Genomic DNA, 223,422 nt, shown 5'->3' on the forward strand with positions numbered 1-223,422 from the left:
AGATCGGCGACCCCGTAGGGCTTGACGGTGACCACGTGCACGTCGGCCTCGGCCGCCGCTTCGGCCGCCTCGACCGCGCGGACGTGCGGGCGGGCGTCCAGCTCTGCCGCCTGCTCGGCGCGGCGCACCACCGCCAGCACCTCGTGGCCGCGCGCCACCAGCCCGTCGAGGATGGCTCCGCCCATCGAGCCGACCCCGTAGATCGCCGTCGTCATCGTGCTCCTCCTGCCTCCGTGCGTCCGCTCTCGGCAGCCTAGGCGAGAGAGCCCGGGCGACCCACGTCTCGCGCCCGGTGGAGGTGATAGGAGCGGGTGGAGGTGATGCCACGCGCCCTGACGCGTCCAGATACCTCCACCCAATCAACGCGCCCGATCCGGTGGAGGTGAAGCCACGCGGCCGAGCGCGTGCAGATACCTCCACCCCGTCGAAGGGGGATCGGCGGAGACGAGCCGACCGGCTCAGTCGCCGAGCAGCACCTCGGCGAGCCGCCGGGCGGTGGCCGGCCGTTCGACGAGGTCGCGCAGGTAGGCGAACCAGTCCTCGCCGTAGGGCACCAGCACCCGCACCCGGTGACCGGCATCGGCGGTGCGCACCTGCAGGTCGCGCTGCGCACCGAGGTACATCTGGTACTCCACCCCGCGCGGCCCACGCCCGGACTGCTCGCAGAGGGCGTCGGTGAGGTCGAGCAGGGTGGGGTCGTGGGTGGCCACGACGACGTCGGCGTCGCCGGCCAGCAGGATCGCCAGCCCACGGACGAAGGCGAGGTCGGCCTCGTGTCGGTCCGCCCAGCTCACCGACCGCTGCTCGCGCGGCCCGCCCCGGACCAGCCGCACCCGGGCGCCGATCTGCACCAGCCGGGCGCAGTCCGCCTCGCTGCGGTGGCGGCGGGCGACGACCGAGACGGTCAGGGCGGGGTGCTGCTCGCGGACCGTGGCGGCCAGGTCCAGCAGCGCGTCGGTGGCGCCGACCTCCGGGGTGCGCAGGGTGAGCGTGACCCCCGACCCCTCGGCGACGTCCGCGAGCTCGGCGAGGGCTCCGGCGGCCAGCGCCGGGTCCTGCCCCACCCCCAGCTGCTCCGGGCCGACGTAGACCTCGCCGTCGATGCCGGCGTCGGCGAGCGCCCGCGCGGCCTCGGCGTAGCGCCGCACCGCCCTCGCCACGGTGTCCTGCGCCGGCCCGGGCACCTCCTCGACCGGCGGCAGCAGCGGGTGCAGCGCGGCGGAGCGGCGGGTGCGGGTCAGCCGGCCCGCCGTGGTCAGCGCCTCCTCCAGGTCCCGGTCGACGAAGCGCTCCCGGGCGGCCCGCAGCGGACGTGAGGCGGCGACGCGGTCTCGCCGCGACTCGTCGGCGAGCGCAGACACCGCGCCCGCCCGCCAGGCGTCGAAGCCGAGCCGCTGGCCCACGTCGGGGACCGCCGGCAGCGACGGCAGCCGGCGGGGGCTCACCCCTTCCTCCCGGGGAAGGGTGGGCCGTCCACCCGGGTGGAGCCGCGACGCGAGGGCACGTGCAGCCGGTAGGCGCTGGGCACCACCCGCCAGGTGCGCTCGGTGACCGGGTCGCTCAGCTCGCCGTCGGCGTTGATGCCGAACTCGTTGCGCAGCCCGCGGACGGTGACCTCCCGGGCCTGGGCGTGCACCACGTCGTCGAGGCGGGTGTGCTCGCCCCGGCTGAGGTGCAGGGCGTAGCGCAGCCGCCGCAGCGGCGCCACGGCGAAGGAGACGATGACCTCGACCTTGCCGTCGTCGGGCTCCGCCTCCGGCGCCAGCCGGGTGCCGCCGCCGACGCTGGTGCCGACCGCGACGACCACCTGCAGCACGCGGCGTCGTCCGTCGGCGAGCGGGATGTCGTCGGCGATCACCTCGAGGTAGCGGCCGCGCTGGCCGATCCCGGCGGAGATACCGCCGATGACGTAGCCGACGGGGCCCAGGCGGATCCGGCCGAGGGCCTCCTTCCACGGGGCGGCGATCCGGGCGGCCTCCTCGCCGACCCCGATGTGCACGACGTTGACCGCGATCTCGGCGCGCTCGTCCTCGATGACGTCGATCTCCTCCAGCGGCCCGTCGAGGACGATCCGGGCGGCCGCGGCCGGGTCGGGCGGGATGTTCACCGCGCGGGCGAAGTCGTTGCCGGTGCCCAGCGGGATCAGCCCGACCACCGGTGGCGGGGCACCGTCCTGGCCGGTCTGGTGGATGGCCTGCGCCAGGGCGTGCATCGAGCCGTCGCCGCCGACGACCACCAGCTCGGCGTCGTCGGCCCGGCCCGAGACCACCTCGACCAGCTCGTCGAGCGAGCCGGTCATGGCCACCTCCACCTCGGCGCCGGTGCGCAGCACCTCCACGGCGCGGTCCATGGAGGCCTGGTCGGTGGTGCCGGCCAGCGCGTTGCCGATCACGAGGAGTCGTCGGGTCACGAGGCACAGCCTAGAGAGGCGGTCGGCGGGTCGTAGCCCCTCCCGCTGCTGGGCCGCCGAGGCCGGCACGGGCCGGGCCGGATTCAGGGGGTGCGTCGGCGCAGCGTCAGCGAGCCCACGGCGAGGGAGAGGACGACCCAGGCGAGCATGACGAGGACCGGGGTGGTCAGGTCGCCCCACGGCTCGGCCTGCCCGGCCACGGCCGCCGCGGCGTCCACCGCGTAGGACAGCGGCAGCACGTCCGAGAGCAGCTCGAGCGGGCGCGGCATCGACTCCCGCGGCACGAGCAGCCCGCACAGCAGCGCCTGCGGCAGCACCAGCGCCGGCATGAGCTGGACCGCCTGGAACTCGGTGGCGGCGAAGGCGCTGGCCAGCAGCCCCAGCGCGGTGCCCAGCACCGCGGTGAGCACGACGAGCCCGATCAGCACCCAGAGCGGTCCGGCGACGTCCAGACCGCAGACCACGACGGCGAAGGTGGTGGCCACGATGCCTTGCAGCAGCGCCATGAGGCCGAAGGCCAGGGCGTAGCCGGTGAGCAGGTCCGCCTTCGCCAGCGGGGTGGTCAGCAGCCGCTCGAGGGTGCCCGAGGTGCGCTCGCGCAGGGTGGTGACGGAGGTGACGACGAACATCAGGACGAAGGGGAAGAGCCCCAGCAGCAGCGGACCGACCCGGTCGAACATCGCGGTGCCGTCGTAGATCCAGGCGAGCAGGCCGACGAGCACGCAGGGGACGACGAGGATCAGGGCGACGGTGCGGTGGTCGGCGCGCAGCTGGGTCAGCACGCGGGCTGCGGTGGCCAGGGTGCGGCGCAGACTCATGACGCCACCTCCCCCGTGGCGTCGCACCCCGACGCGGCCTCGACCAGCGCGAGGAAGGCGCCCTCGGCGTCCTCGGCGCCGGTGGCGGCGAGCAGCCCCGCCGGGGTGTCGTCGGCCAGCAGCTCGCCCTCGCGCAGCAGCAGCAGCCGGTCGCAGCGGGTGGCCTCGTCCATGACGTGGCTGGAGACCAGCAGGGTCGTGCCACCGGCGGCCAGGTCGGCGAAGAGGTCCCACAGGTCGCGGCGCAGCACCGGGTCCAGCCCGACAGTGGGCTCATCCAGCAGCAGCACCTCCGGCCGGCCGACGAGCGCGGCGGCCAGCGAGGCCCGGGAGCGCTGGCCGCCGGAGAGGCGCCCGACGAGGGCGTCGGCGTGGCTGGCGAGATCGACCTGCGCGATCGCGTCACGGGCGGCGGCGGCGGGGTCCGGCGCCCCGAGGAGCGTGGCGAGGTAGCGGACGTTGGCGGTGACGGTCAGGTCGGGGTAGACGCTCGGCGACTGGGTGACGTAGGCGAGCCGGGTGCGCAGCGCGGGGCTGCCGGCCGGGAGACCGAGGACGCGGAACTCCCCCTTCGCCACCCGCTGCACCCCGGCGATCGCCCGGATCACCGTGGACTTGCCCCCGCCGCTGGGACCGAGCAGCCCGACCACCTGCCCACGAGGGACGGTGAGGCTGAGGTCCGGCAGCACGGTCCTCCCGCCGCGTACCACCCTCAGCCCGTCCACCTCGACCGCGCATTTCTCCATACGAGGAAATATACTCCCGTCACCGCCCCACCCGCCACCCCTTTATCGGGTAACCCGATAAAGGCTCCGATGAGGGACAAGGCTTCTCGGGTGAGCGAGAGGTTCTCGACACCGACGGCCCGACAGGACGGACGAAGGGGGCCAGGAAGGCCGGACGCACAGCGGGCCGCCGCCCGGACGAAGGAGAGGCCGAGCCAGGCTCGAGCAGCGAGGTCAGGGCACCCGCTGGCCCAGGTGCTCCCGGGCGAAGTCGAGGCACTCGCGCAGGTCGTCGTCCCGGTCCTCGGCCGCCAGCCGCCGGGTCCCGACCTCCAGCACCACCGAGCCGCCGAAACCGCTGGCGCCCAGGTGGGCCAGCACCTCCGCGCACGGCTGGCTGCCCCGCCCCGGCACGAGGTGCTCGTCCCGGACCGTCGCCCCGGACCCGTCGGCCAGGTGGATGTGCGCCAGCCGGTCGCCGAGGTCGCGCACCATCTGCATCGCGTCCGAGCCGGCGGTGGCGGTGTGCGACAGGTCCAGCGTGACGTGGTCGTAGGGCTGCGGCACCGGGTCCCAGTGCGGCAGGTAGGCCTGCACCTGCCGACCGCGCGCGGCCCACGGGAACATGTTCTCCACCGCCAGCGTGACCCCCGAGTCGTGCTCGCGGGTGGCCACCCCGTCGACGAAGGTGCGGGCGTAGTCCCGCTGCCAGCGGAAGGGCGGGTGCAGCACCGCGGTCGACGCTCCCACCTCCTGCGCCAGCTCGATCGAGCGGTCCACCTTGGTCCACGGGTCGCTCCCCCAGACCCGCGCGGTCAGCAGCAGCGTGGGCGCGTGGATCGAGACGATCCGCACCCCGTGGTGCTCGGCCAGCGCCCGCAGCGCCCCGGCCTGCTGGGAGATCGGATCGGTCCAGACCATCACCTCGACCCCGTCGTAGCCGAGCCGGGCCGCGGTCTCGAAGGTGGCGGCCGCCCCCTGCGGGTACATCGACGCCGAGGACAGCGCGACGGGCACCGCGGGTGATCCGGTCATGCGCCCGAGGCTACGCCGCCGGACTGGGCGGACAGTGCCCGGGCGGACTCCTCCATCGTGTCCAGGTAGCGCAGGATGACCCCTTCGCGCAGCGCCCACGGACAGATCTCCAGCTCGCTCACCCCGAGCAGGTCCATCGCCGCCTCGGCGACGATGGCGCCGGCCAGGACCTGGTGCGCCCGCGACTCCGAGACACCGGGCAGGCCGGTCCGCCGGCTGCTCGGCATCGGGGTCAGCCGGGCGATGACGTCGCCGAGGTCCGCGGCCTGCAGCCGACGGGCGACGAAGGGGCCCTCCGAGCTGGGCGCGGCGCCGGTGAGCCGGGCCAGCGAGCGCATGGTCTTGGAGGTGCCGACGGCGAAGTCGGGTCTCCCCTGCTTGCTGAAGGGCCGCATCTCCCGGGCGAGCACGGCCCGGACCCGGCGGCGGGCGTCCTTGACCTGCTCCGGGCTGGGCGGGTCGTCCTGCAGCAGCTCGCGCGTGACCCGGCCGGCGCCGAGCATCGTCGAGGCGGCCACGTCCGGCTCCTCGTCGGTGCCGATGGACAGCTCCAGCGAGCCGCCGCCGATGTCGATGACCAGCAGCCGACCGGCCGACCAGCCGGTCCAGCGGCGGGCCGCGAGGAAGGTGAGCCGGGCCTCGTCCTCGCCGCTGAGCACCCTCAGGTCGACGCCGGTGCCGGCGCGCACGCCGGCGAGCACCTCCTCGCCGTTGGGGGCCTCGCGCAGCGCGCTGGTGGCGAAGGGCAGCAGGTCCTCGGCGCCCTGCTCCTCGGCGATCTCCAGGCACTCCCCGACGAAGCGGGTCAGGTCGGCGGCACCGGCGGCGTCCACCCGCCCCTCGTCGTCGACGTGCTCGCTGAGCCGCAGCAGCATCTTGTGCGAGGTGGCCGGCAGCGGCGGCCCGCCGGGGTGGGCGTCGACCACGAGCAGGTGGACGGTGTTCGAGCCGACGTCGATGACCCCGAGGCGCATGGGGCCCACCGTAGACCTGGCCCGTCGGCGGACCACCCACGGGCCGCAGGGCGCGCCTGCAGCACCTAGGGTGTCCCTGATGACCACACCCCCGGTGAACCCCGACCACCCCGGGGAGACGGCGCTGGAGACCCCGCGCACCTGGGTGGAGTTCGACGACCCGGCCGAGGAGGGGCAGCGGTTCCGCTGCGACCTGACCTGGCTGACCAGCTACTGGACGTGCATCTTCGGGCAGGGCTGCCAGGGCATCGACGCCGAGCACCCGGACAACGGCTGCTGCACCCTGGGTGCCCACTTCTCCGACAAGGACGACCTGCGCCGGGTGCACCAGGTCGCCAAGACCCTCGGCGAGGACGAGTGGCAGCTGCACCCGGGCAGCACCAAGCGGTCGGCCTGGACCGAGCAGGAGGACGGGGCCACCAAGACGAAGGTGGTCGACGGCGGCTGCATCTTCCTCAACCGTCCGGGCTTCCCGGCCGGGGCCGGGTGCGCGCTGCACCAGCACGCCATGCTCACCGGGGTGCCGCCGCACACCCTGAAGCCGGACGTGTGCTGGCAGCTGCCGATCCGCCGCACCTACCGCACCGTGGAGCTGACCGACGAGAGCAGCTACCTCGAGGTGAGCATCGGCGAGTACGACCGGCGCGGCTGGGGGCCCGGCGGGCACGACCTGGACTGGTACTGCTCGGGCAACCCGGACGCGCACGTCGCCGCCGACCCGGTCTACGTCACCGAGCGCGACGGCCTGGTCGAGCTCATGGGCCAGGCCGGCTACGACGAGCTGGCCCGGCGCTGCGCAGCGCACCTGGCGCTGGTCGGGGCGGCCACGCCCCCTTCGTCACGTCGTCGCTCACGCCACCCCGTGCCGGACGGCCGCTCGCTGCTGCCGCTGCTGGTGCACCCGGCCAGCCTGCACCGCTACCAGCGCTGAGCACCGGCGGTCAGTCCTCGGGCTCTCGGCCCTGGCAGAAGGCGCGCCAGGCGAGAGTGATGAGCGCGAAGGCGATCCCGAAGATGATCCCCGCGACGATCGACTCGGTCCAGCTCTCGTCGGCGGCCCCGGTCCAGCCGAGGAGCGCCGCGAGCCGGCGCACGACGACGAAGGCGACCGCGGTGGCGGCGCCCTGCCCCAGGACGTCGCGGAAGGACGTTGGCATGCCTCCACCGTGCCACGCGCTGTCGGCGGACGCGCGTAGGTTGTGACGTCATGGCCTCCCCGAAGACACCCGGCTACCGGTGCACCGAGTGCGGCTGGACGACGGTGAAGTGGGTCGGCCGCTGCACCGAGTGCCAGTCCTGGGGCACCGTCGAGGAGATCGGTGGCGCCACCACCCGCACCGCCGCGGCGGCCAGCCTGAGCCGTCCGGCCCGCCCGATCCGCGAGGTGGACGCCGAGCAGGCGGCGCACCGCTCCACCGGTGTGGGCGAGTTCGACCGGGTGCTCGGCGGCGGGCTGGTGCCCGGGTCGGTGGTGCTCGTCGCCGGGGAGCCCGGGATCGGCAAGTCCACCCTGCTGCTCGATGTGGCCGCCCGGGTCGGCGCCCAGGGCGACACCCTCTACGTCTCCGGGGAGGAGTCGGCCGCCCAGGTGCGGGCCCGGGCCGAGCGGATCGGTGCCGTCAGCGACCACCTCTACCTGGCGGCGGAGACCGACCTGGCCACCGTGCTCGCCCAGATCGACCAGGTGCGTCCGCGGCTGCTCGTGCTCGACTCGGTGCAGACCATCGCCTCGGCCCAGATCGACGGCGCCGCCGGCAACGTCGCCCAGGTCCGGGAGGTGGCCGGCTCGATCATCCAGCGGGCGAAGTCCACCGGCACCGCGGTGCTGCTCGTCGGGCACGTCACCAAGGACGGCTCGATCGCCGGGCCGAGGGTGCTGGAGCACCTGGTGGACGTGGTCGTGCAGTTCGACGGGGACCGGCACTCCCGGCTGCGGCTGGTCCGCGCGGTGAAGAACCGGTACGGGCCCACCGACGAGGTCGGCTGCTTCGACCTCGCCGACGGCGGGATCACCGGGCTGCCCGACCCCAGCGGCCTCTTCCTCTCCAGCCGGCACATCAGCGTGCCCGGCACCTGCGCCACCGTGACCCTCGAGGGCCGACGCCCGCTGGTCACCGAGATCCAGGCGCTGGTCACCAAGAGCCAGATCCCCACCCCGCGCCGCGCCAGCGTCGGCCTGGACAGCAGCCGGGTCTCGATGATCATCGCGGTCCTGGACAAGCGGGCGGGCGCCCCCGTGGGCGGCGCGGACACCTACGTCTCGACCGTCGGCGGGGTGCGGATCAGCGAGCCGTCCAGCGACCTCGCCGTGGCCGTGGCCCTGGCCAGCGCGATCACCGACCTGGCGGTGCCGCACGACCTGCTGGCGCTCGGCGAGATCGGCCTCTCCGGCGAGGTCCGGCCCGCCGTCGGGGTGGCCCGGCGGCTCACCGAGGCGGCCCGGCTGGGCTTCCGCACCGCGCTGGTGCCGAAGGGAGCGCTGGCCGACGCCTCGCCCCCGGCGGGCATGCAGGTGGTCGAGGTGGTCGACGTCGGCGCCGCCCTGCAGGAGGTGACCCGACGCCAGCCCCGGACGACACCGAGCACGATCACAGCCAGCGCCTAGACTCCCGCTCGTGGCAGACACCGAGGACGAGCTCTTCCGGGCGACCCTGGCCGCGGTCGCGCCCGGGACCGAGCTGCGCGACGGCCTGGAGCGCATCCTGCGCGGCAAGACCGGCGCCCTGGTGGTCCTCGGCTACGACGCCCTGGTGGACTCGATCAGCGGCGGCGGCTTCGACCTGGACGTGGAGTTCTCGGCGACCCGGCTGCGGGAGCTGGCGAAGATGGACGGCGCGGTGGTCGTCGACGCCGCGGTGAGCAAGATCGTCAAGGCAGCCGTGCAGCTCATGCCGGACCCGAGCATCCCCACCGAGGAGAGCGGCACCCGCCACCGCACCGCGCAGCGGGTGGCCCGCCAGACCGGCCTGCCGGTGGTCTCGGTGAGCCAGTCGATGCAGATCATCGCCCTCTACGTCGACGGCGAGCGGCACGTGCTGCGCACCACCCCCGAGCTGGTCTCGCAGGCCAACCAGGCGCTGCAGACCCTGGAGCGCTACAAGGCCCGGCTGGACGAGGTCGCCGGGACCCTCTCCGCGCTGGAGATCGAGGACCTGGTCACGGTGCGCGACATCGCCTCGGTGATGCAGCGCCTGGAGATGGTCCGCCGGATCCGTGAGGAGGTGGCCGGCTACGTCCTCGAGCTGGGCACCGACGGCCGGCTGCTCACCCTGCAGCTGGAGGAGCTGGCCGCGGGGCTGGACGACGACCTCGCCTTCGTCATCCGGGACTACCTGCCCGGCGACGTCCCGGCCAGCCAGGTGCAGGAGCGGCTGACCCGGCTGGACGCCGGCGAGCTGCTCGACCTCGGCGCGGTCGCCAAGACGATGGGCTTCCCGATCGTCGGCGAGTCCATGGACGCCTCGGTCTCGCCGCGCGGGCTGCGGCTGCTGGCGAAGGTGCCGCGGCTGCCGGGGGCGATCGTCGAGCGCCTGGTGGTGCACTTCGGCTCGCTGCAGGGGCTGCTCGCTGCCGGCGTGGACGACCTGATGAAGGTGGACGGCGTCGGCGAGGGACGGGCCCGGCTGGTCCGTGAGGGGCTCTCCCGGCTGGCCGAGTCGTCGATCCTCGAGCGCTACGTGTGAGCCCTGGCCCAAGCCCGGCGGTGCTGCACGAGCGGGTGCTGACCTGGTGGGACGAGCACGCCCGCCCGCTGCCCTGGCGCGAGCCCGGCTGCAGCGCCTGGGGTGTCTTCGTCTCCGAGGTGATGTCGCAGCAGACCCCGATCGCCCGGGTGCTGCCGGCGTGGCAGGCCTGGACCGAGCGCTGGCCGACCCCGGCGGACCTGGCCGCCGACTCCCCCGGCGAGGCGGTGCGGATGTGGCAGCGGCTGGGCTACCCGCGGCGCGCCCGACGGCTGTGGGAGGCCGCCGCGCAGATGGTGGAGCGGCACGACGGGCAGGTGCCACGCACCCACGAGGAGCTGCTGGCGCTGCCGGGCGTGGGCGCCTACACCGCGGCCGCGGTCGCCTCCTTCGCCTTCGGCGACCCGCAGGTGGTCATCGACACGAACGTGCGCCGGGTGCTGGTGCGGGCCCGGGAGGGGCGTGCCCAGGCGGCTCCCTCGCTCACCACCGCGGAGAGCGCGCTGGCCGCGGACTCGATGCCCCGCGAGGTGGACGACGCCAACACGTGGAACGCGGCGGTCATGGAGCTGGGGGCGCTGGTCTGCACCGCGCGGTCGCCGGGCTGCGACCGGTGCCCGCTGCTGGACGTGTGCGCCTGGCAGCGCGCCGGCTGCCCGCCCTACGAGGGCCCGGTGCGGCGGGCGCAGGCCTGGCACGGCACCGACCGGCAGGCGCGCGGTGCGCTGCTGGCGGTGCTGCGCGAGAGCGCCGGCCCGGTGGCCGGGTCCGCGCTCGAGGACGCCTGGTCGGACGCGGCCCAGCGCGGCCGGGCGCTGCGCGGCCTGGTCGAGGACGGCCTGGTCGAGCCGGTCGACGGCGGCTACGCCCTCCCGGCCTGACCACCCTTCGCCCCTCCCGCCGGCCATCCCGTTCCGCAACTGCCCGGGCAGTTGCGAAGGAGGCGGCGAAACTGCCCGGGCAGTTGCGCAGAAAGTGGCATTTGCCCGGGCAGTTGCGCAGTGGGGTGGCAATTGCCCGGGCAGTTGCGCAGGGGGGTGGCAATTGCCCGGGCAGTTGCGCAGGGGGAGTCGGGGGTGGTGGGTCAGAGCTGGCGGAGCATGCGGGTGTTGCCCAGGGTGTTCGGCTTGACCCACTCCAGGTCGAGGAACTCGGCGACGCCCTCGTCGTAGGAGCGCAGCAGCTCCTGGTAGACGTCCTGGTCGACCGCCTGGCCGTCGATCGCCTCGAAGCCGTGCCGCACGAAGAAGTCGATCTCGAAGGTCAGGCAGAAGAGCCGGCGCACGCCGTAGGTGCGCGCGTCGGTGATGAGGTAGTCCATGAGGTGGCCGCCGACCCCCTTCCCCAGGTGGTCGCGGCTGACCGCCAGCGTGCGGATCTCGGCGACGTCCTGCCACAGCACGTGCACCGCGCCGCAGCCGACGACCTCGCCGTCGATCTCGGCCACCCGGAACTCCGGTACCGCCTCGTAGTAGGTGACCGCGTGCTTGTCCAGCAGCACCCGTTCCTCCGCCAGCGGACGCACCAGCTCGCGGATCGCCTTGACGTCGTGGGTGGTCGCCCGCCGCACGATGACGTCGCGGGAGGGCCGGTGTCGGGCCAGCACGACGTGGTCGTCGCGGTGGTGCTTGCCGGCGCCGCCGGAGAACTGCCGGGGCCGGCTCTCGTCGAGCAGCACGTCCCAGGAGGGGCTGAGCCCCTGGCGCACGTCCTGCGGGCGCAGCAGGGTGTCCGGGTCGAAGCCGTGCGACAGCGCCCGCTCCCGGTCGACGTCGGCGTGGTGGACCACCAGCAGCGCCCCGCCGGGGGCGACCAGGGCCCGCAGCCGGTCCATCGGTGCGGCCTCCAGCCGCAGCGCCGGGTAGCTGACCGTCACCAGGTCGAAGGAGCCAGGCTCCAGGGTGAGCTCCTCGAGGGTGGCGTTGACCCAGTCGACCTCGACGCCGGCGGCCTGCGCCGAGGCGGTGGCTCGCTCCAGCGCGACCGCCGAGGGATCCACGCCCACCGTCTGCCAGCCGTGCTCGGCCAGCCACACCGCGTCGGCGCCCTCGCCGCAGCCGATGTCGACGGCGCGGCCGGGCTCCATGTCGCTGACCAGGGCGACGACCGCCCAGTTGGGTCGCCCGCTCCACATCTGCTCACCGCCGTACCGGGAGTCCCAGGTGCCGTGGACGTCGTCAGGGTCGTGGGGATCGCTCACCGGGCCATCATCTCGCACCGTGGGCGCACGACGACGCCACCCGGGCCGCAGGGGGACGGTCCGGGTGGCGTCGAGATGAGCCGTGCTCGGTCAGCGGACCGGGTCAGCGGACCTTGTAGCGCGGCTGGCTCTGCACGTTCAGCTCGTCCATGACGACCTTGTCGACCTTCTTCGTCGACCGATCCTTCAGCCGCAGCACGTCGAAGCCGCGACGGATGTCCGAGCTGTAGATGTGCCCGTTGTAGTAGTAGGTCGACCAGGTGCCGCCGATGCCGACGCCCTCCGGCAGCGCACCTCGCTCGAAGTAGGCGATCTCGCGCGGCTTCTTCGAGTTGGTGAAGTCCCAGACGCTCACCCCTCCCTGGTACCAGGACTGGACCATGAGGTCCCGCCCGGCGACCGGGATGATCGAGCCGTTGTGGGCGACGCAGTTCTCGGTGCTGCCCTGGTGCCGGTCGATCTTGTAGTACGAGCGGAAGCTGAGCGCGCCGTTGCGGGAGAGGTCGTAGATCGCGTTGGCGCCGCGCTTCTCGCCCACCTCGGCGTTGCAGGTGGCGGCGCTGCCGCCGCCGAGCTCGTCGGTGAAGACGACCTTCGTCGCGTCGGCGTTGAAGGTGGCCGAGTGCCAGAAGGCGAAGTTCTCGGTGTCCTGGACCCGCTCGATCACCCGGGGTCGCTCCGGGTCGTCGATGTCCATGATGATCCCGTCGCCCATGCAGGCGCCGGCGGCCAGGCCCTTGTGCGGCAGGGCGGTGATGTCGTGGCAGCCGGTGGTCGCCGAGCGGTCGGCGATCTCGGTGGGGCCGGGCGCCCCGGGGTAGCCGCCGTCGGGGAAGAGGTTCGGGGTGTCGATCACCTTCGCCCGGGTCGGGTTGCTCTTGGGGACCTTGACGATCGAGATGAGGTCGTGCGGGGTCTGGCAGTCCGGGTAGGTGTCCCGCGGCGAGTAGCTGGAGACGTAGATGTAGTCGTTGCCCGCCTTCTTGCCCGACCCCGGCACCAGGGTGTTGGTGTGCGAGCCGCAGGCGGTCTCGACCGCGGTGACGTACTGCGGGTTGCGGGCGTCGGAGATGTCGAAGACCTTGATGCCCTCCCAGCTCTCCTTGACCGTCGCCGACTGGCTCGTCGAGGAGCAGGAGTCGTCGCTGCGGCTGGAGTCGGTGGAGAGGTAGAGCAGGTCCCCGGAGACGGTGACGTCGTTCTGCGACCCCGGGCAGCTCACCTGGACGATGGTCCGGGGCTTCTTCGGGTTGCGGATGTCGATGATTGAGAAGCCGTCGTAGTTGCCGACGAAGGCCTTGTCGTCCTGGAAGGCGATGTCCGTGCCCAGGCCCGTGGCCAGGACCCCGGTGGGGTCGAGGTTGGCCAGGTGCTTGAGGTTGCTGCTGCGGCCGATCTCGTCCGTCCCGAGGTCGGTGCCGGAGACCCCGATCCGGTCGTTCGGTCCCTCGGCCACGGCGGTCTGGGCACCCGCCCCGACCGCCAGCATCGCCGCGGCGATGATCCCGATGCTCTTGGCTGCGCGCATCAGCGGCTCTCCTGACTCCTCCGGCCCCCGGTCGGAGGCGATCACCCCAGGGTGTCTCAGGTCACGCACAGCGAGGCCTCCGACGACGTTCAAGGTTTCGTCAAGGAATCGTCAAGAGCCGACGAGGGCGAAGCGGGTGTGGTCTCGGAGGGGCCGGTGGCGGCTAGATTCGGGCCGATGAGGACGAGCCGATGAGGACGACGCAGCGCGGCGCCGCCCTGCTCGCCGCGCTCTGCCTGCCGCTGGTGGCCGGCTGCTCGGGCGAGCCGGAGGGAGGCAGCAGCCCGACCGCGACCAGCCCGCAGGACGCCCCGGTGCTGCAGCCGGGCCGGCCCGGCGAGAGCAACACCTCGCTGACCGGGACCGATGCGGTGGCCACCTCCTCGGACAGCCACAACGCCGCGGACGTCACCTTCCTGACGGACATGATCGTCCACCACGCCCAGGCGGTCGTCATGGGCGACCTCGTCGAGGGACGCCTGACCGACGACTCGGTCGAGGACATCGCCTCGCGGATCACCGACGAGCAGCGCCCGGAGATGGACGGCATGGCGAGCTCGCTCAAGGCCTGGGGCGAGGAGCCTCCGCCGCAGGCCAGCAACCCCACCTTCGGCATGCGCGACCACCACGCTTCGGGGCATGCCGACATGCCCGGGATGGCCACCGAGGAGGAGCTCACCGAGCTCGCCGAGGCCGACGGCGCCGAGGTCGACCGGCTCTACCTGGAGCTGATGATCGCGCACCACGAGGGCGCGGTCGAGATGTGCGACGACGTGCGCGAGCAGGGTCGCGACGAGCGCACCAGCGAGCTGGCCGACGACATCACGGTCACCCAGCAGAAGCAGGTCGACCAGATGAAGGGCATGCTCGCCGCCCTCTGAGGCCGCCCCCCCTCCTCCGCCGCCCCTGTCGTCGGACGGCGCTCCTTTATCAACCATCTGGTTGACATAGGAGCGAGGACGGGTCTACCTTCGTATTAAACCGATTGGTTGATGACGAAGGAGGGATCGATGGCCACGGACGACCTGTCCCGGGTCTTCGCCGCCCTGGCCGACCCCACCCGGCGCGACATCGTCGCCCGGCTGAGCATCGGGGACGCCACGGTCGGGGACCTGGCCGCGCCGTACGAGATGAGCCTGCAGGCGGTGAGCAAGCACCTCAAGGTCCTGCAGGACGCCGGACTGGTGACCCGCAGCCGCGAGGCGCAGCGCCGACCGGTGCATCTCGTGGCCGAGCGCCTGGGACAGCTGACCGCCTGGGTGCACGAGCACCAGCGCCGCGCCGAGGAGCCGATGTCCCGGCTCGACGCCCTCCTGGCCGAGGACAGCACCACCAGCACCACCATCACCGAAGGAGCAGGATCATGAGCGAGCAGACCACCCGCCTCACCACCGCGCGCATCGAGGCCGACCCGGAGGTGCCGGCCATCCGGATCACCCGGGACTTCCGGGCCACCCCGGCGCAGCTCTTCCGCGCGCACACCGACCCGGAGCTCTACGCCCGCTGGGTCGGCCCGCACGAGCTGGGCACCCGGATCGAGCACTGGGAGGCGACCCGCGGCGGCAGCTGGCGCTTCGTGAACACCCGAACCGGCGAGCAGGGCACCGAGGAGTACGCCTTCTACGGCAGCTTCCACGACGTGCGCCCGGACCGGATCGTGCAGACCTTCACCTTCGAGGGGATGCCCGACAGCGTGTCCCTGGAGACGCTGACCTTCGAGGACCTCGGCGACGGCTGGACCCGGCTGCACGCCCAGAGCCTCGTCGACTCCTTCGAGGCGCGCGAGGGGATGCTCGCCTCCGGGATGGAGGTCGGCATCCAGGAGGGGTACGAGTCGCTGGACGCGCTGGTCGCCGAGGGGCTGGCCACCGAGGGCTCGGCCGCGGCAGGATCGTCGGCATGAGCACCGAGACTCCCCTGGCCGCGCTCGACGCCGCCGATCGCCACCGCGAGATCGCCGCCCGCTTCTCGGCGGTGGTGGCCGCGGTCACCGACTGGGACGCGCCCGCACCGGTCGCCGGCTGGTCGGCCCGCGACGTCGTGGGGCACCTCGCGGAGTGGTTCCCGATGATGCTCTCCGGTGGTGCGGAGGTGACCCTGGCGCCGCTGCCGAGCGTCGCCGAGGACCCCGCGGCCACCTGGGACGCCCTGGACGCCCAGGTCCAGGACATCCTCGACGACCCGGCCACCGCCGCCCTCAGCCACACCGGCGAGCACACCGGGACGATGCCGGTGGCCGACGTCGTCGACCGCTTCTACACCCCGGACGTCTTCATGCACACCTGGGACCTGGCCCGGGCCGGCGGACGACCGGACCGACTGGACCCCGACTACGCCGCCGAGCTGCACCAGGGGCTGTCCTCGATGGAGGAGATGATCCGCGCCTCGGGTCAGTTCGGCGAGCAGCAGCCGGAGCCGGCGGACGCCGACGCCACCGACCGGCTGATCGCCTTCATCGGTCGCGACCCGCGCTGGGCCCCGCCGGCGGGCTGACCGGGTCGAACACCTCGCGAGCACGACGAAGGGGGCAGGGAGATCGCTCTCCCTGCCCCCTTCCGCCGTGTCAGCGGGTGACAGTCACTCGGTCGGGCCGCTCTCGCCGCCGGCCTCGACGAAGGGCATGTCGATGGACCGGGCGTGCGGCGCCCCGGCGAAGGTGAAGGTCGCCTGCTTGCCCTCGCCCTCGGTGTCGACCGCGACGATCTCGCCGGAGCTGAGCTCGCCGAAGAGGATCTTCTCCGAGAGCACGTCCTCGATCTCCCGCTGGATGGTCCGCTTCAGCGGGCGGGCACCCAGCACCGGGTCGTAGCCGCGCTTGGCGAGCAGCTCCTTGGCCGCGGGCGTGAGCTCGATGCCCATGTCCTTGTCCTTGAGCCGGCCGTCCAGCTTGGCGATCTCCAGGTCGACGATCTGGACGATCTCCTCCTGGGTGAGCTGCGGGAAGACGATGGTGTCGTCCACGCGGTTGAGGAACTCCGGGCGGAAGTGGTTCTTCAGCTCGTCGTTGACCTTGTTCTTCATCCGCTCGTAGTCGGTGCGCCCGTCGGACCCGCCGGCGAAGCCCATCGTCCCCTTGGAGATGTCCCGGGTGCCGAGGTTGGTGGTCATGATGATCACCGTGTTCTTGAAGTCGACCATCCGACCCTGGGAATCGGTCAGGCGGCCGTCCTCGAGCACCTGCAGCAGGCTGTTGAAGATCTCCGGGTGGGCCTTCTCGACCTCGTCGAAGAGCACCACGGAGAACGGCTTGCGGCGCACCTTCTCGGTGAGCTGACCGCCCTCGTCGTAGCCGACGTAGCCGGGCGGGCTGCCGAAGAGACGGCTGACCGTGTGCTTCTCCGAGTACTCGCTCATGTCGAGGGTGATCAGGCTGTCCTCGTCACCGAAGAGGAACTCGGCGAGCGCCTTGGCCAGCTCGGTCTTCCCGACGCCGGTGGGGCCGGCGAAGATGAACGAGCCACCGGGGCGGCGCGGGTCCTTCAGGCCGGCGCGGGTGCGTCGGATCGCCTGGGAGAGACCCTTGATCGCCTCGTCGTTGCCGACGACCCGCTTGTGCAGCTCGGTCTCCATGTTGAGCAGCCGGGTCGACTCCTCCTCGGAGAGCTTGAAGACCGGGATGCCGGTGGAGGCGGCCAGGACCTCGGCGATGAGCTCCTCGTCGACCTCGGCGACGACGTCCATGTCGCCGGCCTTCCACTCCTCCTCGCGCTGGGCCTTCTCGCGCAGCAGGTTCTTCTCGTCGTCACGCAGCCGCGCGGCCTTCTCGAAGTCCTGGCCGTCGATGGCCGACTCCTTCTCCAGGCGCACCGCCGCGATCTTCTCGTCGAACTCCTTGAGGTCCGGCGGCGCGGTCATCCGGCGGATGCGCAGCCGCGCGCCCGCCTCGTCGATGAGGTCGATCGCCTTGTCCGGCAGGAAGCGGTCGTTGACGTACCGGTCGGCCATGGTCACCGCGCCGACGATGGCGGCGTCGGTGATGGTCACCTTGTGGTGCGCCTCGTACTTGTCCCGCAGGCCCTTGAGCATCTCGATGGCGTGCGCCAGCGTCGGCTCGGCCACCTGGATCGGCTGGAAGCGACGCTCCAGGGCCGAGTCCTTCTCGATGTGCTTGCGGTACTCCTCGAGGGTGGTCGCCCCGATGGTCTGCAGCTCGCCGCGGGCCAGCATCGGCTTGAGGATGCTCGCCGCGTCGATGGCGCCCTCGGCCGCACCCGCGCCGACGAGGGTGTGGATCTCGTCGATGAAGAGCACGATGTCGCCGCGGGTCTTGATCTCCTTGAGCACCTTCTTCAGGCGCTCCTCGAAGTCACCGCGGTAGCGGGAGCCGGCCACCAGCGACCCGAGGTCGAGGGTGTAGAGCTGCTTCTCCTTGAGGGTCTCGGGCACGTCGCCCTTGACGATGTCCTGGGCCAGGCCCTCGACGACGGCGGACTTGCCGACGCCGGGCTCGCCGATGAGCACCGGGTTGTTCTTGGTGCGGCGGCTGAGCACCTGCATGACCCGCTCGATCTCGCTCTCCCGGCCGATCACCGGGTCGAGCTGGCCGTCGCGGGCGGCCTGGGTGAGGTTGCGGCCGAACTGGTCGAGCACCAGCGAGCCGGCCGGCTGGCCCTCGGCCTGGCCGGCGCCGGCGGCCACGCCCGCGGCCTGGCCCTCCTTGCCGCCCTGGTAGCCGGAGATCAGCTGGATGACGGTCTGGCGGACCCGGCCGAGGTCGGCGCCGAGCTTGACGAGCACCTGGGCGGCGACGCCCTCGCCCTCACGGATCAGCCCGAGCAGGATGTGCTCGGTACCGATGTAGTTGTGGCCCAGCTGCAGCGCCTCGCGCAGGCTCAGCTCGAGCACCTTCTTCGCCCGGGGGGTGAAGGGGATGTGCCCGGAGGGGGCCTGCTGGCCGGGGCCGATGATGTCCTGGACCTGCTCGCGCACGGCCTCGAGGGAGATCCCGAGCGACTCCAGCGCCTTGCTGGCGACACCCTCGCCCTCGTGGATGAGGCCGAGCAGGATGTGCTCGGTCCCGATGTAGTTGTGGTTGAGGAGGCGGGCCTCCTCCTGGGCGAGGACCACGACACGTCGTGCCCGGTCGGTGAACCTTTCGAACATTGGGTCATCCCCTCTACGTCAGCCGTTCGGCTGTGATGCTATCCGCGCCCCCTGTACCGGCCCCGTGACGAGGTCGGCGGTGGCGCCTCAGACGGATCAACGCGGGCCCGGGCCGGGCTGTTCCACCGACGGGCCGCGGCGGGCCGTGTTCGCTGTCAGCGGAGCGCGGCCTCGGCGGGGCCGGGCGGCACGTCGAGCACGATGTCGAACTCCAGCAGGTCGGCGCCGCTGGCCACGGGCTTGCCGTTGCCGCCGTGCGCGGCCCGGGAGTCGCCGTCGCGCCAGGCGGCGAAGGACTCCTCGTCGGCCCAGCGGGTGACGACGAAGTAGCGGTCCTCCCCCTTCGTCGGGCGCAGCAGCTGGAAGCCCTCGAAGCCCGCGGACCCCTCCACGGCGCCCTTGCGGGCGGCGAAGCGGCGCTCGAACTCCTCACGGGCCGGCTCGGGGACGGAGATGGCGTTGATCTTCACGACGCTCATGCCTCCACCCTACGAGGCCGGTCGACGCCCCGTCACGGGCGGCGGCGACGCGCGCTCAGGTGCGGCGCTGGCAGCGCCCGCACCAGTAGAGGGTGCGGCCGGCGATCTCGGCCGAGCGGATCGTCGAGCCGCAGACCCGGCAGGGTTGGTCGGTGCGCTTGTAGACGTAGCTGGAGCGCTCGTCGAGGTGGACGCCCTCGCCGCGGGCGAGCGCCGCCTCGACCTCCTCGACCTGCTCGGGCAGGGTGACGATCCGGCTGGTGGCGACGCCCAGCGGCAGCAGCCGCACGAGGTCGTCCCAGACCGCCTCCCAGGAGCGGCGCTTGACCTTGGTGCCCGGGGTGTACGGAGCGAGGCGGTGCCGGAAGAGCACCTCGCAGCGGTAGACGTTGCCGACGCCGGCGAGCACCTGCTGGTCCATGAGCAGCGCGGCCAGCGGCTTGCTGGAACGGTGGATCCGCGCCCAGGCCCGGTCCGGGTCGGCGTCGGCGCGCAGCGGGTCGGGGCCGAGCCGGGCGGCGATCGCCGCCTCGTCCTCGGGGGTGATCACCTCGCAGACGTTCGGGCCGCGCAGGTCGGCGACGTGCTCGTCGGTGGCGATCCGGCAGCGGACCTGCCCGACCACCGGCCGCTCCCCCACGTAGGCGGTGGCGTCGATGGTGAAGGTGCCGATCAGCCCCAGGTGGACGTGCAGCAGCGCCTCGCCGGCGTGCTCGACGACGAGGTGCTTGCCGTTCGCCCGAGCGTCCAGCACCTCGCGGCCGGAGAGCAGCGCGGCCCCGGCGGCGAACCGCCCCTGCGGCGAGGTGACCTCGGGCGTGGTGCCGACGAAGGCGGCGCCGAGGTCGCGGGCGATCCGGTGCAGGGTGTGCCCCTCGGGCACCTCAGGAGGCCTTCTTCTTCGTCGCCGGCGCCTTCTTCGTGCTCTTCGTCGCCGGTGCCTTCTTCGTGGTCTTCTTGGCGGTGGTCTTCTTGGCGGTCGACTTCTTGGCGGACGACTTCGTGGCCGACTTCTTCGTGGTGCTCGACGTCGTGCCCTTCGTCGACGTCGTCTCCTCTGACGACGACGAGGATCCGCTGGGTGCCTCGCCGCGGGCGGCCTTGGCCTTCTCCACCGACTTCGCCAGAGCGGCGAGCAGGTCGACGACCTCGCCGGAGTCCTCCTCGTCCTCGGCGGGCTTCTCGACCTCGCCGCCCTCGACCTTGGCCCGCACCAGCGCCTGCACCGCGGCGGCGTAGTCGTCCTCGTAGTCGGAGGCGTCGTACTCCCCGGCGAGCTCGTCGATGAGCACCCGGGCCATCGCCATCTCCTTCTCGCTGGCCTCGCCCGCCTCGTCGAGGCCGGCGAAGTCGGGGCTGCGGATCTCGTCCGGCCAGAGCATGGTCTGCATGACGATCACCCCGTCGCGCACCCGCAGCACGGCCATCGTCATCCGGGTGCGGATCGAGACGGTGACGATGGCCACGCGCCCCTCGACCTCGAGCGCCTCGCGCAGCAGCACGTACGGCTTGGTGGCCGCCTTGTCCGGCTCGAGGTAGTAGGACTTCTCCAGCAGCATCGGGTCGATCTGCTCCTCGGGCACGAACTTCTCGACCGCGATCTCCTTGCTGGAGCGGGTCGGCAGCTCGGCCAGGTCCTCGTCGGTGAGCACGACCATCTCGCCGTCCTCGGTCTCGTACCCCTTGGCGATGTCGTCGTAGGAGACCTCCTGGCCGTCCACGCTGCAGAAGCGCTTGTAGCGGATCCGCCCGCCGTCGGCGGCGTGCACCTGCCGGAACTGCACGTCGTGGTTCTCGGTGGCCGAGTACAGCCGCACCGGCACGTTCACCAGGCCGAAGGAGACCGCGCCCTTCCAGATCGCTCGCATGCCCCAAGCATGCCCCCAACCGGCGACGACGTCACGACCGCTGAGGTGCGCTGCGGCAGGATGAGCGCCGTGAGACCGATGCTGGCGACCGCCACCGACCGGCTCCCGGTCGGTGCCGGGTGGGCGTACGAGGTGAAGTGGGACGGGATGCGGGTGCTCGCAGACGCCCGCGACGGACAGCTCACGCTGACCAGCCGCAGCGGCCGGGACGTCACCGCCGCCTACCCCGAGCTGTGGCCGCTGGCGCAGACCTACGAGGACTTCCTGCTCGATGGCGAGGTGATCGCGCTGGCCGACGGGCTGCCCTCCTTCGCCGCCCTGGCCGAGCGGATGCACGTCGGGGACGCCCGTCGGGCACGCCGCCTGGTGGCCACGCGGCCGGTGACCCTCATGGCCTTCGACCTGCTCCGGCTGCTCGGCCAGGACCTCACGGCCCAGCCCTGGCACGCCCGCCGTGTCCTGCTGGAGCAGCTCGAGCTGGACGGGCCCCGGTGGCAGGTGCCGGACGTCTACGAGGACGGGGAGCAGCTGCTCGCGGTGACCGCCGAGCAGGGCCTGGAGGGGGTGGTCGCCAAGCGCCGCGACGCCCCCTACGCGCCCGGCCGCCGCTCGCCCGACTGGCGCAAGCTGGCGCACCGCCCCACGGTCTCGGTGGTGGTCGGCGGCTGGCGTCCGGAGACCGGCGCGGAGGGCTCCGGGCGGCTCGGGGCGGTGCTGGCCGGGATCCCGGACGGCTCCGGCGGCTGGGCCTACGCCGGCCGGGTCGGCTCCGGCCTGGCCGGGCAGACCGGCGCCCGGCTGCGCGAGCGGCTGGTCCCCCGAGCGGACTCCCCCTTCAGCACCCCGGTGCCCCGCGAGGACGCCGCCGGTACGACCTGGACCGAGCCCACCGTCGTCCTCGAGGTGCGCAGCCTCGGTCGCGGCGATACCGGCAAGCTGCGCCAGCCGTCGGTGGTCGGGGTGCGCCACGACCTGGACCCGGCCGACCTGCACGAGGTGAGCGATGCCTGAGACCCAGGTGACCCGCGTCGAGGTGGCCGGCCGCCGGCTGCGCCTGACCTCGCTGGAGAAGGTCATGTACCCCGCCACCGAGACGACGAAGGGGGAGATCCTCAGCTACTACGCGCAGGTCGGTCCGACGCTGCTGCGCCATCTGGCCGGACGGCCGGTGACCCGGGTGCGCTACCCGCACGGGGTAGAGGACCTCAGCTTCTTCGAGAAGAACCTGCCCTCCGGCGCCCCCTCGTGGCTGCCGCGGGTGCGGATCGACGACGTCACCTATCCGCTGGTCACCGACCTGGCCCAGCTGACCTACCTGGTCAACCTCAACAGCATCGAGCTGCACGTGCCGCAGTGGCAGGTCGACGAGGACGACTCCCCGGTCAACCCCGACCGGCTCGTGCTCGACCTCGACCCCGGCGCCCCGGCCGGGCTGCACGAGTGCGCCCGGGTGGCGCTGCTGCTGCGCGAGCGGCTCGGCCGGCTCGGGCTGGACCTCTACCCGGTGACGTCGGGCAGCAAGGGCATGCAGCTCTACGCCGCGCTCGGCGGGGACCTGACCAGCGCCCAGGTGCGCGACCTCGCCCAGCAGCTGGCGCAGGAGATGACCGCGGCCCATCCGGACCTCGTGCTGTGGAAGATGACCAAGACCCTGCGCCCGGGCAAGGTCTTCCTCGACTGGAGCCAGAACGTCGCCGCGAAGACGACGATCTGCCCCTACTCGATGCGTGGCCGCGAGGATCCGTGGGCGGCGGCGCCGCGCACCTGGGCCGAGGTCGAGGCAGGGGCGCAGGACGCAGACGCGCTCACCCAGCTCACCGGCGAGCAGGTCGCGACCCGGCTGGCGACGGAGGGCGACCTCTTGTCCGACCTGCTTCCCTGAGCTGCTCTCCGGAACCCGTCAGGCTGCGGTGCCGTCCGCGGGCGCGAGGACGCAGCGGTCCCGAGGACACCTGCCCTCAGGCGGTGCGTGGGCAGCCGGCGCACTCGTGGCAGCCCGGCAAGGTGTAGATGAGGCAGCAGGAGACGCGGCGCGGCGGGGGCGAGCCGGCGAGCCGGGCGCGGGCTCCGGCCCAGCTGTCCGCGACCAGCCCGCGACGCTGACGGCTGCTCATCCGCTCCGGTGCCGGCAGGGCGTCGGCGATCGGTGTCGCCACCGACAGGTAGGCGTCCCGGGCGGCGGTCACCCGCCGCTCGTCGTCGGCCACCCGGGCGTGCCCACCAGGACGCAGCTGCACCAGCGCCGGCGAGCGGTAGGTCGGGTCCAGCCCGAGCGACCACAGCTCCGGCGAGGGGTCCAGCAGCCAGTCGGTGCGGACCGCTGCCGCGGCCATCACCTCGGCCAGCGGGTAGAGCAGGTAGTGCAGCACCGAGGCCGCGGCCAGGCCCGGCGGGCGGACGCCGTTGAGCGCGACGGTGGCCTCTCCGGCGGCGTCGATCCACGCCGGAACGGGTCCGCCGCCGGTCACCGCCTGCACGTACGGCACCTCGAGATCCGCGTCGTCGGGCGAGGCGACGCGCAGGTCCAGGAACGCCAGATGGCGGGCGACCTCGGAGAGGTCCAGCCCGCCATCGGCATCGTCGCTCGGGCTCAGCCGTGCGCCTTGTCGTAGGCCTCCAGCACCTCGGCGCTGATCCGGCCGCGGTCGCTGACCTCGTAGCCCTTGCCGCGGGCCCAGTCGCGGACCTCGGCGAGGTCCTTGCGCCGGCCACCGCCGCCGCCGGAGCCGCTGCGGGCGCCGCCGCCGCGTCGCCCGCCGACCCGGCGTCCGGCGCCGACGTAGGGGGCGAGGGCGTCACGCAGCCTCGCCGCGTTCGCCTCGTTGAGATCGATCTCGTAGGTGACCCCGTCGAGACCGAAGGTGATCGTCTCGTGCGCCTCGCCGCCGTCGATGTCGTCCTCGAGGATGACCTGGACCCGCTGTGCCATGAATGATTCCGCCTTCGCTGGTGCTCGCGTCCCGGGGCGTTCTCGCACGCGGTGACGTCGTCTTTACGACAATCACCATACGCACATTCCTGCGATATTCCTATTCGCTGGTGCGGCTGGCGCCCTTCACCGGACCGTGATTGTTGTCCGAGGAGGATTCCGGGTGCTCCTTCTGCCATTTCGCGAGCGCCTTGCGCTCGGCCCGATCCGCCTCCAGCATGTACTTGATGATGAGATAAAACAGAAAGGCGACCCCGACCGTCGGCAGCAGCGCCGCGAGATAGGGGAAGATCGGCTCCAGCGCGTCCATCTCAGGCCTCCGGCTTCACGTGCGGGAAGAGCAGCGTCTCGCGGATGCCGGCTCCGGTGAAGAACATCACCATCCGGTCCACCCCGATACCGATGCCGCCCATCGGCGGGGCGCCGTGCTCCAGCGCCCGCAGGAAGTCCTCGTCCAGCTGCATGGCCTCCTCGTCGCCCGCGGCAGCGGCGCGCGACTGGGCGGTGAGCACCTCGCGCTGGATCACCGGGTCGATGAGCTCGGTGAAGCCGGTGCCGCGCTCCACCCCCGCGATGATGAGGTCCCAGGCGAAGATCAGCCGGGGGTCCTCGTCCTGGCGTCGGGCCAGCGGCTGCGCCTCGGCCGGGTAGTCGCAGACGAAGGTGGGCTCGAGGATGCCCGGCTCGACGATCTCGCCGAAGAGCTCCATGACGACCTTCCCGGCCGGCCAGGCGTCGTCGATCTCCACCTCGTGCTCGGCCGCGAGGGCGACCAGCTCCTCGCGCGGGGTGTCCGGGGTGACCTCGCGGCCCACCGCCTCGGACAGGCCGGGGTAGACCGAGAGCCACCGCCACTCGCCGGAGAGGTCGACCGTGCCCATCGGGGTCTCGACCTGCCGGGAGCCGAGGCTGTCGGCGACGGCCAGGTAGATCCGCCGGGTGAGCTCGGCGACCGTGTGCTGGTCGCCGTAGGCCTGGTAGGCCTCGAGCATCGTGAACTCGGGGCTGTGCGTGGAGTCGACGCCCTCGTTGCGGAAGATCCGGCCCATCTCGTAGACCTTGTCGATGCCGCCGACGACCGCCTTCTTGAGGTTGAGCTCGAGGGCGATGCGCAGCGACATGTCCTGGTCGAAGGCGTTCATGTGCGTGCCGAAGGGGCGGGCCGCGGCGCCTCCGTGGATCAGCTGCAGCACCGGGGTCTCGACCTCGACGTAGCCGTCGTCGTCCAGGGTCGCCCGGATCGAGCGCAGCACCCGCGCCTTGGCCCGGACCATGTCCCGGGCCTCCTGGCGGACGACGAGGTCGGTGTAGCGCTGGCGCACCCGGGACTCCTCGGAGAGGTCCTTGTGCAGCACGGGCAGCGGGCGCAGCGCCTTGCTGGCCAGCCGCCAGCTCGTGGCCATCACCGACAGCTCGCCCCGGCGGGAGCGGATCACCCGGCCGGTGACGGCGACGTGGTCGCCGAGGTCGACGTCCGCCTTCCACGCGGCCAGCGACTCCTCGCCGACCTCGGCGAGGGAGAGCATCACCTGCAGGCGGTCGCCGACCCCTTCCTGCAGCGAGGCAAAGGCGAGCTTGCCGGTGTTGCGCACGAACATCACCCGGCCGGCGACGGTGACCACGTCGTCGGTCTCCTCGCCGGTCTCCAGGTGCGCGTACTCGGCCGCGACCTCGGCCAGACCGGCGGTGGGCGCGACGTCCGGCGGGTAGGCGGCGCCGCCGTCGGCGATGATCCGGTCCCGCTTCTCGCGGCGGATCCGCAGCTGCTCGGGCAGGTCGGAACCGGCCTCCGGCGTCGTGGTGGCGGCGGTCTCGGGAGTGGTCTCGGGCACCCGCCGAGGATATCGAAGGGCGACCCTCGCCCCGACCGCCCCCGAACCACCCGGACCACCACCCCCTTCGCCCCGCACCACCACCCTCTTCGCCGCGCACCACCACCCCCTACGGCGCGCACCACCACCCCCTACGGCGCGGGCTACCACGCAGTAAGTGCTGTGATCGCGACACTTACTGCGTGGTAGCGCGCGTCGGGTGGGCCCCCCTTCGTGCTGGGTGGAGGTATCCGGGGCGGGTGGAGGTGTCTCGACGCGCTGGGGCGCGTCCCATCACCTCCACCGAACCCGCGTCATCACCCGGTGGAGGTATCCGCACGCGCTGGGGCGCGGCCCATCACCTCCACGGAACCCGCGTCATCACCCGGTGGAGGTATCCGCACGCGCTGGGGCGCGTCCCATCACCTCCAGCCGACTCGTTCACCTCCACCCAGGCACCCGGTCACGGGCGACGAGCCAGGTGCGGACGAGCCAGATGCGGACGAGCCAGGTGTGCCGACGTGCCAGGCGCCGACGAGCCAGGTGTGCCGACGTGCCACGCGCTGCAGCGTCAGGGGGCGCAGCGTCAGGTGCGGGCGGGCCCCGGGGTGAAGACCTCGCGCGCCCCACCACCGGGGCCCACGAGCACGGGGGTGTTGTCGATGAGGCGGGTGGTGCCGACCCGGGCAGCGACCGCCAGCAGCGCCTCGCCCTTGTACCACTCGGGCACGTCCTCGAGCGTCTCCGGATGCACCAGCACCAGGTAGTCGACCAGCGCCAGCGGCTCGTGCACCAGCACCTCGCGTGCCGCCCGGCGGATCGCCGACGGACCTTCCTCGGCCCGCTCGGCACCGGCCCGCAGCGCCTGCGACAGGCACAGCGCCACCTCGCGGTCGCTCTCGGAGAGGTAGGTGTTGCGGCTGCTCATCGCCAGCCCGTCACCCTCGCGCACAGTGGGCACCGAGACCACACCGGCGGGCAGGTCGAGGTCGCGGACCATCCGACGGATCAGCAGCAGCTGCTGGGCGTCCTTCTGCCCGAAGTAGAAGCGGTCGCCGCCGGTGAGGTGGATGAGCTTGGCGACGACGGTGAGCATCCCGTCGAAGTGCCCCGGCCGGGACTGCCCCTCGAGCACGTCGCCGAGCGGCCCGGCCGCGATCCGCACCCCGGGGTCGCCGTCCGGGTAGACCACGTCCGGGGTGGGCGCGAAGACGAGGTCGACCCCTTCCTCCTGGCAGATCGCCATGTCCGCGTCGAAGGTGCGCGGGTACTTCGACAGGTCCTCCTTGGGCGCGAACTGCAGCGGGTTGAGGAAGATCGAGACGATGACGTGCTGGGCCTGCTGCCGGGCGGTGCGGATCAGCCGGGCGTGGCCCTCGTGCAGCGCGCCCATGGTCATGACGACGGCGACGTCACCGTCGCCGAGCGCCTGGCGGGCCGGGACCAGCTCGGCCCGGGTGCGTGCGACCACCGGGGTGGTCGGCCGCGGCGGGTGGGTCATGGGCGCTCCTGATCGAGGGTGGTCAGCACGTCGCGGGCGAGGTCGGCGCGCAGCCGGCCGTCACGGGAGGCACGCTGGGCGGTGGCGCGGGCGAGAGCGGTGTATGCGGCCGGGAGGTCCGGCGCCAGGTCGGCGAGCTCGTGCAGGTGCGCGGCCACCGTACCGGCGTCGCCGCGGGCCACCGGTCCGGTCCGCGCGGCGTCACCGCTGGCCAGGGCGTTGTCCAGGCTCGCCTGGAGCAGCGGGCGCAGCACCCGGTCGGCCGGCTCGATGCCGGCGCTGGTCAGCACCTCCATGGCCTGCGCGACGAGGGTGACCAGGTGGTTCGAGCCGTGCGCCAGCGCCGCGTGGTAGCGGCCGCGGGCGGCCTCGGGCACCCAGACCGGTTCACCACCGATCTCGACGACCAGCGCCTCGGCGACCGGGCGCAGCGGCTCCGGGGTGGTGATCCCGAAGCAGCACTCGGGCAGGCGGGCGAGGTCCACGGACGTCCCGGTGAAGGTCATCGCCGGGTGGATCGCCAGCGGCAGCACCTGCTGGGCCGCCGCCGGGGCGAAGGGGGCCAGCCCGTGCCGGCCCGAGGTGTGCACCGCCATCTGGCCCGGCACCCAGGTGCCGGTGGCGGCCAGCCCGGCGACGAGGTCGCTCAGGGCGTCGTCCGGCACCGCGAGCAGCACCAGGTCGGCGGCGGCGACCACCTCCGGGACGGCGCGCAGCGGCACCCCGGGCAGCAGCAGCTCGGCCCGGTCCCGGGAGGCGTCCGAGACGGCGGAGGCCGCGACGACGTCGTGGCCGGCCGCGCGCAGCGCCGCACCCAGCACGGCACCGACCCGGCCGGCGCCGACGACGCCGACGCGCAGGGTCGGACGGGCGGGGGTGGTCACGGCGGGCCACGCTACCGCTCCCCCGCCCCTGGGCTGGCACCCTGAGGCGGGCGGCCGGCGCCGGGTGACGCTGTCGGGCCGCCGGGTCGAGAGGTCGGGACGTGGCACCGGCCGGCACGAGCGGACCGACGCGCGGACGGACGGAGGAGCGGATGCGCAGCTGGCAGCAGGCCTGGCACGACTCCCTCTACGGTCCGGACGGCTTCTACCGCGCGGCCGGCGGTCCGGCCGCGCACTTCACCACGAGCACCCACGGCGAGCGCGGCCACGTCCTGGCCGCCGCGCTGCTCGGCCTGGCGCGGGAGGTCGGCGCGGGCACGATCGTCGACCTGGGCGCCGGGCGCGGCGAGCTGCTGACGGCGCTGGCGAGCGCCGCCCCCGACCTGCGGCTCACCGGCGTCGACGTGGTCGAGCGTCCGGGCTCCCTGCCGGAGCGGGTCGTCTGGCACCGCTCCCCCGGCGGCGCCGAGCTGCCCGACCTGCCGGGTGCCGCGACCGACGACGCCCTCGTCGTCGCCCACGAGTGGCTGGACGTCGTGCCGTGCCCGGTCGCCGAGGTCGACGTCGAGGGCGCGCTGCGCGAGGTGCATATCGACGACGACGGCCGCGAGACGCTCGGCGAGCCGCTGACCGGCGGCGACCGGGAGTGGGCCGGGCGCTGGTGGCCGACGACGACCCCCGGCGCACGCGTCGAGGTGGGCCGGGCCCGCGACGACGCCTGGGCCGAGATGCTCGACACCTGGCGCCCGGCGGCCGCGGTGGCGATCGACTACGGGCACACCCGCGCGACCCGGCCGGAGGGCGGCAGCCTCGTCGGCTACCGGGCCGGTCGTCAGGTGCCGCCGGTGTCCGACGGACGCGCCGACCTCACCGCGCACGTGGCCGTCGACTCCCTTCCCCAGCATCGGCGCCTGGACCAGGCGGAGGCGGTGCGGCGGTGGGTGCCGCAGGCCGCTCCCCCGGACCCGGGGCTGGCCCGCACCGACCCGGCGGTCTACCTGCGGGCGGTGTCGGCGCGCAGCGCCCGCACCGCGCTGGTGCAGGGTCCGGCGGGCGGCTTCAGCTGGGTGATCTGGTGCCCGACGTGGTCGCCGTCCCCTCCGGTGGGGTGAGCACCGGCAGCAGCGCCTCGGCGATGAGGTCCATGCCGGCCGGGGCGGGGTGGAGCGCGTCCCGGTAGATGCCCTCGGCCGCGTCGTCGACGGTCGGCAGCGCCTCGCTGAGGTCGACGTAGGCCACCCCGCGGTCCACCGAGGCCGCCTCGGCCATCGCCGCCAGGTAGTCCTGCCACGGGTGCACGAACGCCCCCTCCGGCGGGTGGAAGAGCCCGACGAGCAGCACCGGGGCGTCGATCCCCCGCTGCCGGACCTGTCGCACGAGGGTGTCGACATCGTCGGCGAAGGTCGCCGGGTCGGTCCCGGCCCCGGCGTCGTTGAAGCCCAGCGGCACGAGCACGAGCTCCGGGTCGGCGCCCAGGCTGTCGTCGAGGTAGGAGGGGCTGCGCACCACCTCGTGCAGGCGCACCCCGGAGCGGGCGGCGTCGAGGACGTGCACGCACCGCTCCCGGTCGTCGCGGTAGGGACGCAGGTCGGTGACCGTCACCGGCCCGCCCCCCGCGGCCGAGACGTTGCGGACCTGCACCCGGTGCTCCCCGGCGCCCAGGTCCGCGGACGACCAGACCTCGCGCCGGCCTTGCTCGGTGGACGCTGCGGTCGTCGTTGCCAGCCCGCCGGCACGCGTCGCCGGCGAGCCGTCGACCCGCACCTGCAGCCGACCCCCGCCGGGCACGGTGCGGTAGCCGACGTCGACCTGACGCGCGTCCACGGTCCAGGTCAGGGTGGCCCCCGGCCGCAGGGTCAGGGCCCGTCCTCCCGGGCCCAGCCCCGGCGCCTCCGCGACGTCGCCGGTCGTGGCCGGGTCGGGCAGGCTGGTGGCGCGGTAGTCCGGCGGGACGCTCGAGCTCGTGCCGTGCCAGCCGGCCGCGCCGGTGGGGCAGCCCGGCGCCACGCGCTCCCGCAGACCGTGCTGCAGCTGGTCCAGCCAGCGCCGCTCCAGCCGCCCGGTCAGCCCGGAGCCCTCGCTCACCGAGTCCCCGAGCACGACCATCTCGGCCGGCTGCTCCGCCGAGGCACCGGCCGCCGAGAACCACGGGCGCAGCGCCTCCTGCGCGACGACGTCGACCTGGCCCGCGGACACCCCGCCGTCGCCGCCGTCGCCGTCGTCCCCGCCGTCGCCGCTCGTGCCGCACCCGGCCAGGCCCACCGCCAGCGCGGCGGCGGCCGGGAGCAGCCGACGGCTCATGACGGGTCGAGCACCAGCTCGGCGAAGCCGCGCAGCACGAAGGTCGGGCGCCGGGTCGCCGAGGCCACGCGCAGCCGCGGGTGCCGGGTGAGCAGCGCCCGCGCGGCCTGCTGCATCTCCAGCCGGGCCAGCGGGGCGCCGAGGCAGAAGTGGATGCCGAGGCCGAAGGCGAGGTGCGGGTTCGGGTCGCGCGCCGGGTCGAAGGTGGCCGGCTCGGCGAAGACCTCCGGGTCCCGGTTGGCGGCGCCGAGCAGGGTGATGACCTTCTCCCCCTCGCGCACCTCCGTGCCGGCCACGGTGAGGTCCTGGGTGGCGGTGCGCTCGAAGAGGTGCAGCGGGCTGTCGTGGCGCAGCATCTCCTCGACGAAGAGGGCCCGGGCGGTCGGGTCGGTGACGTCGACCTCCGGGCTGCCGGCGGCCAGCCAGGAGTGGATGCCGTTGCCCAGGCCGTTGACGCTGGCCTCGTGGCCGGCGTTGAGCAGCAGCACCACGGTGGCGACGAGCTCGTGCCGGCTGAGCCGGTCACCGGCGTCGCGGGCGGCGACGAGGTCGGAGAGCAGGTCGTCGCCGGGGTGGCGGGCACGGTGGTCGGCCAGCGTGTCGGTGTACTCGGCGAACTCCCGGCTGGCCTGCTGCGCGGCCGCCCGCTCGGCCTCGCTCGGGTCGACCTCGTACATCTTGACGATGGCCTGGCTCCACGGCCGGAGCAGGTGCCGGTCGGCCTCCGGCCAGTCGAGCAGCTCGGCGATGACGGTCACCGGCAGCGGTTCGGCGACGGTCTCGATGAGGTCGAAGGGGGCCGACCCGGCCGCCTCGACGAGCTCGTCGGCGATCCGGGCGATCCGCGGCTCCAGCCGGGCGACGTGCCCACGGTTGAAGGCGCCGGCCACGAGGCGACGCAGCCGGGTGTGCTTCGGCGGCTCGCTGTCGAGGATGGAGTCGGCGTGCAGCCAGTTGAAGGTGGCCCAGTCGGCCTCCGGCTCGCGCGGGGTGAAGATCCGACCGAGCCGACGGTCACGCAGCACCGCGGAGACCTCGGCGTGGCCGGCCGCGACGTAGCCGCCGAGCCCGGGCTGCCAGGTCAGCGGCCCCTGGGCGCGCAGCGCGTCCAGGTGCGGGTAGGGGTCGGCGACGACCCCGGGGTCGGTGAGGTCCAGCGGCGCGGCAGGGGCGGTCATGTCCCGATCGTGCCAGGCGCCGCGGGACGGCCGGTCCGCGGCACGGGCACGGCATGCACGGGCACGGCATACTCGCGGCATGGCCGAGCAGCGCACCCTCGACGTCGGGATCGGCGACGGCGCCCTGGCCAGCGCCGAGATGGTGCTCAACGTCGGCCCGCAGCACCCGGCGACGCACGGGGTGCTGCGGCTGCAGCTGGTGCTCGACGGCGAGCGGATCGTCTCGGCCGAGCCGGTCATCGGTTACATGCACCGCGGCGCGGAGAAGCTCTTCGAGGTCCGCGACTACCGGCAGATCACCGTGCTGGCGAACCGGCACGACTGGCTCTCCGCCTTCGGCAACGAGCTCGGCGTCGTCCTCGGGGTGGAGGCCATGCTCGGCATGGAGGTGCCCGAGCGCGCGGTCTGGGCGCGCACCCTGCTGGCCGAGCTGAACAGGGTGCTCAACCACCTCATGTTCCTCGGCTCCTACCCGCTGGAGCTCGGCGCGATCACCCCGATCTTCTACGCCTTCACCGAGCGCGAGGAGATCCAGGCCGTCATGGAGGAGGTCTCCGGCGGGCGGATGCACTACATGTTCAACCGGGTCGGCGGCCTCAAGGAGGACCTGCCGGCCGGCTGGCTGGGCCGGGTCGAGGCGGCGGTCGCCACGGTGCGCGAGCGGCTGCCCCGGCTGGAGTCGATGCTCGTCGGCAACGAGATCCTCCAGGGGCGGACGAAGGGGGTCGGCGTGCTCGACCCGGCGACCGTCCTCGACTTCGGGGTCAGCGGACCGATCGCCCGGGCCAGCGGGGTGGACATGGACCTGCGCCGGGACGCGCCCTACCTCGCCTACGGCGAGCTCTTCGCCGAGGGCGGGCCGGGACGGGTGGTCACCCGCACCGCCGGCGACTGCCTGGCCCGGCTCGAGGTGCTGCTGGAGCAGACCCACGTCAGCCTCGACCTGGCCGAGGCGTGCGTGGCGCGGCTGCGCGAGCTGCCGGCCGGGCCGGTGAACCAGCGGCTGCCGAAGGTGCTCAAGGTGCCCGAGGGCGACCGCTACACCGCCACCGAGAACCCGCTCGGCCTCAACGGCTACCACCTCGTCTCACGGGGTGAGAAGACGCCGTGGCGGCTGAAGCTGCGCTCGGCCTCCTTCAGCAACGTCCAGGTGCTGACCGAGATGCTGCCCGGGACACTGGTGGCCGACATGGTGGCCATCCTGGGCTCGATGTTCTTCGTCGTCGGCGACGTCGACAAGTAGCGCCGCAGGTCAACCCGCTCGGCGCGGAGCCTTGTGGTCTTGTTGCCTCGCGGGTAAGTTCCGCCGTGTCCGACACGAGGGCCGGGGCCGTGATGCGCCGTGCGCCCGCTTCACACGCAGGATCATTACGCAAGGGGAGAACACTCTATGGCCAAGCGACACACCACCCGCATCTCCGCGGGCGCTGCCGCCGTCCTGGGCCTCGGTGCCGCCGGCATCGGCTTCGCCACGCCCGCCCAGGCCGTCTCGGCCGACATCGCCTACTCGTGCGAGGTCTCCGACCTCGGCATCCAGTTCGAGGACCCGTGGAACGTCAACCTCGACGTCGACGTCCCCGAGCAGGTCGAGCCCGGCGAGGAGATCCCGGCCCCGGCGATCGTCGCCACCGTGACCCCGGGCGCCGACGCCCAGGAGCGGCTGCGCCAGCTCGAGGTCCAGACGGTCGAGGGCCCGAGCACCGCCGCCTACACCGTCGACGGCGAGGAGCGCTCGGTCGAGCTGGAGACCCCGCTCACCGAGGTGCCGGAGAGCGGCGACCTCGTCGTCGAGGCCACCGGCACCGGTGACGCGGAGACCGCGCCCGCCGAGGACGGCACCATCGAGATCGCCGCCGGGGACTTCACCTCGACGCTGACCACCGACACCGGCTTCGTCCTCAACGTCGCCTGCACGGCCCCCGACGAGAACGCGGTCGGCACCATCCAGGTCGGCGAGGCCACCGAGCCCGAGCCGTCCGACGACGACTCCGAGAGCCCGTCCGACGACGACTCCGAGAGCCCGTCCGACGACGACTCCGACAGCCCGTCCGACAACTCCAGCAGCCCCTCTGACGACACCTCGGAGGAGCCGGCCCCAGAGGTCAACGACTGGTTCACCGAGCCGTCGACCCTGCCGATCACCGACAGCCAGGACGCCTTCACCGTCGAGGGCACCGCCTCCGAGGACGGCACCCTGACCGTGCAGCTCCTCGACGCGGACAAGAACGTCCTGGAGACCTACACCTGGGACGTCGAGGAGGGGAGCAACTCGCGTGACTTCGACTTCGTCGAGGGCACCGACTACGTCCGGATCATCAGCGCCGACTGCGTCGACGCCAACGGCGCGACCGAGGAGGACGTGAACAGCGGCTGCAACGTCGAGTACTACGCCCCCTGGGCCGAGATCAGCGACGGCAGCAGCTCCAGCGTGACCAGCGTGGCCGGTGACGGCAGCGACGACGGTGCCGCGGCCCCGCAGACCCCGGGCGTCGTCCAGACCGACGCGCTGCAGCGGGTCGAGCCGGCCGAGGGCAGCAACGCGGCCGCCTTCGCCCTGGGCGGTCTGCTCATGGCCGGCGCCGCCGCCGGCTCGGTGGTCGTCGTCCGCCGCCGCAACGCCGCTCAGCACTGAGCCTGACTCAGCACTGAGCTGCACCGGTCGACCTGATCGGGCCGTCGGCCCGGGAGCCCCTCTCCCGGCCCGGCGGCCCGATCGCCGTCCGGGGCCGACACCCAGAGAACCCTCAGGGTGAGCACGTAGCCTCACCCGCCGACACCCGCATCGCGAACGCGCCCGCAAGGAGCACCCGTGGCCGAGCAGCCCGAGAGCACCCCCTCCACCCGCCAGGAGCGCGGTGAGCGGCGCCGCGGCTACCGTCGGCGCACCGCCGTCATCGCCGCCGTCGTCGCCGCCCTCGTGGCCGTGGCCACCGGCGGTGTGTGGTGGGCGGTCTCCGACGACGGGCAGGGCACCGCGGTCGACCCCGGCACCTACGTCGACCCCAGCGACATCGAGCGCAGCACCTCCCCCTCGGCCACCTCGTCGAGCTCGTCCAGGAGCTCGAGCAGCTCGGCCAGCTCGTCCTCCCCCTCCAGCAGCAGCGCCACCAGCAGCTCGGGCAGCGCCGCGCCCGCGGGCTCGGCCCCGGACGGCCAGCCGACCCGCGTCCAGGTCACCTCGGGCGGCCTGGACGTCATCGACGCCAGCCTGCAGGCCACCTACCTCGACGCCCAGAACGTGCTGGCGCCGCCCTTCGGCGTGGCCGGCTGGTACGCCGAGGAGGGCTGGCCCAAGCCGGGCCACCAGGGCTCCAGCATCCTCGTCGGGCACATCAACCAGGGCGGCGAGCCGGACGTCTTCTGGAACCTGCCCCAGGTGAAGGTCGGCGACGTCGTCACCGTCACCTACGGCTCCGGCTCGACGGTGAAGTTCAAGATCACCCGCTCCGAGGCGGCCTCGAAGGCGGCCGTGCCCCAGGACGACTCGATCTGGGACCACGACGCCGCCCAGCCGCAGCTGCGGCTGATCACCTGCGACCCGACGACCCCGCTCGAGGGCGGGCACTACGAGGGCAACTGGGTGGTCTGGGCCGACGAGATGGTCGCCTGACCCGGTCGGTCCCCGGGCCGCCAGCACTCAGGCCGACGGGCGCGACCGTCGCTGCTCGCCGTCCTCGCCCTCGTCGTCGTCCTCGACGATCCGGCACCAGGACTGCACGATCAGCCCGGCGCCCGCGACGAGCAGCCCACCAAGCCCGGCGAGGGCGTCCCACAGGGCGATCGTGCCGCGGCCCCCGAAGTCGAGGTCGGGCAGCAGCACCAGCGCCTGGCCGAGGTAGCCGCCGCCGACCACCGCGCCGGTGAGCGCGCTCGCCTGGGCCAGCGCGAGGATCCGTGCGGCCAGCAGCGGCTCGACCCGGGCCTGACCGCGCTGGTGACGGCGCATCCGCCAGCCCATGACGAGCACGACGACCGCCATGGCCAGCAGCAGACCGGCCGCCAGCCAGGTGACCCGCAGCGGCTGGTTGCCGGCGTCCAGCCACCAGCGGCCGACGACCCAGGAGAGGCCGGTGGCGATGACCGCGAGCAGCAGCAACGAGCCGGCGCGCAGCCCGGACCTCAGCACGAGGGGTCCCCGGCGTCCGCCCAGCGGGCGACCAGCGGCATCGGCCGCACCCCGCTGGTGTCCATGCCCTCGACCAGCGCGTCGACCCGGACCACCTGCTCGCCGACCCGGAGCACGGCGTCGGGGTCGGCCGACAGCCACGGCACGAGGACGAAGGCGCGCTCGTGGGCGCGCGGGTGCGGCAGGGTGAGCACGTCGTCGGCGCTGCGGGTGTCCGTGTCGTCCCGCGGGTCGCCGTGCTGGATCAGGTCGAGGTCGAGGGTGCGCGGCCCCCACCGGACCTCGCGGGTCCGGCCGAAGAGCGCCTCGATCTCGTGCAGCCGGGCCAGCAGCGCGCCGGGCTGCAGGGCCGTGCCGAGCAGCACCACGGTGTTGACGTAGGGCGGCTGCTCCGGGCCGCCGACCGGGTCGCTGAGCACGAGGTCACCGACGGCGAGCACGTCGCCGAGGGCGTCCAGGTGGTCGAGCGCCGCGAGCACTCCCTGCTGCGGGCTCGCCGGCTCGTCCCCGTCGTCCACGGTCCCCGGTGCCTGGTGGGGCAGGTTCGCCCCGAGCGCGACGACCGCGACCCGCATCGGCCGGGACCGGCGCAGGGTCACCGCGACGTCGACGAAGGGGACCCCAACCGGGGCCTGCGGCTTGTGCACGGTCACCTCGACGCGCTGCACGGCCTCGTGGGCCAGCGCGTCGTCGGCGATCTGCCCGGCGAGGGTCTCGATGAGGTCCAGCGCGGGCCCCTCGACGCGGCGCACGACGTCGGCGGCGACGTCGGCGTAGCTGACCGTGCGGGTGAGGTCGTCGGTGGCCGCCGCGTCGGCGAGGTCGAGGTGCAGCACGACGTCGACGACGAACTCCTGCCCGTCGCGCTTCTCGTGGTCCAGCACCCCGTGGTGCCCACGGGCGCGGACCCCGGTGAGGGTGATGGTGTCACCGGTGGTGGTGTCTCCGGTGGTGATGTCACTGAGCAGCTCACCGCTGGTGACGCCGACGCTGCCGGCGCCGCCGGTCATCGCGCACCCGCCAGGGCGGCGGCGACGTCCAGGGCGTCGCGGGAGGCCTGCACGTCGTGCACCCGGACCCCCCAGACGCCGGCGTGGGCCACCGCCGCGGTGGTCACCGCGGTCGCCACGTCCCGCTCGTCCAGCGGTCGCTCGGTGCCCTCGGATCGCCCGACCGCGCCGAGGAAGGTCTTGCGCGAGGTGCCGACGAGCACCGGCAGGCCGAGGTCGACGACCCGGGCCATCCCGGCGAGCAGCTGCCAGTTGTGCTCGGCGGTCTTGGCGAAGCCGATGCCCGGGTCGAGCACCAGCCGCTCGCGCCGCATCCCGGCCGCCAGCAGCGCCTCGACCCGGTCGGTCAGCTCTCGGCAGACGTCGGCGACGACGTCGTCGTAGCGGGCCCGGGACTGCATGTCGTGGCTGTGCCCGCGCCAGTGCATGACGACGAAGGGGACGTCCGCCGCGGCCACGACGGCCGGCATCTGCGGGTCGGCCAGCCCGCCGCTGACGTCGTTGACGATCGCCGCCCCGGCGGCCACCGCCTGCTCGGCGACGGCGGCCCGCATCGTGTCCACCGAGACGGTGACCCCCTTCGCCACCAGGGCGGTGACGACCGGGATCACCCGGCGCAGCTCCTCGGCCTCGTCCCGGCGCTGCGCGCCGGGGCGGGTGGACTCCCCGCCGACGTCGACGACCTGGGCGCCGTCGGCGACCAGCTCGAGCCCGTGACGCACGGCGGCGTCGGTCTCGACCCAACGACCGCCGTCGGAGAAGGAGTCCGGGGTGACGTTGAGGACGCCCATGAGCAGCGGCTCGCCCCGGGCGGCGGTGGTGGGCGTCGTCACCGGGCGCCACCGGTGAGCAGCGCCATCGCCTCCGCCCTCGTCGTGGGGTCGCGCAGCGCCCCGCGCACCGCCGAGGTGATCGTCGTGGCGCCGGGCTTGCGCACCCCGCGCATCGACATGCACAGGTGCTCGGCCTCGACGACGACGATGACGCCCTGCACGTCGAGGTGGTCGACGAGGGCGTCGGCGACCTGCGAGGTCAGCCGCTCCTGCACCTGCGGTCGCTTGGCGTAGACGTCGACGAGGCGGGCCAGCTTGCTCAGGCCGGTGACCTTGCCGGTGGGCCCGGGCAGGTAGCCGATGTGGGCGCGCCCGTGGAAGGGCACCAGGTGGTGCTCGCAGGTGGAGTAGATGTCGATGTCGCGGACGATGACCAGCTCGTCGTGCTCCAGGTCGAAGGTGGTCGCCAGCAGCTCGCCGGCGTCCTCGTGCAGCCCGGAGAAGACCTCGGCGTAGGCCCGGGCCACCCGGCCGGGGGTCTCGACGAGGCCGTCCCGGTCGGGGTCCTCGCCGACCGCCAGCAGGATCTCGCGGACGGCCGCCTCGATCCGGGGCAGGTCGACCGGGCTGGAGGCACCCGCCGGTGCCACGCCGTTCACCGGCAGCTCGCTGCTCACCGGTGCCTCAGCGGGGGTCGTCGGGGTCGACGCGACCGTCCTCGGGGAGCTCGCGCACCTCGGTGGGCGGGCGCTCCTCGAGCCGCGGGTCGGCGCCCTCCTGGGCGGCCTCGTCGATCGCCGCGACGGTGCCCGGGTCGCCCTGCTGGGCGCCGACACCGGCCGGCGGAGCACCGGTGGGGCTGCTGCCGTTGCGGGCGTGCTGCAGCTCCTGGTCGCGGCGCCGCATCGCCTCCTGCTCGGCCGGGGTGAGCACCGGCGGCTTGTCGGAGAGGTAGCGCGACTCGCTGGAGAGCCAGGTCGGGCGCGGCGGGCGCTTGCGCACGTCCTCGAAGACCGCGGCGATCTCCTTCGGGCCGAGGGTCTCGTGCTCCAGCAGCTCCAGGACGAGCCGGTCGAGGACGTCCCGGTTGTCGTTGAGGGCGTGCCAGGCCTCGTCGTGGGCGGCCTCGATGAAGCGGCGCACCTCCTCGTCGACGATCCCGGCGATCTCCTCGCTGTAGTCGCGCTGGTGGCCCATGTCGCGGCCGAGGAAGACCTCGCCCTGGCTCTGGCCGAGCTTGACCGCACCGACCCGCTCGCTCATGCCGAACTCGGTGACCATCTTGCGGGCCATCGCGGTGGCCTTCTCGATGTCGTTGGCCGCGCCGGTGGTGGGGTCGTGGAAGATGATCTCCTCCGCGACCCGGCCGCCGAGGGCGTAGGCCAGCTGGTCGAGGATCTCGTTGCGGGTGGTGGAGTACTTGTCGTCGGTCGGCAGCACCATCGTGTAGCCGAGCGCGCGGCCCCGGGGCAGGATCGTCACCTTCGCCACCGGGTCGGTGTGGTTCATCGCGGCAGCGACCAGCGCGTGCCCGCCCTCGTGGTAGGCGGTGATCTTGCGCTCCTGGGCGCTCATGATCCGGGTGCGCTTCTGCGGCCCGGCCATCACCCGGTCGATCGCCTCGTCGAGGGTCTTGTCGTCGATGAACTGGGCGTCGCTGCGGGCGGTCAGCAGCGCGGCCTCGTTGAGCACGTTGGCCAGGTCCGCGCCGGTCATGCCGGGGGTGCGACGGGCCACCGCGAGCAGGTCCACGCCGGGCGCCATCGGCTTGCCGGAGGCGTGCACCTCGAGGATCCGGTGGCGGCCGATCATGTCCGGGGCCTCGACCGCGATCTGCCGGTCGAAGCGGCCCGGGCGCAGCAGCGCCGGGTCGAGGATGTCCGGGCGGTTGGTGGCGGCGATGAGGATGACGTTGGTCTTGACGTCGAAGCCGTCCATCTCCACGAGCAGCTGGTTCAGCGTCTGCTCGCGCTCGTCGTGCCCGCCGCCGAGGCCGGCGCCGCGGTGGCGGCCGACGGCGTCGATCTCGTCGACGAAGACGATCGCCGGGGAGTTCGCCTTGGCCTGCTCGAAGAGGTCACGCACCCGGGAGGCACCGACACCGACGAACATCTCGACGAAGTCGGAGCCGGAGATGGAGTAGAAGGGCACCCCGGCCTCGCCGGCCACGGCACGGGCCAGCAGGGTCTTGCCGGTGCCGGGCGGACCGTAGAGCAGCACGCCCTTCGGGATCTTGGCGCCGACCGCCATGAACTTGCTCGGCTCCTGCAGGAACTCCTTGATCTCGTGGAGCTCCTCGACCGCCTCCTGGGCCCCGGCCACGTCGTCGAAGGTGACCTTCGGGGAGTCCTTGGGGGCGAGCTTGGCCTTGGACTTGCCGAACTGCATGACCTTGTTGCCGCCCTGCGCCTGGCTCATGATGAACCAGAAGAGGCCGACGAGCAGCAGCAGCGGCAGCAGCGAGAAGAGCACCGAGCCCCAGATGCTCGGGTGCTCGATGGTGTCGTTCTGGACGCCGGGGACGTTCTCCTCGACCAGCGCGAGCATCTCGTCGGAGCGGGCGTCGATGAACTCGGTCTCGACCTTCGTCGCGTCCTCCACGGCCTCGCCGTCGGAGTAGGTCTGTCCCTCCTTGAGGTCCATCTGCAGCACGTTGTCGCTGGTCATGTGCACGTCCTGGACCTGCTCGTCGCGCAGCAGAGTCTGGGCGGCGGAGGTGTCGATGCGCTCGTAGCCGCCGTTGCCCTGGAGGGAGAACATCAGGACGAAGGCGCTGATCAGCAGCAGCGCCCAGAAGGCGGGCGAACGGAAGATCTTCTTGGCGTTCATGTATCTGGGGTCCGGCCCCGGCTTCCTGCTCGACGACGTGCGGCGGTCGGCGGCCGCGACGGGTGATCAGGACGAAACTACCTGACACCTACCGGAGGGTCGCCTTCAGCATGCCAACGCCCTCCCCCGGTGCCGTGTTCCCGCGCGGGCGCCCGGGCCGGACCACCCGCACGTCGGGGACCGTCCACCGTCGCCGCGAGCGAGCGCATCCCGTCGCCTCAGGTCGGGGCGAGGCACCTGGTTGCGCTCACTCAGCCCGCGCACGGACCGCCCTGTGGCCGACCGGGACGACCCTGGACCGCGCTGATCTAGACGACGGTGACCTCGGCCTCGATCCGGATGTCCGAGGTGAGCGAGCGGGCGATGAAGCACTCCCGGTGAGCGACCTCCAGCAGGTGCCGCACCCGCCGGTCGACCTCGTCCGCGGAGCGCTCGCCGGCCCGGACGGTGACCACCGGGCGCAGCACGATCGTGGTGACCCGCAGCGGCGGGTCGTCCTCGGGCATCTCGGCCACGGCGTCGTCGGTGTAGCCGAGGACGTCCAGCCGGGCCCGGGCGGCGACGGCGAGGAAGGAGAGCAGCTGGCAGGAGCTGGCCGCGGCCAGCAGCAGCTCCTCGGGGTTGGTCAGCGCCGGATCACCGCGGAAGGCGGGGTCGGCGCTGGCCTCGACGTCGAGGCCGTGCTCCCCGGTGCGGGAGACCCGGTGGGTCCGCCCGTAGCCCTCGTAGCCGACGCCGGTGCTGCCGGACCAGTCCAGCCGGGTCGCGTAGCGGTGCGTCGCTGAAGGCATCGGCGGCAGCCGCTCGGGTTCTCTCTGCGTCTTCTCTCTGCGTCGCTCAGGAGTACACGTGCGGGGCGAGGGTGGCCACCTCGCGCAGGTTGCGGTAGCCCTCGTCGAAGTCCAGCCCGTAGCCGACGACGAACTCGTTGGGGATGTCGAAGCCCACCCAGCGGGTGTCGATCTCCACCTTCGCCGCGTCCGGCTTGCGCAGCAGGGTGAGGATCTCGACCGAGGCGGGGCTGCGGGAGAGCAGGTTCGCCCGGATCCAGCTCAGCGTCAGGCCGGAGTCGATGATGTCCTCGACGATGAGCACGTGCTTGCCGGTGATGTCGGCGTCGAGGTCCTTGAGGATGCGCACCACGCCGGAGGACTTGGTGCCCGAGCCGTAGCTGCTCACCGCCATCCAGTCCATCGGGACCGAGCCCGGCAGGTGCCGCATGAGGTCGGCCATCACCATGACCGCGCCCTTGAGGACGCCGACGAGGAGGACGTCCTGGCCGTCGTCGTAGTGCGCCCACACCTGCTCGGCGAGCTCGGCCAACCGGGCCTGGATCTCCTCCTCGGTGATGAGCACGCGGGCGAGGTCGTCCTGGATGTCTGCGGCGTCCACGACGCTCATTCAACCCGAGGTGACCGCCCGAGGAGAAGGCGGGCGCCCTGTCGGCTGCCGCGCACCCTGCCGGGCAGGTGCAGCGGGCCCTGGCCGCGCCAGTCGACGAGCAGCCGATCCACCTCGGCCACGTGGGCCGCAGAGAGCTGCCCCGGTGGGCAGCCCACCCGCAGCAGCAGGGTCCGCAGCACCCGGGTGCGCAGCGCCTCCGGCAGGGCGGCGAGCGCCTCGACCGGCGCCTCGACCGGAGCGTCCGGCGAGGCGTCGACCGGCGCCGCGCGGGCATCGTCCTCCGCCTCCAGCCGCGCCAGCGCGTCCGCGGCCAGGCCGTCCAGCAGGTCGGCGTCCGCGCGCAGCAGGTCGGCCGAGCGGGCCAGCGCCGCCGGCAGCCCCGGCCCGAGCGCGCCCTCCAGGTCACCCAGCACCTGGCGGACCCGCACCCGGGCGTAGCGGGGGTCGGCGTTCATCGGGTCCTGCCAGGGATGCAGTCCCAGCGCCGCGCAGACCGCCCGGGTGGTCTCCCGGGGGATGTCGAGGAAGGGGCGCCGGTAGCGGCCGCGTGCCGCCGGAATCCCGGCCAGAGAGCGCGCCCCGGAGCCCCGGGTCAGGCCCAGCAGGACCTGCTCGGCCTGGTCGTCCCGGGTGTGGCCGAGCAGCACCAGGTCGGCACCGGCCTCCTCCGCGACCGCGTCCAGGGCCGCGTAGCGCGCCGTCCGCGCGGACGCCTCCGGCCCGTCGCCGGTCTCGTGGACCGAGGCGCCGACGACCCGGACGGGGTCGAGACCGAGCCGTCGGCAGGTCTGCGCGGCGGTGGCGGCAGCGGCGCCCGAGCCGGGCTGCAGGCCGTGATCGACGATCACCGCCCCGGCCCGCACGTCGCGCGGACCGGCCTCGCGGACCAGCGCCGCCGCGAGCGCCAGCGAGTCCGCTCCCCCGCTGACGGCGGCCAGGACCAGCGGCCCCTGCACCCCGTCGACCTCCACCCCGTCGACAGGGGGCGGCGTCGTGACCGGATCGGAGGGGCGCGGCGGCAGCGACGTGGAGAGCACCGCCCGCACCGCGCGGCGCACGTCCGCCTCGGCGGGGGTCCCGGCAGCCACGCTCGGTCTCGGCTCAGCCGTGGATGCGGCCCACCCAGGCGGCCGGGTCGGTGATCTCCCGGGCCGTGGGCAGGGTCTCGGGCGAGGTCCAGACGTGGTTGAAGCCGTCCACGCCGACCCGCTCCTGCACCCCGCGCACGAAGGCGGCGCCGTCCCGGTACTGGCGCATCTTCGCCTCCAGCCCCAGCAGCCGGCGCAGCAGCCGGTCGGCGGCGCCGGCCCCCTTCCGCCGCTGGTCGAAGCGGGCCCGGATGGTGGCGACGCTGGGCACGTGCGCCGGGCCCACGTCGTCCATGACGACATCGGCGTGCCCCTCGAGCAGGGACATGACGGCGGTGAGCTCGGCCATCTTCGCCCGCTGCTCGGGGGTGGCGAAGACGTCGGCCAGGCCCTGCCCCTCGCCGGAGAAGGCCTTGGGCAGCTGGGTGGCCACCTGGCGCATCCGCTCGGTGAGCGCGTCCGGGTCGGGGACGAGGTCGGCGCCCAGCGACTGCGCCTCGGAGACCAGGTGCTCGCGCAGCCACGGCACCGCGGTGAACTGCACCCGGTGCGTCTCCTCGTGCAGGCACACCCAGTAGCGGAAGTCGCGGGGGTCGACGTCGAGCTCGCGCTCGGTGTGCACGAGGTTCGGCGCCACCAGCAGCAGGGCCGGGGTGCCGCCGGGCGCGAGGTCGTACTGGCCGAGCACCTTGGTGGAGAGGTAGGCGAGCATGCCGCCGGCCTCGGCACCGGTGACCTTGCCGCCGATCCGCTGGGCGGTGGCTCCGGGCGCCTTCTTCTGGCTGGCGGCCAGGCGCTCGACGACCGGGTCCAGCAGCGCGGCCATCGAGTCGGCGTTCACCGAGATCCACGTCGGCCGGTCCACCACGAGCGGGGCCGGGGCGTCGCCCGGGGCGCGCAGCCGGGAGGTCTCGGCCACCGGCTCGACGGCCTGCGCGGCCAGCTCGCGGATCTGGCCCACCGCCTGCTGCGCCTCGGCGTGGCTGACGTCCGGTCCGGCCGGCGCGAGCCGTGCCCCGGTGGTCTTGGCGAAGCTCCAGTCGACGTACTGCGTCACGCGCGGCTCCTCATCCTCGGGCGGTCAGATCCTCGCGGGTCGGATCCTCGGGTCGTCAGCGGCAGCCGCACCCGGTGAGCGTGGCCACCGCCCGGTCCAGCACGCTACGGGCACCGATCGTGCCGGTCGAGTCGGGCACCTGGTCGGCGACGATGACGTAGGTCAGCAGCCGCCCGTCGGCGGTGGTCGTGGTCCCGGCCAGGCTGGAGACGCCGGTGAGGGTCCCGGTCTTGGCCCGGGCGACCCCGGCCGCGCCCTGGCTCTCCGGCTCGGTGAAGCGCTCGTCGAGGGTGCCGCTGAGGGCGGCCACCGGCAGGTCGGCCAGCACGCCGCGCAGCCCGCCGCCGTCGCCGGTCACCCCCAGCTCCATGGCGTCCGAGATCGATCGGGCGGTGGCTCGCTGCCCGCGGCTGAGGCCGGAGGCGTCCAGCAGCCGCACCCCGGTCATGTCGGCCCCCGCCTGCTCCAGGGTCGTGGTGATCCAGCCGGCGACGTCGGTGAAGCCCGCCCCGGCGCCGTCGGCGACGGCCGCCTGGCGGGCGAGGTTCTCGGTGAGCGCGTTGTCGCTGTCCTGCAGGGCGAGGGCGAGCACCTCCCCCATCGGCGCCGACTCGACGGAGCCGAGCTCCTCGGCGTCGTCCGGGGCGGCCGTGCGCCAGGTGTCCCCGCCGTCCTCGACGGTGACGCTGACGCCCGCCTCCTCGAGCCGGTCGGCGAAGGCGGAGAGCACCTCCCGCTCGGGGAAGCGCGGCGAGGGGTCGTAGGGCAGCGGCCGCTGCCCGGCCAGCCCGATCATCGTCACGCCCTGGGTGAAGCCGCTGCTGACGTCGGCCATGTCCCAGCTGTCGGGGTAGCGCTCGCCGGCGGCGTAGGTGGCGTCCAGGCGCAGGGTCAGCCCGTCCTGGCGCTCGCCCAGGGACTCCGCGACCTGGTCGGCGAGGTCGGTCAGCCCGGCCCGGCCCTCGACCTTCGTCGGGTCGCCCTCGCCGCGGGCCAGCATGGTGTCCCCGCCGGCGACGAGGACGATCTCGTCCTCGCTCTCCCCTTCGACCACCCGGGTGGTCATGCTCGAGGCGAGGTCGGTGGTCGAGCTGACCGCGGCGGCGCTGAGCAGCTTCTGGGTGGAGGCGACCTGCTGGGTCCGGTCCGCATGGCGCTCGTAGAGCACCTCGCCGGTGTCGCCGTCGCGCACCACCGCACCGACCCGGGAGCCCAGCCAGTCGTCGCCGAGGTCGTCGCGCAGGGCGTCGGCCAGGCCGGAGGTGGTGGGCACCGGGGCGTCGTCGGCCAGCGGGGCGAGCACCGGCTCGTCGGCGACCAGGTCGGGCATCGCCTCCGGCGCGGGCTCGGTGGCCTGCTCCTCGGGGACGGTGATCGGCTGGGGCTGATCGAGGGTGAGCACCCCCGGCACGACGTCGTAGGCGTCGGCGGCGACGTACCCCGCGGCCACGAGCACGACGGCGCTCAGACCACCGATGAGACGACGCACACGATCCCCCTGCCTGTCCGGTCCGATGATGAGAGAGACTGAGCCCCAGAGCCTAAGTCACATCCACCGCAGCGAAGGGAACCGGACGTGGAGTTCGACGTCACCATCGAGATCCCCAAGGGTCAGCGCAACAAGTACGAGGTCGACCACGAGACCGGCCGGATCCGTCTGGACCGCATGCTCTTCACCTCGATGGCCTACCCCAGCGACTACGGCTACGTCGAGGACACCCTCGGCGAGGACGAGGACCCGCTGGACGCGCTGGTGCTGCTCGACGAGCCGACCTGGCCGGGATGCCTGGTGCGGGCGCGGCCGATCGGGATGTTCCACATGCGCGACGAGGCCGGCGGGGACGACAAGATCCTCTGCATCCCGGCCGGGGACCCGCGCAAGGACCACATCCTCGAGCTCGAGGACATCAGCGAGTTCGACCGGCTGGAGATCCAGCACTTCTTCGAGACGTACAAGGACCTCGAGCCCGGCAAGTCCGTCGAGGGCGCCCACTGGGCCGGTCGTCGGGACGCCGAGCGGGTCGTCGAGGAGGCCCTGAAGCGGGCCAGCGACGCCGGCATGACCACCGCCCGCTGGAAGATGCCCTACGGGGAGCCGCCGCAGCAGAACGTCGTGCGGCACAGCGAGGAGGAGATGGACGAGGCCCTGTCCAAGGCTCAGGACACCCTCGCCACCAAGGAGAACCCGCTCAGCGACGAGGACTGACCACCCTCCCCCTTCGCCCTCTGCCCTCTCCCCGCACCCTCATGACGCGGGCTACCACGCAGTAAGTGCTGTGATCGCAGCACTTACTGCGTGGTAGCGCGCGTCGTAGGTGGTCGCGCGTCAGCCGAGGAGCCGCTGCAGGCCGGTCTCGCCGGCGCGCATCATGTGCTCGTGGTTGGCCCGCAGCAGCCGCGGGGCGAGCAGCGCCCCCAGGCGCAGGTGGCGCGCCGCCACCCGGACCTCCTGCCGGTAGTCGGCGCGCGCCCCGCTGCCCTCCTCCGGCACGACGGTGAAGGCGGCGAAGCCGACGAGGTCCCCGGCGATGTCCACCCGCAGCACCCCGCGCGACTCGTCCTGCACCGCCCGCGAGAGCACCAGCCGCAGGCTGACCGGGAGCCGGCTGCGGATGGTCGCGATGCCGTGCTCGTCGCTCAGCCGCTGCACCCCGACGATCTGCGGCCACCAGCGCGGGTAGTCCTCCACCGCGGCCAGCGCGGCGAAGAGGTCCCCCGGCGGGGCAGCCACCCGCCAGGTCGCGTCGAAGGCGAAGTGCGTGCGGCTCACCACCCCAGTGTCGCTGGTCCTCGCGTCGCTGGTCGTTCGCCGTCCCGCCGTGGACACACCCTGTCGCCGCACCCGGGCCGCCGCGTAGCGTCCCTGTCGTGCGCTACGTGAGCCATGACGGCCTGACCTTCGACCTCGACGACGACGGACCCGAGGACGGCGAGGTGGTGCTGCTGCTGCACGGCTGGCCGCAGGACCGCACGGCCTGGGCCAAGATGACGCCTCAGCTCACCGCGCAGGGGCTGCGGGTCATCGCCCCCGACCTGCGCGGCACCTCCCCAGGCGCCCGTCCGCCGCACTACCGCGACTACGAGATGCGTCACCTCGTCGGCGACGCGCTGGCCCTGGTCGACGCCACGGGTGCCGAGCGCGTGCACCTCGTCGGGCACGACTGGGGCGGCGCGCTGGCCTGGGCCTTCGCCGAGCGTCACCCGCAGCGGCTGTCCAGCCTCACCGTCCTGTCCACGGCCCACCCGGCGGCGATGCTCTGGGCCTTCCGGCACGGCGGGCAGTGGAAGCACAGCTGGTACATGGTGGTCTTCGCCCTGCCGAAGGTGCCGGCCGCCCTGCTGCGCCGCTTCGCCCGCCCCCTGCTGACCCGGCTCGGGCTGCCGAGGGACCAGGTGGCCCACCACGCGCAGCGGCTGAGCGGACCCGGCGGGCCGAGCGGCGCCGCCCAGGGCGGGCTCAACTGGTACCGGGCCATGATCGGCTCGATGCTGCCGCGCCCCGGGCGTGGGCGAGGTAGGGCGAAGGGGGGTACCGCGACGGCGGGCGCCGCTGGCAGCGCCGAGACGGGCCGACCGGCCGGTCCGCGCCTGGCCCAGGTGCCCACCGCCTACGTGTGGGGGTCGAAGGACCCTGCCTTCGGCCGGCCGGTCGCCGAGCGCACCCGCGACCTGCTGCAGCGCGGGCTCGGCTCGTTGGCGACGTACGTCGAGATGCGCGCCGCGCACTGGCTGCCGGAGCGGCACGCGGACGAGATGAGCGACCTCGTGCTCGCCCAGGTACGCGCCGCCCGCGAGCAGGACGTGGCCTGACCCGCCGCCACACCCTTCGCTGACGTATGGAGACACGCCGGGTCACCTGGCCCGGGAACCGCGTGTCGCCATACGTCAGCGCGAGCAGCCGGTCCTGAATCTGGACTCAGGTCTTGATTCCGGGTGTGATCGCCAGCACGATCGGGGCATGAGCGACATGCGAGCCTCCACGATCGACGGCATCATCCGACGCAGCGCCCGGGCCTTCGGCTCCCGGACCGCGCTCACCTTCGCCGACCGGACGTGGACCTACACCGAGCTGGAGGAGGCGACCACCCGGGCCGCTACCCACCTGCTCTCGCTCGGGGTGACGAAGGGGGACCGCGTCGCCACCCTGGGCAAGAACTCCGACGCCTACCTGCTCGCCTTCCTCGGCTGCGCCCGGGCCGGCCTGGTGCACGTGCCGCTCAACTACAACCTCACCGGTGTCGAGCTGGAGTACCTGGTGGCCCAGTCCGGTGCCTCGCTCGTGCTGGCCGACCCCGAGCTGGCGCCGCGGGTCACCGACCTCGAGGAGGTCGAGGTGCCGGTCCGGGCGCTGCGCGACGCTGACGACTCGCTGCTCTCCGCGGCGCGCTCCGGCGAGGTGCCCGCGCTGGACGTCGAGGTGGGTGACGGCGACCTCGCGCAGCTGCTCTACACCTCCGGGACGACCTCGCACCCCAAGGGCGCGATGATGACCCACCGCGCGCTGATCCACCAGTACCTCGGCTGCCTCACCGCGCTCGACCTGAGCGCCGACGACGAGCCGCTGCACGTCATGCCGCTCTACCACTCGGCGCAGATGCACGTCTTCCTGCTGCCGTGGCTGGCGGTCGGGGCCCGCAGCACGCTGCTGGAGGTCCCGGACCCGGCGGACATCCTGCAGCGGATCGAGCGGGACGGGCACCGTGCCTTCTTCGCCGCGCCGACGCTGTCGGTGGCGATGACCAACCACGCCGACTTCGCCGGGCGCGACCTCACCTCGCTGACCAAGGCCTACTACGGAGCCTCGATCATGCCGGGGCCGGTCGTGCAGCGGCTGCAGGAGAAGGTGCCTGAGCTGGGGCTCTACAACTGCTTCGGCCAGTCCGAGATGGGGCCGCTGTGCACCGTGCTGCGCCCCGAGGAGCACGCCGAGCGACCCGACTCCGCCGGGCGGCCGGTCCTCTTCACCGAGATGCGGGTGGTCGACGCCGAGGGCGCCGACGTCGCGCCGGGCGAGCTCGGCGAGGTGGTCTACCGCTCGCCGCAGCTGTGCGAGGGCTACTGGGAGAAGCCGGAGGCGACCGCCGAGGCCTTCCGGGACGGGTGGTTCCACTCCGGCGACCTCGTGCAGGTCGACGAGCAGGGCTACATCACCGTCGTCGACCGGATCAAGGACGTCATCAACTCCGGCGGGGTGCTCATCGCCTCCCGCGAGGTCGAGGACGCCCTCTTCAGCCACCCGGCGGTCGCCGAGGCCGCGGTCATCGGCACACCCGACGAGAAGTGGGTGGAGGCGGTCACCGCGGTGGTCGTGCTCAAGGAGGACGTCACCGTCGAGGCGCTGCTGGAGCACGCCCGCACCCGGCTGGCCGGCTTCAAGGTGCCCAAGGCGGTGCACGTCATCGAGGAGCTGCCCAAGAACGCCTCCGGCAAGATCCTCAAGCGCGAGCTGCGGGAGTGCGTGCGCGGCTGAAGCGCCGGGCCGGGACGCACGTCGGCCCCCGATCAGGACGGTGCCTGTCAGGGGCCGAAGGTGGTGGAGCCGCCTGTCGGAATCGAACCGACGACCTATTCATTACGAGTGAATCGCTCTAGCCGACTGAGCTAAGGCGGCGTGCGCCGTGGCGCGGTGCCCGAGCATACCGACCGCGCTGCCCGGCGATGAAATCGACGGCTGACGGGCCCGCCGCACCGCCGACGCGGAGGCGGACGGCCCCCTTCGCCTCGTTGGTGCCGTGCAAGATCACTCGCCTCATCTCCCAGGCCGGACAGCCGCTCACCTTGTCCTCAGACGCTGCGCTTGCAGGCGCAGCGTGTGCAGCCCCTTAGGCAGTTGGGGAGGGGGGTGGGCGGGTGGTGGGAGGACGAAGGGGGTGGGTGGGTCAGGAGGAGCAGGTGCGGGCGTCGGGGGCGGGGAGCTCGCCGGTGAGCAGGTAGTCGTCGACGGCGGCGTCGATGCAGCTGTTGGAGCGCATGTAGGCGGTGTGCCCGTCGCCCTCGAGGGTCAGCAGCGCGGAGTCGGCGAGCTGCGCGTCCAGCCGCTCGGCCCACTCGTAGGGGGTGGCCGGGTCCCGGGTGGTGCCGACCACGAGGATCGGTGCGGCGCCCTCGGCGGCGATCTCACGCGGCTGCGAGACCGGCTCGATGGGCCACTCGCCGCACACCGACGACGTGCCGACCATGAAGCGACCCCAGATCGGGGCCTCCTCCTCGGCCCGCTCGATGAGCTCCTGCCGGGCATCCTCGCCGGTCTCCTCGGGGTGGTCGAGGCAGTTGACCGCGTAGATCGCCTCCATGATGTTGCTGCTGTAGCTGCCGTCGGCGTTGCGCCGGGCGTACTGCAGCGAGAGCTGGCCCAGCGGCTCGCCGTCGCCCTGCTGCACGGCGACCAGGGCGTCGTTGAGCTCGGACCACAGCCCCTGCTCGTACATCGCCTGGGCCACCCCGACCGTGCCCCAGCCCTCGGTGAGCTCGACCCCGCCGGCCCCGGGCAGCGGGTCGGCGTCCAGGCCCTCCAGCGTGGCGAGCATGGTGTCGATGACCTCCTGCTCGCTCTCCCCCAGCTCGCAGCCGTCCTCGACGCACGCCTGGGCCCACGCCCTGGTCGCCCGGTCGAAGCCGGTGGCCTGGCCGATGGTCTGCTCCGCGCTCGTCAGGTCGGGCGCCACCGCCCCGTCGAGGACGAAGCGGCCGACGTTCTCCGGGAAGAGCTCGGCGTAGACCGTGCCGAGGTAGGTGCCGTAGGACTTGCCGAGGTAGGTCAGCTGCCGGTCACCGAGCACGTGCCGCAGCACGTCCATGTCCCGGGCGACGTCCTCGGTCGCGACGTGCCCCAGCAGCTCGCCGGTCTCGGCCTGGCACTGCTCGCCGAGGTCGGCGGCGGCCTCCTGCGCGGCCGTCCGCTCGGCCTCGTCGTCGGGCGTGGGGTCCATGCCGAGGAAGTCGTCGAGCTCGCCGTCGGAGAGGCAGTCCACCGGCGCGGACCGCGACACCCCGCGCGGGTCGAAGCCGACGACGTCGTAGGCGCGCCGGACCTGGGGGCTGACGATGTAGTCGGCGTAGCGGGCGTAGTCGACGCCGGACCCGCCCGGCCCGCCGGGGTTGACCACGAGCGAGCCGATGGCGTCGCCGGTCGCCTCCGCCTTGAGCAGGGCCACCTCGATGGTCTCGCCGTCGGGCTCGTCCCAGTCCACCGGCACGGTCAGCTCGGCGCACTGCTCGCCGTCGCAGTCGCTCCAGCTCAGCTGCTGGTCGTAGATCTCCTCGGCTCCCTCGGGGATCGCCGCCTCTCCCGAGGCGATGCTCGTCGGCTCCGGCCCCTCGTCCTCGAAGACCGAGCACCCGGCGACCGCCACGAGCGCCGCGACGGTGGTGCCAGCGAGCAGACCGCGCCCGACGCGGCGACCGGCGCGACGACTCGCGCGGTGAGGACGACGAGGGTGAGGCATGGCGCCGACGGTACCCGCGGCGGACGACGGGGAGGGTCAGCGGTCGCCGGTGGCAGGCACCTGCAGCGAGACGGCCATCGCCTCCAGCGCCAGCAGCGGGGCGACGTTGGCGTCGATCCGCTCCCGGGCCAGCCCGATCGCCTCCATGGCCAGCAGCAGGCCGTCCTCGTCGAAGCCCCGGGCCACCTGCTCGATGATCGCCCGGGCGTCCTCGTTGACCAGCGGCACCCGGCTGCCGGTGCGCAGCACCAGCGCGTCCCGGTAGGCGCTGAGCAGGTCGACCAGCGCCCGGTCGACCATGTCCCGGGTGAAGCGGGTCGCCCGGGTCTTCTGCTCCTTCTCCAGAGCGCTGAGCTGGCCGCGCACGTGCGGCGGCTGGGTGCGCGCCGACGGATCCGCACCGAGGGTCTCCAGCAGCCGGGTCCGCTCGCTCGCCGCCCGGTCCTGCAGGGTGCGGTCGCGCTCCTGCTCGGCGATCTGCACCAGGTCGACGGCCGCCCCGACGGCGTCGGAGACCCCGTGCACCCGGGCGGCGATCGCCAGGGTGTCCCGGCGCCGGATGCGTGCCCCCTCGTCGGTGGCCAGCCTGCGGGCCATGCCGATGTGGCTCTGCGCCGCCCGCGCGGCATAGGTCGCCATCCCCGGCTCGATCCCGTCGCGCCGGTGCAGCAGCTCGGCCACCGCGTCCACCGGCGGGGTGCGCAGCCGCACGTGCCGCGCCCGGCTGCGGATGGTCACCAGCACGTCCTCGAGGCTGGGCGCGCACAGCAGCCACACGGTGCGCGGGGTGGGCTCCTCCAGCGCCTTGAGCAGGGCGTTGCCGGACTGCTCGGTGAGCCGGTCGGCGTCCTCGACGAGCACGATCCGGTAGCGGCCCACCGAGGGCGCCCGGCCCGCCAGCTGCACGAGGTCACGGGTCTCGCGCACCCCGATGGACAGCGCCTCGGTGGCCAGCACGTCGACGTCGGCGTGGGTGCCGTCGAGCGCCGTGGTGCACTCCCGGCACCGCCCGCAGCCGCCCTGCGGGCACAGCAGCGCCCCGGCGAAGGCGCGGGCCGCCACCGAGCGCCCGGAACCGGGTGGACCAGTGAAGAGCCAGGCGTGGGTCATCGCCGTGGGGTCCCCCACGGCGCGCTGCAGCGCGGTCACCACGTCGGGCTGGCCGACGACGTCGCGCCACACCCCGTCCTCCGGCACGGCCGCGCTCACGAGAGCCACCCCCGGTCCCGAAGGGCGCCGAGCACCTGCTCGTGCAGGGTCGCCACCGCCAGCGTCCCGTCGAGGACGACGTAGCGCTCCGGAGCCGCCGCCGCGGCGTCGAGGAAGTGCTGCCGCACCGACTCGTGGAAGACGTCGGCCTCGCGCTCGAGCCGGTCGTGCTGCTCACCGCGGCGACGGCGCCCCTCGCCGGCGGCGACGTCGACGACCACGGTGAGGTCGGGCACGAGGTCGCCGACGGCCCACCGCTGCAGCCGGTCGACCTCGTCGGCACCGAGGTCGCGTCCGGCGCCCTGGTAGGCGACCGAGCTGTCGGTGTAGCGGTCGGTGACCACGACCGCGCCGCGGGCCAGCGCCGGGGCCACCAGCTCGGTGACGTGCTGGGCCTTGTCGGCGGCGAAGATCAGCGCCTCGGCCCGCGGGCTGACGTGCCCGCCGTGCAGCACGAGGTCGCGCAGCGCCACGCCGAGCTCGGTCCCGCCGGGCTGCCGGGTGGTCACCACCTCGCGCCCCTGGTCCCGCAGCGCCCGCGCGAGCAGCCGGGCCTGGGTGGACTTGCCGGCACCGTCCCCGCCCTCGAAGGCGATGAAGAGACCCGGCGCGGGGTCCGGGTCGGGCAGGCGTGGGCTCACGCCGACGAGCCTAGGCGAGGCCTCTGTCAGCGCGCGCGCAGCCGTCGTCGTCGCAGGTCATGGACCCGCTGGCGAGGGCACTCCCCGCCACCTCGCGGCAGGTCACGAAACGGTCGCAATACCCGCCCCCGGCTAGGGATTCGGGTCGGACCCCGGTATCAACGGTCGGAGGCAGGACCGACCACCCACCCGCCGCGGCGTCCCTCGGACGACGCGCGTCACAGGAGCGAGCGCGTATGAGGGAGTTCTTCCAGGACATGGGGGTGTTCGTCGGCGACCGGTGGGAGGACATCCTCTACCGCAGCTACCAGCACACCTCGCTGGTCGTGCAGTGCCTCGTCCTGGCGACGATCATCGCCATCGCCGTGGCCCTGCTGGTCACCCGGGTCCCCCGGCTGCAGCCGGCCGCGAACATGATCAGCGCGGTCGGCCTGACCATCCCCTCCTTCGCGCTCATCGGCATGATGCTCGGACTCGTCGGCATCGGGGTGATCCCCTCGGTCATCGCCGTGACCTTCTACGCGACCCTGCCGATCCTGCGCAACGCCGTGGTCGGCCTCATGGGGGTCGACAAGGGCCTCATGGAGTCCGCCCAGGGCATGGGGATGAGCAGCGCCGGGCGCTTCCTGCGGGTGCAGCTGCCGTTGGCCTGGCCGGTGATCATGACCGGCATCCGGGTCTCCGCCCAGATGTCCATGGGGGTCGCGGCGATCGCCGCCTTCGCCCTCGGCCCCGGGCTGGGCCAGTACATCTACACCGGGCTGGCCCAGATCGGCGGCGCCAACGCCGTGAACTACGCCCTCGTCGGCACCATCGGCATCGTCATCCTGGCGCTGCTGCTCGACGCCATCCTCCTCCTCGTGAGGCGCCTGACCACCTCGAAGGGAATCCGCGCATGAGCACCAGCACCAACCACCAGGCCGGGGCGGCTGCGGCGCGCAGCGGCGACGGCCGCTCGGTCAGCGGCGCCGAGATCGTCTTCGACGGCGTCACCAAGCGCTACACCGCCGGCGGCGCCCCGGCCGTGGACAACCTCTCGCTGACCGTCCCCGCCGGGCAGATCGTCATGTTCGTCGGCCCCTCGGGCTGCGGCAAGACGACCTCGCTGAAGATGATCAACCGGCTGCACGAGCCCACCGAGGGCACGATCACCATCGACGGCGAAGACATCCGGTCCAAGAACGCCACCGAGCTGCGCCGCTCGGTCGGCTACGTCATCCAGGGCGGCAGCCTCTTCCCGCACATGTCGGTCAAGGACAACATCGGTCTCGTCCCCGGCCTGCTGAAGTGGGACAAGCAGAAGATCTCCGAGCGCGCCGACGAGCTGCTCGACCTCGTCGGGCTGGACCCCTCCCGCTACCGCGACCGCTACCCCCGCGAGCTCTCCGGCGGCCAGCAGCAACGCGTCGGCGTCGCCCGCGGGCTGGCCGCCGACCCGCCGGTGCTGCTCATGGACGAGCCCTTCGGCGCGGTCGACCCGATCACCCGCCAGCGCCTGCAGGACGAGCTGATGAGCATCCAGGAGGAGCTGCAGAAGACCATCGTCTGCGTCACCCACGACATCGACGAGGCGATCAAGCTCGGCGACCGGATCCTCATCCTCCAGGAGGGTGCGCACGTCGCCCAGTACGACACCCCCGAGTCGATCCTCGCCGCGCCGGCGAACTCCTTCGTCGAGGACTTCATCGGCGCCGACTCCTCGCTCAAGCAGCTCTCGCTCATGCGGGTGAGCGACCTCGACCTGGCCAGCCCGGTGGTCGCCACGGTCGGCGACAACGGCGGCGACGCCGCCCGGGCCGCCCGCGCTGCGGGCCAGGACGGGGTGATCGTGCTGGATCGGCAGCGCCGCCCGGCCGCCTGGGTGAACCTGCGCGAGGCCGAGCAGACCGCCTCCCTCGGCGAGACCGGCCGCGACGTCGACGTCATCGACCACCGCGCCACCGTCAACGACGCCCTCGACTCGATGCTCGCCTCCTCGCACGGCGGCGTGCTCGTCACCGGCCGCCGGGACGAGTTCGTCGGGCTGCTGCAGTTCGACACGGTGACCGAGCACATCCGCTCGGTCACCGCCGAGGCCCGCCGCGCCAACCACGACGAGTACGCGATCACGACCGCCGAGGACGACCTCGTCGAGACCTCGGTCTCCGACGACTCCGGCGACTCCGGCGACGGGGGTGACCCGCAGTGAGCGAGCAGGCCACCGAGCCCGAGAGCCGGGCGCCGGAGACCGGCAGCAACTTCGGGCTGCTCGTCGGCCTGCCGATCATGTGTGCCGTCATCCTCGGCGCCTGGGCGCTCTGGCGGCAGACCGCCGAGCTGGACGACGTCGCCGCCCGGCCGCTGGCCTGGGACAACGTCATCGAGCTCACCCAGCAGCACATCGAGCTGACCCTCGTCGTGACGGTCGTCGTCGTCTGCACGGCGATCCCTCTCGGGGTCATGCTGACCCGACCCCGCTTCCGCTTCCTCAGCGGGCCGGTGGTCGCCGTCGCCAACGCCGGCCAGGCGGCCCCGGTCATCGGTCTCATCGTGCTGCTGGCGATGTGGCTCAGCTTCGGCTTCTGGACCGCCGTGCTGGCGCTGAGCATCTACGCCTTCCTGCCGGTGCTGGCCAACACCATCGTCGGCCTGCAGCAGGTGGACCCGACCCTCGTCGAGGCCGCCCGCGGCATGGGCATGTCCGGACAGGGGGTGCTGCGCCGGGTCGAGCTGCCGCTGGCACTGCCGGTGATCATGGTCGGCGTGCGCACCGCGCTGGTGCTGGCGGTCGGCACCGCCTCCTTCGGCTTCCTCATCAACGCCGGCGGGCTGGGCTCGCTCATCGACGTCGGCGTCGACCTCTACCGCAGCGAGGTGCTCATCAGCGGCGGCCTGCTCATCGCCGTGCTGGCGCTGCTCATCGACTGGGCCGGCCGCGTGCTGGAATTCTTCGCCACCCCGAAGGGACTCCGATGACCACCCGCCGCTCGTCGCTGACCCGCCTCCCGCTGGACCGCCGCGGCTTCCTGCTCGGCGTCGGCGGCCTGTCCACCCTCGCCCTGACCGGGTGTGGCCTGGGCACCGCCGCCGGCTTCTCCGCCTCCGGCGAGCTGGCCGGCCCGGTCGCCGACATCGACCTCGAGGGCCTGGAGATCGGGGTCGGCTCGAAGAACTTCACCGAGCAGATCATCATCGGCAAGATGGCGGTGATCCTGCTGAAGTCGGCCGGGGCCACCGTGCAGGACCTCACGAACATCCCCGGCTCGGCCACCGCACGCGAGGCGATGCTGCAGGACGACGTGCAGATGCAGTGGGAGTACACCGGCACCGCGTGGATCGCCTACCTCGGCGAGAGCGACCCGATCGCCGACGAGCGGGGTCAGTATGAGGCGGTCCGCGACCGCGACCTCGAGGAGAACGGGCTGGTCTGGCTGGAACCGGCGCCGATGAACAACACCTACGGCTTCGCCGCGAAGGCCTCGAAGGCCGAGGAGCTGGGGATCACCAAGCTCTCCGAGCTCAAGGACCTCTCCACCGAGGAGCTGAGCTTCTGCGTGGAGTCGGAGTTCAACAGCCGCAACGACGGCATGGACCCGATGCTGCAGACCTACGGCCTGGAGCGCGGCAGCGACATCCCCGGCAACCAGATCAAGGTCTTCGACACCGGCGCGATCTACGCCGCCACCGACCAGGGCGAGTGCAACTTCGGCGAGGTCTTCACCACCGACGGGCGGATCAAGGCGCTCGACCTGGTGGTGCTCGAGGACGACGAGGAGTTCTTCCCGAAGTACAACGTCTCGCCGGTCTTCACCCAGGAGGTCATCGAGGAGTACCCGCAGCTGCGCGAGCTCTTCAACCCGGTCTCGGCCGAGCTGACCGACGACCTGCTCATCGAGCTCAACGCGCGGGTCGACGTCGACGGCGAGGAGCCCTCCGAGGTGGCCATGGACTGGTTGACCCAGGCCGGCTTCGTCACCGAGTGACCGGCTGAACCCTCCGGGGCGCGACCCCGACGGCGCTAGGTTGGGCGGCATGCCCTTCCACGACGAGACGTGCCGCGCCCTGGACGATCTGGCGGCCACCGCCCAGCGGGACGGCCGGGTGCCCGGCCTGGTCGCCGGCGTCGCCCGCGCCGGGGTGCTGCAGTGGTCCCGGGGCATCGGCAGCCGCGACCTCGACCTCTCCCCCGACGACCCCGGGGGCGCTCCCGGACGCCGGCACCCAGTACCCGGTCGCCAGCATCTCCAAGACCTTCACCTCCGTGCTGGTGATGATGCTCCGCGACGAGGGAGGGCTCGACCTCGACGACACCGTCGAGACCCACCTGCCCGGCAGCACCCAGGGCGGGGTCACCGTGCGCCAGCTGCTGGCGCACACCTCGGGGATGCAGCGGGAGCCGGTGAACGGCCCCTTCGAGCACATGGTCATGCCCGAGCGCGCGGAGATCGTCAGCGGCTGGGACGAGGCGCAGCGGGTCGGGCGGCCGCACGACCGCTGGCACTACTCCAACCTCGGTTTCGCCGTGCTCGGCGAGATCGTCGCGCGCCTGGAGGGCCGCCCGTGGCCCGAGGTGGTCCGCGACCGGCTGACCCGGCCCCTGGAGATGGGACGGACCGGCACCCGGCCGCAGGAGCCGCGGGCGAAGGGGTACTACGTGCCACCCTTCACCGACGTCCCGCTGCCGGAGCCTGACGTCGATGCCAAGGGCCTCGACCCGGCCGGCGGGCTGCGCTCTACCGCCACCGACCTCTCCCGGTGGGGCGGCTTCCTCGCCGAGCCGGACGCGGAGATCCTCTCCCCCGACACCCTCGAGGAGATGTGCCAGCCGCAGGTGATGGCCGACCCGCGGGGATGGACCCTGGCCTGGGGGCTGGGCCTGCAGCTGCTGCGGCACGAGGGGCGTACCTGGGTGGGGCACACCGGGGGCTGGCCCGGCTCGGTGACCGGCTGCTTCACCGAGCGGGAGAGCGCGACGACGGCGGTGCTGCTGATGAACGCCACGACGCCGGTGGCGCCGGCCACCGCCGCCGCCGGGATGGGCACGCTGGCGATCGAGCGGGAGCCGGTCGACCCGCAGCCGTGGACACCCGGCACCGCGGTCCCGGAGCAGCTGGCCCCGCTGCTGGGGCACTGGTACACCGAGGGCAGCCACCTGGTGCTGTCGGTACGTCAGGGCCAGCTCGAGGCGCGCCTCGCGGCGGCCCCGCGCAGCGCCCCGCCGGCGGTCTTCACGGAGGTCGCCCCGGACCGCTACCGCACCGTCTCCGGCCGGGAGCGCGGCGAGCCGCTGGTCGTGGTGCGTGGGTCGGACGGTGGGGTGAGCCACCTGCTGTGGGCGACCTACCGGGTCACCCGGGAGCCGCTGACCTTCGACGCGCCGCTCTGAGCCCTCGGCGGCTGCCAGGCCCCTCGGGGCTCAGCCGGCGAGCAGCTCTCGCAGCGAGCGCGGCAGCACCTTGCCGGTGGCGTTGCGCGGCAGCTCGTCGAGGAAGACCACCTCGCGCGGCACGCAGTGCCGGGCCCGCTGGGCGCGGACCAGGTCGCGCACCGCGTCCTCGTCGAGCTGCTGACCCTCGCGACGGACGACGAAGGCGGCCAGCCGCTGCCCGAAGTCCTCGTCGGGGACGCCCACCACGGAGACCTCCAGCACCGCCGGGTGCTCGGCCAGCAGCGACTCGACCTCGGAGGGGTAGACGTTCTCCCCGCCGCTGACGATCATGTCGTCCTCGCGCCCGTCGACGAAGTACAGCCCGTCGGTGACGTGGCCCATGTCGCCGGTGGAGACGAGGCCGTCGACGAAGTCCTTGCTCTGGCCGTTGGTGTACCCCTCGAAGACCAGCTCGTTGCCGCAGAAGATCCGCCCGGTCTCCCCCGGGGTCACCTCGCGGCCGTCGTCGTCGAGGATCTTCACCACGGTGCCCAGCGGCGGGGTGCCCGCGGTGTCCGGGTGGCGCCGCATGTCCTCGGGCGTGGCGATGCACACCCAGGAGGCCTCGGTGGAGCCGTAGAGGTTGTAGAGCACGTCGCCGAACTCGTCCATGAAGCGGGCGGTGAAGCCGGAGGGGTAGGCCGAGCCGGAGGTGGCCACGACGCTGAGCGGGCGCCGGTGCTTGCCGCCGGGGTCGCTGGGCAGCTCCATCATCCGCTGCAGCATCACCGGCACGGCGAACATCGCGTCCACCCGGTGGTCCTCCAGGGCCTGGCGCGCCTGGGCGGGGTCGAAGCGGCGCTGCAGCACGATCGTCGCTCGCATCGCCAGGGACAGCTGCATCGCCGCGTAGCCCCAGGTGTGGAAGATCGGCGCGGAGATGAGGATCCGCATGCCCGCCTTCAGCGGGATCCGGTCGATGATCGAGATGAGCGGGCCGAAGCCGCTCGGGGTCTTGCGGGCGGCGCCCTTCGGCGTGCCGGTGGTGCCGGAGGTGAGGATGATCGTGCGGCCCTGCTTGCGCGGCACCTCCAGCGCCGGGGGGCGCGGGGTGCTCTCGACCAGGCGCACCAGCTCGCTCTCGCTGATCCGGCGGATGCTCTCCGGCAGGTCCTCGGTGGCCGCGGCCAGCTCGTCGTCGTGGATGATCGCGGTGATCTCCTGCTGCTCCGCGACGACCGCCAGCTGGGGCCCGGCCAGGCCGGTGTTGCCGAGCACGAGGTCGATGCCGATGGCCGAGGCGCCGCACATCACCTCGATCGCCAGGGCGTGGTTGCGGGCCAGCAGCATGACCTTCTGGCCGGAGCCGTAGCCGAGGTCGCGCAGCACCTGGGCGACCTGCTCGGAACCGGCGAGCAGGTCGGCGTAGGTGGTCGAGCCGCGGGCCTCGTCGATCACGGCGACGCGCTTCGGCGAGCGCGCGGCGGCCTGCCGCAGCTCGCCGGCCAGGCCGAAGCCCCAGCGGTGCAGGTTGGTCAGCTGCTTGACCTGGTGGTGCGGCGGCCCGGGGGTGAGCATGCCGCGCTTGGCCATGGTGGAGACGACGGTCAGGTGGTTCATCGGTTCACGCCTTCGGCAGGTCGAAGTAGGAGGAGAAGGTCGCGGCCCGGGAGAGGTCCCCGCGGACCGAGATCTTGCCGCGCATGACGAGCATCGTCGCGCTCCCCCGACCGGTGAGCAGCTTGGTCAGCTCCGACGGGCCCATCCGCAGCGAGACGTCGTAGCGCTCGCCGGGCTCGTCGGCGACCCAGCACCGCCCGTCCTCGATGACCACCTCGAAGGTGTCCTCGGGGTGCGCGGCCGGGCCGCCGGTGACCCGGAACTGGGTCACCTGGCTCACCCCGGCCGCACGGTCCGGACGGAAGAAGTCGGGGAAGCGCCCGAAGATCGCCTCGAGGATCTCGACCCGGTGCTCGCCTCGCATCGTCGCGGCGATCTCCTTGTCGGACATCCCCCCGACGATCCGTGCGAACTCCGCGGCGGTGATGCCGTCGAAGGACGACGGGTCGAGATCCATGAGCAGCTCCTTCGGTGCACTGAGCGACGACAGTACCGGCGGGTAACCTCGGCTTCAACGAGCCCGGACGCAGGGAGAGCAAGCACACAGCCCCCGGTGCGCCGGGCGCGATCAGCCGGAGCCCGCAGCCGTCTTCGCCGTCTTCTTCGTGGTCGTCTTCTTCGTCGTGCTCTTGGCCGTGCTCTTCTTCGCCGCGGCCTTCTTCGTCCCGCTCTTCTTCGCCGTGCTCTTCTTGGTGCCGGACTTCTTGGCGGTCTTCTTGCGGGTGGTCGGCCCCTTCGCCCGCTTCTCGGCGAGCAGCTCGAAGGCACGCTCCTGGGTGATCGTCTCCGGCTCGTCGTCCCGCCGCAGGGTGGCGTTGGTCTCCCCGTCGGTGACGTACGGCCCGAAGCGGCCGTCCTTGACGACGACCTTCTTGCCGCTGGCCGGGTCCTCGGCGAACTCCTTCAGCGGGGGCTTGGCGGCCGCCCGGCCGCGGCGCTTGGGCTGGGCGTAGAGCGCCAGCGCCTCCTCCAGGGTGACCGTGAAGAGCTGGTCCTCGGTCTCCAGCGAGCGGCTGTCGGTGCCCTTCTTCAGGTACGGCCCGTAGCGACCGTTCTGCGCGGTGATCTCCACCTCGGCGCTGGTCTCGGTGCCGTCCTCGCCGGTCGTCGTCTCGGTGACGGTCCCGACGACCCGCGGCAGCGAGAGCAGCCGCAGCGCGGTGTCCAGCTCGATGGTCGCCAGGTCCATGTCCTTGAAGAGCGAGGCGGTGCGCGGCTTGACCTTGGCCTTGCCCTTGAGCTCGGCCTCCTCGGGCGTGAGCACCTCGGTGACGTAGGGGCCGTAGCGGCCGGCCTTGGCCACGACCGTCCGCCCGCTCTCAGGGTTGGTGCCGAGCTCACGCCCGTCGTCCGCGGCCTGGGCGAGCAGCTCACGGCCCCGCTCGGGGGTCATCTCGTCCGGGGCGACGTCCTCGGGCACGTTGGCCCGTCGCGGCTTGCCGTCCTTCTCGGTGGGCGCCTGGGCCAGCGCGGCCTCGTCGCGGACCTCGCCGGTCTCCGGGTCCACCCCGGCCGGGGCGACCTCCTCGACGTACGGGCCGTAGCGGCCGACCCGCACGACGATGCCGTCGCCGATCTCGACGGTGCTGATCGCCTTGGCGTCGATGTCGCCGAGGTCCTCGACCATCTGGCGCAGCCCCTCGGCGCTGGTCGCCTGCTCGCCGTCGTAGAAGCGGCCCAGCCAGGCCACCCGGTCCATCGAGCCGCCGGCGATCTGGTCGAGGTCCTCCTCCATCCGCGCGGTGAAGTCGTAGTCGACCAGCCGCGGGAAATGCTGCTCCATGAGCCGGGTGACGGCGAAGGCGAGCCAGGTCGCCACCAGCGCCGAGCCCTGCCGGCGCACGTAGCCACGGTCCTGGATGGTGGCCACGGTCGAGGCGTAGGTGGAGGGCCGGCCGATGCCCAGCTCCTCCATCGCCTTGACCAGGCTGGCCTCGGTGTACCGCGGCGGAGGGGAGGTCTCGTGGCCGGAGGCCTCGGCCCCGAGCACGTCGAGCGCGACCCCTTCGGACAGCTTGGGCAGCCGGCGCTCGTTGTCGTCCTCGCCGCCGCGGCTCTCGTCCCGGCCCTCCTCGTAGGCCGCCAGGAAGCCGCGGAAGGTGATGACGGTGCCCGAGGCGGAGTACTCGGCCTGCTCGCCGGCCGGGCAGCCGACGAGGTCGGCGCGCAGCCGGATGGTGGCGGTCGAGCCCTTCGCGTCGGCCATCTGCGAGGCCACGGTGCGCTTCCAGATCAGCTCGTAGAGCCGGAACTCGTCGCCGCGCAGCTCGCCGCTGACCTGGGCCGGGGTGCGGAAGCGGTCGCCGGACGGGCGGATCGCCTCGTGCGCCTCCTGCGCGTTCTTGGCCTTCTTGCCGTAGACGCGGGGCTGCTCGGGCACGTAGTCGGCCCCGTACATGTCCCGGGCCTGGCCGCGGGCGGCGCTGATCGCCGAGGAGGACAGGTTGGTGCTGTCCGTCCGCATGTAGGTGATGTAGCCGTTCTCGTACAGCCGCTGGGCCACCCGCATGGCGTCCCGGCTGCCCAGGCGCAGCTTGCGCGAGGCCTCCTGCTGCATGGTCGAGGTGGTGAAGGGGGCGTACGGCCGGCGGGTGTAGGGCTTCTCCGAGACCGAGGTCACCGTGGCGGTGGCCGCGCGGGTGGCCTCGGCGACGGCGGTCGCCGCGGCCTCGTCGAGGTGGCGCACGTCGCTCTTGGTCAGGGTGCCGTCGTCGGCGAAGTCCCGGCCGACGGCGACCCGAGCGCCGTCGACCGCAGAGAGCCGGGCGCTGAAGTCCTGCGAGGCGCCGCTGGGGGTGAAGGTGCCGGTGACGTCCCAGTAGCTGGCCGCGCGGAAGGCCATCCGCTCGCGCTCGCGCTCGACGACGATCCGGGTGGCGACCGACTGGACCCGGCCGGCGGACAGGCCCTGGGTGATCTTGCGCCAGAGCACCGGGGAGATCTCGAAGCCGTAGAGCCGGTCGAGGATGCGCCGCGCCTCCTGGGCGTCGACGAGGTCCATGTCCAGGTCGCGGGTGTCCTGGACCGCCCGCTGGATCGCCTCCTGGGTGATCTCGTGGAAGACCATCCGCTTGACCGGCACCTTGGGCTTGAGCGCCTCGAGCAGGTGCCAGGCGATGGCCTCGCCCTCGCGGTCCTCGTCGGTGGCGAGGTAGAGGGTGTCGGCGTCCTTGAGCAGCCGCTTGAGCTCGGTGACCTTCTTCTTCTTGTCCGGGTCGGTGACGTAGAGCGCCTCGAAGGAGCCGTCGTCGACGTTGACCCCGAAGCGGCCGAAGGGGCCCTTCTTCTCCGCCGCCGGCAGGTCCCGGGGCTGCGGGATGTCCCGGATGTGCCCCACCGAGGCCTCGACCGTGTAGTCCGGCCCGAGGTACCCGGCGATGGTCTTGGCCTTCGCCGGGGACTCGACGATGACGAGGTTGCTGGCAGCCATGCTGTGCCCTTCCTGGACGAGCCACGTGCCGCGGATTCGTCGCGACGTCGACGAGAGCCGTCCGACAGGCACGGTAACCCCTCCCGGGGACCGCCTCGGACACAGGACGATCACGGACGGGGTGCGCAGGGTGCCGTCCCGGGCATATAGTTGTCGCAACAAGTGTTAGGACCGACATGACGACGACTCCCCCGACCACGGGCCCCACGACCGCGACCCCGCCCGTCCTCTTCCTCAGCCACGGCGCTCCCCCGCTCGCCGACGACGCCACCTGGACCGCCGAGCTCGCCCGGTGGAGCTCCTCCTTCGCCCGGCCAAGCTCGATCCTCATGGTCTCCGCGCACTGGGAGCAGGCCCCGGTCACGGTGAGCGCCTCCCGCCGCCGGGCCCCGCTGACCTACGACTTCTGGGGATTCCCGCAGCGCTACTACGAGGTGACCTACGACGCCCCGCCGGCGCCGGAGCTGGCCGACGAGGTCACCGCCCTGCTCGGCGGGCGCGGCGTCGAGGTCCACCACGACGAGTCCCGGGGTCTGGACCACGGCGGCTACGTGCCGCTGGTCGAGATGTACCCGGAGGCGGACGTGCCGGTGCTGCAGATGTCCATGCCCACGCTCGACCCGGTCACCCTGCTCGAGGTGGGCCGGACCCTGGCGCCGCTGCGCGAGCAGGGCACGCTGATCGTCGGCTCGGGCTTCACCACGCACAACCTCGCCTGGTTCGACCCGCGCGCGGCCGCCGACGCCCCGCCGCCGGCCGTGTCGGCGGAGTTCGACCACTGGGCGCAGGAGCAGATGGCGACCGGCGACGTGGACAGCCTGGAGCGGATGCTCGAGGTGGCGCCGGGCGGCCGGGAGGCGCACCCGCGCACCGAGCACTGGGCGCCGCTCTACGTGGCGCTCGGGGCGGCCGAGGCCTCCGGGGCGAGCACGGCCACGAGCAGCGTCGACGGCTTCTGGTACGGGCTGAGCAAGCGGTCCTGGCAGCTCGACTGAGCGGGACCACCCCTGCAGGCGCCTGTCCGGATCCGGCCCGGGCGGCACCCGGTCCCGCCTACGCTGGGCGCGACCGGGCCACCGGGGCCGGGGCGACGAGCAGGGGAGTCGAGATGCGACTGATGACGATCGTCGGCGGCGCGGTGCTCAGCGCGGCGCTCGTGAGCGGTTGCGGCAGCGAGGACAGCGGCGGCGAGGGCGACGGCGGCAGCGGGAGCGGTGACAGCCAGAGCAGCTCGGCCTCTGGTGGCGGGAGCAGCGACGGCGGGAGCTCTGGCGGTGGGAGCAGCGACGCTCGGGCGGTGGCCCAGGAGTTCATCGACGCCCTCTCCGAGGACGACTACGCAGCGGCCTGCGCCCTCTTCGACCCGGCCTACGTCGAGTCGATCACCGACGCCGGCGGGACCTGCGAGGGCTCGTTCGAGGAGCTCTCCAGCAGCGGCGGCGTCGCCTTCGAGAACCTCGAGGGCGCGACCGCGGGCGAGCCGGAGCTCGGCGACGACGAGACCACGGCAACCGTCCCGGTGAGCAAGGACGGCGAGACCACCGGACAGGCCTTCCTGGTGACCGTGGATGATGAGTGGCGGGTCACCTTCGACCCGCAGTGATCCCGGACCCCTTCATCCCGGACGGTCGGGGCGCTGCGACCGCGAGACCTGGAAGGACCTCCATCACATGCGACGCACGACCATGACCGTGGTGAGCCTGGGCGCCGCTCTGGCACTGACCGCCTGCGGCGGCGACGGCGAGAGCGAGGACACCGGCAGCGGTTCGTCCAGCAGCAGCGCGAGCAGCTCGGCCGAGGCCTCGGAGTCGTCCGGCTCCGAGTCGCCCGGCTCGGACTCGTCCGGTTCCGAGTCCTCCGGCTCGGGGTCCTCGAGCTCCGCCAGCCCCACCGGCTCGGGGTCGAGCTCCTCCGCCGCCGGCGGCAGCGGCGGCGAGCCCGAGGACGAGGCCGGGGACACCCCGGAGGACGTCGTCGAGGAGTACGCGACCGCGCTCGGCGAGAAGGACTACGCGACCATCTGCGAGACCATCGACCCGGCCACGGTGGACGCCATGCTGCAGGCCTCGGGCTCGGACAGCTGCGAGGACGAGCTGGAGGCCAGCGGCCAGCAGCTGGAGTCGATCACCCCGGAGCAGGTGGACAAGCTCGAGATCGGTGAGGCCGAGGTGGCCGCCGACGGGCAGACCGCCACCCTGACCACCACCTTCGAGGACAACACCACCGAGGTGCGGCTCAGCAAGAGCGAGGGGCTGTGGAAGATCACCCAGATGTGACGCCGGTGCGCCGGACCCGGCTGCTGGGGGCGCTGGCCGTCGTGCTGGCGCTGGCCGGCTGCGGCGGCGGCCCGTCGCCCGAGGACACCGTCGAGGAGTTCGTCCAGGCCGCGGCCGACGGCGACTACGCCCGGGTGTGCGAGCTGCTCGACCCGGAGTACCTCGAGGCGGTCGAGGCCGAGGGCAGCAGCTGCGCCGAGGTCATGGCGGACACCGCCGAGGAGGGCTCGGGGTCGCTGATCGCCGACGCCGACCAGCTCGAGGTCGGCGAGGCGACGGTCAGCGAGGACGAGCAGAGCGCCATGGTCGAGACCAGCTACGACGGCAACGAGGGCGCGATCACCCTGGTCAAGGTCGACGACGAGTGGCGGGTGAGCCTGGCCTCCTGAGCGGGGTCTGCGGCGACGCCGCCAGGAGGCGAAGGTCCGTGGCGTCCCGGGCGTCTCAGGCCGTCGGCTCCCGGCGATCAGTCCGTCGGCTCACGGACGACCAGGCCGTCGATCGCCAGGCGCCGCAGCAGCCGGGCACCCTGGGCGAGCGCCTCGTCCTGGGGGATCTCGAGCAGCCCGGAGATCGCCGCCAGCGCGGTGCGCGCGTCCAGGTCGCCGTCGCACACCGAGACCAGCGCCGCGTCCAGGGTGTCCAGACGTACCGCCCGCCCGAGGCCACCACCCTGGCGCAGCAGGATCACCTCGGGTTCCTCGCCGGGCCGCCCGTGCCGCTCCTCGGTGACGTCCGCGGCGCACCGCCAGCGCTGCTGCAGGACCGCGTCGTCGTCGTGAGCGGCCAGCCAGTCCTGCGCCGCCAGGCGGGCGAGCACGTGCGGCCCCATCGGTCCGGTGATCGCGCCGGGAGCCTCCTCGATCTCCACGACCGGGGCCCGCCCGCTCGTCGGGCGCCGGAGGGTGACCACGCCGAACCCGACGGCACTCACCCTTCGCTCGGCGAAGTCGTCCAGCCAGGCGGCGACGAGGTCGTCGTAGCCCGGGTCGCCCGGTCGCAGCCCGCCGTCGCGGGCCCACAGCTCGGCGTACTCGGCGGGGTCCTGCTGGTCGCGCTGGACCACCCAGGCGTCCAGGCCGGTGCCGTCCACCCAGCCGCGCACCCGCTCCTGCCAGGGCGCGTCCTCGTGGTCCTCCCAGTTCGCCAGGAGCTGGGCCACCCCGCCCGGCGCGAGGTGCGCGCCGACGCCGGCGACGAGCTCGGCGACGAGGGCGTCACCGGCCCGGCCGCCGTCCCGGTACTCGTAGCGCGGGACATCCGCACGGCGCGGGGTGATGACGAAGGGCGGGTTGCTCACCACGAGGTCGAAGCGCTCGCCGGCGACCGGGTCGAGCATCGAGCCGTGCCGCAGCTCCCACTCCTGGCCGGCCAGGGCGGCGTTGAAGGCGGCGAAGTCGAGGGCCCGGCGGGAGACGTCGGTGGCCACCACCGTGCCGGCGTGCGCGGCGAGGTGCAGGCTCTGCACCCCGCACCCGGTGCCGAGGTCGAGCGCCCGGGCGACCCGGGCTCGCGGGGTCCACGAGGCCAGCGTGGCCGAGGCGCCGCCGATGCCCAGGACGTGGTCCAGCGGAAGGGGGCCGATGTGGGCGTCCTCGCCGAGGTCGGAGGCCACCCACCAGGAGGAGTCCTCGTCGCCGTAGGGACGCAGGTCGCAGGCGGCGCGGAGCGTCTGGTCGGTGCCGAGGGCGGGGGTGGTCTCGGGGGTGGTCTCGCGGCCGGGTCGGGAGGTGGTGCCGCTGCTGGGGCCGGCGCTGGTGACCAGACCGAGGCTGACGGCGCCGTCGACCCCCAGGGTGGGCAGCGCCTCGGCCAGGTCAGCGGGGGCGGTCGGCTCGCCGAGGCACCACAGCCCGACCAGGGTGGCCAGCGGCGAGCGCTCCCTGCGGACCACCCGGCGGGCGGCCAGCGGCTGCTCGCGGTGCAGCGCGGCGGAGGCCACCTGCCCGAGCAGGTCGCCGATGCCGTCCAGCGTGAAGCCCGCCGCAGTGAGGTCGTTGCGGAGCCGGTCGAGCAGCCGCGGGTCGATGGTGGGGGTGGTCACGAGCGCTCAGGCTAGACGGCTGCGCCCCGCCCGCGTCGAGCTCTGCCTGCCTCCACGCGCTCGTCGGCGAGTGAGGGGGCGCGGGTGGAGGTATGTCATCGGGTGGAGGTATCCGCACGCGCCCTGGCGCGACCCTTCACCTCCACCCAGCCGCTCTCCCCCCTTCGGTGGAGGTATCCGCACGCGCCCCAGCGCGTCCCTTCACCTCCACCCAGCCGGCCACCCCCTTCGATGGAGGTATCCGCACGCGCCCCACCGCGTCCCATCACCTCTACCCAGCCGGATCACCTCCAACCGCCGCCCGCCCACCTCCTCGATGGAGGTATCTCGAGCCGGTGGAGGTATCCGCACGCGCCCTGGCGCGTCCCTTCACCTCCACCCAGCCGGATCACCTCCACCCAGCCGCCCACCCCCCTTCGGTGGAGGTATCCGCACGCGCCCCAGCGCGACCCATCACCTCCACCCAGCCGCTCTCCCCCGCGCTCGCGCCGCCCAGGCCGAGAACCTCTCGCTCACCGGAGAAGGCTTCCCCCGAGAGCGAGCGATTATCGGGTAACCCGATAAAGGCTCGGGGGGCGAAGGGGTCAGGCGTCGGCGGGGTCGGGGGTCACCTCGTCGGCGGTGATGGCCAGGTCGCGCTGCTTGGAGACCGCCACCGCGGCGACGATGACGACGAGCGCGGCCACGGCGATGCCGTAGCGCAGGGCCGGGCTCTCCGAGGGGCCGATGGTCAGGGTGACGATGGCCGGGGCGATGAGCACGGCGACGAGGTTCATCACCTTGATCAGCGGGTTGATCGCCGGGCCGGCGGTGTCCTTGAAGGGGTCGCCGACGGTGTCGCCGATGATCGAGGCCTCGTGCGCCGGCGAGCCCTTGCCGCCGTGGTTGCCGTCCTCGACGACCTTCTTGGCGTTGTCCCAGGCGCCACCGGAGTTGGCCAGGAAGACCGCCATCAGCGCGCCGCAGGCGATCGCCCCGGCGAGGAAGCCGGCCAGCGCCCCGATGCCCAGGCCGAAGCCGACGACCACCGGGGTGAGTGCGGCCAGCAGACCGGGGGTGGCCAGCTCGCGCAGGCTGTCCCGGGTGCAGATGTCGACCACCCGCCCGTACTCCGGCTTCTCGGTGCCGGCCATGATCCCCGGGTGCTCGCGGAACTGCCGGCGCACCTCGTAGACGATCGCCCCGGCGGCCCGGGTGACCGCGTTGATCGCCAGCCCGGAGAAGAGGAAGACCACGGCGGCGCCGATGAGCAGCCCGACCAGCGCGTTCGGCGAGACGATCTGGGTGTCGACGAAGCGCTGGAAGTCCTCGCCCGGGGCGACGCCGATGTTGACGGTGGCGTCCACCCAGGCGTCGGTGTAGCTGCCGAAGAGCGCGGTTGCCGCCAGCACCGCGGTGGCGATGGCGATGCCCTTGGTGATCGCCTTGGTCGTGTTGCCGACCGCGTCCAGCTCGGTGAGCACCTGCTCCCCTTCGCCGTGCACGTCCCCGGACATCTCGGCGATGCCCTGGGCGTTGTCCGAGACCGGGCCGAAGGTGTCCATCGCGACGATCACCCCGACCGTCGTCAGCAGCCCGCAGCCGGCCAGCGCGATGAAGAACAGCGACAGGGTCACCGAGCCGCCGCCGAGGAGGAAGGCGAGGTAGATGACCCCGGCGATGGTGAGGACCTTGTAGACCGCCGACTCCAGGCCGAGGCCGATCCCGGAGAGGATGACCGTGGCGGCGCCGGTGAGGGTGGTCCGCGCGACGTCCTGGGTGGGCCGCTTGTCGGTGCCGGTGTAGTAGCCGGTCATCCACAGGATCACCCCGGCGAGGACGATGCCGAGCAGCACCGCGAGCAGCGCGGCGATCCGGGGGTCGCCGACGAGGGTGGCCACCTGCTCGGAGTCGGAGCCGAGCGCGGCGTAGCTGTCCGGGAGGTAGACGAAGGCGGCGACCGCGCTGAGCACCGCGGAGATCCCGGCGCTGATGTAGAAGCCGCGGTTGATGGAGTCCAGCGGGTTCTCCCCGGCCCGCGCGCGGGTGATGAAGACCCCGATGAGCGCGGTGATCGCGCCGATCGCCGGGATGATCAGCGGGAAGACGAGGCCGTACTCGCCGAAGGCGGCCGAGCCGAGGATGAGCGCCGCGACGAGCATCACCGCGTAGGACTCGAAGAGGTCGGCGGCCATGCCGGCGCAGTCGCCGACGTTGTCCCCGACGTTGTCGGCGATGGTGGCCGCGTTGCGCGGGTCGTCCTCGGGGATGCCGGCCTCGACCTTGCCGACGAGGTCGGCGCCGACGTCGGCGGCCTTGGTGAAGATGCCGCCGCCGACCCGCATGAACATCGCCAGCAGCGCCGCGCCGAAGCCGAAGCCCTCGAGCACCGTGGGCGCCTGGCCGGCGTAGGCGAGGACGACGATGGCCGCCCCGAGCAGACCCAGGCCCACGGTGAACATGCCGACCACGCCACCGGTGCGGAAGGCGATCCGCATGCCCTCCTCACGGCCGGAGGTGCGAGCCGCCTCGGCGACCCGCACGTTGGCCTTGACCGCCAGCGACATGCCCAGGTAGCCGATCGCCGCCGAGAAGAGGGCGCCGAGGACGAAGAAGCCGGACCGACCCCAGCGCACCGCGGCGTCGTCGGCCGGCAGCAGGAGCAGCAGCGCGAAGACGAGGACGACGAAGATGCCCAGGGTGCGGAACTGGCGGCGCAGGTAGGCGTGCGCGCCCTCCTCGACGGCGTCGCCGATCTCGCGCATCCGCTCGGTGCCGGCCTCGGCCGCCAGCACCTGGCGGCGGAAGACCACGCCCATGACGAGGGCGACGACGGCGATCAGCGCGACGACCACGGTCATCGTCTGGTTGGTCCCGGACAGCTCGAGCGCCTCGGCGCCGTCGACCGTGGGGGTGAACCTGCCAGCCATACCCATCCTCCTCGATGGATCCGACCTGTCGGCGGGCGTCTCGCCCGCCGCGGCTCACCCTACTGGGCGGTCTGGGCGGCTGCAGCGATCGCGGCGTCGACGTCCGGGGCGACGTCCAGGACGGTGTCCAGGCCGGTGATGCCCAGCACCCGCAGCACCCGCTCGTGGGAGGCGGCCACGGTGAGCACCCCGGCGGAGCGGCGCAACCCCTTCAGCCGGCCGACGACGACCCCGAGGCCGGTGGAGTCGATGAAGGAGACGTCGGTCAGGTCCAGCACCATCCGGCGGTGGCCGGCGAGGATGAGCGCGTCGATGGCCTCCCGCATGGACGGCGCGGAGGTGACGTCGACGTCCCCCTGGACGTGCACGACCGGGACCGGGCCCTGCTCGCTGGTGGTCACGCTGACACCCATGCGACTGCCCTCCTTCGATCGTCGGTCGTCGGCCATACCGTAGAGGACGATGCCCGACCTGCCAGAACGCTCCCAGCACGCGGACACCGGCACCCCTCCCGCGGGGACCGCCGGGGGCGCCGACGTGCCCTCCGCCGGAGGCGCCGTCGCTCCCTGCGACGGGTGGGGCCGGACCACGCTCGCCGGCCTGGCGGCCGGCCGCGGAGAACCGCTGCGGCACGTCGAGGAGCTGCCGGCACGCCCGGCCCGGCACGCCGAGATGCCCGGCTGGGTGGCTCCGGCGCTGCGCTCGACCCTCGCCGGGCAGGGCATCACCTCGCTGTGGTCGCACCAGCGGGAGGCGGCCGACCTGGCGCGCGACGGGGAGCACGTCGTGGTGGCGACCGGCACCGCCTCCGGGAAGTCGCTGGCCTACCTGCTGCCGTCGCTGACCGCGGTGCTGGAGGCCGAGGCCACCCCGCTGGGACGGGCGAGCGTGCTCTACCTCTCGCCGACGAAGGCGCTCGCCGCAGACCAGCTGGACCGGCTGCGGTCGTGGGCGGTGCCCGGGATCCGGCCGGCGACCTACGACGGGGACACCCCCACCGAGGAACGGCGGTGGATCCGCCAGCACGCCAACGTCGTGCTGACCAACCCCGACCTCGTGCACCACTCGCTGCTGCCGGCGCACGAGCACTGGTCGGGCTTCCTGCGGGCGCTGCGCTACGTCGTCGTCGACGAGTGCCACGCCTACCGGGGGATCTTCGGCAGCCACGTCGCGCTGCTGCTGCGGCGGCTGCGCCGGGTCGCCCGCCGCTACGGCACCGACCCCACCGTCGTGCTGGCCTCGGCCACCGCCGGCGACCCGGCGGCGCACGCCTCCCGGCTGGTCGGGGCGCCGGTGACCGAGGTGGTCGAGGACGGCTCGCCGCGCGGCGCGGTCACCTTCGGGCTGTGGCAGCCGCCGGAGGATCAGGACGGTCAGCGCCGCTCCCCGACCGCCGAGGCCGGCGAGCTGCTCTCCGAGCTGGTGGCCCAGGACGTGCAGACGCTCGCCTTCGCCCGGTCCCGGGCCGGGGTCGAGGCGCTCGCCCTCACCGCCGGTCGGCGGCTGCCCGAAGGGGGTCCGCTGGCCGGACGGGTGGCCGCCTACCGCGGCGGCTACCTGCCAGAGGAGCGGCGGCTGCTGGAGCAGCGGCTGCGCTCCCGAGAGCTGCTCGGCCTGGCGGCCACCAACGCGCTGGAGCTGGGTGTGGACGTCGCCGGGCTGGACGCGGTGCTCATGGCCGGGTGGCCCGGACGGCTGGCCTCGCTGTGGCAGCAGGCCGGCCGGGCCGGGCGGGCCGGCGGCGAGGCGCTGGCGGTGCTGCTGGCCGCGGACGACCCGCTGGACTCGTGGCTGGTGGACCACCCGGAGGCCATCTTCGGCGCGCCCGTCGAGGCGAGCGTGCTCGACCCGGGCAACGTGCACGTGCTGGCCCCGCACCTGGCCTGCGCGGCCGCCGAGCTGCCGGTCACCGAGGACGACGAGCAGTGGTTCGGCCCGTCGCTGGGCACCGTGCTGGAGGTCCTGGTGCAGCGCGGGATCCTGCGCCGTCGACCCGGGGGCTGGTACTGGACGCGGCCGGACCGCCCCGGCGAGCACGTCTCGCTGCGGGGCATCGGCGACGTCGTCAGCGTCGTCGAGACCCGGACCGGCCGGGTGGTCGGCACGGTCGACGGCACCTCGGCGCACTCCCAGGTGCACACCGGGGCGGTGCACCTGCACCAGGGCGAGACCTATGTCGTCACCGACCTCGACCTCGAGGGCGCCACCGCGAGCGTCGTCCGCGGCGATCCCGGGTGGAGCACCCAGGCGACGTCGGTCTCCTCCTTCGACCTCGTCGCCGAGGAGGAGGCCAGCGAGCACGGACCGGTGCGGGTGAGCTACGGCCGGGTGCGGGTGCGCGAGCAGGTGACCGGCTTCCTGCGCCGCCTGCCCGGCGGGGAGGTCATCGGCACCCACCCGCTGACGCTGCCCGAGCGCAGCCTGTCCACCCGCGGCGTGTGGTGGACCATGCAGCCGGACGCCCTGGCCGCGGCAGGGGTCACCGAGGCGGAGGTGCCCGGGGCGGCGCACGCGGCCGAGCACGCGGCCATCGGCATGCTGCCCCTGCTGGCGACCTGCGACCGCTGGGACATCGGCGGGGTCTCGACCGCCTGCCACCCGGACACCGGGCTGCCGACGATCCTCGTCCACGACGGCCACCCGGGGGGAGCCGGCTTCGCCGAGCGCGCCCACCAGCGGCTGCGGGAGTGGCTGGCCGCGACCCGCGAGACGATCGCCGACTGCCCCTGCGAGTCGGGGTGCCCCTCGTGCGTGGTCTCGCCGAAGTGCGGCAACGGCAACGAGCCGCTGAGCAAGGCGGGGGCGGTGGCCCTGCTCGACGTCGTCCGGGACGCGACCAGGGTCGCCGCGAGCTAGGGTGCGGGGCGGACCTGCGGGCCCGCGCCCGCCCCACCCCTGACGAAAGGCACACCCGGCATGGTCATCATCGGCATCGTCGTCGTCCTGGTGGCGCTCGCGATCGGCATCGCGCTGATCCTGGGCACGAGCAACCTCTCCGGCCAGGAGATCGAGATCGACTTCTTCGACCCGGTGGTCGTCACGGTCACCCCGCTGATCCTCGTCGTCGGGGGCATGCTGACCATGCTGCTGCTGCTGATCGGGCTGGCCACGGTCCGCTCGGGGCTGGCGCGCAAGCAGCGGCTGCGCAAGGAGCGCAAGGCCCGCGACCAGCAGGCCAAGGAGCAGCAGGTCGCCCACGACCAGCAGGTCGAGCAGGAGCGTGAGCGCGAGCGCCTGGCCCACGAGGAGCGCGAGCGGCAGTACCAGCAGGAGCTGGAGGAGCAGAAGCGGGCCGCCCAGGCCGAGCGGGAGCGCGCCGAGATCGCCGAGCAGCAGACCGGCGCCCAGCCGACGGCCGACCAGCCGGCCGGCCCCACCCGCCCGATGGCGTCCGGCGGCACCGGCCCGGCCGCCGGGACCGGATCCAGCAGCGCTCCCCCGCCGCGCCCCTCGTGGAGCGGCGACGGCTCCGAGCAGCGGGCGACCGAGACCCAGCGCATCGACCCGGGCGAGGGCCGCCGCTAACCAGGCTCCGGTCCGGCACGGGAGACCCCGGTCGCCCGAGTCGGCCCGACGCCGGGCAGCCGCAGCGCGACCGGCACGCTCGTGGTGACCTGCGCCGTGCCGTCCGCGGTGACCTGGCAGGCGGTGACCTCCGCCTGCTGAGCGGCCGCCACCCGCCGTGCCTCCGCGCACGGGGCACCGGTGCCCTGCTGGTGCTGCACCGCTGTCGCGAGGGCCGCCAGGTCGGCCGCCGCGCGCGCGGAGTGCGCGGCCAGCACCGCCGAGGCGACGGCGAGCCCACCGAGCGTCCCGCTGAGGGTGGCCGCGATCGCCCCCACCGCGAGCACCGAGCCCGAGCCGCGGTCGCCGCGTCCTCGCCCCGGTCGTCCGCCGGATGTGCCTCCGCTCGGCCCGTCAGCCATCGCCGCCCACCTCCATCCGCGCCACCGCCCGGCAGGTGGTGCCGGCGGTGATCCAGGTGGCGGCCGCCGGCGCCGGCACCCGCACGGTGGCCACGACGTCCCGCCCCTGACGGGCCGTGCTGATCCGCGCCCCGTCCGGGGCGGCCCGGGCCCCGTCGGCCAGCGCCCGGGAGGCCGTCTCGCCACGGGCCGCCTCGCGCGCCACCACCCGCGCGGCGTCGACGCAGCGCACCCGGTCGACGCCCAGCTGCAGCGCCGCCAGGCAGAGCGCCAGCACCAGCAGCACCGAGGGGATGGCGAGCGCGGTCTCCGCGCTCACCATCCCGCCGTCGGCCCGCAGGTGCTCAGCGGATGCCGAGCGCTTCGAGGACGACACCGGCCAGCCCCGACTTCACCTGCCCGGACTTCACCACGGCCAGCAGCACGATGGCGAAGGTGCACGCGGCCAGCGTGCCGACCGCGTACTCGGCCGTCGTCATGCCGGCCTCGCCGGCCCTCTTGAGCTGCGCCCAGCGGCGCGACATCGAGCTCCGCATCGGAGCCTCCCTCCCTCACGGCGACACCCGGTGCGTCGCCTGTGGGTCGAGACTCCCCGGACCCCGCTGAGCGTGCCGCCCCCGCGGCGCATCTGTGGACGGGCCGATCAGTGGCGCGCCCCTTGGGGGCCGGAAACCGTCGGTCGATCTCAGATCGAGCGACGGCTTGCTTCCCACGCGAGGATGTCCATGAGGCGCAGGTCGGTGAGATCACGCGTCAGTGCCTGGGCATCCGCATCCGAGATCTGCTTCCTCAGCTCGGCCAAAGTGTCGACGTTGGTCCGCAGATCGTTGCGGATCGCAGCCCAGAACATGCGACGGTGACCGCGCTCGGGGTACCGACGGGCAGCCTCGGCAGCGCAACTGCGATAGAGGCGCGTAAGCCCGGAGTCGAGGATCGGGAACAAGGCCGGGCGCTTGAGGTGCAGCACCTTCGAGGCCTTGGCGACCCGCACCCAAGGACCTTGGAGCGCCGTGAGCAGGTCGGCTCCCTTGTCGTAGAGCCCCTGAGACTCCGCGGGGTCCGCGTCAGCCAGATCCGCCTCCTTCGGGATCTGCGCGAGCAACTCGTGGTGGCTGGCAGCGAGCTCAAGAATCTCTTCCCCCTGTGCACGGCTGATGCGTGAGGCGAGAACCCGCGAGGCCGCGACGTCCTCCGCTGAGATGACGTCATGGCACTCCTGCGTCGACGCGTCGTACCGCGTCAGGGTCCGAGGGTGACTCCTCGCATAGTGCTCGACCACGCGACGCGCGTCCTCGATCGTCCGACCTGCCACCGTGATCTCAAGGGCCATGCGGCGGACCATAGCCGCGCACGCACGGGAGCACTGCCGATGAGATCTGCTGCTGCTCACCCGCCCGCGCCACCGCACGTCCACCCACCCGTCACCGGATCGATTGTCCGACGTGGCCCGGCCGTCACCCACGACACGGCGTCGAAGGACGACAGTGTCCCCGTCGCCGCACGTCACGTCTCTGGGGAAGGGCGCACCGATGGCTCACGACACCATGGCTCCTGCGCCGGAGCAGGCTCCCGAACCACCGTCTCCGCAGCGCGGATCCGACATCGTCTGGCACACCGCCTTCGGGCTGCTGCTGGTCGTCACCGTCGTCTCGTTCATCCTCTGGTCGACGGGGCAGATCAGTCAGAGCTCGCACTACGCGGTGCTCGTGGTCACCATCCTGCTGGGGGTCTTCATGGCCTTCAACATCGGCGGCAACGACGTCGCCAACTCCTTCGGCACCTCGGTGGGCGCCGGCACCCTGACGATGAAGCAGGCGCTCATGGTGGCCGCCGTCTTCGAGGTCGGTGGCGCGGTGCTGGCCGGTGGCGAGGTGACCGACACCGTGCGCAGCGGCATCGTCGACCTCGACGGGGTCCCGCTGGACCCGATGGACTTCGCCTTCATCATGATGGCGGCCCTGCTCGGCGCCGCGCTGTGGCTGCTCGTGGCCACCCAGATGGGCTGGCCTGTCTCGACCACCCACTCGATCATCGGCGGCATCGTCGGCGCCGCGGTCACCCTCGGCTTCGTCACCGGCGACGGCGGCTGGGAGATGGTGCAGTGGGGCGGCATCGGCCAGATCGTCATCTCCTGGTTCCTCTCCCCGGTGCTCGGCGGCCTGGTCGCCTACGTCCTCTTCCGCGGGATCAAGCAGGGCATCCTCGTCTACAACGAGCAGGCCGACGACCAGCTGCGCCAGCTCAAGGTGGAGCGGATCGAGCACCGCGAGCGGCACAAGGCCGCCTTCGAGCGCCTCGACGAGCTGCAGCAGATCTCCTACACCAACACCATGGCCCGGGACGCGGTCGTGGTCAGCTCCCCCGACTTCGACCGCGACGAGCTGGAGTCGGACTACTACCGCGAGCTGTACGAGCTGCAGGACGAGGCGGAGAACCTCGAGGCGCACCGGGCGCTGGAGACCTGGGTGCCGCTGCTGGCCGCCGGCGGGTCGGTCGTCATCACCGCGATGCTGCTCTTCAAGGGGCTGAAGAACCTCCACCTCGAGCTCGACAGCATCGGCAACTTCCTCGTCATGGGGATGGTCGGCGCCGCGGTCTGGATGGCCGTCTTCATCTTCGCGAAGTCGTTGAAGAAGCAGACCCTGGCCCGGTCCACCTTCCTGCTCTTCAGCTGGATGCAGGTCTTCACCGCCTCGGCCTTCGCCTTCAGCCACGGCTCGAACGACATCGCCAACGCCGTCGGGCCGTTCGCCGCGGTGCTGGACGTGCTGCGCACCAACGAGATCGGCGCCGAGTCCGCGGTCCCCACCGCCCTCATGGTCACCTCCGGGGTGGCCCTGGTCGCCGGACTGTGGTTCATCGGCCGCAAGGTCATCACCACCGTCGGGACCGGGCTGACGAAGATCCACCCGGCCTCGGGCTTCGCTGCCGAGCTGTCCGCCGCGGCGGTGGTCATGGGCGCCTCGCTGCTGGGGCTGCCGGTCTCCTCGACGCACATCCTCATCGGTGCGGTGCTCGGCGTCGGGATGGTCAACAAGGCCGCCAACTGGAACCTCATGAAGCCGATCGCCATGGCCTGGGTCATCACCGTCCCGGCCGCGGCGGCGGTGGGCGCGGTCGGTGTCGTCGTCATCCGGGGGATCTTCGGCTGAGCGGGACGGCACCGGGCGTGGGCGACGCTGGGTGTGGATGACGCTGAGCGAGAGCCGCACCTGCGCGAGGATGGGCAGGTGCCGACCTCCGCAGATCGCCCCGACCGTCCGCCGCGCGCCGAGCAGCTCGACCTCGCCCCGCACCCCGAGGGCGGCTGGTACCGCCAGACCTGGGCGTCGCCGGTCGAGGTCATGCTCGCCGGCCCCGACGGCACCACCCTCACCCGCCCGACGGCCACGCTGATCCTCTTCTACCTGCCCGCCGGGGAGTTCTCGACGTGGCACCGGGTGACCTGGGACGAGACCTGGGTCGCGGCCGAGGGCACCGTGCTCCTGGAGACCGGCGGCGACGGGGACCTCCCGGTCGGCGGCGAGCGCCACCGGGTGGGCCTGCAGCCCGACGACGAGCCGCACGTCGTCATCCCCGGCGGGGTGTGGCAGCGCACCCTGCCCCGCGACGACGCTGACGCCCTGGTCAGCTGCCTGGTCTCCCCCGGCTTCGACTTCGTCGACCTCGAGATCCGCGGCGGCTGAGCCGTCCACCCAGCGGGCACCTCGCGGCGGCCCCTGGCGCCTGCACGAGACTGGGGTCATGAGCGGATCCATCGGCATCCTCACCAGCGGCGGCGACTGCCCCGGGCTGAACGCGGTGATCCGGGGCGCGGTCATCAAGGGCACCCGTATCTACGAGCGCGACTTCGTCGGCATCCGCGACGGGTGGCGCGGGCTCGTCGAGGACGACTGCATCCCGCTGAAGCGCAAGCGCGTCCGCGGCCTGTCCGGTGTCGGCGGCACCATCCTCGGCACCTCCCGCACCAACCCCTACGCGGGGGGTGGCCCGGACCGGGTCCGTGAGGTGATGGCCCGCCACGGGATGGACGCGATCATCGCCATCGGCGGCGAGGGCACGCTCACCGCCGCCCGTCGGCTCGCCGACGAGGGGATCAACGTCGTCGGGGTCCCCAAGACCATCGACAACGACCTGTCCGCGACCGACTACACCTTCGGCTTCGACACGGCCACCTCGATCGCCACCGAGTCGATCGACCGGCTGCGCACCACCGCCGAGGCGCACCACCGCTGCATGGTCGTCGAGGTGATGGGCCGGCACGTCGGGTGGATCGCGCTGCACGCCGGGCTGGCCTCGGGTGCGCACGCCATCCTCATCCCCGAGGTGCCGACCTCCCTGGACGACGTCGCGCACTGGGTCACCGAGGCCAAGGAGCGCGGCCGGGCCCCGGTCGTCGTGGCCGCCGAGGGCGCCGTCCTCGAGGGCGAGGACTCGCCGGTGGCCCGGCACGGCCTGGACGCCTTCGGCCGCCCCCGGCTGGGCGGGGTCGCCGACCGGCTGGCGCCGATGCTCGAGGAGGCCACCGGGATCGAGACCCGGTCGATGACGCTGGGGCACCTGCAGCGCGGCGGCAGCCCCACCGCCTACGACCGGGTGCTGGCGACCCGCTTCGGCACCGCGGCGATCGATGCCGTCAACGCGCAGAAGTGGGGAACCATGGTCGCCCTCAACGGCATCGACATCGTCGAGGTCGACCTGCACCGTGCGGTCACCGAGCTCAAGACGGTGCCCCGCTCGCGCTACCAGGAGGCGGCGATCCTCTTCGGCTGACCCGGTCAGCCCAGCTGCTGCCCCAGGAGCACCACCACCAGCGGCACCACGGCGGTGGCGACGAAGGCGGGCAGGAAGCACAGCCCGAGCGGCAGCACGAGCAGCACCCCGGCCCGCTGCCCCGCCTCCTCGATCCGCCGCGCGTCCTCCTCGCGCTGCGCGGCCGCCGCCTCCAGCAGCACGGCGGCCGAGGCGGCGCCGCTCTCGTCGGCGACCGCCATCGCCTGGGCGGTGCGCCGCCACACCGGACGTGCGTAGGTCCAGGCCTGCCGCATCGAGCGGCCCCAGCGCAGCGCCGTGGTCACCCGGACCAGGTCGTCGCGGGCGCCCGGCGAGGATACCGCGGCCGTCTGGGCCAGCGCGTCGGCGAGACCGCGGCCTGAGCGCAGCGCGAGCGCGAGCAGCACCATGGCGTCGGCGACCTCGCGGTCGGTGACCGGCGGTCGGCGCTCCGGACCTCTCGCCTCGTCCCCGGGGTCCTCTCCGGCGGCCGTGGCGAGACCGTCGACCTCGCCCGCGCCGGACACGGACCCGGCGCGCGGTGCGGCCACATGACGACCCGGGCCGCCGTGCCGGGCGCCGACCGGCCAGGCCAGCACCGCCAGCACCAGCAGCAGCGCGACCGCGATCACCGGTGCACCTGCTCGCGCACGGCCCGCCGCAGCACCGCGCGGCAGATCGTCCAGCCGAGCCCGGTCAGCACCACCCCCGCACCGACGCTGAGCATGGTGGCCGAGGACCAGGTCACCACCGTCCACGGCGCGATCCCGAAGGTCAGGCCGGCCAGCAGCCCGACGAGCGGGAGCAGGGTGAGCATGACCATCGTCGCCCGCGGGCCGGCGCTCGCCGCGTCCAGCCGGCGGCGCACCCCGAGCCGCCCGCGCAGCACCTCGGCGGCCACCTCCACCGTCGGGGCCAGCGGGCTGCCCAGGCGCTCGGAGAGCCGCCAGGCGCCGCCGAGGAAGCCCACCTCGGGATGCTGCTGCGCCGCGGCGCTCCACACCGGTCCGGCTTCCTCGCCGCGGGCCAGCGCCGCGGCCACGTCGGCCAGGACGTCGTCCCACGGGGCGCGTGCGTCGGCCCGGGCCAGCTCGACCGCCCGCGGCGGCGTCGCCCCGGCGCGCAGCGCCATGGCGACGGTCTCGGCGAGGTCGGCGAGCCGCTCCTCGGACGCCGGCCCGCCACGGCGCTGCCACCGGCCTCCGTCGCGTGCCTGCGGCCGACGAGCCGCCCGACCCGATCCCAGCGCCGGCGACGCGCCCGGCCACAGCAGCACCGCCAGGAGCACGAGCAGCACCTCGGCGGCGCTCATGCCCCGGCCTCCCCCGGCCGGCCGGGTCCGCCGGCGTCGACCAGAGAGCTCAGCGGCACGATGGCGCCGACGACCCTGCGTCCGCCCTCCCGGCGCAGGTGCACCACCACCTCGACCGCGCTGGCCAGCTGGGTGCGCACCGCCTCACGGCTCATCCCGGCGAGCGCGCCGAGCGCCTCGACCCGGGCCGGGACGTCCTCGGGGGCGTTGGCGTGCAGGGTGCCGCACCCCCCTTCGTGGCCGGTGTTCAGCGCGAGCAGCAGGTCGCGCACCTCGGCGCCGCGGACCTCGCCGACCACCAGCCGGTCCGGACGCATCCGCAGCGCCTGGCGGACCAGGTCGACCATGCTCACCTCCCCGGCACCCTCGGTGTTCGCCGAGCGCGCCTGCAGGCGCACCACGTGCGGGTGCGCGACGACGATCTCGCCGACGTCCTCGACCACGACCACCCGTTCGTCGGCCGGGACCTCGGCGAGCATGGCCGCCAGCAGGGTGGTCTTGCCCGACCCGGTGCCGCCGGTGATGACGTAGGCGGTACGGGAGCGCACGATCTCGCGCAGCCGCACCGCCTGCCCCTCCGTGAGCATGCCCAGGCCGGCCAGGGCGTCGAGGCCACCCGAGCGGCGCCGCGGGATGCGCAGGCTCACGTGCGCGCCGTCGGCCACCAGCGGCGGCAGGACGGCGTGCAGCCGGACCCCGTCGGGCAGCAGCCCGTCCACCCACGGCTGCGCGTCGTCCAGACGGCGGCCGGCCAGCGCCGCCAGCCGCACGGCGAGCCGACGCACCTCCTCCCGGTCGCCGAGCCCGGGCCGGACCCGCTGCACCCCGTCGCCACGGTCCACCCACAGCGAGCCGTCACCGTTGACCAGCACGTCGGTGACCGCCTCGTCGGCGACCAGCGGCTCCAGCGGCCCGAGACCGAGCAGGCCGGCCCGCAGCTCCTCGCCCCGCCGCCGGGTGCCGCGCTCGCCCAGCCGGGCCGCCTCGTCGGCGGCGACGCGACCGATCACCTGCTCGTCCGGGGCCTGCCCGCGACCGACCTGGGCATCCATCGCCGGCGTCCACCTCATGCCGCCGCCCGCCCTCGCCGACCGCCCAGGCCGGCCACCTCGACGACGACCCCGGCCACCCCGGCGCATGCCCCGCGCCGCCCCGGCGGACCGCCGCGCGCCTCGGCGCGCACCACCTGCGGGTCGTCCGGCAGGTGCTCCAGCAGCGGCAGACCCAGGTGCTCGGCGACCCGCTCCGGGGCCCCGCGCGGACGCAGCGGACCCCTGGTCACCAGGGCCACCCGCTGGCGCAGGGCGCCCAGGCGGTCCAGGTGCGTCTCGGCGTCCCGCAACCACCGCGGCCGCAGACCCACCAGCAGCACCACCAGGTCGGGCACCTCGGTCCAGGCCCGCTCGGGCAGCGAGCGGACCGGCAGGTCCAGCACCACCGGCGCGGCCGCCGACAGTCCCCGGACGACCTCGACGACGGTGCTCTCGGCCGGGCCGGCGCCCCGGGCGGCCAGCACCGGCCACGGCGCGGCGGGCAGCCGGCCGCGCAGCTGGTCGGCCACCACCGGCCCCTCGTGCCGGGCCAGGTCCGGCCAGCGCAGGCCCGGCTCGTGCTCCGCGCCGACCGTGACGTCGATGCCACCGGCCCGGACGTCACCGTCGACCAAGGTCAGATCGGCGCACGCGCAGCCGGCCACCGCACCGGCCAGGGTGCTCGTGCCGAGCCCTCCGGAGGCGCCGCTGAGAACCACCACCGGGTGCGTCGGAGAATTTCTCGATCTCATGCCCGCAGGCTCGCAGCGCCTGCTCCGGGTCACCGCGTCAAGGGGTGTGGGGGTGGAGGACGCCGGGACGTCTCCGGGGCCTGTGGACGAGGCATCTCGTCCGCACGGGAGGCCGGAGACGCACGACGGCCCCGGTTGGGGGGATAACCGGGGCCGTCAACGCGCCTACTCCGGGGGGGAGGGAGCTGGTGCGTTACCGCTCGACCCCTAAGGGGAGCGATGCCCCCCACTGTAACGCGCTGAGTGGCCCGCGCAACACGAAGACGGTCACCCTTTGGGATGAATTCGCCTGCGCGCGGCCAACGGCGCTCAGCCGATGCGACCGGTTCGCACGGAGGTGGCGATGCGCTCGCCCTCGGCGGCGCCGGCCACCACCGCGTCGGCGCAGTGCCGCAGCCACAGCAGCACCCCCTCGCGCCCTCCGGAGGTGTAGCCGGTGAGCGAGCCCAGGTAGGCGGGTCCGCCCTGGTCACCGTGCCCGGCCTCGGGCACCGCGACCCCGGTCGGGTCCAGCCCGGTGGCCGTCAGCAGCGAGCGCTCCACGGCGCGGGCGACCAGCCCGTTGCCGACGACGAAGGGTCGGGTGGCGGCGATCTCGGCGTGCACGACGGCGGCCACCACCAGCGCGGGGGCCTGGTCCGCGGACCGCATCAGCTCGCCGATCCCGGCGAGGCGCTCGCGCAGCTCGGCTCCCTGCGGCGCCGGTCCCAGGTCGGCCATCTCCTGGCAGCCCTCCCCCTCCAGCCGGGGGCGGCCGAGCTGGTCGGGCGCGCTGACCAGCTGGGCGGCGGCCGCGGTGTGCAGCCGGGCCAGGGCCTGGCTGGGCGCGGTGCGGACCAGGGTGCGCACGTGCTCGGTCTCGGCGGTGGCGCCGATGGCGCCGTGGATGACCCGCTCGGCGGGATCCGGCTCCGGGCTGCGCTCCCGGGCGCCGCGCATCAGGTCGCGCACGATGCTCGCGGTGGAGCGGGCGCCGTCCAGCTCGGCCGAGGCCCAGGCGCCGCGCACCCGGGACTCGGCGGCCGCCTCCGGGGTCCGCCGCCGCAGCCCCTCGTGCCAGCGCAGCCGGGTGCAGGCCTCCCGGGCCTGCTCGGAGGAGTCGGCGACCTCGGGCAGGTCGGCCAGGGCGCTGAGGGCGGTGACGAGTCCGGGCACCGCACCAGCCTAGGTGGGGCCTATCCTGCGCCCATGTGGTGGCGGTCCCGACGCGGCGGCTTCATCTCGGTGACCGAGCAGGCGACCTTCGAGACGCTGCACACCGCCTCGCTGGCCGGGCGGCACCTGGCCGACGGCTTCACCGACGAGGGCTGCGAGCGGGCCGCGCCCTACCTGCGGGCGATGCTGGGCACCCCGGCCTTGGCGATCTGCGACGCCGCCAGCGTCATCGTCTGGGACGGGGAGGGCGATCATCACCTGTCCCAGGTGATCGACCAGGCCGAGCGGGCGCTGACCCGCGGCGAGACCGTGGTGCTCGGGCCCGAGCAGGTCACCTGCTCCGGCGCGGAGTGCCCGGTCCGGGGCGCGGTCATCGCCCCCGTGGTCGTCGACGAGCGCATCGTCGGGGCCATCGCGGGCTACGGGCCCCCGGCGTCGGCGGGCCTCGTCCGGGCGGCAGGCGAGGTGGCCACCTGGGTGGCCACCCAGGTCGAGGTGGCTGACCTCTCCTTCGAACGCACCCGGGCGATGGAGGCCGAGCTGCGGGCGCTGCGGGCCCAGATCAGCCCGCACTTCATCTACAACTCCCTGGCGGCGATCGCCTCCTTCGTGCGCACCGAGCCGGAGCGGGCCCGGGAGCTGCTGCTGGAGTTCGCCGACTTCACCCGCTACGCGCTGCGCCGCGGCGGCACCTTCACCACGGTCAGCGAGGAGCTGCACAACGTCGAGCGCTACCTCGTGCTGGAGCAGGCGCGCTTCGGCGACCGGCTCGACATCAACCTGCGGATCGCCCCGGAGGTGCTGCCGGTGCGGGTGCCCTACCTGGCCATCCAGCCGCTGGTGGAGAACGCCGTGCGGCACGGCCTGGCGCCGCAGGAGGGCCCGGGCCACGTCGTGCTCACCGCCACCGACCTGGGCACCGACGTCGAGATCAGCGTCGAGGACGACGGGGTCGGGGCCGAGCCCGAGGTGATCCGCAAGGTGCTCGACGGGCAGTCGCGCAGCGACTCCGTCGGCCTGGGCAACGTCGACGCCCGGTTGCGTCAGGTCTACGGCGAGGACGCCGCGCTGGTCGTCGAGACGGCTCCGTCGGCGGGGATGAAGGTCTCCTTCCGGGTACCGAAGTACTCCCCGGCAGCCGACGCGGCACCCTAGGCTGTCCCGCATGTCCAGCCCCGGGACACCTCGCCTGACCGTGCTCGTCGTCGACGACGAGGCACCGGCACGCAACGAGCTCGCCTGGCTGCTCGAGCGCGACGCGCGGGTGGGCCGGGTGGTCACCGCTGCCTCGGGGACCGCCGCGCTGGCCGCGCTGGAGCGGGACACCGTCGACGTGGTGCTCAGCGACATCAGCATGCCCGGGCTCGACGGGATGCAGCTGACCTCGGTGATCAACCGCTTCCGCGAGCGCCCGCAGGTCGTCTTCGTCACCGCCCACGACACCCACGCCGTGGATGCCTTCGACCTCGACGTCGTCGACTACGTGATGAAGCCGGTGCGCCCCGAGCGGATCGGCGAGGCGATCCGCCGCTGCCTGGTCCAGCGCGAGCGGGCCGACGCCCCGCCGGCGACGCCGGAGAACGAGGAGACGATCCCGGTCGAGCTCGGCGGGGTCACCCGCTTCGTCGCCCGCGCCGACATCCGGTGGGTGCAGGCCCAGGGCGACTACGCCCGGCTGCACACCCCGGACGGCTCGCACCTGGTACGCATCCCGCTGGCCACCCTCGAGGAGCGCTGGGCCGAGGCCGGTTTCGTCCGGATCCACCGCTCGACGCTGGTGGCCACCCGGCACATCAGCGAGGTGCGCACCGAGCACGGCAAGGTCGCGGTGGTCATCGACGGCACCGAGCTGCAGGTGAGCCGCCGGCACACCCGGGCGCTGCGCAGCACCTTGCTGCGGCTGCGGCCGTGAGCGGCGCGCAGCGCGGGCAGCCGCCGGCCCGGGTCCGGGTCACCCGCACCCGCCGCGCGGCCACCGACCGGCACCGCCCGCTGCGCGAGGAGGTCGACGCCCAGTCCGCGCTCGGCACCGCTTACGTGGTCTCGTTGATGCGGGCGCAGCGCCGGCTGTCGCTGCGGCTGGTGCTGGCGCTGGGCACGCTGCTCCTGGTGGCCCCGCTGCTGGTGCTGCTGGTCCCGGCCGCGGGCCGGCTCACCGTGCTGTCGGTGCCGCTGCCCTGGCTCGTCCTGGGGGTGCTGGTCTACCCCGCGGTGATCGCCGCCGCGGCCTGGTTCACCCGCTCCAGCGAACGGCTCGAGGGCGACTTCGCCCGGGTCGTGGACCGCGGGTGAGCGCCCCGCTCAGCGTCGCGGCCATCCTGCTCGTCTGCGCCACCACGCTGGCCCTCGGCGCCGTCGGGCTGCGCTTCGCCCGCGGCACCAGCGACTTCTACGTCGCCGGACGGACCGTCTCCCCGTGGCGCAACGCCAGCGCCATCGGCGGCGAGTACATCTCGGCGGCCTCCTTCCTCGGGGTGGCCGGGCTGGTCCACTCCGGCGGGGTGGACATGCTCTGGCTACCGGTCGGCTACACCGTCGGCTACCTCGTGCTGCTGGCCCTCGTCGCGGCCCCGCTGCGCCGCTCCGGGGCCTACACCCTCCCGGACTTCGCCGAGCTGCGGCTGGAGTCCCGGGTGCTGCGGCGGGGGTGCGCGCTGCTCGTGGTGGGCATCGGCTGGCTCTACCTGCTGCCGCAGATGCAGGGCGCGGGACTGGCGCTGAGCCAGGTCAGCGGCGCGCCGGCCTGGGTGGGCGCCACCGTGGTGACTGTCATCGTCGCGCTCAACGTCATCGCCGGCGGCATGCGCTCGATCACCCTGGTCCAGGCCGTCCAGTACTGGTTGAAGCTGACCGCGATCACCGTGCCGGCCTGCGTGCTGCTGACCATCTGGGTGCGAGACGGAACACCGGCGCCCGAAGGGAGCCGCAGCTGGTGGGAGCCGCTGGTCGCCAGCGGACCCGGCGAGCACCCCACCTACACCGCCTACGCGACGATCCTGGCGCTGTGCCTGGGGACGATGGGCCTGCCGCACATCGTCGTGCGCTTCTACACCAACCCCGACGGGGTGGCCGCCCGCCGCACCACGGTGGCGGTGCTCGTGCTGCTCTCCTTCTTCTACCTCTTCCCCCCGGTCTACGGGGTGCTCGGCCGGGTCTACCTCGACGGCCCGGTCGAGACCGCCCGGCCCTCGGTGGTGCTCGAGCTGCCCGCCCAGGTGGTCGGCGGGCCGGGCGGCGACCTGCTCACCGCGCTGGTCGCCGGCGGCGCCTTCGCCGCCTTCCTCTCCACCGCCTCCGGACTGACCATGTCGGTGGCCGGCGCGCTGGACCAGGACGTCGTGCGGCGGGCGCTGGGCCGGCTCACCGGCGGCGACGCCAGCCCGGTGCAGTCCTTCCGGCTGTCCGCGGCGATCGGGGTGCTGGCTCCCTTCGGCGCCAGCCTCGTGCTGGACACGGTCGCCCTGTCCACCGCGGTCGGGCACGCCTTCGCCATCGCCGCGGCCACCTTCGCCCCGCTGCTCATCCTCGGGGTGTGGTGGCGCGGGCTGACCGCCGCCGGCGCGGCGGCCGGCATCACGGTGGGTGCGGTCACCACCATCGGCGCGGCCACGATCTCGCTGCTGGGCGCACCGGCCCCCGGATGGACCGCCACCCTGCTCGGCGCCCCCGCCGCGTGGGCGACACCGCTGGCGGTGACGGTGATCCTCGGCGTCTCCTGGCTCACCCCGCGCACCCTGCCGCCACACCGGGACCGCACCCTGGCGCGGCTGCACACCCCGGAGGCAGCGATCCGTTCGCCGCGGCAGACCGCCCGCTCGCCGCGGGGCTGAGCGCCGATCGGCGCAGCAGGCTCCCGCCGGTCGAGCCGTCGGCGACAGGTGCTGCCGGGCGTGGCCCGGCTGGGCCACGGTGGGCTGGCCGGCGCACCGCCGTGCCGGCGTCCCACCCACCCTCGGAGGTGAGCAGGTTGAGCAACGACGCTCACGACCTCGGCGAGCGGTACATCGCCGTCCAGGAGTCGGCGGAGTTCGGCGAGCTGCGCCGGACGTTCCGCAGCTTCGTCTTCCCCGTCACCGCGTTCTTCATCTCGTGGTACTTCGCCTACGTCCTGCTGTCGATCTTCGCTCCCGGCTTCATGGGCACGAAGGTCGTCGGCAACATCACCATCGGTCTGATCTTCGGGCTGCTGCAGTTCGTGACCACCTTCGCCATCACCTTCGCCTACGCCCGCTGGGCGGAGCGACGCTTCGACCCGCAGGCCGACGCCGTGGTGGAGATGATCGACCGTGACCCGGAGATCGACTCCACCGGGCGCACCGACGAGACGGACGGGGGTCGGGCATGAGCACCATCGGCTCCCCCGCGCTGAACATCTCGATCTTCGCGATCTTCGTCGTCGTCACCCTGGTCATCGTCATCAAGGTGGCCGGCGGGAAGAAGACCGCCGGCCAGATGTACACCGGTGGCGCCGCCTTCTCCGGTCGGCAGAACGGCATCGCCATCGCCGGCGACTACCTCTCGGCGGCGTCCTTCCTCGGCATCGCCGGGGCGATCGCGCTGCAGGGCTACGACGGCTTCCTGTACTCGATCGGCTTCCTCGTGGCCTGGCTGGTGGCGCTGCTGCTGGTGGCCGAGCTGATGCGCAACACCGGCCGCTTCACGATGGCCGACGTGCTCTCCTACCGGCTGCGGCAGCGCCCGGTGCGGATGGCCTCGGCCACCTCGGTGCTGGCGGTCTCCTTCTTCTACCTGCTGGCCCAGATGGCCGGGGCCGGGGCGCTGGTCTCGCTGCTGCTGGGCGTCAGCGGCGCGGCCGCGCAGAACGTCGTCATCGCCGTCGTCGGGATGGTGATGATCGCCTACGTGATGATCGGCGGGATGAAGGGCACCACGTGGGTGCAGATGATCAAGGCGGTGCTGCTCATCGCGGCGACGACGATCATGACCGTCTGGGTGCTGGCCCGCTTCGGGCTCAACCTCTCCTCGCTGCTGCAGGAGGCTGTGGACAACAACCCGGAGGCGGGTGAGGCGCTGCTCGAGCCCGGGCTGCGCTACGGCGAGTCGCTGACGACGAAGATCGACTTCATCTCGCTGTCGCTGGCGCTGGTGCTCGGCACCGCCGGCCTGCCGCACGTGCTGCAGCGCTTCTACACCGTCCCGACGAGCAAGCAGGCCCGCAAGTCGGTGGAGTGGGCGATCTGGCTGATCGGCGGCTTCTACCTGCTGACCCTGGTGATCGGCTACGGCGCCGGCGCGCTGGTCGGGCCCGAGGCGATCTCCGAGGCGCCCGGTGCGGCGAACTCGGCGGCACCGCTGCTGGCCTACGAGCTCGGTGGCTCGCCGCTGCTGGGCATCGTCTCCGGCATCGCCTTCGCCACCATCCTCGCGGTGGTCGCCGGTCTGACCATCACCACCAGCGCCACCTTCGCCCACGACCTGTACAACCAGGTCTTCAAGCGGGGCGAGGCGACGCCGGAGCAGGAGGTCAAGGTGGCCCGCTACGCGGCCATCGGCGGCGGTGTCATCGCCATCCTCGGCGGGATGCTCGCCAAGGACCAGAACGTCGCCTTCCTGGTGGCGCTCGCCTTCGCGGTGGCCGCCAGCGCCAACCTACCGACGATCCTCTACAGCCTCTTCTGGAAGCGCTTCAACACCCGCGGCGCGGTGTGGGGGATGTACGGCGGCCTCGCCTCGGCGCTGATCCTCATCATCTTCTCCCCGGTGGTCTCCGGGAAGCCGGTGGACCCGGCGACCGGCAAGAGCGCCTCGATGCTCCAGGGGGTCGACTTCCACCTCTTCCCGCTGGACAACCCGGGGCTGATCTCCATCCCGCTGGGCTTCTTCCTCGGCTGGCTGGGGACGGTCACCTCCAAGGAGTTCAACCGGGCCAAGTACGCCGAGATGGAGGTGCGCAGCCTCACCGGCCACGGGGTGGCCGAGGCCATCGAGCACTGATCCGTCTCGGACGACAGGCGAAGGGGGGAGCAGCGGCCGCTCCTCCCCCCTTCGCCTGCGCTCAGGCGTTGGCCGCCTCGGTGGTCCCGGCGCCTCGGCGCCGGATCGCAGGCCCGCCCCCGCGGCGCTCCCCGGGCACCTCGTCGGCGCCGAGGATGGTGAAGCCGCCGTCGGCGAGCAGGGCAAGGTCGTCCTGTGCGGCCTGCCCCTCGGAGGTGAGGTAGTCGCCGAGGAAGATCGAGTTCGCCAGGTGCAGGCCGAGTGTCTGCAGGCTGCGCAGGTGCATCTCCCGCCCGGCCGCGATGCGGATCTCCCGCTGCGGTGCCAGCACCCGCGCGGTGGCGAGGATCCGCAGGCAGCGCAGCGGGGTGAGCTCCCAGGTCTGCTGCTTGGGGGTCCCGTCGAAGGGCATGAGGAAGTTCACCGGGATCGACTCCGAGCCCAGGTCACGCAGGGCGAGGAGGGCCTCGACGAGCTGCTCGTCGCTCTCGCCGAGGCCGGCGATGAGCCCGCTGCAGGCGGAGAGCCCCGCACCCTGGGCCTTGGCCACGGTCGCGACCCGGTCGGCGTAGGTGTGCGTCGAGACGATCGAGTCGTGGTGGGACTCGGCGGTGTTGATGTTGTGGTTGTAGGCGTCCACCCCGGCCGCGCGCAGCCGCTCGGCCTGGCCCTCCTTCAGCAGCCCGAGGCAGGCGCACACCTCGGTCTGCGGGTGCTCCTCCTTGATCGCGCCCACCATGCCGGCGACCCGCTCGACGTCCCGGTCTGTGGGCCCGCGTCCGCTGGCGACCATGCACACGCGGGTGGCGCCACCGTCGAGACCGGCGCGCGCCTGCTCGAGGGCTTCGTCGGCCTTCAGCCAGGTGTAGCGCAGGATCTCGCTGCTCGACCCGAGCGCCTGGGAGCAATAGCCGCAGTCCTCGGGACAGAGCCCTGACTTGAGGTTGACGAGGTAGTTGACCTTGACCGTCATCCCGAAGTAGGCGCGGCGCAGCCGGGCGACGGCGGAGACGAGATCGAGGGTGTCCTCGTCGCTGGTGCGCAAGACGGCGAGTGCCTCTGCCTCGGTGGTGCGGTGGCCGCCGAGGATCGCCTCGACGAGGTCGTCGTGCTCGGTCATGGTGCTCTCCTTGCTGTCGGGTGGTCAGGTCTCGGGGTGGTCTCGGTCGTCTCCGACGCCTCGGGCGTGCAACGCCTCACCGGTCGCTTGCGCATCGGCGACGACCCGAAGGACGAAGGGGGTGAGTCGGGCTCTCGGGTCACGCTCGAGGCCGCGGGCGCGGGCGGCGTCACGGGTCTCCTCGGCGAGCCCCAGCGTGGCGGGGATGGTCCGCAGCACGAGGGAGAAGGCGAGACCGACCCGCTCCGGGTCGACGCCGAGGGGGCGAAGGGGGCGCGCTACCGAGGTGATCGTGTCGAGGATCGCGTCGACGGGGGTGGTCGTGGTGACGACGGTGGCGAGCAGCACGAGGGCGACGAGGTCGCCGACGGTCGCCACGGCCCGGGGCCAGCCGGCCTGCCAGGTGAGCCACCCCCCGAGAACGATCGCGAGAAGCGCCAGGCCGCGCAGCGAGCGCGCGAGGGAGCGCAGCGGCATGCGCGAGAGCACCGCGAGGAGGAGCGCCACCGCCACCCCGGCGAGCGCCGAGCGCCATCCGGTGAGCAGGGTGAGGACCAGCCCGGCGAGGAGGAGGGCGGTGAGCTTGGCGCCGGAGGGGATTCGATGCAGGAGGGTCGTGCCCGGCCGGTAGGCGCCGAGGAGGGTTCGGCTCACGCGATGCTCCGGTAGTGCTCGACGACCTCGGCCGCGGACCCGTCGGCGGCGACGCGACCCCCGACGACGAGCAGAGCTCGCTCGCACCGAGTGGCGAGCTCGAGGTCGTGGGTCACGAGGAGGAGCTGCTGGTCCAGCCCGAGGAGCAGGTCACCGACCCGGCGAGCGTTGCCGAGGTCGAGCAGGGTGGTGGGCTCGTCGGCGACGAGCACGTCGGGGTCGGTCGCGAGGACCACGGCGAGCGCGAGCAGCTGGGCCTGCCCCCCGGAGAGGGCATGGACGCTGCGGTCCCCGAGACCCGCCAGGCCGAAGCGGGCGAGGACCTTCCGGGCGGCCTCCCTTCGCTCCCCCGGGTCGCGGTGGCTGCGGCGAAGGGAGAGCGCGACGTCCTCCCCCGCAGTCGGCATGACGAGCTGGGCCTTGGGGTCGGTGAAGGAGAAGGCGACCCGGCGGCGCACCTCGCGACCCTCACGCGCGACGTCGAGCCCATCGACGCGGACCGTGCCGCTCGTCGCGGTGACGAGACCGTTGACGAGGCGGGCGAGGGTCGACTTGCCTGCGCCGTTGGGGCCGATGAGCGCGATCCTTCCCTCGGTGAGGGTCAGGTCCGTCTCGTCGAGCGCGAGCAGGTCGCCGTCGGCGGTCTCGCGGCGGACCGTGACCCGGTCGAGCTCGATCCTCGCCATGAGCTGGTGCGGCGCTCAGGCGGCGCGGCGGCGCAGCAACCAGGGGAAGGCGCGGTGCACGGCAGCGGCGACCACAGCTGTCGCGGCGAGCTTGATGAGGTCGCCGATCCAGAACGCGCCGTCCACGGTCGCGGCGGCCGCCCAGTCCAGATCAGCGCGCAGGTGCAGTCCGACGATGCCCAGGACGTGGATCACCAGGACCGCGAGGAGCCCGCCGGCGAAGAGGGCGAGCGGGTTGCTGACCTGACCGCGTCGGGCGAGGAACTCGGCGACCACACCCATGATCGCGACACCGACGACGAAGCCGACGAGGTAGCCCGAGGTCGGCCCGGCGAGCACCGCGAGGCCCGACTTGCCGTTGGCGAAGACCGGAAGGCCGGCCGCGCCGAGGGCGAGCCAGAGGAGAATCGCGAGAACGCCCCGACGGGCGCCGAGGACCGCCCCGGCGAGGAGGACGCCGAAGGTCTGCAGCGTGATCGGGGCGAAGGTCGAGACGTTGATCGCCGGCAGGATCGAGCAGACCGCAGCCAGTGCCGCGAAGGCGGACACCAGCGCCAGGTCGACGGCGGCGGAGGTGCGAGCCGGTGCGGAGGTGGTCGAAGTCATCCGGGGTGGTCCTGTTCTCTTGCTGAACGGCGTTCAGGTGCGGTGAACGGCGTTCAAATTATCATGGTGTTCGATTTGCGAAGGCCGCCCACGGCCTGAGCCTCAAGACCGCCCGCCGATCCAGGAGCCACCATCCCCAGCCGTCGACACCCCCTTCGCCGTGAGGATCTCGTCGCGACCGCGCTGGACCTGCTCGAGCGGGTCGGCCTGCCCGACCTGACGATGCGGGCCCTCGGGGCCGAGCTCGGGGTGCAGCAGTCCGCGCTCTACCACCACGTCACGAGCAAGCAGGAGCTGCTCGGCCTCGTCGCCGACGCGATCCTCGAGCGGGCCCCGCGTCGGCCCGCCCGCGCCGACGCGAGCTGGCAGACCAGGGTGCGTCGTCGGTGCGAGGACGTCCGGGCCGCGGTGCTGGCCTACCCGGACGGGGCGGACCTCGTGCTGAGCGTGTGGGCCTTCGGGCTCGGGGGCGGCGCTCCCGAGGACGAGCTACGCGCGCTGCTGCTCGACGCCGGTCTCGAGGAGCCAGCCGCATCGACCGCGTCCCGGACCCTGCTCCACTTCGTCTACGGCCACGCCTACGCCCAGCAGGCGCACGACCACGCGGCGCGTCTCGGCGCGGTCGTCGTCCACTCCCCCGACGACTTCGGCGCCGGGCTGGCGCTCGTCGTCGCCGGCATCGCGTCGCGCTGACGCAGACCCGCTCGACTCAGACCCGCTCGGGCACCAGGCCCCGGTCCTCTGCCTCCCGGCGCAGGCGGGCGCAGGCGTCATCATCGGCCGTGGCGAAGAAGTCCCCCACGACATCCTCGAGGTGCCCGAGGTCCTGCGCGGCGAAGAGGATCGGCTGGTACTGCGTGATGTCGTAGTTCAGCGTCCCCATGTCGGCGAGGTCGAGGTCGCGGATCTCCATCTCGCGGAACTCCTCCATCTCACCGAAGCTGGAGAGGATCCCCGCACCGTATGCCTTGAGCTCGCGCGCGCCGCTCGGGCCGGCCTCGTAGATCACGCCGAACTCCATGGAGAACCAGAAGACGTCGGCGACGAGCTTGGCCGCCTCCTCGCTCTCCATCCGCGTCAGGGCCTGCCCCGCCGCCTCGGTGATCCGGGCGAAGCGCTCGCTCGCCAGCCCGTTCCCGTGGCCGATGACCTCGTGGATGATGTCCGGCTCGGGCGTGTAGAGCGGCTGGCTGGCATGCCTGAGGTACTGGGTCGAGCTGAAGGTGCGCTGGCGCAGGTCCCCGTAGAACTCACGAAGGGGGACCGAGCCCGGTGCGGCGATGTAGGTCCAGCCGGTGAGCGGCGCCAGCCGCTCGCTCACCTCCGCCAGTTGCGGCACGCGGTCGGCGGGCAGGCCCAGCGCCGCCTTCGCCGCCAGGTACTCCGGGTGCGCGTGGCGCGCGTGCGCCTCGGCGAGCGCCGCGCTGACCGTGCGCCAGACCTCGTGCTCGTCCTCGGTGTAGCCGATCGTCGGTACCGGCTCGCCCACGGCGCGGTCCCAGGTCAGCGCGGCCGCCGCGATCTGCCCGCGCCGGGCCAGGTAGTCCGGGTCGTCGCGGCCGGGGTGGTTGTCCGCCAGGTGCACCTGCACCGTGCCGTCCCGGTGCTCGGTCACCGGGGAGTAGACCTGGCCGTCCTCGAACATCACGCACCTTCCCGGGCGCCGCGACGTCGCGGTGCTCTCGCCCGGACACGATGCCAGCCGGTCGGCCGTCGCCGCGACCCCCGGTGCGTCCGCCGCCGCTCCACCAGCTCTCCGTCTCCCGCCCCTCCCGAGCACCAGACCTGCGCCGCCCGGCGCACCACCCACCCGCTCGCCGTGCGGCTCCCTCCGCTCGACGTGCCGAGAGCCGCTCCCCTTGTGCCCCGGGCCGGATCCGACGAAGGTAGGAGCCAGACCCGGCCGGCCCGCCCGGCCGCCGCTCAACGAGGAGGACACGTGTCGCAGTCGTACGCACCCACCCCGGAGTTCACCGAGCAGGCCGTCGGCCAGGCCGCGCTCTACGACGAGGCCGCCGCCGACCACCAGGGCTTCTGGGCGCGGCAGGCGCGGGAGCGGATCAGCTGGGACACCGACTTCGAGCAGGCCCTGGACTGGAGCCAGGCTCCCTTCGCGACGTGGTTCGCCGGTGGCCGGCTCAACGCCTCGGTCAACTGCGTGGACCGGCACGTCGACGCCGGCAACGGCGACCGGGTCGCCATCCACTTCGAGGGCGAAGGGGGCGACACCCGGACCATCACCTACGCGGACCTGCAGAAGGAGGTCGCCAAGGCGGCCAACGCGCTCACCGAGCTCGGCGTGGGCCACGGCGACCGGGTGGCGATCTACCTGCCGATGATCCCGGAGGCGGTCATCGCCATGCTCGCCTGCGCCCGGCTCGGCGCCCCGCACTCGGTGGTCTTCGGCGGCTTCTCCGCCGAGGCGCTGCACACCCGCATCGCCGACGCCGACGCCAAGGTCGTCATCACCGCCGACGGGCAGTTCCGCCGCGGCAAGCCGGCCCCGCTCAAGGCGGCGGTGGACGCGGCCATCGACCACGGCGACGACGAGTCCCCGGTGGAGACCGTGCTCGTGGTGCAGCGCGCGCAGAACGACGTCGAGTGGGTCGAGGGCCGCGACCGGTGGTGGCACGACGTCGTCGACGGGCAGAGCGAGACCCACGAGGCGCAGGCGCACGACGCTGAGCACCCGCTCTTCATCCTCTACACCTCCGGCACCACCGGGAAGCCGAAGGGGATCTTCCACACCACCGGCGGCTACCTCACCCAGGTGGCCTACACCAACGCGGTGGTGCACGACCTGCACCCGGAGAGCGACGTCTACTGGTGCACCGCCGACATCGGCTGGGTCACCGGGCACTCCTACATCGTCTACGGGCCGCTGGCCAACGGCGCCACCCAGGTGCTCTACGAGGGCACCCCGAACACCCCGCACGAGGGCCGCTTCTGGGAGATCGTGCAGAAGTACGGGGTCTCGATCCTCTACACCGCCCCGACGGCGATCCGCACCTTCATGAAGTGGGGCGACGACATCCCCGCGAAGTACGACCTCTCCTCGATCCGGGTGCTCGGCTCGGTCGGCGAGCCGATCAACCCCGAGGCCTGGCGCTGGTACCGCGAGCACATCGGCGGCGGCACCGCCCCGATCGTCGACACCTGGTGGCAGACCGAGACCGGCGGGATCATGATCTCCCCGCTGCCCGGGGTCACCGAGCTCGAGCCGGGCTCGGCGCAGCGCCCGATCCCCGGCATCAGCGCCGAGATCCTCGACGACGAGGGCCAGCCCTTCACCGAGCCGGAGAAGGTGGGCTACCTCGTGCTGACCAAGCCGTGGCCGGCGATGCTGCGCGGCATCTGGGGCGACCCGGAGCGGTACAAGGACACCTACTGGAGCCGCTTCGGTCCGGAGTACTACTTCGCCGGCGACGGCGCGAAGTACGACGAGGCGGGCAACATCTGGCTGCTCGGCCGGGTGGACGACGTCATGAACGTCTCCGGCCACCGGCTCTCCACCGCCGAGATCGAGTCCGCCCTCGTCTCGCACTCCTCGGTCGCCGAGGCCGCGGTCGTCGGCGCGGCCGACGAGACCACCGGCCAGGCGGTCTGCGCCTTCGTCATCCTCCGCGAGGGCGCCGAGGACGCCGGTGATGAGACCGTCCAGGAGCTGCGCGAGCACGTCGCCAAGGAGATCGGCCCGATCGCCAAGCCGCGCCAGGTCATGGTCGTGCCGGAGCTGCCGAAGACCCGCTCCGGCAAGATCATGCGGCGGCTGCTCAAGGACGTCGCCGAGAACCGCGAGGTCGGCGACGTCACCACCCTCGCCGACAGCTCGGTGATGCAGCTCATCCAGGACGGGCTCAAGGAGTGACCGGTCCGCCGACGGGGTGACCTGGGCAACTTAGGAGAGGCTCCCCGGACCTGTCGGAGAAGAGCGACTGACGCGAGTGGACCACCGAGCTCGGCGAGCTGACCGGCAGCACCGAGGCCGCCGAGGAGACCATCGCGGAGGTCGATCAGGCCTTCGCCGACGCCCGCGAGCGGCTCCCCGGCCTGCAGGGCGCCACCTTCACCGGCTACATGGCCACCGAGGAGGGCTGCACCCTGCTGTCGGTCTTCGACTGGGTCGAGGAGCTCGAGGCCGACGTCTCGATGATCCGGCTCCGGGACGACGCCTTCCAGTCCGAGCTGGAGGAGGACCCGCGCTTCCAGGAGCTCGGTGCCGTGCAGAACGACGCCGTGCTGTGGGCCACCAGCGAGAACAACTGGTACGCCGCCTCGACCACCTACGGCCCCTCGTCGTTCACGTGGTTCCTGGAGGAGGCCGTGCGGCACCGGGCACGGCCCCTCGCCGGCGGACGGCCCGGCCAGCGGCCAGGCGGTCGCTGAGCCTGCTCGCCGGCCTCGCGGTCCTCGTGGTGCTGCTGCTGCTCAGCGTCGCGGTGGGCGCGAAGAACATCCCGCTGGCCACGGTGCTGGCCGCGCTGGCGGAGAACACCGGGCAGGGCGACGCCTACGTGGTGTGGGACCTGCGCGTCCCGCTCGCCGACCCCGGCATCCTCGGGGTCAACGCCGGGGCTGCCGTCTTCGTCGCCGTGGCGATCGCCCTGCTCGGCGTCACGTCGGTCCAGGGCTACGTGTGGTTCGCCTTCGCCGGGGCTCTCGTGGTAACCCCCGCGGTCTACGCGATCGGTTCCGGCGGGCGCGGCGGGATCGACGCGGTGCAGCTCACCCTGGCCGGGGTTGCGCTCGGCGCGCTGCTGCAGGGGATCGTCATGGGGCTCACCCTGCTGGACCCGGGGGCCTTCGACGCCATGCGCAGCTGGAACGCTGGCAGCTCGGTGGGCCGCGGCTGGGACGTCCTGCTGCCGGTCCTGCCCTTCCTCGGGATCGGGCTGGTCGCCGCGGCGCTTGCGGCACCCTCCCTCAACGCCGTGGCGCTGGGCGACGACCTGGCGCGCTCCCTTGGGGCGCACGTCACCCGCACCAGGGTGCTCGTCATCCTCGCGGTGCTGCTGGCCGGGGGCGCCACGGCAATCGCCGGACCGATCGCCTTCGTCGGGCTCATGGTCCCGCACGTGGCCCGCTGGATCGTCGGGCCCGACCAGCGCTGGATCATCGCCTGCACCGTGCTGCTGGCGCCCTCGCTGATGCTGGCCGCCGACGTGCTGGGTCGGGTGCTGCTGGGCCCCGGCGAGATCCCGGTCGGGGTCGTCACCCCCCTCGTCGGCGGTCCGGTGCTCATCCTGCTCGTGCGTCGGTTGAAGGCGAGCGGGCTGTGACCGCCACCAGGACCGCGCCGACCGCGACCGCTCCGGAGCACGGACGCGTCGACTTCGGTCAGCGCACCTTCCGCCCCCGCCTGGGCCCGGTGGCGCTGCGCTGGCGGGCGCGCACCGTCGTCGTGCTCGTCGCGCTGACCCTGCTCACCACGGCCGTGACCACGGCCGCGCTCGCCCTGGGTGACTACCCGCTTAGCGTGGCCGAGGTGTGGGGCGCGATCGTCGGGGCCCCGGCCGCCGCCTTCGCCCGGATCGTCGTCGTCGAGTGGCGCGCCCCACGAGCGCTGGCGGCGGTGATCTTCGGTGCGGCGCTGGGGATCTCCGGGGCCGTCTTCCAGTCGTTGACCCGCAACCCGCTGGCCTCGCCGGACATCATCGGCTTCAGCACCGGCTCCTACACCGGCGCCCTCGTGGCGATCATCGTCATCGGCGGCGGCTACCTTAGCATCGCTGCGGGGGCCCTGATCGGCGGCATCGCCACCGCGGCGGCGGTCTACCTGCTCGCCGGGCGGCGCGGTGTCCAGGGCTTCCGGCTGATCATCGTCGGCATCGCCGCCTCCGCCATGCTCGGCTCGGCGAGCACCTCGCTGCTGCTGACCGCCGACCTCGACGCGACCCTGTCGGCGGCGGTCTGGGGCGCCGGGACGCTCCACCGTGAGCTGGGAGCAGGTGAGCCTGGCCGGGGCGGTCATCGCCGTGGTGGTGCTCGGTCTGAGCGCCTGCGCCCCCGGCCTTCGTCAGCTGGAGCTCGGCGACGACGCCGCCAGGTCCACCGGGGTGCGCGCCGAGCCCGTCCGGCTCGCGGCGATGACCCTGGGCGTCGCCCTCACCGCCGTCATCACCGCGGCCGCCGGCCCGATCTCCTACGTCGCGCTGGCCGCGCCCCAGATCGGCCGGCGGCTCGCCCGCACCCCCGGGGTGACGCTCGCCCCCGCCGCGCTGACCGGCGCCCTGCTGCTCGCCGAGGCAGATGTCGTCGCCCAGCACTCGCTGCCCGCCTCGCTCCCGGTGGGGGTCATCACCGTGGTGGTCGGCGGGGCCTACCTGCTCTGGCTGGTCGCCGCGAGGTGCGGCGGCGCTGACACCGGCGTGCCTGACCGCTCCTTCACGGTCATCGTCGGTCCGAACGCCTGCGGCAAGTCGACCCTGCTGCGCGCCCAGTCACGGCTGCTCCGGCCGAGTGCCGGTTCGGTGATCCTCGACGGGCAGGACATCCGCTCGCTCGCGGCGAAGGAGCTCGCCCGCCGGGTGGGGCTGCTGCCCCAGTCGTCCATCGCGCCGGAGGGCATCACGGTCGGGGACCTCGTCGCACGTGGGCGCTTCCCGCACCAGGGGCTCATCCGGCAGTGGACCGCCCATGACGAGCAGGCCGTGCTGTCGGCGATGGATGCCACCGGGGTGACTCCCTTGTCCGGTCGGCTGATCGACGAGCTGTCCGGAGGGCAGCGGCAGCGGGTGTGGGTGGCGATGGCGCTGGCCCAGGAGACCGAGATCCTGCTGCTGGACGAGCCCACGACGTTCCTGGACATCGCCCATCAGATCGAGCTCATGGAGCTCTTCACCGACCTGCACCGCAGCGGGCGCACGTTGGTGGCGGTGCTGCACGACCTCAACCAGGCCGCCCGCTACGGCACCCATCTCATCGCGATGAAGGACGGCGCCGTGATCGCCGAGGGCCCGCCTGCCGAGGTGGTCAACGCGGAGCTCGTGGAGCACGTCTTCGGGCTGGCCTGCTGGGTGCTCCCGGACCCGGTGAGCGGCACTCCCCCGGTCGTGCCGCTCGGGCGGGACCGGGGGTCACGTCGAGGATGATCGACTGTCGGGCACCCACCTGTGCAGCCGCCTCGCCGACCGGTCGCCCAGGTGGCTGACGGTCCAGACGCACCTGCCGCACCGGACCTGCCGAGGTCCGGAGCGGTCACCGGGCGGGCAGACCTCGGTCGTTGGGCAGCCCTGCGCCCATCGGTCGCCACGCCTGCCGGGCCAGCAGCACCTCGCGCAGCACGTCGGGGCGGTCGGTGATGATCCCGTCCACCCCCGAGTCCAGCAGCTCGTGCATCAGGGCGGGGTCGTCGACGGTCCACACCACCACCCGCACCCCGAGCCGGTGGGCCAGACGGACCAGCCGGGCCGAGTGCACCGGCAGCCGCCCCAGGTGCAGCGGCACGTGCGCGAAGCGCCCCTGCACCATCGCCGCCGGGACCGGCACCCCGGCGCGGCTCATCGAGATCAGCGTGGTCAGCGAGCGCCAGCCCAGCGCGGTCTGCACGTGCGGCGCCTGCGAGCGCAGCAGCTGCAGCCAGCCGTCCCAGGCCCCGGCCACGCAGACCCGACGCGCCCGCTCGGGGTCCTGCAGCAGCCGGGCCATCGGGGCGATCGCGGCCTGGTCCTTGAGGTCGACGGTGAAGCACGCCTCGGGGAAGGCGTCCAGCGCCTCCGCCAGGGTGGGGACGGGCGCCAGCCGGCCCTCCGGACCACGCACCAGCACCGCCCGCAGCTCCGCCAGCGTGCGCTCACCGACCCGTCCCCAGCCGGTGGTCCGCGCCTCGAGCTGCTCGTCGTGGAAGCACACGAGCTCGCCGTCGGCGGTCAGCCGCACGTCGGTCTCGAGGTAGCGCACGCCCAGCGCCACCGAGCGCTCGAAGGCGTCCAGGGTGTTCTCCGGAGCGAGCGCGGCCCCGCCGCGGTGGGCGATCGCCAGCGGACCCGGACCGGTGCCGTAACTCATGCCACCCAGGGTGGGCCCTGCGCGGGCACCGTGCCGACGATCAGGGACGGGCTCGGCGAGGGTTCACCGACGCTTCATGCCCCGGTCAGCCCGAGCGCTCCCCCGGCCCTCGCGGCGGTGCGCCGGTGAGATCGTTGGGCCGGGTCTGCGGGTCGAAGTCGGCCCCGGAGAGCACCGCGGCCCGGGAGAGGGTGTTCGAGGCGACCGAGGAGACCAGCAGCAGCGCGCCCAGGGTGAGCAGCACCTTGACGAGGTCCAGCCAGGAGAAGGCGTGCACGGTGAGGCTGTGCAGGTACGCCCCGAGCACGATCGAGGTCAGGCCCATCCCGGTCGCCGGGGAGAGCGCGTTGATCCGGCTGAGCGCGTCCCGCACCCGGTGCATGGCGATCGCGCTGAGCAGCACCCAGACGGCGCCGCTGAGCACGAGCACCGCGGCGACCACCGAGGCCACGGTGGCGGGCAGCCCGTCCAGGGCCGGCGCCACCACCTCCGGCTCGATCGGCTCGCTGGCCCTGACGATGTCGATCAGTCTCATCGACGCCCCCTGGTGATGATCCGGGCCAGCGCGATCGTCGAGAGGATCCCGAGCAGGCTGGCCAGCAGCGCCGCCTCGGTCACCGCGGCCGACTCCCGCAGCATGCTCAGCAGGATGAGCAGGCCGACGCCGCTGAAGAAGATGAGGTCACCGACGACGGCCGCGCTGGCGGCCTCGTCGGTGGTGCGGATGCGCAGCAGCGCGAGCACCACGGCGGCGCCGAGGATGCCCATGGCGATGGCGACGACGACGGTCACGACTCCCCCCTTCGCCGCACCGGGTCCTGCGGGACCGGCGGCACCTGACCCCGGCCGCGGGTGGCGGTCAGCAGCCGGGACTCCATGTCCCGCAGGTCGGCCACCACGGCGTCGACGTCGCGCGCGTAGAGGCAGTGCACGAAGAGGGTCGCCGGCTCGTCCCACCGGGCCGCGGCGGTGCCGGCCACCAGCGTGCCCGGGGTGATCGTGATCGAGGAGGAGAAGACGGCGATCTCGGCGTCGGTGGCGCAGCGCAGCGGCAGCTCGACGATCGCCGGGTCCACCGACAGCCCGGGGGTGGCGATGTCCCGCCCGAGGGCGAAGGAGCCCTTGACGAGCTCGACGAGCACGTAGACCGCGTAGCGCAGCATGTCGAAGGCCTTCATCGTCCGAGCACCGCCTCGACGTAGGCGCCGGTGTCGAGCAGACCGGTGGCGGCCTGCTCGAAGACCGGGTCGATGAGCGAGACCCCGACGAAGATGGCCAGCGAGACGACGATCATCGACCCTCCGGGCAGCAGCATCCGCGCGGGGATGCGCACGTCGTCGGTGATGTCGATCCGCTCGGTGCGACGGGTGCGGGCGTGGTCGCCGCGGTAGTGCTCCGGCGGCGGGCCCCAGAAGATCGCGGTCCACACCCGTTGCAGCGCCAGCAGCGAGAGGACCGAGGCGACGATGACGGCGCCGACGAGCAGCCATGCCTGCCAGCCGGGTGCCTCGGCGGCACCGAGGACGAGCCCGAGCTTGCCCCACAGGCCCGAGGTCGGCGGCAGCCCGACGAGCGACATCAGACCGAGCGCGACGATCGCCGCGGCCCACGGCTCCCGGGTCATCAGACCGGTGAGCCGGTCCAGCCGCTGCGAGCCGTAGGTGTGCTCGATGGCGCCGCCGGTGAGCAGCAGCGCCGCGGTGGTGATGATGCTGTGCACGAGGTAGAGCAGGCCGGCAGCCAGGCTGAGCTGGGTGAACACGACGACGCCGACGAGGGCGTGCCCGACGCTGGCGACCATCTGGAAGGCCATCGCCCCGCGGAAGGTCTGCTCGCCGAAGGTGCTCACCGCGCCGACGACGCAGGTGATCGCGACGAGCACGACGGCGATCCCGACCCACGGCGCCTGGCCGTCGTAGACCACCGCGTAGATCCGGTAGATCGCGTAGACGGCGACCTTGGTGTGCAGGGCGGCGAAGAGCGCCATCACCCCGGGCGAGGTCGCCGGGTAGGTCCGCGGCAGCCAGGTGTGCACCGGCACCACCCCGGCCTTGACGGCCAGCGCCAGCAGCACGACGCCGACCGCGAGCCCGGTCCGCTCGTCGGCGACCCCCTGCCCGGCCAGCGCCGCGACGTTCACCGTGCCGGCGGTGCCGTAGGTGAGGCCGACGCCGATGAGCAGGATCGTCGAGGTGAGCAGGTTGACGACGACGAAGAGGCGCCCGACGCCCAGCCGTCGCCAGGTGCCGGTGATGGCGATGAGCGCGTAGCTGGGCAGCAGCATCACCTCGACGAAGACGAAGAGGTTGAAGAGGTCGCCGGTGAGCAGGGCGCCGTTGACGCCGGTGACGAGCAGCAGCACCAGCGGCACGAAGAAGCGGTAGCGGGTCTCCCCGGTGAGGATCAGCCAGCCCACCGTCGCCAGGGTCGCCAGCGAGGTGACCGCGAGCATGATCGCGGTCAGGCTGTCCGAGACGAAGGGGATGGCCACCCCGGGGACGTAGTCGCCGACCCCGGCGGCCAGGGCGGGGACGTCGGCGTGGTGCATCGCCAGGGTGACCGCGGCCGAGAGCACACCGAGCAGGGTGGCGACCAGGGCGAGCACCCCGACGAGGTGGCGGCGCACCAGCACGGTCAGACCGGCCAGCAGCAGCGGGACGGCCACCAGCAGCGGCAGCGCGGAGGAGGCGGTCATCGGTCGTGCACCTCCCCGGTCTCGGGCATCCGGCGGGTGTCGTCGTTGTGGCCGATGACGGCGAGCGCGAGCATGAAGATGGTCACCGCGAGGGTGATGACGATGGCGGTCAGCACGAAGGCCTGCGGCAGCGGGTCGGCGGCCGCCTCGGCGGCGGTGCGGTCGGCCAGCGGCTCGCCGCGCCAGGCGGCGACCCCGGCGCTGAGCAGCACGAGGTTGGCCGCGTGGCTGAGCAGCGAGAGCCCGAAGACGATCCGGACCATGGAGCGCTGCTGGACGAGGAAGACCCCGCCCGTGGTGAGCACCCCGATGAGCGCGAAGATGATCATCGGCCCAGCTCCCTCGGCGGCACGCCGCGGCTGACGTGCTGGGTGCGTACCCCGACCCGGCGGCTCGCCTCGGAGCGCAGCTCGTCGGCCAGCTCGGCGTCGATCTCGGCCTGCTCCTCGAGGGACTCGCCCCGCACCGAGTCCATCGGCCCGGCGATCTCGCCGAGCACCGCCTCGTCGACCCGCTCGCGGGTCCACTCCTCGCCGGGACGGGGCTCGGCCCCCTCGCTCGTGCCGAGCAGGTTGAAGGTGACCACGACCAGCCCGAGCACGGCGGCGTAGACGCCGATGTCGAAGACCAGCGAGGTGGTCCAGTGCTGCCCGACGGCCTCGCCGTGCAGCGGCTGCAGGAACTGCTCCGCGGCGAGCAGGCCCCACAGGCCGCTGCCGATCGCCGTGATGAGTCCGCCGCCGATGAGGTAGAGCGGCATCCGCGGCGGTCCGATCTGCCGGTCGCGGGAGGTGGAGAGGTAGATCAGCCCGACGATGGCCGAGGCGACCAGGGCGGCGATGAAGCCTCCGCCCGGGGCGTTGTGGCCGCGCCACAGCAGGTAGGCGGACATGATCGCCAGGACCGGGGTGACCCCGCGGACCATGAGCTGCAGCGAGGCGGCGTTCGGCCACGCCCGGTGGATCGCGCGGTGGGCGGTGCTGCCCTCCCCGCGCAGCGGCACCTCCGGGGGCGCCTCGTACCAGCGGTTCTTGTCCGGCGGCGGGTCGATGAACTCGTGACGCACGCTGGAGAAGAGGGCCACCACGGCGACGCCCGCCATGCCGAGCACGGCCAGCTCGCCGAGGGTGTCGAGCGCCCGGAACTCGACGAGGATGGTGTTGACGACGTTGGCTCCGCTGGTGATCTCCGGGCCCTCCTCGAGGTAGTACCGGCTGATCTCGGAGCGCGGCCGCCGCGAGGTCAGCGCCCAGGTGCCGACGGCCACCGAGGCGCCGGCCAGGACCGCGACGACGAGCCGGCCGCCGAGCAGCCGGGGCCCGTCCTTGGCGACGCTGCCGAAGGTCCGCGGCAGCTTCTGCAGGACGAGCATGATGACGATGATCGTCAGGCACTCCACGAGCAGCTGGGTCAGGCCGACGTCAGGGGCGCCGAGCGCCATGATCTGCGCGGTGGCCAGGATGCCGACCCCGCTGAGGCACAGCGTGGCCGCCAGCCGGGAGCGGGCGGTCGCCACGCCGAAGGTGGCCAGCGTCACCAGGCACAGGACGAGCAGGTCGAAGGGGCGGCTGAGGTCGTCCTGCAGCGGCTGCGCGGCCAGCTCGTCGAGCAGCACCAGGGTGCCGCCGAGCACCACGGCGGCCAGCGAGAGCATCATCGGGGTGGCGTGACGGCTGGGGTGGTCGGCCCGGGTGGGCGCGGCCACCAGGTCGCCGACCCGCCGGGTGCCCTCGGCGAGCGCGCCGAGCACGGTGGCGCCGTCCGGGGTGAGCCTGCGCCCGTCGAGGAACGGGGCCAGCCGCGCGCGGGCGGCGATGAGCGCCCCGCCGACGACGAGGATGACGACGGTGACGCCCAGCTCGAGGGTCAGCCCGTGCCACAGCGCCAGGTGCACCTCGTGCGGGACGCCGGCCGCGGCCGCCGCGGCCGCCACCGGGTGGTCCAGCACGGAGACGACCAGCGCCAGCGGCAGCCCGGCGACGATCGGCAGCGCGGCCGCCCCGATCATCACCGTCGAGACCGGGCTGACCTCGCCGTCGGGGTCGCCGTCGGTGAAGCAGCCGAGCAGGATCCGGCCGCAGTAGAGCACGGTGAGCACGGTGGCCAGGGCTCCGACGGCGAGCGCCAGGTAGCCCGCCGCCGCGCCGAAGGGGGCCTCGCCGTAGGCGGTGAGCAGCTGCTCCTTGGAGATGAAGCCGAGCATCGGCGGGATCCCGGCCATCGAGGCGCAGCCCAGCAGCATGACGGCGAAGCTGCCGGGCATGGCACCGACGAGCCGGGGCATCCGGGACAGCTCGCGGGTGTGCGCGGCGTGGTCGACGACGCCGACCATCATGAAGAGCCCGGACTTGAAGAGGGCGTGCGCGATGGTGTGCAGCACCGCAGCTGCGAGCGCGTGCTCGGTGCCGACACCGACGGCCGCGGTGATGAACCCCAGCTGGCTGACCGTGGAGCAGGCCATGAGCTTCTTGATGTCGCTCTGCCGGGCGGCGGTGAAGCCGCCGACGACCGCCGTGGCCAGACCGACGGTGATGAGCAGCGCGTTCCACGTGGCGACCTCGTGGAAGGCGGGGCTGAAGCGCAGCATGAGGAAGATGCCGGCCTTGACCACTGCGGCCGCGTGCAGGTAGGCGCTGACCGGGGTGATCGCGGCCATCGCGTCCGGCAGCCACACGTGGAAGGGCACCTGCGCCGACTTCGTGAAGGCGGCGACCGCGACGAGGGTGGCCACCAGCGCGGCGAAGCCGGGCTCCTGCTGCCACACCTCGCTGCCGAGCACCTCGGTCATCGAGGTGGTGCCCAGCCGCAGCACGATCGCGGCGACCGCGGCCAGCAGCGCCAGGCCGCCGACGAAGGTCATCAGCAGGGTGCGCATCGAGGCCGGGTGCCCCGCCCCGCCGGACCGGGCGATGAGGAAGAAGGAGGCCAGCGAGGTGAGCTCCCAGCAGATGAAGAGCAGCACCAGGTCGTCGGCCAGCACCAGCCCCACCATGGAGAAGGTGAAGGCCGCCATGAGGATGTAGAAGCTGGTGTTCGGCCCCGGGTCGAGGTAGGCCGTGGAGTAGACGAAGACGACCGCGCCGATGACCAGGGCGATGGCCGCAAAGACGATGCCGAGGCCGTCGGCGCGCAGCGCGAAGGAGACGTCCAGCGAGTCGATCCACGGCCGCGACCAGGCGACCGTCTCGCCGTCCAGCACCGTGGCGGCGGTCGGCGCCAGCAGCGCGGCGGCGGCCAGGTAGATCGCGGCCAGCGGCCACCCCGCCTGCCGCCCGAGGGTCCGGGTGAGCAGCGGGGTGAGCAGGACGGTCACGCCCAGCAGGGCGAGCGTCAGCGGCAGGGCCACGGGGCTGTCAACGCGCCGGCGCGCGGCCGGTCAGGTCGGTCTTCGGGCGCGGGCAGCGGGCACGGGAGCGGGTCTCGGGCTCGCTGGACATGCGGGCCATCCTAAGCGTAGGAGAGACCGGTCACACCCATCGGGTGTCGCCCGTCGCCCCCGGCGGGCGACTCGCGGGTAGGGTGTCGCAGAGCCGACGTCGGGCCTGGTCCGGCGCTGAATCGACAGACCTGCCTTGATGGCCCAGATGAGGGGAGCCGCACGATGAGCAACGACCTCGACCGTCGCCTCGACGAGACCGCTGACGGGAGCGTCGCCGCGCGCTCGGCCCAGCGGGTGATCGGCCACCCGGCTCCCGGGGAGAGCGAGCGCACCGTCGGCCAGCTCGTCGCCGACGCCAGCGCCGACGTGTCGGTGATCGTGAACCGGGAGATCCAGCTCGCCAAGACCGAGGTCACCCGCGGCCTCAAGGTCGGCGGCATGGGCGCCGGCCTGCTCGGCGGCGCCGCCTTCGTCGGCCTGCTCGGCGTCATCTTCCTCTTCCACACGATGGCGCACGTCCTCGACATCTGGCTGCCCATGTGGGCCGGCTACCTCATCACCACCGCCTTCCTGCTGCTGGTGGCCGGGCTGCTGGCGCTGATCGGCATCCGCAAGCTGAAGAAGGCCAACCCGAAGCCGGAGAAGGCCATCCGCAACGCCCAGCAGACCGTGGACGCGATCAAGCCGGGCAGCTGAGCGCCACCGACGCGGCCGTCTCCCTCGTCGACGGCCCGTGGGAGCACCGCTTCGTCGCCGCGAACGGCGCCCGCTTCCACGTCGCCACCGCGGGCAGCGGCCCGCTGGTCGTGCTGGTGCACGGCTTCCCGGAGTTCTGGTGGGCCTGGCGCGAGCAGATCCCGGCGCTGGCCGCGGCCGGCTACCGGGTCGCCGCGGTGGACCTGCGCGGGTTCGGGGCCAGCGACAAGCCGCCCAGCGGCTACGACGCCCCCACCGCCTGCGACGACCTGGCGGCGGTGATCCGCTCCCTCGGCGCCAGCCGCGCGGCGGTCGTCGGGCACGGTCTGGGCGCCTGGTTCACCTGGAGCATGCCGGCGCTGCGGTCGGAGGTGACCGGGGCGATCGCCACCTTCTCCATGCCGCACCCGCTGGTCTTCCAGCGGGCCGCCTGGCGGCACCCGTTGCAGTGGCGGGCGAACACCTACATCCGGGCGATGCAGACCCCCTTCGCGCCGGAGCGGCAGCTCTCCCCCCGCCGGCACGCGGTGGCCCGGCGGCTGCGCGACTGGTCCGGGCCGGACCGCTCGTGGATCACCGACGAGGTGCTCACTCGCTACGAGCAGTCGATGCAGGTCCCCTTCGTCGCGACCGCCGCCACCGAGTACTACCGGTGGCTCTACCGCACCCGGGTGACGCTGCCGGGCTGGCGCTACCTGGCCTCGGTGCGCGCCCCGATCGAGGTCCCCACCCTGCTGGTGCACGGCGCCGACGACCCGGCCGTGCTGCCGGCGCTGGCCGCGGAGAGCCACGGGCACGTGCGCGGGCCGGTGCAGGTGGTCACCGTGCCCGGTGCCGGGCACTTCGTGCCGGAGGAGGCGCCGGCGGCGACCACCGAGCTGCTGCTGGGCTGGCTCAGCGCCTACCACCCGGCTTGAGGTAGGGCAGCACGTAGCGCATCGGCAGCCGACGGCGCACCGACTCGTCCCACGGCCGGGACTGCCCGGCCGCGTCCAGCAGCACCGCGAGCAGCTGGGCGGTGAAGCCCCACACGAAAAGATCGGCGACGTCGAAGCCCGGACCGCTGTATCCCGACGGGCCGGTGACGGTGAACCGCCGCTCCGGGTCGACGAGCTCCTCGATGGGGACCCGGACCACCCGGCCCACCTCGCCGGGGTCGACGACGCCCAGCTCGCCCGGCTCGCGCCACCAGCCGAGGACGGGGGTGACCGCGTTGCGGCTGGGGCTGAGGTAGAGCCCGGGGAAGCTGGCGAGCACGTCGACCGAGTCCGGCTCGACCCCGACCTCCTCCCACGCCTCGCGCAGCGCGGCCTGCTCCGGGGTCTCGCCCGGGTCGAGCCCGCCGCCGGGGAAGGAGACCTGGCCGGCGTGGCTGCGCAGCCGCGAGGAGCGCTCGGTGAGCACGATGTCCACCCGGCCGTCGTCCCCTTCGCCGAGCAGCATGAGGACCGCGGCCCGACGCTCGGCGTCGGCCGGCGGAGCGAACCGGGTGAACCACTCGGGCAGGTCGGCGAGCAGCCGCTGCTCGGTCTGCTGCAGCCAGGCGGGAGGGGTGCTGGGGCCGGTCACGGGGCGAGCTCGTACTTCAGCAGCCGGGCCGCCTTCGCGGGGTCGGTCTCGCCGTCGCCGTAGGCGGGGCAGAGCCGGGTGACCGGGCAGGCGCCGCAGGCCGGGCGACGAGCGTGGCAGGTCCGCCGGCCGTGGAAGATGAGCACGTGGCTGAGCATCGTCCAGTCCTTGCGCTCGAAGAGCTCACCGACGGCGTGCTCGACCTTGACCGGGTCGGTCTCCTCGGTCCAGCCGAAGCGGCGCACCAGCCGGCCGAAGTGGGTGTCCACGGTGAGGCCGGGCACGTCGAAGGCGTTGCCAAGGACGACGTTGGCGGTCTTGCGGCCGACCCCGGGCAGGGTGACCAGGTCCCGCAGCCGTGGTGGGACCTCGCCGTCGAAGCGCTCCACGAGGGCCTGGGCGAGGCCGATGACCGAGCGGGTCTTGGCCTTGTAGAAGCCGGTGGGGCGCAGGATCTCCTCCATCTCCGCCGGCTCGGCCGCAGCCAGGTCGAGCGCGCTCGGGTAGCGCGCGAAGAGGGTGGGCGTGACCTTGTTGACCGTCACGTCGGTGGTCTGCGCGGAGAGCACGGTGGCCACGAGCAGCTGCAGCGGGGTCTCGAAGTCGAGCTCGGCGTGGGCGTAGGGGTAGCGCTCGTGCAGCAGCCGGTACATCTTGCGGGCGCGACGTTTCCGGGCGAGCGGCGTCTCGTCGATGACCATGGGCACCTGCACAGACTACGTCCGAGCCGGACACCCCACGTGGCACACTGTCCTCTCGTGAACCCTGATGTCGTGCGCCGTGCCCCGCTCTTCGCGACCCTCGACGACGAGGCTGCCTCGGAGGTGATCGCCTCGAGCACGCCCGTGCGCATGGAGCGCGGCGACGTGCTCTTCCACGAGGGCGACCAGGGCGACCGGCTCTACGTCATCACCGAGGGCAAGATCAAGCTCGGGCGCACCAGCCCCGACGGCCGGGAGAACCTGCTGGCTATCCTCGGGCCGTCGGAGATGCTCGGCGAGCTGAGCCTCTTCGACCCGGGGCCGCGCACCGCCACGGCGACCGCGGTGGCCGAGACCCAGCTGCTGGGCCTGGGCAACGAGCAGCTGCAGCAGCTGCTGGTGGCGCACCCCCGGATCGGCGGCACCCTGCTGGCGGCGCTGGCCCGGCGGCTGCGCCGCACCAACGAGAACCTCGCCGACCTCGTCTTCACCGACGTCCCCGGCCGGGTGGCCAAGGCCCTGCTGGAGCTCAGCGAGCGCTTCGGCCGGCCGGTCGAGGAGGGCACGATGGTCGCCCACGACCTCACCCAGGAGGAGCTGGCCCAGCTCGTCGGCGCCTCCCGGGAGACGGTGAACAAGGCGCTGGCCGACTTCGCCACCCGCGGCTGGCTGCGCCTGGAGAACCGCGCCGTGCTGCTCACCGACGTCGACCGCCTGCAGCGCCGCGCCCGCTGACCCCACTCTCTTCTCCCTGCCCCTCCCCCTCTCCCCCGCGCCCCCTTCTCCCAACCCCCTAGGCAGCTGGATCCGCTCAGCCTGCAAGCGCAGCGCCTGTGGCTGACGTGAGCGTCTGTGCGCCACGACGCCCGGGCGAGGTCAAGTCGGGGCGTCGGGGCCGGGTCCGTGCGGCCCGGCCCCCCTTCGCAGCCTGACGAAGGGGGTCAGCCGTGCGCGGCGAGGTAGTCCATCTGGGCGAGCACGGAGAGCCGGGCGGCGGGCCAGACCGAGCGGTCGACATCGGCGTAGACGGTCTCCACGACCACGTCGGCGGTCTCCGCGCCGCCGGCCATCGCCGCCCGCACCTGCTCCAGCCGCTCGCGACGGTGCACCCGGTAGAAGTCGACCATCGCGGACGCGTCCGGCACGGTCGGTCCGTGACCGGGCAGCACCGAGGTCACCTCCCCGCCTCCGGTGAGCGCGGCGATCCGCTCCAGCGACGCCAGGTAGGCCTCGAGCTCGCCGTCCGGATGAGCCACCACCGTGGTGCCCCGCCCGAGCACGGTGTCCCCGGTGAGCAGGGCGTGATCCGCCGGCAGCGCGAAGGAGACCGAGTCGGAGGTGTGCCCCGGGGTGGCCACCACGCGCAGCTCCAGCCCACCGACGCTGAGGGTCTCGCCGTCGGCGAGGTCGTCGTGACCGCGACCGACCGCCCGCACCGGCGCCCCGGTGAGCCGGGCCATCCGCGGCGCGCCCTCGCTGTGGTCGTGGTGACCGTGGGTGAGCACGACCAGGCCCACCCGGGCCCCGAGCCCGGTGACGTGCTCCAGCACCCGCTCCTGGTGGGCGGCCTCGTCCTCGCCGGGGTCGATGACGACGGCCTCGGTGCCGCCCGGCTCGAGCAGCACCCAGGTGTTCGTGCCGTCGAGGGTCATCGGCCCGGGGTTGCCCTGCAGCAGGCAGTGCGCCCGCGCAGTGATCTGCCCGCCCTGCCACTGGCCGATCGCGGCCGAGGGGGTCGGCGCCGGGGTGCTCACGGGGCCGGCTCGATCCGCACGGCCGGCCCGGCGTCGGTGAGCACCAGCTGCGGCAGGACCGTCGCCACCAGCGGCTCGCCGGCCAGCGCCTGACCCACCGAGGCGTGCTCCGCCAGCCCCTCGAGGCAGACGATCGTCGGCGGCAGCAGCAGCGCGTCGCCGGCGGCGAAGGAGTCCAGCAGCGCCCGCGGCCGGACCCACTCGGCGACGTCGGCCTCGCTGGTCCGCCCGTCCGCGGACTGCCCGGCCGGCAGCGCCGCGACGAAGAAGTAGGTGTCGTAGCGCCGCTTCTCGAACTCGGGGGTGATCCAGTGCGCCCGGTAGCCGAGCAGGTCGCTGCGCAGCACGAGCCCGCGCGCCAGCAGCACCTCCCCCAGCGCCACCTCCTTGGCGACCAGCGACTCCCTCAGCCGGTCCGACTCGTCGTCGGCGAGCACCACGGCGTCTCCCCCGGGGTCGTCGGCGGGCGAGGCGAGCAGCACCCCGGTCTCCTCGAAGACCTCCCGCACCGCCGCGGCGACGAGCATCCGGGCGTGCGCCTCGTCGGTGCCCAGCCGCTCGGCCCACACCTCCGGGTCCGGGCCCGCCCAGGGCGTCTCCTCGGCGTCGCGCGGGTCCACCCCTCCGCCGGGGAAGACGTGCCGGGAGGCGGCGAAGTCCATCGTCGGCACCCGGCGCAGCATGAAGACCTGCAGCGGACCGGCGTCGTCGCGCAGCAGCATCACCGTGGACGCCTGCTTCGTCGGTGCCGGGTCGGCGACCGGGGTCTCAGCGGCCAGCACGAGCCCCGGGTCAGCGGCCAGCAGGAAGTCGCGCGGGACCATCAGTCGCGCACCCGCACGGTCAGCTCGACCTCGACGCTGGCGCCGAGCGGCAGCGCCGCCACCCCGACGGCGGAGCGGGCGTGCACCCCGGCGTCGCCGAAGACCTCGCCGAGCAGCCGGCTGGCGCCGTTGAGCACCCCGGGCTGCCCGCCGAAGCCCGGTGCGCTGGCGACGAACCCGACGACCTTGACCACCTGCACCACCCGGTCCAGGTCGCCTTCGAGCACCGAGGCGACCGCGGCCAGGGCGTTGATCGTGCACGTGCGGGCCAGGTCGGCGGCCTCCTCGGCGGAGACCTCGGCGCCGACGAGCCCGGTGACCGGCAGCTCGCCACCGACGAAGGGGAGCTGCCCGGAGGTCAGCACGTGGTCGCCGTCGCGCAGCGCCGGCACGTAGGCACCTACCGGGGCGGCCACGTCGGGCAGCGTGACGGACAGCTGCGCCAGTCGTTCGGCGACGCGACCCATCAGCGGGTCACTGCCCGCGAGGGCGCTTGAGGTAGGCCACGAGGTTCTGCCCGCCGTCCGGTCCGGGGACGACCTGGACGAGCTCCCAGCCGTCCTCGCCCCACTGGTCGAGGATCTGCTTGGTCGCGTGGACGATGAGCGGCACGGTCGCGTACTCCCACTGGGTCATGCGGGCACCCTACTCGTAGGGTGGTCCGGTGCCCCCTGCCGAGCCCGTCGCCGATGCCCGGCTGCACGTGGTCACGGGCAAGGGCGGCACCGGCAAGACGAGCGTCGCGGCGGCGCTGGCCACCGCCTTCGCCGCTCGTGGCGAGCGGGTGCTGCTGACCGAGGTCGAAGGGCGCCAGGGCCTGGCGCAGGTCTTCGACGTCGCCCCGCTCGGCGAGGACGAGCGGACCCTGCTCACCGACCCCAGCGGCGGCGAGGTGGTCGGGCTGAGCGTGGACGCGCGGGCGGCGCTGCTGGAGTACCTGCACCGGTTCTACCGGCTGGGCCCGGCCGGAGCCGTGCTGCAGCGGGTGGGGGCGGTCGACTTCGCCACGACCATCGCGCCCGGGGTGCGGGACGTGCTGCTCATCGGCAAGGTCTACGAGGCGGTCGGCCGGACCACCCGACGGGACGGCCCCGTCTTCGACCGGGTCGTGCTGGACGCCCCGCCGACCGGGCGGATCGGCCGCTTCCTCGCGGTCAACTCCGAGGTCTCCCAGGTGGCCCGGGTCGGCCCGATCCGCTCCCAGGCCGACTCGATCACCCGCATGCTCTCCGGCCCGGAGACGGTGGTGCACCTGGTGACCCTGCTGGAGGAGATGCCCGTGCAGGAGACCCGGGACGCGGTCGCCGAGCTGACCGACCTCTCGCTGCGGGTCGGCTGGGTCGTCGCCAACCTCGTCGACGAGCCGCTGCTGCTGCCCGAGGACCTGCCGACGGCATCCGACGGGGTCGACGACGTCCTCGACGACCTGGTCACCGAAGGCCTGGCCGCCGCCGAGGTGAGCACCTTGCCCGCGATGGTCACCGGCCTGGTCCGCGAGGCCCGCGACCACCTCGCGCGGGCCGCCCTGCAGGCCCGGTTGGGCGAGGAGCTGGCGGGGCTGGGCCGACCCGTGGCCACCCTGCCCGGGCTGCCGGACGGCCTCGAGGGTGGCGGGCTGGGCGTCCTGGCCGACGCCCTCGACGAGCAGGGGGTGACCGGATGAGCCGCCGGGACGACGCCGACCTCGACGTCGACGTGCTGCTGGACGACCCGCAGCGCCGGATCGTCGTGTGCTGCGGCTCGGGCGGGGTGGGCAAGACGACCACGGCCGCGGCCCTGGCGCTGCGGGCCGCCGAGCGCGGCCGGCGGGTGGTCGTGCTGACCATCGACCCGGCCCGGCGGCTGGCCCAGTCCCTCGGGCTGGAGCACCTGGACAACACCCCGCGGCCGGTGGTCGGCATCGACGAGGCGGCCGGCGGGTCGCTCGAGGCGATGATGCTCGACATGAAGCGCACCTTCGACGAGGTGGTCGAGGCGCACACCACGCCGGAGAAGGCGGAGCAGATCCTCGCCAACCCCTTCTACGTCGCCCTGTCCAGCTCCTTCGCCGGCACCCAGGAGTACATGGCGATGGAGAAGCTCGGCCAGCTGCGCGGGCAGATCGCCGACGGCAGCCGGGAGTGGGACCTCATCGTCGTGGACACCCCGCCGTCGCGCTCGGCGCTGGACTTCCTGGACGCGCCGGGCCGGCTGGGCTCCTTCCTCGACGGTCGCCTGATCCGGATGCTCACCGCCCCGGCGAAGGTGGGTGGCCGCGCCTCGATGCGGGTGCTCGGGGGCGCCGTCGGGCTGGCCAGCGGGGTGATGGCGAAGGTGCTCGGCGGCGACCTGCTGCGGGACGTGCAGACCTTCGTCGCGGCCACCGACACGATGTTCGGCGGCTTCCGGGAGCGGGCCGAGCAGACCTACGCGCTGCTGGCCCGGGACGAGACCGCCTTCCTCGTGGTGACCTCGCCGGACCGGGACGCCGCGCGTGAGGCGGGGTACTTCATCGAGCGGCTGGCCGCCGACCGGATGCCGCCTGCGGGCGTCGTGGTCAACCGGGTGCAGACGGTGCGCGCCGCCCGGCTGGGCGCCGGCCGGGCCCAGGAGGCGGCCGACCGGCTGGCCGAGAGCGGCGAGCACGCGGTGGCCGAGGCGGTGCTGCGGGTGCACGTGCGGCGCGCTGAGACGGCCTCGCGGCACCGGGCGATGGTCCGTCGCTTCCGCACCACCCACCCGGGGACGCCGCTGACCGTGGTGCCGGCGCAGCAGAGCGACGTGCACGACCTCCACGGCCTGCGCGCGGTGGGCTCGGCCCTCTCGTCCTGACCTTGCCCAGCCCGCTCCCTCCCCCTTCGCCGCCCTCTGACGCGAGACCCTCGCCGCCCTAAGGCGCGGGCTACCACGCAGTAAGTGCTGTGATCACAGCACTTACTGCGTGGTAGCCGGAGGCAGTGGGTGACGCGCGAGGGGTCGGTGGGGTGGGGCGAAGGGGGTCAGCCGGCGCGGAGGGCGGCGGCGCGCTGGGCGCGCTCGAGGTAGTCGGTCCAGCTGGTGACGTCGGGGCGGCGGCGCAGCAGCGCGCGGCGCTCCCGCTCGGTCATCCCGCCCCAGACGCCGAACTCGGTGCGGTTGTCCAGGGCGTCGGCGAGGCACTCGACGATCACCGGGCAGCCCCGGCAGAGCACCTTGGCCAGCCGCTGCTCGCGGCCCTGGACGAAGAGGGTGTCCGGGTCGGCGTCACGGCACCGCCCCTGGTTCACCCATGAGTTGCGGTCCTCGTACGTTCGCGCGGCCTCCGACACATCTCCCCCTTGAACAGTGATCTCACGTCGTAGTGATCTCGCAGATCGGAACGGCACGACGATAAGGAGGTTAACCCACGAGTAGGCAAGGGCCTGACGAACTATTTGTCTGGTTCGTAATAGTCATCTCGCCGTGGAGGACGCGCCCTCGCCCACCCCGGCCCGCCAGGATGGATCCGGCACGCCTGCGCCCGCGCGGCCCGGCTCCCCGGAGCGCACAGGCCGAGCACGTACCCTGCTCGCATGGCGCGTACCAAGATCCCGCACCTCGTGAGCCTGCTCGCGGCCTTCGTGGCCGTCTCCGTGGGCCTGGGCCTCATCGGTGCCGGTCTGATGATGCCGCTGGCCGGCGCCGGCGGCAGCGCCGCGCGCGCCACGGTCGACGGCTTCAACAACCTCGACGACGAGTGGACCGCGAACCCGCTGGCGCAGCAGTCCAAGATCTACTCCGCGGACAACAAGCTCCTCGCCACGCCGTACACCTCGCGCCGTGAGGTCGTCCCGCTGAACAAGATCAACGAGAACATGATCCAGGCGCAGATGGCCATCGAGGACAGCCGCTTCCGCGAGCACGGCGGGATCGACGTGCGCGGCACCAGCCGGGCCTTCTTCCAGAACCTGCAGAGCGACTCCACCCAGGGTGGCTCGTCGATCACCCAGCAGTACGTGAAGATCATGCTCCAGGAGCGGGCCGTCCGCGAGGGCGACAGCGACGCCGCCGAGGCGGCCGTGGAGCAGACCTACAGCCGCAAGCTGCAGGAGCTGAAGTACGCGCTGAACATCGAGAAGACCCAGACCAAGGACCAGATCCTCTCCAGCTACCTCAACCTGGTGAACTACAGCGACAACACCTACGGGGTCGAGGCCGCCGCCAAGCGCTTCTTCAACAAGCACGCCTCCGAGCTGACCCTCACCGAGTCGGCCACCCTCGCCGGCGTCGTGCAGTCCCCGGGCCGTTACAACATCCGCACCAACCCCGAGGAGGTCCAGGAGCGTCGCGACGTCGTGCTGGACCGGATGCTCTCGCTCGGCTGGATCACCCAGGCCGAGGCGGACGAGGCCAAGGAGCCCAGCGTCGAGAGCCTCGTGGACATCCAGGAGGACGAGGGCGGCACCTGCAGCAAGGCGTCCGACCCGTACTTCTGCAACTACGTCATCGAGTACCTCAAGACGATGCCGGAGCTCGGCGAGAACCCGGACGAGCGGATGCAGGCGGTCAACACCGGCGGCCTGCGGATCAACACCACCTTGCGCCGCAACTGGCAGCAGAAGATGGAGCAGGAGCTCAAGGAGCGGGTGCCCACGAGCGACAGCGGGGTCGGCGCGGCCGGCGCGATGATCGAGCCGGGCACCGGCAAGGTGCGGGCGATCGCCCAGACCTCCGAGTACAAGATCGGCCTGCAGGACGCGACCAGCCAGTACTCCGAGCAGTCCTGGAGCGTCCCCTTCGGCTACGGCGGGACCAACGGCTTCGCCATCGGCTCGACCGCCAAGCCCTTCAACCTCGTGACCGCGGTGCAGGAGGGGATGACCGCGGACAGCACGGTCTACGCCCAGCCGACCTCAAGCACCAGCCCGGCGGTCTTCTACACCAACGACTTCCAGCGCGGCTGCACCACGGTCGACCCCTGGCCGGTGCGCAACGCCGGTGACAGCTCCGGCGGTGGCGCGATGACCCTGGCCCAGGCCACCAAGGGATCGGTGAACACCGCCTTCGCCCAGCTGGCCAGCGAGGTCGGCTCGTGCAAGATCGCCGACAACATGGAGAAGATGGGTCTGCGCACCGGCAACGGCGAGAAGTACGGCCTGGCCGGGAGCGACGACAACTACGCGATCTCCAACCTCGTCCTCGGGTCGGACTCCTCCACCCCGCTCCAGCTCGCCTCGGCCTACGCCACCCTGGCCGCCGATGGCAAGTACTGCGCGCCCACCCCGATCCAGTCGATCACCACCGCCGACGGCACGAAGATCAAGCTGAACGAGCGGGACTGCGAGCAGGTGCTCACCACCGACACCGCCCGCAAGGTGACCCACATGATGTTCGGCGCGCTGGAGCCGGGCGGCACTGCCGGCTCGAACCCGAGCTCGGCTCTGGCCGACGGGCGGGAGGCAGCCGGCAAGACCGGCACCACCGACGACAGCAACCAGTCGTGGTTCGGCGGCTTCACCCCGCAGCTGTCCACGGCGATCTGGGTCGGCACCCCGATCGACACCTTCCCGATGCGCAACATCAACATCGGCGGACAGTTCTACGCCGACGTCTACGGCGGCTCGATCGCCGCGCCGATCTGGAAGCAGACCATGGACTACGCCTCCCGCGACATGGAGACGGTCGACTTCCCGGACGTCGGCGAGGACACCGACGGCTGACGCCGGGACACGGCACGACGAAGGGGGTGGGCCGGCAGGCCCACCCCCTTCGTCGTCTCTGCGCCAGCGCCTCTCAGGAGAGGCGGGCACGCACCTTCGCGGCCACGGCGCCGCCGTCGGCCCGCCCGGCCACCTGGGCCTGGACCCGCTTCATGACCTGACCCATCTGGGCCATCGAGTCGGCCCCGGTCTCGGCGATCGCCCGGTCGACGATCGCGTCCACCTCGCCGTCCTCCAGCTGCTGCGGCAGGTAGGTCTCGAGGACCGCCAGCTCGGCCTCCTCGGTCGCCGCCAGCTCGTCCCGGCCGGCGTCGCGGTAGGCGGTGGCCGACTCCTTGCGCTTCTTGCTCTCCTTCGTCAGGACGGTGAGAGTCTCGGCGTCGGTGAGCTCCTTGGCCTCGGTGCCGGCGACCTCGGCCGTCGAGATCGCGGTGAGCACCATCCGCAGGGTCGAGGTGCGCACCTGGTCGCGGGCCCGCATGGCGGTGCGCAGGTCGTCCTGGATGGTCTGCTTCAGCGTCTCGGAGCTCATGGCGGGATTGTCGCAGCAGGGGCGCGCGACCGTCTCCCCGATATGACGCCGGGCCTCTCCTGCTCCGGTCTGTGAGGATGGGCCGGTGAGCAGCCATCCCCTCGTGCGCACCCTCGGCGGCGCGGCCGCGCTCGGCGGCGCCACGCTGGCCTGGGGGACCCTGGTCGAGCCGCGCCTCTTCACGCTGCGGCGGTACGCGCTGCCGGCGCTCCCCGCGGGCGCCGACCCGCTGCGGGTGCTGCAGGTCAGCGACATCCACATGGTGCCGGGCCAGGACCGCAAGGTCGCCTGGATCCGGGACCTGGCCGCGCTGCGGCCGGACCTCGTCGTCAACACCGGGGACAACCTCAGCCACCTGGAGGCGGTGCCGCACGCCCTGGAGGCGCTGGCGCCGCTGCTGGAGCGGCCTGGGGTCTTCGTCATGGGGTCCAACGACTACTACGCCCCGCGGCCGAAGAACCCTGCCCTCTACCTCACGTCGCGCTACGCCGAGGCGCCGCCGCACCGGGTCGAGCTGCCGACGGCGGAGCTGGCCGCGGGGCTGTCCGCCCACGGGTGGCAGCACCTGCCCAACGCGCGCACCCGGATGCGCGTCCGCGACGTCGAGGTGGACGTCGTCGGGGTGGACGACCCGCACATCGGCCGGGACGACTACGCCGCGGCCTCTGCGGCCGCGCCGGCCGGCGGCGACCTCACCCTCGGTGTCGCGCACGCCCCCTACCAGCGGGTGCTGGACGCGATGACCGCCGACGGCGCGGGGCTGGTGCTCGCCGGCCACACCCACGGCGGGCAGCTGTGCGTGCCCGGCTACGGCGCGCTGGTCACCAACTGCGACCTCGACCGCCGACGGGCGAAGGGGGTGTCCCGCTGGTGGCCGGGAGCGGGCGGGCAGCCCTCCTCGGCGGCCCCCGACGAGGCGGCCTGGCTGCACGTCTCCGCCGGGCTGGGCGCCTCCCGCTTCGCCCCGGTCCGCTTCGCCTGCCGGCCCGAGGCCACCCTGCTCACCCTGCTCCCCCGCAGCTGAGCTCCTTCTCCCTTCGCCCTCGTCACGCCACCTCTGCACCGCGCTACCACGCAGTAAGTGTCGCGATCACAGCACTTACTGCGTGGTAGCCGGCGTCGAAGGGGGCGTGAGGTCGGGTCGAAGGGGGCGTGGGGTCGGGTCGAAGGGGGCACGGGGACGGGGCGAAGGGGGCGGGGGTGCCGGGGCGATTGTGGGCCGGGCCCCCAGCTGAGCTATCGTTGCCTGTCGCCGCCCGATGGGCGGCGATCCGCACGCGGAGGCCCGCCTCCGCTGCCGGGGTGTGGCGCAGCTTGGTAGCGCGCCTCGTTCGGGACGAGGAGGTCGCAGGTTCAAATCCTGTCACCCCGACCCTCATCAGGGCCCGTGCCGCCGCTCGAGACGGCGGCACGGGCCCTGAGCCGTCCGGCACCCGGGATCGCCCGTCCGCGTCCGTCGTGTCACCTGCCGCCGCCGCGGCAGAGCGTGCATGATGGGGCGCATGCCTGAGACCAGCACCACGCTCCCTCCGCTTCGTGAGTCCAGCGACCCGCTCGAGCGAGCCCTCGTGCGCGCCGCCTGGCACGAGATCCACGTGATGGAGAACGTCCGCGAGGCCCCGGCGCAGAAGCTGTACCAGAAGCGCTGGGAGGCCGTCCGGGACCAGGCGCACGAGCTCTTCACCCCGCACGAGGGCAGCCAGGACATGCTCTCCCCGCACATGCGCCGGCTCTACGAGTCGCCGGCGAACGTCACCCGCTTCCGCCGCACGGTGCAGTACCTCGAGCCCGGCGACCGGGTGCTGGAGATCGGCATCGGCAAGGGCTACCTGGCCACGACGATCCTCACCGAGGGCCAGCTGGACGGCTACCTGGGCCTCGACCTCGTCCAGTCCAACGCCGACGCGACGAAGAAGATGCTCGCGGCCAACGGGGTCGGCGCCAACGCCGACGCCCGGGTGGGCGACCTATACGACCTCACCCGCGCCGACGCCGAGGCGATCGACGCCTCCTTCGTCATCTGCTGCGAGGTGCTCGAGCACGTGCCCGACCCCGAGCAGGGGCTCAAGGTGCTCGCCGACGCGCTCCCCGACGGCGCCGAGCTGCTCTTCTCCACCCCGCTGCTGGGCCGCCTCGAAGGCGTCTGGGGGCACACCGCGATGTTCGGCGTGGAGCGCATCCGACGGATGCTGCGCGGCGCCGGGCTGGTGGCCCACCACGTCGAGGCGCTGCACAACACCTGGGTGAGCGTGCTGGCCTCCAAGAGCGAGGAGCCGAGCAGCCGGACCCGGGCGCTGGTCAGCCACGACCTCGACATCATGGACGGCATCGACGTCCCGGCCGAGCGCCCGCAGGCCGTGCGCAACGCCGCCCCCGCCCAGCTCGAGCGGACCCGCTCGGTGTGGGCCCGTCGGATGGACCAGACCCTGCACGGCGGCGACGGCCAGCCGCTGCCGGCCGCGGACGCCCGGACCTCGCAGACCGGGTCCGCGCAGCCGAACGCCGGGCCGCTGCGGATCACCGCCACCCCGACCGCGGGCGCCGAGGGCGCCCCCTACATCGGGGTCGCCTTCCCCACCCCCACGGACACCCCGCCGCGAGGGGTGCGCCTGGAGCTGCAGGCTCCCGACCTCGACCAGTTCCAGCGGCTCTACGTCGAGCTGCGCAAGGACCGCGAGGTCATCGCCCGGTGGACCTGGGTCCCGTCCGAGCGGCGCCCGAAGGCGCAGAACCCCACCTTCATGCTCACCGACGGCACCAAGGGCGGCTTCTTCCGTCGCTCGCCGAGCTACAAGGGTGACTTCGCCGACGCCGACACCGTCGAGGTCTTCGCCCGGGTGCAGGACGGCTCGGACGCCGAGCTGACGATCAGCCGTTTCGGCTGGGTGGTCTGAGCCGCCCACCGCCCCGGGTCACCCGCGCGCCCGACGTCCCGCAGGTCTGAGCCGTCCGACCGCCAGCCGGTGGTCCGGACGGCTCAGGCCTGACCGATCTCCTGCTGCAGATCGGCGAACCAGCCGGCCTCGGGGTCGAAGCGGCGCCCTCCGGTGACCCGCTCCAGCTCGATCGCCCGCAGCTCGCCGCCGCGCTCCTCGTCGTGGCCCACCAGCCCGGCGCCGCCCTCGAGAGCGGTCCGCACGGCCAGGTCGACGCACGCGTCGATGAGGGCCCGGTCCTCGGCCTGCGGCGCCGCGGAGCGCACGAAGTACCCGGACTTCTGCACCATGACCTTCTCCGCGCCGACCCGGTCGACGAACCGCCCGGCCAGCCACGCGCCGGGGTTGATCTTGTCGATCTGGACGTGCCCGAAGGGGTCCCGGGGCACCGTCTCCCCGTCGGCCTCCATGGCGGCGACGATCTCGTCGACGCCCGCGCCCTCGGAGAGGAAGATCGTGGCGCACCCGAGCTCGTCCATCACCGCGCGCAGCCGGTCGGCCTCGGCGTCCAGGTCGAACCGCTGCTCGGGGACGTAGACGGCGTGCACGTCCCACCGGCGGGGGTCGGCGCCGATCCCCGGCAGGAACGCCCGGGTCGCCAGCTCCTCGCGGTAGCGGGCGGTGGTGGCCGCGGTCAGCCAGCCGCTGCGGCGGCCCATGATCTCGTGGACGATGAGCATCCGCGGGTTGGCGCTGTGCTCGGCGACGACGTTCCGGGCGAAGCGGGCCCCCTCGGCGGCGGCCGTGGCCGCGCCCAACGAGCGGGCCACCGGCACGATGTCGTTGTCGATGGTCTTGGGCAGGCCGACCACCCGCAGGTCGTGGCCGTGCTCGGCGAGGTAGCGGGCCAGGTCGGCCGCGGTCGTGCTGGTGTCGTCCCCGCCGATGGTGTGCAGCACGTCGACACCGTCGCGCCGCAGCTGCTCGGCGGCCACCTGCAGGGGGTCCTCCCCCGGGCCGATCAGCCCGCGCCGCTCCAGGTCGGCGGAGTTGGTCAGCTTCACCCGGGAGCTGCCCAGCGGGCTGCCGCCGAGCTCGTGCAGGCGGCCTGCCCCGGCGCGCACCTCGTCGCTGACCTCGGTGCTGCGCCCGCGCAGCAGCCCTGCGTAGCCGTCCTGGTAGCCGATGATGCGCACGCCCGGGTCGCGGGCGGTGTACTGCTCGATGAGCCCGCCGACGGCCGAGGACAGGCACGGCGCGAGCCCACCCGCGGTGAGCATCGCGACCGTGCCGAGGCTCACCTCAGGACTCGCAGGGCTTCTCGATGGTCTCGTCCGGACGCTCGAAGGGCTCGACCTGCGGCACCTCGGTCTCTGCCTTGAGCCCCTGGAAGTCGTTGCCGATGACCAGGTCGACGCTGACCTCGTCCCGCTCCACCTTCTTCAGGGTGGCCCCGTCGATCTGCTGAGCCAGCCGCTTGGCCGCGCCGTCGGCCTCGGGACCGTAGCGGATGATGGCGACCTCGTCCTCGAGGTAGCTGGCCTGCGGGTCGTTGCCGACCGCCCGGATCTTGAACTCCCGCTCGTCCAGCTCGTCGGCGACGTCCTGGGCCAGCCCCTCCTGGAAGGTGGTGTTGTAGACGTTGACCCGGATCTCGCTCGGCGCCGGCGGCGGCTTGGGCTCCTCGTAGCTGAGCTTGTCGTAGCCGTAGCCGAGCACCAGGCGCACGTCGTCGCCCTCGCGGTTGTCGTTCCACAGCTTGGCACCCGGGACCTGCTTCTGCAGCAGCAGCGCGCTGTCCTCGCCCTCAGGGCCGTGGTAGATGATCGCCACGTCCTTGACGTAGACCGAGGAGTCGGCGTTGCCGACCGAGGAGATGATGAAGTCGCGGTCCTCCAGGCTGCTGGAGACCTCCCCGGCGAGACCGTTGGTGTCGTTGCTGTTGAGCACCTCCACCTCGAAGGAGTCCCGCTCCGGGGCCGGCATCGAGCTCGTGGTGCAGGTGGCGACCGGCTCGGTCTGGCCGATGAGGCCGGTGCCGTAGGCGGCGGCGATGGTGGCGGTGCCCAGCAGCAGCCCGGGCAGCGTGACGAAGGCGAGCAGCCGCCGACGCCGCTTGCGTCGGTAGTGCTGCGCGGCCACCCCTTCGAGGTCGGCGAAATCGAGGACGCGGTACGAGACCTCGCCCTCCCCCTGCTCCTCCGGACCGACCCCTGGGGTCGGCGAGTCGTTCATCTCCACGCCCTCCACGCGCTCGTCGTGCTGACCATACTGTTATCAATCGTCACACGAGTCACAAGAGTCACTCGTGTTTCTTTCCCGACCTGAGACCGACCGGCCTCTGAGGACTAGACGCTGCGGGTGCTGCCGAGCGCTGCGTCCGGGGTGCTCTCGATCGGTCGTCGTCCCCGTCGACGCCGCAGGCACCGATCAGGTTGGCCCCGGGTCCCATGGTAGGTGACCGCGGGCACGTCCGGCGCCACCCGATCTGGGTGATCCGGGGCGCCGGCGGCGGTCTGGAGGGTGCGGGCAGGAGGGGTCAGGACGCGGGGAAGGCGATGGTCTCGGCGACGTCGAGCATCGCTCCGGCGGTCCGGCGCAGGGTGCCCGCGCTGAGGAAGAGCTCGACGAGGTGCCGCTGCCCGGCCGGCTGGCGGATCCGGCCGACGAACCGGGGGTCGATGCCGACGACGTCCACCGGGGTGGGCACCTCGCCGGAGGAGTCGTCGAGGGCGATGAGCGCCGGAGCCGCGACGACCGCCTGGCGGACCCGTTCGACGTTGACCGGTCGGGCGCAGCGGGCGTGCAGCGACAGCGAGTGCCCCGAGACCACCGGCACCTGCACGAGGGTGGCGATCAGCGAGAGCTCGGGCAGCTCGAGGATCTTGGCGACCTCCTGGCCGAGGCCGGCCTCGGCGGTGGTCCAGCCGTCCTCGGCGGGCTCGCCGACCCAGGGGATGACGTTCATCGCCAGCGGCGCGGGGAAGGGCGAGTCCTCCGGCAGGTCGGAGAGCGCCGTCCGCACGTCGCCGGCGCCGTAGCCGATCCGCGGCTGGTCGGCGGCGAGCCGCAGCTCGGCGCGCAGCCGCTCGACACCCTCGTCGGAGACGGCGTCCGCAGCGATCATGCCGGTGACCACGAGGTGCTGCAGCTCCCAGCCCTGGTGCAGCACGTGCGCGGTGTCGATGAGGGCCCAGGTGACCGCGCCCGGCAGGGCGACGACCCCCTTCGGGCGGTGGTGCGCCCGCTCGCCGTTGATCCCCGGGACCACCAGGGGCACGTCCGGGTCGAGGCGGTGCACCGGGCTGGTGTCGACCACGGTGGCCCCGGCGGCGACCGCGGCGGCGACCACCTCCGGGGTCTGCTCGGCCGGGAGGTTGAGCATCGCCACGTCGACCCCGGCGAAGGAGTCCTCGGTGAGCATCTCGACGGCCTGCTCGCGCCCGCGCACCGGGAGGGTGCGGGTGGTCATCCGCGGCGAGATCAGCCGGATCTCGCCCCACCGGTCGGTGCTCAGCGCCAGCCGGGCCGCGACCGCCTCGGCCAGCCGTCCGGTCGCCCCCACGAGGGCCAGGGTCGGCCCCGCGGACGGCGTCCCGGACGCCTCGGTCACCGCCCGGTGCCCCCGTAGACGACCGCCTCGCCCTCGCTGGAGTCCAGGCCGAAGGCGGTGTGCACCGCGGCCACCGCCTCGTCGAGCTGCTCGGAGCGGGTGACCACGGAGATGCGGATCTCCGAGGTGGAGATCATCTCGATGTTCACCCCGGTGTCCGAGAGCGCCTTGAAGAAGGTGGCCGAGACCCCCGGGTTGGTGCGCATCCCGGCACCGACGAGGGAGAGCTTGCCGATCTGGTCGTCGTACTGGATGGAGTCGAAGCCCACCTCGCCACGGATCCGCTGCAGCGCCTGCACGGCCGCCTGCCCGTCCGCCTTCGGCAGGGTGAAGGAGATGTCGGTCAGCCCGGTCTCGGTGGCCGAGACGTTCTGCACGATCATGTCGATGTTCGCCTCGGAGTCGGCGACCGTCCGGAAGATCTGGGCAGCGCGACCGGGCTCGTCGGGCACGCCGACGACGGTGATCTTGGCCTCGCTGCGGTCGTGGGCGACTCCGGCGATGATCGGCTCTTCCACGGGGTCTCCTTCGGTGGTGGTGGTCAGCACCCAGGTGCCCTCCTTCGGGGAGAAGGAGGAGCGCACGTGGATGGGCATGTCGAAGCGGCGGGCGTACTCGACGCAGCGCAGGTGCAGGATCTTGGCCCCGCTGGCGGCCATCTCGAGCATCTCCTCGTGCGAGATCCGGTCGACCTTGTGCGCGCTCGGCACGATCCGGGGGTCGGCGGTGAAGATGCCGTCGACGTCGGTGTAGATCTCGCAGACGTCGGCGTGCAGCGCGGCAGCCAGCGCCACCGCGGTGGTGTCCGAGCCGCCCCGGCCGAGGGTGGTGATCTCCTTGGTGGTCTGGCTGACCCCCTGGAAGCCGGCGACGATGACCACGTGGCCCTCGCCGAGGGCCTCGGTGATCCGGCCCGGGGTGACGTCGATGATCTTGGCCCGGCCGTGCGAGGCGTCGGTGATGACCCCCGCCTGGGAGCCGGTGAAGGAGCGCACGCTGTGGCCGAGGTTGGCGATCGCCATGGCCACCAGGGCCATCGACATCCGCTCGCCCGCGGTGAGCAGCATGTCCATCTCCCGCGGCGGCGGCAGCGGGCTGACCTCCTGGGCGAGGTCGAGGAGCTCGTCGGTGGTGTCCCCCATCGCCGAGACGACGACGCACACGTCGTTGCCCGCCTTGCGGGTCTCGATGATGCGCCGCGCCACCCGCTTGATGCTCTCGGCGTCGGCGAGGGACGAGCCACCGTACTTCTGGACGACGAGGGGCACTGCACGCTCCGCGGGGTCGAGGTTCTACCGGTGCCCGGACCCGCAGGCCCGGCGCCCCGGATCCTACCGGCCACCACCTGGGCGGACGGCGGGAGTCTCACGGCCCGACGTCTCGGCCCGACGTCACGGCGGGTGCACCGTCGATCGAGGGGACCTCCTCACGAGGGCCGTGCCGCGGCCGGACGGCTGCCAGGCTGGAGGCATGAGCAGCGAGGACGCCAGCACCGGACCGGCCGAGGACAGGAGCGCCGCGGGGCACCGGACACCAGCCGCGGGCGGAGGTGCGGGGTCACCACGACGCGGCGGTGGCAGCGGGTGGCTCTCGGAAGCCCGGCGCTCGCTCGCCGCGACCGGGCTGGCCGCGCTGGCCCTGGTCGTCGCTCTGCTCGTCCCGGCCGCCGACCGGCTGAGCGCGCTGGACCACCTCGTGATCGTGCTGCTCGCCTACCTGCTGGTCTACCTCGTGCTGACCCTCACCGCCTTCGGCCGGGCCGACGAGGAGGACATCCGGCGCTGGGCGGACCGTGACGGGCGCGGCAGCCTGCTGCAGCGCTACGTCCTGGGCACCGCGCCCGGGCCCGGGGTCTCGATCATCATCTCGGTGCTCGCGCTGGTCACGTCGGTGGTGTGGATGCCCGGGACCGGGACCGACCTCGGCGAGGGCGCCCGGGTGGGGCTGGCCATCGCCGTGGTGAGCAGCGCCTGGGCCTGCGTCGTGGTGGCCTTCGCGGTCTGCTTCCGCCCCGACAACATCCTCGAGGACGAGCAGGCCCTGGACTTCCCCGGACGCACCGGGCCGGGGTGGTCGGACCACATCTACTTCGGCCTGTCGGTGATGACCACCTTCGGCGCTACCGACGTCTCGGTCACCTCGCCGCAGATGCGCAAGACGGTCACCGTCAACGCGGTGATCGCCTTCGCCTTCAACACCGTCATCGTCGCCGCGGTGGTCTCGGCGAGCACCTGACCTGGGTGCGCGTACTCACCCGCCGCCGCCCTGCCCGACCGTAAGGTCGGCGCCATGAGCAGCCCCGGCCCTCCCGCCCCCGCGCCGGGGACACCACCGTCGCCGCCGACGCAACCGCAGCCACAGCCACAGCGGGGCATCGTCGTGGAGGGGGTGCGGCGCACCTTCGGCGGGGTGGCCGCGGTGGACCAGATCAGCCTGGTCGCCCGGCCGCGGGAGATCACCGCCCTGATCGGGCCGAACGGTGCCGGCAAGACCACCCTCATGCTCATGCTGGCGACCCTGCTGCAGCCCGACTCGGGCACGGTGCGGATCGACGGCCTGGACCCGGTCACGCAGGCGGCGCAGGTGCGGCGCCGGATCGGCTGGATGCCCGACGGCTTCGGCACCTGGGACGCGCTGCGGGTGCACGAGGTGCTCGAGATCGTCGCGGCGGCCTACCGGATCCCCCGACCCCAGGCACGCGCGCGGGTCGCCGACCTGCTGCGCCTGGTGCACCTCGACGACCTCGCCCAGCGCCCCGCCCGGGTCCTCTCCCGAGGGCAGAAGCAGCGGCTGGGGCTGGCCCGCGCCCTGGTCAACGACCCGAGCGTGCTCGTCCTCGACGAGCCGGCCTCCGGGCTGGACCCGCGCAGCCGGATCGAGCTGCGGGACATCCTGCGCGACCTCGCCGGGCAGGGACGCACGGTGCTGGTCAGCAGCCACATCCTCACCGAGCTCCAGGAGATCGCCGACCACGCCGTGATCGTCGCCCGGGGCCGCAGCGTGCAGAGCCAGGGCCTCGGCGGCGCCCCGGTGACCCTCACCTACCGGGTGACCAGCACCGACCCGGAGCGGCTCGCCGCCGAGCTCGCCCGCCTCGGGGTCCAGCCGCAGCGCGTCGGCCGGGCGCTGGAGGTGCTCGTCGCCTCCGAGGTCGCGGCGACCGACCTGCTGCGGAGGCTGGTCACCGCGGAGGTCCCGATCACCGCGTTCGCCCCCGCCCAGGGTGCCCTCGAGACCGCCTACCTCGCCGTCACGGAGGATCGCCGATGACCGTCTCGGGAACGCTCACCGTCGCCCGGCTGGAGCTGCTGCAGCGGGCCCGGGGGGCGCGCTGGTACCTCGCCCTGGGGGCCTGGGTGGTGCTCATCGGCGGGATCACCCTGCTGACCTGGCTCGGCCTGAGCGACACCGAGGTCGACGCGGGCGGGATCACCTTCGACGTCGTCGTCTTCTTCGTCCTCGGCTTCGGCATGCTCATCATGCCGGCGCTGACCGCCACCTCCGTCAACGGTGACCGCGAGCACGGCGTGCTGGCCACCCTGCAGACGACGCTGCTCACCCCGCTGGACATCGTCCTCGGCAAGCTGGCGGCCTCCTTCGTCATCTCGATGGCGTTCCTGGCGGCGGCGGTCCCTTTCGTGCTCATCGCCTTCCTCCAGGGCGGGGTCGACCTGCTCGGTGCGGCCCGGGTCGTCCTCGTCATGGCGGCCATGCTGCTCGTGGTCTGCGCGATCGGGCTGATGTTCTCCTCGCTGGTCGCCCGCCCGGTGGGCTCGGCGGTGCTGACCTACCTCACCGTCGCCGGGCTGACCTTCCTCACGACGATCACCTTCTTCATGTCGCTGCTCCTGGTCAGCGGGCGCGAGGAGGTCACCGTCTACGGGGTCGAGGGCTACCCCAGCGACGGCCCCACCCCGACCTGCAGCCAGTACCAGGACTACCAGCAGGTGGTGCACAGCGAACGGGTCTGGTGGCTGCTCGCGCTCAACCCCTTCGTCGTCGTCGGTGACGCCGCCCCGGCCCCGACGAGCGAGGACGAGGACGGCATGGGTCCGTCCTTCGCTCCGCTGCACCTCATCTCGCTGGGTGCCCGCGAGGCGAAGGACGGGCCGGACGCGGTGGTCGACCAGTGCTGGGCCCAGGGCAGCGCGGAGTTCGAGGACGACGACGCGGCCGCCGGGCCGGTGTGGCCCTACGGGCTGGCGCTCTACCTGCTGGCCGGTGCGGGTGCGGTGACCGTGGCCACCCGGCGGGTGACCACCCCGGTCCGCCGGCTGCCGTCGGGGACCCGGATCGCCTGAGCCCCGGGCGGATCGGCGGCCTCCCGCCGGTCGGCAGAGTTAACACGGTGTTGATGCAGCGGGCCTAGCCAGACCTCGGGAGCCTGCCTACGGTGGTTAGGACCGACAGCCGATCACCACCGACGAGGAGCTCGTCCGATGACCACCACTGCCGGGACCACCCGCACCATGCACCGCTCGCACGCGCTGGACGGCGACGCCGACTCGCTGCGCGACCTCTACCAGGGCTGGGCGGAGGCCTACGACAGCGACGTCACCGAGGACGGCTACGTCGCCCCGCTGATGATCTCGCTGCTGGCGGCGCAGCACCAGGACGGCACCGGGGACAGCCGGGTGCTCGACATGGGCTGCGGCACCGGGCTGGTCGGCGAGCAGCTGGCGCGCCTGGCCCCGGTGGCCACCCTGGTCGGCGCCGACCTGTCCGAGGAGATGGCCGAGATCGCTCGGCGCCGGGACTGCTACGACGAGGTCGCCGGCGAGATCGATCTCAACGCCCCGCTGCCGCAGGACTGGTCGGGCAGCTTCGACTCGGTGATCTGCTGCGGCACCTTCACCAACGGGCACGTCGGCCCGGAGCGCATCGAGCCGCTGCTGCAGGCGGCCCGCCCGGGCGGGCTGCTGACGCTCTCGGTCCGGCACGGCTTCTCGGCGGAGCGGGACTTCGCCGGCGCCGTCTCCGACCTCGTCTCCGCCGGGTCCGCCGAGCTGGTGAGCGAGGTCGTCAACGGCCCGTACATCCGCGAGGAGGGTGCCGACTACTGGTGCCTGGCCCGCACCTGAGGGTGGCTCGGCCGCCGGGAGACGGTCCCGACGGTCTATCTGTGGCGAGGGTCACAGTCTGGTGGCAGCATGAGCCCATGACTCGACGCCGCTGCCGGACCCTGATCGCTGCCCTGGGCGTCGCCGCCCTGGGCCTGACCGCCGCGCCGGCGCTCGCCGCGGACGAGGCGTCGAGCGGGGCAGATGGCCGCCCCGGTGACCGGCCCGGCCGTCACGACGACATCACCGCCAACGTCATGGCCCCGCTGAAGGTCACCGACTGGGCCGACTTCCGCTCCGACCTGCAGACCGTGGAGGCCTACGGGGTGCAGGCGGTCAGCGTCGACGTGTGGTGGGGCGACGTCGAGCCGCGGGACAACCGCTTCGAGTGGGGCTACTACGACCGGGTCTTCGAGGAGATCACCGACGCCGGGCTCGACGTGGCGCCGATCCTCTCCTTCCACCAGTGCGGCGGGAACGTCGGCGACGACTACACCTCTCTGCTGCCCGGGTGGCTGTGGACGAAGTACGCGGACCGTCGGGTCGGCGGCCAGCGCCTCGGCCAGGACGGCCTGAAGCACCGCAGCGAGCAGGGCAACTACTCCGCGGAGACCGTCCAGGGGTGGGCCGACCGGGTCGTCGCCAACGAGTACCGCGACCTCACCCGCGCCTTCGCCAAGCGCTACGGCCGCGAGTACGACGACGAGTTCGTCGAGATCAACGTCTCCCTCGGCCCCTCCGGCGAGCTGCGCTACCCCGCCTACAACCAGCACGACGAGGGCACCGGCTACCCCACCCGGGGCGCGCTGCAGTCCTACTCGCGGCTGGCGGTCGAGGACTTCCGGCGGGAGGTGCGCCGGCAGTACGGCTCGCTGCACCGGGTGAACCGGGCGTGGGGCACCCGGCACCGCTCGTGGAGCCAGGTCCGCCCGCCGCAGGACGCGGACGCCTTCTTCGCCGACGGCGACTACACGGACACGCGCTACGGCCGAGACTTCGTCGACTGGTACAACGGCTCGCTGGTCGAGCACGGCGAGCGCATGCTGCGCACCGTCTCCCGTGCGCTCGGCGGGTCCTTCCGGGACGCCGACATCGGCTACAAGGTGCCGGGCATCCACTGGAACATGACCCACCCGGTCTACCCGCGGGCCACCGAGGTCACCACCGGGCTCATCCAGACCAGCCTGCCGCTGGACTCGGCCCGCGGCGGCCACGGCTACGACCGGGTCGTCGAGCTGGCTCACCAGGTGCGCGGCCGCCGTGAGGTGGTCATGCACTTCACCGCCCTGGAGATGGGCGACAACCCCGGCCCGGAGGGCTACTCGCTGGCCAAGACCCTGGTCGGCTGGATCGGTGACCACGCCGAGCGCGAAGGGGTGAGCCTCAAGGGCGAGAACGCGCTGGCCGGCGGGGTGCGCTACGACTTCGGCTGGGACCAGATCGAGGACGCCTTCGCCGACCACGGCTACGACGGGCTGACCGTGCTGCGGATGGCGGACGTCGCCGAGGGCACCGGGGCGCGGAGGTACGCCCAGTTCATCGACGAGCACGCCTGAGGGGGCGGACCTGAGGAGGCGGACGGGTCCGACGGACGGGGACCCAGCGCGGCCTGGTCAGGTGTTGAGCGCCTCGAACTCGGCCTCCGCGACGACCTCGTCGTCGGCGTCGAGGCGGACGTGCGCCAGCAGCGTCTGCAGCACCCGCACCGCCATCGCCGCCCGGTCGCCCCAGTCGGAGAGATAGCTGAACTGCCACCACCACAGCGCCTCCGTGGTGCGCCCGGCCTCGTGGTGGGCCAGCCCGTGGGTGAGCGCGGCGGCGACGGCGGCGAGGTCACCGCTGAGCGAGCCGCCGGCCAGCTCGCGGGAGGTCACCGGGTCGACGAGGTCGACGTACTCGTCCAGGCCGTCGAAGAGGTGGGCGATGCCGGCACGCAGCGGGTCCATCTCGGTGTCCGGGCCGGGATCGGGCTCGAAGCGCTGCTCCAGCACGATGTCGGCGATCGCGCCGAGCCGGGCACCCATGAGCTGGATCTGGCTGGTGGAGAGCAGCAGCAGCGGCAGCGCGCTCTCCGGCGCGGCGCCGGCGGCGATCTCGGCGACGGTGCCCAGCCAGGCGCGCGACTCGGCGGCGCACTCGTCGGCCAGCAGCGTGTTCTCCTCGGGTGCCCCGGCGGCGTCGGCGGCAGCGGTCTCAGGCATCGAGCAGCTTCCTTCCCTCGAAGGCTCGTCCCAGGGTGACCTCGTCGGCGTACTCCAGGTCTCCGCCGACCGGCAGCCCGGAGGCCAGACGGGTCACCCGCAGGCCCATGTCCTTGAGCAGCCGCGAGGTGTAGGCGGCGGTCGCCTCGCCCTCGAGGTTGGGGTCGGTGGCGATGATGACCTCGTGCACCTCGCCGGAGGCGAGCCGGGTCATCAGCTCGGTGAAGCGCAGGTCGTCCGGGCCGACCCCGTCGATCGGGCTGATCGCGCCACCGAGCACGTGGTAGCGACCGCGGAACTCGCGGGTCCGCTCGATGGCGACGACGTCCTTGGGCTCCTCGACGACGCAGATCGAGGTGCCGTCCCGCCGGGGGTCGGTGCAGATCCGGCAGCGGGTCTCCTCGGCGACGTTGCCGCAGGTGTCGCAGAAGCGGATCTTGTCCTTCACCTCGGTCAGCGCCTGGACCAGACCCTGGACGTCCTGGGCGTCGGCCTGGAGGAGGTGGAAGGCGATCCGCTGGGCACTCTTCGGACCGACCCCGGGGAGTCGGCCGAGCTCGTCGATCAGGTCCTGGACCACGCCTTCGTACACGGGGACGACCCTACGCCGCGCCGGTGACCACGGCGAGCACGTGCGTCAGTCCTCCTCGACGACGGTGCCGCCGAGCACCCGCTCGACCACCGCCTCGCCGGCCTCGCCGGCCTCGATCACGTCCACGTCGTCGCGGCTGGTGCCCTGCTGGTCGTCGTCGTCCGACGACGGCTGGGCGCCCGGACCTGCCTCGGCCGCGACCTGCTCGCGCCGGCTCGGCCCGACCGGCGACTCGGGGCCGCTCGTCGGGTCCGGCCCGGAGGCGGCGTCGGCCGTCTGCTCCGGCTCGGCGGGGCCGCGGGGCGCCGTCGCCCAGGCGGGCGCCGAGCCGGGGTCGCTGGGCGTGCTCGACCAGTCCGGTCGGGGGGCGCCGCTGCTGCTGCCGGTGGCGGCCGGCGAGCCGGCGCCGAGCGCGGTCGCGGCGTCGGGACCGGGGCCTGCCCCCAGGCCGCTGCCGGGTCGGCCTGCGCCGGAGGGGGCTGTGCCGGACTGGCTCGAGCCGGAAGGGCTCGGGCCGGAGGGTGCGCCTGGGCCGGACGAGGTCTCGCTGGCCGGCCCCGCGGACGGCTGCGGGCGTGGCGCCCGGGCCGGTGCGGCTGCCGGTGGTTGGTCGTCGACCGGGATGCCCTGGACGCGGGCGTCGACGCCGAGGGCGTCGATGAGCGCCTGGCGCACCACCTCGGCGTGCGAGCCGTTGCGGAAGGCGTTGGCCAGGCCGACCGTGGCGATGCCCAGGGTCAGCTGCTGGCCGTCGAAGGAGAGCACCTGGGCGTGCTCGGAGAGGAAGGTCCACGTCGCCCGGCGCATCTGGTAGATCCGGCCGAGCACGTCCGGCCAGGAGCGGCGCAGCGCCTCCACGTCGATGCCGGCGGGAGCCGCGGTCGCGGGCGCTGCGGGCGACGACGTCTCGTCAGGCGCCTGGTCCCGGGCGGACGGCCCGCCGTCCGGCGCGGGCTGGTGCTCGGACCCGGGGCCGGCGTCCCCGGGCTCCTCCGGTCGTGGATCGCGACCGGGTCCGGGAGCCGCGGGTCCGACGGGGCCGGCGGCCTGGGCGGCGGTTCCGCTCGGCTCGGCAGACGCCGGTGCGCTGTGCTCCGGCTCCGAGCGCGGAGCGGGCTGCGGGGCCGGAGCCGGCTGCGCCGGGGCCTGCTGCGCGGGGGGTTGCTGCGTGGGGGCCTGGCGCGAGGCCGGTGCGGGCTGCGGACCGCCGCTGGGGACCCCGCCCACGTCGAGCCGCCGCTCCAGGCGGTCCAGGCGAGCGGCGTGGCCCGACTCCCCCGCGGCACCGGGCAGCAGCACCCGGGCGGCGATGAGCTCCAGCTGCAGCCGCGGCGAGGTGGCGCCGGTCATCTCGGTGAGCCCGGCGTTGACGATGTCGGCCGCACGGGTCAACGAGGCCGGGCCGAAGGAGGACGCCTGCTGGCGCATCCGGTCCACCTGGTCGGACGGCAGCGCGCGCAGGATCGCCCTGGCACCCTCCGGCGAGGCCGCGACGAGGATGAGGTCACGGAAGCGCTCCAGCAGGTCCTCGACGAAGCGCCGCGGATCCAGTCCGGTCTCGACCACGCGGTCGATCGCGTCGAAGACGCCCGGCGCGTCACCGGCGGCGAAGGCCGTCACCGTCGCGTCCAGCAGCTCGCCGTCGGTGAAGCCGAGCAGCGCGGCCGCGCGGTCGTAGGTCAGGCCGCGCTCGTCGCTGCCGGCGATGAGCTGGTCGAGCACGGAGAGCGAGTCGCGCACCGAGCCGCCGCCTGAGCGGACGACGAAGGAGAGCACGCCCGGCTGCACCTCGATGCCCTCGGCCGCGCACAGCTGCTCCATGTAGTCCTGCAGCCGCGAGGGTGGCACGAGGCGGAAGGGGTAGTGGTGGGTGCGTGAGCGGATCGTGCCGATGACCTTCTCCGGCTCGGTGGTCGCGAAGACGAACTTCACGTGCTCCGGGGGCTCCTCGACGATCTTCAGCAGGGCGTTGAAGCCCTGCGGCGTCACCATGTGCGCCTCGTCGATGATGTAGATCTTGTAGCGGCTCTGCGCCGGTCCGTAGGAGGCTCGCTCGCGCAGGTCGCGGGCGTCGTCGACACCGCCGTGGCTGGCCGCGTCGATCTCGATGACGTCGACCGTGCCCGGCCCGCTGCGGGCCAGCGCGACGCAGCTGTCGCAGGTGCCGCAGGGCTCCGGCGTGGGGCCCTGCTCGCAGTTGAGGCAGCGCGCCAGGATGCGCGCGCTGGTGGTCTTGCCGCAGCCGCGCGGCCCGGAGAAGAGGTAGGCGTGGTTCACCCGGCCCGTGCGCAGCGCCTGCATCAGGGGCTCGGTCACGTGCTCCTGGCCGATGACGTCGGCGAAGGTCTCGGGCCGGTAGCGGCGGTAGAGGGCGGTGCTCACGGACCCGACCCTAGCCGCGCCCGGTGACGACGCCCCCACCTGCGCAACTGCCCGGGCAGTTGCGCACCCCTATGCGATTTGCCCGGGCAGTTGCGCACCCCCGTGCGAATTGCCCGAGCAGTTGCGCACCTCCCTGCAAATTGCCCGGGCAGTTGCGCACCCCTCTGCGAATTGCCCGGGCAGTTGCGCACCCCCTTGCGAATTTGCCCGGGCAGTTGCGCACCCCCTTGCAATTTGCCCGGGCAGTTGCGGACGGTGGGGTCCGGTCGGACGGGGAAGGGGGGTTAGGGGTGTGGGTGTGGAGTGGGGCGTCAGCGGAGGGTGGCGGTGGCGCCGGACCAGCGGACGAGCTGGGTGAGCAGCGAGCTCATCTCCTTCGCCCGGCGCTCCTGCGGGGTGAAGACCTCCCCGTCGAAGTCGGTGAAGGTCGACATCGACAGCTGCCCACGGACCACGTGCATCTGGGCGTTGGCGGCGATGGTGCGCCACTGCTCCACCGCGCGGACCCCGCCGTCGGCGCCGTAGGAGACCAGCGCCAGGCTCTTGTAGCCCCACTCGGGGTAGAGCACGTCGAAGGCGTTCTTCAGCGCCGCCGGCACCCCGTGGTTGTACTCCGGGGTGACGAAGACGTACCCGTCGAAGGCGTCGATGGTCTCCGACCAGCGCCGGGTCGCCGGGTTCTCGTACTGCCGCTTGGCCGCACCGGGGATCGTCGGCTCGTTGAGCAGCTCGAGCTCGTAGCTCATGAGGTCGACCAGCTCGTAGGTGGCGTCCTCGCGCCCTTCGGTCTGCCGCATGACCCAGTCGGCGACCTGCTCGCCGACGCGTGAGGGGCGGGTGCTGCCACAGATGACGGCGATCTTCACGTGCTCTCCTTGGTCGCGGGTGCGGACCAGGGACACGCTACGTGCCCCCGGTCCGACCGGACCGCCCCTCCCCCGGTGGCTGCTGCGGGGCCGACTGCCGCCGGATCTGGGTGCCCTCCAGCCGGAGCCGGCGCATCTGCCGGGCGCGCAGCCAGGAGCCGAGCGCGAGGACGACCACGGCCAGGGTCAGCAGCACGACCACCGCGACGACGATCGGCCCGACGCTGGGCATCGTGGTCCTCCCTGGGATCGCGGCGGCGCCGGCGGCCCCGGCGACGACTCCCGACGCTACGTCGTCCACCAGCACCGGGAGGGGCGCAGCGGGCCATCACTTCGCCCGTGCGGTGAGCGGTCGGGCCGGCCCGGCGTGGACGGAAGGGGGACGCAGGACACCCCGCGTACCTGGAAGAGCTCTCCTACCCTTGCTGCATTCCTGCCCTGGGGGAGTTCGGAGAGGTACCACCACGCGGGGTGCCGGTGAGAGCGTACTAGCCTCCCCGAGGTGATCTCGAACCCCCGCGCCCTCTTCCGGGTGGCGGCCACCGCCGAGGCCGTCACCTGGACCCTGCTGATCATCGGCATGGTCCTCAAGTACGTCACCGAGACGACCGAGTTCGGTGTGCGGATCGGCGGCATGCTGCACGGCGTCGTCTTCATCGCCTACGTGCTCGTCGTGGTGGCGCTGTGGATCGATCATCGGTGGCCGCTGCGGACCGGGGTGCTGGCGCTGGTGAGCGCGATCCCGCCGTGGCTGACGCTGTGGTTCGAGCGCTGGGTGGACGGCAGCGAGCAGCGCGGGCGCCCGCAGACCACCTGGCGGCTGACCCGCGAGCAGCCCCGCGGGCCCGCGGAGCGGGTGCTCGCCGCCGGGCTGGCCCGGCCGGGGCTGGCGCTGGTGGTCGGGCTCGTCGCGGTGGCGCTGCTCACCGGGCTGGCGCTGCTCGTCGGCCCGCCGGTCGGCGGGGAGTGACCCCGGGGCCCGGCTCCGGTCGGCCCTGACGCGCCGGACTCGACGCACGCCGGACATGGCGAAGGGCGGGGACCGGTCCGGTCCCCGCCCTTCGTCTCGCGGCGGAGGATGCGGGATTTGAACCCGCGAGGGGTTTCATCCCCAACACGATTTCCAATCGTGCGCACTAGGCCACTATGCGAATCCTCCAACGGAGGAATGTACCGGACCGCCCTGGCCGCGACCCAATCGCTGCGGCCGGAGCGACCACGCGGTCGGCCACGAGGCTCAGACCACCCGCGGGTCCCCGTCGACGACGTCGACGACCCGGATGTCGACCCGCTCCGGCTCGATCTCGGCGAGCTCGTGCAGCGCGCCGCGGATCTCGTCACGGACCTGCTCGGCGAGCAGGTGCAGGTCAGGACCGAACGAGCAGACCAGGTCCACGGAGACCTCGACCAGGCGCTCGTCGGTGATCACCAGGGCGATCGCCGCCGGGGCGTGGGTGGCCTGCCGCTGCAGCAGCCGTCGCAGCCGGGCGGTGACGATCCGGCTGGAGACCAGCGTGCGGGAGCCGTCGCCGTCGGTGCCGACGAGCATCGGCTCGGCCGGTCGGGTGATCGAGCGGGCCTGCTCCCGGATCCGCTCCGACAGCGCGCTCCACCGCTCGCTGTCCTGCTCCCGGGCGAGGTCACGAGCCCGCGCGACAGGGTCGCTGGGCGGTTCTAGCGCCATGGGGCCATCCTCTCCGCCAGGGCGCGCCGCGCCCGGTGCAGGTTGCCCCGCACGCTGCCGGTGGTCATCGACAGCGCGCTGGCGACCTCCTCGTAGCTCATCCCCTCGACCTCTCGCAGGAGCCAGACCGACCGCTGGCCCCACGGTAGTTCGTCCAGCGCCTGCTGCAAGGCCGCGAGCAGCTCGCCGTCGAGCACCGCGCCGAGCGGGTCGTCCCGCGCCGGCGGCGCCACGGCCGCCAGCTGCTCGTCCTCGACCGGCACCGGGCGGCGCTGGCGCACGAGGTCCACGGCCCGTCGGTGCACCAGCCGGTAGAGCCAGGTCTTGAGGCTGGAGCGCCCCTCGAAGGTGGGCAGCCCGCGCCAGGCGGAGACCAGCGCCTCCTGGGTCGCCTCGGCGGCGTCGGCGTCGCTGCCGCCGACCAGGCGGACCGCGTAGCGGTACATCCCCGGCCCGTACCGGTCCACCACCGTGGCGAAGGCCTGCTCGTCACCGAGCCGCACGGCGCGCACCAGCGCCTCGTCGCTCGGCGCTCCCCCCGTGTCCTGGTCCACGCTCGACATGCTGCCAAAGGGGAGGTCCCGCGGCAGGTCGAGCGGGCGAGTGTGACGTGCTCGCCCTCCCGCGCGACCTGTCCGTCGGCGTCCCGGGTTCGCGCCGACCGTCGGACCTCAGACAGGACCACCGTCACATGTGACCCAGATCACACCCATTCCCGCGTGACATCTGCCGCGCACCGCACGACCACACCGTGCACGGCCTGCACACCGCAGGCATGCACCACGCGCCAACCAGCTACCCGAGAGGAGCGGTCATCATGACCGACCAGACGTCGTCCGGCACCGAGGTCAGCCAGAGCAACAGCTCCAGCGCCCTGACCACCGAGCAGGGCCGGACCACCATCGCCGACACCGTCGTGTCGAAGATCGCCGGCATCGCCACCCGTGAGATCAACGGCGTGCACGACCTCGGCGGCGGCGCGGCCCGGACCGTCGGCTCGATCCGTGAGCGCATCCCGGGCGCCAGCACCAGCCTGAGCCAGGGCGTCAGCGTCGAGGTCGGCGAGCGTCAGGCCGCGGTGGACCTGGACATCACCGCCGAGTACGGCGTGGCCATCTCCGACCTGGCGGACGCGATCCGCCGCAACGTCATCAGCTCCGTGCAGCGGATGACCGGTCTCGAGGTCACCGAGGTGAACATCACCGTCCACGACGTGCACGTCGAGGACGACGACGACAACGACCAGGACGAGCAGCGGGACCGCGCCGCCGAGTCCCGCGTCGAGTGACCGTGGGCCCCACCTCCCCCGGGTCCACGGCGGTGGGCGATGAGCCCACCGCCGCCGACCTGGTCGCCTCGGCGGCCAGGTCGGTGCCCGGCGTGCGCGACCTGCACGGCGGGGCCATGGGCGAGGTCGCCACCTACCTCCCGGGGCGCCGCGTCGCCGGGGTCCGCGTCCAGGACCACCGTTGCTCGGTGCACGTGGTCATCGACTGGGAGGCCGGGATCGCCGAGACCGCCGAACGGGTGCGTGCTGCGGTGCGCCCGCTGGTCGACGGCCCGGTCGACGTGACCGTCGAGGACATCGCCGACCCTGCCCCGGCTCAGGACGCGACCGGTGCCTGAGCTCACCGAGGCGCAGCGCCGGGAGCGGCGGTGGGCGATCGCCCGTCGGCACCATCCCGACCTCGGCGGCGACCCGGAGACGTACCTGGCGGCGATGGCCGCCCTGGACGGGCCGACCTCGCCGACGTCGGTGTCTGCCTCGGTGTCGACCCCGGCACCGGCAGTGTCCGTCGTCGTGACGCGACGGCGCGCCGCCCTTCGCGCCGTGCGCCGCCGGGCACGACGGGCCGGCATCCGCACCCGTGAGGCGCTGCCGCGCTCGGTGCCGGGCGCCCGCCGCTACGCCACCATCCGCAACGACCAGCTCTAGGAGACACCTATGTCCACCTCCACCCTCGGCCTGCTCGTGGGTCTGCTGCTGACGATCGCCATCACCACCGGCGGCCTGCTGGGCCTGCTGCTGGCCGTGGTCCTCGGCGGCGGCGGGTTCCTGCTGGGCGCCCAGACCGACGGCGACATCGATCTCGGCGCGCTGCGACGAGGCAGCCGTGGCTGACGGCGACGGCGGCCCCGACCAGCCCGCGACCGACGACCTGTCCCAGGACACGCCGGACAACGAGCTGCGCCACCGCGGGACGCTCGACGTCCGCGTGGCCGCGATCCGACGGATCGCCGAGCGGGCCAGCCTCGACGTCGCCGGCACCGTGCGGCGCTCCAGCACCCTGGGTCGGCTGCGTGGGACCGCCGCACCGCACGCCGACGTCCGGGTCAGCGACCGCACCGCCCGCATCGAGCTGCGCGTCGCCTGCGCCTGGCCGGCACCGGTGAGCAGCATCGCCACCGAGGTGCGCGACACCGTCCTGCGCGAGACCTCCCGGCTCAGCGGCGTGCCCGTGACCACCGTCGACGTGACCGCCGTCGCGGTCTCCCCCGACGACCAGACCTCGAGGAGGACCGTCGCATGACCCGCCCCGGACAGGCTCCCCGCTCCGCGCCGGCCGCGCTGGCGCTGGGCCTGCTGCTCTCGCTGCTGCTCGTGACCGTCGCCGTCATCACCGTCCGCGACCTCGTCGTCAGCCAGGGGTGGGCCGAGGGCTCACCGTGGATCCCGTCGTGGGTGGACGGGCTGGACGGTCTCACCCCGGGCACGCCGGTGCTCGTCGCCGGGATCGTCGCGGCGCTCGTCGGGCTGCTCGTGCTCGTCCTCGCCCTGCGCCCGGGCCGCAAGACCCACGTGCCCGCCGCCCGTGGGGGCGACCTGTGGCTGACCCCGGACGCCGTGGCGACGGTCGCGGCCACCGCCGCCGACCGCACGTCGGGGACCCTGTCCGCCACGCCGGTCCGCGCCACCCCTCGGGGCGCCACCGTGCAGGTGCTCACCCGCGGCGGCGACGGCCGGGCGGCGCAGGAGGCCGCCCGGGAGGTCGTCGGCGACCTCACCCCCATGTCGATCTCCGTCAAGGCCAAGGAGCTGTCCTCATGAAGCCCCCGATCGTCACCGACCGCCTCGTCGGCGTCGTCGTCGGTCTGCTGCTGCTGGCCGGTGGCCTGCTGCTGATCGGCTGGTACGGCGGCTGGCTGCTGAGCTACCCCGACGAGCTGGGCACCGCACCGGTCGCCGACGTCGTCGGCGCCTCCTGGTTCCCCTGGGCCGCCGCGGCGGTCGGGATCGTCCTCGGCCTCATCGGTCTGTGGTGGTTCTTCGCCCACCTTCGTCGCGACGTCGTCGGCACCCTTCGCCTGGGCGACAGCGGACCGGCCGGCCGGGTGCAGGTCGAGCTCGACACCGTCGCCGACTCGGTGGCGGCCCGTTTCGCGGAGCTGGCGCCGGTGTCCAGCAGCCAGGGCAGCACCACCGAGACGGCCCGCCGTCAGGGCGTCGTCGTCGAGGCGCGCCTGCTCACCGGCGCCGACGTCGACCTCGTCGTCGAGGCCGCCCGCCGGTGCACCGATGAGGTCGAGCAGGCCTTCCCGGACGGCAGCGTCTCCTGCCGCTTCCTCGTCGACGAGCCGAAGGGGCAGGGCCGCCGCCCGCTGCGGCGCTCCGCCCAGCAGGTACGGGTGACCTGACCCCGGAGCTGGCCTGACCGGCGTGAGACCTGACCAGGACGGCCCGGCCGGGTGAGCGACCCTCAGTCGGCCGACTCGTGGCTGGTGACCTCACCGACCGGGTCGACCAGGCCGCCGGTGCCGGCGTAGTCGGTGGCCAGCTCGGTCTGCCACACCAGCGCGCCCTGCGGGTGGTTGGCCATGGCGAGGAGGATCTCCTCGTTGCTCTGCGCCAGCAGGATGTCCTCGGTGGCCTGCCCACCGGTCAGCCCGGTGGTCACGTCGATCGCCTTGTCCGGGTTCGCCTCGAGGTAGGCCAGCACCTCGTCGCCGGTCACCGGGGTGCCGTCGTTGGGGAAGTTCGGGTAGAAGTCGGGGTTGTCGGTGATGTGCTGCGCCCGCGCCTCGGCCGCCTGCGAACGCATCGTCTGCAGGTCCGCGTCGGTGTAGCTGATGACGACGTTCTGCTCGGTGGAGATCGAGGTCTGCTCGCCGGCGTAGAGGTTGTTGTAGTAGTTGGCGGTGTCCGGGTCGACGCTGTCCACCCGGATCTCGTAGGCGGAGCCCGCCGGGTCGACGTTGCCGTCGGCGTCGAAGGCGTTCGTCGTGTGGATGGTGGCGCCGTTGCCCCCTTCGCTGGTCACCTGGACCTCGGAGGTGCCGTCGGCGAAGGTGCGGCTGACCAGCGCCGAGTCCTTGCCGTCGCCGACCGACAGGTCCACCGGGCCGGCGTCGATGTTGGCGCGCATCGCGCTCTCGTAGGACATCACCTGGACGTCCGCGATGTCGGTGACGCCGGAGGTCTCCGCGTCCGGGATCTGCCCGCCGTAGACCATCTCGTAGTACGCCTGCCGGGCAGCGGGGTCGGACAGGTCGAAGGTGACCTCCTTGCCGTTGCCGCTGGAGAAGGAGGTGCCGAGCTCGCCCTCCACCGGCCCGCGGGAGACGCTCATCATGCCGTCGCGGTAGGCCTGGTCGGACACCGTGACGGTGACCAGGTCCCCTTCGCCCTTGGTGATCTCCACCTGGTGGTTCACGCCGGACTCGCCGGCGAGCTCGAGGGTGAGCCCCTTCAGGGAGCCTTCGATCCCGAGCGCCGCGTAGGTCTTCGCGTCCATCGTGATGGACGCGCCCTCGGGCAGGGTCGAGGGGTCGTAGGGGGTGGCGTCCTTGGGGTCGAACGAGCCGTCCACCGGACCGGTCACCGAGTAGGAGATCTCCGCACCGGTGGTCACGCCCAGGCTCAGCAGCAGCGCGTCGAGCTCGGCGGTGAGCTCGGAGGACGCGGAGATGCTGGTGGTCTGCACGCTCTCGCCGTCGGCGCCGACCTCCTCCTCGGAGGTGCTCAGCGTGACGCTGTCGGTGCGCTCGACCGCCCCCATGTCGGTCGTGTCCGAGAGGGTGACCGAGCCGGGACGCTTCACCTCGCCGGTCTGGTCCTCGGACTCCTCGATCGTGTGGTTCCGGCCATCACCTCCACCGCCGTCGGCCCGCGGGGTCGCGGCGACCGTGGAGAGCAGCGGGCTGCCCGACCCGGTGAGGTCGGGTGCGCCACCGGCCAGACCGGCCGTGCCGCTGGCCCGCCCGCCGCCGAAGATCTCCGCCCCGCCGCGGCGTCCGGCGAGGGAGGCTCCCCCGGTCACCGGCGTCGGGCCGAGCGCCCCGGAGGCCTGGCGCTGCTGCTGCGCCTCCTCGCGCAGCCGCAGACCGAAGGCGGACACGACGTGCCCGGCGTCGGCGATGCTCGGGCGGAGCACCTCGGCCTGGCCCAGCATCGCCTCGGTGTCCGGGCCCATCCAAGCGTCCCGGAGCACCAGCATGGCGCTGCCCATCTGGTCGCCGACCGCACCGATCCGCTCGCCCTGTCGCGCCAGCGCCGTGCCGATCGCATCCAGCCGGTCCGCGTCCGCGCCGTGGCTGAGCCCTGTCATCTCACTGCCTCCCGTGTGGCCTCTACGTCTGTCGAGGATGGTGCCACGCGGATACCACCGGGGACATGGGGAGCAGTCCCCCTTCCCCTCTCCCGCCCACCACCCTCCGCAACTGCCCGGCAAATCACACCCAGCCCCGCAACTGCCCGGGCAAATCACACCAGGGGTCCGCAACTGCCCGGGCAGTTGCGGGTTGAAGGGGGGGTCAGCGCCGGCGGCGGCGGGCGGTGCCGAAGAGCGAGCGGGTGATCTCGCGGCCGATGACCGTGCCGGCCGAGCGCAGCGCGGAGCGGAAGGCCGAGCTCTGCACCACCTGCTCGACCATCCCCGGCTCCTCCTGCGGAGCCTTCGGCTGCTCCCCCTTCGACCGTCCCTGCTGCGGCTGCTCCTCCTTCGGCCGCTCGTCCTTCGGTGCCGGCGGCGGGGCCTCCTCGGGAGCCGGCGCCGCCTGCATCCGCTGCGCCAGCAGCTCGTGGGCCGACTCGCGGTCGACCGCCTCGCCGTAGCGCGCCGCCAGGGGAGAGCCGGCGACGATCCCGTCGAGCACCTCAGGCGGGCTGGGCGCCATCAACGACTGCGGGGCGCGCAGCCGGGTCCAGGCGACCGGGGTCGGGCTGCCCTCCTCGGAGAGCACGGTGACCACGGCCTCGCCGGTCCCGAGCTCGGTGAGCAGGGACTCCAGGTCGTAGTCGGTGTGCGGATAGGTCTGCACCGCCTGACGGATCGCCTTCGCGTCCTGCGGGGTGAAGGCGCGCAGCGCGTGCTGCACCCGGTTGCCGAGCTGGCCGAGGACGTCGGCCGGCACGTCCTTCGGGCTCTGGGTGACGAAGACGACCCCGACGCCCTTGCTGCGGATGAGCCGCACGGTCTGCTCGATCGCGTCGACGAAGGGCTTGCTCGCCTCGTCGAAGAGCAGGTGCGCCTCGTCGAGGAAGAAGACGAGCTTCGGTCGCTCGACGTCGCCGACCTCGGGCAGGTCCTGGAAGAGGTCGGCGAGCAGCCACATGAGGAAGGTGGAGAAGAGCTGCGGCCGGTCGCGGACCTCGGGCAGCTCGAGGCAGCTGACGACGCCGCGGCCGTCCTCGGTGGTGCGCAGCAGGTCGGCGGTGTCGAGCTCGGGCTCGCCGAAGAAGACCCCGGCGCCCTGGTCCTCGAGGGCGACGAGCTGGCGCAGGATCACCCCGGCGGTCGAGGAGGACAGACCGCCGAGCGCCTTGAGCTCGGCCTTGCCCTCGTCGGAGAGCAGGTGCTGGATGACCGCGCGCAGGTCGGCCAGGTCCAGCAGGGCCAGCCCGGCCTTGTCGGCGTAGTGGAAGATCAGCCCGAGGCTGGACTCCTGGGTGGCGTTGAGCCCGAGCACCTTGCTGAGCAGGGTCGGGCCGAAGGCGGTGACCGTCGCCCGGATGGGAGTGCCGGTGCCGAGCCCGCCGAGCGTGAAGAGCTCGGTGGGGCAGGCCAGCGGGGACCACTCCTGCCCGACCTGGGCGGCCCGCTCGGTGATCGGCTCGCTGCTCTCGCCGGGCGAGGCCAGTCCGGAGAGGTCGCCCTTGACGTCGGCGAGGAAGACCGGGACCCCCTGCGCGGAGAGCTGCTCGGCCATCACCTGGAGGGTCTTGGTCTTGCCGGTCCCGGTGGCGCCGGCCACCAGGCCGTGCTTGGTCAGCGAGCCCAGCGGCAGCCGGACCGGCACGTCGGCGTGGGTCTCGCCGTCGACGACGGCCGCGCCCAGGTCGAGGGCCGGACCGTCGACGGCGTAGCCCTCACGGATCTCGTTGAGCAGTGAAGAGTCGGTCACAACGGCGAGGGTAGTGCCAGCCGCTCCGCCGGGCAGACCTAGTGTGTGGCCGTGATCTTCAAGGCCGTCGGCGACTCGCGCCCCTACCCGGAGCACGGCCTGACGAGCACCCGCGACTGGTCGAGCATCCCGCCGCGGATGGTGCGGCTGGAGTCGCTGACGACCACCCGGAGCACGCTGAACCTGCACGACCTGCTCGCCCAGGACTCCACCTTCTACGGCGACCTCTTCCCGCACGTCGTCTCCTGGCGCGGGCGCTACTACCTCGAGGACGGGCTGCACCGGGCGCTGCGGGCGGCGCTGCAGCAGCGCCCGGCGATCCATGCCCGGGTCCTCGAGCTGCCCGAGAGCGAAGGCGGCCGGTGAGATGGCCGACACCTACGGCCGCCCGACGCAGGAGCGGGAGCGGCGCCGCCGGGCGACGCTGACCCTCGGCGTCGGGCTGCTGCTCGTCTTCTTCGCCGCCTGGTACGCGTGGAGCTACGTCCGCGACGGCGGTCAGCCCGAGGCGGCCGGCGCCACGTCGAGCAGCAGCGCGTGCGAGGTGGACCGCGCGAACATCCCGGTGAACGTCTACAACGCCACCGACCGCGAGGGCCTGGCCGCGCAGGTCGCCGCGCAGCTCGAGGGACGCGGCTTCGACGTGCGCACCGTGGCCAACGACCCGAAGAAGACCACCGTCACCGGCGTCGGCCAGATGCGCTACGGCGCCAACGGCGCGCGCGGGGCGGGCGTGGTGGCCGCCCACCTCGACGAGCCGACCATGATCGAGGACTCCCGGCGCCGGCCGACCGTCGACGTCGTCCTCGGGCCCGACCACGACGGTCTGGTGAGCGCACAGCAGGCCGCCGGCCGGGAGTGCTGAGCCAGGCGCGCTGAACGCGCCCGATCGAGCCGGCGCCTAGCCGATCCGCCTCAGGAGCGGACGGTGCTCAGCTCCACCTCGGTGTCCCCCACCATGTCGCAGGTCACCGTGGTGTCGGCCAGGACGAAGCTCTCCCCTTCGCTGCAGCGGCTCTCCATCCCGCCGGCCTGGATGACCGCGTCGCCGCCGGGGGTGGCCTCGACGAGCCTGATCCGCTCGGTCCGTCCGCTGCCCTGGTCCTCGGCGGCGAAGGACAGCGTCGCCTCGTGGAAGTCGGTGCCGCTGATCGAGATCGAGCACGTCCCGTCGCTGTCGCAGTCGCTGCTGAAGGAGCTGGTCTCGCAGGCGCTCAGCGCGAGCGCGCCGGCGCCGGCCAGCGCGAGGGCGGTGAGGGGTCGTGGGATCCGTGCCATGCCCCCAGACAACCAGACCCGACCCGCCCGAGCGAGCAACGGAGGCAGGCTCGCACACCAGCGGCGGGGCGGTCACGAAACTAATAACCCCGAGTAGCACCGGTTGCAGGACAGAACGCAGGAGGTGGTCACACTGTCCCCGACGCAGTCCTCACACTTTGCGACGCTACAAGGTCGTACGCGGCCGAACACTCCGTACTGATGACGCACCACCCGCCCGGGTTGGCGCCCGAGATTCTCGGTATCCCCCGATCGCAAGCCCCGCGACGTAGTCGTTGAGCTGCGCAAACAACTTGATCATGCTCGGCCGTCACTTGCCCAGGCATTCCGGTACCCTGGCGATCCCGAAAGGAGGCCCAATGGGTGACGTCTCGCAGGTCGTATTTGCGGTAGGCCGTCCAGGGCCTGGAGGGTTGTCTCTGCTCGGTACCGCCTTCGCGGTGGGGACTCGCAGACTAGCGACCGCCTACCACGTCACTGGCGCCGACGATGACGGCCTCGCCATTGTCGCCCCGCGAGTCTCGAACATGCGCGAGTACCAAGACACCTCCGACACCCGCGTGCAGACGATTCCTGTGCGGATAGTCGCCGCTGATCCATTGAAGGATCTGTGCGTGCTGGAGCTGAAGACGCCTTTTAGCCAGATCACCTTCAGTCACGAGTTGTCCGGCACTGACGTAGTGCCGCCAGGATCGCCCGTGGTGACCCATGGTTTCCCGCACGCCAACTTCGGCCGGATGGTGCTCACCCAGCAGGTGGCGCATGTTGGCGCGAGGATTCTTATCGATAACTCGGGACAGAAGAGCAAGCACGTCGTGTTGAACACGCAAGCGCGCGAGGGGCAATCAGGGGGCCCTGTGTTCGACGCAGACCTCCGTTTGGTGGTTGGCGTCGTGCTTGGAAGCTATGCGCCGGGGGGAGGCGGGGGCATCAGCCTCGGCGGTGTCGACCCGGCCACCCTTCATCAGACCACCCATGCGATCTCGGCCGAATATCTTGGAGCCATGCTGTGACCTCGGACGATACGTACGACAGTCTCTTGTCGGGAGACATGAGTCAATGGCTGGATGCATTGCCTGAGTATCAGCGACAGAGCATCGCCGCGCTCTTGGAGGACCACGACGCCATCGACGTCATCACAGTATGGCTAGAAAACTCGGGACCAAGCGATACTGCACCGTTTGGCGGCACCCGAGCCGGGGCGAAACTTTTCTATAAGAGCATCCTCGTCGAGCTACAGAAAGCGCTCTGCGGAGGCGTCGAATATGTCGCCGAACGCAAGGCGCTATCGGAGGCAACAGGCGGCGGAGGGAAACTTCTTGTCGTTGGGCTGTTGACTACCGCGATTGCGCCCCACGTCGGTGCCGCCGCTGCCGTTATCGGTCCCGCAGTCGCTCTCACGCTAGGGATTGTCGCAAACGCTGGAAAGGTAACCGCTTGTGACGTACTGAAGGAAATGATCGACGAGCGCGATGCGGCCTCGCTCGCGGATTCCGTCGAGTGACCTGCAGTGGACTCCACCTAGATCAGTGGTCGGAGACACTATTCTTCCTGCCTCACGACTCAGTGGTTGATTCGCCGTGCGATCTCCCGGAGACGAGACTGATTCCACCCGTGGCTGCAGCGTCGGTCAGTCAGGTCGCCGATGCGGCACACCGCCGGGGCGGCACACCACCGCCCGCGCGTCCTCCGGGGCCGACTCAGCCGCCAGCCGGCGTGGTGCCGCGGCCCCGTCGACACAAGACCACTCCTCAACTCGCCCCACGTCCCGCTCAGGCCTGACTCGGTCGTCCGACCCGGTTAATGCGCTGACGCGCGTTGTCGATGTCCAGAGCGAGCGCTTCCACAGAGCTCAAGCGGAGTGGTATCCACGCGCCTAGCGCGATGTCATCGCCCACAGACGCTTCTGACAGGTTCGGCACGGTTCCAACTAACCGTGGGCCAGGGTGCTCTACCTGGCCTTCTCGGTAGTACCGCGCCAGGAGTTCTAGATGCGCAACTATTTGCTGCTCGTGAGTGACCAGGCAGCCCGCGTACGCGTCGAGCGTCTTGACCGTGACGCTCCGGATCACCTCTCGGAGATCGGGCTCCTGGGCAACGAGATCCAAGACGAAGTCGGGCCAGAGGGAGTCCTGGTTCTTGCTGCGCCGCTTCCTGCTGTTCTCAGACTCGTCACGCTCAACCGCTCCCATGCTCATTGTCCACAAGGTCGCCTGCCCAAGCCGCTCGCGGGTCCTTGTCATTTCGAGCGGCGCCACCCGGTGCTGGCTGGCGTTGCGCCATTGGTGAACCAGGCGGTACTCGGCGTCATTCTTGTATTGGTGGTCGAAGGCATCGTTGAGCCATATCGAGGGCTCTCGTCCGAGTGCACGTCTGACATCTCGCACCAAGCGGCTACGGGTCACAACGGCTCGCGACAGCCACTGGTCGAGTGTCAGATTCGGAGCGATGGCGGCTTCCGGGTCGAAAGCCCACTCAACCGGCCCCCTGAGCGCCGCCTCGATCGCTGCCAGGGCATCGCTGGTCGCGTGCTCGAAGGGGATGACTTGACTGTCGGATCTCAGGGTAGCGGACGCTACTGCCGCAGCCCGCAAGTCCTTCACTTGGTCGACTGAGAGGTCCCGCAGGACATGCAGACAGTACTCGTGCGGGCCTGGTTGGCTCGTCCATTCCTTACGAAACTCCTGCGCGATCAAGCACCAACGCTCGCTTCGTGCCTGGTCGGCTTCGCCGCTCGTCATGAGGCTGACTCTAGAACTCGTCCAGTCCTGATACTCAGGGTTCTAGATTGGGCCGCGTCTGCGAGGGCTCGGCCTGTGGCGGACGAGCTTCGCGGCTGAGGGACTGCGGCGCGCCGGGGGGATCATCGTGCGTGAGGTGCTGCACGAATCGGTGACAGGTTGGGTCAAGCAGCCTGAGTGGCTGGCGCGGTCATGATGGTCTCGGGCGGCCGCGTTGGTAGGTGCGCTCTATCCAGGTCACGATCGGCGATCCGAAGGTCTTGGCCGGTGGCCCAGGGGCGGCGGTCGAGGACGTTGCGCTGGAGCAGCGCCAAGAAGCTCTCCATGGCCGCGTTGTCGGTGGCGGACCCGACTCGGCCCATCGATCCGACGGGATCGTGGCGGTTGAGGACGTGGACGAATCTGCGGCTGCGGATGGACTACTGCCGTCGCTTTGAGCGGTGCAGCCGGCGACATCGGCGCCTGAGCATGTCGCCTGGCCACGGCGGACTCAAGCGCGGTGACCGCGAGCCGCGATGTCATCTGGAGGCGATCGAGTAGCCCCACCCGGTTGGAATGGGCGTCGTTGACGCCACAGATGCAGAGCTTGCCCTAGTCGATCCAGTGCTCGGTGATGTCGATGAGCCACCAACTGTTCGGGGCGCCCGCAGTGAGTTCGTGCCGGACCCGGCGGTCGGCATCGATGATCGATCGTGGACTGGCGGCCCGGGCAGTCCGGCCTTGACCCGCCTGGGTTCGTCGAACGCGCTCCACCAGCCGTTGGTCGAGCAGATCCACCACGCGAGCCGCTGCGCCATGCTCGCGCCCGCCTCGGCTGCCTCGTCGCCCAATAGCCGACTCGTCGGACACGACTCGCTGATCCCGAAGTCGGCTGCCACTGCTTGAGATGGACACCCGACTCACGGTTCCTCGCGACACGCACAACATCGTCGCGAAACTCCTTCGGATAGGGCTTGGGCGCAATGCACATCCTTCCAGCGACACCCTCGGCACCACAGATCAGATGTCACCTACCCGTGCAGCAGTCCCGGGGCGTCATCCACGACCTGAGCATCCGCGTCATCAACGCCGCCACCAGCGAGCTCCTCCGCCACCGCATCCTCGACCCCGACCGCGACTACCAACCCACCACCACACCCACCCACCCACCCACCCACGAATAACGAAACCCGGTGAACCTGTCGGTTCACCGGGTTTCCGATGTCCTGAGACATCACACGGCGGTGGCGGTGGGATTTGAACCCACGGTGGGCGTCAACCCACAAACGCTTTCGAGGCGTTCTCCTTAGGCCGCTCGGACACGCCACCGCCGGAGACTGTACCCGCAACGCCTGCGGCGGCCCCAATCCGGCGGTCACTCCCCCTCGGCCGGCCCGGTGCCCTCGCGACGGTCGACGAAGAAGTTCACGAGCAGGCGCTGGCACTCAGGCTCCCGCACCCCGCCGAGCACCTCGACCCGGTGGGTCGCCCGCCGGTCCCGGGGCAGGTCCCAGACCGACCCGCACGCGCCGAGCTTCGGGTCCCAGGCCCCGAGCACCACCCGGTCGACGCGAGCGAGCATGAGCGCCCCGGCGCACATCGGGCAGGGCTCCAGGGTGACCACGAGGATGCATCCCTGCAGCCGCCACTCCCCCAACTGCTGCGCCGCGGCGCGAAGGGCGAGCACCTCGGCGTGCCCGGCGGGGTCACCGTCCCGCTCGCGGGTGTTGCGCCCTTCGCCGATCACGACGCCGTCCGGGTCGACCACCACCGCTCCCACGGGGACGTCGCCGTCGGCGGTCGCCTCAGCCGCCAGCTCCAGGGCGCGGTCCATCCAGCGCTCCTCCACGGAGCGGTCCGGCGGAGTCGGCGTGACAGGCATGGGCCCAGTGTCCCTCGTCTCGTGGCGCAGGCGGCCCGGGCGGTAGGTTCTGCGGCATGCGCGTGCACACCGCGGACCACCCGCTGATCGCCCACAAGCTGACCTACCTGCGCAAGCGGGACACCGACAGCCCGACCTTCCGGCGGCTGGCCGACGAGCTGGTCACCCTGCTCGCCTACGAGGCGACCCGCGAGGTGCGCACCGAGCCCTTCACCATCGAGACCCCGGTCGCCGAGACCACCGGGGTCAAGCTCTCCTCCCCCAAGCCGCTGGTCGTGCCGATCCTGCGAGCCGGGCTGGGCATGCTCGACGGCATGGTCCGGCTGCTGCCGACCGCCGAGGTGGGCTTCCTCGGCATGCTGCGCAACGAGGAGACGCTCGAGGCGGTCACCTACGCCAACCGGCTGCCGGACGACCTCTCCGGTCGTCAGTGCTACGTGCTCGACCCGATGCTGGCCACCGGTGGCACCCTGGCGATGTCGATCCGCTACCTCGTCGACCGCGGCGCCGACGACATCACCGCCGTGACCCTCATCGCGGCCCCCGAGGGCATCGCCGCGGTCGAGGCGGACCTGGCCGACCTGGACGTACCGGTCACCCTGGTCACCGGCGCGGTGGACGAGCGGCTCAACGAGGTCGGCTACATCGTCCCGGGCCTGGGCGACGCCGGAGACCGGCTCTACGGCGTCGTCTGAGACCCACCCCGGCGGCGGCGCGTCGCCCTTCGCCCCTCTCGTCACATCTGTCACACTGCTGACCGTGCCCTGCCCCGGGCGCGTGGTTCACCGTCCCTGACCGAGAAGAGCGAGCATGTCGACGCCACCGATCAAGAAGATCGTCCTCTGGCTGCTCACGATCTTCCTGCTCTACGCCATCCTCACCTCGCCGGACGAGGCCGCCGACATGGTCGGCAGCGCCTGGGACGTCCTGGCCAACGGGGTCGGCAACATCGGCCAGTTCTTCGACTCCCTGCTCGCGGGCTGAGCCGTGGCTGCCGGCACCGTGGGGCCGGGGCTGCGCAGCATGAGCAAGTACCTGCACCCCCGGGAGCAGGTGGTCACCGAGATCCGGCACCACCGCGTGGTGCTGCTCAAGCCGCTGGGCATCCTGCTCGCGGTCACCGTCGTCGCGCTGTGGATCGACGCGAGCACCCCGGACGCCAGCCTGGGCACCCTCCCCCGGCTCGCCTGGGCCACCTGGATCGCCGTCGCCGCGTGGGCGGTCTGGCAGGTCTTCGAGTGGCGGCACACCCGCGTCGTCGTCACCAGCAAGCGGATCATGCTCTTCGAGGGCTTCATCACCCGCCGGGTCTCGATGATGCCGCTGAGCAAGGTCACCGACATGAGCTACGACCTGACCGTGCCCGGCCGCATCCTCGGCTACGGCCACTTCGTGCTGGAGAGCGCCGGCCAGGACCAGGCGCTCAGCTCGATCGACTTCGTCCCGGACCCGGACGGGCACTACCAGGACATCATCGGGCAGATCTTCGGTCTCGAGGACGAGGACGGGCCGGACGACGGGCACGGCCACGACCTCGGCGACGAGGACGAGCCCGACGAGGACGACCGGGAGCGCCGCGGCCGGGCCCGGCGCCGGGAGCAGCTGCGTCGGCGCAGCCACGAGGAGGATGCCCAGCGCCGCGAGGAGTGGGAGCTGGAGAAGGCCCGCCGCGAGCGGCGCCAGCGCCGCGCGGACTACCTCGCGCAGGAGCAGCAGGAGGAGCTCCACCCGCCGCACCTGCGCACCGGCCGCGGTGATCCGTCGATCTACCGCAGCGCCGACCTGGTCCGCCGGGACCGGGACGCCGACACCGGTGAGCTGCCGCCGTACACCGAGCACGACACCGGCGAGCTGCCGCCCTACGACGACGACTGGCGGCCCTGACCCGAGCGTCTCGGGATCGCTCGGCGCACGGGCGCGGTCGCCGCCGAGCCACCCGCTCAGAGGTGGTGGATGATCCCCTCGACCTGGACCTTGGCGTCGCCGAAGAGCATCTGGCTGTTCTCCCGGAAGAAGAGCGGGTTCTGCACGCCCGCGTAGCCGGTGGCCATCGACCGCTTGAAGATGATGACGTCCGAGGCCTCCCACACCTCCAGCACCGGCATCCCGGCGATCGGCGAGGTGGGGTCCTCGGCCGCGGCGGGGTTGACGGTGTCGTTGGCGCCGATGACGAGGACGACGTCGGTGCCCGGCAGGTCGTCGTTGATCTCGTCCATCTCCAGGACGATGTCGTAGGGCACCTTGGCCTCGGCCAGCAGCACGTTCATGTGCCCGGGCAGGCGCCCGGCGACCGGGTGGATGCCGAAGCGGACGTCCACCCCCTTCGCCCGCAGCTTGCTGGTGAGGTCGGCGACCGCGTACTGGGCCTGCGCGGTGGCCATCCCGTAGCCGGGGGTGATGACCACCGAGGAGGCGTTCTTCAGCAGCTCGGCCGCGCCCTCGGCCTGGATCTCGCGGTGCTCGCCGTAGTCGCGCTCCTCCCCGACGACGCCGCCGTCGGAGCCGAAGCCGCCGGCGATGACCGAGATGAAGGAGCGGTTCATCGCCTTGCACATGATGTAGCTGAGGTAGGCACCGGAGGAGCCGACGAGGGCACCGGTGATGATCAGCAGGTCGTTGCCGAGCAGGAAGCCGGCCGCGGCCGCCGCCCAGCCGGAGTAGCTGTTGAGCATCGAGACGACGACCGGCATGTCGCCGCCGCCGATCGAGGCGACCAGGTGCCAGCCGAGGAAGAGCGCCCCGAGGGTGATGATCCCCAGGATGAGCGCGCGCACGAAGGTCTGGTCGTGCGGGATGAGGATGTAGGCCACGGTGAGCACGACGAAGCCGACGATGATGCCCAGGTTGAGCAGGTGGCGCATCGGCAGCATCATCGGCGCGCTCTTGATCCGCGCGGACAGCTTGAGGAAGGCGACGATCGAGCCGGTGAAGGTCACCGCACCGATGAAGACGCCGACCGCGACCTCGCCGTCGTGGATCTTGGGGTAGGCGGAGTCCTCGTAGGAGGAGTTCCAGCCGACGAGCACGGCGGCCAGACCGACGAAGGAGTGCAGCAGCGCGATCAGCTCGGGCATGCCGGTCATCTCGACCTCGCGCGCCCGCCAGATGCCGATGGCCCCGCCGACGCCCATCGCCAGCAGGATGAGCAGCAGCCCGCTGACGCCCGAGCCCTCGGTCTCGGCGGTGCCGCCGTCGATGCCGATGGTGGCGGCGACCACGGTGACGATCAGCGCGATCGCCATGCCGACGACGCCGTAGCGGTTGCCGGCGCGGGCGGTCTCGTGCTTGGAGAGCCCGGAGAGGGCGAGGATGAAGAGCAGTCCGGCGACGATGTAGGCGCCCTGGACCAGGGTGATCGACAGGCTCATCGGACGGCGTCCTCCCGCTGGAACATCTGCAGCATCCGGGCCGTGACCGTGAAGCCGCCGAAGACGTTGATGCTGGCCACGAGCACACCGACGACCGCGAGGATCGTGGTGAGCACGCCGCCGTCGCCGACCTGCAGCAGGGCGCCGACGACGATGATGCCGCTGATCGCGTTGGTCACCGACATCAACGGGGTGTGCAGCGCGTGGTGGACGTTGCCGATGACGTAGAAGCCGATGACCACCGAGAGCATGAAGACCATGAAGTGGCCGAGGAAGGGGGCTGGGCTCACCGACGCCAGCCCGAGGAAGAGCAGCGCGGCCAGCGCGAAGAGGCCGAGCTTGGTGCCCTGGCTCATCGGCTCCTTGGCCGGCGCCGGCTCGGGCGCCGCGGCCGGCTCGGGCGCGGCCTGCGGGGCCGAGGAGACCTGGACCGGTGGTGGCGGCCACAGCGTCTCGCCACCGTCGGTGACGGTCATGCCACGCACCACGGTGTCCTCGAGGTCGATGACCGCCTGCCCGTCCTTCTCCGGGGTGAGCAGCTTGAGCAGGTTGACGATGTTGGTGCCGTAGAGCTGGCTGGCCTGGGTGGGCAGCCGCCCGGCGAGGTCGGTGTAGCCGATGATCGTCACGCCGTTCGCGGTGACCACCTTCTCGTCGGCGACCGCGCCGGCGACGTTGCCGCCGTTGGAGGCGGCCATGTCGACGACCACCGAGCCGGGCTTCATCGAGGCGACCATCTCCTCGGTGATCAGCCGCGGCGCCGGCTTCCCGGGGATGAGCGCGGTGGTGATGATGATGTCGACGTCCTTGGCCTGCTCGGCGTAGAGCTCGGCGGCCTTGCGGGCGACGTCCTCGCCGGCCTCCTTGGCGTAGCCGTCGGCGGAGCGCTCCATCTCGACGTCGATCTCGAGGAAGTCAGCGCCCATCGACTCGACCTGCTCGGCCACCTCGGGCCGGATGTCGAAGGCGCGCACGATCGCCCCGAGCGAGCCGGCGGTGCCGATCGCCGCGAGCCCGGCCACGCCGGCGCCGCAGACGAGCACCTTGGCCGGCGGGACCTTGCCCGCGGCCGTCACCTGGCCGGTGAAGAGGCTGCCGAACTCGCCGGCCGCCTCGATCACCGCGCGGTAGCCGGCGATGTTGGCCATCGAGGAGAGCACGTCCAGGGACTGGGCGCGGGAGATGCGCGGCACGGCGTCCATGGCCAGCGCGGTGACCCCCTGCTCGCGCAGCCGCTCGACCAGCTCGGGGTTGAGGGCGGGGGCCAGCAGGCAGGCCAACCTGGTGCCCGGCCGCAGCCAGCTCACCTCGTCCTCGTTCGGGGCGTTGACCTTCACCACGAGGTCCGCGGTCCACACCTCGGCGCTCCCGGCCAGCTCGGCGCCGGCCTCGACGTAGGCCTCGTCCGGATAGGCAGAGGCGGCGCCCGCGCCCGGCTCGACGAGCACGTCGTAGCCGAGCTTGATGAGCTGCTCGACGGTCTTGGGGGTCGCGGCGACCCGGGTCTCACCGGGTCGGAACTCCCTGGGCACGCCCAGTCGCATCGTCACTCCCTCGTGTCCCTGGTCGGCCCTCGACCTGGGCTGGCGGGCGGATCGGACCTCCGGCCTGCCTGTCGCCAGTGCAACCTAGCCGAGTCGGTCGATACGCGGGAGGAGCGTGTGACGAGTCGGACGTCACGTCACTCGGGTGCGGGCTCGCCCCCTTCGTCCTCGTCGTCGACGACGGCCGCCTCCCGGGCCAGCTCCTCGTCGTCCCACACGGTGTGCGGCGGCTCGCCGGCGCCGGCCTCCGCCGGCTCGTCGGCGGGGGGCTGGGACATCGCCGGCTGCGGCATCACGTCTCCTGGAGGTGGCGCGTCGGGGGGACGGCCACCATCCTATGGCGGTGCCGCGGCGGGCCGATACTCCCGCGACGGGTCCGCGAGCCGGGTGCCAGACTGCGGGCCATGCGCCCGATCACCCAGAGCCGCAAGCTGCAGGACGTCCGCTACGACGTGCGGGGGCCGATCCTCGTCGAGGCTCAGCGGCTGGAGGCCGAGGGGCACAAGATCCTCAAGCTGAACATCGGCAACACCGCGCCCTTCGGCTTCGAGGCGCCCGAGGCGATCGTCGCCGACATGACCCGGCACCTGCCGGACAGCCAGGGCTACGTCGACTCCAAGGGGATCTACTCCGCGCGGACCGCGGTCGCGCAGTACTACCAGAGCAAGGGGCTGCGGGAGACCACCGTCGAGGACGTCTTCATCGGCAACGGGGTCAGCGAGCTCATCACGATGGTGCTGCAGGCCTTCGTCGACGACGGCAACGAGGTGCTCATCCCGGCGCCGGACTACCCGCTGTGGACCGGAGCGGTCAGCCTCTCCGGCGGCACCCCGGTGCACTACCGGTGCGACGAGAGCAACGGCTGGGACCCCGACCTGGCCGACGTCGAGGCGAAGATCACCGAGAACACCCACGCGCTGGTCATCATCAACCCGAACAACCCGACCGGCGCCGTCTACAGCGAGGCCACGGTGCGCGGGCTGGTGGACATCGCCCGGCGGCACGGGCTGGTCGTCATGGCCGACGAGATCTACGAGAAGATCCTCTTCGACGACGCGGTGCACCACCACACGGCGACCTACGCCGGCGACGACGTGCTGTGCCTGACCTTCTCCGGGCTCTCCAAGGCCTACCGGGTCTGCGGCTACCGCGCCGGGTGGGTGATGATCTCCGGCCCGAAGCACATGGCCGAGGACTTCCTCGAGGGGCTGACCCTGCTGTCGAACATGCGGATGTGCGCCAACGTCCCGGCCCAGCACGCGATCCAGACGGCGCTCGGCGGGTACCAGTCGGTGGACGAGCTCATCGTGCCGGGCGGCCGCTTCTACGAGCAGGCCAAGCTCGCCTCCCGGCTGCTCAACGAGATCCCGGGGGTCAGCTGTGTCGAGCCGCGGGGCGCGCTCTACTGCTTCCCCCGGCTGGACCCGGAGGTGTACGCGGTCGAGGACGACGAGTCGCTGGTGATCGACCTGCTGCGCGCGAAGAAGATCCTCGTCACCCACGGCACCGGCTTCAACTGGCCCGAGCCGGACCACTTCCGGGTGGTCTGCCTGCCGGACGAGGAGGTCATGACCGAGGCGATCGGGCGGATCGGCGACTTCCTCGAGACGCGGCGGTGAGGCGCCCGTCCGCCCCCTTCGGTCGAGGTGATGCGCGCCGCGGTGACGGGCGTGGATCACCTCGACCGCACGACGAAGGGGGCGGCGCCGGCGGTGTGCTCGGCCCGGCCCGGGAGGCCGGCGCGGTCGCCGCGGGCGGCGCGCTCGGCGCGGTCCTGCGCTGGGCGGTCGTGGGTGCGCTGCCCGGCGGTGACGGTGGCTGGCCGTGGGGGACGCTGCTGGTCAACGTCACCGGGTCGCTGCTCATCGGGCTGATCGTCGCCCGGCTGCTCACCACCCCGGCACCGACGTGGGTGCGTCCCTTCGCGGTGACCGGGCTGCTCGGCGGCTGGACCACCTACTCCGCGCTGGCGCTGGATGCTCGCGGGCTCCTCGCCGAGGGTGACGTCCTCGCCGGGCTGGGCTATCTCGTGGCGACGACGGTGCTCGGCCTCGGGGCATGCCTGCTCGGGCTGCGTGTCGGCGAGGCGCGGGACGTGAGCTCGGGGTCGCGGACGTCGGTGGGCCCGAGCTCGAAGCCGACCGTGGGCGGGGGCGCAGGGTCCGAGTCGACGGCGGACGGACGCTCAGGGGCGCCGCCCACGGCGGACGGGGGGCGGCCATGACGGTGCTGCTCGTCGCTGCCGGCGGCGCGCTGGGTGCGCTCGGGCGCTGGTGGCTGGTCGGCCGGTCCGGGGCGACCGCGGCGGGAGGGACCCTGCTCGTCAACGTCCTCGGCTCGTTCGTGCTCGGGCTCGTCGCGGGCTGGTCGGCGCACGAGAGCGCGCCGGGCTGGGTGCTGCCGCTGCTCGGCGCCGGCCTGTGCGGGGCGCTGACCACCTACAGCGGGCACGCGCTGATCGTCGTGGAGGCGGCGCGCGAGGGACGCACCCGGCACGCCCTCAGCGACGTCGTGCTCTCGCCCGCCCTCACCCTCCTCGCCGTCACCCTCGGCTGGTCCCTCACCTCCCCCTGACCCGCCCTTCCTCCGCAACCCCCTAGGCAGCTGCATCCGCTCAGCCTGCAAGCGCAGCGTCTGCGACGAAGGTAGGCGGCTGTCGCGCATCGGGGCCGGGCGCGTGATCATGGATGGCAGGTCGCAGGTGCGTCCAGGGGCACCGGCAGATCGGACCACGTCGGATGACGAAGGGGGTCCCACCAGTACCGGCCACGCTGCGCCCTGGTGCCGCCGAGACCGATCGACAAGACTCAACGACGTGACGGGCACCGACCGAGAGAACCAGAAGAGCGCGACCCCGATGTCGCTGCACGAGCAGCTGACCGCGCAGCACCGGGCGATGTCCCGGGCCATGGTCGATGCGGACACCCGTGCCCTGGGGTCGCTGCTCGCCAGTAGCTACACGCTGACCCACATGACCGGGACCGAGCAGACCAGCGCGCGGTGGCTCGAGGAGATCGCCTCCGGCGAGATGGACTACCACCACGTCGAGGACGTGGACGTCACCGTCTCGGACGGCGAAGGCGCGGAGGCCGCGGCACCGGAGCTGACCGTCCGCTCGCTCACCGACGCCACCATCTGGGGCAGCCGGGCGACCTGGCGGCTGCAGCTGCGGCACACCTTCGTCCGCGGCGAGGCCGGATGGCTCTTCGCCCGGACCGTCGCCTCGACCTGGTGACCACGCGCGGTGGGCACGCCCGCCGTGGGCACGGTCCACGGGCGCACCCCGCCTGAGCAGCACGAACACACGGAGGACGAACGATGAGCATGACCTATCGACCGCTGGGCCGCACGGGAGTGCAGGTATCCCCGCTGACCCTGGGCGCGATGATGTTCGGGCCCTGGGGCAACGACGACCGGGCCGACGCGACCCGGATCATCCATCGCGCGCTCGATGCCGGCATCAACGTCGTCGACACCGCCGACGTCTACTCCGGCGGTGTGTCCGAGGAGATCGTCGGCAAGGCCATCGCCTCCCGTCGGGACGAGGTCTTCCTGGCGACGAAGTTCTTCATGCCGATGAGCGATGAGCCGAACCACGGCGGGGGCTCCCGGCTGTGGATCATGCGCGCGGTGGAGGACTCGCTGCGTCGGCTCGGCACCGACCACATCGACCTCTACCAGGTGCACCGGCCCAGCTCCGGCACCGACGTCGAGGAGACCCTCGGCGCCCTGACCGACCTGGTGCGGCAGGGCAAGGTGCGCTACATCGGCTCCTCGTCGTACTCCGCCGGGCAGATCGTCGAGGCGCAGTGGACCTCGCGCGATCGCGGCCTCGAGCGCTTCGTCACCGAGCAGCCGCCGTACTCGATCCTCGTCCGCGGCATCGAGCAGGACGTCCTGCCGACCGTCCAGCGGCACGGGATGGGCACCTTCTGCTACAGCCCGCTGTCCGGCGGCTGGCTGTCCGGCAGGTGGCGCAAGGGTGCCGCCGGGGCGCCCACCTCTGCGGCCCGGCCGTCGGCCCGCTTCGACATGTCCCCGCCCGCGAACCAGCGCAAGCTCGACCTCGTCGAGGACCTGGCGCTGCTCGCCGACGAGGCAGGGATGTCGCTGATCGATCTGGCTCTCGCCTTCGTCATCAACCACCCGGGGCTGACCAGCGCCATCGTCGGCCCTCGCACCATGGAGCAGCTCGAGTCGTACCTGCCGGCCACCGAGATCACGCTCACCGCGGACGTCCTCGACCGGATCGATGAGATCGTCGCGCCCGGTGTCACCGTCAACCCCGACGACGACAGCTACGGCGCGCACGAGCTGACCGCGGCCTCTCGTCGGCGGTGACCCAGAGCCGCTGCGCCACGCCACAGACGCTGCGGTTAGCCGTAGACGCTGCGCATGCAGGCGCAGCGTCTGCAGCTGCCTAGGGGGTTGCGGTCTTTGGGTTGGGGTGCGGAGGGGGTCAGGGGATGAGGTGGTCGGAGTCCCGGGCGTCGGTGATCGCCATCATCCCCGGGGCGTGGCCGATGGCGAAGGGCGGACGCGAGGCCATCACCGCGGCCTGCGGGGTGACCCCGCAGGCCCAGAAGAGCGGCACCTCACCGTCGCGGACCTCGACCGGGTCGCCGAAGTCCGGAGCCCCCAGGTCGGCGATGCCCAGCGCCGCCGGGTCGCCGACGTGCAGCGGCGCACCGTGCACCGCCGGGTAGCGCGAGGTCACCCGGACCGCGTCGGCCACCTGCTCCGCCGGGACCGGGCGCATCGAGACCACCAGCGGTCCGGACAGCCCGCCCGCCGGCCGGCACGCCCGGTCGGTCCGGTACATCGGCACGTTGCTGCCGGCCTCGACGTGCCGCACCGCCACCCCGGCCTCGAGCAGCGCCGCCTCGAAGGTGAAGCTGCAGCCGATGAGGAAGGCCACGAGGTCCTCGCGCCAGACCTCGCGCACGTCGCGCACCTCGTCGGCCGGCTCCCCGTCGACGTACACCCGGTATCCGGGCAGGTCGGTGCGCAGGTCCCCGCCGAAGATCGCGCTGCGCACCTCGCCCGGCTCGGTGACGTCCAGCACCGGGCAGGAGCGTGGGTTGCGCTGGGCGAAGAGCAGCACGTCGTAGGCGTGCTCGCGAGGCACCGCCAGGAGGTTGGCCTGCGTCCATCCTCCGCTCCACCCGGAGGTGGGCACGGACAGCCCTTCGCGGAAGAGGCCACGAGCCTGCTCCGGCGACAGCGCGGACGGGTCCTCAGGGGTCGCGACGGTCACGGGCACCTCCGGTGAGCTCGAAGCGGATCTGCTGCCCCGGTCTGGCCTGCGCGGCCAGCGGGACGTCGGCGGCGCGCACGACGGCGACCACGGGGTAGCCGCCGGTCACCGGGTGGTCGGCGAGGAAGAGCACCGGCTCCCCCGACGGCGGCACCTGCAGCGCCCCGGGGACCATCCCTTCGCTGGAGATCTCCCCATCCCGGGCGCGGGCCAGGCTCGCCCCGGTCAGGCGCACCCCCACCCGGTCGCTGTCGCTGCCGACGACGAAGGGGGTGGACGTCAGCGCCTGCACCGCCTCGTCGGTGAACCACTCGTCCCGCGGACCGAGCACCACCCGCAGCGTGATCTCGCCGGTCGTCGGCGGCGCCACCGGGGCGACGTCGACGTGCGGCGCCTCGGCCGGCGTCGGACCGACCGGCAGCCGGTCCCCGTCGCGCAGCGGCGCCGGTCCCAGGCCGGCGAGGGTGTCCGTGGCCCGGGACCCGAGCACCGGCGGCACGTCGATGCCGCCGCGCACGGCGAGGTAGGAGCGCAGCCCGGCGGTCGGCACCCCGAGCCGCAGCTCGGCGCCGTCCGGCAGCCAGACCACCGCGTCGCTCGGTGCGGGTCGACCGTCGATGCTCATCGGGCAGTCGGCACCGGTGAGCGCGACGTAGCCGCCGCCGCGGGCACGCACCGCCAGCCCACCGACGGTGACCTCCAGCGCCGCGGCCTCCGGCGGGTTGCCGAGCAGCCGGTTGGCCAGGTCGAGCGAGCGGGTGTCGGCGGCGCCGGAGCGTCCGACGCCGAGCGCGGCCAGCCCCGGACGTCCGCGGTCCTGCACCGTGGTCTGGGCGCCGGTCGCCAGCACCTCGAGCTCGCGGGCGGGGCGCTGACCGGCGCCCGGGCCGCGGGTCGGTCGCGTGCTCATGAGGCCTCCACGAAGCGCACCCGCGTCCCGGGCACGAGCAGCGCCGGCGGGTCACGGTCGATGTCCCAGGCGACGAGCTCGGTGCGGCCGATGAGCTGCCAGCCGCCGGGCGACTCCCGCGGGTAGACCCCGGCGAACTCACCGGCCAGCGCCACCGCGCCGGCCGGAACCCGGGTGCGGGGGCTGCTGCGCCGCGGCACGTGCAGCCGCGGGTCGGCGCCGACGAGGTAGCCGAAGCCGGGCGCGAACCCGCAGAAGGCGACCGTCCACTCCTGCCCGGTGTGCGCCTCGACCACGCCGCGCTCCCCCAGGCCGGTCAGCTCGCCGACCTCGGCGAGGTCGTCGCCGTCGTAGACGACCGGGACCTCGAGGTCGCCGCCGTCCGGTCGGCTGCCGCCGCTCACCTCGACGGATCGGACCTGGCGCGCCACGGACTCGACGTCGGTCCCGGCCGGGTCGAGCACGAGCAGCAGGGTCGCGGCCGCCGGCACGAGGTCGAGCACGCCCTGCGGCGGGTCCTGCTCCAGCGCGGCGTAGAGCGCGAGCACCGCGTCGAGATCACCGAGCTCGACGAGGAGCCCGGAGTCGCCGCACGGGCGCAGCCTCATCGGGTCCCCTGGACGAAGGGGGTCAGCGTCACCCCGTCGTCGGTGAGCACCTGCCGGACCCGGCGGGCGATCTGGACCGCACCGGGGCTGTCCCCGTGCACGCACAGCGAGCCGGGCGTCACGGCGACCTGGCTGCCGTCGATCGCCTCGACCTGCCCGTCGACCACCATCGCCAGGCAGCGGCGGGCGATCTCCTCCGGGTCGTGCAGCACGGCGCCGGGCTCGCGCCGCGAGACCAGCGTCCCCTCGGGGGTGTAGGCCCGGTCGGCGAAGGCCTCGGCGACCGTGGTCAGCCCGGCCTCCCGGGCCTGCCGCAGCCACGCCGAGCCCGGCAGCCCGAGCACCGGCAGGGTCGGGTCGTAGGCGACGACCGCGGCGACCACCGCGGCGGCCTGCTCCTCGTGGTGGACGATGGCGTTGTAGAGCGCGCCGTGCGGCTTGACGTAGCGCACCCGGGTGCCGGCCACCTGGGCCATGCCCTGCAGCGCCCCGATCTGGTAGATCACGTCGTCGGTGAGATCGGCCGGCGGGACGTCGATGAAGCGTCGGCCGAAGCCGGCGAGGTCGCGGTAGCCCACCTGGGCGCCGACGCTCACCCCCTTCGCCGCCGCCTGCTCGCAGGAGCGGCGCAGCACCGAGGAGTCCCCGGCGTGGAAGCCGCAGGCGACGTTGGCGCTGGTCACCACCTCGAGCATCGCGTCGTCGTCACCGAGGGTCCAGCGGCCGAAGCTCTCACCGAGGTCGGCGTTGAGGTCGATCTGCACGTTCTGCTCCTGTCGTCTGCCCGGTCACTGCCAGAGGTCGGCGATCCCGCCGAGCGACTCCCACGCCAGGTAGAGCGCGAGCACCCAGACGGCCAGGCCGAGGACGCCGAGCCACACCGGGTAGCGGTAGCCGTGCAGCAGGTCGCGACGCCGCAGCGCCACCCACACGATGATGCCCAGCCCGACCGGCAGGATGAGCCCGTTCAGGGCGCCGGCGAGCACGAGCAGGGTCACCGGGGTCTGCCCGACGCTGACGTAGACGATGGTCGAGACGGCGATGAAGGCGACGACCACCCAGTTGCGGTTGCGCGCCAGCCAGTCGGAGAAGGTGGCCAGGAAGGACACCGAGGTGTACGAGGCGCCGATGACGCTGGTGATGCCGGCCGCCCAGAGGATGACGCCGAAGATGATCACCCCGACCTCGCCGAGCGCCGCCTCGAAGGCGGAGGCCGGCGGGTTCTCCTCGGAGAGCGTGGCGCCGCCGGCGACGACGCCGAGGACGGCCAGGAAGAGCAGCACCCGCATCACCCCGGCGACGACGATGCCGATGACCGAGACCCGGCTGACCTCCTTCACCCGCTCCGGCCCGGTGATCCCGGAGTCGACGAGACGGTGCGCGCCGGCGTAGGTGATGTAGCCGCCGACGGTGCCGCCGATGAGGGTGACGATGATGAGGAAGTCGATGTCGTCCGGCAGCACGGTCTGGCGCATCGCCTCTCCCAGCGGCGGGTCGGAGGTGATCGCGACGTAGCTGACCATGGCGATCATCACCGCGCCGAGGACGACGACGATGCGGTCCATCGCCACGCCTGCCTTCTTGCTGACGAAGACGACGATGGCGATGACCGCGGAGACGGCGCCGCCGATCTTGGCGTCGACGCCGAGCATGGCGTTGGCGCCGAGCGCGGTGCCGCCGATGTTGCCGATGTTGAAGACCAGCCCGCCGAAGACGACCAGTGCCGCCAGCAGGTAGCCGGCGCCGGGGAGGACCTTGTTGGCGAGGTCCTGGGCGCGCATCCCGCTGATCCCGATGACCCGCCAGACGTTGAGCTGGACGGCGATGTCCACGAGCACCGAGACGAGGATGGCGAAGGCGAAGGCGGCACCGAGCTCGGCGGTGAAGACCGTGGTCTGGGTGATGAAGCCGGGGCCGATGGCGCTGGTGGCCATGAGGAAGACGGCGCCGAGCAGCGCGCCCCTGCCGGCCGCACCGATCGGCGAGGGCGCCGACGCCGACCCGCCCTGGGTGCCGGCCTCGGTGCTCATCGAACCGCTGCTGGTCGAACCGGCGCTGCTGCCGTCGGCGCCGTCGGGCGCGTCGCGGCCTTCTCGCTCGGGCTGGGACATCTCGTCTCCTCCTGGTGGCGTCGACCACGGCGATGTGGTCCGATCACCGCACGCTAGCGATTGTTCAACAATCCGGCAATACCTCGATTCGCTAGGATCCCTGCGTCATCGACGACGACGCAGCGGAACGACAGGGCGGGGCGAGGATGCGGCAGGACGAGGCCGGCTGGCTGGGCACGCTGGCCGAGGCACGGGAGAGCGTGCAGCAGACCAGCGCCTCCGGGCGGGTGGCCGCGGCCCTGCGGGAGCGGATCATCGAGGGCGACCTGCGCCCGGGCACCCGCCTGTCCGAGGTGAAGATCGGGCATGCGCTCGGGGTCTCCCGGAACACCCTGCGCGAGGCCTTCCAGCTGCTCACCCACGAGCGTCTCGTCGTGCACCGGCTCAACCGGGGGGTCTTCGTCCGGTCGTTGGAGGCCGACGACGTCCGGGACCTCTACCGCTTCCGCCGGATGCTCGAGGTCGCCGCGATCCGGCAGGCGTCCCTCGGGACGCCCGACCTGAGCGGGCTCCGGGCCGCGGTGACCGAGGGCGAGCGCGCCGCACGGGACGAGGACTGGGCCCGGCTGGGCAGCGCGAACATGCACTTCCACCGGGCGCTGGCCGGGATGGCCGGCAGCCGCCGGGTCGAGGAGGCGATGGAGCAGGCGCTGGCCGAGATGCGCCTCGTCTTCGCCCGGATGGAGGACCCGCACGCCTTCTACACCCCCTACCTCGCCGAGAACCAGCAGCTGCTCGCTCTGCTCGAGGCGGGGCGGCACGCCGAGGCCGAGCAGGCGCTGACCACCTACCTGCACCGCGCGGAGACCCAGCTGCTCGGGCGGTGGGGCGACACCCCCTGAGGCTCGGGTGGTCTCGCGACCCCCTGGGGCTCGCGCCGAGGGTGGCGCGGACGACCTGCCGCGGTGCGGGAGGGGCCGTCGAGAACCTCTCGGTCACCCGAGAAGCCTCCCCCCGCAACCGGCGCTTTATCGGGTAACCCGATAAAGGGGAGACAGGTGAGGTGGGGTCAGCGGAGGGTGGTGATGATCGAGGAGAAGTCGTGGCCGGCGTGCTCGGTCTCGCTGAGGCTGGCATAGAGGGCCGAGACCAGGCGGCCCACCTGGGCGTCCAGGCCGGAGCGCTCCACCTCGGCCATCGCCAGGGAGAGGTCCTTGTGCATCAGCGCCGTCGCGAAGCCGCCCTCGAAGTCGCGGTTCGCCGGGCTGGTCGGGACCGGGCCCGGCACCGGGCAGTTGGTCTGCAGCGCCCAGCACTGCGCGGCCGAGGTGGAGGCCACGTCGTAGAAGGCCTGGTTGGTCAGGCCGAGCTTCTCGCCGAGGACGAAGGCCTCGGCCACCCCTACCTGGGTGATCGCCAGCAGCAGGTTGTTGCACAGCTTCGCCGCCTGCCCGTTGCCGCTGGCGCCGCAGTGCACGATCCGCCCGGCCATCGGGTCCAGCACCGGGCGGGCCAACTCCAGGTCGGCCTCGCTGCCGCCGACCATGAAGGTGAGCGTGCCGGCCTCGGCGCCCACCACGCCGCCGGAGACGGGCGCGTCGATGAACCGGTGACCGGCCGCGTCGACCTGCCCCGCCGCCTGCCAGGCCAGCTCGGCGCCGGTGGTCGAGGTGTCGATGAAGAGGGTGCCCTCGGCGGCCGCCGGCAGCACCTCCTCGTAGACGCTGAGCAGCACGTGCCCGTTGGGCAGGCTGGTCACCACGGTCTCGGCGCCCTCGACGGCCGCGGTGGCGGACGCCGCGGCCAGGACCCCGTGCGCGACGGCGGCCTCCCGCAGCTCGTCGACGGGGTCGAAGCCGACGACCTCGTGGCCGCCGCGGACGAGGTTGGCGGCCATGTGGCCACCCATGTGGCCGAGCCCGATGAACGCGATGGTCATGTCATGCCTCCGTGCTGGTGTGCGGATCGTCCGGGAAGGTCAGCTCGTGCTCGCCGATCGGCGCGAAGTAGGCCTCGACCTGCGAGGCGGTCACCTCGGCCAGCGAGGCCGGGGACCACCGCGGGTCACGGTCCTTGTCGACGACCTGGGCGCGGACGCCCTCGACGAAGTCGGCCGAGGCGTGGCAGTGGTAGGCCAGACGGGCCTCCTGGGCCAGCGCCTCCCGCAGGCTCATCCCTGCGGCCGAGCGCAGCGCCCGCAGGGTCACCGCGACCGAGGTGGGCGAGCGGGTCAGGATGGTCTCGGCGGCCTCGTCGGCGGCCTCGGTCCCGGTCTCGCGCAGCCGCCGCACGATCTCCTCGGCGTCGTCGCCGGCGTAGGCGGCGTCGATCCAGGACCGCTCCGGCAGCAGCGGCGCCGGCGGGGGCTCCTCGGCGAGCGCGTCGACCGCCTCCTCGGCGGGGGTCTCGGCGAGCGCCTGCAGCAGCCGCGGCAGCCGCTCGCTGGGCACGAACCGGTCGGCCAGCCCGAGCGCGATCGCGTCCCCGGCGCCGACCTGCCCGGCGGTGAGGGCCAGGTGGGTGCCGGTCTCCCCCGGCGCCCGTGAGAGCAGGTAGGTCCCGCCGACGTCGGGGATGAAGCCGATCCCGGTCTCCGGCATGCCGATCCGCGAGCGTTCGGTGACCACCCGGATCCGCCCGTGGGCGGACAGGCCGATGCCTCCGCCGAGCACGATGCCGTCCATGACGGCGACGTAGGGGGTCGTCAGCTCGTCGATCATCGCGTTCAGCCGGTACTCCGCGCTCCAGAAGTCCTGGGCCTCGCGCCCGCCGGCCTTCGCGTCCTTCCACAGCGCGACGATGTCGCCGCCGGCGCACAACCCGCGCTCGCCAGCGCCGGTGAGCACGATGGTCCCGACCTGCGGGTCGGCCTCCCACTCCTGCAGCTGCTCGGTGATCAGCCCGACCATCTCCATGGTCAGCGCGTTGATCGCCCGGGGCCGGTTGAGCACCAGGTGACCGACCCGTCCGTCCCGGCGAGCCAGGACGGGCGGCGCGTCGGCGCCTTGCGGCTCCGGCTGCCGTGCCTGGTCCGGCTGCTGCGCCTCGTGCGGACCGCTCATGCCCGCCCCCGCACCAGCTCGCGGGAGACCACGACCTGCATGATCTCGTTGGTGCCCTCGAGGATCTGGTGGACCCGCAGGTCGCGCACGATCTTCTCGATGCCGTACTCCCACAGGTAGCCGTAGCCGCCGAACAGCTGCAGCGCGTGGTTGGCCACGTCGAAGCAGGAGTCGGTCACGAAGCGCTTGGCCATCGCGCACCTGGCACCGGCACCCTCCGCACCGGCGTCCAGGGCGTCGGCGGCGTCGTGCAGCATCAGCCGTGAGGCGTGCAGCCGGGTGGCCATGTCGGCCAGCCGGAAGCGCAGCGACTGCTGCTCCAGCAGCGGCTCGCCGAAGGCCTCCCGGGTGCGCAGGTGCGCCAGCGCCGCGTCGAAGGCGGACTGGGCGCCGCCCAGGGAGCAGGCGGCGATGTTCAGCCGGCCGCCGTCCAGGCCCTTCATGGCGATGGCGAAGCCGCGTCCCTCCTCCCCGAGCAGGTGGTCGGCCGGGATCCGCACCCCGTCGAGGACGACCTCGCGGGTGGGCTGCGCGTTCCAGCCCATCTTCGCCTCGTTGGCGCCGAAGGACAGCCCCTCGGCGTCGGCCGGGACGACGAAGGCGGACACCCCCTTCGCCCCCGGACCGCCGGTCCTGGCCATGACGACGTACACGTCCGCCGCACCGGCACCGGAGATGAACTGCTTGGCGCCGTCGAGGACGTAGCCGTCGCCGTCGGCCCGGGCGGTGGTGCGCAGCGCCGCGGCGTCAGAGCCCGAGCCGGCCTCGGTGAGGCAGTAGCTGGCCAGCTGGTCCATCGCGGTCAGCGGCGGCAGCCACCGCTGGCGCTGCTCCGGGGTGCCGGCCGAGTCGATCATCGACGTGGCCATGTTGTGGATCGAGATGTAGGCGGCGACCGTCGGGCAGGCGGTCGCCAGCTGCTCGAAGATCCGCACCCCGTCGGCGCGGGTCAGGCCGGAGCCGCCGACGTCCTCGGCGACCCAGATGCCGCCGAGCCCGAGGCCGCCCGCGGCGGAGAGCACGTCCACCGGGAAGTGCTTGTCCCGGTCCCACCCGGCGGCGTGCGGGGCGATCTGCTCGTCGGCGAACTCCCGCACCATCGCGGTGAGCTCGACGATCTCGTCGCTGACCGCCATGTCAGCTCATGGTGGGGATGACGAAGCTGGCGCCCTCGCGGATGCCTGTCGGCCAGGTCTGGGTGACCGTCTTGGTCTTGGTGTAGAAGCGGAAGGCGTCCGGGCCGTGCTGGTTGAGGTCGCCGAAGCCGGAGGCCTTCCATCCGCCGAAGGTGTAGTAGGCGATCGGCACCGGGATCGGCACGTTCACACCGACCATGCCGGTGTCGACGCGGGTGGTGAAGTCGCGGGCGGTGTCACCGTCCCGGGTGAAGATGGCCACGCCGTTGCCGTACTCGTGCTCGCTCGGCAGCCGCAGGGCCTCCTCGTAGTCGGCCGCACGGACCACGCTGAGCACCGGGCCGAAGATCTCCTCGGTGTAGATCCGCATGTCCGGGGTGACCCGGTCGAAGAGCACCGGACCGACGAAGAAGCCGTCCTCCAGCCCCTCGACGACCAGGTCGCGGCCGTCGTGGGCCAGCTCGGCGCCCTCGTCGACGCCGATCTGGATGTAGTCGAGCACCCGCTGCTTGGCCTGCGGGGTGACCAGCGGACCGAAGTCGGCCTTCTCGTCGAAGGAGTGGCCGACGGTGAGCCCGGCGATCCGCTCCTTGAGCTTGGCGACCAGCGCGTCGGCGGTCTCCTCCCCCACCGGCACGGCCACCGAGATCGCCATGCACCGCTCGCCGGCGGAGCCGTAGCCGGCACCGATGAGCGCGTCGGCGGCCTGGTCGAGGTCCGCGTCGGGCATGACGATCATGTGGTTCTTGGCCCCGCCGAAGCACTGCGCGCGCTTGCCGTGCTTGGCGGCGGTCTCGTAGATGTAGTGCGCGATCGGCGTCGAGCCGACGAAGCCGAGCGCCTCGACGCGCGGGTCCTCCAGCAGGGTGTCGACGGCGTCCTTGTCACCGTTGACCACGTTGAGGACGCCCGCCGGCAGCCCGGCCTCGATGAAGAGCTCGGCGATGCGCAGCGGCACGGAGGGGTCGCGCTCGGAGGGCTTGAGCACGACCGCGTTGCCGGCGGCCAGGGCCGGGCCGATCTTCCACAGCGGGATCATCGCCGGGAAGTTGAAGGGGGTGATCGCGGCGACGACGCCGAGCGGCTGCCGGATGGAGTAGACGTCGATGCCGGTGCCGACGCCGGTGGAGTGCTCGCCCTTGAGCAGGTGCGGTGCGCCGGCGCAGAACTCGACCACCTCCAGACCCCGCTGCCAGTCCCCCTTCGCGTCCGGGATGGTCTTGCCGTGCTCGCTGGAGAGCAGCCGGGCGAGCTCGTCCATGTTCTGGTGCGCCAGCTCGACGAACTTCAGCAGCACCCGGGCCCGGCGCTGCGGGTTCATCGCCGCCCAGGCCGGCTGCGCCGCCTGCGCGCTGGAGATCGCGGCCTCGACCTCCTCCCGCGAGGCGAGCGGGACGGTGTCGCGGACGCTGCCGGCGGCAGGGTCGAAGACGTCGGCGGTCCGTCCGGAGGTGCCCGGGACGCGCGCGCCGTCGAGGAAGTGGGAGAGCTCAGCCATGGTGAGACGTCCTTGTCTGGTCCGGCAGGGGTGTGTGCTGGGTCACCAGACAGGGTACGGGTGACCCTCGGACCCGAGGCAACCACCTCCGCCACCGCCAGGCGCTCGTCGGGCGTGGATCCCACAGTCCTAGGACTGTCGCGCCGGCCCGTGCGCGCACGCGGTCCACGAGGACAGTCCTAGGACTGTCGCACCGGCCCGCGCGCGCAGGCGGTCCTGAGAGACAACCGCGGGCCGAAGGGCGGAGGGCCGTCAGCCGATCCCGACCGCGCCGATGAGCGCGTCGAGACCGCCCGGCATCCGCGCGACCGCGTCCCGCGCGACGAGGAAGCCCACGATGCCGACGATCCAGGCCGTCGTGCTGGCGCTCGTGCGCTCCAGCCACCGCCCGAGCCGGGCGAGCACAGGCGCGACGAGGCGGTGCGCGCCGGTCCGCAGCGCGAGCAGCAGGAGCGCAGGCAGCAGCATGACCAGGCAGTACGCGGCGAGCACCCCGACCGTCGCGGCCGGCGAGAGATCCGCGCGGCTGATCAGCCCGGTCGCCCCGAGGTAGGGCAGCATCGTCGCCACCTCCAGGGCCGCGGCGGTCAGCGCGAGCAGGACCAGCGGTCGCAGACCGGCCCGTGCGCCGCCGCTCTCGCCAGCCCCGCTCTCGCAGGCCCCGCTCCCCTCTGCCCCGCTCTCCTCGGCACCCACGAGCCGCTCCCGCCACCGGGAGATCCGCCCGGGCGCCCCGTCGGCGTCCTTGCGGTCGATGAGGAAGCTGCCGCCGAGGAGCAGCACGCCGACGACGAGCTGGATCCGCAGGCCGGTGGTGGTGTCGAGGACGTCGCCGATGTCGTCGAGCGCCGCCGAGGCACCGGCCACGAGGGCGAGGCCGAGGAGCAGGTAGAAGGCGCCGATCGTCCCGAGGAAGACGAGCACCCGGCGCACCGGCGGGCGGCCCGGGGTGAGCATGAGCCAGATCGGGATGAGCAGCGTGCCGAAGCTCGTGGAGTCGACGAGCGCGAGCGCCGCGAGGGTGGGGGCGAGCGACGTGGTCATGGCCCCACCGTCGCCGTGCGCGCCGGATCGCACATCGCCCAGGCGGACGAGGTACGGCCTGGCCGTCTCCATCCTTCGGATGAAGGGCGCGTGCCCCGGGCTGTGCTGGGATGGTCGGGTGAGCACCAGCGCCCCGCCCCGGCCGGGGAGCACGCTGCGCACCTCCGGGCGCCGTCCGGCCCTGAAGGCGCTGGGCACCTTCGTCCTGGGGGCCCTGCTGGTCGCCGTCGGGCTCGTCCGCACCTCGGGCTTCGCTCCGGAGGAGCCGCCGAGCCGCTGGGTCTTCCTGCTGCCGCTGGCCGCCATCTGCGCAGCGATGGTGCTCGAGCGGCGGCGCCCGGTGCTGGCGCTGGCTCTGGGCACCCCGGTCTTCGTCGCCGACGCGGCGATCGGCGGCAGCCTGGGCGTGCTCGTCGCCTACGTCGACCTGCTCTACTGCGTGGCCCGCTGGGCCTCGCCCCGGGCGGCGGGACGCACCGAGGCCCTCGCCTGGGCCGCGACGGTGCTCTCCGGGGCGGCGGCCTTCGTCGTCGGCGGCGACCTGCGGGCGTCGGTGCTGCTCTCCATCGTCGCCTTCACCGCCCTGGTCGTCCCGATCTGGTGGGGCCGCGAGGTCCGCAGCCAGGCCGAGCTGGCCGACCTCGCGGCGGCACGCGGCAACGACCTCGTGCGGCTCTCGGCGCTGCGCGAGCAGGCCACCCTGCGCGAGGAGCGCACCCGGATGGCCAGCGACATGCACGACGCGCTCGCCGGCGACCTCGCGGCGATCGGCGTCCACGCCGAGGCCGCGCTCAGCAGGCCCGGAGGTGGCGCCGACCCCGCGGATCGGGCTGCGCTGCAGACGATCCGCGAGGCCAGCGTGTCAGCCGCCGAGGAGCTGCGCACGATGGTCCGGCTGCTGCGGTCCGAGGAGTCCGAGGACGGCGAGCGCCGGCTGCCGGCCCGGCTCGAGCAGCTCGACGAGGTCGTGGCGCACGCCCGCCGGCAGGGTGTCGCGGTCACCGCAGATCTCCCGGGATCGTGGCCGGCGCTCCCGGCCGCCGTCGATCACGCGGCCTACCGCATCGTGCAGGAGTCGCTGACCAATGCGGCCCGGCACGCCCCGGGAGCACCGGTGCGGGTGCGCGTCCAGGTCGACGAGCACGCCGTGGAGGTCGAGGTCTCCAACCCGCAGGTCATCGGGGGCGCGGGGCCCGGCGCCCGGCACGATCCACGCGGCGGCACCGGGCTGGTCGGGATGCGCGAGCGCGCCGAGGCGCTGGGCGGGCTGCTGACCGCCGGACCCGTCGACGACGCCGGAGAACCCTCCTGGCGCGTCCACGCTCGCATCCCGCTCACCCCGACGGAGGACTCCGCATGACCATCCGCGTGCTCATCGCCGACGACCACGCCGCGATCCGCTCGGGCCTGCGGGTCATGCTCGAGCAGACGGGCGAGATCGCCGTCGTCGGGGAGGCGGCCGACGGCCGGGCAGCGATCGCCAACGCCCGCGCCCTGGAGCCCGACGTCGTCCTCATGGACATCCGGATGCCCGGGACGGACGGGATCGAGGCGACCCGCGAGATCGTCGCGGCCTCGTCCACCGGCGTCCTGGTGCTGACCACCTTCGACGACGACGCCTACGTCTTCGGCGCCCTGCGCGCGGGCGCGGCCGGCTTCCTCCTCAAGACGGTCTCGGGCGCGGACCTCGTCGAGGCCGTACGCCGGGTGGCCGCCGGCGAAGGCGTGATCTCGCCGGAGGTGACCCGGAGCCTGCTCGCCGAGTTCGCCCGGTCTCCGGCCGACCACCGGCCCGCCGCCCCGGTCGAGCTGGACGCGCTCACCGCCCGCGAGCGCGAGGTGCTGGCCGCCCTGGGCCGGGGTCTGTCGAACGCCGCCCTCGCTGGCGAGCTCGGCATCTCCGAGGCGACCGCGAAGACGCACGTCTCCAGCGTGCTCGCCAAGACGGGCTGCGCCTCGCGGATGCAGGCCGCAGTCCTGGCACGGGAGTCGGGCATCGCCTGAGCAGGACGCTCCGCCCCCCTCCGCCTCGACCCCCAGCACGACGAAGGGGGACCGGTCACGGTGACCGGTCCCCCTTCGTCGTGCTGCTGGCTCAGCGCCAGGTCACGGCCCGGCGGGCGTTGACGATCCCGTCACCGTAGAAGCCGTTGAACCCGGTCGAGGACACGCACTCCGCGGTGAACTCCTCGGAGCGGCCCTCGGGCACGTAGCTGCGCACGCCGCCCTCGGGGCAGTCCTCGTTGACCGCGGACTTGCGCAGCACGTAGGAGGTGTCCCGGGCGTCCAGGCCCCACCACTTGCCGTAGCCGGAGCCGCGGCTGTCGACGATCAGCGCCGCCACCCCGGCCGCGTGCGGCGCGGCCATCGAGGTGCCCTGCAGGTACTGGTAGTAGCCGCAGCGGGTGGCACCGGAGGCGACCGGGCTGTCGCTGCACTGCTTGATCACCCCGTTGGCCCGACCGGCCGCGGTGACGTAGCCGTAGCGGCTGACCTGACCCTCGGCCTGCAGCACCTTGGTCGGAGCGGCGGAGAGGATGAGGTTCTCGTTGGTGCGGTAGCTGTCGGTGCCGATGCCGTCACGGAACCAGCCGCCCGGCGCGGAGACCTCGATCTCGCCGGAGCGCAGGTCGGTGGTCCAGTTGGAGAAGTCCGACTTCTCGCCCGACGGGCCCAGCGCGGAGACGCCGATGACGTTCGGGCCCTCGACCGGCAGGTCGTAGCAGCTGTCGTTGTCGATGGTCCGCTCGTGCGCCACGCCCTCGGGGAAGTTCGGGCTGGTGGCGTCGTTGCGCGGGTTGGCCAGGTCCTCGTGACCGTTGCCGAGCGCGGCGACCATGGTGACGTCGCGCCGGTGGGCGTAGTCGAGGACCCGCTCGATGGTGTCGATGGTGACGTCCTGCTGAGCGGCCTGCTCGGCGTTGTCCTCCGGCGCCCCGCCGACGCAGTTGAAGGCCCACGGGTCGATGTAGAAGGACATGTTCACCACGTCCAGCCGCTGGTCGGCGGCGTAGGCGATGGCGTTGGTCACCGGGCCGAGGAAGAAGTAGCCGCTGTCCTGGCCGGCGCGGACGTTGACCAGCGAGACGCCCGGCGCCACGCCGGTGACGCCGTAGTCGTTGGCCGCGGCGCCGATGGTGCCGGCGACGTGCGTGCCGTGCCCGTTGTCGTCGACCGTCGCCGGGTCCATGCAGCCGTCGTACTCGCACTCGCCGTCGACCATCGGGATGTCCCGGGCGAAGTTCTTCGAGGTGGCCTTGTCGAAGTTGGCGGCGATGTCCGGGTGGTTGGCCTGGACGCCGGTGTCGATGATCCCGACCTTGGTGCGCTTGTGGCCGGCGGTGACCTGGTGCGCCTCGGGGGCGTCGACCATGTCCAGACCCCAGGCGAGGTCGTCCAGCGGGTCGGCCTCGGCGGCCGCGGCGCGGCTCTGGCTGGCGGCCACCTTCTTCTTCGCGGCGGCGGAGGAGCCCTTGTCCGCGGCGTCCACGTGCTCCTGGGTGACCTCCTCGTCGGGTGCCGCGTCGGGCGTCTGCGGGGAGGTGCCGATGGCGATCTCGGCGGCGGCGTTGTCGACGCCGTCCATGGCCCTCGCCTCTGCGGCGAACCCGGCGTCGTCGGAGTCGACGGTGACCATCCCGATCTGGCGGTTGATCGAGGTGACCGAGCCGCCGGCCTCCTCGACCTGGTCCACGACCGAGGACACCGAGGCGCCCTTCTCGACGAGGACGACGTAGTCGCCGGAGGTGGCGGCGGGTCCGGCCGCGGCCGACGGCGCGGACGGCGCCGCGGATGCGGACGAGGCCGCGGCGGCGTCGCCGGGGACCGGCTGGGCGGTGGCCGTGGCGGTGGCGAGTCCGGAGCAGCCCAGGGCAGCTGCTCCGAGGAACGCCGTCATGCGAGATCGACGCATGGTTCCTCCCTCAGGGTCACGGCGGGCGGGGGCCGCCCGCGCTCCCGCAGGGTATGGCGCGGATCACATGCTCGCATCCGGAGGCGTGTCGGCCCGGGGCGGTCACGCCCCGGGCCGGCACCTCCGGTGCTATGCACAGCTGCTCAGCGCAGCTCCTTGCTGCTGTAGCCGAGCAGACGACGGGCGACGACGAGCAGCTGGATCTGCTGGGTGCCCTCGAAGATGTCGAGGATCTTGCTGTCCCGCGCCCACTTCTCCAGCAGCTCGGTCTCGGCGTAGCCGGTCGCGCCGGCCAGCTCGACGCAGGCGAGCGACACGTTGACGCAGGTGCGTCCCGCCTTCGCCTTGGCCATCGAGGCCTCCATCGAGTTCGGCTTGCCGTTGTCGGCCATCCAGGCCGCGCGCAGCGCCAGCAGGTAGGCGGCCTGGTAGTCGGCCTCCATCTGCAGCAGCTTGGCCGCGGCCGCGCTCTGGGTGCTCAGCGGCCGGTCCGGGTCCGGGTGCACCCCGGCCTCGGCGAGCAGCTCGGTGGTCTTGTCCAGGCTCGCCCGGGTCAGCCCGAGGGCCATCGCCGCGACCAGCGGACGGGTGTTGTCGAAGGTCTGCATGGCGCCGCCGAAGCCACCCTCGATCCGGATCTCCGGGTCGCCGAGCAGGTCCTCGGCCGGCACCCGGCAGTCCTGCAGGCTGAAGGCGGCGGTGTCGCTGGCCCGGATCCCGAGCTTGTGCTCCAGGCGCACCAGCTCCATCCCGGGGTTGTCCCGGTGGACGACGAAGGACTTGATCGCCTGCTTGCCGAGGCTGCGGTCCAGGGTCGCCCAGACGACGACGAGCTCGGCCCGCTCCCCCGCGGTGACGTAGATCTTCTCGCCGTTGAGGACGTACTCGTCGCCGTCCTTGACCGCGGTGGTGCGGATGGCGCCGGAGTCCGAGCCGACCTCCGGCTCGGTGATCGCCATGGCTGCCCACTTGCCGGCGTAGCGCTCCTTCTGCTCGTCGCTGGCGACGGCCGCGATGGCCGCGTTGCCCAGGCCCTGGCGCGGGATCGACAGAGTCAGGCCGACGTCGCCGCGGCAGGTCTCCAGGATGGAGAGCACCGAGGAGAGGTTGGAGCCGTTCTTGTTGCCGCCCTTGTCCTTGCTGCCGCGACGTCCGGAGCCGACGGCGGCGACGTCGCCCTCCTCGGCGCCGTCGTCCTTGGCGCGGGTGGAGCTGGAGGCGCCGGCACCCTGGCCGGCGCCACCGTCACCCATGCCGTCGATGACGGCGGAGACGAGGTCGAGCTCGGCGGGGTACTCGTGCTCGGCGCGGTCGTACTTGCGCGAGATCGGCCAGAACACCTCCTCGGCCATGCCGCGGGCCTGGGCGACGAGCGGGCGGAACTTCTTGGGAACCTCGAGATCGATCATCAGAGCAGTCCTTGTCTCAGTCGTGTCGGTGGGGCGCGCTCAGACGAGCAGGCTGCCCTCGAGGACGCCGGCGCCGCGCAGGTCGCGGTACCAGCGCTCGTTGTCGTACTCCTTGACGAAGCCGTGGCCGCCGAGCAGCTGCACGCCGTTGCTGCCGACCTGGGTGAGGTACTGGCTGGTCAGCGAACGGGCCTGGGCGATCTCGGCGGAGGCGTCCTCGCCGCGGTCGAGCCGGGCGGCGGCCTTCCAGACCACGAGCCGCAGCGCGTCGATCTCGATGGCCATGTCGGCGACGGTGAAGGCGACCGCCTGCCGGTAGCCGATCGGCTCGCCGAAGGCCTTGCGCTCCTGGACGTACTCGCTGACGTGGTCGAAGGCGGCCTGGCCGGTGCCGACGGCGGCGGCGGCCCAGGCGAGCCGGGCGCGGCGGACGGCGTCGAGGTGGTCCTCGGTGGTGCCGAGCAGGTTGCTGGCCGGCACCCGCACCCCTTCGAGGTGCAGCCGGGCGGTCTTCGCGGCGCGCACGCCCATGGCCGGGTCGTCCTCGACCTGCAGGCCCTCGGCGCCGGGCTCGACGATGACCAGCCGGGGCTGGCCGTCGAGCAGCGCGCCGACGATGAAGAGCTCGGCGTCGGCGGCCCCAGGCACGAGCGCCTTGACCCCGGTGAGCACGAGCTCCTCGACCTCGCGGACGGCGGTGGTGCTCGGTGCCAGCGGGTCGAAGAGAGGCTGGGGCTCCATGAGCGCGATGGCGGCAGCCTTCGGCGGGTCGTCGCCGGTGAACTCGGGCAGGTAGGTGGCCTGCTGGTCGGCGTCGCCGTAGCTGGCGATGGCGGTGGCCACGGCGGCCGGCGCCATGATCGCGGTGGCGATGCCCATGTCGCCGCGGGCCAGCTCCTCGATGACGAGGGCGGCGGTCACGGCGGAGCGCTCCTCGGCGATGCCCTCGAGCTCGGCCGGGACGCCGATGAGGTGCAGCCCGACCTCGGCGGCCGCGGAGGTGACCTCGGCCGGGACGCTGCGCTCGGCGTCGGCGGTCGCACCGGCGGGACGGATGACCTCGTCGGCGAGCTCCTTGGCGACGCCGCGGATCATCTCCTGGTCCTCGGTGGGGGTGAGGTCGAACTGCTGCTTGGGCTTCGTGGTGGCGGCCCGGGCCGGGTCACCGGACCCCTTCTGCCGGGCGAAGGCGCGACCGGCGGCGGTCTGGGCCTTGAAGCCGCTGACCGCGCCCTTGTAGAGGTAGCGCTCCACGCGAGCCCGGACCTTCGGGTCCTTCAGGCCGGGCAGGCCGCCGGCCTTGGCGATGAGCCGCAGGCCGAGCCGCTGACCACGGTCGGCGAGCGAGGCGGTGTCGAGAGACATCGGTGAGAAACCTCCTGGGAGAGCCCTGGTGCGTCCGCACCCGGTGTGCGGTACCGACAGTACCTGCTACGCGCCGTATCGGTAAACTGGCGAGTAACTACACGGGGCTGTGTCGCCGCTCACGCGGGCCGCCGGCACCGGGGCCCGCCCGCGGGCTCAGGTCGCGGCGCCGCGGTCCTGGACGGCCGCCTGGGCTCCTCCGGCGGTGTGCCCGCGGCGGTTGATCCGGCTCTCCAGCCAGCCTGCGAAGGTGGTCAGCGAGAAGTTGATGACGATGAAGATCACCGCCGCGATCACCAGCGGCTGCAGGGTGTCGCCCCCGGCGGCGAGGTTGCGCGCCTGCCGGAGCAGCTCGGGGTAGGTGATGATCGCGCCCAGCGCGCTGTCCTTGAGCACCACGACGAGCTGGCCGACCAGCGCCGGCAGCATCGCGGTGATCGCCTGCGGCAGCTGGATGCTGCGCATCGTCTGCCCCGGGGTCAGCCCGACCGACAGGCCGGCCTCGGCCTGACCGGCCGGCAGCGAACCCACCCCGGAGCGCACCAGCTCGGCGATGACCGAGCCGTTGTAGAGGGTCAGCGCCGCGATGACGGCGACGAAGGGGTTGGTCGTCGGCGCGAAGATCCCCTGGTAGGCGAGGAAGTAGAAGAAGGCGATCATCATGATGAGCACCGGGATCCCGCGGAAGAACTCCACGACGACGCCGCTGACCCAGCGCACGTAGCGGTTCTGCGAGACCCGGCCCATGCCGAAGACGAACCCGAAGACCAGCGCCAGCACGATGGCGATGCCGGCGGCGCGCAGGGTCGCCCAGATGCCCGGCAGGAAGTAGTTCTCCCAGGCGCTGCGGGTGAACATCGCCTGCCACTTCTCCGGCTCCAGCTCACCCCGCTCCCCCAGGCGCCCGAGGGCGAGGTAGACCAGACCCAGGAGCACCAGCGCCGCGAGCACGGTGAGCAGCCGGTGCCGGCGGCGGGCGCGGGGACCGGGGGCGTCGAAGAGGACCGAGGAGCTCATCGCTTCACCGCCACCTTCCGGGAGAGGGCGGTCAGGCCGATGCCGATCGGCAGGGTGAGCAGCAGGAAGAAGCCGGCGATGAGACCGAAGAGCTGCCAGGTGAGGTCCGGTCGGAACTCCAGGGCCTCGGCCATGAAGTACGAGGTCTGGGCCACCCCGATGATCGAGACCACCGTGGTGTTCTTGATGAGCGCGATGAGCGTCGAGGCCAGCGGCGCCACCGCCCCGCGGAAGGCCTGCGGCAGCACCACGTGCCGCAGCGACTGGACGAAGCCGAGCCCGATCGAGCGGGCCGCCTCGGCCTGACCGGCGGGCACGGTGTTGACCCCGGAGCGCAGCGCCTCGCAGACGAAGGCGGCGTGGTAGACCGACAGCCCGAAGATGGCCCAGCGGATCGCCTCGTCGACGAGGGCGGTGGGGCTGTCCCGGTCGACGATCGGGATGCCGAGCCGGGTGCCCAGCACGGTCAGCGAGAAGAGCACCACCAGGGTCAGCGGGGTGTTTCGCACGGTGTTGACGTACACCGCGCCGAGCACGTTGAGGACCCGGATCGGCCCGACCCGCATGATGACGAGCGCGGTGCCGAGCAGCAGCGACCACAACGCCGACCACAGCGACAGCTGGATGGTCAGCCAGAAGGCTCCCCAGACGTCGAACTGCTCGAAGAGCTCACGCACCGGTCATCACCTCCGCCGCGGTGCAGGACCCGGCTGCGGTGGGGGCGCGGCGGCTGCCGCCCGCCCCCACCGCCCTCGGTCAGGGACTCGGTCCGGGATCAGGAGCACTCGTCGAACTCGGGCGGGTTGACCTCTTCGTCGACCTCGAAGTTCGCCGGGCCGAAGTTGGCGTCCACGGCCTCCTGCCAGGCGCCGTCGTCGACCATCTTCTGCAGGGCGTCGTTGATCTGGCCGCACAGCTCGGTGTCCCCCTTCGGGATCCCGACGCCGTAGCGCTCCTCGGAGAAGGTGTTGCCGACGACCTTGAGCTCACCCTCGTACTGCTCCTGGGCGGCGTAGCCGGCGAGGATGGTGTTGTCCGTGGTCAGCGCGTCCAGCTGGCCGTTGACCAGCCCGTCGAGGCACTCGGAGTAGGTGTCGAACTCGCGCAGCTGCACGCCGGGCACCTCCTCCTGGACGTTCGCCGCCGACGTCGAGCCGGAGACCGAGCAGAGCCGCTTGCCGTCGAGGTCCTCGACGCCGGTGATGTCGGAGTCCTCGGCGACGAGCAGGTCCTGGCCGGCGATGAAGTAGGGCCCGGCGAAGGAGACCTTCTCCTTGCGCTCGTCGGTGATCGAGTAGGTCGCGAAGATCATGTCGACCTGCCCGGTCTCCAGCAGGGTCTCGCGCTGCGGGCTCGGCGCCTGGACGAACTCGACCTCCTGGCCGAGCTCCTCGGCCACGTAGTTGGCGACGTCGACGTCGAAGCCGCTGTAGCTGTCGCCCTCCTGGAAGCCCAGGCCTGGCTGGTCGAACTTGATGCCGACCTGCAGGGTGTCCCCGCCGCCGTCACCACCGCTGCCGCCGTCGCCGGAGTCGTCGCCGCAGGCGGTCAGGCCGAGGGCCAGCACGGCCGCGGAGCCGAGGGCGAGGAATCGTCGCTGCTTGCTCATTGTCTCTTCTCCTTGCTCGGGCCGCGGTCGCGGCCGCTCCGTGCGATGGGTGTCTGGCGTCAGTGGGCGAGGATCTTGCCGAGGAAGTCCTTGGCACGGTCGCTGCGCGGGTTGGTGAAGAACTCCTCGGGGGTCGCCTCCTCGACGATCTCCCCGTCGGACATGAAGACCACCCGGTCGGCGGCTCGGCGGGCGAAGCCCATCTCGTGGGTGACGACGATCATCGTCATCCCGGTCTGGGCGAGCTGAGTCATCACCTCCAGCACCTCGGTGATCATCTCCGGGTCGAGGGCGGAGGTCGGCTCGTCGAAGAGCATGATCTTGGGGTCCATCGCCAGCGAGCGGGCGATGGCCACGCGCTGCTGCTGCCCTCCGGAGAGCTGCGCCGGGTACTTGCCGGCCTGCTCCTCGATGCCCACCCGCTCGAGCAGCTCCCGGGCCCGCTGCTGCGCCTGCGCCTTCGGGACCCGGCGCACCTTGAGCGGCCCGAGGGTGACGTTGTCGAGGATCGTCTTGTGGGCGAAGAGGTTGAAGGCCTGGAAGACCATCCCGACGTCAGAGCGCAGCCGGGCCAGCGCCTTGCCCTCCTCGGGCAGCGGCTCGCCGTCGATGGTGATCGAGCCGGACTCGTAGGTCTCCAGCCGGTTGATGGTGCGGCACAGGGTGGACTTGCCCGAGCCGGACGGTCCGATGACCACGACCACCTCGCCGCGGGCCACGGACAGGTTGATGTCCTTGAGGACGTGCAGGTCCCCGAAGTGCTTGTTCACTCCGTCCAGGACGACGAGCGGCTCGGCCATGCGGGAGAACCTAGAGCCCGGGGAGCAGGATGAGACCTGGAGCACACCGGTTGTTGTGCAGTCGAGACCTATCCGCGCGGGCGGTCCTACGATGACCGGCATGCCTGACTTCACGATCTCCCGCTCGGTGCACGTCGACGCGGACAGCGCCACCGTGCACGCCCTGGTCGACGACTTCCACGAGTGGGTGCACTGGTCGCCCTGGGAGGGCACCGACCCGGACCTGCAGCGCACCTACACCGGACCGTCCCGCGGGGTCGGCTCGAGCTACGCCTGGAAGGGCAACCGGGCCGGGGAGGGCACGATGACCATCACCGGCTCCTCGCCGGAGCACGTGGCGCTCGACCTCTCCTTCGTCAAGCCCTTCACGGCGCACAACCAGGTGAGGTTCACCTTCGAGCCGGTCGCGGCCGGCGGCACCGAGGTGACCTGGACGATGCACGGCACGCGCGGCCGGGTGGCGGCGCTGTCCATGCGGCTGATCAAGATGGACGACCGGCTGGCCAAGGACTTCGACCGGGGCCTGGCGTCGCTGCGGGAGCGGGCTGAGTCGCGCTGAACACCTCGCGCCCCTGACCACCCGCAGCTGCCCGGGCAAATCACCACCCAGCCCGCAACTGCCCGGGCAAATCACCACCTCCGTCCACAACTGCCCGGGCAATTCACCATCCTGGCCCGCAACTGCCCGGGCAAATTCACCCACTAGTGCGCAACTGCCCGGGCAAATCACCACCCAGCCCGCAACTGCCCGGGTAAATCACCAACTAGTGCGCAACTGCCCGGGTTTTGCGCAGCCGGAGGCGGCCCCGAGGGGCGACGCGACGGACGAAGGGGGTCCCGACCGTGACGGTCGGGACCCCCTTCGTGCGGGTCGGCGGGACCAGGCTCAGCCCTCGGCGCGCTGCACGGCGTCGGCGACCCGGCGGTGGGCGACCCAGATCTCCTCGGGCAGCTCGCGGAACTGCTCCAGGTGCTCCTGCCGGTAGCCCATCTCCTCGCGCCAGCGCGGCACGTCGATGGTGAGGATCCGGTCGAGGTCCTCGCGCGGCAGGTCGAGACCGGTGAGGTCGAGCTCCTCCTCGGTGGGCAGCACGCCGACCGCGGTCTCGCGCCCGGTGACCTCGCCGTCCTTGAGGCGGCACAGCCACAGCAGGGCCCGCAGGTTCTCCCGGTAGCCCGGCCACAGGAAGTGCCCGTCCTCGCTGTCCCGCTGGAACCAGTTGACGTGCGCGAAGATCGGCTGCTCGCTGGCGGCGCCGACGATCTTCAGCCAGTGCGCGGCGTAGTCGCCCTCGGGGTAGGACATGAAGGGGCGCATCGACATCGGGTCGTAGCGCAGCACGCCCTCCTTGCCGTCGGCGGCGGAGGTGGCCTCGGCGCCGAGCGTCAGGCCGTCGTAGACGCCCTCGGCGAGGTCGTTGATCGCGCGGATCAGCGGCTCGCGGTCACGGGTGCGGCCACCGAAGATGATCGCGTCGATCTTCACCCCGGCCGGGTCGCTGTAGTCCGGGGCGACGTTGGGCACCTGGTCCAGGCTGGTGGTGAAGCGGCTGTTCGGGTGCGCCCAGGGGTCGCCGGCCTCGTCCGGGTTGCGGTCGGCGATCTTCTCGCCCTTCCAGTCCACCCACCCGGCGGTGTCGCTGGGACGCTCCGGGGTCTTGCCCTCCCACCACACCTCGTGGGTGTCCGGGTTGTAGGCGACGTTGGTGAAGAGCGCCTGCGCACCCGGGGCGATCGACTCCAGGGCGGTCGGGTTGGTCTTCTCGTTGGTGTCCTTGGCGACACCGAAGACACCGTTCTCCGGGTTGAGGCCGTAGAGCGCGCCGTCCTCGCCGACCCAGAGCCAGGCGATGTCGTCGCCGTAGAAGCTCACGTGGTACCGGTCGCCGAGGGCGTCCGGGGCCAGGGTCATCGCCAGGTTGGTCTTGCCGGAGGCGCTGGGGAAGCCGCCGCAGACGTGCCAGGTCTTGCCGGTCTGCTTGTCGTGGATGCCCAGCAGCATGAACTGCTCGGAGAGGAACTGCCCGGAGGCCCAGCCGTCGTAGCTGGCCTGGCGCAGGCCGTGGGCGATCTTGCCGAGCAGCGCGTTGCCGCCGTAGGAGCTGCCGAAGTGCAGGATGGTCCGCTGGTCGGCGACGGTGACGAAGTTGCGCTTGTCGTCCGGGGTGCCCTGGCCGAGGTTCTCCAGGTCGCCGGTGACGTGCACGGCGCGGACGAAGTGGTCCGGCTCGGCGAGGTTGTTGATGAGGTCCACGCCGACCCGGGCCATGCGGATCATGTGCAGGCAGACGGTCCGGTTGTCGGTGAGCTCGACCCCGGCGGCGAACTTCTCCAGCGGGGAGCCGGGAGGGGCCATGAGGTAGGGGATGACGTACATCGTCTTGCCGGCGAGCGCGCCCTTCATGTGGCCCTCGACCACCGGGCGGATCTCGTCGGCGTGCCGCCAGTTGTTGTAGACGCCGCGGTCGGACTCGTTGCTCGTGGCGACGATGGTCCGCTCCTCCGAGCGGGCGGTGTCCTTGCTGTAGCTGCGCGAGTAGTAGAGGCCCTCGCCGGCGGGCTGGATCTCGTCGGCGGCCAGCGCCTCCTCGATGAGCCGGGAGTCGTCGGCGGCGCTGACGACCTCGATCCGCTCCGCGCCGGTGTGCTCCGCCCAGTACCGGACGAACTCCTTGACCGCCTCGTTCGTCAGGCCTGCAGCCTCGAGCGCTCCGTCCACATCGACCACCGTCGTGCTCACCTTTCGCCCTTCGCGTCCGGCGCGACGCGTCCTCGTCGCCGCGCGTCACGGACGTCGCCGGGATGACGCTGCTCGCCTCCGCGGTCGGCGGCGTCCGTGTGGGCCACACTCAACCACGCGCACCGCACCCAGGCACCATCGGATGTGGTGATCTGCCCGGAAGTGTGAGGGACCACTCACGGCACATCTACGACATCTCGTCGTAGATGTGACCGGGGTCTCATCCTCGGCGCGTCAGCGGGCGACGGGCGTGACGCCGAGCTGCTCGATGAGCCGCTCGACCCGGCCGCGGATCGCGTCGCGGATGGGACGCACCGCGGCCAGGCCCTGGCCGGCCGGGTCGTCCAGAGCCCAGTCCTCGTAGCGCTTCCCGGGGAAGATCGGGCAGGCGTCGCCGCAGCCCATCGTCACCACGACGTCCGAGGCCTGCACCGCCTCCGAGGTGAGCACCCGCGGCTGCTGGGCGGACAGGTCGATCCCCTCCTCGGCCATCGCCTCGACCGCGACCGGGTTGACCGTCTCGGCCGGCTCGGACCCGGCCGAGCGCACCTCGACGGCGCCGCCGGAGAGATGGGCGAGGTAGCCGGCGGCCATCTGGGACCGGCCGGCGTTGTGCACACAGACGAAGAGGACGCTGGGTCGGCTCATGGGACACCTCTGGCGGTCGTGGACGGACGGGTCGTGGTCGGACGGATCGTGCGCAGCGAAGGGGAGCGAGGCCGCCGGCGGCAGCAGGGCCGGGCGACAGGGCCCAGTCAGCGATGGTCGTCGAGGACCTCGGCGAGCAGGGCGGTGACCCGGGCCTGGATGTCGTCGCGGATGGCCCGCACCACCGGCAGCGGCTGCCCGTCGGGGTCGGCGACGTCCCAGTCGAGGTAGCGGCGGCCGGGCACGTAGGGGCAGCTGTCGCCGCAGCCCATCGTGACGATGACGTCGGCGGCGTGCACGACGTCGCCGGTCAACGGCTTGGGGAACTCGCCCTCGACAACCACGCCGCGCTCGGCCAGCACCTCGATCGCCACCGGCTGGATCTGGCCGGTCGGCGCCGACCCGGCGGAGCGCACGTGCACCCGGCCGGCGGACAGGTGCCGGGCCAGCGCAGCGGCCATCACCGAGCGCCCGGAGTTGTGCACGCAGACGAAGAGCAGCTCCGGGGTGGCCCGGGCGACGCGCCCCTGGGCCTGGGCGGCGGCGAGCAGCTGGTCGCGGGCGAAGCGCTCGACGAGGATCGGCAGGAAGTCCGGGACGGTGGAGAGGGGCTCGAGCTGCTCGCGGGCACGGGCCACGGCCTCGGCGACCGCCTCCTGGTCGATGGTGCCGTGGTAGCGGTAGGCGAGGTCGTCGACGATGGCCTCGTAGGCCTCGGTGGTCAGGGCACGGCTCATGACTGCTCTCCTGTCTCGGTGGTGGCCGACCGGCGCGCGGTGGCGGCGGACGGACGTGCGGCGGAGCGGGTCAGCCGACGGCGCAGGGCGAGGCTGACGTAGACGAGGGCGACGAGCACGGGGACCTCGATCAGCGGTCCGACGACGCCGGCGAGCGCCTGCCCCGAGGTCACCCCGAAGGTGGCGATGGCCACGGCGATGGCGAGCTCGAAGTTGTTGCCGGCGGCGGTGAAGGCGAGCGTCGTGGTCCGCTCGTAGCCCAGCCCGACGAGGTGGCCCAGCAGGAAGCCCCCGCCCCACATGAGGGCGAAGTAGAGGAGCAGCGGCACGGCGATCCGGGCGACGTCGAGCGGGTTGGCGAGGATCGCGTCGCCCTGCAGGGCGAAGAGGACGACGATGGTGAAGAGCAGCCCGTAGAGGGCCCACGGGCCGATCCGCGGCAGGAAGCGCTCCTCGTACCAGGTGCGCCCCTTCGCCCGCTCCCCCAGCCGCCGGGTGAGGTAGCCGGCCAGCAGCGGGATCCCGAGGAAGATCAGCACCGACCGGGCGATGTCCCAGGTGGAGGCGTCGATGCCGGTCTGGTCCAGGCCGAGCCAGCCCGGCAGCACGGAGAGGTAGAACCAGCCGAGCCCGGCGAAGGCGACGACCTGGAAGAGCGAGTTGATGGCGACGAGCACGGCTGCCGCCTCGCGGTCCCCGCAGGCCAGGTCGTTCCAGATGATGACCATGGCGATGCACCGGGCGAGGCCGACGATGATCAGGCCGGTGCGGTACTCCGGCAGGTCCGGCAGGAAGGTCCAGGCGAGCACGAACATCAGCGCCGGGCCGAGCACCCAGTTCAGGACCAGGGAGGAGACCAGCAGCCGCCGGTCGGAGGTGACCGCGCCGACCCGGTCGTAGCGCACCTTCGCCAGGACCGGGTACATCATCACCAGCAGGCCGAGGGCGATCGGCAGCGAGACGCCGTCCACCTCGACGGCGGCCAGGGCGTCGCCCAGGCCCGGCAGCAGCCGGCCGAGGGCGAGCCCGACGAGCATCGCCAGCCCGATCCACACCGGCAGGTAGCGGTCCAGTGTGCCCAGGCGCTCCGCGACGGGAGCCTCCGGCGGGGCGGTTCCGGTGACGGTCACGTCTCTCCTCGCGGGGCGGTCGGGGTCGGGCGGCGTGCGACGACGGGCGCGGCCGAGCGAAGCCATCGGCACCCGGTCAACCACACCCAGGTCATCGACGCTCGTCGATGCCACGACCCAGCCTGACAACCAACATCGGCACCTGTCAATATGGATACCTGTCGATATGCTGATCGCCCTCGACACCACGACCGGCAGCCAGGGAAGGTGGAGCCATGACCGCGACGATCGGCGACCCCGCTCCGGACCAGGGGCAGGATCAGGGGCGCGACGAGACGGTCTGCGTGCCGCTCGCCGGACCCGCGCTGCCCCTCGACGAGGCCCGGCGCCGGGCCGAGCTGCTCAAGGTCGTCGCCGACCCGGTGCGCCTGCAGCTGCTCAGCCTCATCCTCGGCGCACCGGGCCAGGAGTCGTGCGTGTGCGACATGACCGCGCAGGTCGACGTCTCCCAGCCCACCGTGAGCCACCACCTCAAGCAGCTCGTCGAGGCCGGGCTGCTGGAGCGGGAGCGCCGCGGCAGCTGGGCGTGGTTCCACCTTCGCCCGGAGCGGCTCGAGGAGATCCGGGCCGCGCTCCCCTGACCCGCCCCAGCCACGACCCCCAGGACCCCGGCGCCCTCAGGAGTCGAGGACGTAGGTGCCGGGGGCGTCCTCCTTCGGCTGGTGCTCGGCGCTGCCCAGCGAGGTCGGCGCGGCCTTCTTCTTGCCGGAGCGCTCACCGAGCCAGGCGGCGTAGTCCGGCCACCACGACCCCTGCTCCAGGGTGGCCTCCTGACGCCAGTCCTCGGCGTCGATCGAGCTGTCCTCGGACCACTGGAAGCTCGCCTTGGGGTTGCCCGGCGGGTTGACCAGGGCGGCGATGTGCCCGCTCGTGGAGAGCACGAAGCGGGTGGTGCCGCCGAGCAGCTGGCTGCTGCGGTAGCAGTTCTTCCACGGGCAGAGGTGGTCCGCGGAGCCGGCGACGACGTAGGAGTCGACCTCGATCCGGGAGAGGTCGATCGGGGTGCCGAGCACCTCGACCGCGCCGGGGGTGGCCAGGTGGTTCTGCAGGCCGGCGTCGACGAAGTCGCGGTGCAGCTTGGCGGTCATCCGGGTGGTGTCGGCGTTCCAGTAGAGGATGTCGAACTTCGGCGGGGTCTTGCCCTGCAGGTAGTTGTTCACCCAGTAGTTCCAGATGAGGTCGCCGGGCCGCAGCCAGGCGAAGACCTCGGCGAGGTCGCGCCCGTCGAGGTAGCCCTTGCGCCGGGAGCGGGCGACCGCCTGGGCGGCGATGTCGCGGTCCATCAGCGCCCCGGCGGTGCCGGCCTGGCGCTGGTCGATCATCGTCACGAGCAGGCTGAGGCTGGCGAGCCGGTCGAGCTTGCCCTCGGCCGCCCGATGGGCGGCGGCGAGGCAGGCGAGCATGCCGCCGGAGCAGGCGGCCACGGCGTGCGCCCGGCCGACGCCGCTGATCTGGTCGACGACGTCGAAGGCGTCGATGATCCCCTGGCAGTAGGCGTCGAAGCCCCACTTGCTGTGCTGCGCCTCCGGGTTGCGCCAGGACATGACGAAGACCTGCTGGCCCTGCTGCACGAGGTACTCGACGAGGCTGCGGCCGGGGGCGAGGTCGAGGACGTAGTACTTGTTGATCGTGGGCGGGACGATGAGCAGCGGCACCTCGCGGACCTTCTCGGTCTGCGGGGTGTACTGGATGACCTCGAACATCGGGCTGCGGTGGACGACCTTGCCCGGGGTGACCGCCAGGTCGGTGCCGACCTCGTAGGCGTCCGGGTCGACCATCGAGGGCACCCGGGGCGAGGTGGACAGGTCCCGCACGAGGTTGCGCGGGCCGCGCACCGCGTTGGCGCCGCCGCTGTCGATGAAGGCCTTGAGGGCGACCGGGGTGAGCAGCGGGTTGTTGCTCGGCGAGGCCGCCTCGACGATGTTGGCGACGACGAACTTCATCCGCTCGGCGTCCTGCCATCCCATCGGGATGTCCTGGACCAGGCCCTCGGCCATCTCGCTGGTCGCCAGGTAGGACTGCATGATCCGGCGGTAGATCGGGTTGCCGGTCCAGGCCGGGTCGGCGAAGCGGCGGTCCCGGCGCTGCGGCGCCACGTCCGAGACGCCGAGGGTGATCCGGCCGAGCTCACCGGCCAGCCCGCTCAGCCGGGTGGCCACCCGGCTGGGGCGCCGGGCGAGGGCGCCGACGAAGCGCACCCCGGCACCGCCGGGCAGGAAGCGTCGGGCCGAGCCCATCCCCGCCTGGGTGAGCAGCTGGTCGAGCGGGAGCGCGACGTCAGGGGTGTCGTCGGTGCTGCTCATCGGACGTCCCTCGGGCGGGCGAAGGGCGGGCGGGGGACGAGATGCCTCATGGCGTGGCTCCGATCTGGTCGCCGGCGAGCACCAGACCCCTGCTCGGCCTCGTCGCCGGTCACGTGGGGCCCACTCTGTCAGCGCGCGCCGTCGTGAGCCAGGGCTGTCCGCACACCGGCCCGCGACGGCGACGTGCGCGCGCCCTGCCCGCGGGTCGTCGGCACTGCCCTACGCTGCGGCAGGTGAGCGAGACCGTCCGACAGATCAGGGTGCACGGCCGCAGCGTGCGCGTGGCCCACCGCAGCGGCACCGGCGTCCCGCTGGTGGTGTGCAACGGCATCGGCGCCAGCCTGGACCTGCTGCAACCCTTCGTCGACGCCCTCGACGAGAGCATCCCGGTGATCCGTTTCGACGTGCCGGGGATCGGCGGGTCCGACCAGCCGCGCTGCCCCTACTCCTTCGTCACGCTCGCCCGGACCCTCGGCAAGGTGCTGAACGAGCTGGGGGTGACCACCTTCGACGTCCTGGGCATCTCCTGGGGCGGCGGGCTGGCCCAGCAGGTGGCGCTGCAGAACCCGCGGCGCTGCCGGCGGCTGGTGCTGGTGAGCACCGGCACCGGGGCGATGATGGTGCCCGGGCACCCGAAGGTGCTGAGCAAGATGCTCACCCCCCGGCGCTACCGCGACCCGGAGTACGCGGCCAGCGTGGCGGCGACGCTCTACGGCGGGGAGATGCGCGAGGACCCGGAGCTGGCCGAGCGGATCCTCGACGGGCACGCGCCGCGGACCTCGGGGCGCGGCTACCGGCTGCAACTGCTCGCCGGGACGGGCTGGAGCAGCCTGCCCTACCTGCCGCTGCTGCCGCAGCGTACGCTCATCATGGCGGGCGACGACGATCCGATCATCCCGCTGATCAACGCCCGGATCATGCACCGGGCGATCCGGCGCAGCCAGCTGCACGTCTACCCCGACGGGCACCTCGCGCTGGTCAGCCGAGCCTGGGACCTGGCGCCGCGGGTGGCGCGCTTCCTGCGCGAGGACTGAGCCCAGGCACGACGACGGCCCCCGAGCAGCTGCTCGGGGGCCGTCGTCGTCTGTCTCAACCAGAGCGCGCCCGTAGGGATTCGAACCCCAAACCTTCTGATCCGTAGTCAGATGCTCTATCCGTTGAGCTACGGGCGCAGGTCGCCGTCGCGACGAGGGACGACGATAGCGCACCGGGCGGGCCGCACGAAATCACGCAACGGACGGCCCGACCGGGGCGCAGGCTCAGCGACCGGCCATCGCGTCCTGCCGGCCGGCGGCGATCATGTCCTCGCGGGAGACGACCTTGATCCGCCCGCGCCCGGCGGCCTCGCCGAGGGCGATCTCGTGGGCGTCCAGCTGCACCCAGTCCTCCCACACGGTGGGCTCGATGCCGGCGGCGCGGATCACCTCCAGGACGGCGTCCGGGTCGGTCGCGACCGGCTCGGCGACGTCGTCGAGGTCGGCGAGCAGGCACTGGATCGTCTCGGCGGCGTCGGACTTGGTGTGCCCGATCAGGCCCACCGGGCCGCGCTTGATCCACCCGGTGACGTAGGTGCCGGCGAGGTGCTCGCCGGAGTCGTCGAGCACCCGGCCGGCCTCGTTCGGCACGACGTGCTCGGCGGTGTCGAAGGGCAGCCCGGCCAGCGCCTCGGAGCGGTAGCCGACGGCCCGGTAGACGGCCTGGACCGGCCAGTCGGTGTACTCGCCGGTGCCGCGGACGGTCCCGTCGCCGGTGAGCTCCATGCGCTCGGTGCGCAGCCCCTCGACGCTCTCCTGGCCGAGCACCTCGACCGGTGCCTGGCACATGTGCAGGTGGATCCGGTGCGGGGCGCCGGTGGGCTCGGCCTCGAGGTACTTCAGCACGGTGTTGACGACGAGCTTGACCGCCTTCGACTTGTTGATCGCGGCCTGCGAGGCCTCGTCGATCTCGAAACCCTCCGGGGTGACGAGGACGTCGACGCTCGGGCTGTGGCTCAGCTCGCGGAACTCCATCGGGGTGAACTTCAGCTGGGCCGGCCCGCGCCGCGCGAAGACGTGCACGTCCTTGGCGCGGTTGGCCAGCAGGCCCCGGTAGACGTTCTCCGGGATCTCGGTGCTCAGCTGCTCGTCGGCCGGCTTGGCCAGCATCCGGGCGATGTCCAGGGCGACGTTGCCGGCGCCGACGACCGCGACGGAGTCGGCGACGAGCGGCCAGTCGCGCGGCACGTCCGGGTGACCGTCGTACCAGGAGACGAAGTCGGCGGCGCCGAAGCTGCCGGGCAGCTCCGCCCCGGGGATGTTCAGGTCACGGTCGGCCATCGCGCCGGTCGCGAAGATCACCGCGTCGTAGTGCTCCTGGAGCTGGGCGAGGGTGATGTCCTCGCCGTAGGTGACGTTGCCGACGAAGCGGATCCGGTCGCCGTCGAGCACCCGGCGCAGCGCCTTGATGATCTCCTTGATCCGCGGGTGGTCGGGGGCGACGCCGTAGCGGACGAGGCCGTAGGGCGCGGGCAGCCGGTCGAAGATGTCGACCTGGGCGCCCTCGTGCTCCTTGGTGAGGATGTCCGCGGCGTAGATGCCGGCGGGGCCGGCGCCGATGATGGCGGCTCGCAGGGTGCGCATGGGTCTCCTGACGAAGGGTGTGGTTCGGGTCGGCCACGATGGGCCGGGGCGCACTCCCGTCAGACAGGCGGTGAGGCGCGGGGCAGCGCCGTTGCCGCCGGAGGTGCTAAGGCTACCCTTAGCACCTCGCCTTCGCCCAACCGGTCTCAGCCGGTGGCACCGACCTTCGTCGCCTGCAGCGTGTAGGTCGCCGGCAGGCGCTCCGGCCGGTCGGTCAGCCGGTACTCCCCCGGGTGGTCCGGGTGCGGCTCCATCTGGTCGCCGAGCGCCCGGTAGGGCACGCAGTCGTGCTCCTCGAAGGCGGTGACCTGCAGGCCGTGGCGCATCACCGCGGTGAGGATCTCGCCGAGCCCGTGGTTCCACTCCTGGGTGCGCGAGCTCGTGATCGTGGCCGGGCTGCCCTCTGCGGCAGCGGCGTAGGTGCCCGGGTCGTCCCAGGCGATGCCCTCGACTGTCTCGTAGTAGGGGTACTCGATGGCGACGAGGCCGTCCTCGCGCGGGTCGTCCAGCGACCACAGCACGGGGTGCCCCTCGCGGATGAAGAGCCGCCCGCCCGGGCACAGCAGCGCCGCGACCGTCTGCGCCCAGCGGTCGATGCTCGGCAGCCAGCCGATCGCGCCGATGCCGGTGTAGACGAGGTCGAAGGGGCCGTGCTCGGCCAGCGCCTCCGGGGCTCCGTAGACGTCGGACTCGACGAAGGGGATGGCGGTGCCGGTGTCCGCGGCGAGGCGCCGGGCGGCGGCGAGCGAGGCCGGGGAGAGGTCGAGCCCGACGACCTGCGCGCCGAGGCGGGCGAGCGAGAGGGTGTCGGTGCCGATGTGGCACTGCAGGTGGACCGCCCGCTGCCCGGTGAGGTCGCCCAGGCGCGGGCGGTCGAAGGCGACGACGTCGCTGATCGCCGCCGGGTCCCGCAGGAACCGCTCGCGGTCGTAGTCGGGCGAGGTCTCGTGGATCGGCGCCCGCTCGTCCCAGTTGGCCCGGTTGATCGCGAGGTACTCGCCGGCCCCGCTGCCGCTCCGCTCGTCGTCGAACTGCTCGTCGCTGCTCTGCTCGCCCTCGTGCAGGTCACTCGCGCGCTGGTCGTCCTGGCTCACGATCGCTCAGTCTCGACAACCCCACCCACGACCCGCAACTCCTTAAGCAGCTGCATCCGCTCAGGCTGCAACCGCAGCGGCTGGGACGAAGGTGAGCGTCTGTGCGCCTTCACCTCCGGGCGCCTCCGACGCCACGGCCCTCAGGCAGGTGGCGCCCCCAGAGGGTGCCGCAGCCTCAGACGGCGTCCGAGCTCGAGCCGGTCTCCTCGTCGGTGCTGCCGCCGTCGGGCGCCTGCTGGTCCGGGACCTGCCCGTCGGGCACCTGGCCGTCCGGCACCTGCTGGTCGGTCCCGCCGTCCTGGCCGGGCATGCCCGGCATCTGCTGGCCCGAACCGTCCTGACCGGGCATCTGTCCGCCGGGGGCCTGTCCACCCGGCGCCTGACCGGAGCCGTCCTGACCGGGCATCTGGCCGTAGCCGCCACCACCAGCGCCCATCCCGCCGGGGCCGCCGCGTCCGCCCGGACCGCCGTCGGTAGAGCTGCCGGCGCCCTCGGGGACGGTCGCCACCGCGGCCGCGGCGCCCGCGGAGGAGAGGCCGATCGCGAGCGCGGCGGCCACCGCGGTCTTCTTGCCCGACCAGCGGGGCTGGCGCAGCGCGGGCGCCGTGCCTCCCGACGCGGCCGCCGCCCCCTCGGCCTGGTTCACCGCCACGGGGTCCGGCTGAGACTCGGACGTCGGCAGGGGGCGGGTCTCGTCGGGCTGGTGCGCGTTCTCGTCGGGGCCCGTGGTCTCGTCGGGTCGCGGGGTCTCGTCGTGGGGCATGGCGCCAGGCTCGGACCCCGACCTGTGCTGGGCCTGTCACCCGCCACTCGCCGGGCTGAGACCCCTTCGCCAGCAGTCACAGGAAGAACACAGGGAGCCCATAGCGGACCACCACCCTGACGCGGTTGACTACCCGTCATGAGCAACCCCGCCACCGCCACCTCGCCGAAGCTGACCCGCCCCGACGGCTCCCCCGTCCGGGTGCTCGTCGTCGACGACGAGTCCAACCTCACCGAGCTGCTGTCGATGGCCCTGAGGTACGAAGGGTGGGAGGTGCGCACCGCGGGGACCGGCACCGCCGCCGTCCGCGAGGCGAAGGACTTCCAGCCGGACGCCGTCGTGCTCGACATGATGCTGCCCGACTTCGACGGCCTTGAGGTGCTGCGCCGGATGCGCGACCGCGACGACGCCGTGCCGGTGCTCTTCCTCACCGCCAAGGACGCCGTCGAGGACCGGGTGGCCGGCCTCACCGCCGGCGGCGACGACTACGTCACCAAGCCCTTCTCCCTCGAGGAGGTCGTCGCCCGGGTCCGCGCCCTCATGCGGCGCACCGCCGTCTCCGCGGACCAGAGCAGCTCGCTGCTCGCCGTCGGCGACCTCACCCTCGACGAGGACAGCCACGAGGTGACCCGCGGCGGGCAGGAGATCACCCTGACCGCCACCGAGTTCGAGCTGCTGCGCTACCTCATGCGCAACCCGCGCCGGGTGCTGTCGAAGGCGCAGATCCTGGACCGGGTGTGGAACTACGACTTCGGCGGTCAGGCCAACGTCGTCGAGCTCTACATCTCCTACCTGCGCAAGAAGATCGACGCGGGCCGCGACCCGATGATCCACACCATGCGAGGCGCCGGGTACGTCCTCAAGCCGGCGCAGTGAACCCGCGCGCCTGGTCGCTGACCACCAAGCTCGTCGCCTCGGTGGTCGCCCTCTTCGTCGCGCTCACCCTCGTCATCGGCGGGACCACCGTGCTGGTCATGCGCGAGCAGCTGGTCGCGCAGATCGACGAGCAGCTGGCGAAGGAGATCGGACCGGGCGGCGGCAAGGGACCCAACCCCTGCGTCATGGAGGGCCCGGGCCAGGGCGAGGACTCGCTGCTGGCCTGCCTCAGCAACGACGGCTCCACCGGCTTCGTCGTGCTCGACCGGGAGAAGACGCTCCTCGACGACACCCAGATGACCCAGATCACCGACGCCGGCATCGGGCAGGACCCGACGACCGTCGACCTCGACGGCCTCGGCGAGTACCGGCTGGTCGCCGAGCGCAGCCCCTCCGGGGTGACCGCCGTCGTCGGTTCCCCGCTGGAGCCGGCCAGCGACGCCACCCGCAGCCTGCTCGTCGTCGTCGGCGCCACCTCGCTGGCCGGCCTGATCCTCGTGCTCCTCGTCGGCCCCTTCGTCATCCGGCGCCAGCTGGCGCCGCTGACCCGCGTCGCGGCCACGGCGCACAAGGTCTCCAGGCTGCGGCTGGACTCCGGCGAGGTGGCCCTGGCCGAGCGCGTGCCGGAGCAGGACACCGACCCGCGCACCGAGGTCGGCCAGGTCGGCGAGGCGATCAACTCGATGCTGGACAACGTCTCCGGGGCCCTGGAGGCGCGCCAGCGCTCGGAGCAGCGGGTGCGCCAGTTCGTCGCCGACGCCAGCCACGAGCTGCGCACCCCGCTGGCCTCGATCCGCGGCTACGCCGAGCTCTCCCGCAAGGAGTCCGAGCCGGTGCCGGCCTCGGTGCAGCACAACCTCTCCCGGGTCGAGTCGGAGTCGCTGCGGATGCAGGGGCTCGTCGAGGACCTGCTGCTGCTGGCGCGGCTGGACGCCGGCCGGCCGCTGGTGCGCGAGCCGGTCGACCTGACGATGCTGGCGATGACCGCGGTCGGTGACATCCACGCCGCGGCCCCCGACCACCACTGGCGCCTGGACCTGCCGGACGAGCCGGTCGAGGTGACCGGCGACCAGGGTCGGCTGACCCAGGTGCTGGTCAACCTCCTGGCGAACGCCCGCACGCACACCCCGGCCGGCACGACGGTGACCACGTCGCTGCGGCAGGTCGGCGACGAGGTGCTGCTGGCGGTGCGCGACGACGGTCCCGGGGTGCCGGACGCGCTGCGCGACGACGTCTTCGAGCGCTTCACCCGCGGCGACGACGCCCGCAACCGCGCCGGTGGTTCGACCGGCCTGGGGCTGTCCATCGTCGACTCGGTGGCCCAGGCGCACGGCGGCCGGGTGGCCCTCGACTCGCGCCCCGGACGCACGGAGTTCACGGTGCACCTGCCGCTGTGAACCCGCAGATGCGGCGCTAGGCTGAAACCTATGCCGCATCTGCGTGTCCAGGAGGCCGCTGCCTACCTCGGGGTCAGCGACGACACCGTGCGTCGCCTGCTCGATCAGGGCGCGCTCGACCCCGGCCCCGACGAGGGCGGTCGCCGCACCGTCGATGCCCTCTCCCTCGCGCGCCACGCCCGCACCGGCGCGCGCGGGCTGAGCGACCCCACCGGCAGGGCCACCTCGGCGCGCAACCGTCTCGTCGGCATCGTCACCGAGATCACCAGCGACACGGTGATGTCCCAGGTCGAGCTGCAGTGCGGCCCCTTCCGGGTGGTCTCGTTGCTGAGCACCGAGGCGGTCCAGGAGATGCGCCTGGGACCCGGATCGGTCGCGGTCGCGGTGATCAAGTCGACCCAGGTCGTGCTGGAGACCCCGCAGGGACGCGAGTGAGCCGCACCGCTGCCGCGCACCGGCGCCGGGCGGCCGTGGCCGTCGCCGGGCTCGCCCTGACCGCGGCAGCGGCCGGCTGCGCCGACGACGAGACCACGCTCACCGTGCTCGCCGCGGCCAGCCTCCGGGAGCCGATGGAGCAGCTGGCGGCCGACCTGGAGGCCGAGCACGACGGGGTGGAGGTGCGGCTCTCCTTCGCCGGCTCCTCCGAGCTGGCCAGCCAGGTCCTGCAGGGAGCCCCGGCCGACGTGCTGGTCACCGCCGACGAGCCCACCATGGCGCGGGTCGCGGACGCCGGTCTGGCCGACGGCGCACCGGAGCTCGTGGCCACCAACCGGATGACGATCGCCACCCCTCCGGGCAACCCGTCCGAGGTCGAGTCCGTCGACGACCTCGGCGAAGACCACGGCGGAGACCTCGACCTCGTCGTGTGCGCCCCGCAGGTCCCCTGCGGGGCCGCGGCGCAGCGCGTCGCCGAGACCGCCGGGGTGACCCTCGCACCGGTCTCGGAGGAGTCGAAGGTCACCGATGTCGTGGCCAAGGTCGCCGCCGGCGAGGCGGACGCCGGCATCGTCTACGTCACCGACACCGCTGGTCGCGACGACCTCGACGCGGTGGAGATCCCGGACCGGCTCAACACCACGACCGCCTACCCGGCGGCGGCGCTGACCGGCAGCGCGCACCCGGAGCTCGCCCGGGAGATGACCGATCTCGTCGTCGCGGACGGCGCCGGCGAGGGCCGGGGCCGGCTCGCGGCCGCGGGCTTCGAGGCACCGTGAGCCGGGTCCCCGCCTGGGCCTACCTGCCGGCCGCGCTGGGCGCGCTGCTGGTGACCCTGCCGGTGCTCGGTCTCGTCGCCGCCATCGATCTCGGCTCGCTGCCGACGCTGCTCACCTCGCCGGCAGCGCTCGACGCGCTGTGGCTGAGCCTGCGGACCTCGACGGCGGCCACCGTGCTCAGCCTGCTGCTCGGGGTGCCGCTGGCGCTCTGCCTGGCCCGGGTGCCGCGGCTGGACAGCACGCTGCTGCGCACCCTGGTGCTGCTGCCCCTCGTGCTGCCCCCGGTCGTCGCCGGGCTGGCGCTGCTCACCCTGCTGGGTCGGCGCGGGCTGCTCGGGAGCCAGCTCGACGCCCTGGGCGTGGACATCGCCTTCTCCACCGCCGCCGTTGTCATCGCCCAGACGTTCGTGGCGATGCCCTTCCTCGTGGTGAGCCTGGAGGGAGCGCTGCGCGCCGTCGGCGACCGGCACGAAGGGGTGGCCGCCACCCTGGGTGCCTCCCCCGGCGTCGTGCTGCGCCGGGTCACGCTGCCGCTGGTGCGGCCGGCGCTGGTCTCCGGGACGGTGCTCACCTTCGCCCGGGCGCTCGGGGAGTTCGGTGCGACGCTGACCTTCGCCGGGTCGCTGCAGGGCACCACCCGCACCCTGCCGCTGGAGATCTACCTGCAGCGCGAGACCGACCCGGACGCGGCGGTCGCGCTGTCGGTGCTGCTGGTCGTGGTCGCCGTGGTCGTCATCGTGCTGGCCCGGCCGTGGCAGGTGCGCCGATGAGCGGGCTGTCCGTGCGGCTGCGGGACGTGGCCCGGCGGGTGGCCGTCGACCTGTCGATGCAGGCCGGGCGCACCACCGCGCTGCTCGGGCCGAACGGCGCCGGCAAGTCCACGGTGCTCACCGCGGTCGCCGGCACCCACCGCCCTGACGAGGTCGACGTCCGGCTGGGTGGGCGCGACCTGAGCGGGCTGGCGGCGCACCGGCGCCGGGTCGCGCTGCTGGCCCAGGACCCGTTGCTGCTGCCGCACCTGGACGCCCTCGACAACGTCGCCTTCGCGCCGCGCGCCCAGGGCCGGGGCCGTCGCGAGGCGCGGCGCCTGGCCGCGGGGTGGCTCGAGACCGTCGGGGCCACGGGGCTGGAGGACCGGCGCCCCGCGCAGCTGTCCGGGGGGCAGGCGCAGCGGGTGGCGATCGCCCGAGCGCTCGCGGCCGAGCCGGAGGCGCTGCTGCTGGACGAGCCGCTGGCGGCGCTCGACGTGGACGCCGCCCCGGAGATCCGGCACGTGCTGCGCCAGGTGCTCGCCGGCCGCACGGTCGTGCTGGTCACCCACGACGTCGTCGACGCCGCGCTGCTGGCCGACCAGGCGGTGGTCCTCGAGCAGGGTCGGGTGGTCGAGTCCGGCCCGGTGACCGATCTGCTGTCGGCGCCGCGCACCCCCTTCGCCGCCCGGCTGGCCGGGACGAACCTGCTGCAGGGCCGGGCCGTCGACGGCGGGCTGCAGGCCACCGACGGGACGGTGATGCGCGGCATCGGCGGCGAGCAGCTGGCCCCGGGCACGGCAGCTGTGGCGACCTTCCGGCCGGACACGGTCGCGGTGCACGCCGCGCCGCCCGGCGGCAGCCCGCGCACCGTGCTGCCCGGCGAGGTGGTCGCCGTCGAGCCCTCCGGGTCGGCCGTGCGGCTCCGGGTCCGGTCCACGATGGGGGTGCTCGTCGCCGACCTCACCCCGGCAGCGGTCGCCGAGCTCGACCTGCGCACCGGCGCGCGGGTGCACCTGGCGGTCAAGGCCGCCGCGGTACGCATCAGCCAGGCCTGAGCCGACGCCGCGCCGGACGATCGCCAGCACCCGCACGAGCCGACGCCGCAAGTCAGCGGTGCACCTCAGTCGGGCCACAGCCACCCCACAGCGGCCGGGGCGAGCGTGGCCGGCATGGCATCCACGACTCTGGCCCGCACCTCGGGCAGCGGCACCCGCACCCCCTTCGTGCGTCCCGCCGGCGGCACCGACCGCTCCGGCGACGGCGCACGACCCACCGGCCGCCTCGCCCGGCTGTGGCGCGGCCCGGCCGACGACCCGGCCTGGGCCCGGCCGGCGCTGCTGGCGCTGCTGGCCCTGACCCTGGTCACCTACACCTGGAACCTCACCGCCAGCGGCTGGGCCAACTCCTTCTACTCCGCCGCGGTGCAGGCGGGCAGCGAGTCGTGGACCGCCTTCTTCTACGGCAGCTCGGACGCGGCGAACGCCATCACCGTCGACAAGCCCCCGGCATCGCTGTGGGTGATGGCGCTGTCGGTGCGGATCTTCGGGCTGAGCAGCGCCGCGATCCTCATGCCGCAGGTACTCATGGGTGTGGCCACCACCGGGGTCGTCGCGGCCACCGTGAAGCGGGTCTCCGGGCCCGCCGCGGGGCTGCTGGCCGGTGCGATCTTCGCGCTCACCCCGGTCGCGGTGCTCATGTTCCGCTTCAACAACCCCGACGCGCTGCTCACCCTGCTCATGGCGCTCGGTGCCTGGGCGACGATGAAGGCCGTCGAGAAGGGGTCGATCCGCTGGATGGCGCTGGTCGGCGTGCTGCTGGGCCTGGGCTTCCTCACCAAGACCCTGCAGGTGCTGCTCGTCGTGCCGTTCTTCGGCATCGCGTACCTCGTCGCCGCGCAGACCACGCTCAAGCGCCGCATCCTCGGCTCCCTCGCCGGCATCGGCGCGATGATCGCCGCCGGTGGTTGGTGGGCCGCCATCGTCGAGCTGGTGCCGGAGGACGCCCGCCCCTACATCGGCGGCAGCCAGACCAACTCCTTCCTCGAGCTCACCTTCGACTACAACGGGCTCGGCCGGCTCAACGGTGAGGAGACCGGCTCGGTCGGCGGCGGTGGCGGCTGGGGCGAGACCGGCATCACCCGGATGTTCTCCTCGGCGATCGGCGGTCAGATCTCGTGGCTGATCCCGGCCGCGCTGATCCTGCTCGTCGCCGGGCTGTGGGCGCGTGGCCGCGCGCCGCGCACCGACGGGCGCCGGGCCGGCTACCTGGTGTGGGGCGGCTGGCTGCTGGTGACGCTGCTGACCTTCTCCTTCATGGCCGGGATCTTCCACGAGTACTACACGGTGGCGCTGGCCCCGGCCATCGGAGCGCTCGTCGGGATGGGCGTCGCCGACATGTGGGACCTGCGCCACCGGCTGGTCGGTCGGCTGGTCCTCGCGGCGGCGCTCGCCGCGACCGCGGTCTGGGGCTTCGTCCTGCTGAGCCGGACCACGGAGTACGGCAGCTGGCTGCGCTTCACCGTGCTCGCCCTCGGGCTGGCCACCGCGGCACTGATCGTCGTCGCCGACCGGCTGCACCGGCGGACCGCGCCGGTGCTGGTGGCGGCGGCGCTGGTCGCCGCGCTGGCCGGGCCGACCGCCTACACGGTGACGACCCTGTCCGAAGGGCACAGCGGCTCGATCGTCACCGCCGGCCCCAGCACCGGTGGCGGCATGGGCGGCGGTCCCGGTGGTGGCGCCGGTGGAGGTGCCGGTGGTCCTGGTGGCGGGACCCCGCCCGGCGGGACGCAGGACGGCACCACCCAGGGCATGACCCCGCCGAGCACCCAGGACGGCACGAGCCAGGACGGCACCACCCAGGGCACCGCGCCCGGGGGCACGGGTCAGACCGGCACGCCGCAGGCCGGCGGTGGCGGCATGGGCGGGCTGCTCGACGCCTCCACCCCGAGCACCGAGGTCGTCGCGGCGCTCTCGGCGGACAGCGACGAGTACACCTGGGTGGCCGCGGCCGTGGGCAGCCAGAGCGCGGCCGGCCTGCAGCTGGGCACCGAGCTCCCGGTGATGTCGATCGGCGGCTTCAACGGCTCGGACCCGAGCCCGACCCTGGAGGAGTTCCAGCAGTACGTGGCCGACGGTGAGATCCACTACCTGCTCGCCTCCAGCGGGATGGGCGGGATGGGCGGCAGCGACGGCGGGTCGGACTCCGGGTCGGAGATCCTCGAGTGGGCCGCCGCGAGCTACACCGAGGTGACCATCGGGTCGCAGACCTTCTACGACCTCACCCAGCCGCTGGAGTCCGGGTCCGACACGAGCAGCACGGAGGCCTCGTGATGGCCGCCGCCACCGACGGGTCCGCGATCGCGCTGGCCGGGGAGCGCATGCAGCGCTCCCCGGCCGGGGCGCCCACCCCGGTGCTCGACATCGTCGTGCCGGTCTACGACGAGGAGGCCACCCTGGCCGCCTGCGTCCACCGGCTGCGCGCACACCTGCTCGCCACCTTCCCCTACCCCTTCCGGATCACGGTGGCGGACAACGCCAGCACCGACGACACCTGGCGGGTGGCCACCGAGCTGGTGGAGCAGCTGCCGCAGGTGGCCGCCGTGCACCTGCCGCAGAAGGGGCGCGGCCGGGCGCTGAAGCACGTGTGGGCCGCCTCGGACGCCCCGGTGCTGGCGTACACCGACGTGGACCTCTCCACCGACCTCGACGCGCTGTGGCCGCTGGTCGCGCCGCTGATGTCCGGCCACTCCGACCTGGCGATCGGCACCCGGCTGAGCCGCTCGTCGCGGGTGGTGCGCGGCACGCTGCGCGAGACCACCTCTCGCGGCTACAACCTCATCCTGAGGGCGGCGCTGGGCGCCGGCTTCTCCGACGCGCAGTGCGGGTTCAAGGCGATCCGGGCGGACGTGGCGGCCGAGCTGCTGCCGCTGGTGGAGGACCCGACGTGGTTCTTCGACACCGAGCTGCTGGTGCTCGCCGAGCGCTGCGAGCTGCGCATCCACGAGGTGCCGGTGGACTGGTGGGACGACCCGGACAGCCGGGTCGACGTCGTCGGGACCGCGCGGGACGACCTGCGCGGGGTGTGGCGGATGCACCGCTCCTTCGCCCGCGGCGACCTGCCGGTGGAGGACATCCGCGACCGGATGGGTCGGCTCTCGCCGCCGGACGCCGGGGTCGGCGCGCAGGCGATCCGCTTCGCGCTCGTCGGGGCCGGGACGACGCTGCTGCACCTGGGCCTCTTCGCGCTGCTCTCGACCACGGTGCTCGGGCTCGACGCGCAGGTCGCCAACCTCGTGGCGCTGCTGCTGGCGACCGTGGTGAACACGGCGGCCAACCGGCGCTGGACCTTCGGCATCACCGACCCGAAGGGGGCGCTGGGTCACCAGGTGCAGGGGCTGGCGATCTTCGCCGGCACGTGGGCGCTGACCGCCGGCGGGCTCGCCGCGCTGCTGGCGGTGCTGCCGCACGCGCCGACGGCCCTGCAGACCTTCGTCGTCGGCGGGTGCACGGTGGCGGCGACGATCGGCAAGTTCCTCGTCATGCGCCGCTGGCGCTCCCCCTGACCCTCTCCCCCGCAACTGCCCGGGCAATTCACACCACCCTCCGCAACTGCCCGGGCAATTCGCACCACCCTCCGCAACTGCCCGGGCAATTCACACCACCCTCCGCAACTGCCCGGGCAAATCACACCACCCTCCGCAACTGCCCGGACAGTTGCGCACGAGCCGCGGAGGGCTGGAGGGCACGACGAAGGGCCCCACGGATCGACCGTGGGGCCCTTCGGGTGCTGGCGGAGGCGGAGGGATTTGAACCCTCGATGGGGTTGTAGCCCCAAACCCGCTTAGCAGGCGGGCGCCATAGACCGGACTAGGCGACGCCTCCAGACAACCCGGACAGGCTAGCCGCCACCCTCGGCGCGCACCAAGTCGGGCACGGACGAGGCCCCCCACCCAGCGGGTGGAGGGCCTCGGTCTCAGGCTGGTGCGTGCCTCGTCAGACGGGGCGGACGCGGTCGGCCTGCGGGCCCTTCGGGCCCTGGGTCACCTCGAACTCGACGCGCTGCGCCTCGTCCAGGGTGCGGTAGCCGGTGGTGTCGATCGCCGAGTAGTGGACGAAGACGTCCGGGCCACCCTCGTCCTGCGCGATGAAGCCGAAGCCCTTCTCAGCGTTGAACCACTTGACGGTTCCCTGTGCCATGCGGTGTATCTCTTTCCTTCTGCGGAACTACTGGGCCGCGGGGGTGCGGTCCCACGCTTGCTTGCAAGCCCCCTCGGACAGGCGCCGCGTGGCCCCTGGAAACTCTTGGGCACCGCTGGGTGCGGGCCCCTTCGCTACGTGCGAGAAGTCGTACTGCAATGCGCGCACGACGCTATCAGCAAGATCCCCTCGGCGACGGGTCGAGAGCCTCTGCTGACCTGATGTTCACCTGCGACGTTCACCTGCGCGGTGGGCATCGGGTCGGCTCACCACGACCTGCGGCACCACCGGCTCGACGACCGACGGCTCACCTCAGCCGCTCTGCTGGTCGCGCCGCAGGGTCCGCTCGAAGAGGCTGCGGGTCTCGGCGGGCAGCACCGGCTCGGGGATGGAGACGTCCAGCGGCGGCTGCTCGCAGGTCAGGCCGTAGCAGAAGCCGTCCGGACGCTGCGGGGTCTGCGCGGCCATCCGCTGCAGCTCCTGCGGCTGCTGCAGCAGGCTCTGATAGCTGCGGGCGTCGCCGTCCGGCATCTCGTCCAGGCGCACCCGTCGCTCCTGGGCCACCCCGGCGACCCCGCCGGTGCGGCGCACGGTGACCTCGGCCCCCGGGGGCACCTCGGCCGATCCGTCGGCACCGCTGGTCTCGTCCGTCTCGTCTGCCGGAGCGGGCGCCTGCCCGTCCGTGCCGGTCCCGTCCGGGCCGACGGCACCCCCGCCGTCGCCGCCCAGGACGCCGACCTGCTGCCAGGCCTGGCGCACCGCCCGGGTCTGCTCCGCCTCCTCGCCGAAGCGGGCCGTGGCTGCGTCGATGGTCAGCCCCGCGAAGGTGACGAAGTCGCAGTCCGCGCTGATGTCGCCGGTGATGGTGTCGAACCAGATCTGCCCCGGGTCGCCCCAGGCGTTGCCGCCGAGGCTCGTGGCGAGCACGTGGAAGGCCTTGTTCGGGATGCCGGAGTTGATGTGCACCCCGCCGTTGTCCTCGGTGGTCTCGACGTAGTCGCGCATGTGGCCGGGCTGCGGGTCGGTGCCCAGGCGCGGGTCGTCGTAGGCGCTGCCGGGCTCGGCCATCGAGCGCAGCGCACGGCCCTGCACCCCTTCGGCGAGGAGCTCGGCGCCGATGAGCCAGTCGGCGGTGCCCGCGTCCTGACCGAGCGCGCGCTGCTTGACGAGCACCCCGAAGACGTCGGAGACGTGCTCGTTGAGCGCGCCCGACTGGCCCTGGTAGTTCAGGCCCGACGTGTACTGCGTCGTGCCGTGCGCCAGCTCGTGACCGATGACGTCGAGGGAGCGGGTGAAGGAGAGGAAGACCTCGCCGTCCCCGTCGCCGAAGACCATCTGCGAGCCGTCCCAGAAGGCGTTGTCGTAGGCCTGCCCGTAGTGGACCGTGGCCAGCAGCGGCAGCCCCTGCCCGTCGAGGGAGTTGCGCCCGTACTCCTCCTGCCACAGCGCCCAGGTCTCGCCGAGCCCGTCGTAGGCCTGGTCGGCGGCCTCGTCACCGGTGGCGGGGTCCCCTTCGCCACGGACCACCTCGCCGGGCAGCGTCTGGGTGCCGCCGGCGTCGTGGACGGTGCGCTGCGGTCCGGTCGCGTCGCCGCGGGCCTCCTGGGGCGGGAAGGGCGTGCTCGTGGTGGGCTGGGTGGCGACGCCGCGCAGCCCCTGGCGTGCGGCAGAGCGGTCCTCGGTGAGCTGCAGGGTGGCGCGGGCGGTGGCGGCCAGCCGTTCGTCGCCGGAGTCGGCCATCCGGCGGAGCATGTGCGGGGGGACGATGCTGCAGCGGCTCATGTCTCCAGTGGACCACCGATCACCGACAGCCGCGCGTTCAGCGCCGCAGGGCGCGACGAGCGGCCCGCACCGCCACGCGAGCCGGGCGGGTGCGCAGCACCCGTCGCGCGGCCGAGGTCCGCAGCAGCCGGTGCTGCCGCACCCGGTCCAGTGCCCGGCCCGCCGGGCTCCGGTCGGCGCCGGTCGGCTCGGGCGCCTGCTCCCGCGCAGAGACGAGCACGGGTGCCGGCTCGGAGTCGAAGCGGCGGTCCGGGTCGAAGTGAGCAGGGTCGTGCATCGCCCCCACGGTCGCCAGGTGCCACCGTCGGCGCGCATCGGCCGCGGTCGCCGACCCGTCGAGGTCCATCCGGTCCAGCGCGTCGCTGTCGAGCATCGCCGTGCCGCGGTCGGCCTCCCGGTGAAGGGCTTCGGCCAGCGGGCGGTCGAAGCTGGTGCGCCAGCTGAAGGCGCCGCCGGCCCCCTTCACCGCGGGGACCGGCTCGGGCCGCCGCGGGTCGTCCTGCTCGCAGGTGAGCCGCTCCCCGACGAAGGGGACGTCGAGCAGCTGCGGCGCGATGATCGCCAGCATGTCGCGGATGAGCCGTTCGTCGCACAGCTCCTCGACCGGCACCCCCTCGCAGGCGGCCATCACGCGGTCGTCGAGGAAGATCGTCCGCGGGGTCGCGATGAGCGAGGCGCCGAAGCGGGCGGCGCCGAACCACCGCGACTGGCGCTGGTCGAGGAAGAAGTCGTAGAGCCCCTGCAGCGGTTCGCGGCGCACCTGCTCCAGCCACGGCTCGACGTCGGCCAGGTAGCCGGCGCGCACCTCGGGCTCGAGATGGTCCACGCCGCCGAGCAGGGTGCGCTCCATCCAGCGCTCGCCGGCGGCCGGGTTCGCCGAGACGAACTGGATGCGGGCGTACGCGCCGCGCACGGTCTCCCCGCCGGAGCCGCTGAGCCCGGCCCGGTGGGTGGCGTAGTCCAGCCGCGACCCGCCCGTGGCGTCGAAGCCGGAGACCCCGCCGTCACCGATCACCACCGCCTGGTGCAGCCGCGCCACCGGGTCGACCTCGGCGGTGCTCGCGCCGGTCTGGCCGGGCCGGTCCACCCGCTCGTGCGGGACGCCCAGCGCCTCGGCGACCATCGCGCCGACGAAGGCGTCCGGCTCGCCGGGAGCCCCCTTCGTGAAGGTGCGGACCGGCACCCCGGCGGCGACCAGCGCGGCCACCACGAGCCGGCTGTCCCGGCCGCCGGTGACCCCCACCCGCTGGCCGTCGTCGCTGAGCGTGCCGACCTCGGCGGCCGCCAGCGTGAGGGCGTCGGCGAGCGCCTGCCCGCCGACCGCGGACCGGCGTGGGGTCCGGCGGTGCTGCTCACGGGTCACCCGTCCGGCGCGCGTGTCCCAGGTGAGGGTCTCGACGACGTCCCGGGGCACCACCCGCACCCCGTCGAAGGGGGAGCGGTCGGTGACGCAGTAGCCGGCGTTGGCGACCCCGGCCAGGGCGACGTGGTCGAGCCGGGGCTGCGCGGCGCCGGTGGCCGCGCCGTGCACCAGCCCGGGGCGGGAGCCGAGCCAGACGCTGCCGTCGTCGCCCTCGGCGAGGTACCAGGACTCGATGCCGGCGAAGGAGGAGGTCACGGCCGCGCCGGTGCCGGTGACCCGGCCGAGTGACCAGATGCCTCCGACGCTCGGCGACTCCCCGGGGGCGAGCACGTCCGCGGCCTGGGCGACGAGGTCGGCGTCGCTGTAGCCGGTCCACAGCACGTGCGCGTCCGGCGCACTGGGGCTGGCGGTCGTGGGCAGCGCCACGCTGCCGGTCTCCGGCTCGTTGGACCACGTCCAGCTCTGGGTCACCCCGTCGGCGGAGGACCGGCGCGCGTGCTCGAGCTGGTCCGGGTGGCGCGGCAGGTATCTCGCGGCAGCGTCCTGGACCCGGGCGTCACCGACCTCCGGGGCCTGGGGCGGGCCCACACGGACGAGGTGACATCGCATCCCTTCGACGGTATCGGCCCAGGTCAACGACCTGTGCGCACCGCTGCGGCGCGGCGTGGCGGATCAGGCCGCCTGGTGCACGTCACCTCGGCGCAGCCGAGGGCTCCACCAGACGACGGCGGCGGCGATGATCGCGAAGAGGGCTGCGGCCACGAGGTAGGGACCGGACGGTCCGACCGTGGCGAAGAGCCAGCCGCCCAGGACCGGCCCGAGGATGCGCCCCGAGGAGCCGAGCGACTGGCTGGCACCCAGGATCGCGCCCTGCTCGTCCTCGCTCGCGCGGGTGGAGATCGCCGACATCAGCGACGGCGCCTGGGTGGCGTTGCCGATGGCGATGAGGCCGGCCGGCAGCAGCAGGTGCCACCACGCGCTGACCAGCGGCGCCAGCAGGGAGCCCAGCGCGAAGCAGCCCAGCCCGAGCAGGACGAGGCGGTCGTCGCTGATCCGCTCCGCCAGCCAGCGCGTCCCGGTCAGCTGGAAGCCCACGATGAGCACCCCGACGTACATGAAGAGGTAGCCGTTCTCTACCGCTCCGAAGCCGAGGAGGTCGCGAGTGAGCAACGGCAGCTGCGACTCGATCTGCGAGAAGGCGACCATCACCGCGAGGTTGACGACGAGGTACAGCAGGAGCAGCCGGTCGGCGCTGGCCCGCACCAGGGTCGAGACCAGCGGTATGGCCCGTCCCCTGGTGCGCGGCAGCGCCAGCGCGGCCCAGCCGGCGTTGAGCACGGCGAGCGCCGCGGCCAGCGCGAAGGGGGCCGACGTCCCGCCGAGGGGGACGGTCAGGGCGGTCAGCGCAGGCCCGATGACGATCCCCAGGCCGATGCCGGCCCCGACGACGGCCATGCCCTGGGCGCGACGCTCCGGGGCGGTGACGTCGGCGATCGTCGCCTGCGCGGCGGCGATGTTGCCCGCGCACATGCCGGTGATGACCCGGCCGAGGAAGAGCGCGGCCACCCCGTCGGCCGACCACAGCACGAGATACCCGGCGGCGGCGCCGAGGGCGCTGACCGCGACCACCGGGCTGCGGCCCCACCGGTCCGAGGCGTGCCCCAGGACGGGCGCGAAGACGAGCTGCGCCGCCGAGTAGCTGGCGACCAGAAGCCCGATCGTCGTCGGTGTCGCTCCGAGGTCCGCGGCGTAGGTCGGCAGCAGCGGGAAGATCATGCCGAAGCCGATGAGGTCGAGCAGCACCGTGAAGAAGACCGCTCCGAGCACGTTGCGGCGCACGCTTCCCCCTTCCCGCTCCGCAGAGCCGTTCAAGTTGCGCCGACACTAGCAGCGGGTAGTTTCTTTTCATGGGGGAGAGAGAAGATCATTCAATCGCATTGTTCGGGGCGACCGGGAACCTTGGTCGTGCCCTCCTTCGCGAGCTCCCAGAGGCATTTCCTGACGCCCGATGGCGGGTTTTCGCACGGTCGACGCGTCACCGCGAAGGCCGCGAGCGAGCCAGGGACGCAGTGCGGACCGCGGTGGGGGATCGCGCCGAAGAGCGCGCCAGCTACCACACCGCAGACTTGTCGGCGCCGGGTCTCGGCCTCTCCTCCGACGACGCGCGCATGCTGGCGGAGTGCCGGTGGGTGGTGAACACGGTGGCCAACGTGCGCTTCGACCTGCCACTGCATCAAGCGCGCGCGGACAATGTCGACACGGTACGGAACCTCTTGGCATGTCTGCCGTCGACGGATACCACGATCCATCACACCTCGACCGCATTCGTCGGGCAAGGTAGCGGGGTTCTGGCACCGCACGCGGTAGATGCATCTCGCTCGTTCCGAAACACCTACGAACGCTCCAAGGCCGAATCCGAGGCGGTGCTGCTGTCGTCTCGACACGATGTCGTGATCCATCGCCCGTCCATCATCGTCGGCTCGTCGACTGACGGCCGCACAGTGACCTACGACACTCTCTACCCGCTGGCGCGAGCGCTCGTCGACGGACATGTCCAGGCCTTGATGGCCCACCCCGATCACCGTCTGGACATCGTGCCCTCCGACCACGTGGCGCGGTGCCTGCTACGTCTCGCAGCCGATGGATACCGCGAGGGCATCTACCACCTGACGGCCGGCCAGGATCGCGCCACCTCGGTGCGCGAGCTGGTGGAGACGCTCCACGATGAGCTCCGCAGCATGAACCACCCCCAAGCCGCTACCTGCGACATCGCAGCTCTTCGGGTGCTCCCGCAGGCGCTGCTGGCCAGGATCCGCTCTCCGATGCCGGGCGTTCCCCCGCCGCGACGGTTGGCGGCGGTTCTCCGTGGCGCGGACCACCTGAAGCCGTATCTGTACGGACCGGAAGTCCTCTTCGACAGCACGGAGACGGAACGCGCAGCTGGAGTGAGAGCGCCGTCGTTCACCCGCTATGCACCGCAGCTCTGGCGCTACGCGGTCAAGGATGGTTTCGGGAGCCGGAGGCGCCCCGCTCGCCCCTCACGCCAGGATCAACCTGCGTCCGACCTCGCGGAACTCGTCCGGCGAGCCGCACGCACGCACCCCGACGCACCCGCCCTTCAGTCCGGAGGACGTCGACTCACCTTCGGCGACCTGTGCGCCGCGCTCGGGTCCGGCGCAGCGCAGCTCGCTAGCCACGGCGTCGTGCCGGGCACACCGGTGGCCGTATCGCCGACGGGGACGATGGGCGACATCGTTGCGCTGCTGGCCGCGACCGCTTCTGGCGCAGAGGTGCACCTGCTGTTGCCGGGACAACCTCCGGCACGCTCGACGGCCATGACCATCTGTGCGGGGACCTCCGGCCGGGTGCGCGTCACCCGCGCGCGGCGCCGGGGGCCGAGGCCCCGGATGGAGGAAGCCAGGACGCCCGGGGTCGTGATGGCAACCTCCGGCACCACCGGAGCACCGACGTGGATCCGGCACACACCTGAAGCGCTTCCCTGGTGCGGTGCCATCGCGGCACGCACCCTCGGGGTGGAGAGCCGCCACAAGGTCGGGATGTCGCTGCCGCTGTTTCACGCCTACGCCACCGGCGTGGTGCTTCCCACGGCGTGGCACAGCGGGGCGGGTGTCGTTCTGCTGCCAGAGGAACCCCGAAGCAGCCTGGAGGCGATCGCAGACGCCCGGGTGACGCACGTGGTCGGGGTCGTCGACACGTTCCAAGGCCTGGCGGACTCGATCCGGGTCAGTTCGTCCAACGTCCCGGATATCAGCGCCTGGGAGATGTCTCTGTGCGGTGACGAACCGCTTCTTCCCACCACTTGGACGGGCGTCGAGGAGACCCTGTCCCGCCCGCTCGCGCTGGGATACGGATCCACAGAGACCCTGCTCGTCGGCATCGCGAAGGAGCCGCGCCCGGCGCGCGAGGGAATGGTCGTCCGTGCCCTGGCAGGCACCACCACCACGATCGCCCCATCCGGCGTGGACACCAGCCACCTCGTCGGGGAGGTCGTTGTCCGGCAGCCCTGGCCCACCCCGACCGGCACCCGCCGCGCGGGAACGGGTAACGAAGTGATGACCGGGGATCGAGGCTTTGTCGACGACGACGGCCAGCTGCATGTCCTTGGCCGAATGCTGCCGAGGCTCCGGGTGGACGAGGCTCCCGACGGCACCGACGCGGTAGCGCGGAAGCTCGAGATCGAAGACGTCGTGCTGAATCGGCTACAGGCCCGGCGAGCCCACACAGTGTGGCTCCAAGGCCGACCCCTCACACTCGTCGAGGCAGCCGGTGACCAGAAAACTCTTGAGGTAGAGGTCAGCGGTCAGCGCGTCTCGGTGGTCCACGTTGACCAGTTGCCCAGGACACCCGTGGGCAAGGTCTCCAGCCGGGCCGTCGACGCCCTTCTGCGCGACACTCATCGACTTGAGTGGTGACCGGGCGCAGCCACCACGTCAGGGGATGGCCCGCACTCCCAGGGACCGAGCGGCCTCGGCGAGACGATGGTCGAAGGTGAGGATCTCGTCGGCGCCGAGGGCGACCGCGGCGGCCAGGTGGATCGCGTCGAGGGTCCGGATCTGAGGTGGTCCGACCCGGCGTGCGCGCTCCAGGACCGCCCCATCGAGGGGGTGGCGCGCGATCCCAGAGCACGCGAGCTCGACGTATCGGTCGGCATCGTCGACCTGGGCGCGGCGCAGGGCCCGGGAGACCTCGACCCAGGCCAGCTCGGAGGCGACGACGACCTCGCCCGCGGCCTGCCGCTGCGCGATGACGTCGCGGACGCCGTCGGACTCAGCCTCGGCGAACACCCGCTTGAGCAGGGCGCTGGAGTCGACGTACAGCACGACTCACTCCCGGTCTTCGCGGTCCAGCAGGTCGAGTGACGTCTGGTCACCGCCGAGCCGCAACGGTGGCGGCGGGTTCTGGAAGGGGCTGGGCGCCGCGACGAGACCCTGACGGACGGCGACCTGCAACGGGGTCTCGCCAGAGCTCAGACCGAGCTTCTCCGCGATGGCCTGCCGGACCAGCGTCTGCTGCGACTGACCGAGGCGTGCCGCCTCGTCACGCAGGGCCTGCGCGAGATCGTCCGGCAGTCGAAGGTTGGTGGCCACCTTCCACATGGTACCAACGCCTTGACAGGGTGGTACCGCCTGGCGCCTGACGTGCGCGGCTGGTGCGGTCACGTCGCATCTGGTGCGGTCGCGTCGCATGATGGTGACCTGGCGGCGGGTGTGGGATTCGAACCCACGAGGGGTCTCCCCCTGGTCGCTTTCAAGGCGACTGCACTCGGCCGCTATGCGAACCCGCCCGGTCCCGCGAGCCGCGGGCCGAAACTCACCGTACCGGCCCGTCGCGGGGATGCTCAGCGGGTAGGGTCGCGGGCAGACACCACCCGGGTCACCAGCGCGCCCGGGAGCACCCGCGTGATGTGAAAGGACCCCTGATGGCGAAGTTCTCGTTCCTCCTCGGTGCGGCTGCCGGCTACGTGCTCGGAGCCCGCGCCGGGCGTCAGCGCTACGAGCAGATCAAGAGCGGCGCCCAGCAGATCTGGCGATCGCAGCCGGTGCAGAGCCAGGTCGCCCAGGCCAAGCACAACGCGCGGCACAAGGCCGCCCCGGCCGCGCTGGACGCGGTCAGCTCCGCGGCCGCGGTCGCCGGCGACCGGATGCGCCAGGGCGCCGGCAAGATCAAGGGCGACGCCGAGCGCGACGTCAGCAGCCAGACCGTCGAGGTCGAGCCGGACGTCGTCTCCGACCCGGAGAAGTGGGCCAGCGAGGGCGGCGCCACCTACCCCCTCGGAGAGACCAACGGCACCTCGGGCTGACCTCTCCCGCGCCGACCCAGGCGCGCGAGGACCGGCGCCCGCTGCCGCACCTGAACTCCCTTCACCCTCCCTTCGCACCCTCTACGACGCGAGCTACCACGCAGTAAGTGCTGTGATCACGACACTTACTGCGTGGTAGCTCGCGCTTCATGGGCCGCGTCGTCGTCGAGGGGTGAAGAGACGCGAGGGGTGGGTGGCCTCAGATGAAGAGGGCGGGGTCGGCCCACTGCAGGTCGACGTCCTGCTCGTCCTGCTCGCGCAGCGCGGGGAAGGAGTAGCGCGCCGGGATCCCGGTGGCCACGGCCCCGGTGGGCACGTCCTTGACGACCACCGCGTTGGCGCCGACCTTGACGTTGCTGCCGACGTGCACGGCGCCGAGCACCTTGCCGCCGGCACCGACCATGACGTTGTCGCCAAGCGTGGGGTGCCGCTTGACCCGGGCTCCCGAGGTGCCGCCCAGGGTGACCCCCTGGTAGAGCATGCAGTCGTCGCCGATCTCAGCGGTCTCGCCGATGACGACACCCATGCCGTGGTCGATGAAGAAGCGCCGCCCGATCGTCGCCCCCGGGTGGATCTCCACCCCGGTGACCGACCGGGATACGTACGCGAGGATCCGCGCCGGCCACCGGCCGCCCGGTCGCTGCCACCAGCGGTGGGCCACCCGGTGCAGCCAGATCGCGTGCAGCGCCGCCGAGGTCAGCAGCATGACCGCCCGCGAGGTGGCCGCCGGGTCCCGGCCCATCGCCGCGGCGACGTCCTCACGGATCATCGCCAGGCTCAGGGCCGGGGCGGACCCCGTCGCGGTGTCGGTCATCAGTCGTCGAGCAGGTCGGAGAAGAGGATCGTCGACAGGTAGCGCTCGCCGAAGCTCGGGATGACCACGACGATCGTCTTGCCGGCGTTCTCCGGGCGACGGGCCACCTGCTCGGCCGCGGCCAGCGCCGCACCGGAGGAGATGCCCACGAGCAGCCCCTCGTCGGTGGCCGCCTTGCGCGCCCACTGCACCGAGGTGTCGGCGTCGATGTCGATGACCTCGTCGTAGATCTCCCGGTCCAGGATGTCCGGGACGAAGTTGGCACCCAGCCCCTGGATCTTGTGCGGCCCCGGGTCGCCGCCGTTGAGGATCGGCGACTCCTTCGGCTCGACAGCGACCATCTGCAGGCCGGGCTTGCGCTCCTTGAGCACCTGGCCGACACCGGTGATGGTGCCGCCGGTGCCGATGCCGGAGACGACGATGTCGACGGCGCCGTCGGTGTCCGCCCAGATCTCCTCGGCGGTGGTCTTGCGGTGGATCTCCGGGTTGGCCGCGTTGGCGAACTGCCGGGCGAGGACCGCGCCGCGCTCCTCGGCGACCTCATTGGCCTTCTCCACGGCGCCCTTCATGCCCTTCGCGCCCTCGGTGAGGATGAGCTCGGCGCCGTAGGCGCGCAGCAGCGCGCGACGCTCCTTGCTCATCGTCTCGGGCATGGTGAGGATGACGTCGTAGCCGCGGGCGGCACCGACCATGGCCAGCGCGATGCCGGTGTTGCCGGAGGTCGCCTCGACGATCGCGCCGCCGGGCTTGAGGTCGCCGGAGGCCTCGGCCGCGTCGATGATCGAGACGCCGATGCGGTCCTTGACCGAGCTGGCCGGGTTGTAGAACTCGAGCTTCGCGGCGACCGTGGCGTCGCTCTCGATGATCCGGTTGATCTTCACCAGCGGGGTGCGACCGATGAGCTGGGTGACGTCCTCGTAGATGGGCACGCGGGTCCTTCCGTCGACAGTTGGTCCGGGGCCGCGGCTGCGGCCTGAGCTCGTCCGCGGCAACGAACGATCCGTTATGGATATTCCAACATCGAGTTATCTCTCGCGGCAAGATGGTCTCGCCCCACGAGCCGTGCGGCTCGTTGTGGTCACGGGGTGACATACCCCTCGCCAGGACAGGGGTATGCGTGCGCTTAGCGGATCTACACTGCCCCCATGTCCGCCCTCCAGATCCTCTGCATCGTCATCTCCCTGGGGATCACGATCGTCGGCGTCGGCCTGCTGGTCCGCGCCGTGCGCCACTTCGTGACGACCTTCAAGCTGGGAGCGCCCGACCACACCCGCACCGGGGAGAAGGGGGCACGGACGGTCACCCTGCTGCGCGAGTTCCTCGGGCACACCCGGATGTCCCGGCTGCCGGTGGTGGCGATCGCGCACTGGTTCACAATGGTCAGCTTCGGGGTGCTCTTCCTGACCCTGGTGATGGCGTTCGGGCAGGTCTTCGACCCGCACTTCGTGCTGCCGCTGATCGGCCACTTCGTCCTCTACGAGTGGATCACCGAGCTCTTCGCGGTCACCGGCCTCGCCGGGATCGTCGCGCTCATGGTCATCCGCCAGCGCAGCCACCCGCGCAGCGCCGCCGGCGACGAGGGCCGCCGCTCGCGCTTCTTCGGGTCCACCTTCTGGCAGGCCTACTACGTCGAGCTGACGATCCTGGGCGTCGCCCTGTGCATCACCCTGCTGCGCGGCCTGGAGTACGCGCAGTACGCGGTCGAGGGCTCGGACTACGCCAGCGCGCTGCACTTCCCCTTCACCTTCTGGCTGGGCGAGCTCTTCGGCGGGATGTCCGAGGGCGCCCTGGGGACGGCCATCATCGTCATCGCCACGATCAAGATCGTCATCTCGATGGCCTGGATGATCACCATCTCGCTCACCCCGACGATGGGCGTGGCCTGGCACCGCTTCCTCGCCTTCTTCAACATCTTCTTCAAGCGGCACGCCGACGGGCGGACCTCGCTCGGGGAGCTGCAGCCGATGATGGTCGGCGGCGAGCCCTTCTCCATGGAGGTCATGGAGGAGATGGGCGAGAGCGAGGAGGAGGTCAGCCTCGGCGTCGGCAAGGTCGAGGACTTCACCTGGAAGGGCCTGCTCGACTTCTCCACCTGCACCGAGTGCGGCCGCTGCCAGAGCCAGTGCCCGGCGTGGAACACCGACAAGCCGCTCTCGCCGAAGCTGCTCATGATGACGCTGCGGGACCACAGCCAGAGCAAGGCCCCCTTCGTCGCCGCCGCCCGCGAGGCCACCGGCACCATCGAGAACCAGGGCCCGACCCGGCCGCAGACCGCCGAGGGCGCGACCCACTGGGGCGTCTCGGAGACCACCGTGGCCACCAAGGAGGCCACCGAGGTCGAGACCAGCGACGCCATCGACTGGAGCGGGATGTCGCTCGTCGGCCAGACCGGCTACGACGTCGAGCAGCCGCTGACCGCCTACAACCCGCACGGCCCGGACGCGGTCATCGACGAGGACGTGCTGTGGTCGTGCACCACCTGCGGCGCCTGCGTCGAGCAGTGCCCGGTGGACATCGAGCACGTCGACCACATCGTCGACATGCGCCGCTACCAGAACCTCATCGAGTCGGCCTTCCCGAGCGAGCTCGGCGGCCTCTTCAAGAAGCTGGAGAGCAAGGGCAACCCGTGGGGCATGGGTGCGAAGGCGCGCATGGACTGGGCCAAGGACCTCCCCTTCACCATCAAGGTGCTCGGCGAGGACGTGGAGAGCGCCGACGAGGTCGACTACCTCTTCTGGGTCGGCTGCGCCGGCGCCTACGAGGACCGGGCGAAGAAGACCACCCGGGCGATCGCCGAGCTGCTCGACCACGCCGGCGTCGACTTCGCCGTGCTCGGCAACGGCGAGACCTGCACCGGTGACTCGGCCCGCCGCGCCGGCAACGAGGTGCTCTTCCAGATGCTCGCCGAGCAGAACGTCGAGACCCTCAACGAGGTCGGCGCGACGAAGATCGTCGTCACCTGCGCGCACTGCTTCAACACCATCAAGAACGAGTACCCGCAGCTCGGTGGGCACTACGAGGTGCTGCACCACACGCAGCTGCTCAACCGCCTCGTCCGGGAGAAGAAGATCGTCCCGGTCAACCGCCCCGACGGTCCGCGCAAGTCGACCCTCAAGGACGTCGCCTCGACCTCCGGCACGGTCACCTACCACGACCCCTGCTACCTGGGCCGGCACAACAACGTCTACACCCCGCCGCGCGAGCTCATCGGCGCACTGCCCGGTGTCGAGCTGCGCGAGATGGAGCGCACCAAGGAGAAGTCCTTCTGCTGCGGCGCCGGCGGCGCCCGGATGTGGATGGAGGAGCAGCTCGGCTCGCGGATCAACCTCAACCGCACCGACGAGGCCATCGCCACCGGCGCGGACCGGATCGCCGTGGGCTGCCCCTTCTGCCGGGTCATGCTCACCGACGGCCTGACCGCCAAGCAGTCCGAGGGCGCCAGCGAGGACATCGAGGTCGTCGACGTCGCCCAGATGCTGCTCGCCTCGGTCAAGGAGGCCGAGGTGAAGGAGGAGAAGCCGGCGCCGTCCGGGGAGCCGGCCCCGGCTGCCGCCGCCGCGGCCCCCGCGGCGACCGAGACCGAGGCGAAGGCGGGGCAGCCCGCCCCGTCGACCGAGGAGCCGTCCACCGCGGCCGACGCCAACGCCGCCCCGTCGTGGGAGGACGACGCGTCGGCCAACGCCGCTCCGTCGTGGGAGACCGGCGGCGCTGCCGCTGGCGCCGGTGCTGCCGGTGCCGGTGCTGCTGCTGCGTCGACCACGGCCGACGAGAACGCGGCGCCCTCGTGGGAGAGCGATGCGGGTGCCGCCAACGCGGCCCCCTCGTGGGAGGACGAGTCCCCCGCTCCGGCCGCGACGCAGGCCCAGGGCGACGACGCGGCCAGCGCCAACGCCGCGCCCTCGTGGGAGAGCGACGCGGGTGCCGCCAACGCGGCCCCCTCGTGGGAGGACGAGTCCCCGGCGCCCGCGGCCAAGGAGGCCCCCGCCCAGAGCGACGACGCCGCCAGCGCCAACGCCGCCCCCGACTGGGAGACCGACGCGGGTGCCCAGAACGCGGCGCCCTCCTGGGAGGACAACTCCCCCACCCCCGCGGCGACGGAGGCCCCGGTCCCAAGCAGCGACGCCGCCAGCGCCAACGCCGCCCCCGACTGGGAGACCGACACCGCAGCCCAGAACGCGGCTCCGGACTGGGAGAGCGGCAGTCCGGCTCCCGCCGCACCGGCGGACGAGCCGAGCAGCGAGGCGTCGGCACCGTCGGAGCCCGCGCCGGAGCAGCCTGCCCCGGCGGCCGCCGCCGACGACAGCGTGGCTGCGCAGAACGCCGCTCCCTCGTGGGAGACCGGGGCGCCCGCTGCCCCGGCGGCCGCTGCCGAGGACGCGGAGCCGGAGGCGTCGAGCGACGAGACGGCTCAGGCTGATGAGCCCGCAGCTGCCGCGTCGGCCGACAGCGACGATGACGACAGCGAGGTGGCCTCCGAGGAGCCCGCACCGCAGCCGTCGGCGGCGTCTGACGACCTCGCCGCGCAGAACGCTGCTCCCTCCTGGGAGACCGGCGGCCCCGCGGCTGCTGCACCGGCCCCCGAGGCCACTCCCGCCGAGGAGGCTCCCGCCGAGCCGGAGCCTGCCGCTGCGGAGTCGGAGACCGTCGAGGCGGAGCCTGCCGAGCCGCAGGGCGGGGCCGCGACGGACACCGACGCTGAGACGCCGACCGATGAGCCTGCAGCGGAGGCTGAGTCGGAGGAGACGGAGAAGCCCGCCACGCCCGAGACCGCCTCGACCCAGCCCGAGCGGCCGAGCACCTCTCACCCGGCCCCGGAGGGCGTCGACATCGACGACCTGGCGAACAAGAACGCCGCGCCCGACTGGGAGTGACGCACCGCTGACGAGGGCCCGTACCTGATGGTGCGGGCCCTCGTCATGTGCCGATCGTGGTCGGCTGTGCTGCACCTCTCGGCCGCAAGGCCTCAAGATCCGCCATTCCTCGCTCCCGCTGCGGCGTGATGCCAGGACATGCAGCGCAGGGAACCACCTGGTCGCCCTGCCCGGTCAACCCTCGGGGTGACGGATGCCCCCCTTCCCCCCAACCCCCTAGGGGGCTGGGTCCGCTCACGTTGCAAGTTGAGCGGCTGGGACGAAGGTGAGCGTCTGTCGCGTTCGCCGGTGGTCGCCGGTCAGCCGAGGTAGCGGGCCACCTCGTCGGGGGTGACGTCCTCGACGCGAGCGTGCCGCCAGCTCGGTGAACGGTCCTTGTCGACGAGCTGGGCACGGACGCCTTCGCCGAAGTCGGAGTCGGCGAGCATCGCGGCCGCGATCCGGGCGTCGGTGTCGAGCACCTCGCGCAGCGAGCCCGCCCCGCCGGCCTGGCGCAGCGCGGCCAGCGTGATCGCCACGGACAGCGGCGACTTCGCCCGGATCGTCTCGGCCGCAGCCCTCGCCTCGGGGACGTCCGAGTCCTCCAGCCTCTGCAGGATCGCGCCCGGGTCGTCACCGGCGTAGCCGGCGTCGATCCAGGCGCGCTGCCCCGCCAGTGGCGACGCGGGCGACCGCTCCCCCGCCTCCGGCAGCGTCCCCGACGCGCTCGCCTGCTCCAGCAGCGCGGGCACGTCCTCGGCGGGCACGAGCACGTCCGCCAGGCCGAGGGCGATCGCATCGGCGCCGTCGACCGTGACCCCGGTCAGCGCCACGTGCGTCCCCAGCTCGCCCGGAGACTGAGCCAGCCGATAGGTCGCGCCGACGTCCGGGAAGAAGCCGATCGTCGTCTCCGGCATCGCCAGCGCCGTGCGCTCGGTGACGACGCGCAGGTCGGCGTTCATGCCCAGCCCCACACCACCACCCATGGTGATGCCGTCCATCACCGCGATGACCGGCCGCGGGTACTCCGCGAGCAACGCGTCCAGCGCGTACTCCTCGCCGAAGAAGCGCGCTCCGTCCAGGCCCTCGAGGTGCGCCTGTCGCACCGCGCGCACATCCCCGCCGGCGCAGAAGCCCCGATCCCCCGCGCCCTCCAGCGAGACCACGGCCACGGCATCGTCCTGCGCCCAGGCCTCGAGCTGGGCCTGCATGCCGGCGATCATCGCGCGGCTGAGCGAGTTCAGCGCCCTCGGCCGGTTGAGCAGCACCCGGCCCAGCGCCCCCTCCTGCGCGAAGAGCACCTCGTCGCTGCCGCCCGGTCCTGGTTCGAAGGTCGTCATACCGCCACCCTGCCACGGCCCCTGTGCCCACCCCCTACGCCCACACCTCACCGGACGAGCCGGTCGGCCCGCGCGGCGGCTGGCACACTGACCGTGCCATGGCGACCACCTCCCGACCCCGCGCCTGGGTGCGGTGGTCCCACCGGCTGACGCTCCTGCTGCTCCTCGGCTGCCTGCTGGCGATCACGCCGATGTACCTCGCTGGCGGACGCACCAGCCTCGGGGTCGTCGTCGCCGCGGCGGTCCCGGCGATCCTGCTGGGGGCGCTCGCCGCGGCCTTGGTCAGCATCCGGCACCGCACCTGGTTGCGGCTCGTGCTGCTGCTCGCCCTGCTGTCCACGCAGTGGCCGCTGGCCGACTACGCCGTCGCCGACCCCGGCGCCGACCGGGCGAGCACGCCCACCAGCCCCCAGCTGCGGGTCGCCGCGCTCAACACCCTGTGGGGCGGCCCCGACCTGGACGAGCTGGCCGCGCTCGCCGCCGACCACGACGTGCTCGCGCTGCAGGAGATGCCTCCGGTGCTCGTCGAGCCGCTGACCGAGCGGCTCGGCGACGGCTGGCAGCTCGCCGCCCGGGATCACGACGACTACATCGACGCCGACGCCGCGGTGTGGGTGCGAGACACCTGGCAGGTGGCCGACGCCCAGCCCGTGCCGGACGCCTCGCCCGCCGCCACCGCGCTGACCCTGACCCGCGACGACGCCACCGTCCGGCTCGTCGGGACCCGCCTGCAGAACCCCGCCTTCGGTGCCGCCGACCGCTGGGGCGAGGGCCTGGACGCGCTGGCCGCCACGGCGAGCACCTCGCCCGACCCGGTGGTGATCCTCGGCGACCTCAACGCCCCACCCAGCGCGGTCGCCTTCCGCCGGTTCCTCGACGACGCCGGGCTGGCCGACTGCCCGGCCCAGCTGGGCAGCGGCTTCCCGGGCACCTGGGGGCTGGGTCGTGGCCCGGACGTCGCCCCGGTCCCCATCGACCACGTCCTCGTCGGCGGGCCGGCCGGCACCCGGGCGAGGTGCACCGCCTTCGCTCCGCGGGCGGTCGAGGGCACCGACCACCGGGCGGTCACCGCCACGGTGACCGTCCCGCGCTGAGGTCGCTCAGTCCTGGATCCGGGCGAAGGGGGCGGCAGCCTCCAGCTCGAGCGCGAGCTCCAGCAGCACCCGCTCCTGGCCGCGCCGGGCGGAGAGCATGACCCCGATCGGGCGTCCTTCCGCGGTCTGCCCCAGCGGCAGCGAGATCGCCGGCGCGCCGGCCGCGTTGTGCAGCGGGGTGAAGCCGACGTAGCTGCCCAGCCGGGAGAAGTGCTCGGCGAAGGGCAGGTCGCCAGCGAGGTGGCCGATCGGCGGGGTGGTGTGCGTCAGCACCGGGGTGAGCACGACATCGACGTCGCCGAAGCGCCGCTCGTACCCGGCGCCGACCGCGGCCAGCCGGGCCAGCACCAGCGGCATCTTGGGCAGCCGGCGACGCATCCGCCCGGAGAGGCCCAGGGTCAGCGGGTCGAGCGCCGCCGGGTCGAAGTCGTCGCCGAACATCTTCCGCCCGCCGCGGTGGATCGCGAAGGCGAGGAAGGACCAGTAGTCCTCGAAGTCGTCGCGGAAGAAGCCGGGAACGGCCGGCTCGTAGCCCTCGACGTCGTGCCCGAGACCGCCCAGCAGGTCCACCGTGCGATCGACCGCGGCCCGGGTCTCGGCGTCGGTCGGCGGCGCCACCGGCGAGTCGTGAGTCACGCCGACCCGCAGCCGCCGGGCGCCGGGACCCTCGACGAGACCGATCGGCGCCAGCCGCGGGTTGCGGTAGCTGCGCTCCAGCCCGGCGAAGGCCCGGGCGACGTCACGCACCGACCGGGCGAGGACACCGTCGCTGACGACGTTGATCGGCGCCGAGGAGTGCGGGTCGCCGAGCACCCTCCCCCGGCTCGCCTTGAGCCCGACGAGACCGCACGCGGCGGCCGGGATGCGGATGGATCCGCCGCCGTCGTTGCCGTGGGCGATCGGGACGGCGCCGGCGGCGACGAGCGCGGCCGACCCGCCGGAGCTGCCCCCGGAGGAGTAGCCGGTGTGCCACGGGTTGCGGGTGACCCGGCCGTCCGGGTACTCGGTGGTCGCGGTCCAGCCGAAGGGCGGGCAGGTGCTGCGGGCGAAGGGCACCACCCCGAGGTCGAGCAGCTGGCGGACGAAGCCGCCGTGGCGGCTCTCCGGGCGGTGCGGCACCGCGGCCGAGCCCATCGTCGTCGCCTGGCCGGCGACGGTGACGTTCTCCTTGATCACCGTCGGTACCCCGGCGAAGGGGGCGGCGCTGGCCGCCGCACGGTCGATCAGCGACCGCGCCGTCTCGACCTGCATCTCGGAGACCGCGCCGAGCTCGGCGACCCGCTCGGTGCGCGCGAGGGCCGCCTCGAGCACCTCGCCCGGGCTGACCTCGCCAGCACGCAGCCGCTGCGCGACACCGGTGGCGTCGAGGTCGCCGAGGGCGTCGTCGGTGACGGCGTGCACACGGTGTCCGGTGGGGGCCTCATCCAGGGCGGCGTCGCTCATGGCTCGCACGCTACCTGTCGGTAGCCGCCGCCTGCGGCGATCCGCGCGAGACCGACCGACAGCGATCTCAGACGACGAGCGTGCCGCCCTCGAAGGTGCACTGCCAGCGCCCGTCCGAGCGCTGCACGGTGTCGCTGACCGGGTAGCCGTAGCGGCCGACGTGCCCCCGCTCGCGCAGCCAGGCGGCCAGCACCGGCTCGAGCACCGCGTAGGCCGGGCCGTTGCCGATCGCCCAGGTCTGCCCCTCGTAGAACCGCTGCCGCGAGCCGCGCGAGGTGGTCAGCGGGTTGGTCGCGGGCGGGCCGAGGGTGCCGGTGGCCCGGCCCAGGGCGGCCCACTTCTCGTGGTGCACGCCGGTGACGTAGCGGGCGTCGCCGCCGCTCCAGTTCTGGCAGATCGCCCCGCCCTCGAAGCGCTGCTGGTAGCCGCTGTTGAGGACCTTCGAGCGACCACCGGTCGGGTAGCCGAGCGGACCGGCGCCCCGGTCGAGGTCGGTCCACAGCTCGTAGGCCTTGCCGTGCACCACCCGCAGGGTGGCCCCGGCGGGCGCGGCGACGGCCCCCTTCTGGAAGCGCTGCACGCTCCCGGTGGAGCCCTTCCACTCGTGGGCCACCGGGTAGCCGAGGGTGGGCACCGAGCCGACGGTGGCCATCGCCCGCACGACGTCCTGGGTCACGGCGATGCCGGTGCGGTTGCCGCGGTCGTAGATCCGGCCGCCGCTGTAGGAGACGAAGGTGCCGTTGCCGACCCCGACCGAGCGGACCGGGCCGATGGAGTAGCCGAGGTAGGACTTCTGCTCGCCCATCGCGTAGTAGCGGGCGGCGATCGGGCCCCACTGCGGCAGCCGGGAGGTGCTGTGCTCGGAGGTGCGGTTGTCCACCAGGCTGGTGGTCGTGCAGTTCTCCCACTCGTAGGGCGGGGTGCAGCTGACCACCCGGCAGTGCACGCCGCCGCTGCAGGAGACCTGGGTGTTGCACTGGCCGTAGCGGAAGGCGTTGCAGCAGATCCGGCGACGGTCGCAGGTGGCGCTGGAGCCGGTGCCGCAGGAGCAGTTCCAACAGCCGGAGTTGCAGATGCCGTCGCTGCAGCCGCTGGTGCAGCCGGTGCAGCGGGCGTTGCAGTCGACGATGTAGCGGTAGCGGCCGCCGCACCAGGACGAGCCGGCGGCCTTCCACCAGCCGGCGGCGAAGCTGCCCTCGGGGCAGGCGTTGCGGCCGGAGTTGATCGTCGCGCAGAAGACGGTCCAGCCGCTGGAGGCGGTGTTGCCCGGACCGCAGATCGAGTCGTAGGCCCGCACCGGTCGCAGCGCGTAGCCCTTGGGGTCGGCGACCAGCGCGGAGCCGGCGACGGCGGAGCCGACGAGGAAGCTGCGCCGACCCACGCCGGGCAGCCGGGAGGCGATGGCGTCGATGAGCCGGGCGCTGGCGGGGGCGGTGGCGGTGGGAGCGCTGGGCGCGGTGCCGGCCATCAGCTCACCCCGCCCGAGACGCGCAGCCCGGTGGCGGCGGTGGCCAGCCGGGGGACGGTCGCCATCCGTCGGGAGTGGGCGCCGACGACGGCGTAGAGGCAGAAGGCGCGCCCGTTGTCGCTGAAGAAGTGCTGGCAGGCGCTGCGGCCGGGGATGTAGCGGGCCATCCGGTTCGGCGAGAACTGCGAGGGAGCGAGGTTGGGCACGCCCTGCTTAGCGAAGAGCCCACGGTCGGCGACGTCGCTGCCGTAGTCGATGAGCGCGAGGAAGACGTCGGATGAGCCCATCGCGGCGACCAGCTCGCCGCCGAAGTCACCGAGGTCGTCCGGCAGGGACCGGCTGGCCATGTGCAGCACCGGTCGGGCCACCTCGCGGGCGGTGGAGGCGGACCCGCTGGTGGACGCGGCGGCCACGGCCGGACGCTTGCGCACGCGGGCCTGCCAGCCGTCGGGCACCTGCGCCCGGATCCCGTACC

At 72.9% G+C, this 223,422-nt stretch carries 221 protein-coding genes, 7 tRNA genes, 1 other RNA gene and 2 pseudogenes (2 of these 231 only partly in view); 95 read left to right on the forward strand and 136 right to left on the reverse strand.

Annotation, left to right across the window (positions count from 1 at the left end; all coding sequences use genetic code 11):
* The 7 genes from proC to BJY28_RS01885 all read right to left on the reverse strand — a co-directional run.
* On the reverse strand, positions 1-215 hold the start of the coding sequence (gene proC / locus BJY28_RS01855) for a pyrroline-5-carboxylate reductase (RefSeq protein WP_179461494.1). It extends 577 nt beyond the left edge of the window; the window shows 215 of its 792 coding nt (coding positions 1-215); its start codon is at positions 213-215; its stop codon lies off the left edge, out of view.
* A 243-nt stretch (positions 216-458) separates the two neighbouring features.
* A complete protein-coding gene (locus tag BJY28_RS01860) occupies positions 459-1,445 on the reverse strand; it encodes a proline dehydrogenase family protein (protein WP_179461495.1) in 987 nt (328 codons plus the stop codon).
* Positions 1,442-2,410, reverse strand: a complete 969-nt coding sequence (locus BJY28_RS01865) for a diacylglycerol kinase family protein (protein WP_179461496.1) — start codon at positions 2,408-2,410, stop codon at positions 1,442-1,444. Before BJY28_RS01865 ends, BJY28_RS01860 begins: the two co-directional genes overlap by 4 nt.
* 83 nt (positions 2,411-2,493) lie before the next feature.
* Positions 2,494-3,228, reverse strand: a complete 735-nt coding sequence (locus BJY28_RS01870) for an ABC transporter permease (RefSeq protein ID WP_179461497.1) — start codon at positions 3,226-3,228, stop codon at positions 2,494-2,496.
* Positions 3,225-3,974 (reverse strand): ABC transporter ATP-binding protein, encoded by a 750-nt coding sequence (locus BJY28_RS01875; protein WP_179461498.1) that lies wholly within the window; start codon positions 3,972-3,974, stop codon positions 3,225-3,227. Before BJY28_RS01875 ends, BJY28_RS01870 begins: the two co-directional genes overlap by 4 nt.
* Positions 3,975-4,187: 213 nt before the next feature.
* Positions 4,188-4,988 (reverse strand): sugar phosphate isomerase/epimerase family protein, encoded by an 801-nt coding sequence (locus BJY28_RS01880; RefSeq protein WP_179461499.1) that lies wholly within the window; start codon positions 4,986-4,988, stop codon positions 4,188-4,190.
* The gene (locus BJY28_RS01885) at positions 4,985-5,962 is read right to left on the reverse strand and encodes a Ppx/GppA family phosphatase (protein WP_179461500.1); all 978 of its coding nucleotides are present in this window, start codon (positions 5,960-5,962) and stop codon (positions 4,985-4,987) included. The genes BJY28_RS01880 and BJY28_RS01885 overlap by 4 nt, the downstream gene beginning before the upstream one ends.
* 79 nt (positions 5,963-6,041) lie before the next feature.
* Here BJY28_RS01885 and BJY28_RS01890 point away from each other — a divergent pair, with 79 nt between their 5' ends.
* On the forward strand, positions 6,042-6,893 hold the full coding sequence (locus tag BJY28_RS01890; protein ID WP_179461501.1) for a DUF3109 family protein: 852 nt from the start codon (positions 6,042-6,044) through the stop codon (positions 6,891-6,893).
* 10 nt (positions 6,894-6,903) lie between these two features.
* Here the strand turns inward: BJY28_RS01890 and BJY28_RS01895 are convergent, their stop codons facing one another.
* A complete protein-coding gene (locus BJY28_RS01895) occupies positions 6,904-7,119 on the reverse strand; it encodes a hypothetical protein (protein WP_179461502.1) in 216 nt (71 codons plus the stop codon).
* A gap of 50 nt (positions 7,120-7,169) precedes the next feature.
* Here BJY28_RS01895 and radA point away from each other — a divergent pair, with 50 nt between their 5' ends.
* The 3 genes from radA to BJY28_RS01910 are packed head-to-tail and all read left to right on the forward strand — an operon-like array spanning position 7,170 to position 10,526.
* Positions 7,170-8,567, forward strand: coding sequence for a DNA repair protein RadA (radA, locus tag BJY28_RS01900; protein WP_179461503.1), 1,398 nt, complete (start codon positions 7,170-7,172; stop codon positions 8,565-8,567).
* 10 nt (positions 8,568-8,577) lie between these two features.
* On the forward strand, positions 8,578-9,645 hold the full coding sequence (gene disA, locus BJY28_RS01905) for a DNA integrity scanning diadenylate cyclase DisA (RefSeq protein WP_179461504.1): 1,068 nt from the start codon (positions 8,578-8,580) through the stop codon (positions 9,643-9,645).
* The gene (locus tag BJY28_RS01910) at positions 9,642-10,526 is read left to right on the forward strand and encodes an HhH-GPD family protein (protein ID WP_343036911.1); all 885 of its coding nucleotides are present in this window, start codon (positions 9,642-9,644) and stop codon (positions 10,524-10,526) included. The genes disA and BJY28_RS01910 overlap by 4 nt, the downstream gene beginning before the upstream one ends.
* A gap of 203 nt (positions 10,527-10,729) precedes the next feature.
* Here the strand turns inward: BJY28_RS01910 and BJY28_RS01915 are convergent, their stop codons facing one another.
* The 3 genes and pseudogenes from BJY28_RS01915 to BJY28_RS01925 form a co-directional block, all read right to left on the reverse strand.
* Positions 10,730-11,248 carry an amino-acid N-acetyltransferase gene (locus BJY28_RS01915; RefSeq protein WP_179463882.1) on the reverse strand — a complete coding sequence of 173 codons (519 nt, stop codon included), beginning with the start codon at positions 11,246-11,248 and terminating at the stop codon, positions 10,730-10,732.
* Positions 11,249-11,395: 147 nt separating this feature from the next.
* A pseudogene (locus tag BJY28_RS15975) lies at positions 11,396-11,779 on the reverse strand (class I SAM-dependent methyltransferase); the annotation flags it as partial.
* A gap of 169 nt (positions 11,780-11,948) precedes the next feature.
* Positions 11,949-13,373: an LVIVD repeat-containing protein gene (locus BJY28_RS01925; RefSeq protein WP_179461505.1), complete on the reverse strand. Its 1,425-nt coding sequence runs from the start codon at positions 13,371-13,373 to the stop codon at positions 11,949-11,951.
* 191 nt (positions 13,374-13,564) lie between these two features.
* Here BJY28_RS01925 and BJY28_RS01930 point away from each other — a divergent pair, with 191 nt between their 5' ends.
* The 4 genes from BJY28_RS01930 to BJY28_RS01945 all read left to right on the forward strand — a co-directional run bounded on the left by BJY28_RS01930 (position 13,565) and on the right by BJY28_RS01945 (position 15,866).
* On the forward strand, positions 13,565-14,254 hold the full coding sequence (locus tag BJY28_RS01930; protein WP_179461506.1) for a DUF305 domain-containing protein: 690 nt from the start codon (positions 13,565-13,567) through the stop codon (positions 14,252-14,254).
* 129 nt (positions 14,255-14,383) lie between these two features.
* Complete coding sequence (locus BJY28_RS01935) at positions 14,384-14,740, forward strand: ArsR/SmtB family transcription factor (RefSeq protein ID WP_179461507.1); 357 nt, start codon at positions 14,384-14,386, stop codon at positions 14,738-14,740.
* Positions 14,737-15,276 carry an SRPBCC family protein gene (locus tag BJY28_RS01940; protein ID WP_179461508.1) on the forward strand — a complete coding sequence of 180 codons (540 nt, stop codon included), beginning with the start codon at positions 14,737-14,739 and terminating at the stop codon, positions 15,274-15,276. Before BJY28_RS01935 ends, BJY28_RS01940 begins: the two co-directional genes overlap by 4 nt.
* Positions 15,273-15,866: a TIGR03086 family metal-binding protein gene (locus tag BJY28_RS01945; protein ID WP_179461509.1), complete on the forward strand. Its 594-nt coding sequence runs from the start codon at positions 15,273-15,275 to the stop codon at positions 15,864-15,866. Before BJY28_RS01940 ends, BJY28_RS01945 begins: the two co-directional genes overlap by 4 nt.
* Positions 15,867-15,950: 84 nt before the next feature.
* On the opposite strand, the gene BJY28_RS01950 is transcribed toward BJY28_RS01945, so the two are convergent.
* The 4 genes from BJY28_RS01950 to ku form a co-directional block, all read right to left on the reverse strand.
* The gene (locus tag BJY28_RS01950) at positions 15,951-18,476 is read right to left on the reverse strand and encodes an ATP-dependent Clp protease ATP-binding subunit (RefSeq protein ID WP_179461510.1); all 2,526 of its coding nucleotides are present in this window, start codon (positions 18,474-18,476) and stop codon (positions 15,951-15,953) included.
* Between the two features lie 155 nt (positions 18,477-18,631).
* Entirely contained in the window at positions 18,632-18,955 is a 324-nt protein-coding gene (locus tag BJY28_RS01955; RefSeq protein ID WP_179461511.1) for an antibiotic biosynthesis monooxygenase family protein, read from the reverse strand.
* 55 nt (positions 18,956-19,010) lie between these two features.
* Positions 19,011-19,838, reverse strand: coding sequence for a DNA-formamidopyrimidine glycosylase family protein (locus tag BJY28_RS01960; protein ID WP_179461512.1), 828 nt, complete (start codon positions 19,836-19,838; stop codon positions 19,011-19,013).
* Position 19,839: 1 nt separating this feature from the next.
* Positions 19,840-20,823: a non-homologous end joining protein Ku gene (gene ku, locus BJY28_RS01965; protein WP_179461513.1), complete on the reverse strand. Its 984-nt coding sequence runs from the start codon at positions 20,821-20,823 to the stop codon at positions 19,840-19,842.
* A 78-nt stretch (positions 20,824-20,901) separates the two neighbouring features.
* Between ku and ligD (BJY28_RS01970) the strand changes: the two genes are divergently transcribed.
* Together ligD (BJY28_RS01970) and ligD (BJY28_RS01975) are read left to right on the forward strand one after the other, a co-directional pair.
* Positions 20,902-21,834 carry a non-homologous end-joining DNA ligase gene (ligD, locus tag BJY28_RS01970; RefSeq protein ID WP_218875545.1) on the forward strand — a complete coding sequence of 311 codons (933 nt, stop codon included), beginning with the start codon at positions 20,902-20,904 and terminating at the stop codon, positions 21,832-21,834.
* Positions 21,827-22,705, forward strand: coding sequence for a non-homologous end-joining DNA ligase (ligD, locus tag BJY28_RS01975; RefSeq protein ID WP_179461515.1), 879 nt, complete (start codon positions 21,827-21,829; stop codon positions 22,703-22,705). The genes ligD (BJY28_RS01970) and ligD (BJY28_RS01975) overlap by 8 nt, the downstream gene beginning before the upstream one ends.
* A gap of 76 nt (positions 22,706-22,781) precedes the next feature.
* Here the strand turns inward: ligD (BJY28_RS01975) and BJY28_RS01980 are convergent, their stop codons facing one another.
* The 6 genes from BJY28_RS01980 to BJY28_RS02005 form a co-directional block, all read right to left on the reverse strand.
* Complete coding sequence (locus tag BJY28_RS01980) at positions 22,782-23,309, reverse strand: (2Fe-2S)-binding protein (RefSeq protein WP_179461516.1); 528 nt, start codon at positions 23,307-23,309, stop codon at positions 22,782-22,784.
* Between the two features lie 104 nt (positions 23,310-23,413).
* Positions 23,414-23,752 (reverse strand): histone-like nucleoid-structuring protein Lsr2, encoded by a 339-nt coding sequence (locus BJY28_RS01985; RefSeq protein WP_179461517.1) that lies wholly within the window; start codon positions 23,750-23,752, stop codon positions 23,414-23,416.
* A 100-nt stretch (positions 23,753-23,852) separates the two neighbouring features.
* The gene (locus BJY28_RS01990; RefSeq protein WP_179461518.1) at positions 23,853-24,062 is read right to left on the reverse strand and encodes a hypothetical protein; all 210 of its coding nucleotides are present in this window, start codon (positions 24,060-24,062) and stop codon (positions 23,853-23,855) included.
* Position 24,063: 1 nt separating this feature from the next.
* The gene (gene lysS / locus BJY28_RS01995; RefSeq protein WP_425485693.1) at positions 24,064-25,584 is read right to left on the reverse strand and encodes a lysine--tRNA ligase; all 1,521 of its coding nucleotides are present in this window, start codon (positions 25,582-25,584) and stop codon (positions 24,064-24,066) included.
* A 565-nt stretch (positions 25,585-26,149) separates the two neighbouring features.
* Complete coding sequence (gene panC, locus BJY28_RS02000; RefSeq protein WP_179461519.1) at positions 26,150-27,064, reverse strand: pantoate--beta-alanine ligase; 915 nt, start codon at positions 27,062-27,064, stop codon at positions 26,150-26,152.
* A complete protein-coding gene (locus BJY28_RS02005) occupies positions 27,061-27,948 on the reverse strand; it encodes a DUF2520 domain-containing protein (protein ID WP_179461520.1) in 888 nt (295 codons plus the stop codon). Before BJY28_RS02005 ends, panC begins: the two co-directional genes overlap by 4 nt.
* A gap of 152 nt (positions 27,949-28,100) precedes the next feature.
* Here BJY28_RS02005 and BJY28_RS02010 point away from each other — a divergent pair, with 152 nt between their 5' ends.
* Positions 28,101-29,060, forward strand: coding sequence for an SAM-dependent methyltransferase (locus BJY28_RS02010; protein WP_179461521.1), 960 nt, complete (start codon positions 28,101-28,103; stop codon positions 29,058-29,060).
* Here the strand turns inward: BJY28_RS02010 and BJY28_RS02015 are convergent.
* On the reverse strand, positions 29,008-30,249 hold the full coding sequence (locus BJY28_RS02015) for an SGNH/GDSL hydrolase family protein (RefSeq protein ID WP_179461522.1): 1,242 nt from the start codon (positions 30,247-30,249) through the stop codon (positions 29,008-29,010). The genes BJY28_RS02010 and BJY28_RS02015 overlap by 53 nt on opposite strands.
* Positions 30,246-31,427 carry a cytochrome P450 gene (locus tag BJY28_RS02020; protein WP_179461523.1) on the reverse strand — a complete coding sequence of 394 codons (1,182 nt, stop codon included), beginning with the start codon at positions 31,425-31,427 and terminating at the stop codon, positions 30,246-30,248. The genes BJY28_RS02015 and BJY28_RS02020 overlap by 4 nt, the downstream gene beginning before the upstream one ends.
* A gap of 79 nt (positions 31,428-31,506) precedes the next feature.
* On the opposite strand from BJY28_RS02020, the gene BJY28_RS02025 reads away from it, so the two are divergent.
* The 3 genes from BJY28_RS02025 to BJY28_RS16715 all read left to right on the forward strand — a co-directional run bounded on the left by BJY28_RS02025 (position 31,507) and on the right by BJY28_RS16715 (position 35,037).
* Positions 31,507-32,670, forward strand: a complete 1,164-nt coding sequence (locus BJY28_RS02025) for an NADH-quinone oxidoreductase subunit D (RefSeq protein ID WP_179461524.1) — start codon at positions 31,507-31,509, stop codon at positions 32,668-32,670.
* 147 nt (positions 32,671-32,817) lie between these two features.
* Positions 32,818-34,059, forward strand: a complete 1,242-nt coding sequence (locus BJY28_RS02030) for a DUF6801 domain-containing protein (RefSeq protein WP_179461525.1) — start codon at positions 32,818-32,820, stop codon at positions 34,057-34,059.
* Between the two features lie 177 nt (positions 34,060-34,236).
* Positions 34,237-35,037 (forward strand): sortase domain-containing protein, encoded by an 801-nt coding sequence (locus BJY28_RS16715; protein ID WP_179461526.1) that lies wholly within the window; start codon positions 34,237-34,239, stop codon positions 35,035-35,037.
* A 27-nt stretch (positions 35,038-35,064) separates the two neighbouring features.
* Here the strand turns inward: BJY28_RS16715 and BJY28_RS02040 are convergent, their stop codons facing one another.
* The 10 genes from BJY28_RS02040 to dacB all read right to left on the reverse strand — a co-directional run bounded on the left by BJY28_RS02040 (position 35,065) and on the right by dacB (position 45,203).
* Positions 35,065-35,553, reverse strand: coding sequence for a DUF3180 family protein (locus tag BJY28_RS02040; protein ID WP_179461527.1), 489 nt, complete (start codon positions 35,551-35,553; stop codon positions 35,065-35,067).
* A complete protein-coding gene (gene folB / locus BJY28_RS02045; protein ID WP_179461528.1) occupies positions 35,547-36,563 on the reverse strand; it encodes a dihydroneopterin aldolase in 1,017 nt (338 codons plus the stop codon). The genes BJY28_RS02040 and folB overlap by 7 nt, the downstream gene beginning before the upstream one ends.
* A complete protein-coding gene (gene folP / locus BJY28_RS02050; protein WP_179463884.1) occupies positions 36,560-37,354 on the reverse strand; it encodes a dihydropteroate synthase in 795 nt (264 codons plus the stop codon). Before folP ends, folB begins: the two co-directional genes overlap by 4 nt.
* Before the next feature lie 38 nt (positions 37,355-37,392).
* Positions 37,393-38,013 carry a GTP cyclohydrolase I FolE gene (gene folE, locus BJY28_RS02055; RefSeq protein WP_343036913.1) on the reverse strand — a complete coding sequence of 207 codons (621 nt, stop codon included), beginning with the start codon at positions 38,011-38,013 and terminating at the stop codon, positions 37,393-37,395.
* 7 nt (positions 38,014-38,020) lie between these two features.
* Entirely contained in the window at positions 38,021-40,165 is a 2,145-nt protein-coding gene (gene ftsH, locus BJY28_RS02060; RefSeq protein ID WP_179461529.1) for an ATP-dependent zinc metalloprotease FtsH, read from the reverse strand.
* Between the two features lie 308 nt (positions 40,166-40,473).
* A complete protein-coding gene (locus BJY28_RS02065) occupies positions 40,474-40,956 on the reverse strand; it encodes an OsmC family protein (protein ID WP_179461530.1) in 483 nt (160 codons plus the stop codon).
* Between the two features lie 46 nt (positions 40,957-41,002).
* The gene (gene hpt / locus BJY28_RS02070; protein ID WP_179461531.1) at positions 41,003-41,557 is read right to left on the reverse strand and encodes a hypoxanthine phosphoribosyltransferase; all 555 of its coding nucleotides are present in this window, start codon (positions 41,555-41,557) and stop codon (positions 41,003-41,005) included.
* 5 nt (positions 41,558-41,562) lie between these two features.
* Positions 41,563-42,657 carry a tRNA lysidine(34) synthetase TilS gene (tilS, locus tag BJY28_RS02075; RefSeq protein WP_179461532.1) on the reverse strand — a complete coding sequence of 365 codons (1,095 nt, stop codon included), beginning with the start codon at positions 42,655-42,657 and terminating at the stop codon, positions 41,563-41,565.
* A 13-nt stretch (positions 42,658-42,670) separates the two neighbouring features.
* On the reverse strand, positions 42,671-43,714 hold the full coding sequence (locus tag BJY28_RS02080) for a zinc-dependent metalloprotease (RefSeq protein ID WP_179461533.1): 1,044 nt from the start codon (positions 43,712-43,714) through the stop codon (positions 42,671-42,673).
* A gap of 55 nt (positions 43,715-43,769) precedes the next feature.
* Positions 43,770-45,203, reverse strand: coding sequence for a D-alanyl-D-alanine carboxypeptidase/D-alanyl-D-alanine endopeptidase (dacB, locus tag BJY28_RS02085; RefSeq protein WP_179461534.1), 1,434 nt, complete (start codon positions 45,201-45,203; stop codon positions 43,770-43,772).
* A gap of 87 nt (positions 45,204-45,290) precedes the next feature.
* Between dacB and BJY28_RS02090 the strand changes: the two genes are divergently transcribed.
* On the forward strand, positions 45,291-45,920 hold the full coding sequence (locus BJY28_RS02090; RefSeq protein ID WP_179461535.1) for an inorganic diphosphatase: 630 nt from the start codon (positions 45,291-45,293) through the stop codon (positions 45,918-45,920).
* Positions 45,921-46,040: 120 nt separating this feature from the next.
* Here BJY28_RS02090 and BJY28_RS02095 read toward each other — a convergent pair whose 3' ends face one another.
* A complete protein-coding gene (locus BJY28_RS02095; protein ID WP_179461536.1) occupies positions 46,041-46,484 on the reverse strand; it encodes an SRPBCC family protein in 444 nt (147 codons plus the stop codon).
* A 98-nt stretch (positions 46,485-46,582) separates the two neighbouring features.
* Here BJY28_RS02095 and BJY28_RS02100 point away from each other — a divergent pair, with 98 nt between their 5' ends.
* Both BJY28_RS02100 and BJY28_RS02105 read left to right on the forward strand, forming a co-directional pair.
* Positions 46,583-47,524 (forward strand): alpha/beta fold hydrolase, encoded by a 942-nt coding sequence (locus BJY28_RS02100; RefSeq protein ID WP_179461537.1) that lies wholly within the window; start codon positions 46,583-46,585, stop codon positions 47,522-47,524.
* Between the two features lie 148 nt (positions 47,525-47,672).
* On the forward strand, positions 47,673-49,184 hold the full coding sequence (locus BJY28_RS02105) for a fatty acyl-CoA synthetase (RefSeq protein WP_179461538.1): 1,512 nt from the start codon (positions 47,673-47,675) through the stop codon (positions 49,182-49,184).
* A 64-nt stretch (positions 49,185-49,248) separates the two neighbouring features.
* Here the strand turns inward: BJY28_RS02105 and BJY28_RS02110 are convergent.
* The 4 genes from BJY28_RS02110 to tmk form a co-directional block, all read right to left on the reverse strand.
* Positions 49,249-49,325, reverse strand: a tRNA-Thr gene (locus tag BJY28_RS02110).
* Between the two features lie 268 nt (positions 49,326-49,593).
* The gene (locus tag BJY28_RS02115; RefSeq protein WP_179461539.1) at positions 49,594-51,159 is read right to left on the reverse strand and encodes an alpha/beta hydrolase; all 1,566 of its coding nucleotides are present in this window, start codon (positions 51,157-51,159) and stop codon (positions 49,594-49,596) included.
* A 36-nt stretch (positions 51,160-51,195) separates the two neighbouring features.
* A complete protein-coding gene (locus BJY28_RS02120) occupies positions 51,196-52,368 on the reverse strand; it encodes a DNA polymerase III subunit delta' (RefSeq protein ID WP_343036915.1) in 1,173 nt (390 codons plus the stop codon).
* The gene (gene tmk, locus BJY28_RS02125; RefSeq protein ID WP_343036916.1) at positions 52,365-53,009 is read right to left on the reverse strand and encodes a dTMP kinase; all 645 of its coding nucleotides are present in this window, start codon (positions 53,007-53,009) and stop codon (positions 52,365-52,367) included. The genes BJY28_RS02120 and tmk overlap by 4 nt, the downstream gene beginning before the upstream one ends.
* A gap of 257 nt (positions 53,010-53,266) precedes the next feature.
* Here tmk and BJY28_RS02130 point away from each other — a divergent pair, with 257 nt between their 5' ends.
* The 5 genes from BJY28_RS02130 (at position 53,267) to BJY28_RS02150 (ending at position 58,374) form a co-directional block, all read left to right on the forward strand.
* Complete coding sequence (locus BJY28_RS02130) at positions 53,267-53,908, forward strand: ABC transporter permease (protein WP_179463888.1); 642 nt, start codon at positions 53,267-53,269, stop codon at positions 53,906-53,908.
* On the forward strand, positions 53,905-55,197 hold the full coding sequence (locus BJY28_RS02135; protein ID WP_179461540.1) for an ABC transporter ATP-binding protein: 1,293 nt from the start codon (positions 53,905-53,907) through the stop codon (positions 55,195-55,197). The genes BJY28_RS02130 and BJY28_RS02135 overlap by 4 nt, the downstream gene beginning before the upstream one ends.
* Positions 55,194-55,964: an ABC transporter permease gene (locus BJY28_RS02140; RefSeq protein ID WP_343036917.1), complete on the forward strand. Its 771-nt coding sequence runs from the start codon at positions 55,194-55,196 to the stop codon at positions 55,962-55,964. The genes BJY28_RS02135 and BJY28_RS02140 overlap by 4 nt, the downstream gene beginning before the upstream one ends.
* Complete coding sequence (locus BJY28_RS02145) at positions 55,961-56,971, forward strand: glycine betaine ABC transporter substrate-binding protein (RefSeq protein ID WP_179461541.1); 1,011 nt, start codon at positions 55,961-55,963, stop codon at positions 56,969-56,971. The genes BJY28_RS02140 and BJY28_RS02145 overlap by 4 nt, the downstream gene beginning before the upstream one ends.
* Before the next feature lie 257 nt (positions 56,972-57,228).
* A complete protein-coding gene (locus BJY28_RS02150) occupies positions 57,229-58,374 on the forward strand; it encodes a serine hydrolase domain-containing protein (protein ID WP_343037157.1) in 1,146 nt (381 codons plus the stop codon).
* Between the two features lie 30 nt (positions 58,375-58,404).
* Here the strand turns inward: BJY28_RS02150 and BJY28_RS02155 are convergent, their stop codons facing one another.
* The 3 genes from BJY28_RS02155 to topA form a co-directional block, all read right to left on the reverse strand.
* Positions 58,405-59,976, reverse strand: coding sequence for an AMP-binding protein (locus BJY28_RS02155; RefSeq protein WP_179461542.1), 1,572 nt, complete (start codon positions 59,974-59,976; stop codon positions 58,405-58,407).
* Between the two features lie 4 nt (positions 59,977-59,980).
* The gene (locus BJY28_RS02160; RefSeq protein ID WP_179461543.1) at positions 59,981-60,433 is read right to left on the reverse strand and encodes an SCP2 sterol-binding domain-containing protein; all 453 of its coding nucleotides are present in this window, start codon (positions 60,431-60,433) and stop codon (positions 59,981-59,983) included.
* Positions 60,434-60,544: 111 nt separating this feature from the next.
* Positions 60,545-63,406, reverse strand: a complete 2,862-nt coding sequence (topA, locus tag BJY28_RS02165) for a type I DNA topoisomerase (RefSeq protein ID WP_179461544.1) — start codon at positions 63,404-63,406, stop codon at positions 60,545-60,547.
* Positions 63,407-63,582: 176 nt separating this feature from the next.
* On the opposite strand from topA, the gene BJY28_RS02170 reads away from it, so the two are divergent.
* The 4 genes from BJY28_RS02170 (at position 63,583) to BJY28_RS02185 (ending at position 66,071) form a co-directional block, all read left to right on the forward strand.
* Positions 63,583-64,401: a dioxygenase family protein gene (locus BJY28_RS02170; RefSeq protein ID WP_179461545.1), complete on the forward strand. Its 819-nt coding sequence runs from the start codon at positions 63,583-63,585 to the stop codon at positions 64,399-64,401.
* Between the two features lie 113 nt (positions 64,402-64,514).
* On the forward strand, positions 64,515-65,009 hold the full coding sequence (locus BJY28_RS02175; RefSeq protein WP_179461546.1) for a hypothetical protein: 495 nt from the start codon (positions 64,515-64,517) through the stop codon (positions 65,007-65,009).
* A gap of 67 nt (positions 65,010-65,076) precedes the next feature.
* A complete protein-coding gene (locus BJY28_RS02180; protein WP_179461547.1) occupies positions 65,077-65,682 on the forward strand; it encodes a nuclear transport factor 2 family protein in 606 nt (201 codons plus the stop codon).
* Positions 65,683-65,687: 5 nt separating this feature from the next.
* Positions 65,688-66,071, forward strand: coding sequence for a DUF4878 domain-containing protein (locus BJY28_RS02185; RefSeq protein WP_179461548.1), 384 nt, complete (start codon positions 65,688-65,690; stop codon positions 66,069-66,071).
* A 77-nt stretch (positions 66,072-66,148) separates the two neighbouring features.
* Here the strand turns inward: BJY28_RS02185 and BJY28_RS02190 are convergent, their stop codons facing one another.
* From BJY28_RS02190 to BJY28_RS02200, 3 genes are all read right to left on the reverse strand, one after another.
* Positions 66,149-67,726, reverse strand: a complete 1,578-nt coding sequence (locus BJY28_RS02190) for a DUF7059 domain-containing protein (RefSeq protein ID WP_179461549.1) — start codon at positions 67,724-67,726, stop codon at positions 66,149-66,151.
* 584 nt (positions 67,727-68,310) lie between these two features.
* Entirely contained in the window at positions 68,311-70,635 is a 2,325-nt protein-coding gene (locus tag BJY28_RS02195; protein WP_179461550.1) for a sodium-translocating pyrophosphatase, read from the reverse strand.
* Between the two features lie 59 nt (positions 70,636-70,694).
* Entirely contained in the window at positions 70,695-71,048 is a 354-nt protein-coding gene (locus BJY28_RS02200) for an STAS domain-containing protein (RefSeq protein ID WP_179461551.1), read from the reverse strand.
* Positions 71,049-71,097: 49 nt separating this feature from the next.
* On the opposite strand from BJY28_RS02200, the gene BJY28_RS02205 reads away from it, so the two are divergent.
* Both BJY28_RS02205 and BJY28_RS02210 read left to right on the forward strand, forming a co-directional pair.
* Positions 71,098-73,491, forward strand: coding sequence for a DEAD/DEAH box helicase (locus BJY28_RS02205; protein ID WP_179461552.1), 2,394 nt, complete (start codon positions 71,098-71,100; stop codon positions 73,489-73,491).
* Between the two features lie 60 nt (positions 73,492-73,551).
* On the forward strand, positions 73,552-74,160 hold the full coding sequence (locus BJY28_RS02210) for a hypothetical protein (protein WP_179461553.1): 609 nt from the start codon (positions 73,552-73,554) through the stop codon (positions 74,158-74,160).
* Here the strand turns inward: BJY28_RS02210 and BJY28_RS02215 are convergent.
* The 4 genes from BJY28_RS02215 to BJY28_RS02230 all read right to left on the reverse strand — a co-directional run bounded on the left by BJY28_RS02215 (position 74,157) and on the right by BJY28_RS02230 (position 75,891).
* Positions 74,157-74,561 carry an Rv3654c family TadE-like protein gene (locus tag BJY28_RS02215; RefSeq protein ID WP_179461554.1) on the reverse strand — a complete coding sequence of 135 codons (405 nt, stop codon included), beginning with the start codon at positions 74,559-74,561 and terminating at the stop codon, positions 74,157-74,159. The genes BJY28_RS02210 and BJY28_RS02215 overlap by 4 nt on opposite strands.
* Complete coding sequence (locus tag BJY28_RS02220) at positions 74,554-74,883, reverse strand: TadE family type IV pilus minor pilin (RefSeq protein WP_246313503.1); 330 nt, start codon at positions 74,881-74,883, stop codon at positions 74,554-74,556. The genes BJY28_RS02215 and BJY28_RS02220 overlap by 8 nt, the downstream gene beginning before the upstream one ends.
* Positions 74,884-74,905: 22 nt before the next feature.
* Entirely contained in the window at positions 74,906-75,097 is a 192-nt protein-coding gene (locus BJY28_RS02225; protein ID WP_179461556.1) for a DUF4244 domain-containing protein, read from the reverse strand.
* 149 nt (positions 75,098-75,246) lie between these two features.
* Positions 75,247-75,891 carry a DUF6308 family protein gene (locus BJY28_RS02230; protein ID WP_179461557.1) on the reverse strand — a complete coding sequence of 215 codons (645 nt, stop codon included), beginning with the start codon at positions 75,889-75,891 and terminating at the stop codon, positions 75,247-75,249.
* 199 nt (positions 75,892-76,090) lie between these two features.
* Between BJY28_RS02230 and BJY28_RS02235 the strand changes: the two genes are divergently transcribed.
* The 3 genes from BJY28_RS02235 to BJY28_RS02245 all read left to right on the forward strand — a co-directional run bounded on the left by BJY28_RS02235 (position 76,091) and on the right by BJY28_RS02245 (position 79,334).
* Entirely contained in the window at positions 76,091-77,713 is a 1,623-nt protein-coding gene (locus BJY28_RS02235) for an inorganic phosphate transporter (RefSeq protein WP_179461558.1), read from the forward strand.
* A gap of 78 nt (positions 77,714-77,791) precedes the next feature.
* Complete coding sequence (locus BJY28_RS02240; protein ID WP_179461559.1) at positions 77,792-78,247, forward strand: cupin domain-containing protein; 456 nt, start codon at positions 77,792-77,794, stop codon at positions 78,245-78,247.
* A 58-nt stretch (positions 78,248-78,305) separates the two neighbouring features.
* Complete coding sequence (locus BJY28_RS02245) at positions 78,306-79,334, forward strand: ATP-dependent 6-phosphofructokinase (protein ID WP_179461560.1); 1,029 nt, start codon at positions 78,306-78,308, stop codon at positions 79,332-79,334.
* 5 nt (positions 79,335-79,339) lie between these two features.
* Here BJY28_RS02245 and BJY28_RS16720 read toward each other — a convergent pair whose 3' ends face one another.
* The 5 genes from BJY28_RS16720 to BJY28_RS02270 form a co-directional block, all read right to left on the reverse strand.
* Complete coding sequence (locus BJY28_RS16720) at positions 79,340-79,966, reverse strand: type II secretion system F family protein (RefSeq protein ID WP_179461561.1); 627 nt, start codon at positions 79,964-79,966, stop codon at positions 79,340-79,342.
* On the reverse strand, positions 79,963-80,646 hold the full coding sequence (locus BJY28_RS02255) for a type II secretion system F family protein (RefSeq protein ID WP_179461562.1): 684 nt from the start codon (positions 80,644-80,646) through the stop codon (positions 79,963-79,965). Before BJY28_RS02255 ends, BJY28_RS16720 begins: the two co-directional genes overlap by 4 nt.
* Positions 80,643-81,716 (reverse strand): TadA family conjugal transfer-associated ATPase, encoded by a 1,074-nt coding sequence (locus tag BJY28_RS02260; RefSeq protein WP_179461563.1) that lies wholly within the window; start codon positions 81,714-81,716, stop codon positions 80,643-80,645. Before BJY28_RS02260 ends, BJY28_RS02255 begins: the two co-directional genes overlap by 4 nt.
* Positions 81,713-82,429 (reverse strand): CpaE-like family protein, encoded by a 717-nt coding sequence (locus BJY28_RS02265; RefSeq protein ID WP_179461564.1) that lies wholly within the window; start codon positions 82,427-82,429, stop codon positions 81,713-81,715. The genes BJY28_RS02260 and BJY28_RS02265 overlap by 4 nt, the downstream gene beginning before the upstream one ends.
* A 309-nt stretch (positions 82,430-82,738) precedes the next feature.
* Positions 82,739-83,584, reverse strand: a complete 846-nt coding sequence (locus BJY28_RS02270; protein WP_179461565.1) for a Fic family protein — start codon at positions 83,582-83,584, stop codon at positions 82,739-82,741.
* A gap of 33 nt (positions 83,585-83,617) precedes the next feature.
* Here BJY28_RS02270 and BJY28_RS02275 point away from each other — a divergent pair, with 33 nt between their 5' ends.
* From BJY28_RS02275 to BJY28_RS02300, 6 genes are all read left to right on the forward strand, one after another.
* Positions 83,618-84,739, forward strand: coding sequence for a sensor histidine kinase (locus tag BJY28_RS02275; protein WP_179461566.1), 1,122 nt, complete (start codon positions 83,618-83,620; stop codon positions 84,737-84,739).
* 10 nt (positions 84,740-84,749) lie between these two features.
* Positions 84,750-85,496, forward strand: coding sequence for a LytR/AlgR family response regulator transcription factor (locus BJY28_RS02280; RefSeq protein ID WP_179461567.1), 747 nt, complete (start codon positions 84,750-84,752; stop codon positions 85,494-85,496).
* A complete protein-coding gene (locus BJY28_RS02285) occupies positions 85,493-85,876 on the forward strand; it encodes a hypothetical protein (protein ID WP_179461568.1) in 384 nt (127 codons plus the stop codon). The genes BJY28_RS02280 and BJY28_RS02285 overlap by 4 nt, the downstream gene beginning before the upstream one ends.
* Positions 85,873-87,414: a sodium:solute symporter family transporter gene (locus BJY28_RS02290; RefSeq protein WP_179461569.1), complete on the forward strand. Its 1,542-nt coding sequence runs from the start codon at positions 85,873-85,875 to the stop codon at positions 87,412-87,414. The genes BJY28_RS02285 and BJY28_RS02290 overlap by 4 nt, the downstream gene beginning before the upstream one ends.
* A 137-nt stretch (positions 87,415-87,551) precedes the next feature.
* Positions 87,552-87,929, forward strand: coding sequence for a DUF485 domain-containing protein (locus BJY28_RS02295; RefSeq protein WP_179461570.1), 378 nt, complete (start codon positions 87,552-87,554; stop codon positions 87,927-87,929).
* On the forward strand, positions 87,926-89,539 hold the full coding sequence (locus tag BJY28_RS02300) for a solute symporter family protein (RefSeq protein WP_179461571.1): 1,614 nt from the start codon (positions 87,926-87,928) through the stop codon (positions 89,537-89,539). Before BJY28_RS02295 ends, BJY28_RS02300 begins: the two co-directional genes overlap by 4 nt.
* Before the next feature lie 61 nt (positions 89,540-89,600).
* Here BJY28_RS02300 and bioB read toward each other — a convergent pair whose 3' ends face one another.
* From bioB to BJY28_RS02320, 4 genes are read right to left on the reverse strand one after another with little or no spacing between them, the layout of a single operon-like run.
* Complete coding sequence (bioB, locus tag BJY28_RS02305) at positions 89,601-90,659, reverse strand: biotin synthase BioB (protein WP_179461572.1); 1,059 nt, start codon at positions 90,657-90,659, stop codon at positions 89,601-89,603.
* 24 nt (positions 90,660-90,683) lie between these two features.
* Positions 90,684-91,313 (reverse strand): CbiQ family ECF transporter T component, encoded by a 630-nt coding sequence (locus BJY28_RS02310; protein ID WP_179461573.1) that lies wholly within the window; start codon positions 91,311-91,313, stop codon positions 90,684-90,686.
* On the reverse strand, positions 91,310-91,999 hold the full coding sequence (locus BJY28_RS02315) for an energy-coupling factor ABC transporter ATP-binding protein (RefSeq protein WP_179461574.1): 690 nt from the start codon (positions 91,997-91,999) through the stop codon (positions 91,310-91,312). Before BJY28_RS02315 ends, BJY28_RS02310 begins: the two co-directional genes overlap by 4 nt.
* Positions 92,000-92,014: 15 nt before the next feature.
* Positions 92,015-92,605 (reverse strand): biotin transporter BioY, encoded by a 591-nt coding sequence (locus tag BJY28_RS02320; RefSeq protein WP_179461575.1) that lies wholly within the window; start codon positions 92,603-92,605, stop codon positions 92,015-92,017.
* A gap of 132 nt (positions 92,606-92,737) precedes the next feature.
* On the opposite strand from BJY28_RS02320, the gene BJY28_RS02325 reads away from it, so the two are divergent.
* Entirely contained in the window at positions 92,738-93,298 is a 561-nt protein-coding gene (locus BJY28_RS02325) for a TetR/AcrR family transcriptional regulator C-terminal domain-containing protein (protein ID WP_343037158.1), read from the forward strand.
* A 16-nt stretch (positions 93,299-93,314) separates the two neighbouring features.
* Here the strand turns inward: BJY28_RS02325 and BJY28_RS02330 are convergent, their stop codons facing one another.
* Positions 93,315-94,250, reverse strand: a complete 936-nt coding sequence (locus BJY28_RS02330) for a phenylalanine 4-monooxygenase (RefSeq protein ID WP_179463891.1) — start codon at positions 94,248-94,250, stop codon at positions 93,315-93,317.
* A gap of 294 nt (positions 94,251-94,544) precedes the next feature.
* Here BJY28_RS02330 and acs point away from each other — a divergent pair, with 294 nt between their 5' ends.
* The 5 genes and pseudogenes from acs to BJY28_RS15765 all read left to right on the forward strand — a co-directional run bounded on the left by acs (position 94,545) and on the right by BJY28_RS15765 (position 99,696).
* Positions 94,545-96,473 carry an acetate--CoA ligase gene (acs, locus tag BJY28_RS02335; protein ID WP_343036920.1) on the forward strand — a complete coding sequence of 643 codons (1,929 nt, stop codon included), beginning with the start codon at positions 94,545-94,547 and terminating at the stop codon, positions 96,471-96,473.
* 209 nt (positions 96,474-96,682) lie between these two features.
* Positions 96,683-96,991, forward strand: a complete 309-nt coding sequence (locus BJY28_RS15990; protein WP_179461577.1) for a hypothetical protein — start codon at positions 96,683-96,685, stop codon at positions 96,989-96,991.
* A gap of 29 nt (positions 96,992-97,020) precedes the next feature.
* Positions 97,021-97,884, forward strand: a complete 864-nt coding sequence (locus BJY28_RS02345) for a FecCD family ABC transporter permease (RefSeq protein WP_343036921.1) — start codon at positions 97,021-97,023, stop codon at positions 97,882-97,884.
* Positions 97,885-98,090: 206 nt separating this feature from the next.
* Positions 98,091-98,883 (forward strand): annotated as a pseudogene (locus BJY28_RS15995) (FecCD family ABC transporter permease); the annotation flags it as partial.
* 45 nt (positions 98,884-98,928) lie between these two features.
* Positions 98,929-99,696: an ABC transporter ATP-binding protein gene (locus BJY28_RS15765; RefSeq protein ID WP_425485718.1), complete on the forward strand. Its 768-nt coding sequence runs from the start codon at positions 98,929-98,931 to the stop codon at positions 99,694-99,696.
* Between the two features lie 106 nt (positions 99,697-99,802).
* Here BJY28_RS15765 and BJY28_RS02355 read toward each other — a convergent pair whose 3' ends face one another.
* The 7 genes from BJY28_RS02355 to BJY28_RS02385 all read right to left on the reverse strand — a co-directional run bounded on the left by BJY28_RS02355 (position 99,803) and on the right by BJY28_RS02385 (position 106,653).
* On the reverse strand, positions 99,803-100,612 hold the full coding sequence (locus BJY28_RS02355; RefSeq protein ID WP_179461578.1) for a glycerophosphodiester phosphodiesterase family protein: 810 nt from the start codon (positions 100,610-100,612) through the stop codon (positions 99,803-99,805).
* A gap of 85 nt (positions 100,613-100,697) precedes the next feature.
* Positions 100,698-101,147: a monovalent cation/H(+) antiporter subunit G gene (locus BJY28_RS02360; protein WP_179461579.1), complete on the reverse strand. Its 450-nt coding sequence runs from the start codon at positions 101,145-101,147 to the stop codon at positions 100,698-100,700.
* Positions 101,144-101,404 carry a monovalent cation/H+ antiporter complex subunit F gene (locus BJY28_RS02365; RefSeq protein WP_179461580.1) on the reverse strand — a complete coding sequence of 87 codons (261 nt, stop codon included), beginning with the start codon at positions 101,402-101,404 and terminating at the stop codon, positions 101,144-101,146. The genes BJY28_RS02360 and BJY28_RS02365 overlap by 4 nt, the downstream gene beginning before the upstream one ends.
* Entirely contained in the window at positions 101,401-101,790 is a 390-nt protein-coding gene (locus tag BJY28_RS02370; RefSeq protein ID WP_179461581.1) for a Na+/H+ antiporter subunit E, read from the reverse strand. The genes BJY28_RS02365 and BJY28_RS02370 overlap by 4 nt, the downstream gene beginning before the upstream one ends.
* Complete coding sequence (locus tag BJY28_RS02375; protein ID WP_179461582.1) at positions 101,787-103,307, reverse strand: monovalent cation/H+ antiporter subunit D family protein; 1,521 nt, start codon at positions 103,305-103,307, stop codon at positions 101,787-101,789. The genes BJY28_RS02370 and BJY28_RS02375 overlap by 4 nt, the downstream gene beginning before the upstream one ends.
* Positions 103,304-103,636 (reverse strand): sodium:proton antiporter, encoded by a 333-nt coding sequence (locus BJY28_RS02380; RefSeq protein WP_179461583.1) that lies wholly within the window; start codon positions 103,634-103,636, stop codon positions 103,304-103,306. Before BJY28_RS02380 ends, BJY28_RS02375 begins: the two co-directional genes overlap by 4 nt.
* Positions 103,633-106,653 carry a DUF4040 family protein gene (locus BJY28_RS02385; protein ID WP_343036922.1) on the reverse strand — a complete coding sequence of 1,007 codons (3,021 nt, stop codon included), beginning with the start codon at positions 106,651-106,653 and terminating at the stop codon, positions 103,633-103,635. Before BJY28_RS02385 ends, BJY28_RS02380 begins: the two co-directional genes overlap by 4 nt.
* Positions 106,654-106,908: 255 nt before the next feature.
* On the opposite strand from BJY28_RS02385, the gene BJY28_RS02390 reads away from it, so the two are divergent.
* The gene (locus BJY28_RS02390) at positions 106,909-107,382 is read left to right on the forward strand and encodes a phage holin family protein (protein WP_179461584.1); all 474 of its coding nucleotides are present in this window, start codon (positions 106,909-106,911) and stop codon (positions 107,380-107,382) included.
* Positions 107,383-107,492: 110 nt separating this feature from the next.
* Positions 107,493-108,299, forward strand: coding sequence for an alpha/beta fold hydrolase (locus tag BJY28_RS02395; RefSeq protein WP_343036923.1), 807 nt, complete (start codon positions 107,493-107,495; stop codon positions 108,297-108,299).
* On the opposite strand, the gene BJY28_RS02400 is transcribed toward BJY28_RS02395, so the two are convergent.
* Together BJY28_RS02400 and nth are read right to left on the reverse strand one after the other, a co-directional pair.
* Positions 108,277-108,951: an NUDIX hydrolase gene (locus tag BJY28_RS02400; protein WP_343036924.1), complete on the reverse strand. Its 675-nt coding sequence runs from the start codon at positions 108,949-108,951 to the stop codon at positions 108,277-108,279. The genes BJY28_RS02395 and BJY28_RS02400 overlap by 23 nt on opposite strands.
* On the reverse strand, positions 108,948-109,652 hold the full coding sequence (gene nth, locus BJY28_RS02405; protein WP_179463896.1) for an endonuclease III: 705 nt from the start codon (positions 109,650-109,652) through the stop codon (positions 108,948-108,950). The genes BJY28_RS02400 and nth overlap by 4 nt, the downstream gene beginning before the upstream one ends.
* Positions 109,653-109,709: 57 nt before the next feature.
* Between nth and BJY28_RS02410 the strand changes: the two genes are divergently transcribed.
* Positions 109,710-110,387 (forward strand): cyclic nucleotide-binding domain-containing protein, encoded by a 678-nt coding sequence (locus BJY28_RS02410; RefSeq protein WP_179461585.1) that lies wholly within the window; start codon positions 109,710-109,712, stop codon positions 110,385-110,387.
* Between the two features lie 206 nt (positions 110,388-110,593).
* Here the strand turns inward: BJY28_RS02410 and BJY28_RS02415 are convergent, their stop codons facing one another.
* The 4 genes from BJY28_RS02415 to sp36 are packed head-to-tail and all read right to left on the reverse strand — an operon-like array spanning position 110,594 to position 112,866.
* Complete coding sequence (locus tag BJY28_RS02415; protein ID WP_425485694.1) at positions 110,594-111,406, reverse strand: MBL fold metallo-hydrolase; 813 nt, start codon at positions 111,404-111,406, stop codon at positions 110,594-110,596.
* On the reverse strand, positions 111,403-112,230 hold the full coding sequence (locus tag BJY28_RS02420; RefSeq protein ID WP_179461586.1) for an NUDIX hydrolase: 828 nt from the start codon (positions 112,228-112,230) through the stop codon (positions 111,403-111,405). The genes BJY28_RS02415 and BJY28_RS02420 overlap by 4 nt, the downstream gene beginning before the upstream one ends.
* Complete coding sequence (locus tag BJY28_RS02425) at positions 112,230-112,697, reverse strand: RidA family protein (RefSeq protein ID WP_179461587.1); 468 nt, start codon at positions 112,695-112,697, stop codon at positions 112,230-112,232. Before BJY28_RS02425 ends, BJY28_RS02420 begins: the two co-directional genes overlap by 1 nt.
* A gap of 7 nt (positions 112,698-112,704) precedes the next feature.
* On the reverse strand, positions 112,705-112,866 hold the full coding sequence (gene sp36, locus BJY28_RS02430) for a Sp36 family protein (protein WP_179461588.1): 162 nt from the start codon (positions 112,864-112,866) through the stop codon (positions 112,705-112,707).
* Positions 112,867-112,894: 28 nt separating this feature from the next.
* Between sp36 and bagA the strand changes: the two genes are divergently transcribed.
* Together bagA and bagB are read left to right on the forward strand one after the other, a co-directional pair.
* Positions 112,895-113,893: an ATPase BagA gene (gene bagA / locus BJY28_RS02435; protein WP_179461589.1), complete on the forward strand. Its 999-nt coding sequence runs from the start codon at positions 112,895-112,897 to the stop codon at positions 113,891-113,893.
* A complete protein-coding gene (gene bagB, locus BJY28_RS02440; protein ID WP_179461590.1) occupies positions 113,890-115,041 on the forward strand; it encodes an ArsA family ATPase in 1,152 nt (383 codons plus the stop codon). Before bagA ends, bagB begins: the two co-directional genes overlap by 4 nt.
* 167 nt (positions 115,042-115,208) lie before the next feature.
* On the opposite strand, the gene BJY28_RS02445 is transcribed toward bagB, so the two are convergent.
* The gene (locus tag BJY28_RS02445; RefSeq protein ID WP_343036925.1) at positions 115,209-115,475 is read right to left on the reverse strand and encodes a WhiB family transcriptional regulator; all 267 of its coding nucleotides are present in this window, start codon (positions 115,473-115,475) and stop codon (positions 115,209-115,211) included.
* Positions 115,476-115,760: 285 nt separating this feature from the next.
* Here BJY28_RS02445 and BJY28_RS02450 point away from each other — a divergent pair, with 285 nt between their 5' ends.
* On the forward strand, positions 115,761-117,887 hold the full coding sequence (locus BJY28_RS02450) for a transglycosylase domain-containing protein (RefSeq protein ID WP_179461592.1): 2,127 nt from the start codon (positions 115,761-115,763) through the stop codon (positions 117,885-117,887).
* 73 nt (positions 117,888-117,960) lie between these two features.
* Here the strand turns inward: BJY28_RS02450 and BJY28_RS02455 are convergent, their stop codons facing one another.
* Positions 117,961-118,419 (reverse strand): GatB/YqeY domain-containing protein, encoded by a 459-nt coding sequence (locus BJY28_RS02455; protein WP_179461593.1) that lies wholly within the window; start codon positions 118,417-118,419, stop codon positions 117,961-117,963.
* Between the two features lie 85 nt (positions 118,420-118,504).
* On the opposite strand from BJY28_RS02455, the gene BJY28_RS02460 reads away from it, so the two are divergent.
* The 3 genes from BJY28_RS02460 (at position 118,505) to BJY28_RS02470 (ending at position 121,313) form a co-directional block, all read left to right on the forward strand.
* Positions 118,505-119,443, forward strand: a complete 939-nt coding sequence (locus BJY28_RS02460) for a metallophosphoesterase (protein ID WP_179461594.1) — start codon at positions 118,505-118,507, stop codon at positions 119,441-119,443.
* Positions 119,444-119,717: 274 nt separating this feature from the next.
* A tRNA-Pro gene (locus BJY28_RS02465) sits at positions 119,718-119,791 on the forward strand.
* 130 nt (positions 119,792-119,921) lie between these two features.
* Positions 119,922-121,313: a class I SAM-dependent methyltransferase gene (locus BJY28_RS02470; protein ID WP_179461595.1), complete on the forward strand. Its 1,392-nt coding sequence runs from the start codon at positions 119,922-119,924 to the stop codon at positions 121,311-121,313.
* 83 nt (positions 121,314-121,396) lie between these two features.
* Here BJY28_RS02470 and BJY28_RS02475 read toward each other — a convergent pair whose 3' ends face one another.
* The 4 genes from BJY28_RS02475 to BJY28_RS02490 all read right to left on the reverse strand — a co-directional run bounded on the left by BJY28_RS02475 (position 121,397) and on the right by BJY28_RS02490 (position 126,176).
* Complete coding sequence (locus BJY28_RS02475) at positions 121,397-122,596, reverse strand: pyrophosphate--fructose-6-phosphate 1-phosphotransferase (RefSeq protein WP_179461596.1); 1,200 nt, start codon at positions 122,594-122,596, stop codon at positions 121,397-121,399.
* Position 122,597: 1 nt separating this feature from the next.
* Complete coding sequence (locus BJY28_RS02480; RefSeq protein ID WP_179461597.1) at positions 122,598-123,530, reverse strand: LytR C-terminal domain-containing protein; 933 nt, start codon at positions 123,528-123,530, stop codon at positions 122,598-122,600.
* A gap of 304 nt (positions 123,531-123,834) precedes the next feature.
* The gene (locus BJY28_RS02485; RefSeq protein ID WP_179461598.1) at positions 123,835-124,860 is read right to left on the reverse strand and encodes an Asd/ArgC dimerization domain-containing protein; all 1,026 of its coding nucleotides are present in this window, start codon (positions 124,858-124,860) and stop codon (positions 123,835-123,837) included.
* Positions 124,861-124,904: 44 nt separating this feature from the next.
* Positions 124,905-126,176 carry an aspartate kinase gene (locus BJY28_RS02490; RefSeq protein WP_179461599.1) on the reverse strand — a complete coding sequence of 424 codons (1,272 nt, stop codon included), beginning with the start codon at positions 126,174-126,176 and terminating at the stop codon, positions 124,905-124,907.
* A 202-nt stretch (positions 126,177-126,378) separates the two neighbouring features.
* Here BJY28_RS02490 and BJY28_RS02495 point away from each other — a divergent pair, with 202 nt between their 5' ends.
* The 5 genes from BJY28_RS02495 (at position 126,379) to BJY28_RS02515 (ending at position 131,524) form a co-directional block, all read left to right on the forward strand.
* Positions 126,379-127,143, forward strand: a complete 765-nt coding sequence (locus tag BJY28_RS02495) for a DUF1345 domain-containing protein (RefSeq protein WP_179461600.1) — start codon at positions 126,379-126,381, stop codon at positions 127,141-127,143.
* A 54-nt stretch (positions 127,144-127,197) separates the two neighbouring features.
* Positions 127,198-128,178 (forward strand): ABC transporter ATP-binding protein, encoded by a 981-nt coding sequence (locus BJY28_RS02500; RefSeq protein ID WP_179461601.1) that lies wholly within the window; start codon positions 127,198-127,200, stop codon positions 128,176-128,178.
* The gene (locus tag BJY28_RS02505) at positions 128,175-129,209 is read left to right on the forward strand and encodes an ABC transporter permease (protein ID WP_179461602.1); all 1,035 of its coding nucleotides are present in this window, start codon (positions 128,175-128,177) and stop codon (positions 129,207-129,209) included. The genes BJY28_RS02500 and BJY28_RS02505 overlap by 4 nt, the downstream gene beginning before the upstream one ends.
* Before the next feature lie 138 nt (positions 129,210-129,347).
* On the forward strand, positions 129,348-129,989 hold the full coding sequence (locus tag BJY28_RS02510; RefSeq protein ID WP_179461603.1) for a class I SAM-dependent DNA methyltransferase: 642 nt from the start codon (positions 129,348-129,350) through the stop codon (positions 129,987-129,989).
* A gap of 77 nt (positions 129,990-130,066) precedes the next feature.
* Positions 130,067-131,524 carry a family 14 glycosylhydrolase gene (locus BJY28_RS02515; protein ID WP_179461604.1) on the forward strand — a complete coding sequence of 486 codons (1,458 nt, stop codon included), beginning with the start codon at positions 130,067-130,069 and terminating at the stop codon, positions 131,522-131,524.
* Between the two features lie 57 nt (positions 131,525-131,581).
* Here BJY28_RS02515 and BJY28_RS02520 read toward each other — a convergent pair whose 3' ends face one another.
* The 6 genes from BJY28_RS02520 to ffs form a co-directional block, all read right to left on the reverse strand.
* The gene (locus BJY28_RS02520; RefSeq protein WP_179461605.1) at positions 131,582-132,169 is read right to left on the reverse strand and encodes a DUF5063 domain-containing protein; all 588 of its coding nucleotides are present in this window, start codon (positions 132,167-132,169) and stop codon (positions 131,582-131,584) included.
* On the reverse strand, positions 132,162-132,761 hold the full coding sequence (gene recR, locus BJY28_RS02525) for a recombination mediator RecR (RefSeq protein ID WP_179461606.1): 600 nt from the start codon (positions 132,759-132,761) through the stop codon (positions 132,162-132,164). Before recR ends, BJY28_RS02520 begins: the two co-directional genes overlap by 8 nt.
* 45 nt (positions 132,762-132,806) lie before the next feature.
* Positions 132,807-135,143 carry a DNA polymerase III subunit gamma and tau gene (locus BJY28_RS02530; RefSeq protein WP_179461607.1) on the reverse strand — a complete coding sequence of 779 codons (2,337 nt, stop codon included), beginning with the start codon at positions 135,141-135,143 and terminating at the stop codon, positions 132,807-132,809.
* Positions 135,144-135,454: 311 nt separating this feature from the next.
* The gene (locus tag BJY28_RS02535; RefSeq protein WP_179461608.1) at positions 135,455-136,009 is read right to left on the reverse strand and encodes an NAD(P)H-dependent oxidoreductase; all 555 of its coding nucleotides are present in this window, start codon (positions 136,007-136,009) and stop codon (positions 135,455-135,457) included.
* A gap of 37 nt (positions 136,010-136,046) precedes the next feature.
* The gene (locus BJY28_RS02540; protein ID WP_179461609.1) at positions 136,047-136,241 is read right to left on the reverse strand and encodes a hypothetical protein; all 195 of its coding nucleotides are present in this window, start codon (positions 136,239-136,241) and stop codon (positions 136,047-136,049) included.
* 150 nt (positions 136,242-136,391) lie between these two features.
* Positions 136,392-136,488, reverse strand: an RNA gene (ffs, locus tag BJY28_RS02545) — signal recognition particle sRNA small type.
* A gap of 23 nt (positions 136,489-136,511) precedes the next feature.
* On the opposite strand from ffs, the gene BJY28_RS02550 reads away from it, so the two are divergent.
* Positions 136,512-136,979, forward strand: coding sequence for a DUF3817 domain-containing protein (locus BJY28_RS02550; protein WP_179461610.1), 468 nt, complete (start codon positions 136,512-136,514; stop codon positions 136,977-136,979).
* 102 nt (positions 136,980-137,081) lie between these two features.
* Here the strand turns inward: BJY28_RS02550 and BJY28_RS02555 are convergent.
* The 3 genes from BJY28_RS02555 to BJY28_RS02565 form a co-directional block, all read right to left on the reverse strand.
* Positions 137,082-137,168: transfer RNA gene (locus BJY28_RS02555), tRNA-Ser, on the reverse strand.
* A gap of 78 nt (positions 137,169-137,246) precedes the next feature.
* Positions 137,247-137,693, reverse strand: a complete 447-nt coding sequence (locus tag BJY28_RS02560) for an Asp23/Gls24 family envelope stress response protein (RefSeq protein ID WP_179461611.1) — start codon at positions 137,691-137,693, stop codon at positions 137,247-137,249.
* Positions 137,684-138,247 (reverse strand): RNA polymerase sigma factor, encoded by a 564-nt coding sequence (locus BJY28_RS02565; RefSeq protein WP_343036926.1) that lies wholly within the window; start codon positions 138,245-138,247, stop codon positions 137,684-137,686. The genes BJY28_RS02560 and BJY28_RS02565 overlap by 10 nt, the downstream gene beginning before the upstream one ends.
* Positions 138,248-138,510: 263 nt before the next feature.
* On the opposite strand from BJY28_RS02565, the gene BJY28_RS02570 reads away from it, so the two are divergent.
* The 7 genes from BJY28_RS02570 to BJY28_RS02600 are packed head-to-tail and all read left to right on the forward strand — an operon-like array spanning position 138,511 to position 141,329.
* On the forward strand, positions 138,511-138,981 hold the full coding sequence (locus BJY28_RS02570) for an Asp23/Gls24 family envelope stress response protein (protein WP_179461613.1): 471 nt from the start codon (positions 138,511-138,513) through the stop codon (positions 138,979-138,981).
* Positions 138,982-139,013: 32 nt separating this feature from the next.
* Positions 139,014-139,319 carry an Asp23/Gls24 family envelope stress response protein gene (locus BJY28_RS02575; protein WP_179461614.1) on the forward strand — a complete coding sequence of 102 codons (306 nt, stop codon included), beginning with the start codon at positions 139,014-139,016 and terminating at the stop codon, positions 139,317-139,319.
* Positions 139,312-139,629, forward strand: coding sequence for a hypothetical protein (locus BJY28_RS02580; RefSeq protein ID WP_179461615.1), 318 nt, complete (start codon positions 139,312-139,314; stop codon positions 139,627-139,629). The genes BJY28_RS02575 and BJY28_RS02580 overlap by 8 nt, the downstream gene beginning before the upstream one ends.
* Before the next feature lie 9 nt (positions 139,630-139,638).
* A complete protein-coding gene (locus tag BJY28_RS02585; RefSeq protein WP_179461616.1) occupies positions 139,639-139,815 on the forward strand; it encodes a DUF2273 domain-containing protein in 177 nt (58 codons plus the stop codon).
* Entirely contained in the window at positions 139,808-140,224 is a 417-nt protein-coding gene (locus BJY28_RS02590; RefSeq protein ID WP_179461617.1) for an Asp23/Gls24 family envelope stress response protein, read from the forward strand. Before BJY28_RS02585 ends, BJY28_RS02590 begins: the two co-directional genes overlap by 8 nt.
* On the forward strand, positions 140,221-140,742 hold the full coding sequence (locus BJY28_RS02595) for a DUF6286 domain-containing protein (RefSeq protein ID WP_179461618.1): 522 nt from the start codon (positions 140,221-140,223) through the stop codon (positions 140,740-140,742). Before BJY28_RS02590 ends, BJY28_RS02595 begins: the two co-directional genes overlap by 4 nt.
* Positions 140,739-141,329, forward strand: a complete 591-nt coding sequence (locus BJY28_RS02600) for an Asp23/Gls24 family envelope stress response protein (protein WP_179461619.1) — start codon at positions 140,739-140,741, stop codon at positions 141,327-141,329. The genes BJY28_RS02595 and BJY28_RS02600 overlap by 4 nt, the downstream gene beginning before the upstream one ends.
* 62 nt (positions 141,330-141,391) lie before the next feature.
* Here the strand turns inward: BJY28_RS02600 and BJY28_RS02605 are convergent, their stop codons facing one another.
* Together BJY28_RS02605 and BJY28_RS02610 are read right to left on the reverse strand one after the other, a co-directional pair.
* Positions 141,392-143,239, reverse strand: coding sequence for a hypothetical protein (locus BJY28_RS02605; RefSeq protein ID WP_179461620.1), 1,848 nt, complete (start codon positions 143,237-143,239; stop codon positions 141,392-141,394).
* Positions 143,240-143,444: 205 nt separating this feature from the next.
* Complete coding sequence (locus BJY28_RS02610) at positions 143,445-145,034, reverse strand: helicase HerA-like domain-containing protein (protein WP_179461621.1); 1,590 nt, start codon at positions 145,032-145,034, stop codon at positions 143,445-143,447.
* A gap of 51 nt (positions 145,035-145,085) precedes the next feature.
* Between BJY28_RS02610 and BJY28_RS02615 the strand changes: the two genes are divergently transcribed.
* The gene (locus BJY28_RS02615; protein WP_179461622.1) at positions 145,086-145,400 is read left to right on the forward strand and encodes a type II toxin-antitoxin system VapB family antitoxin; all 315 of its coding nucleotides are present in this window, start codon (positions 145,086-145,088) and stop codon (positions 145,398-145,400) included.
* A 1-nt stretch (position 145,401) separates the two neighbouring features.
* Entirely contained in the window at positions 145,402-145,899 is a 498-nt protein-coding gene (locus BJY28_RS02620; RefSeq protein ID WP_179461623.1) for a LytR C-terminal domain-containing protein, read from the forward strand.
* A 50-nt stretch (positions 145,900-145,949) separates the two neighbouring features.
* On the opposite strand, the gene BJY28_RS02625 is transcribed toward BJY28_RS02620, so the two are convergent.
* The gene (locus tag BJY28_RS02625; RefSeq protein WP_179461624.1) at positions 145,950-146,312 is read right to left on the reverse strand and encodes a hypothetical protein; all 363 of its coding nucleotides are present in this window, start codon (positions 146,310-146,312) and stop codon (positions 145,950-145,952) included.
* Positions 146,313-146,671: 359 nt separating this feature from the next.
* On the opposite strand from BJY28_RS02625, the gene BJY28_RS02630 reads away from it, so the two are divergent.
* Both BJY28_RS02630 and BJY28_RS02635 read left to right on the forward strand, forming a co-directional pair.
* Positions 146,672-147,325 (forward strand): S1 family peptidase, encoded by a 654-nt coding sequence (locus BJY28_RS02630; RefSeq protein ID WP_179461625.1) that lies wholly within the window; start codon positions 146,672-146,674, stop codon positions 147,323-147,325.
* Complete coding sequence (locus BJY28_RS02635; protein WP_179461626.1) at positions 147,322-147,816, forward strand: hypothetical protein; 495 nt, start codon at positions 147,322-147,324, stop codon at positions 147,814-147,816. Before BJY28_RS02630 ends, BJY28_RS02635 begins: the two co-directional genes overlap by 4 nt.
* Positions 147,817-148,084: 268 nt before the next feature.
* Here the strand turns inward: BJY28_RS02635 and BJY28_RS02640 are convergent, their stop codons facing one another.
* The 4 genes from BJY28_RS02640 to BJY28_RS02655 all read right to left on the reverse strand — a co-directional run bounded on the left by BJY28_RS02640 (position 148,085) and on the right by BJY28_RS02655 (position 150,914).
* Positions 148,085-149,053, reverse strand: a complete 969-nt coding sequence (locus BJY28_RS02640; RefSeq protein WP_179461627.1) for a hypothetical protein — start codon at positions 149,051-149,053, stop codon at positions 148,085-148,087.
* 591 nt (positions 149,054-149,644) lie between these two features.
* Complete coding sequence (locus BJY28_RS02645; protein ID WP_179461628.1) at positions 149,645-149,830, reverse strand: hypothetical protein; 186 nt, start codon at positions 149,828-149,830, stop codon at positions 149,645-149,647.
* A 444-nt stretch (positions 149,831-150,274) separates the two neighbouring features.
* Positions 150,275-150,361: transfer RNA gene (locus tag BJY28_RS02650), tRNA-Ser, on the reverse strand.
* A 46-nt stretch (positions 150,362-150,407) separates the two neighbouring features.
* A complete protein-coding gene (locus tag BJY28_RS02655; protein WP_343036927.1) occupies positions 150,408-150,914 on the reverse strand; it encodes a nucleoside deaminase in 507 nt (168 codons plus the stop codon).
* 56 nt (positions 150,915-150,970) lie between these two features.
* On the opposite strand from BJY28_RS02655, the gene upp reads away from it, so the two are divergent.
* The 3 genes from upp (at position 150,971) to BJY28_RS02670 (ending at position 152,798) form a co-directional block, all read left to right on the forward strand.
* On the forward strand, positions 150,971-151,609 hold the full coding sequence (gene upp / locus BJY28_RS02660; RefSeq protein ID WP_179461629.1) for a uracil phosphoribosyltransferase: 639 nt from the start codon (positions 150,971-150,973) through the stop codon (positions 151,607-151,609).
* A 115-nt stretch (positions 151,610-151,724) separates the two neighbouring features.
* A complete protein-coding gene (locus BJY28_RS02665; RefSeq protein ID WP_179461630.1) occupies positions 151,725-151,898 on the forward strand; it encodes a hypothetical protein in 174 nt (57 codons plus the stop codon).
* Between the two features lie 39 nt (positions 151,899-151,937).
* On the forward strand, positions 151,938-152,798 hold the full coding sequence (locus BJY28_RS02670) for a PH domain-containing protein (RefSeq protein WP_179461631.1): 861 nt from the start codon (positions 151,938-151,940) through the stop codon (positions 152,796-152,798).
* 56 nt (positions 152,799-152,854) lie between these two features.
* On the opposite strand, the gene pntB is transcribed toward BJY28_RS02670, so the two are convergent.
* The 3 genes from pntB to BJY28_RS02685 all read right to left on the reverse strand — a co-directional run bounded on the left by pntB (position 152,855) and on the right by BJY28_RS02685 (position 156,104).
* Positions 152,855-154,282, reverse strand: coding sequence for a Re/Si-specific NAD(P)(+) transhydrogenase subunit beta (pntB, locus tag BJY28_RS02675; protein WP_179461632.1), 1,428 nt, complete (start codon positions 154,280-154,282; stop codon positions 152,855-152,857).
* A complete protein-coding gene (locus BJY28_RS02680) occupies positions 154,279-155,826 on the reverse strand; it encodes a Re/Si-specific NAD(P)(+) transhydrogenase subunit alpha (RefSeq protein ID WP_179461633.1) in 1,548 nt (515 codons plus the stop codon). The genes pntB and BJY28_RS02680 overlap by 4 nt, the downstream gene beginning before the upstream one ends.
* Positions 155,827-155,963: 137 nt before the next feature.
* Complete coding sequence (locus tag BJY28_RS02685) at positions 155,964-156,104, reverse strand: hypothetical protein (protein WP_179461634.1); 141 nt, start codon at positions 156,102-156,104, stop codon at positions 155,964-155,966.
* A gap of 126 nt (positions 156,105-156,230) precedes the next feature.
* Here BJY28_RS02685 and BJY28_RS02690 point away from each other — a divergent pair, with 126 nt between their 5' ends.
* The 5 genes from BJY28_RS02690 to BJY28_RS02710 all read left to right on the forward strand — a co-directional run bounded on the left by BJY28_RS02690 (position 156,231) and on the right by BJY28_RS02710 (position 160,167).
* Positions 156,231-157,445 (forward strand): pyridoxal phosphate-dependent aminotransferase, encoded by a 1,215-nt coding sequence (locus tag BJY28_RS02690; RefSeq protein ID WP_179461635.1) that lies wholly within the window; start codon positions 156,231-156,233, stop codon positions 157,443-157,445.
* A 95-nt stretch (positions 157,446-157,540) separates the two neighbouring features.
* On the forward strand, positions 157,541-158,050 hold the full coding sequence (locus BJY28_RS16555) for a CrcB family protein (protein ID WP_179461636.1): 510 nt from the start codon (positions 157,541-157,543) through the stop codon (positions 158,048-158,050).
* On the forward strand, positions 158,047-158,400 hold the full coding sequence (locus BJY28_RS02700) for a fluoride efflux transporter FluC (RefSeq protein ID WP_179461637.1): 354 nt from the start codon (positions 158,047-158,049) through the stop codon (positions 158,398-158,400). Before BJY28_RS16555 ends, BJY28_RS02700 begins: the two co-directional genes overlap by 4 nt.
* A gap of 241 nt (positions 158,401-158,641) precedes the next feature.
* Complete coding sequence (locus tag BJY28_RS02705) at positions 158,642-159,061, forward strand: DUF4440 domain-containing protein (protein ID WP_179461638.1); 420 nt, start codon at positions 158,642-158,644, stop codon at positions 159,059-159,061.
* An 89-nt stretch (positions 159,062-159,150) separates the two neighbouring features.
* Positions 159,151-160,167 carry an aldo/keto reductase gene (locus tag BJY28_RS02710; RefSeq protein ID WP_179463899.1) on the forward strand — a complete coding sequence of 339 codons (1,017 nt, stop codon included), beginning with the start codon at positions 159,151-159,153 and terminating at the stop codon, positions 160,165-160,167.
* A gap of 118 nt (positions 160,168-160,285) precedes the next feature.
* On the opposite strand, the gene BJY28_RS02715 is transcribed toward BJY28_RS02710, so the two are convergent.
* From BJY28_RS02715 to BJY28_RS02735, 5 genes are read right to left on the reverse strand one after another with little or no spacing between them, the layout of a single operon-like run.
* Positions 160,286-161,083: a putative hydro-lyase gene (locus BJY28_RS02715; RefSeq protein WP_343036928.1), complete on the reverse strand. Its 798-nt coding sequence runs from the start codon at positions 161,081-161,083 to the stop codon at positions 160,286-160,288.
* The gene (locus BJY28_RS16000; RefSeq protein WP_179461639.1) at positions 161,064-161,993 is read right to left on the reverse strand and encodes a 5-oxoprolinase subunit C family protein; all 930 of its coding nucleotides are present in this window, start codon (positions 161,991-161,993) and stop codon (positions 161,064-161,066) included. The genes BJY28_RS02715 and BJY28_RS16000 overlap by 20 nt, the downstream gene beginning before the upstream one ends.
* The gene (locus BJY28_RS16005; RefSeq protein ID WP_179461640.1) at positions 161,990-162,601 is read right to left on the reverse strand and encodes a 5-oxoprolinase subunit B family protein; all 612 of its coding nucleotides are present in this window, start codon (positions 162,599-162,601) and stop codon (positions 161,990-161,992) included. Before BJY28_RS16005 ends, BJY28_RS16000 begins: the two co-directional genes overlap by 4 nt.
* Positions 162,598-163,365, reverse strand: coding sequence for a 5-oxoprolinase subunit PxpA (locus BJY28_RS02730; protein ID WP_179461641.1), 768 nt, complete (start codon positions 163,363-163,365; stop codon positions 162,598-162,600). Before BJY28_RS02730 ends, BJY28_RS16005 begins: the two co-directional genes overlap by 4 nt.
* A gap of 24 nt (positions 163,366-163,389) precedes the next feature.
* Positions 163,390-164,631 carry an NRAMP family divalent metal transporter gene (locus tag BJY28_RS02735; RefSeq protein WP_425485719.1) on the reverse strand — a complete coding sequence of 414 codons (1,242 nt, stop codon included), beginning with the start codon at positions 164,629-164,631 and terminating at the stop codon, positions 163,390-163,392.
* Between the two features lie 227 nt (positions 164,632-164,858).
* Between BJY28_RS02735 and BJY28_RS02740 the strand changes: the two genes are divergently transcribed.
* The gene (locus BJY28_RS02740) at positions 164,859-165,554 is read left to right on the forward strand and encodes a GntR family transcriptional regulator (RefSeq protein WP_179461643.1); all 696 of its coding nucleotides are present in this window, start codon (positions 164,859-164,861) and stop codon (positions 165,552-165,554) included.
* A gap of 167 nt (positions 165,555-165,721) precedes the next feature.
* Here the strand turns inward: BJY28_RS02740 and mmsB are convergent, their stop codons facing one another.
* The 5 genes from mmsB to BJY28_RS02765 all read right to left on the reverse strand — a co-directional run bounded on the left by mmsB (position 165,722) and on the right by BJY28_RS02765 (position 171,392).
* Positions 165,722-166,591: a 3-hydroxyisobutyrate dehydrogenase gene (mmsB, locus tag BJY28_RS02745; protein ID WP_179461644.1), complete on the reverse strand. Its 870-nt coding sequence runs from the start codon at positions 166,589-166,591 to the stop codon at positions 165,722-165,724.
* A 1-nt stretch (position 166,592) separates the two neighbouring features.
* Positions 166,593-167,714: an enoyl-CoA hydratase/isomerase family protein gene (locus BJY28_RS02750; RefSeq protein WP_179461645.1), complete on the reverse strand. Its 1,122-nt coding sequence runs from the start codon at positions 167,712-167,714 to the stop codon at positions 166,593-166,595.
* Complete coding sequence (locus BJY28_RS02755) at positions 167,711-168,850, reverse strand: acyl-CoA dehydrogenase family protein (RefSeq protein WP_179461646.1); 1,140 nt, start codon at positions 168,848-168,850, stop codon at positions 167,711-167,713. The genes BJY28_RS02750 and BJY28_RS02755 overlap by 4 nt, the downstream gene beginning before the upstream one ends.
* 1 nt (position 168,851) lies before the next feature.
* On the reverse strand, positions 168,852-170,348 hold the full coding sequence (locus BJY28_RS02760) for a CoA-acylating methylmalonate-semialdehyde dehydrogenase (RefSeq protein ID WP_179461647.1): 1,497 nt from the start codon (positions 170,346-170,348) through the stop codon (positions 168,852-168,854).
* Between the two features lie 252 nt (positions 170,349-170,600).
* Positions 170,601-171,392, reverse strand: a complete 792-nt coding sequence (locus tag BJY28_RS02765) for a GAP family protein (RefSeq protein WP_179461648.1) — start codon at positions 171,390-171,392, stop codon at positions 170,601-170,603.
* Positions 171,393-171,510: 118 nt separating this feature from the next.
* On the opposite strand from BJY28_RS02765, the gene BJY28_RS16725 reads away from it, so the two are divergent.
* A complete protein-coding gene (locus BJY28_RS16725; RefSeq protein WP_179461649.1) occupies positions 171,511-172,752 on the forward strand; it encodes a histidine kinase in 1,242 nt (413 codons plus the stop codon).
* A complete protein-coding gene (locus BJY28_RS02775; protein ID WP_179461650.1) occupies positions 172,749-173,396 on the forward strand; it encodes a response regulator in 648 nt (215 codons plus the stop codon). The genes BJY28_RS16725 and BJY28_RS02775 overlap by 4 nt, the downstream gene beginning before the upstream one ends.
* A 91-nt stretch (positions 173,397-173,487) precedes the next feature.
* On the opposite strand, the gene BJY28_RS02780 is transcribed toward BJY28_RS02775, so the two are convergent.
* From BJY28_RS02780 to BJY28_RS02810, 7 genes are all read right to left on the reverse strand, one after another.
* Complete coding sequence (locus tag BJY28_RS02780) at positions 173,488-175,305, reverse strand: S8 family serine peptidase (RefSeq protein ID WP_179461651.1); 1,818 nt, start codon at positions 175,303-175,305, stop codon at positions 173,488-173,490.
* A 143-nt stretch (positions 175,306-175,448) separates the two neighbouring features.
* Positions 175,449-176,714 (reverse strand): acyl-CoA dehydrogenase family protein, encoded by a 1,266-nt coding sequence (locus BJY28_RS02785; protein ID WP_179461652.1) that lies wholly within the window; start codon positions 176,712-176,714, stop codon positions 175,449-175,451.
* Between the two features lie 39 nt (positions 176,715-176,753).
* Positions 176,754-178,079 (reverse strand): acyl-CoA dehydrogenase family protein, encoded by a 1,326-nt coding sequence (locus BJY28_RS02790; protein WP_179461653.1) that lies wholly within the window; start codon positions 178,077-178,079, stop codon positions 176,754-176,756.
* Between the two features lie 156 nt (positions 178,080-178,235).
* On the reverse strand, positions 178,236-179,096 hold the full coding sequence (locus BJY28_RS02795; RefSeq protein WP_179461654.1) for an amino acid ABC transporter permease: 861 nt from the start codon (positions 179,094-179,096) through the stop codon (positions 178,236-178,238).
* A complete protein-coding gene (locus BJY28_RS02800) occupies positions 179,093-179,773 on the reverse strand; it encodes an ABC transporter permease subunit (RefSeq protein WP_179461655.1) in 681 nt (226 codons plus the stop codon). Before BJY28_RS02800 ends, BJY28_RS02795 begins: the two co-directional genes overlap by 4 nt.
* 98 nt (positions 179,774-179,871) lie before the next feature.
* Entirely contained in the window at positions 179,872-180,705 is an 834-nt protein-coding gene (locus BJY28_RS02805; protein WP_179461656.1) for a glutamate ABC transporter substrate-binding protein, read from the reverse strand.
* Between the two features lie 59 nt (positions 180,706-180,764).
* Positions 180,765-181,505, reverse strand: coding sequence for an amino acid ABC transporter ATP-binding protein (locus BJY28_RS02810; protein WP_179461657.1), 741 nt, complete (start codon positions 181,503-181,505; stop codon positions 180,765-180,767).
* Between the two features lie 100 nt (positions 181,506-181,605).
* On the opposite strand from BJY28_RS02810, the gene BJY28_RS02815 reads away from it, so the two are divergent.
* Positions 181,606-182,064, forward strand: a complete 459-nt coding sequence (locus BJY28_RS02815) for an SRPBCC family protein (RefSeq protein ID WP_179461658.1) — start codon at positions 181,606-181,608, stop codon at positions 182,062-182,064.
* Between the two features lie 327 nt (positions 182,065-182,391).
* Here BJY28_RS02815 and BJY28_RS02820 read toward each other — a convergent pair whose 3' ends face one another.
* The 4 genes from BJY28_RS02820 to arsB form a co-directional block, all read right to left on the reverse strand.
* Positions 182,392-184,245, reverse strand: coding sequence for a phosphoenolpyruvate carboxykinase (GTP) (locus BJY28_RS02820; RefSeq protein WP_343036929.1), 1,854 nt, complete (start codon positions 184,243-184,245; stop codon positions 182,392-182,394).
* Between the two features lie 234 nt (positions 184,246-184,479).
* Entirely contained in the window at positions 184,480-184,893 is a 414-nt protein-coding gene (locus tag BJY28_RS02825; protein ID WP_179461659.1) for an arsenate reductase ArsC, read from the reverse strand.
* A gap of 107 nt (positions 184,894-185,000) precedes the next feature.
* A complete protein-coding gene (locus BJY28_RS02830; RefSeq protein WP_179461660.1) occupies positions 185,001-185,630 on the reverse strand; it encodes an arsenate reductase ArsC in 630 nt (209 codons plus the stop codon).
* Positions 185,627-186,760 carry an ACR3 family arsenite efflux transporter gene (gene arsB / locus BJY28_RS02835; RefSeq protein WP_343036930.1) on the reverse strand — a complete coding sequence of 378 codons (1,134 nt, stop codon included), beginning with the start codon at positions 186,758-186,760 and terminating at the stop codon, positions 185,627-185,629. The genes BJY28_RS02830 and arsB overlap by 4 nt, the downstream gene beginning before the upstream one ends.
* A gap of 215 nt (positions 186,761-186,975) precedes the next feature.
* Between arsB and BJY28_RS02840 the strand changes: the two genes are divergently transcribed.
* Entirely contained in the window at positions 186,976-187,341 is a 366-nt protein-coding gene (locus BJY28_RS02840; protein ID WP_179461662.1) for an ArsR/SmtB family transcription factor, read from the forward strand.
* 36 nt (positions 187,342-187,377) lie between these two features.
* Here BJY28_RS02840 and BJY28_RS02845 read toward each other — a convergent pair whose 3' ends face one another.
* Positions 187,378-189,063, reverse strand: coding sequence for a PHA/PHB synthase family protein (locus BJY28_RS02845; protein WP_179461663.1), 1,686 nt, complete (start codon positions 189,061-189,063; stop codon positions 187,378-187,380).
* Between the two features lie 233 nt (positions 189,064-189,296).
* Between BJY28_RS02845 and phaZ the strand changes: the two genes are divergently transcribed.
* On the forward strand, positions 189,297-190,097 hold the full coding sequence (gene phaZ / locus BJY28_RS02850) for a poly(3-hydroxyalkanoate) depolymerase (protein ID WP_343036931.1): 801 nt from the start codon (positions 189,297-189,299) through the stop codon (positions 190,095-190,097).
* A 65-nt stretch (positions 190,098-190,162) separates the two neighbouring features.
* Here phaZ and BJY28_RS02855 read toward each other — a convergent pair.
* The 4 genes from BJY28_RS02855 to BJY28_RS02870 all read right to left on the reverse strand — a co-directional run bounded on the left by BJY28_RS02855 (position 190,163) and on the right by BJY28_RS02870 (position 193,538).
* Positions 190,163-190,235 (reverse strand) — tRNA-Arg (locus tag BJY28_RS02855).
* Positions 190,236-190,322: 87 nt separating this feature from the next.
* Positions 190,323-191,681 (reverse strand): FAD-dependent oxidoreductase, encoded by a 1,359-nt coding sequence (locus BJY28_RS02860; RefSeq protein ID WP_179461665.1) that lies wholly within the window; start codon positions 191,679-191,681, stop codon positions 190,323-190,325.
* 146 nt (positions 191,682-191,827) lie between these two features.
* Positions 191,828-192,775: a class I SAM-dependent methyltransferase gene (locus BJY28_RS02865; protein ID WP_343036932.1), complete on the reverse strand. Its 948-nt coding sequence runs from the start codon at positions 192,773-192,775 to the stop codon at positions 191,828-191,830.
* Between the two features lie 175 nt (positions 192,776-192,950).
* On the reverse strand, positions 192,951-193,538 hold the full coding sequence (locus BJY28_RS02870; RefSeq protein WP_179461666.1) for a hypothetical protein: 588 nt from the start codon (positions 193,536-193,538) through the stop codon (positions 192,951-192,953).
* A gap of 138 nt (positions 193,539-193,676) precedes the next feature.
* Here BJY28_RS02870 and BJY28_RS02875 point away from each other — a divergent pair, with 138 nt between their 5' ends.
* From BJY28_RS02875 to BJY28_RS02910, 8 genes are all read left to right on the forward strand, one after another.
* The gene (locus BJY28_RS02875) at positions 193,677-194,414 is read left to right on the forward strand and encodes a response regulator transcription factor (protein WP_281366894.1); all 738 of its coding nucleotides are present in this window, start codon (positions 193,677-193,679) and stop codon (positions 194,412-194,414) included.
* The gene (locus tag BJY28_RS02880; protein ID WP_343036933.1) at positions 194,411-195,811 is read left to right on the forward strand and encodes a sensor histidine kinase; all 1,401 of its coding nucleotides are present in this window, start codon (positions 194,411-194,413) and stop codon (positions 195,809-195,811) included. Before BJY28_RS02875 ends, BJY28_RS02880 begins: the two co-directional genes overlap by 4 nt.
* 30 nt (positions 195,812-195,841) lie before the next feature.
* The gene (locus BJY28_RS02885) at positions 195,842-196,246 is read left to right on the forward strand and encodes a TOBE domain-containing protein (RefSeq protein WP_179461667.1); all 405 of its coding nucleotides are present in this window, start codon (positions 195,842-195,844) and stop codon (positions 196,244-196,246) included.
* Positions 196,243-197,025 carry a molybdate ABC transporter substrate-binding protein gene (gene modA / locus BJY28_RS02890; RefSeq protein ID WP_179461668.1) on the forward strand — a complete coding sequence of 261 codons (783 nt, stop codon included), beginning with the start codon at positions 196,243-196,245 and terminating at the stop codon, positions 197,023-197,025. Before BJY28_RS02885 ends, modA begins: the two co-directional genes overlap by 4 nt.
* On the forward strand, positions 197,022-197,795 hold the full coding sequence (locus BJY28_RS02895; protein WP_179461669.1) for an ABC transporter permease: 774 nt from the start codon (positions 197,022-197,024) through the stop codon (positions 197,793-197,795). The genes modA and BJY28_RS02895 overlap by 4 nt, the downstream gene beginning before the upstream one ends.
* Positions 197,792-198,832: a sulfate/molybdate ABC transporter ATP-binding protein gene (locus BJY28_RS02900; protein ID WP_179461670.1), complete on the forward strand. Its 1,041-nt coding sequence runs from the start codon at positions 197,792-197,794 to the stop codon at positions 198,830-198,832. Before BJY28_RS02895 ends, BJY28_RS02900 begins: the two co-directional genes overlap by 4 nt.
* 114 nt (positions 198,833-198,946) lie before the next feature.
* Entirely contained in the window at positions 198,947-201,106 is a 2,160-nt protein-coding gene (locus BJY28_RS02905) for an ArnT family glycosyltransferase (protein WP_179461671.1), read from the forward strand.
* Entirely contained in the window at positions 201,106-202,338 is a 1,233-nt protein-coding gene (locus BJY28_RS02910; protein ID WP_179461672.1) for a bifunctional glycosyltransferase family 2/GtrA family protein, read from the forward strand. Before BJY28_RS02905 ends, BJY28_RS02910 begins: the two co-directional genes overlap by 1 nt.
* A gap of 225 nt (positions 202,339-202,563) precedes the next feature.
* Here the strand turns inward: BJY28_RS02910 and BJY28_RS02915 are convergent.
* From BJY28_RS02915 to BJY28_RS02935, 5 genes are all read right to left on the reverse strand, one after another.
* Positions 202,564-202,657: transfer RNA gene (locus BJY28_RS02915), tRNA-Ser, on the reverse strand.
* A gap of 111 nt (positions 202,658-202,768) precedes the next feature.
* Positions 202,769-202,972: a cold-shock protein gene (locus tag BJY28_RS02920; RefSeq protein ID WP_179461673.1), complete on the reverse strand. Its 204-nt coding sequence runs from the start codon at positions 202,970-202,972 to the stop codon at positions 202,769-202,771.
* 312 nt (positions 202,973-203,284) lie between these two features.
* Positions 203,285-204,754, reverse strand: coding sequence for a protealysin inhibitor emfourin (locus tag BJY28_RS02925; RefSeq protein ID WP_179461674.1), 1,470 nt, complete (start codon positions 204,752-204,754; stop codon positions 203,285-203,287).
* Positions 204,755-204,791: 37 nt separating this feature from the next.
* Entirely contained in the window at positions 204,792-206,705 is a 1,914-nt protein-coding gene (locus BJY28_RS02930; RefSeq protein WP_179461675.1) for a hypothetical protein, read from the reverse strand.
* Positions 206,706-206,789: 84 nt separating this feature from the next.
* A complete protein-coding gene (locus BJY28_RS02935; RefSeq protein WP_179461676.1) occupies positions 206,790-207,956 on the reverse strand; it encodes an MFS transporter in 1,167 nt (388 codons plus the stop codon).
* 68 nt (positions 207,957-208,024) lie between these two features.
* Here BJY28_RS02935 and BJY28_RS02940 point away from each other — a divergent pair, with 68 nt between their 5' ends.
* Positions 208,025-210,550 carry an SDR family oxidoreductase gene (locus tag BJY28_RS02940; protein ID WP_179461677.1) on the forward strand — a complete coding sequence of 842 codons (2,526 nt, stop codon included), beginning with the start codon at positions 208,025-208,027 and terminating at the stop codon, positions 210,548-210,550.
* Between the two features lie 18 nt (positions 210,551-210,568).
* On the opposite strand, the gene BJY28_RS02945 is transcribed toward BJY28_RS02940, so the two are convergent.
* From BJY28_RS02945 to BJY28_RS02955, 3 genes are all read right to left on the reverse strand, one after another.
* Entirely contained in the window at positions 210,569-210,958 is a 390-nt protein-coding gene (locus tag BJY28_RS02945; RefSeq protein WP_179461678.1) for a PIN domain-containing protein, read from the reverse strand.
* A 3-nt stretch (positions 210,959-210,961) separates the two neighbouring features.
* Complete coding sequence (locus BJY28_RS02950; RefSeq protein WP_179461679.1) at positions 210,962-211,225, reverse strand: ribbon-helix-helix protein, CopG family; 264 nt, start codon at positions 211,223-211,225, stop codon at positions 210,962-210,964.
* A 109-nt stretch (positions 211,226-211,334) separates the two neighbouring features.
* Positions 211,335-211,422, reverse strand: a tRNA-Ser gene (locus tag BJY28_RS02955).
* A gap of 135 nt (positions 211,423-211,557) precedes the next feature.
* On the opposite strand from BJY28_RS02955, the gene BJY28_RS02960 reads away from it, so the two are divergent.
* The gene (locus BJY28_RS02960) at positions 211,558-211,938 is read left to right on the forward strand and encodes a hypothetical protein (protein WP_179461680.1); all 381 of its coding nucleotides are present in this window, start codon (positions 211,558-211,560) and stop codon (positions 211,936-211,938) included.
* Between the two features lie 199 nt (positions 211,939-212,137).
* Here the strand turns inward: BJY28_RS02960 and epsC are convergent, their stop codons facing one another.
* Together epsC and cysK are read right to left on the reverse strand one after the other, a co-directional pair.
* On the reverse strand, positions 212,138-212,752 hold the full coding sequence (gene epsC, locus BJY28_RS02965) for a serine O-acetyltransferase EpsC (RefSeq protein ID WP_179461681.1): 615 nt from the start codon (positions 212,750-212,752) through the stop codon (positions 212,138-212,140).
* Complete coding sequence (cysK, locus tag BJY28_RS02970) at positions 212,752-213,681, reverse strand: cysteine synthase A (protein WP_179461682.1); 930 nt, start codon at positions 213,679-213,681, stop codon at positions 212,752-212,754. The genes epsC and cysK overlap by 1 nt, the downstream gene beginning before the upstream one ends.
* A gap of 216 nt (positions 213,682-213,897) precedes the next feature.
* Between cysK and BJY28_RS17000 the strand changes: the two genes are divergently transcribed.
* On the forward strand, positions 213,898-217,623 hold the full coding sequence (locus BJY28_RS17000; protein WP_179461683.1) for a heterodisulfide reductase-related iron-sulfur binding cluster: 3,726 nt from the start codon (positions 213,898-213,900) through the stop codon (positions 217,621-217,623).
* Between the two features lie 299 nt (positions 217,624-217,922).
* Here BJY28_RS17000 and BJY28_RS02980 read toward each other — a convergent pair whose 3' ends face one another.
* Positions 217,923-218,942 (reverse strand): enoyl-CoA hydratase/isomerase family protein, encoded by a 1,020-nt coding sequence (locus BJY28_RS02980; RefSeq protein ID WP_179461684.1) that lies wholly within the window; start codon positions 218,940-218,942, stop codon positions 217,923-217,925.
* 98 nt (positions 218,943-219,040) lie between these two features.
* Between BJY28_RS02980 and BJY28_RS02985 the strand changes: the two genes are divergently transcribed.
* Entirely contained in the window at positions 219,041-220,036 is a 996-nt protein-coding gene (locus BJY28_RS02985) for an endonuclease/exonuclease/phosphatase family protein (RefSeq protein WP_179461685.1), read from the forward strand.
* 6 nt (positions 220,037-220,042) lie between these two features.
* On the opposite strand, the gene BJY28_RS02990 is transcribed toward BJY28_RS02985, so the two are convergent.
* From BJY28_RS02990 to BJY28_RS03000, 3 genes are all read right to left on the reverse strand, one after another.
* Positions 220,043-221,479 carry an amidase gene (locus BJY28_RS02990; protein ID WP_179461686.1) on the reverse strand — a complete coding sequence of 479 codons (1,437 nt, stop codon included), beginning with the start codon at positions 221,477-221,479 and terminating at the stop codon, positions 220,043-220,045.
* Positions 221,480-221,546: 67 nt separating this feature from the next.
* Positions 221,547-222,947: an LGFP repeat-containing protein gene (locus BJY28_RS02995; RefSeq protein WP_179461687.1), complete on the reverse strand. Its 1,401-nt coding sequence runs from the start codon at positions 222,945-222,947 to the stop codon at positions 221,547-221,549.
* Positions 222,947-223,422, reverse strand: the 3' portion of a protein-coding gene (locus tag BJY28_RS03000; RefSeq protein WP_179461688.1) for a hypothetical protein. 16 nt of this gene lie beyond the right edge of the window; only the last 476 of its 492 coding nucleotides appear in the window; the start codon falls outside the window, past its right edge — the gene reads right to left on this strand; it ends in the stop codon at positions 222,947-222,949. The genes BJY28_RS02995 and BJY28_RS03000 overlap by 1 nt, the downstream gene beginning before the upstream one ends.

The organism is Janibacter alkaliphilus (assembly GCF_013408565.1).
In the GTDB taxonomy this organism is placed as follows: Bacteria; Actinomycetota; Actinomycetes; order Actinomycetales; family Dermatophilaceae; genus Janibacter; species Janibacter alkaliphilus.

Coding starts and splice junctions, on each gene's coding strand:
- BJY28_RS02785 (WP_179461652.1), bottom strand. CDS start 176,714: ATGATCGATCTCGAGGTTCCCAAGAAGTTCCGCCCGCTCGTCGCCCAG.
- upp (WP_179461629.1), top strand. CDS start 150,971: ATGCGCGTGCACACCGCGGACCACCCGCTGATCGCCCACAAGCTGACC.
- BJY28_RS02220 (WP_246313503.1), bottom strand. CDS start 74,883: ATGGTGAGCGCGGAGACCGCGCTCGCCATCCCCTCGGTGCTGCTGGTG.
- BJY28_RS02390 (WP_179461584.1), top strand. CDS start 106,909: ATGAGCAACGACCTCGACCGTCGCCTCGACGAGACCGCTGACGGGAGC.
- BJY28_RS01930 (WP_179461506.1), top strand. CDS start 13,565: ATGAGGACGACGCAGCGCGGCGCCGCCCTGCTCGCCGCGCTCTGCCTG.
- BJY28_RS02920 (WP_179461673.1), bottom strand. CDS start 202,972: ATGGCACAGGGAACCGTCAAGTGGTTCAACGCTGAGAAGGGCTTCGGC.
- BJY28_RS02710 (WP_179463899.1), top strand. CDS start 159,151: ATGACCTATCGACCGCTGGGCCGCACGGGAGTGCAGGTATCCCCGCTG.
- BJY28_RS15990 (WP_179461577.1), top strand. CDS start 96,683: ATGGCCACCGAGGAGGGCTGCACCCTGCTGTCGGTCTTCGACTGGGTC.
- BJY28_RS02990 (WP_179461686.1), bottom strand. CDS start 221,479: ATGAGCGACGCCGCCCTGGATGAGGCCCCCACCGGACACCGTGTGCAC.
- BJY28_RS02665 (WP_179461630.1), top strand. CDS start 151,725: ATGTCGACGCCACCGATCAAGAAGATCGTCCTCTGGCTGCTCACGATC.
- BJY28_RS02595 (WP_179461618.1), top strand. CDS start 140,221: ATGACCCGCCCCGGACAGGCTCCCCGCTCCGCGCCGGCCGCGCTGGCG.
- mmsB (WP_179461644.1), bottom strand. CDS start 166,591: ATGACCATCGCGTTCATCGGGCTCGGCCACATGGGTGGCCACATGGCC.
- ku (WP_179461513.1), bottom strand. CDS start 20,823: ATGCGAGCGATCTGGAAGGGCGCGGTCTCCTTCGGCCTGGTGAACGTG.
- ftsH (WP_179461529.1), bottom strand. CDS start 40,165: ATGAACGCCAAGAAGATCTTCCGTTCGCCCGCCTTCTGGGCGCTGCTG.
- BJY28_RS02145 (WP_179461541.1), top strand. CDS start 55,961: ATGACCACCCGCCGCTCGTCGCTGACCCGCCTCCCGCTGGACCGCCGC.
- BJY28_RS02860 (WP_179461665.1), bottom strand. CDS start 191,681: ATGCGCACCCTGCGAGCCGCCATCATCGGCGCCGGCCCCGCCGGCATC.
- BJY28_RS02300 (WP_179461571.1), top strand. CDS start 87,926: ATGAGCACCATCGGCTCCCCCGCGCTGAACATCTCGATCTTCGCGATC.
- BJY28_RS02065 (WP_179461530.1), bottom strand. CDS start 40,956: ATGCCTTCAGCGACGCACCGCTACGCGACCCGGCTGGACTGGTCCGGC.
- BJY28_RS16000 (WP_179461639.1), bottom strand. CDS start 161,993: ATGAGCACGCGACCGACCCGCGGCCCGGGCGCCGGTCAGCGCCCCGCC.
- BJY28_RS02260 (WP_179461563.1), bottom strand. CDS start 81,716: ATGAGGTGGACGCCGGCGATGGATGCCCAGGTCGGTCGCGGGCAGGCC.
- BJY28_RS01950 (WP_179461510.1), bottom strand. CDS start 18,476: ATGTTCGAAAGGTTCACCGACCGGGCACGACGTGTCGTGGTCCTCGCC.
- BJY28_RS02235 (WP_179461558.1), top strand. CDS start 76,091: ATGGCTCACGACACCATGGCTCCTGCGCCGGAGCAGGCTCCCGAACCA.
- pntB (WP_179461632.1), bottom strand. CDS start 154,282: ATGAGCCTGTCGATCACCCTGGTCCAGGGCGCCTACATCGTCGCCGGA.
- epsC (WP_179461681.1), bottom strand. CDS start 212,752: ATGACCGACACCGCGACGGGGTCCGCCCCGGCCCTGAGCCTGGCGATG.
- BJY28_RS02380 (WP_179461583.1), bottom strand. CDS start 103,636: ATGATCATCTTCGCGCTCATCGGGGTGCTCACCACGGGCGGGGTCTTC.
- BJY28_RS01890 (WP_179461501.1), top strand. CDS start 6,042: ATGACCACACCCCCGGTGAACCCCGACCACCCCGGGGAGACGGCGCTG.
- BJY28_RS02510 (WP_179461603.1), top strand. CDS start 129,348: ATGACCACCACTGCCGGGACCACCCGCACCATGCACCGCTCGCACGCG.
- BJY28_RS02815 (WP_179461658.1), top strand. CDS start 181,606: ATGCCTGACTTCACGATCTCCCGCTCGGTGCACGTCGACGCGGACAGC.
- BJY28_RS02670 (WP_179461631.1), top strand. CDS start 151,938: ATGAGCAAGTACCTGCACCCCCGGGAGCAGGTGGTCACCGAGATCCGG.
- BJY28_RS02355 (WP_179461578.1), bottom strand. CDS start 100,612: ATGAGTTACGGCACCGGTCCGGGTCCGCTGGCGATCGCCCACCGCGGC.
- BJY28_RS02170 (WP_179461545.1), top strand. CDS start 63,583: ATGACGACGACTCCCCCGACCACGGGCCCCACGACCGCGACCCCGCCC.
- BJY28_RS02360 (WP_179461579.1), bottom strand. CDS start 101,147: ATGAGACTGATCGACATCGTCAGGGCCAGCGAGCCGATCGAGCCGGAG.
- BJY28_RS02910 (WP_179461672.1), top strand. CDS start 201,106: ATGGCCGCCGCCACCGACGGGTCCGCGATCGCGCTGGCCGGGGAGCGC.
- BJY28_RS02630 (WP_179461625.1), top strand. CDS start 146,672: ATGGGTGACGTCTCGCAGGTCGTATTTGCGGTAGGCCGTCCAGGGCCT.
- BJY28_RS01935 (WP_179461507.1), top strand. CDS start 14,384: ATGGCCACGGACGACCTGTCCCGGGTCTTCGCCGCCCTGGCCGACCCC.
- BJY28_RS02280 (WP_179461567.1), top strand. CDS start 84,750: ATGTCCAGCCCCGGGACACCTCGCCTGACCGTGCTCGTCGTCGACGAC.
- BJY28_RS02810 (WP_179461657.1), bottom strand. CDS start 181,505: ATGGCCGAGCCGCTCGTCGTCCTGGACGGAGTGAACAAGCACTTCGGG.
- BJY28_RS02655 (WP_343036927.1), bottom strand. CDS start 150,914: ATGCCTGTCACGCCGACTCCGCCGGACCGCTCCGTGGAGGAGCGCTGG.
- BJY28_RS02780 (WP_179461651.1), bottom strand. CDS start 175,305: ATGCGTCGATCTCGCATGACGGCGTTCCTCGGAGCAGCTGCCCTGGGC.
- BJY28_RS02495 (WP_179461600.1), top strand. CDS start 126,379: ATGAGCAGCGAGGACGCCAGCACCGGACCGGCCGAGGACAGGAGCGCC.
- BJY28_RS02105 (WP_179461538.1), top strand. CDS start 47,673: ATGAGCGACATGCGAGCCTCCACGATCGACGGCATCATCCGACGCAGC.
- BJY28_RS02570 (WP_179461613.1), top strand. CDS start 138,511: ATGACCGACCAGACGTCGTCCGGCACCGAGGTCAGCCAGAGCAACAGC.
- bagB (WP_179461590.1), top strand. CDS start 113,890: ATGAGCCGCCGGGACGACGCCGACCTCGACGTCGACGTGCTGCTGGAC.
- BJY28_RS02315 (WP_179461574.1), bottom strand. CDS start 91,999: ATGGCGAGGATCGAGCTCGACCGGGTCACGGTCCGCCGCGAGACCGCC.
- BJY28_RS02200 (WP_179461551.1), bottom strand. CDS start 71,048: ATGGGTGTCAGCGTGACCACCAGCGAGCAGGGCCCGGTCCCGGTCGTG.
- BJY28_RS02680 (WP_179461633.1), bottom strand. CDS start 155,826: ATGCGACTGGGCGTGCCCAGGGAGTTCCGACCCGGTGAGACCCGGGTC.
- BJY28_RS02640 (WP_179461627.1), bottom strand. CDS start 149,053: ATGACGAGCGGCGAAGCCGACCAGGCACGAAGCGAGCGTTGGTGCTTG.
- BJY28_RS01880 (WP_179461499.1), bottom strand. CDS start 4,988: ATGACCGGATCACCCGCGGTGCCCGTCGCGCTGTCCTCGGCGTCGATG.
- BJY28_RS02685 (WP_179461634.1), bottom strand. CDS start 156,104: ATGTCCCAGCCCCCCGCCGACGAGCCGGCGGAGGCCGGCGCCGGCGAG.
- nth (WP_179463896.1), bottom strand. CDS start 109,652: ATGGTCATCGACGAGACGCCGCTCGCCCGGAAACGTCGCGCCCGCAAG.
- BJY28_RS02500 (WP_179461601.1), top strand. CDS start 127,198: ATGAGCAGCCCCGGCCCTCCCGCCCCCGCGCCGGGGACACCACCGTCG.
- BJY28_RS02700 (WP_179461637.1), top strand. CDS start 158,047: ATGACGGTGCTGCTCGTCGCTGCCGGCGGCGCGCTGGGTGCGCTCGGG.
- BJY28_RS02225 (WP_179461556.1), bottom strand. CDS start 75,097: ATGCGGAGCTCGATGTCGCGCCGCTGGGCGCAGCTCAAGAGGGCCGGC.
- BJY28_RS02885 (WP_179461667.1), top strand. CDS start 195,842: ATGCCGCATCTGCGTGTCCAGGAGGCCGCTGCCTACCTCGGGGTCAGC.
- bioB (WP_179461572.1), bottom strand. CDS start 90,659: ATGACCGAGCACGACGACCTCGTCGAGGCGATCCTCGGCGGCCACCGC.
- BJY28_RS02775 (WP_179461650.1), top strand. CDS start 172,749: ATGACCATCCGCGTGCTCATCGCCGACGACCACGCCGCGATCCGCTCG.
- BJY28_RS02425 (WP_179461587.1), bottom strand. CDS start 112,697: ATGGGTCGCGTCGCCGAACGACTGGCGCAGCTGTCCGTCACGCTGCCC.
- BJY28_RS02750 (WP_179461645.1), bottom strand. CDS start 167,714: ATGAGCGGTCCGCACGAGGCGCAGCAGCCGGACCAGGCACGGCAGCCG.
- BJY28_RS01955 (WP_179461511.1), bottom strand. CDS start 18,955: ATGAGCGTCGTGAAGATCAACGCCATCTCCGTCCCCGAGCCGGCCCGT.
- BJY28_RS02135 (WP_179461540.1), top strand. CDS start 53,905: ATGAGCACCAGCACCAACCACCAGGCCGGGGCGGCTGCGGCGCGCAGC.
- BJY28_RS02690 (WP_179461635.1), top strand. CDS start 156,231: ATGCGCCCGATCACCCAGAGCCGCAAGCTGCAGGACGTCCGCTACGAC.
- BJY28_RS01990 (WP_179461518.1), bottom strand. CDS start 24,062: ATGGACGCGCTGGAGCCGATCTTCCCCTATCTCGCGGCGCTGCTGCCG.
- BJY28_RS02980 (WP_179461684.1), bottom strand. CDS start 218,942: ATGACGACCTTCGAACCAGGACCGGGCGGCAGCGACGAGGTGCTCTTC.
- BJY28_RS01940 (WP_179461508.1), top strand. CDS start 14,737: ATGAGCGAGCAGACCACCCGCCTCACCACCGCGCGCATCGAGGCCGAC.
- BJY28_RS02320 (WP_179461575.1), bottom strand. CDS start 92,605: ATGACTTCGACCACCTCCGCACCGGCTCGCACCTCCGCCGCCGTCGAC.
- BJY28_RS02560 (WP_179461611.1), bottom strand. CDS start 137,693: ATGGCGCTAGAACCGCCCAGCGACCCTGTCGCGCGGGCTCGTGACCTC.
- ligD (WP_179461515.1), top strand. CDS start 21,827: ATGCCTGAGACCCAGGTGACCCGCGTCGAGGTGGCCGGCCGCCGGCTG.
- BJY28_RS02845 (WP_179461663.1), bottom strand. CDS start 189,063: ATGAGCAGCACCGACGACACCCCTGACGTCGCGCTCCCGCTCGACCAG.
- BJY28_RS02255 (WP_179461562.1), bottom strand. CDS start 80,646: ATGAGCGCCGCCGAGGTGCTGCTCGTGCTCCTGGCGGTGCTGCTGTGG.
- folP (WP_179463884.1), bottom strand. CDS start 37,354: ATGGGCGTCCTCAACGTCACCCCGGACTCCTTCTCCGACGGCGGTCGT.
- BJY28_RS02740 (WP_179461643.1), top strand. CDS start 164,859: ATGCGGCAGGACGAGGCCGGCTGGCTGGGCACGCTGGCCGAGGCACGG.
- BJY28_RS02600 (WP_179461619.1), top strand. CDS start 140,739: ATGAAGCCCCCGATCGTCACCGACCGCCTCGTCGGCGTCGTCGTCGGT.
- BJY28_RS02010 (WP_179461521.1), top strand. CDS start 28,101: ATGCGCAGCTGGCAGCAGGCCTGGCACGACTCCCTCTACGGTCCGGAC.
- BJY28_RS02245 (WP_179461560.1), top strand. CDS start 78,306: ATGAGCGGATCCATCGGCATCCTCACCAGCGGCGGCGACTGCCCCGGG.
- BJY28_RS01945 (WP_179461509.1), top strand. CDS start 15,273: ATGAGCACCGAGACTCCCCTGGCCGCGCTCGACGCCGCCGATCGCCAC.
- BJY28_RS02830 (WP_179461660.1), bottom strand. CDS start 185,630: ATGAGCCGTGCCCTGACCACCGAGGCCTACGAGGCCATCGTCGACGAC.
- BJY28_RS02155 (WP_179461542.1), bottom strand. CDS start 59,976: ATGAACCACCTGACCGTCGTCTCCACCATGGCCAAGCGCGGCATGCTC.
- BJY28_RS02625 (WP_179461624.1), bottom strand. CDS start 146,312: ATGGCACGGATCCCACGACCCCTCACCGCCCTCGCGCTGGCCGGCGCC.
- BJY28_RS02840 (WP_179461662.1), top strand. CDS start 186,976: ATGACCGCGACGATCGGCGACCCCGCTCCGGACCAGGGGCAGGATCAG.
- BJY28_RS02160 (WP_179461543.1), bottom strand. CDS start 60,433: ATGGATCTCGACCCGTCGTCCTTCGACGGCATCACCGCCGCGGAGTTC.
- BJY28_RS02755 (WP_179461646.1), bottom strand. CDS start 168,850: ATGGCGGTCAGCGACGAGATCGTCGAGCTCACCGCGATGGTGCGGGAG.
- BJY28_RS02265 (WP_179461564.1), bottom strand. CDS start 82,429: ATGAGATCGAGAAATTCTCCGACGCACCCGGTGGTGGTTCTCAGCGGC.
- BJY28_RS02540 (WP_179461609.1), bottom strand. CDS start 136,241: ATGCCCAGCGTCGGGCCGATCGTCGTCGCGGTGGTCGTGCTGCTGACC.
- BJY28_RS02900 (WP_179461670.1), top strand. CDS start 197,792: ATGAGCGGGCTGTCCGTGCGGCTGCGGGACGTGGCCCGGCGGGTGGCC.
- BJY28_RS02115 (WP_179461539.1), bottom strand. CDS start 51,159: ATGCCTCACCCTCGTCGTCCTCACCGCGCGAGTCGTCGCGCCGGTCGC.
- BJY28_RS02195 (WP_179461550.1), bottom strand. CDS start 70,635: ATGGCTGGCAGGTTCACCCCCACGGTCGACGGCGCCGAGGCGCTCGAG.
- BJY28_RS02515 (WP_179461604.1), top strand. CDS start 130,067: ATGACTCGACGCCGCTGCCGGACCCTGATCGCTGCCCTGGGCGTCGCC.
- BJY28_RS02025 (WP_179461524.1), top strand. CDS start 31,507: ATGGCCGAGCAGCGCACCCTCGACGTCGGGATCGGCGACGGCGCCCTG.
- BJY28_RS02480 (WP_179461597.1), bottom strand. CDS start 123,530: ATGAACGACTCGCCGACCCCAGGGGTCGGTCCGGAGGAGCAGGGGGAG.
- BJY28_RS02825 (WP_179461659.1), bottom strand. CDS start 184,893: ATGAGCCGACCCAGCGTCCTCTTCGTCTGTGTGCACAACGCCGGCCGG.
- BJY28_RS02790 (WP_179461653.1), bottom strand. CDS start 178,079: ATGTCTCTCGACACCGCCTCGCTCGCCGACCGTGGTCAGCGGCTCGGC.
- BJY28_RS02230 (WP_179461557.1), bottom strand. CDS start 75,891: ATGGCCCTTGAGATCACGGTGGCAGGTCGGACGATCGAGGACGCGCGT.
- BJY28_RS02420 (WP_179461586.1), bottom strand. CDS start 112,230: ATGGTCCCGCGCGACTTCCTGCTGGCCGCTGACCCGGGGCTCGTGCTG.
- BJY28_RS16005 (WP_179461640.1), bottom strand. CDS start 162,601: ATGAGGCTGCGCCCGTGCGGCGACTCCGGGCTCCTCGTCGAGCTCGGT.
- BJY28_RS02795 (WP_179461654.1), bottom strand. CDS start 179,096: ATGAGCTCCTCGGTCCTCTTCGACGCCCCCGGTCCCCGCGCCCGCCGC.
- BJY28_RS02765 (WP_179461648.1), bottom strand. CDS start 171,392: ATGACCACGTCGCTCGCCCCCACCCTCGCGGCGCTCGCGCTCGTCGAC.
- BJY28_RS02905 (WP_179461671.1), top strand. CDS start 198,947: ATGGCATCCACGACTCTGGCCCGCACCTCGGGCAGCGGCACCCGCACC.
- BJY28_RS01875 (WP_179461498.1), bottom strand. CDS start 3,974: ATGGAGAAATGCGCGGTCGAGGTGGACGGGCTGAGGGTGGTACGCGGC.
- BJY28_RS02130 (WP_179463888.1), top strand. CDS start 53,267: ATGGGGGTGTTCGTCGGCGACCGGTGGGAGGACATCCTCTACCGCAGC.
- BJY28_RS02175 (WP_179461546.1), top strand. CDS start 64,515: ATGCGACTGATGACGATCGTCGGCGGCGCGGTGCTCAGCGCGGCGCTC.
- BJY28_RS02960 (WP_179461680.1), top strand. CDS start 211,558: ATGGCGAAGTTCTCGTTCCTCCTCGGTGCGGCTGCCGGCTACGTGCTC.
- BJY28_RS02030 (WP_179461525.1), top strand. CDS start 32,818: ATGGCCAAGCGACACACCACCCGCATCTCCGCGGGCGCTGCCGCCGTC.
- BJY28_RS02875 (WP_281366894.1), top strand. CDS start 193,677: ATGAGCAACCCCGCCACCGCCACCTCGCCGAAGCTGACCCGCCCCGAC.
- BJY28_RS02870 (WP_179461666.1), bottom strand. CDS start 193,538: ATGCCCCACGACGAGACCCCGCGACCCGACGAGACCACGGGCCCCGAC.
- BJY28_RS02330 (WP_179463891.1), bottom strand. CDS start 94,250: ATGTTCGAGGACGGCCAGGTCTACTCCCCGGTGACCGAGCACCGGGAC.
- BJY28_RS02805 (WP_179461656.1), bottom strand. CDS start 180,705: ATGAGCAAGCAGCGACGATTCCTCGCCCTCGGCTCCGCGGCCGTGCTG.
- BJY28_RS02210 (WP_179461553.1), top strand. CDS start 73,552: ATGGTCATCATCGGCATCGTCGTCGTCCTGGTGGCGCTCGCGATCGGC.
- BJY28_RS02620 (WP_179461623.1), top strand. CDS start 145,402: ATGGCCGACACCTACGGCCGCCCGACGCAGGAGCGGGAGCGGCGCCGC.
- BJY28_RS02520 (WP_179461605.1), bottom strand. CDS start 132,169: ATGCCTGAGACCGCTGCCGCCGACGCCGCCGGGGCACCCGAGGAGAAC.
- folB (WP_179461528.1), bottom strand. CDS start 36,563: ATGACCGGCGGCGCCGGCAGCGTCGGCGTCACCAGCGGTGAGCTGCTC.
- BJY28_RS02375 (WP_179461582.1), bottom strand. CDS start 103,307: ATGACCGCCTCCTCCGCGCTGCCGCTGCTGGTGGCCGTCCCGCTGCTG.
- BJY28_RS01985 (WP_179461517.1), bottom strand. CDS start 23,752: ATGGCACAGCGGGTCCAGGTCATCCTCGAGGACGACATCGACGGCGGC.
- BJY28_RS02020 (WP_179461523.1), bottom strand. CDS start 31,427: ATGACCGCCCCTGCCGCGCCGCTGGACCTCACCGACCCCGGGGTCGTC.
- BJY28_RS01870 (WP_179461497.1), bottom strand. CDS start 3,228: ATGAGTCTGCGCCGCACCCTGGCCACCGCAGCCCGCGTGCTGACCCAG.
- BJY28_RS02605 (WP_179461620.1), bottom strand. CDS start 143,239: ATGACAGGGCTCAGCCACGGCGCGGACGCGGACCGGCTGGATGCGATC.
- BJY28_RS02735 (WP_425485719.1), bottom strand. CDS start 164,631: ATGAGCACCGAGGCCGGCACCCAGGGCGGGTCGGCGTCGGCGCCCTCG.
- BJY28_RS01895 (WP_179461502.1), bottom strand. CDS start 7,119: ATGCCAACGTCCTTCCGCGACGTCCTGGGGCAGGGCGCCGCCACCGCG.
- radA (WP_179461503.1), top strand. CDS start 7,170: ATGGCCTCCCCGAAGACACCCGGCTACCGGTGCACCGAGTGCGGCTGG.
- BJY28_RS01885 (WP_179461500.1), bottom strand. CDS start 5,962: ATGCGCCTCGGGGTCATCGACGTCGGCTCGAACACCGTCCACCTGCTC.
- BJY28_RS01925 (WP_179461505.1), bottom strand. CDS start 13,373: ATGCGCGCAGCCAAGAGCATCGGGATCATCGCCGCGGCGATGCTGGCG.
- BJY28_RS02205 (WP_179461552.1), top strand. CDS start 71,098: ATGCCCGACCTGCCAGAACGCTCCCAGCACGCGGACACCGGCACCCCT.
- BJY28_RS02995 (WP_179461687.1), bottom strand. CDS start 222,947: ATGGCCGGCACCGCGCCCAGCGCTCCCACCGCCACCGCCCCCGCCAGC.
- BJY28_RS02180 (WP_179461547.1), top strand. CDS start 65,077: ATGCGACGCACGACCATGACCGTGGTGAGCCTGGGCGCCGCTCTGGCA.
- BJY28_RS02505 (WP_179461602.1), top strand. CDS start 128,175: ATGACCGTCTCGGGAACGCTCACCGTCGCCCGGCTGGAGCTGCTGCAG.
- BJY28_RS02760 (WP_179461647.1), bottom strand. CDS start 170,348: ATGGCTGAGCTCTCCCACTTCCTCGACGGCGCGCGCGTCCCGGGCACC.
- BJY28_RS02985 (WP_179461685.1), top strand. CDS start 219,041: ATGGCGACCACCTCCCGACCCCGCGCCTGGGTGCGGTGGTCCCACCGG.
- BJY28_RS02015 (WP_179461522.1), bottom strand. CDS start 30,249: ATGAGCCGTCGGCTGCTCCCGGCCGCCGCCGCGCTGGCGGTGGGCCTG.
- BJY28_RS02275 (WP_179461566.1), top strand. CDS start 83,618: ATGTGGTGGCGGTCCCGACGCGGCGGCTTCATCTCGGTGACCGAGCAG.
- BJY28_RS02370 (WP_179461581.1), bottom strand. CDS start 101,790: ATGAAGGCCTTCGACATGCTGCGCTACGCGGTCTACGTGCTCGTCGAG.
- panC (WP_179461519.1), bottom strand. CDS start 27,064: ATGACCCACCCGCCGCGGCCGACCACCCCGGTGGTCGCACGCACCCGG.
- ligD (WP_218875545.1), top strand. CDS start 20,902: ATGCTGGCGACCGCCACCGACCGGCTCCCGGTCGGTGCCGGGTGGGCG.
- BJY28_RS02940 (WP_179461677.1), top strand. CDS start 208,025: ATGGGGGAGAGAGAAGATCATTCAATCGCATTGTTCGGGGCGACCGGG.
- BJY28_RS17000 (WP_179461683.1), top strand. CDS start 213,898: ATGTCCGCCCTCCAGATCCTCTGCATCGTCATCTCCCTGGGGATCACG.
- BJY28_RS02215 (WP_179461554.1), bottom strand. CDS start 74,561: ATGGCTGACGGGCCGAGCGGAGGCACATCCGGCGGACGACCGGGGCGA.
- BJY28_RS02585 (WP_179461616.1), top strand. CDS start 139,639: ATGTCCACCTCCACCCTCGGCCTGCTCGTGGGTCTGCTGCTGACGATC.
- topA (WP_179461544.1), bottom strand. CDS start 63,406: ATGGCTGCCAGCAACCTCGTCATCGTCGAGTCCCCGGCGAAGGCCAAG.
- sp36 (WP_179461588.1), bottom strand. CDS start 112,866: ATGACCCAGTGGGAGTACGCGACCGTGCCGCTCATCGTCCACGCGACC.
- BJY28_RS02925 (WP_179461674.1), bottom strand. CDS start 204,754: ATGAGCCGCTGCAGCATCGTCCCCCCGCACATGCTCCGCCGGATGGCC.
- BJY28_RS02470 (WP_179461595.1), top strand. CDS start 119,922: ATGCCTGAGACCAGCACCACGCTCCCTCCGCTTCGTGAGTCCAGCGAC.
- BJY28_RS02455 (WP_179461593.1), bottom strand. CDS start 118,419: ATGAGCTCCGAGACGCTGAAGCAGACCATCCAGGACGACCTGCGCACC.
- BJY28_RS02450 (WP_179461592.1), top strand. CDS start 115,761: ATGGCGCGTACCAAGATCCCGCACCTCGTGAGCCTGCTCGCGGCCTTC.